The sequence below is a fragment of the Pseudonocardia sp. HH130630-07 genome (genome assembly GCF_001698125.1).
GTDB lineage: Bacteria > Actinomycetota > Actinomycetes > Mycobacteriales > Pseudonocardiaceae > Pseudonocardia.
This window is the reverse complement of the sequence record NZ_CP013854.1, coordinates 3,352,501-3,583,186: the sequence shown is the minus strand read 5'-3', so window position 1 is coordinate 3,583,186 and position 230,686 is coordinate 3,352,501. Positions and strand designations below refer to the sequence as shown.

Genomic DNA, 230,686 nt, shown 5'->3' with positions numbered 1-230,686 from the left:
CCGCAGGTAGGCGTCCACGATCCGCTCCAGCCCGGTCCGGTCGAGACCGCCCAGCAGGGTCTCTCCGCGGGCCGCGAGGTCCGCGAGCCCGGTGAGCCCGAGCGCGGGGTCGACCCCCGCCGAGCGGGCTAGGAACCCGACGGCCTCCCGGTGCAGCACCTCGTCGGGTTCGGGTTCGGCTCCCGGTGGCAGGGTCGCCAGCACCGAGTCGAGCAGGGTCACCGAAGCGACGGACCCGCGCAGCCGGGCCGCCATCGCGACGGCGAGCTGCCCGCCGAAGGACCAGCCGACCAGGTGGTACGGACCCTGCGGACGGCGCCGACGCAGCATCGCGAGGTGGTGCTCCACCAGCGCGGTGAAGTCGGCGACGGCGGGCCCGCCGTCGAGCCCGGGGTCCTGCAGGGCGTGGACCGGCCGGTCCGACTCGACGTGCGCGAGCAGGCCGGCGTAGGCCCAGCCGAGTCCGCCCGCGGGCGGGAGGCACCACACGGCGGGCCGGTCTCCCGCGCGCAGGTCGAGCACCGGGCCGAGCCCCGACGGGCCCGATCGGGGACCGGCGGCGAGGCGGGCCAGCGCGGCCGGCGTGGAGTCCTGGTAGACGTCCCGGACCCCGACGGGGAGATCCAGCTCCGTGCGCAGCCGTGAGACCAGCCGCACCGCCAGCAGCGAATGCCCGCCGAGGGCGAAGAAGTCGTCGGTCCCACCCACCGGTCCCGTGCCGAGCACCTCGCCGACGATCTCGGCGACCCGTCGCTCCTCCTCGGTCTCGGGCGGTGCGGACCCGCCGGCCCGGCCCTCGACGGCCGGGAGCCGGGCGGCGTCGAGTTTCCCGTTGACCGTCCGGGGCAGGGTGTCGAGAACGGACCAGCCCGAGGGGACCAGGGCGGCGGGCAGGTGCGCCGCCGCGTGCGTCCTCACGGCGTCCACGTCGAGTGCGGTCGCCCCGGCCGCGGGCACGAGATGGGCCACCAGCCGGGTCCCCGCGGGGCCGTCGTCCACCCCCACCACAGCGGCCTGGCCGACGGCGGCGTGCCGGACCAGGACGTCGACGATCTCAGCGGGCTCGACGCGCACCCCCCGCACCTTGAGCTGCTCGTCCGCCCGTCCGAGGTAGTCCAGCGCACCGTCCGGTCGCTGCCGCACGAGATCGCCCGTCCGGTACATCCGCTCACCCGGCTCGCCGAAGGGGCAGGCGACGAACCGTGTCGAGGTCGGGCCCGGCGCATGGTGGTACCCGCGGGCCAGTCCGGTGCCCGCGAGGTACAGCTCGCCGACCGCACCCGGCGGCACCGGCAGCAGGCCCGCACCGAGCACGGCCGCGCGGGTGTTGCGGATCGGGAGGCCGAGGCTCGGGGTCGCGCTGTCGGCGACGTCCGCCCCCAGCGCGTTGATCGTGTACTCCGTCGGCCCGTACAGGTTGTACCCGCCGACCCCGCGCCCCGCCCGCAGCTGTGTCCACAGCCGCTCGCCGACCGCCTCGCCGCCGAGGGACACGAACACGACACCGGTCGCGTCGGACCGCCCGGTGTCCGCACGTGGTCGGGGACGGTCCAGCAGCCCGGCCTCGACGAGATAGGTGCCGTAGGTCGGGGTGACGTCGAAGGCGTCGATCCGGACCCGGTCGAAGTGGGCGAGGAGGCGGTCGGGATCCCGGCGCATCTCGTCGTCGATCACGTGCACCTCGTGCCCGGCGAGCAGCCACAGCAGCTGCTCCCATGAGGCGTCGAAGGAGAACGAGGTGGTGTGCGCGATGCGCAGCCCGCGCCCGGGGTGTGCGGCCGTGACCGGGTCGAAGATCTCGGTGCGGTGGTTGTCGAACATGTTGGTGAGCCCGCGGTAGGACACCTCGACCCCCTTGGGCCGCCCGGTCGAGCCTGAGGTGAAGATCAGATACGCGAGGTGGTCGAGGCCTGCCGGGCGCGGCCTCTCCGCCTGCGACAGTGGGCCAGCCGGGAGCGCGTCGAGCTCCGCGACCGTCTCCGGCGCGTCCAGCACGACGACACGCGGATCGCCCCGCAGCGCGTCGGGCAGCAGCCCGACCGTCGCGGTGCTCACCAGGACGACGGTGGGGCCGCTCTCCTCGATCATCGCGGCGATCCGCCCCGCCAGGTACCCGGCGTCGATCGGAACGTAGGCGGTGTGCGCGGCGAACACCCCGAACAGGGCGACGACCATCACCTCGGACCGCGGCAGGAGCAGGGCCACGCGCTGCTCCTCCACCGCCCCGCGGGAGCGGAGCAGCCGGGCGAGCCGCCGGGCGGCCCCGGTGAGCTCCGCGAAGCTCACCGAGACCGTGTCCGCCACCACCGCGGTGGCCTCCGGGGTGCGCGCGGCCTGGGCCTCGAGCAGGTCGGCGACCGAGTCCTCCCCCACGGGTCCGCGGACACCCTCCAGGACCTCGTGGGCCCGCTCCTCCGCGTCGCGCAGGTCCATGCGGTGCAGGGCCAGGTCGGGGGCGGCCGTGATCGCCCGCAGTGCGGCGAGATAGCGGTCCATCAGTGAGCGTGCCTCGGCCCGGCCGACCGCGTCGGAGCGGAACATCAGCCGAAGCGCGGTGCCCTCGGGGGCGGGGGTCACCGCCATGCCGACCGGGTAGTGCGTGGCGTCGCGGACGTCGGCGTCGACGATCCGTACGTCCCCGGCCGGACCGAAACGCTCGTCGGGCGCGGCACCAGGCAGGTTCTGCACCACGAACAGCGTGTCGAACAGCGTCGGGTGGCCCGCGAGCCGCTGGAGCCGGGACAGACCGAGGTGGGAGTGCTGGAGCCGGACGCCGCGCTGCGCGTGCAGCTCGGTGAGCACCTCGCGCGCGGTCCGGCCCGGGCGGACCCGCACCCGCGCGGGGACCGTGGTGAACAGCAGCCCGATCATCTGCTCGACGTCGTCGAGCTCGGGTGGGCGGCCGGAGACCACCGTGCCGAACACGACGTCCGAGTTCCCGGTGGTGTGCATCAGGACCAGCGCCCAGGCCAGCTCCGCCACCCCGCCCGCGGTGGTCCCGGTCGCGCGGGCCAGGGCGGTGACCGCGGCGTCGAGATCGGTGGGGACGGTCGCGGTGAGCTCGTCGGTCTGCGTCCGGGTCGCCGCGACGCCGTCCGCGTCGCGGCACAGCAGGGTCGGGGTGATGCCGTCGAGCAGGGGCCGCCACGCACGCTCCGACTCGTCGTCGTCCCGGCCGTCGAGCCAGTCGAGGTAGACCCGGAACGGTGGCGGCGCGGCCACCGCGTCGGGATCGGTGTAGAGCCGCAGCACCATCAGCAGCAGCAGCCGGATCGACCATCCGTCGACCAGGACGTGGTGGGCGGTGAAGACGAGGTGGTGGCGCCCGTCGGGCAGCCCGACCAGGGCGAATCGAGCCATCGGCGGCGCCGCTGCGTCGAAGGGACCGTCGAGCTCCGCCGCGGCGGCAGCCTCGGCCTCCGCGTCCGTGGCCGCGGCGAGGTACCGGAACGGCACCCGGGGATCGGCGGGAACGACCTGCACCGCGCGTGTCCCCACCTCGGCGAAGCCCGCCGCGATCGTGGGGGCCCGGCGGACCGCCTCGGCGACGGCGGCGCCCAGGCGGTCGGGGTCGACCGGGCCGGTGAGGGTCAGCGCGGTCTGCGTGAGGTAGACGTCGTCGACCTGCGTGTCGTCCGCTGCCGCGAGCAGGTGGAACAGCAGTCCCTCCTGCAGCGGGGAGAGCCCGAGGACCGCCCGCAGCCGCCCGAACCGGTCCGCCAGCCTGCGACGCTGCGCAGGCGCGACGGTCAGGGCGTCGCCGTAGGTGCCGGGAGCGGGATCGCCCGCAGGATGCTCGGGAGCCAGGGCCACGACCTCGGCGAGCCGGGCGGCGAAGGCCGCGACCGCCCGGTCGGCGGCCGCCTCGACCTCGGCGCCCGGGCCACGGAGGGCGAGCACCGCCCCTCCGCGGGCGTCGACGGTCACCGCGATCTCCCGCTCACCGGTCGGCGCCGGTGGCCCGGGCGGGTCGTCACCGAGATCGGTCAGCGCCACCGTGACGGTGACGTCGGGGACGGGCGGGGCGTCGAGCACACCCGCGGTGTGGCCCGAGAGCTCCGCGGCGATGCCGTACCCGACGGCCGCGTCGGGCCCCGGCAGCTCCGGATCGTGCCCATCGCCGGGAGCGAGCACGGGGTAGGTCCTCCTGCACCGCCCGACGACGGCCGTGTCCCCCACCCGCCGGTCGCGGTCGGGTTCGTCGACGGAGAGCACGAGCGGGTCCGCGTCGCCGAACGCGGAGATCGCGGCCGCCACCGCGGCCGTGACCACCTGCCGGGCGGCCGGTCGCCCCACGGGCACCTCACGCACGGCGATCCGTGGGCACTCCGGTGCGGGCCGCGGCGCGGGCCGCACCGCGTCGATCCGCTCGAACAGGTCCACCCACGCCTCCGCCACGTCGACGATCCCGGGGTCCTGCGCACGCGCGGCCCGCTCGGCGAGCAGACCGGACCGGTCCGCCGGCCCGGCAGGCACGTCGGGGACGTTCGCGGGGTCGGCGCGCAGCGCGACGAAGGCACCCAGGATCGGCCGCCACGACTCCTCGTCCAGCCCCCGCGTGACGAGGTGCAGCAGGTCACCGTCCACGTGGGCCCGCAACAGCGGGCCACCCAGCGGTTCCTCGAAGGCCTCCGCCGGCCGGGTCGTGCGCAACGCCTGGTGCTCGGCGTGCAGCCGGTGCAGCACGGCGGCGACGGCGGTGCCCGACGTGCCGGGACGCAGACGCAGCGTGCGCCTCGACTCCGGTGGGTCCTCCCGGACCGGCTCCCCGGGCCCCCACCCGGCGAGCCCGGAGACGCACATGTCCGGGTGCCGGACCAGCTGCCCCAGCGCGGCGACCACCGAGTCCAGGAGCCCCGCCGCGGTGTCCGCGTCGAACAGGTCATGGGCGTAGAGCACCGACAGACCGGGTGGGCCGCCGTCGAGGTGGTCGTGCACGAGGAAGGTCAGGTCGAACCGGGCCTGGTCCTGGCTCGGCTCGAACGCACGCACCGGGACCCCGCCCAGCCACAGGTCCGGCCAGGCGCGGGTGGCGGAGACCATGACCTGGAAGAGCGGGTTGCGGCCGGGATGACGCTGCGGCCCCATCCGCTCGACCACGTCCTCGAACGCCACCTCCCGGTGGTCCAGCGCCGCGACGTCCGCGGCCTGCACGCGGTCGAGCAGCTCGGCACCGGTCGGATCCCCGCCCACGTCGGTCCGCAGGACCACGGTGTTGGTGAAGAACCCGACGATGCCCGACTGGTCGGGGCCGGGGCGCAGGTCCACCGGGCTGCCCAGCGGTACCACCCGCCCGGCACCGTGCCGGGCGAGCACAACCGCGACTGCGGTCTGCAGCAGGACGAACCGGCTGACCCCGCGAGCCGCCGTGAGCCGATCCAGGGCCGCGGCGAGTCCCGGCCCGAGGCGCACCCGGTGCTGGCCGCCGCGGTGGCTGGGCCGGGCTCCGCGACGCCGGTCGGCGGGCAGCACGGTCTCCACCGGGAGCCCGGCGAGGGTCCGCTCCCAGAACGCCAGCCGGGCGGTCGCCCCCGATCCGGGATCCGCCGGATCACCCAGCCGCGACGCCAGCCACACGGCGTGGTCGGCGTAGCGGACCTCGTTCGGCGGCACCTCGAGCAGCCCGCCGTCGTGAGCGCGCTGCAGGTCGGCGAGCACGACCGGGAAGGACTCGCCGTCGGCGGCGATGTGCGGCACGGTCAGGACCACCGCCACGATCCCGCCGTTCCGTGTCAGGAACCGCGCCCGCAGAGCGGCGTCCGTGGTGAGGTCGAAGGGCTCGTCCCGAGCGGCTGCTGCGGCGGCGTCGACCGTCGTGTCCGCGGAGTCGTCGAGCTCCACCTCGGACGGTTCCACGGCGAGGTCGCTGCGAACGACCTGGACCGGCTCGCCGTCGTCACCGACGTGGTAGGTGGTGCGCAGGACGGCGTGCCGCTGCACGACGGCACGCAGCGCCGCGGTGAGGCGGCCGGCGTCGAGGCGTCCGTGTGGGCGCAGGACGAGGCAGAACGTGTAGGCCCGGCCGTCACCGGTGAGCTGCTGCTGGAACCACATCCGCCGTTGGGCCGCGGACAGTACCGACGCGGTGCCTTCGGGCCCGGCGGCGCCGGGGGTGGGCCGGTCGTCCGCGACCGACTCCGGTGAGCGGTCGAGCCCGGTGGCGGCCAGCCTGCGGCGCAGCAGCTCCCGCCGGTCGATCGAGAGGGTCATCGGATACCTCGCACGGGTCGGGCCGGGTGCAGCCGGTCGCGGACGGGAGCGACGGTGACGACGGGACGGATGTCCGTCGGGGCCGTTCGTCGCCGGGTGTGGGAGTGGGTGGTGCACGGCGCCCGGAGCCGCCCGGCGCGGGTCGTCCCCGGGCCGACGCGGACCGGGTCGCACGTCACGAGGTCTGCTCCACCAGGGCCTCGACGGTGTCGCGCAGCGCGTCGTCGAGACGGTCGAGCAGCCTCCCGGCCTGCTCGCCGGTGACACGGTCACGGTCGCGGGTCAGCTGGACGTCGATCCCCGCGGCGCGGACGAAGATCTCCACCCCCACCGGGACCAGCGGGAACTGCACACCACCGTGGTCGACGCGCGCCCAGTCGACCGCGAGCCCCGGCAGCCGCGGTCCCTCCAGGTCACCCGCGAGGAACACGACGATGCTGTCGAAGAACGGGACCGAGCCGGTGCCGTCGTGCCCGGCGAGCTCCTCCGCCAGCGGCAGGAACGGCAGGTCGGCGTGGGCGAGGGCGGCGGCGCACTCGTCCGCGGCCCGCCGCAACCGGGTGGCGGCGTCCGCCCCGTCGGACAGGTCCAGCCGCAGCGTGACCGGGTTGGCGAAGTTCCCCATCAGGGCGGCCTCCTCCGGCCCACGTCGCACCGCGAGCGTGCCGACAGCGACGTCGTCGGTGCCGGTGTGGGCGCCCCACACCTGCGCCCAGCAGGAGATCGCCACCGCGAACGGCGTCACCCCGGCCGCCCGCGCCGCGGCCCGCAGCCGCTCCGGGGTGACCGCCCCCAGCCTGCGGTCGGTCCGCGCGCCGCGCTCCCCCACCGGCTCCCCGCCCAAGGCGGGCGCCGGGGTGAGCCGATCCGTCCAGTAGCGCCGGTCCTCGTCCGCGGTCGGCCGTCCACGCCACCCGGCACGTTCCTCGGCGGCGATCTCGACGAGCGACCGCCCCGGCGGCTCGCCGTCCGGCTCGGCCCCCGTCAGGGCCGCGCGGTAGGCCGTGCCCAGGTCGCTGCAGAACACGGCGAAGGTCGGCCCGTCCCACAGGAGGTGCTGCACGACCAGCAGGAGCTCCCACTCGTAGGGTCGGCTCCGGACGAGCACGATCCGCCACGGCGGACCGACGGCGAGGTCGAACGGCACCGCGGTGCGTCGGGCAAGCAGCCCCGGGACCTCGTCCGGGTCCGAGACGGCGAGCCGTTCGACGGGTACGGGCAGCGCGTCGTGCACCCTGACCCACGGCTCCGTGCCGGAGTGGAAGGTCGTACGGAGGACCTCGTGTCGCGCAGAGAGCGTGTCCAGGGCTGTGGCGAGGGCCCGCTCATCGAGGTCGCCGCGCAGGGTGAAGCGCACCCCGAGGTTGTTGGCGACGCTGCCCGGGACCTGCTGCTGATGTCGCCAGGCGTGCAGCTGGGCGAACGACGGCAGCGCGTGGTCCCGGTCCACCCCCGGGCCGGTCCGCTCCTCCTCGGAGCGGGCCAGCCCGACGCGGCGCAGCCGGTCGGCGAACAGCCGCCGACGCGCGTCGGCGACGGTCACGACCCGCCGACGGCGTCGGCGTGGACATCCGCGTCCGACATCCGGGAGACCTCCAGGAACACTGCGGCGACCTGTTCGAGCCGGCCCGGGGTGCGCTGCCGGGCGGACAGCCGCGCCGCCAGCCCTCGGACGTGTCTGCCCGTGTAGAGGTCACCCACCGCCACGTCGGAGGTGTCGAGCCATTCTCGGATCCGGGCCACGGCGAGCGTCCCGAGCACGGAATCCCCGCCGAGGGCGAAGAAGTCGGTCTCCGCCCCGACCTCCGGTACCCCGAGCACCTCGCCGACGATCTCGGCGAGCGCGGTCTCGAGGTCACCCTCGGGCGCGACGTGGTCGGGCGCGGTGTCGCTGCCGAGCAGTGCCCGGCGCACCGCGCGTCGGTCGATCTTGCCGTTACCGGTTAGCGGCAGCGCGTCGAGCACGACCACGGTGCGCGGGACCATGTAAGGCGGTAGGGACTCCCCCGCCGTCTCGCGCAGCCTGTCGACCGGCAGGTCGGTGCCGGGTTCGACGGTCACCGCGGCGGCCAGCGAACAGGTGCGTTCCCCCACGACCTCGACGACCGCGGCGCGGACGCCCGGTACCGCACGCAGCGCGGCCTCGACCTCGCCCGGCTCGATCCGGTAGCCGCGGATCTTCACCTGGTCGTCGCAGCGGCCGAGGAACTCGACCTGGCCCTCGGGCCGGAACCGGACCAGGTCGCCGGTGCGGTACCAGCGCCGCCCGGCGTGCTCAACGAACCGCTCCGCGGTCCGGTCCGGGTCGCCACGGTAGCCGCGGGCCAACCCGGCGCCGGCGATCCAGAGCTCGCCCGCCACCCAGTCCGGGCAGTCCCGGCCCGCCTCGTCGACGACCCGGGCCGCGACGTTCCCGAAGGGGACGCCGAACGGGACGGCCGCCCAGTCGTCGGGAACCTGCGGACCGACCTCGCAGACGGTGTGGTGGATCGCGGTCTCGGTCGCGCCGCCGAGCCCCGCGAAGCGGGCGCGGGGGACGAGCGCACGGAGCCTGCGCGGCAGGTCGACCCCCACCCAGTCACCACCGACGATCACAGTGCGCAGCCGGTCGCCGAGGCCGTGCTCCTCGCCGGCGGCGAGGAGCATGTCGAGCAGCGCGGGCACACAGTAGAGCTGGGTGACCCCGTGGGCGCGCAGGAGGGCCGCGGCCCGCTGGCCGTCACGACGGTCCCGCTCCTGCGGCACCACGACCGAGCCGCCGACCGACAGCGGCCCCCACACGTCCTGCACGGACAGGTCGAACTCCAGCGAGGACAGCCCGAGGGACCGGTCGTCCGGGCCGACGTCGAAGAGCTCGTTGCACCGCTCCACGGTGTTGACCGCTGCGGAGTGCGGGATCTCGACACCCTTCGGTTCGCCGGTCGATCCCGAGGTGAACAGCACATAGGCGAGGTCCGCGGCGGTGGTCGCCACCGGCTCGGGCGAAGGATCCGCGGTGAGCGCCGCGGCGAACCCGAGCGCCGGGACGCGCTGGTCGTCGAGCAGGTCGTCGGCGACCAGCGCGAGCCGCACGGCACCCGCGGCCTGGATGCGGTCGCGACGAGCGGCGGGCTGGTCCGCGCCGACCGGGACATAGGCGGCGCCCGCCAGGAACACCCCGAGCACGGCGGCGACCTGGTCGGGCCCCTTGGGCAGCTGCAGGGACACGGTGTCCCCGCGGCCCACTCCCCGGGCCGCCAGCGCGCCGGCGATCCGCAGACCCCGCTCGCGCAGCTCGCCGTAGGTCGTGACCGCGCCCTCGGCGTCGAGCAGGGCGGGGCGCTCGGGCTCGCGCTCAGCCGTCGCGAGAAGGCCGTCGTGCAGCCGTCGGCCGCTCTGCGGCACCGACGGGCCGTCGAGGACCGCCCGGCCATCGCGCTGGCCCGCGGGCAGACCGTCGTCCAGCGGCCGGGTCCAGGCATCGGGGTCGTCCGCCAGGAGGCCCTCGACGAGCTCCCGGTGGCGGGCGTACATCGCCGCCATCACGCCGTCAGGGAAGGCATGCTCGCGCACGTCCCAGTTGACCAGCAGCCCGCCGTCCAGCTCGACGCACTGCGCGTCGAGCACGACCTGGGGGCCCTGGGAGATGATGTGGACCGGGGTGCCGAAGGTGGAGGAGACCGTGTCGCGGAACAGCTCGCCGAGGTCCAGACCGCTCGTGTAGACGACCGGAGCCAGCAGCGGCTCACCGCGGAAGCGGCCGAGCTCGCGCAGCACATCGAGACCGGGCAGCGCCGCGTGTGCGGCGGCGGTGTGCAGCCGTGACTGCATCCGCCGGGCGCGGTCGACGAGCGACTCGCCGGGAGCACTGACGTCGACGTCGGCCATGATCGAGCTGGAGAAGTCACCGACGAGCAGGTCTACGTCGGGGTGCAGGGGCTCGCGGTCGAACAACGGCACGTTGAGCAGGAAGCGCGGGGTGCGCGACCACCGGCCGACCACCTCGGCGAAGACCGAGGCGAGGACCACGGCCGGGGTGACGCCGTGCTCGCGGGCCCGGGCGAGCAGGCGCTGCTTCGACGCCGCCCCCAGAGGGTGCGCGTAGCGGACCGTGAGCAGCGGATCGGCCCGCTCACCCTCCGGCACGAGCGGCAGTTCCGGCGGCGCAGGCAGGTCCGGCAACCGCTCCAGCCACCACGCCCGCTCCCGCTCGCGGGACACGGCGGCGGCCCGGTCGTGGTCGCCGAGGTAGGAGCGGTAGTCGTAGCCCAGCTCGGGCAGGGTGTCCCCCGCGTAGAAGGTCGCGAGGTCGGCGAGCAGGGTGCGGTAGCTCAGCGCGTCCGCCGCGAGCATGTCGACGTCCACGTGCAGCCGGGTCCGTCCGCCGGGGCACCGGGTCAGGGTCACGTCGAACACGTGCCCGCGGTCGGCCCGCATCCGCTGGTGGGACTTCGTGTGCCGGAGCTCGGCAAGCCGTGCGGCCACGGTGTCCGGGTCCTCCTCCCGCAGGTCCACGACCGCGAAGACCTCGACCCCGGGCCGGTCGAGGACCTCCTGACGGCCGTTGTCGAGGAACCGGCTGCGCAGCATCGGGTGGCGCTCGACCAGCCGGCCGACGGCGTGCCGCAGCCGATCCGGCTCGACACCGACGCCGTCGAACTCGGCGTAGAGGTGGGCGGCGACACCGCCGAGTTCCTGCTCGTCGGTGCGCCCCACCCAGTAGGCGTGCTGCATGGTCGCGAGCGGGAACGTCGGGTCGTCCGGGGTCGACCGCTCCACCGCCGGGGCCGGCTCCGCGACCGTCGCTCGTCCGCTCAGCAGCTCGTGCCAGCCCCGGACCGACGGCACCTGCGCGAGGTCGCCGAACGTCACCTCGTAGCCCCGCCTGCGCCACGCCGATGCCAGCTTCATCATCCGCAGCGAGTGCACACCGAACTCGACGAGATTGTCGTCGTCGGCGATCTCCTCCGGACCCACACCCAGCTGCTCCGCGACCAGGGCGCGGATCTCGGCGCGTGACAGCCGGTCGTCGTCGGACACTGTGAACCCCTTTCACGATAAGGTAAGGCAACGCTAAGGTCGGCCGATCGGGTTGTCAAACGATCGCGGAGCGTGACCTTGTGTGCGCGACTCCCACCCTTCCCCCGTCCACGACCCCGGCAGCCCGAGGACAGGAGCGCCCATGACCACCGATCTCACCGCGTGGCGAGCCGAGGACTACGCACAGGTCAACAGCAACCAGGTCACAAGCGCGCTCGCAGCGCTGGACCTCGTCGAGGACACGCTGCCCACGACCGGGGGGCGGCTGGCCGACGTCGGCTGCGGCACCGGCGAGGTGGCCCGCACGCTGGCGGGCCGCGGGATCCACGTCGACGCCTCCGACGCCTCCCGCTCGATGGTCGACGCCACCGCGCACGCCTGCCGGGGACTCGATGTGACCGTGAGTCACCAGGATGCCGACCACCACGTGCTCGAGCCGGGTGCCTACGACGTGGTGCACTGCTCATGGGTGCTGCACTGGCTGACCGACCTCGACCACGCCGTGACGACGATGGCCGCCGCGGTCCGCCCCGGCGGCGCGCTCGTGCTGCAGTGGAGCCACAGCCGGCCCGACGCGCCGGGCGGTGACGTGATCGACGCCTTCAGGGAGGTGGCGGCACGGGATCACTGGCGCGGACGGCTCACCGCCGCGCCCCTGCGCAACCGGCAGCACCCGATCTCCCGGGTACGCCGGATCGTCGAGGGGGCCGGGCTCGTCCCGACCGTCGTCGACACCGACCTGTGGCCGGCGCCCGCCGGGCCGCCCGATCTGGGCCTGGTGCACCGCAAGCTGCGGTGCACCGGGTTCGCCGAGCAGGCCGAGGTGCTCGGTGCGGACGTGGACGCCTTCATCGACGAGGGGCTGCGGCACGCCGTCGCGACCGGACGGACGGACCCCGGCGACGCCCGGCTGGTAGCGCGGCGACCCGGGGCCCGGGACACACTGACCCCGTGACGCAGGATGCCCGGGCCGTGGTCGGCCCGGGCATCGGCTCTCGCCCGACCCTGATCAGGTCCGGGCCTTCTCCAGCTTCGGTGCGACGAGTTCCAGGACCGCCCCGGTGGTGGCCGGGTTCGGCTGCAGCAGCAAGCTGGCCTCGTCCGCGGTCAGAAAGTTCAGGCGACCGGCCCGGGTGAGGTCCAGGTCGGCGACCAGCGGTTGCGCGGCGAAGGCCGCCCCACCGTCGGTTGCTCCGATGAACGCCACGTCGGCCTCGTCGAGCACACCGAGGTTCTCGGGCGCCACCTGCGCCATCCCCGCCTGCCAGATCGGCAACGAGGCGATCCCGGCGGGCTGCCGCACCCCGATCGCGTCGAACAGCTGCGCGGTCGGCCCGTCCTGCGCGATGACCAGGTAGGTGGTGCCCGCCGCGTACTGGCCGAACGTGTATGTCGTGCCCTCCACAGCGGGATGCTCGGCCTTGTACTGCGTCAGCTGCTCGACCGAGCGGGTGACGAGCGCGTCCGCCTCGGCGTCCTTGCCCAGCGCCTTCCCGATGATGCGGGTGACGTCCGCGCCGGAGTCCAGCAGCATCCCCTTCTGGTAGGAGATGGTCGGCGCTATCGCGGAGATCCGCGGGTAGGCGGCGTAGAACCCCGACTGGGCACTGGTCATGAGGATCAGGTCCGGGCGCAGCGACGCGAGCGCCTCGAGATTCGGCGTGATCGAGTCCAGGGTGCGGATCTCGGCCGGGATCTGCGGGGACACCCCGGGCCAGGCCCCGTCCGCACTCGACGGGTTCGTGGTCGCGCCCACGATCGTCGTGCCCAGGGCCGCGGCGATCTGGGTGTCGGCCATCCCCAGCACGACGACCCGCTGCGGCGCGGCCGGGATCACCGCCGTGCCCTGGCCGTGGGTTATCGTGCGCGGAAAGGCACCGCCCACCTCGGTGGGAGCACTTCCTCCTCCCCCTGCCGCTCCACCGCACCCGGCCAGCACTGCTGCGGCCACGGCGAACGCCGCGACCAGCCGTCCCCTACGCATGGTCCTCCTCCAGAGCTCCGACCGGCCGCAGACCCTGTGCAGCGGTCCGATTCCTCCACATGCGCGCGTACAGCCCGCCGCCGGCGAGCAGCTCCGCGTGCGCCCCCTGCTCGACGATCCGGCCACGGTCCAGCACGACGATGCGGTCGGCACCGGCGATCGTCGACAACCGGTGGGCGACGACGAGCAACGTCCGCCGCCCGCTCAGCGCCGCGATCGTCCGTCCGACCATCCGCTCGTTCACGGGATCGAGTGCCGAGGTGGCCTCGTCGAGCAGCACGACCGGCGGGTCCGCGAGCACCGTCCGGGCGAGCGCGATCCGCTGGCGCTCCCCGCCGGAGAGCCCCTGTCCCCCCTCGCCGACCGGCGCGTCCCACCCGAGCCGCCCGACGACCTCGTCGACCCCGGTGAGCGCGGCGACCTCGTCCAGCCGCGCCGGGTCACCGCCGCCGAGCAGCAGATTCTCCCGGATCGTGCCGTCGAGCAGCACGACCTCCTGCAGCACCACGCCGAGCGAGCCGTAGAGCTCGGCCGCACGCAGCTCGCGCAGGTCGATCCCGCCGAGCCGCACGCTGCCCGCCTCCGGGTCCGCGAACCGCGCGACCAGCGACAACGCCGTCGACTTGCCTGCCCCCGACGCTCCGATCAGGGCCACCGTCGAGCCGGCGGGCACCGTCAGCGACAGGTCGAGCACCTGGTGGCGGACCTGGTCGAACTCCACCGACAGCGGACCGCTCGGCAGGGTGCGTGGCTCCGCGGGCTCGGCGAGCGCCGGCTCGGCGAGGAGCTCCGTGATCCGCCGTAGCGCGGTGCGGCCCTGGCGCATGCCACGGGCGGCGTCCCCGAGACCCGCGATCGGCTCGGAGAAGCGGATGGTCAGCACCAGCAGCGCCACGAGCACCGCCGTGGCGGACGGATCGCGCAGCAGGACCCACCCGATCACCGCCACCACGGCCGCGACGACCAGATTCACGGCGACCCCGAAACCGGCCCGCGCGAGGATCTCGCGCCCGACGTCCGCCCGGGCCGCCGCATACTGCTCGTCCAGGGCGTCGCGCAGCAGCGCCGCACCGAGCCCCTCGCGGCCCGCCGCGCGCAGGGTGGCCTGGGTGTCGGCGAACTCGACGACCCGTGCCGTCGCCTCCGCGCCCGCAGCGTGCGTCCGTGCCTCCAGCCGGTCCAGCGCCGCACTCGTGCGGCCGTGGACGAGCCACAGCACCGGCACCGCGACGAGCATCACCAGCGCCGGCCGCCAGTCGACCAGGGCCGCCGAGATCAGCACGACCGCCGGTGTGACCACGCCCCCGACCATCGCGATCAGCGAGTACGGCACACCGCGCCCGGCGGTGATCGCGCCCCAGGACAGGGTCTGCGGCAGGCTCCCGGTGCGGGTCGGGGTGAACCAGCCGACGGGCAGGGACGCCACGTGCCGGGCGAGCCTGCTCTGCAGGGCCGGGATGGTGGCGAGCGCGGTGTCCACACCGCCGCGGATCTGCCACTGCCGGGCGAGCATCGTCGTGACGGTCGCCAGCACCACCCCGAGCAACCACCGGCCCGCCAGCTCGCCGCGGACCAGAGCCGCGATCAGCGGCAACGTCAGCCCGTAGGCGAGCCCTTCGCATCCGGCGAACACCGCGATCCGCACCAGTTGGACCCGGTTGAGCCGGGCGGTGCGCGGGTCGAGCGTCGCCAGCAGCGCGCGGATCACGCCGCCACCCCCTCGTGCGCCTCCCAGAGGTCCCGGTAGGTCCCGCTCTCCCGCAGCAGCTCGTCGTGGGTGCCGCGCTGCACGATTCGACCGCCGTCGAGCACACAGATCTGCTGTGCGCCGACGATCGTCGCCAGTCGGTGGGCGACCATCAGCACCGTGCGACCCGCGGCGAGCTCCGCCAGCGCGGCGAGGATCTGCGCCTCAGACTCCGGGTCTAGGTGCGCGGTCGCCTCGTCCAGGACGAGCACCTGCGGATCGGTGAGCAGCAGCCGGGCGATCGCGATCCGTTGCCGCTCGCCACCGGAGAGCCGCACCTCCTCGCCGACGACGGTGTCGTAGCCCCGCGGCGTCTCGAGGATGCGGTCGTGGATCCGCCCCGCGCGGGCGGCCGCCTCCACCTCGGCGTCCGTCGCTGAGGGGCGCCCCAGCCGGATGGCGTCCCGCAGTGAGGTGCGGGGCACGGCGGAGTCCTGGAGCACGAAGCCCACGGTGCAGTAGAGATCGGCCGCCTCACGGACGTCGACCCCACCGACGAGAACCGCACCGGAGGTGGCGTCCCAGAACCGACCCGCCAGCGCGGCGACCGTCGACTTCCCCGCGCCGGACGGCCCGACCAGCGCGGTCACCGTGCCGGGCTCGCAGACCAGGTCGATGCCGTGCAGCACCGGCCGGTCCGGGTCGTGGCCGAAAGTCACGTCCCGGAACTCGAGCCGGGCACCGTCGACCGCGGTGGGCGTCGTCGGCGCCGGCAGCGCTGGGACGGCGAGCAGTGCCTGCAGGCGGGTCGCGGCGGCGTACCCGGTGCGCAGCGCCAGCATGGTCTCCGGGATCCGCGTCACCCCGGCGACCGACACCGCGAGCAGCAGGAAGGGCAGGAGGTCCACCGGCCTCAACGAGCCAAGCGCGATCAGCCCGGCACCCGCGGCGAGTACGAGAGCGAGCGTAAGCACCGGTGTCACCAGCGCGTTCGCCCGCCCCCCGCGGACTTCCTGCAACCGCACCGCGGTGCTCAGCGCCGCGTGCAGGCGATCCACTGCCTCTAGGACGGGCTCGTCGGCGCGCCTGCCGACGACCCGCAGCGTCCCGACGTCGCGGACCATCCGCGCCACCGAAGTGGTCAGGGCACCGATCGCTGCGGGCACCGCACGCATGACCTCGGTCGCCCCGGACAGCGCCCGCGTCATCAGCAGGGTCGAGAGCGCGGGCATCACCAGCAGCAACACGGCCAGCCGCCAATCCAGGACCAGCAGCCACCCCACCGCGAGGACCGGCCCGACGACCGCTCCCACCACGTCCAACCTACCGTGGGCGATCGCCGCGTGGAGGTCCTCCACATCGCCCCGCATCGCGGAGAGCGCCGTGCGACTACTCGCCCCGGCGGTGAACCACCCGAGCGGAACCCGGCTGAGGTGGTCGGCGATGCGCAGTCGCACATCCGGTGCCACGGTGACCTCCGCGGTGTGGGACAACGCATACGCGCCCAACCGCAGCAGGAACCCCAGCACCGCGAACCCCGCGACGAGCCCCACCCACGGCCAGACCTCCTGCCCCCCTGAAAGCACCTCGCTCGCGATCAGCCAGATGCCAACGTAGGGCCCCAACAGTACCGCCGTCGCCACCCCCTGCAGCCAGGCTGCGGCCCGCAGATGACGACCCACCCCCGCGGTGAGCTGTTGGAACGCGGCCGGGTCGAAACCCTGGGTCCGCACCACTCGAGCAGCACGCCATTGCTGCACGATCCGTCCGAGCACGTCCACCTCCATGAAGTCAGGTGAACCTTACTGATTGGTGAATCTGATTCGCAATAAGATGAGCACGATCTCCGGTCCGCTCAGCGGCGCTCGCTGGCCGACGAGCGCAGAGCTGCCCCACAGAGCCGGACTAGGGTGTGTCTCCCAATGCGCGGAGCCAGGTGACGATCGCCTTCAGGACGGCGCCGCCGCGGAAGGTCAGGGCGAGCTTGTCGTAACGGGTGGCCAGCCCGCGCCACTGCTTGACGTGGCAGAACCCGCACTCGACGACGTTGCGGTTTCGGTAGTCGACCGGATCGAATGCGGGCGGTCGGCCACCGCGTGAGCCCCGTCGTTTGCGGTGTCCCTGCTGGTCAGAGGGCTCCGGAATGACAGCGATGATCCGGCGCTCGCGCAGGTGCCGGCGGATCGCGCGTGAGGAGTAGGCCTTGTCCGCGCGCACGCGTTCAGGCCGGGTCCGGGGTCGTCCCGGGCCCGGTCGGGCGATGCTCAGGTGCGCCATCAGGTGCGGAAACATTGGCGAGTCGCCGCCCTGGCCGGGGCCGAGGAGGACCACCAGCGGGCGGCCGTGCCCGTCAACGAGCTGGTGGATCTTCGTCGACAGCCCTCCGCGGGACCGTCCCAGCGCGTGATCTGCTGGTTCGGCGAGCAGATTCGTGTAGTTCGATCCGGCCCCCTGTGTCGCGCTTGAGGGTCGCGGCGTGCTGGTGGGCACGGATGATCGTGGAGTCCACGCTGACCGCCCACCCGAGCACCTCGGCGGCGTCGGCCTCGACCAGAAGAGCAGCCAGGATGTGGTCCCAGGTGCCGTCGCCGCTGTAGCGGCGGTGCCGCTTCCACAACGTCTGCCACGGCCCGAACTCGGCTGGGACGTCGCGCCAGGGAAGCCCGCACCGATACCGGTAGATGATCCCCTCGAGCACCCGGCGGTCATCGCGGAACGGGCGCCCGCGACGACCCTCGGAGGAGGGCAACAGCGGCGCCAGACGGGCCCACTGGGCATCAGTCAGGACAGCGGTACGCGGCACCGATCAAGCATCGCGCACCCCGCTCCGCCTATCTGGGAGACACGCCCTAGCCGCGACCCTCACCCCGGCCCACACCCCCACCAGGACACCCGCAACCAGCACCGACCACAGCACACAGCACGACACCGGCACCGGCACCGGCACCGGCACCGAGGCGACCGCACCGCCGGACCGCGAGCCCGAACGGGACGATCCGCACACGCCGCTCTACCTATCGGTACTCGGACCGGTCGAGCTGACCTACCGTCCCCCCGACGCCACCCAAGCCTCGTCCGGCCGCCAGACGGGGCCGCTGGTCATCTCCCGCATCCCGCGCCTGGCCCGCGAGCTGCTGGCCTGTCTGGCCGCACACCCCAAGGGCGCCACCCGCGACTACCTCGTGGCCACCTTGTGCCCCGACAGCCAGTCCCTGACTCCGGAGACGACGTTGCATTCGGCGTTGAGCCGTCTACGCAAGACGCTGATCGACACCACAGGCGACGAGCGCACCGCCGAGATCATCGGCACCGGTGACCGCTGGACGCTGGACCCGAGCACCGTCACCGCCGACCTCTGGGCCCTGCAGGCGACCGCGGACCCCTGCACCGACCACGCACCCGAGCGGCGTCGCATCCAGCTGCGAAAGGTCGTCGGCTCCTATCGTGATCTGTACGCCGCTGACCTACCCGGACTCTGGGCGCACAGCCTGCGCGAGACCACCCGGCGCAAGTTCTTGGAGATCATCAACGAACTGGTGGCGCTCGACGTCGAACGCGGAGACGACCGGGCCGCCGTTCAGCTCCTGGACCGGGCCCGCACGATGGAACCCCGCAACGAGGCCATCGCCCGCACACTGATCACCCTTCACCTTCGAGCCGGCCACCTCGACCACGCCGAAGCGGTCTACGACCTGCTCCGCGTCGAGCTGGAGGCGATCGACGCCGAACCCGACCCGCGGACCCGCGAACTGCTCACCGCCGCCCTCCAGCCCTGACCGAGCACGGCGGACGATCAAAGCTGCCAGTCGACTCCGTTCACATGATTGAGCACTGCATCAATCTCTGCCCAGCTACATTGCGACCACAGGCGCCCCTGATCCCCAGAATCGCTTGGGCGAAACCGGACCATCCGGAGAAGCCAGAGGCGACCGAGAGCGTCAGCCAGGCGCCCGTCGTCGTCGCTGACTCCGCGAGACCTCGCCGCAGTAAAAAGATCCGTACTCGTCTTGTCTTCGAGATCATCCGTCGTGATCGACCGGAGCGGAGAAGTTACGGCGTCGATGAGATCGCGGGTACCGCCTCCGGTTGCAGTGCCCTCGGGATCGACGACAGACGCACATCGGACCGAGTCGGCCACATCGGACCGACTGCATCGGAACCACACCTTCTCGCTGTAAACGATATAACCGGGCAGATACTGAGCCTTTCCCAGTAGTGGGGAGCGGCTGGCGGCGACACGCCGGGGGCGTGGAGGTGCTCAACGAGGGTGCGGGACCCCGGTAGAAGAGGTCGGTCCGCTCAAAGATCGACTCACCACCGAGGTCCCGCGTGCCCGATCCTGTCACCTACACCGCCGTGCTCCCGATCGGGGAGCCCACCGCGTCCATGTTGTCGCGACTGTTGGCCGAGGAACGCCTCCGGCGCGGGACCCGGCGCGGGCGCCGCGCGCTGGACTGTGACCGCCACGCGGTGCTGGTGCTGCGCTGGTTCCTCGACGCCACCCGGGTCGCCCAGCTCGCCGCCGACAACCAGCTGAGCCTGTCGAGTACCTACCGCTACCTGCACGAAGGCATCGACGTTCTGGCCGCCGCCGCGCCTGGACTGCCCGGCGCGCTGCTCGCGGCCCGCACCGCCGGGCACACCCACGTTCACCTCGACGGCACCGTGATCCACACTGACCGCTCCCGCACTCCCGGACCGACCCCGGGAGTGGATCTGTGGTGGTCGGGCAAGCACCACGTCCACGGCGGGAACGTTCAGGTCCTCACCGCGCCTGACGGGTGGCCGTTGTGGACATCCCCGGTGCGCCCGGGCCGCGAGCACGACACCACCTGCGCCCGCGGCCACCCCGGCCTGCTCGACGCGATCGAGGACTGGACCGACGACACCCACGTCGTGCTCGCCGACCTCGGCTACGACGGTGAGAACACCCGCCTGACCTGCCCGTTCAAGACCCCCACCGGCAGTGGGCTGTCGGAGGACAAGCGCACCGTCAACACGCTGCACTCCGCCGTCAGGGCTGTGGCCGAACGCGGGAACTCCCTGCTCAAGACCACCTTCAAGGCGCTGCGTCGGGTCAGCTTCTGCCCCTGGCGGATCGGCGCGATCACCGCCGCCGCGCTCGTTCTCCTCCACGTCGAGCACGACCGAACCACATGATCAACCAGCACCTACTGGGAAAGGCTCACTGTGCCGGAATACGGATCTCGACATCGGAATCGCCCACTTCTGCAGCATAGGCGAAGGATCCGGCCCCGAAGTCACACAAACAGGAGTGCAGGGGGAATCCCTCACCGACCGTCACCGTCGTCCCCGGCGCCGCCCGTTCCGCGGGCCCGGGCCCGGGGCGACGGCCGTGCCCGGAGCCGGAGGGGCGCCGGCCGGACCGGCGCGCGGCGCCCCGGAAGGCGGCCGGCACCGCGCCGCCGGCCGCGGCGGATCGGCACCCGTCGCCGCGATGCCCCGGCCGGTCGTGGCGGGCGACGCTCCGGCACGCCGGCGGAACGGGACGACACGCCACCCGAGGCTTTCCCGTCGAACGCCCGACGGACGTCACACCTGCGACGCGGCCGTATACGGGTACGGCCGGGTCCGGTGCCGAAACCGGGGCGCCGAAAGACTGTTCGGCGGTGCGGCTGAACGGGTTCACCCGATCGGCCTCGTGCGTTGTCCTGGTAAGCATTCGCTGACCCCGCGGACGATCCCTGCCGCCTGTCACCGCCGAGGGGTACCGGTCCCGGCATGCCCTGCCCGCGACGCCGGTGCGGCCGCCGACCTGCGTACCGACCAGGGCGACCGCCCGGCCGGCTCCGCCACACCCCCTCGCACCCGGCTCCCCGGGGAGCACCGCCGACGCCCCGGGAATCCCCGAATTCCGCACGCCGAATTCCCGCACACCCCGGCCCCGGGACGGCGGCCGAGCGGCAGGGGGAACGCCCCCACGAGAGTGCGCCCGGGCCTATACCACAGCGCACCCGTCCCGGTCTCGGCGTTTTCCGGCCGAATCCCGAAGATCACACGCGGATCTCCCACGCGGATCACGATTTTATCTCGCAACGGGACCGGCGCCGGCTGCTCCCGGTGAGGACGTGGCCGGGCGGGCGCCCCGCTGTATCGTCCCGGCATGACGCCCGGCGCCGAGGACTCCGCACGCCCGGATCTCGCCGCGATGCTCGTCCCGCTCGGCCGGGAGCTGATGGCGCTCGAACGCCCGATCCTCGACGAGCACGGGCTCTCGATGTGGGCCTACTCCGTGCTGTCCCGGCTGGACGACGAGCCCCTGCGCACCCAGGCGGCCCTGGCCGCGGCGATCCACGCGGACAAGACCCGGATCATCCCGGTCCTCGACGACCTGGAGCACCGCGGGCTGCTGACCCGCAGTCCCGATCCCGCGGACCGCAGGGCGCGGCTGCTGGCGCTCACCCCCGAGGGCCGGCGGCTGCGTGACACCGTCCGGACCGCCGTCCGGGGTGCCGAGATCCGGTTCCTCGAGCGGGTCCCGGCCGGCGACCGGACCGCGTTCGTGCGGGGCCTGCTCGCCCTGCACGAGGCGGGCCGGACGCCGGGCTGAGCCACCTCGGCGACACGGACACGCGCTCCCGGGCCGCGGCGGTCAGCCCCCGGAGCGGGGCCGCATCGCCAGCACCTCGATCGCGGCGGTCACCCCGACCGTCGCGGGCAGCGCCGCGACGGCCCGGTCCAGCTCCGCCGGATCGAGGTGCCGGGCGCTCGGCCCCATCGCCACCAGCGACCGGACGTCCTCGGGGTGCAGGGCCATCCGCCAGGTCACCGGCTGACGGGCGACCGGCTCGAAGGCCGCGAAGGCCGCCCGCCGCCGTGCCGGTGCGTGCGGGTCGACACCGAGGGTCCCGAGCAGGTCCCGCAGCTCGTGCAGGTGGTCCGGGGCCGCGCCCGCCACGACCAGCACACCGCGCCGGTCGAGGACACGCTCGATCTCCGCGGCGTTGCGCGGACCGAACACGGTGAGCACGACCTGCGCCGAGCCCGGCGCGACGGGCAGCTCCCGCCAGACGTCGGCCGCGACGGCGGCCACCCGCGGGTGCACCCGGGCCGCCCGGCGCAGGGCGGCACCGGAGAGGTCGACCGCGAGGCCGCGCGCACCCGGCACGGCGTCGACCACCGCGGCGAGATGGTGCCCGGTACCCGCGGCCAGGTCCAGGACCACGGGCTCCGCCGGCCCCGCGTGCTCGACGGCGAAGGCGGTCACCGTCGACACCAGTGGCCGGTAGTGACCGGCGGAGAGGAACCGGTCCCGGGCGGCGACCATCGCGGGGTCGTCACCGAGGTGCCGGTGCCGGCGGTCGCCGCGCAGCAACGAGACGTAGCCGTGCCGGGCGATGTCGAAGCTGTGGCCGATCGGGCAGCGCAGGCTGCGGCCGTCCCGGGCGAGCGGGGTCGCGGCGCAGTGCGGGCACGCCAGCAGGGCGGTCAGGCCGTCGAGTGCCGGCCGGTGCGGAGCGGGTGCGGAGTGCAGATCCATGGTCGTGCGGTCCCTGGTGATCCGGAGCGGAGCACGGCGGTGACACGTCTGCGGCGCGTGCCCCTGTCGGCACGCGGGAGAGGCCGATCGGCGGTTCCGGGCCGACCGGCGGGGTGCACCGCCTCAGGCGGTGCGGGGGCGCTTCACGAGCAGCTGCACGGTCGATGACCCTACCCGGGGGCCGGGCCACGGCACACCGGCGCGGCGGGCCCGGACCGGGTTCGCGACGGGCACCCCACCGGACCTGGTCCTCCGGGTACTTCGTAGTACTAGCAGGTCGGCGCAGGTGGGTGGACCTGTTGACCGCCGATGTACTTCGTAGTAAACAGTCGTCGGCTGGCACGTCGACAGTGGAGTTGATGGCTCGGTGCGCGCTCGAGGAAGATCGGTGGACCGCCGGACGGTGCTCGGAACGCTCGGCGCCCTGGTGGGGACGGCGGTGGTCGCCGGGTGCGGTGGGTCCGCCCCGGCTCCGGAGGACGGGCCCGCGCCGCCGCTTGGCTCGGGCGGCCTGCGCTGGTGGGACCAGTTCGAGCCGCTGGAGGACCTCCAGCGCTCGACGTTCGAGGCGTTCACCCGCGCCGACGGCACGTCCGTCGAGTACACGACGTACAACCCGAACGACCTGGCCCAGGCGCTGCAGCTGGCCTACGGCAGCAACCAGCTGCCGGACGTCTTCTCCCCCGGCTCGCTCGGCTCCCCGGTCGCCCTGCTGCGCGACCAGGGCTGGTTCTCCCCGCTCGGCGCGGACTCCGAGGCGGCCGTGCGGACCCGGTTCCCGGCCGGCGTCCTGGCCGAGGGGGTGCACGCCTTCGGCGGCGAGCTGTACACGTTCCCGCTGTTCAGCCCCCGTCAGTACGACGCCCTGCTCTGGTACGACCGGGACACCGTCGCCCGGGCCGGACTCGATCCGGACGACCCGCCGGCGTCCTGGGAACAGACCAGGGCGGCGGCCCGCGCGGTGAAGGACTCCGGCGGCGAGGGACTGACCCTGCCGCTGCAGTTCGCCGACCGGCTCAGCGAGTTCGTCCTGGAGCTGGCCCAGACGGCGGGCTTCCCGGGCTGCCGGGCCGGCGAGCTGGAGGGGATCGACCTGCGCACCGGCGAGTACCGCTACCACGACGACGCGTTCGTCGCCGCCATCGACTACCTGCACTCCTTCAAGCGGGACCGGTTGCTCTTCGCGGCCAGCACCGGTCTCGACGCCCGGTCCGCGCGGGTGCGCTGGGCGGCCGGCGGCAGCGCCTACCTGATCGACGGCTGCTACAACGTCGGCGTCCTGACCAGGAGCTTCCCCGAGGTGCTGGACCGGATCTCGGTGGCCCCGATCCCGACCCCGGACGGCCGGCCCGCGGTGCTGACCCGGCCCCCGCTCGGCGGCACGTTCTGGGTCTCCGGTCAGTCCGGGCGACCGGGGACGGCCGCCGCGCTGCTGGAACGGACCCTGTCGCCGGAGTACCAGCGCGGGCTCGCCACGGCGATGGACCAGCCGCCCGTCGACACCGCCGCGACGGCCGGCTCCGACGCGCACCCGCTCTACAAGCGCTGCGTCGAGATGTTCGAGCAGCAGGTGTTCGTCGGGCCGGTGGTCCAGGCCCGCAACCCGCGGATCTCTCAGGTCGAGGCCAGGATGCGGCCGGTCGAGCCGAACCTCGGCGCGATCGTGCAGGGCGTGCTCAGCGACCAGATCCCGGACGCGCGCCGGGCGCTCGCCGCGCTCTCCGACGGGCTCGCCGCCGAACGGGACGCGGCCATCGCCGAGATCGGCGGGGGCGTCGGCCCGGCGGACTGGGCGTTCCCGGACTGGCGCCGTGGAGAGGACTACCCGGCATGACGGTCACCTCCGCCCGGCGCGCGCCCGCGCCGGGCCGCCCCCGCGCCGTCCCGTACGGCTGGATCTACCTGTTCCTGCTGCCGACCCTGCTGCTCTACGGCGTCTACACGGTGTGGCCGGTGCTGGCCAGCTGGTGGTACTCGTTCCTGGAGTGGCCGGGCTTCGGGGCGGACAAGACGTTCGTCGGGCTGGCGAACTACGCCGCCGTCCTCGACGACCCGCTGTTCTGGAACTCGTTCGGCATCACGATGCTGTTCATGGTCGTGACGGTCCCGCTGCGGGTCGGGCTCGGGCTGCTGCTCGCGCTGGCGGTGAGCCATCCCCGGCTCCCCTGGCAGGGACTGTTCCGCTCGGCGTTCTTCGTCCCGGCCATCACCACCACCGCCATCATCGGCGTCGTCATGCAGTTCGTGCTCGATCCGTCGAGCGGTCCGGTGACGGTGGTGCTGGAGGCGTTCGGGATCACCGACGTCGACCTGCTCGGCTCGGCGGGCAACGCGATCTGGACCGTGGTCGGCGTCCACACCTGGAAGTGGGTCGGGATCACGATGATCTACTGGCTCGCCGCGCTGCAGACCGTCCCGCGGGAGACGATCGAGGCCGCCCAGGTCGACGGCGCGACCGGCTGGACGATGTGCTGGCGGATCCGGCTCCCGCTGCTGCTCCCGTTCCTGGTGATCATCACGCTGCTGACGGTCGAGCAGAACCTGCAGATCTTCGACCTCATGCTGACGATGACCGGCGGCGGCCCGTACTTCTCGACCGAGGTGATCGAGCTCTACGTCTACCGCTGGGCGTTCACCGCCACCGTCCCCGAGCTCGGCTTCGCCTCCGCGGCGGCCGTGCTGTTCGGGGTGTTCCTGATCGGGGTCGGCGTGGTGCAGCTGCTCGGCGCCCGGGCCGCCCGACGACTGACGGGAGCGACCTCATGACGACCCGGCCGCCGTTGCTGCGCCGGTACCCGCCGAAGATCTGGGTGCTGACCGGTGTCCTGACCGTCCTCGCGCTGCTGTGGCTCTACCCGTTCGTCTGGGTGGTCGCGGCGTCGTTCAAGGGGCAGCTGGAGGTGTTCCGCTCCGGGCTCGGGCTGATCCCGGAGGAGCTGCGCTTCGAGAACTACGCCCGTGCCTGGGTGGACGCGCAGTTCGGCACCTACCTGCTGAACACGTTCCTCATCACGCTGTTCACCGTGGTCATCGTGGTGCTGCGCTGTGCCATGACCGGGTACGTACTGGCCCGGTACTCGTTCCTGGGCCGCCGGGTCGTGCTCGGCGTCATGGTGGCGACCCTGTTCGTGCCCGCCGGGTACACGATCATCCCGGTGGTCGAGGTGTCCCAGCAGCTCGGCCTGCTCAACTCCATGACCGGCGTCGTCCTGGCGCTGTCCGGCGGCGGGCACGTCGCCGCCGTGCTGCTCTACACCGGCTACTTCCGCCAGATCCCGCGTGAGCTGGAGGAGGCCGCGGTGATCGACGGGGCCGGGTTCCCGACCGTGTTCTTCCGGGTCATGCTGCCGCTCGCCGGACCGGTGACGGCCACCGTCGTCGTGCTGACGTTCCTGTCCAGCTGGAACGCGTTCCTGCTCCCGCTGGTGTTCACCTTCAGCAACCCCGAGCTGCGGACCCTCGCGGTCGGGATGCAGGCCTTCGTCGGGGAGAACTCGGTGGACTGGCCGGGCATGGCCGCCGCGGCGACCATCTCGCTGATCCCGATCCTGCTGCTGTTCCTGTTCCTGCAACGCTACTTCGTCGAGGGGATCGCCGGAGCCGTGAAATCGTGAGCACGCCGCCCAACATCCTGTTCCTCTGCACCGACCAGCAACGGTTCGACATGCTCGGTGCCGCGGGGAACCCGCACGTCGCGACGCCGAACCTGGACCGGCTCGCCGCCGAGAGCGTGCTGTTCGAGAACTGCTACGTGCAGAACCCGGTCTGCTCGCCGTCCCGGGCCAGCCTGATGACCGGGCAGTACGTCGCCGCGCACGGCCTGCACGCCAACGGCGTGGACCTGCCGACCGGGGCCCCGCTGTTCTCCCGGCTGCTCGCCGACGGCGGCCTGATTGGCAAGTTCCGCCTCGGGGCCTGCGGGGGCGGGCGCTCCGAGCCCCGGACCGACGACGGCTTCCGGGTGTTCCGCTGGGCGCACGACCCGTACCCGGGCTCGTCGGAGAACGCCTACCACCGCTGGCTGCGCGCGGCGCATCCCGAGCTGCACGCGGCCGTGCTCGACGGCTCGGAGTCGGCGGACACGCTGCCGACGCAGGCGCACTACAGCCGCTGGGTGGCCGACGAGGCGATCGAGTTCCTGACGACCGGACGCCGCGGGGACCGGCCGTTCCTCCTCATCGCGAACTTCTTCGACCCGCACCACGGCTTCGGCGCACCGCCGGAGTACCGGGAGCGCTACGACGCCGCGGCGCTGCCGCCCCCGGTCACCACCGACGACGAGCCGGACACCCGGCCGACGCTGTTCGCCGAGGCCTCCCGGCGGTCCTACGCCGGGCACGCCCGCGGCTGGGCCGAGTACACCGACGACGAGCTCGCCGACGCCCGCGCCGAGTACTACGCCATGGTGACCCTCGTCGACGACGAGGTCGGCCGCATCCTCGACCGGCTCGACGCCGAGGGGCTGGCCGAGGACACCGTCGTCGTGTTCACCAGCGACCACGGCGAGATGCTCGGCGACCACCGGCTCATGCTCAAGGGCCCGTTCCACTACGACTGCGCCGTCCGCGTCCCGCTGATCGTGCGCCGCCCCGGCACGGCGCCGGACCGGCGGGCCGAGCTGGTGCAGTGGGTCGACCTGGCCCCGACGCTGCTCGACCTCGCCGGGCTGCCGCCCGCGCCGACGCACCAGGGCGACTCGCTCACCGGCCTGCTCCGCGGGGACGCGACGGGCTGGCGGGACTGGGCGCTGTGCCAGTACCGCGACTCGGGGCACGCCCACGACCCGCCGGTGCACGTCACGATGCTGCGCCACGACCGCTGGAAGCTGGCCGTGCACCACGGCGCACCGGCGACCGGTCGAGGGCGGACCGGCGAGCTCTACGACCTGGTCACCGACCCGGACGAGCTGGTCAACCTGTGGGACGACGCCGGGCACCGCGACGTCCGCACCGGGCTGCAGGAGAAGCTGCTCGACGTGCTGGTGGCCACCGAGGACCGCAGCGCGCCACGGCTGGACCACTGGTGACGGGGCCGCACGGCACGGCGGGATCCCACGGCCCGGACACCCGCTGCACCGGCCACCCCCGGCCGCAGCTCGTCCGGCCGGGCCGGACGGACCTCTGCGGCGAGTGGGAGTTCGCCACCGGCGAGGACCCGGGCGGGTTCGGGGCGAGGATCGTCGTGCCCTACCCGTACGAGGCGCCGCTCTCGGGTGTCGGGGACACCGGGACACACCCGGTCGTCTGGTACCGCCGCCGGTTCGACCAGCCGCCGCCGGGGCCCGGACGGCGGCTGCACCTGCACTTCGGCGCCGTCGACTACCACGCGCGGGTCTGGGTCAACGGGACCTACCTCGGCGAGCACCGGGGCGGGCACACCCCGTTCTCCTTCGACGCGACCGACGCGCTGGCCGACGACGGGCGGCAGACGGTCGTCGTCCGGGCGGAGGACCGGCTCGACGTCGGGCAGCCGCGGGGCAAGCAGGGCTGGCGGGCCGAGCCGCACGGTGTCTTCTACCTCCGGACGACCGGGATCTGGCAGCCGGTGTGGTGCGAGACGGTCCCCGAGACCCACGTCCGGCAGCTGCACTGGACGCCGGACGTCGCGGGCGCGAGCGTCCGCTGCGAGGTGACGCTCCCGGCCCCGCCGCCGCCCGGTGCGCAGCTGCGGGTCCGGCTGTCCCTGGCCGGGACCGAGCTCGCCCGGCAGACGGTGCGCCTCTATGACACCCACCAGGAGCTGGACGTCTCGATCCCGGCCCTGCGCCGGGAGCTGGACCGCTCGGAGCTGCTGTGGTCACCGGAGCGGCCGAACCTGGTGGACGCCGTCGTCGAGATCCTCGACGACGCTGGCGGCGTGCTGGACCGGGTCGGGTCCTACCTCGGCCTGCGCAGCGTCGCGGTCGAGGACGGCCGGTTCGTGCTCAACGGGCAGCCGGTGTTCCTGCGGATGGCGCTGGCGCAGGGCTACTGGCCGGAGTCCCATCTCGCCGCGCCGTCCCCGGACGCCCTGCGCCGCGAGGTCGAGCTGGCGAAGGAGCTGGGGTTCAACGGGATCCGGATCCACCAGAAGATCGAGGACCCGCGCCTGCTGGCCTGGTGCGACCGGATCGGGATGCTGGTCTGGGAGGAGATGCCCAGCGCGTTCGGCTTCGGGCCGCACGTCGTCGAGCGGGTCGTCGAGGAGTGGCTGGCCGCGGTCCGCCGCGACCGCAGCCACCCGTCGATCGTGACCTGGGTGCCGATGAACGAGAGCTGGGGGGCGTGGGACGCGGCGGTGCGCGCGGACCAGCGGCACTACCTCGACGCGCTGTACCACCTCACGAAGGCGGTCGACGGGTCCCGGCCGGTCATCTCCAACGACGGCTGGGAGCACACCCACAGCGACATCTGGGGCGTGCACGACTACGCCCAGCACGGATCGGAGCTGCGCGAGCGCTACGCCGGTGCGGAGTCGGTGCGCCGGATCCTGCGGGACCGGCGGCCCGGCCGGCGCCGGGTCGTGCTGGGCGACGGCGCGGCCCCGGACCCGTCGCTGCCGGTGGTGCTGACCGAGTTCGGGGGGCTGAGCCACGCACCGGCCGCCGGCCAGCGGTGGTTCGGGTACGGCACCGTCGCCACGGCCGGGGAGCTGGAGGAACGCCTGCGGGACCTGTTCACGGCGATCCTGGACAACCCGGAGCTGGCCGGGTTCTGCTACACCCAGCTCACCGACACCGCGCAGGAGCGCAACGGCCTGCTCACCGAGCGGCGCGAGCCGAAGCTGCCGACGGCGGTCGTGCACGAGATGGTCACCCGCGCCGCCCGCGCGGTCCCCACGGAACGGACGGACCTGAGCCGGGCGGCGATGCGCCGGCGCTCCGGGACGGACGCCCACTGACGCCCCGGGCGATCCCCGGCGGTTACTGAACCGGTGCCGTGAGTGACGTGCGCCACGGTTGCTCGATGCACGACGGCCCGGCGGGACACGATCACGGTCCGCCACGATCGGCGTACCCGGCCGTCGCCCGGACAGGGACTCCCCGAGACCGCCTGGTCGCTACGTGTCGTCGACCACGGTATCGGCGGCGAGTGAAACCCCCCTGATTGGCGGCCGTAGGGTTCACAGGCGATCTTCGGAGCCGTGCCGTCCTACCGTCCCGGGTATCGGCGACGGACTTGTCCGATTCGGTTCGGCTCCGGGTCCCGCAAAGGCCCGTCGCAGGGAACGAACGCGCCTGTACCCGTCCCGTAGGAGGTGGACCGTGGCACGCCAGCCACTGAGGACCCCGAACGGTACGCCCGGGGGGTGGTCCTGATGCCACGCAAGTCCCGGCCGGTGCCCACCGGCCCCCAGTGGCGTACCGCCCCCGGCCTCGGCTCCGGCTCGACCGCGCTGCGCGACCACTCGGACGAGCCGGAGCCCGAGACCCGCTCGGACGAGCGTGCGAGCCGGGTGCGGGCGGCGCCGACCTCCGTCATCGGGCGGCGCTCCGCCGCTCCGGCCCCGGCCGACGACCGTGATGACCGGGACTCCGGGCCCGGCACCGCCGACACGACGGACGAGCCGGAGCTGGCCCGCCCGCAGCGGCGCCTCGACGGTGAGCTGCCCCGGTTCCGCACGAACGGGTCGGGCGACGGATCGGGACAGCGCAACGGGGCGTCCCGGGACGGCGACGCCGACCCGCGCAACGGCTCGGCGCAGGATCCGGGACCGGACCGGCAGAGCGGGTTCGCCCCGCGGTCCGGGTCGGCCCGGGCCAACGGGACCGCCCCGCACGACGGCTCGGCCGAGCCCAGCGGGACCGACCGGTACAACGGGTCCGACCAGCACAACGGATCCGACCGGTACAACGGCTCGGAGCGGTACAACGGGTCCGACCGGTACCGCGGGTCGGACCGGTACGACGCGGCGCCGGGCGACGGACCGGCGGGCCGGTACCGCACCGGCGCGCAGTACGGCTCCGCCGCGCAGTACCCGTCGGCGTCGGACAACGGCGCGGGACGGCAGTACGAGGCCGCACCGCAGTACGGCGCCCGGCCGGACGGCGGCTCGGAGTACGGCTCGACGCCCGAGCCGGCGTCGGACGACCGCAGGGCGCTGGTGCGGCGGTCGTCGATGCGGGAGTCGTTCACCCGGTCGGTCCGCTCGCTCGAACCGATCTCCGACCTCGAGGCCGCGGCGTTCGCGGGCCGCTTCGCCGCGGACTTCCAGTCCTTCGACGAGGACAACCCCGCGCACCGGGCGACCGTGCTCCGCTCGCTGCTCGCGGACCCGCAGGCCAGCACCTGGGGCTGGTCCGGCCGCGGCCGCCAGCGCGCGGACTCGCCGCTGCCGGGACGGCTGTTCCGGTCGTCGGACACCGTGGTGTTCGTCGAGGTCCTGGTCCGCGCCACGACGTACGCCCGCAGCCGGGGCGCGTCGATGCCCGAGGTGCCGACCACCGACTACGACGAGCCCGTCGGGATCGTCGGACCGTCCAGCGTCCCCCCGGAGGCCGACCCGCGGTGGGTCGCCGTCGAGGCGAACTGGGTTCGCATGACCGTCCCGATCACCCGATCCCCCGACGACGGCCGCCTGGTCGTCGATCCCCTCCTGGTCCCCGAGCAGACCGCCTGACTCCGCGAGGTAGCAGCCACTCATGTCGCCGACGAATCACACCAAGCCCGGCGGGGCGCCGTCCTGGCTCTCCGACAACAGTGGCACCGCGTGGGCCAACGAGCGTCCGCCGTCGCCCGGTGAGCCGGCCGTCGGCAAGGACGAGTCGCAGGACACCCCGGACGCGGCGGCCGCCGAGGCCCCGGCCGACCAGGATGCACCGGCCCGCCCGGCCACCCAGGACGCGCCGGCCCGCGCGGCCGCGCCGGACGCACCGGCCCGCCCGGCCGCACCCGAGCAGGGCGCCCCGGCCCGGTCCGCGGGCACCGAGGAGCAGCCGGCACCGGCCAGGACGACCGGCGGACCGGCCGGCCGTGTCCCGGCGACTGCGCCCGGCGAGCCCGTGCTGGGGCGCCCGGCCACCCGCTCCACCCAGGAGGCGACACGCCCCGGCCCCCGTCCGGGACCCGGCCGGGCGAGCGAGCGGCCCGGGCCGTCCCGGGTGACCGCCGAGCGTCCCGCGGAGGGATCCTCCCGGGACCGCGCGGCCGGGCCGGCCCAGGAGCGCACAGCCGGGCCGGCCTCGGAGCGCACGGCCGGGTCGGCCCAGGAGCGCACAGCCGGGTCGGCCCAGGAGCGCACGGCCGGGTCGGCTCCGGACCGTACGGACGGCCCGGCCAGGGACCGCGCGTCCGCGCCGGGCCGGCCGACCGGACCGGCGGGCGGCCGGCCCCGCAGCGGCCCCGCCGTCACCGAGCCTGCCCCCACCCGCCCGGCCGAGGCCGAGCGCACGCCGTGGGACGAGGGCTCGAGCGTGCTGACCAACCTCGTCCCGGTGCGCAGCTCGCCGCCGAAGGAGGGCTGGCGGGCGGTCGTCTACCGGGCGACCCGCGGCCGCTGGAACCCGGGCCTGTCCGAGGCCGAGGCCCGGCTGCGCGGGCAGCTGCAGAAGATCCGCACCCCGCTGCCCGGCCCGCACAGCGTGGTCGTCGGCAGCATCAAGGGCGGGATCGGCAAGACCACCGTGTCCTCGCTGCTCGGGCTCGCGCTGGCCGAGCACCGCGGGGACCGGGTGATCGCCGTCGACGCGAACCCGGACGCCGGGACCCTCGGTGACCGGCTCGTCGGCGAGGAGCCGGCGTCGAAGACGACGGTGCGCGACCTGCTCGACAACATCGCCCAGGTCCGCTCCTCGACCCAGCTCGCCGGGTACACCCACCTCGCCGGCCGGCTGCAGGTCCTGACCTCCGAGCAGGAGCCCGAGCTGTCGGAGATGTTCTCCGCCGCCGACTACGAGTCGGTGCTCCGGCTGCTGGCCCGGTTCTACGAGGCGATCATCACCGACTCGGGGACCGGCGTCGTGCACTCGGCGATGCAGGGCAGCCTCGCCCACGCCGACTCCCTGGTCATCGTCGGCGCGCCGACCCAGGACGGCGCGTCGCGGGCGTCCCGGACGCTGCAGTGGCTGGCCACGCACGGCTACCGCGAGCTGGCCGAGGACGCCGTCGTCGTGCTGAGCTGCGACCGGCACTCGCCGTACGTGAACGAGTCGATCGTCCGTGACCACTTCCGGGCCCGCTGCCGGGCGGTCATCGAGCTGCCGGCCGACCAGCACCTGTCCACCGGCGGGCTCATCGACCTCGAGGCGCTGCACCCGGCGACCCGGGACGCGGCGCTGGAGCTGGCGGCGACCGTCGCCGACGGCTTCCACTCCTCGCGGGCCCGTGGCCTGTCCTCGCACGGCTTCCGGTCGGAGGCGTCGCGATGACCGGACCGACCGCGATGGTCGGTTCCGCGATCGCGCTCGCCGTGTCGCTGCTCGCGACCGGCCCGATGCCCGCCGCACCGCCGCCCGGGGTCGAGTGCGGGTGGCGGATCACCGCCTCGCACGTGCTCGCCGAGCTCCGGGGGGACACCTCCCCGCGGGCCGAGGAACTGCGCACCGCGCTGACCGAGGTCGGCGCCGGGGAGCCGGGGTTCGTCCCCGCCGAGTGCTACGAGGCCCCGGCCGCCGGGGCGACCGAGCCGGGTCAGGGCACCGCACCGGCCCCCACCGCCCCGGACTCCACAGCGCCCGACTCCACCGCTCCCGACCGGGACCGGCCCGACGACTCCGGCTCCGACGACTCCGGCTCCGGTTCCGACGACTCGGGCTCGGGCGACTCGGGGGACTCCGGGAACTCCGGCGACTCCGGGGGTTCCGGGAACGCCCCGGACTCCTCGAACTCCGGGCGGGCGACCGATCCGGCGGCTCCGGCCGCACCGGGCGGCGCCACCGGCGCGGACGGTCAGTGCACCACCACCGCGGCGAACCGCTACGGCTGGGGAGCCCCCTCGCAGGAGGACGGGTTCGACGGCAGCTCGGTCTCCGAGAACTGGAACATGTACGACGGCCCCGGCCACGGCGGCAACGGCGTCCGGACCCCGGACGCGATCAGTGTCGCGGACGGCCAGCTGACCATCACCGGCTCCGAGAACGGCGACGCCGGCGGCATGGCCTGGACCGGGTCGCAGCAGTTCGGCCGCTGGGAGGGCTGCGTCCGCTCCCCCGCCCCGGCCGCGGACAGCCTGCACACGCTGCTGCTGCTCTGGCCGTCGGAGGAGAACTGGCCGGTCGGCGGCGAGGTCGACTTCATGGAGATCTCCGACGGCGCCCGGCAGAAGGTCGACGGGTTCCTGCACTACGGCGAGGACAACTCGCAGACCCAGGGCTCGGTGGACGTCGACGCGTCGCAGTGGCACGCCTACGCCGTCGAGTGGTCCGCGGACCAGATCACCTACTTCGTCGACGGCGAGCCCTGGTTCACCGACTCCGAGCCGTCGCACAACCCGCCCGGCCCGATGCACCTCACCATCCAGCTCGACTACTTCGGCGGTGACGCCTCCGGCGGCGCCGAGATGAACGTGGACTGGGTGCGGCAGTGGCCGATGGAGGGCGCCGCGGTCGACGCGACCGTCGGCGCCGACGGGGCGGGGGTCTCGCTCGACGCGAACGCCGGGACCTCCGGGACCTCCTCCGATTCCGACTCCGGGGACTCGGCGGACTCCCGTGACTCGGGCGACTCGGGCGGGTCTCGGGACTCCGGCGACGGTTCCCGTGAGGGCTCCGGCGACCGCTCGGACGGCGGGTCGCGGGGCGGCTCGGACGGCGGTGGCGAGCGTGCCGACTCCTGACATGGTCCGGCCGAACCGGGAGGTGCGTCGTGCGACGCTCGCGTAAGCCCTACTGGGCCGAGCACGTCCCCCGTCGCTGGGACGGGACCGCGCTGCGCCGCTCGACGATCGCCGTGCTCACCACGAGCACGCTGATCGGGCTGACGGCGTTCGCGGTCGGCACGTCCACCGACGAGGTGACCGCGGACGCCTGCACCGGCGCCACCCGGGACCAGGCACGGACCCTGCTGGCCGACGCCGCCCTGAACGACGACCCCCGCGCCCAGGACCTCGCCCGCCAGCTCGCCGGGCTCGGCCTGACCCCGGCCACCCGGCCGGCCGGGTGGCAGCAGCTCGCCGTCGACGTGTCCGACCAGCTCAACGGGACGACCGATCCCCGGCTGCGGGCCGTCGCCGTGAAGCTCGCCGCCGCCGGGTACGGCCCGACCCCGAGCGACCTGATGACGCGACCGGCCGCGGGGTCCGCGGCGCCGGAGGACGGTGCCGCCCCGATCGTCGACCTGCCCGAGGGCTGCGTCGACCGGGTCGCGAGCACCGGCCAGGCCCCGGAGCCCCCGGGCGCCGACGGCAGCACCACCGGCCTGCTCGGCGAGCTCGTCGACCAGCTCTCGGCGAGCAACGACACCGAGGCGACCGCGCTGTCGGACGCCATCTCCTCCGCCGTCGTGCCCGCGGCGGAGGCCGTGGTCCCCGAGCAGGTCATCGACCTGCAGTTCGACCCGGCCGACCTGGAGGAGGCCCCCGAGGCGGCCGCTCCCGAGCCGGAGGCCACGACCGGGACCGGCTCCGGCAGCACCGACGGCGGCACCGCGGACAGCACCGAGACCAGCACCGGGACCAGTACCGACGGCACGACCGGCGGCTGGCAGGACGGCGCGCGGGCCCTCGTCGCCCAGGTCGACGCGGCCGCGGCCACCGACCCGCTGGCCGCCGAGCTGGCGACCACACTGGACCGGCTCGAACTCCTCCCCGACACCGGCAAGCGCGCGGCGACCGATGGCGCGACCGCGCCGGGTGCCGCCGCCTGGGAGGCCGGGGCCGAGCGGCTGGCCGCCCAGGTCACGGCCGCGGTCGACGTGGACCCGCTGGCGAAGGTGCTCGCCGACCGGCTCACCGCGGCCGGGTTCGCGGCACCGGCGCAGGACTCCACATCGGACAGTGATTCGTCCGGATCGGACTCCTCCGGTTCCGGCGACACGACGTCCCGCGACTCGGACTCCGGCACCGACTCGGACTCCGGGTCCGGTTCGGACTCCGCGTCGGACTCGGACTCCGGGTCGGACTCGGACTCCGACGCCGACTCGCGGGACTCCGGCTCCGACGGCGGATCGGGGTCCGAACGGGACTCCGGCAGCTCCGGGTCCGGGTCCGGCAACGACGCCGCCGAGCGCACCACGGGCGGCAGCGCGGCCCGGTCCACCCCGGCCGAGGGCGCCGGGGACACCGCGGGCGAGGACATCGTGCGACCGGGCAGCCGGGCCGCGACGGCGCCGAAGCCCGTCGAGCCCGCTCCGGCGGCGGACCCTGCCCCCATCCGGGCGCCCGCCGCCGACCCGAGCAAGGGCGTCCCCCTGGAACCCGTTCCCGGAGCCGCGACGGAGGGTGCCGCGCCCTGGGAGACCGGGGCCGCGCTGCTGGTCGACGAGGTCACCGAGGCCGCCGGGAAGGACCCGCTCGCCCGCGAGCTGGCCGACAAGCTCACCGCGGCCGGGTTCGGTTCCGGCCGGGGCGCGGTCCAGGGCGCCACCTGGGACAAGCTCGCCCAGTGCGAGAGCGGTGGCGACTGGACGATCGACACCGGCAACGGCTACTCCGGAGGACTCCAGTTCGCCCCGGCGACCTGGGAGGCGTTCGGCGGCAGCGGCCCGGCGCACCAGGCCAGCCGGACCGAGCAGATCTCGGTCGCCGAGAAAGTGCTCGCCGCCCAGGGCTGGGAGGCCTGGCCGGCCTGCTCCGCGGAACTGGGGCTGCGCGGCACACCGTCCTGACCGACCCCGTCCACGAACCGACCCGTTTCCCGCCCGTAAGGAGGGCCGAGCGATGACATCGGCCGAGCGATACCACCGGCCCGCAGCGCCGCGGACGCCCTACGAGCTGAACCACGTGCTCGGATCGGCCGCCCGCTCGCGGGCCGGCGAACTGGACGTCATCGATGTGGAGGCGATCGTGGACGTCACCGGTGCGGCGGCCGCCGCGGACGGCGGCCGGGACCCCCTGGTCCTCGCCGAGGACCTCGGGACGGCCGTCGGGGCGGTGCGCGAGCGCGGCCGGACCGTCTTCCCGGACTCCCGCTCGGTGTCCTGGGCCCCGTTCGGCGCGCTCATCCCGGTGCTCGCCGGGTCGGCGGGCGCCGGAGCGTCGTCGATCGCGGTCGCCATCTCCGACGCGCTGCAGCAGGACGAGCGCTGCACGCTGCTCGTCGACGCCGACGACCCGGCCCGCTCCGGGCTGGCCTGCGCGTCCACCCAGGACGGCCCGTGGGTGAAGGAGATCACCGGGCAGCTCGCCGTCCGCTACAGCTGGCGGGACGACGCGCTGCTCGCCCGGCTGTCCACCGAACTGCCCGCGATCACCCCGGGCATGGTCCCGGCCCCGCCGGACTGGCTGCCCGACCCCGCACCGGACCCGTTGCACGCCACCGTCGTCGACCTCGGTCACGGCGGCTGGCGGGCCGCCGCGACCCCGCTCTACGGGGCCGGCGGCTGGCTGCGCCGCGGGCTGCCCGCCCAGCGGCCGATCCTCGTCGTCCGCGCGACCCGGCCCTCGCTGCGCCAGGCCGAGCAGCTGCTCGCCCGGCTGGAACCGTGGGTGAACCGCGGGATGGCCACACCGGTGCACCAGCTCGTCGTCAACGGGGCCCGCAAGTGGCCCTCCGGTGTCGCGGGGGCCGCCGGGTCCCGGATCGAGGCGTTGCTCGACGACGCCCTGTTCGTCCCGCACCAGGCGGGCTGGGAACCGGCCGGGATCACCGACGAGCCCGCCCCGGCGCGGGCCGTCGAGGCGCTCCGGCCGCTGCTGGCGGCGTGGGGCCTCATCCCGTCGCCCCGGCGCCGCTGACCCGCCCTCATCCGGCGAGCCGATCCGCTCGCCCGTCCTGCCGCGGAGGCACTCCATGTCCCTGTCCCTGCTCCGGTTGCTGCCCGAGGCGCTCGCCGTCCTGCCCGCGCAGGACCCGTCGCCGTTCGACGAGGTCGCCCCGGCCGCCCCGCCCGGCTTCGAGGCGATCCAGCAGGTCGTGGGCTACCTCCAGTGGATCGCCGGTGCGTCGATCGTGGGCCTGTTCTTCGGCGGCATCGTCGCCGCCACCGCCGGACGGCTGTGGGACCACCACGGCTCCGGCCGGCTCGGCGCCCGGATGATCATCGGCAGCCTCGCCCTCGCCGTCCTGTTCGGGCTGGGGTACACCCTGATCAGCCAGTTCGCGGGCACCACGGCCTGATGACCGACGCGAGCGGAACCGCCGTCGTGGCGGAGGAGCAGAGCCCGGTGCCCGCGGCACCCGGGCGGCGCCGGGCCGGGCTCGTCCTCGTCGGCACCGGTCTGCTCGCGCTGCTGCTCGCCACCGCACTCGTCGCCGCACTCGCCGGGCTGTTCCTGGGGGGCCGCGGCGGCACCGCCGGCAGCACCACCGACACCCCGGACACGGCCACCGGCCCCGGGTCCGAGGCCGCGCTCGCCACCGCGCCGATGCTCGACCTCCCGCCCGCCGCGGCGTCACCGCACGCGCTCACGAGCCGGACCGCCGGGCCGCCGCTGACCCTCCCGGCCGCCGCCGGCGGAACCCCGGCCGACGGCGTCGCCACCGGGTTCCCGGCCACCCCCGAGGGTGCGCTCGCCCAGCTCGCCGCGCTGACCCGGGCCGGGCTGGCCGGCGGCGACCCCGCCGTCTGGGAGCGCACCTACCGCGCGGCCGCCGAACCGGGCGCGGCGCCCGCCGACGCCACCTGGACCGGCCGCGACCTGCTCGACCTGCGCCGCGGCGCCGGGATGGCGTGGTCCGGCCCGGCGCCGGAGGGCACCACCATCTCCTGGACGCCGACCGCCGCGATGACCAAGGGCACCGCCGCCGGCGGCACCTACACCGTCGCCTGCGTGCTCGGCGAGCTCGTCGTCGAGCACCGCGGCCGGGTGGTGACCGCGGGCTGGGGCAACTGCCTGCCGATGCGCCGGGTCGACGACCGCTGGCTCGTCGCGTCCGGCCCGACCGCGGCGGTCGCGCCGTCGGCGTGGCCGGGCAGCGCCGAGGCCGTCGACGCCGGCTGGAGGGAGATCAGGCGATGATCACCACCGTGCTCCCCGCCCAGCCGCCGCCACCGCCGGACGGCGGGTCGGGCCTGGGCAGCTACCTGTCCGAACCGGTCGGGGCGATGGGCGCCTCGTCGTTCGACGCCGCCATGCAGAAGGTGTGGGACGCCGGGGCGCTGCTGCTGCGCGGCGCGTTCACGCTCACCGACCAGGTCGGCCGGTTCGACCTCGCCGCGGTGGTCGGCGGCCCGGGCGGCGACGGCGACGGGGGCGGCTTCGCCTCGCTGTGGCCGTCGATGACCTGGCTGGCCGCGATGATCGCCCTCGGCCTGTTCTTCCACCAGCTCATCTCGGTCGCGCTGCGCGGCGGGCGCGGGATGTTCCGCGCGTTCACCGGCCCGGCCCAGTTCGGCATCGCGATCGCGCTGACCACCGGCGCCGTCGCCACCCTGCTCACCGCGGCCGACGGCCTGACCACGATGTTCCTCAGCCGGCTCGGTGAGGGGGGCACGTTCACCGCGCTGCTCGACGCCCCCGAGGTCGCCGGGCGGTTCGGCCCGGAGCCCGATCTCGGGTCGGTCGACGAGCAGGTCCGGTCCATGCTGCTCGGGCTGGCCGCGTTCTTCGGGACGATCCCGGCCGGGGTCGGGCTCTCGCTGCTCACCGTCTTCCGGCAGGCCGCGGTGCTCGTCCTGGTCGCGACGATCCCGATCACCGCCGCCGCGCTGGTCGCCGACACCACGACCGGGATCTTCTGGCGCTCGGCCCGGTGGATCCTCGCCGCGGTCCTGATGAAGCCGGCGCTCGCGCTCGTCCTGCTGGCCGGGGTCACGGTGACCACCGGCACCGACGGCGTGGCCGGCCTGCTGGCCGGGACGACGGTGCTACTGGTGTCGCTGTTCAGCCCGGTCGTGCTGTTCCGGCTGCTCGCCTTCGTCGATCCCGCGACCGGGGCCGGGGACGCGGTCCGGTCCCGCGGGCGGTCCGGCGGGTTCGCCGAGCCCGCCGGGGACGACGGCGCCAGCGAGTCGATCAACGTCGCCCGGTTCGGCAGCCGGACCGGTGCGCCCGGACCGGCCGGGCGGGACGGACTCACCGGCGCCACCACCGGCGAGCTGGGCGGATCCACCGCGTACCGGACCGTCACCGCAGGCGGCGACGGGCTCGTGGGCGGAGGACTCGTCGGCGGGGACCGCGGCACCGCCGAGACGATCGCCGCCGGTCCGCTGCGCCCGCGCGGCGGGGACGGCGCCAGCGGCGGGCACTCCGGTGACCACCCGGGCGGCGGGGCGGCCGGGGACGGCCCGGCCCGCGGCCGCACCCCCGGCGCCGGCACACCCACCGGCAAGTCCGGCGCCACCCGGCGCTCCCGCCGCCGGGACGCCGGATCCGGGGCGTGGGCGCCGGCGTCGAGCACCGGCACACCCGCGACCCCCACGACACCCGGCGGCGACGACCACCGACGAGGGAGGGGACCACGATGAGCGCACCGAGTACCGGCGGCCCACGGGTCTACCACGGACTCGCCCACCGCGAGGGCACCGGCTGGATCGCCGGGATGACGCCGGTCCAGGCGTTCCTCGTCATCGCCGCGTGTGTCCCCGCGCTGCTGGCCATGTCCCGCAACCGCTGGAGCGAGACGCTGGGCTGGGGGGCGTTCGCCGCGGTCGTCGCGGTGCTGATCGTCGTCCCGGTCCGCGGCCGCCCGGCGTTCCGGTGGCTGGCCGACCTGATCATGTTCCAGACAGGAGTGCTGATGCGCTGGTCACCCTGGCAGTCCCGCGCCGCCGCCGGGCTGGCCGGCGACCGGACCGAGCCCGACCTGCCCGGTGTGCTGTCGCGGCTGGAGTTCCCGGACGGGCCGGAGTTCCACGGCTCCCGGGTCTGCCTGATCCACGACACCGCCGAGGGCCGCTGGGGCGCCACCGCGAAGCTCACCCACTCCGGCGTCGGGATGCTGTCCGACGCCGAGTGCGAGCGCCTGGCCGGGCGGCTCGGCTCGCTGCTCGCCGCGCTCGGGCACCGCGAGGTCGTCGACCGGGTCTCGCTGCTGGTGCGCACCGTCCCCGACGACGGCACCGAGTACGAGGTGTGGCGGTCCCGCCACGAGCACCCCGACGCACCCGACCTCGCCCGCCGGGTGACCGACGAGATCGACCGCGACGTCGCGTCGGTGTCGGTGCGGACCGAGCTGTTCGTGACCGTGTCCGGCACCGAGGAGGCACTGCGCCGCCCGGCGAAGGCGGCCGGTGGCGGCGTCGCGGGGCGTGCGTACGCGCTGTACCGGCTGCTGGAGGGCGTCGCCGACGGCCTGCGCGGGCTCGGGGTGCAGTCGGTGACCTGGCTGACCTCGACCGGCGTCGCCGAGGCCATCAAGACCGGCTTCAACCCGGCCACCGCGGGCGCGCTGTCCTACCGGCACCTGGTGCGCCCGGACGCCGACGGCACCGTCGGCCTGCCGATCTCCCAGGCCGGTCCGGCGCTGGCCCCGGCCCCGGCCGCGCGGGCCTACCACCACGACGGGTACTCCTCGGTCTCCTACGCCGTGCAGCCGCCGGAGTCCGGGACGATCTTCGGCTCGCTCGGCCCGATGCTGGCCGTGCGCACCGCGGGCGAGCGGCGCACCCTGCAGATCCACTACGAGATCCTCTCCCAGGCCGCCGGCGCCCGGGTGGTGCGCAGCGACCGGTTCCGGCACAACGTCCTGATCGACGCGAAGGCCGCCCGCGGGTTCGCGACCACCGAGGTCGACGACCGCAACCGCCGCGGGTCCCGCGAGCAGGAGGCCGCGGTCGCGGCCGGGCACGCGGTCGTCCGGTTCACCGTGGCCAGCTCGGTGACCGTGCCCTCGGACTGGAACGTCGAGGACCACGCCGCCCGGCTGGAGAACGACTCGTCGGGCCGGTTCCGGCTGCTGCGTCTCGAGCTCGCCCAGGACTCCGCGTTCGTCGCCGCCGCCCTCCCGGTCGGGATCGGGCTGCCCCGCCAGAAGCGGGCGTTCGACTCGTGAGCCCGCTGCGGAGGAACCGCGAGGTCCGATCCCGGGACACCGCCGAGCTGCTGTCGCAGTTCAGCGGCGGTGACGCGGCCGGGCCCGGCGACGACGGCCCGGAGCCCGGCGAGCAGGGCGGGCGGCGGCGCGAACGCGTCAACCGGGTCGCCGCACCGCGCCAGGGCCACCGCGAGCCGGGCCGGGGCTGGACCGCGGTCGACGCGACCCGCCGCGTCCCGGTGCACACCGCCACGACGGCGGAGGTCGGCGGGCTGTTCCCGCTGCTGGCCGCGAACGGCGTCCCCGCGGTCGGGGCCCGGCTGGGCTACGACACCCAGTCCGGCGGCGCCTTCTACGTGCACCCCACCGAGTGGGTGCTGCGCGACATGGTCACCAACCCCAATCTCGCCGTGTTCGGCGAGCCGGGCCGCGGCAAGTCCTCCACCGTCGTCGCACTACTGCTGCGGATGATGCTGTTCGGCGTCCGCTCCCTGATCAGCGGCGACGTCAAGGGCGAGTACACCCCGCTGCTGCGCGCGCTCGGCATCACCCCGATCGCACTCGGCCGCGGCAGCCCGCACCGGCTCAACGCGCTCGACCTCGGCCCCGTCCGCGCCCGCTGGGCCGGCTGGGACACCGCCCGCCAGCGCGAGGAGCTGACCAGCGTCCTCGCCCGCTGGACCCGGATGCTCACCGCGCTGGCCGAGGCGCAGGGCTACTCCCCGACCGTCACCGACGAGCTGGTGCTCTCCACCGTGCTCACCCGCCTGGTCGGGGCCGCCGACGGCTACACCGAGCTGCGCCCGATCACCATCCCCCAGGTCGTCGCCCGGCTCGCCGACCCCGACGACGCCCTCTGGCGCGAGCTGCGCTTCGCCGACCGCCGCCAGTTCGTCGACCACACCCGCCAGATCACCGACGCCCTGTCCAACCTCGTCGTCGGACCGCTCGCGGGCCTGTTCGACGAGCCCACCAACTTCGACCTCGACTGGGACGCACCCGTCCAGTCCATGGACCTGTCGCTGCTGCGCGCCCGCGGCGACCAGGCCGTCGCCGTCGCGCTGACCTGCCTCGGCTCCTGGTCCTCGATGATCACCGACCTGCAGGACGACGGCGACGTCCGGATCATCGTCCGCGACGAGGTGTGGCGCCAGATGCGCCTGGGCCTGCGCGCGGTCCAGGCCGTCGACTCCGACCTGCGCCTGTCCCGCGCCGAACGCAAGATCCAGCTCCTGGTCATGCACAAGCCCTCGGACCTGCTCTCGGTCGGCGCCGCCGGCTCCCAGGAGGTCTCGATCGCCAAGGACCTGCTCGCGCTGTGCTCCACCCGGATCCTGCTCGGACAGTCCACCCGGGTCGGCGACGAGCTCGCCGACGACCTCGGACTGTCCGAACGCGAGCAGGCCGTCATCACCGGCTGGGCGATGGAGGGCGCCGGGCGGGCACTGTGGAAGCTGGAGAACACCCCCGGCATGAAGATCCAGACCGTGCTCTCGGCGACCGAACGCTCGGTGTTCGACACCAACGCCGGGCTGCGTGCCGAGCCGGTCCCCGCACCGGAACCGACCGGCGGCGGCACCCGCCGGCGCGGGCTCGTCTCGGTCCCGTCCGGTGGCGTGCGCGGCCCGCGCCCCGCCGGCGGCGAGCCGGGCAGCTCATCCGCGCGCGGGTGACCCGGTGGCACGCAGGAGCCCGGCCGTCGTCCTGGCGGTCGTCGCCGCGACGCTGACGTTCGTCTCCGCCACCCTCGGCATCGGGATCGCGATGCTCGGCGCGGCCGCCGACGGCGCGCTGCCGGGCGGCGGCTGCGGCGGCGACGGCGGGATCGGCGGTGGCTCGCAGTCCATCGGCGGGACCGACTGGAACGCCGAGCAGACCGAGAACGCCGCGACGATCGTCGACGGCGTCGTCGGGCGCGGGCTGCCGCGGCGGGCCGCCGTCATCGCGATCTCGACGGTCATCGTCGAGTCCCGGCTGGTCAACGTGGAGTACGGGGACCGGGACTCGCTCGGGCTCTACCAGCAGCGTCCGTCGCAGGGCTGGGGCACGCCGGAGCAGGTCCTCAACCCAGTGTACTCGACCGGGATCTTCCTCGACCGGCTCGTCGAGCTGTCCGGGTGGGCGACCATGCCGCCCGGCGAGGCCGCCCAGTCCGTGCAGCGCTCGGCGTTCCCGGACCGCTACGGCCCGCAGGAGGAGCCGGCGGCCGCGCTCGTCGACCGGTTCTGGGTCGGGCCGGACAACCCCGTCCCCACCCCCGGCGCGGCGACGGCCCGGCAGGCGTCCACGTTCGCCTGCCCGGACCAGGGCGGCGCCGGGCTGCCGACCGCGCCGACGCCGGTCGACCCGGGCGCGCTCCCGCCCGGGTTCGCCCTGCCCGCGGACCCGGCCCAGCGGGCCGCGGTGAGCTACGCGCTCGCCCAGATCGGCAAGCCCTACGTCTGGGGCGGCAAGGGCCCCGACGGGTTCGACTGCTCCGGGCTGATGCTGGCCTCCTGGGCCGCAGCCGGGGTGCCGATCCCGGCCGGGACGGTGAGCCAGAAGAACGCCGGGACGCCCGCGACGGTCGCGAGCATCGCCCCGGGCGACCTGGTGTTCACCCCCGGATCGCTCGGCTCCCCGACCAACCCGCGGCACGTGGGGATGTACGTCGGCGGCGGGCTCGTCGTGAACGCCTACGACTCGGCGACCGGGGTCGTCCTGCAGCCGCTGTCGGACTGGGAGGGCGAGGTCACCGGGGTGCGGCACGTCGCGGGGCCGTCCGGGGCCGACGCGCGGTAGACCCACGGTCCCCCGCCGAACGGCACACCATGCCCCGTGGTCGGCCCGGCCGGACCGCACCGCGTGCCGTTCGAGCGGGGTCGGTCACCGGACCGGTGCCCGCTCGACGAGCGCCACAGAGAGCGCGCCCTCGCCGGTGGAGCAACCCGGTGCTGGTCCCGGACGCTGGTGGCGGCGAACCCGCGGAGCGCACTGGCGAGGGATCTCCCGCGTCCGGCTGCCGGGAACGACGGGGCCGCACGATCCGTCCGGTCCGGCACCTAACGTCCGCCGTGCACCTGAACACGACGGCCGGCGACCAGCCGGCATCGAGGAGTGTCGATGACGACAACAGGACGTCCGCAGCTCGCCCGCGTACTGATCACCGGAGCGGCGACGGCAGCATTCGCGCTCGCCGGCGCGGGACCGGCACTGGCCGCGGGACAGCAGGGCCAGGACGTGGCCTGCCCGACGTGCACCAGCGGCCCGGTACAGCCGGGGCCAGGTACCGGCACCGGGGCCGGGAACGCCGACGAGTGGCCGCCGCCGTCGGAGAACCTGCCGAACCTGCCCACGAACCCGGGCATCCCGCCGAACACCCCCTGACCGCTCCTCCTCCTCGATCGTTCCGCCCCGCGGGGCGGACACCCGCCGGAGGAGCACGACCGGGACGCAGCCCCACGGCCGTCGTCCCGACCACTGTCTGCCGGCGTCGTGCCGCAACACGGCGCTGGCAGATGTGTGTCCGGGCCCGGACGGCACCGGACGACGTCGGCCACGGACCCGGCGCCGCAGCCACGGCCGCTCAGTTCCGCCATTCGCCGACGCCTTGGCTAAAACGCTTTAGTGTCACACGATCGGATTACAGTATCGCAACTGGCGAGGAATCAGTACGTGGATTCACGACGAGATCGATCACGAGAACAGTGGGATCCCGAATGGCGGTGGGTGCCGCCGGCGCACTCGCCCTGCTGCTCGCGGGCATCGGAACCGCCCCGGCCCGGGCGGACGACCTCGCACCGCCACCTCCACTGACCGGTGTGGTCTACGTCGAGGTCAACGACCAGAAGTTCGAGAACGTCGCCACCTACCTACCGGCTCGAGGACGGGACCCCGGTCTTCGACGTCGCCATCGTCTTCGCCGCCAACACCGACCACGCCCCGGCGACAGGCCCCTCCCTCTTCCTCAACGAGAAGGTACCGGAGACCGTCGACAACGCCGAGACCACGAGTCGGCCGGTGCAACGGCAGGGCACCAAGTTCACCCTCTCCATCCTCGGGAACCACCAGATCGCCGGCCTCGCGAACTTCGAGAGCCCGGAGACGGCGGGCGCCTTCGCCGCCGAGGTAGCGCAGACCGTCGAGAAGTACGGTCCCGACGGCGTCGAACTGGACGACGAGCACAGCGACTACGACGGTCCGGGCGCACCGCCGATCAACCCGGACTCCGCCGGATGGCTGATCTCCGCGCTCCGGGCGCACCTCCCGGACAAGATCATCTCGTTCTACGACATCGGTCCGGCCACCGAGGGACTGTCGCAGGCCACGAGTCAGTCGGCGCGAAGCTGGACTACACCTGGAACTTCTACTACGGGACGCACACGGCGCCGACCATCCCCAGGCTCTCCCGGCAACAGCTCTCCGCGGCGGCCGTAGATGACGCGGGCACCCCACGGAAGCTGACCGCCGACCTCGCCCGGCGGACCGTCGAGGACGGCTACGGCGTGCTCCTCACCTACAACCTGCCCGACGGGGATCTGGGCGAGTACCTCTCCGCCTACACGACGGTGCTCTACGGGCAGGAGACCCGCCACGGCTGACCGCGTACCGGGACGCTCGTCCACCGGCCGGCAGTGCGCGGCCGTCGGCTGCCGGCATCGTGTCGAAACACGGTGCCCGGCAGACGCGTGCGCCGACCGGGCGGCTCAGCAGGACACGGGGCGAGCGAGCGGGTCCTCGGCGTCGAGTACTCCGCGCACCTCGGTCTCGTCGCATCGAGCGGCGATCCGGGCGGTGGCGAGCCCGTGTCGCGTACGGCACCCGAACCGGACGAACAGCCTGGTCAGGTGGTTCTCCACGGTCTTCTCGCTGATCTGCAGGTCCCGGGCGATCTGCCGGTTCGTCATGCCCTGCTCGACCAGCTCGACGATGCGCAGCTGGACGTCGGTGAGCCCGGAGTCGCGGTGGCGGCTGACCGGGAGCCGGACGCCGTGCTCCTCGACCAACCGGCGCAGCCGCGCGCGCAGTACCGGCGAGTCGATCTCGGTGGCGACCGCGTGCGCCTCGGCCCACAGTGCGGTCGGGTCTGGGACGGCGGTCCCCGCGGCGAGTAGCATCCAGCACAGCTTCGCCCGGTGCCCCCGGTTGCGCGCCGGTTCCATCGCCCTGGCCAGGCGCGCCTCGCTCGCCGCGCCACCGCCGAACAGTCCGTCCGCGAGGTCCCACGCCTCCGCGGCGCCGATGACCTCGGCGCCCCGGGCGTTGCGCCGCCACTCGACGGCGGCGGCGTGCAGCCGGGCGTGCCACTGCCGGTGGCCGTCAATCGCGGCGATCCCGCACAGCCGGGCCAGCAGGAACCGCCGGCCGACGTGCCCGGCTCGGCCCTGCGCGTCGGTCCAGATCCGGTAGCCGTCCTCCAGCGCCGTCGCTCCGTCCCCGGCCGCCCAGAGCCGGGTGGCCTGTACGGCCGCGTACAGCATCGGGTGCCGGGCCCGGACGGCGTCGTCCGGCAGGTAGTCCTGCCACGCCTCGGCCATGCGCTCGTCGCCGGACCAGATTGCGGCGTCGGCCGCGAGCAGCGCGGCGAGCTCGCGGGAGCCCGCGGTGCTCTCGTCCGCGTCGTGGTCGGCGAACAGGGCGCGGGCCTCGTCGGTCGCGTCCTCCCAGCGGCCGCTGCTCAGGGCGACGGCGACCTGCTGGGGCCCGAGGTGCCCGCCGTGGGCCGGGCGACGGTAGGCCGGGCCGAGCAGCCCCTCGAGCGCACCGACGACGTCGCGGCTCAGCAGGGCCGTCTCGGCCGCGTGCCGGCCGAGCGAGCGACGGTCCGGACCGGCCTTCGGCGCGAGCAGCGGGCGCATCGCGTCCCGCAGTTCTTGCACGTCCAGCGCCTGGCCGGCGGTCCAGTCCCGGACCAGCCGCAACGGGCACGCGGGATCGAGGTCCCGACCCAGCGCCCGGTGCACCGCGTCCGGCACCGGCTCGTCCAGCGACAGCGCCGCGGCGGCCGCGGCGGCGGCGAGCAGCTCCGGATCGGCGTCCCGGGCGCCGCCGGCGACGATGCGGGCCACCAGGTGCGCGACGCCACGGTGGTCACCGGCGCGCAACAGCAGCCGGAGCACCCAGCCGGTGGCCGGTCCGGACTCCGGCTCGGACTCCGGCTCGGCGCGGTCGTGCCGCTCGGCGGCGTGCACCAGGCGGGCGGCGCGGTCGGGAGCCCGGCGTTCGCGTTCCCTGGCCTGCGCGTGCAGCAGCTCCGACCACGTCCGGCCGGGCTCCAGCGCGTCGCCGGCGGCCTCCACGTGGTCGCTGAGAACCTCCGGCGTCGGCGGGGCCGGGACAGTCGCGGAGGCTCGGACCACCGCGGCGTGCAGGGCACGGACGCGGCCGGTACCGGCCCGGGCCCGCAGCGTCGCCCCGACCGCCGGGCAGCGCAGGACGAGCGCGCCGTGGTGCTCCTCCAGCACCCCGTCCGCGACGAGCCGGTCGACGGTGCGACCGGCGTCTCGGGCGGTCCGGCCGCACGCGGCGGCCAGCAGCGGCGTGTCCTCGACCCGGACCCTGGCCGGGCCGTCGACCAGCAGGACGATCTCCTCGGCGGAGTCCCCGGGATCACCGACCGCGGTGACCGCGAGCGCGTCGGACGGCAGCGTCGGCGGGCGGTGCGGCGCGCGCAGGCACACCCGGCGTGCGACGGTGACCAACCGGTCCGACCGGCGCAGGTGGTCGAGGGTGGCGAGCACCGCCGACGGGTTGCCCACGAGCGGGCCCAGCGCCCGGCGCAGGGCGGCGACCAGCCGCGCGTCGGGGCGCGCACGCAGCGCCCGGCGAACAAGCCGGGCGAGATCCTCGGTACCGATCGGCCCGGCGTGCACTAGGGCGTCGGCGACCTCACCGAGCGCCGACGCCCGTCCGGCCGTGACGATCACCCGGTGGCCGGCCAGCCGGCCGGCCACCGCGATGTGCTCGGGTTCGGGGATATGGTCGACGTCGTCGAGCAGGACCAGCGCCGCCGAGCCGAGGCTGCCCAGCAACCGGCCGATCTCGGCGTGCAGGGCACCGCGACGGACCGTGCTGCGGTAGGAGCCGGGGGTGCACCGGCGGCGCAAGGCGGCGGTCCGGCCGACGAGATTGGCTGCCGCGCCGAGGCTCTCGAACCGGCCGGTCACCGCGTCGAGCAGCGGGACGACGCCGTAGAGGTCCCATTCGGGACGCGGGCCGGCGAGGTCGACGGTCAGCACCGGGCGCCCGACCGACCGTCCGATGTCGGCCAGCGCCGCGAGCATCGTGCTGCGCCCGCTCCCGCGCTCCCCGTGCAGGACCGTGACGACACCACCCGGCCCGTCGGCCGCGAGTACCGCGAGTTCGTCCTCCCTGCCGACCGGTGCGGACGGAGCGTTCCTCATGAGTCCGTTTCCTCCCCCACGTCGGCCACGATCGGCGGCTCTCGTGCCGGTCAGCATGGAACATTGATCATCCTCCGACACCGCCGTTGCCCCTTCCGGGCACCGATGACGCCCGTCCGGGCTGTTTCGATGTCACAGCCGTTACCCGGCCCGGCACGCGCCGTCACCCGGCGTACGCCATCATGATCGAGTGCCGGTGGTTCGGAATACGACGAACGAGGTCCTCGACCTCGTGCGCGCCGACGACGGCCCGCCCGTCGTGCTGGTGACCGGGTGGGCCGGATCGGGGCGCAGCACGGTGCTGGCCGAGGTCCGGGCCGTCCTGCGCGCCGAGGAGCGGGTCGTGACCGGGGTGCGGCTCACCCGCGACGGCGTCCCGGTCGGTGTCCACGACGACGGCTCCCCGCCACCCCGGGGCAACGGCCACGTCCCGGTCCCCTTCGGTCCCGCAGCCGGCGCACACGACGACCCGGCCGTCGCCCGCAGGGCCGCCGCGGCCACGGCCGCCTGGGTCACCGGCCGCGACGCCGTCGTCGTGGTCGACGACGCACAGTGGATGGACGCCGACACCGTCGCCGTCCTCGAGGCACTCGCCCACCGGCTCACCGGGACCTCCGTCCACTACGTGTGCGCGATCGCCATGCCGGGGCCGGAACCGCTGCGCGCCGTCGGACTCCCGGCGCTGGAGCGCCTGCGGGCACGCGGACTGGTCGCGACGGTGCGCGTTCCCGGCCTGGACGCCGACCAGACCGCCCAGGTCGTGCGAGACACGCTCGGCGCAGTGCCCACCCCAGAGCTGCTGACCTGGGTACGCGGGCATAGCCGCGGCCTCACCGCCGTGGTGGCGGGCGCCGCGGAGACCCTGCGGCACACCGACCGGGTACGCCTTGTATCCGGGCACGCCTACCTCGTCCCCGACGCCCACGCCGAACCCGGTCCGGACACCGCTGCTGCACTGCAGGAGAACGTGCGACGCCTCGGCCCTCGGATCTGGCGCACCGCCACCGTCGCCGCAGCGCTGCAACCCGCGGGCAGCGCGCTGCCCGGCCTGCTCGCCACCGCGCTCGAGACCACCGCGGAGGACGCCTGCGACCGGCTGGCCGAGCTGCGCGCGACCGGGATCCTGCACCGCCGCAGCACCGGACGGTGGCAGTTCATCGTCCCGCTGCTCGGCGCCGGGCTACGCGCCGCACTCGGACCCTACGAGCGGCGGGTGCTCGCCACCCTCGTCGTGCGCGCGGTCTGGGACGGCCGGGCCACACTCGACCGGCCCGCGCTCGCCGACCTGGTCGTGCTGGCCGGGCGGTTGCTGCCGGCCGACCGGGCGTACGACGAGCTAATCGCCGCGGGCTCCGAGGCCGTCCCAGGGGTCGTCCCCCGCCGGGAGGAGCGGTGGTGGGCGGCGGCGATCGAGCTGGCCGGCACGGCTGCGGAGCGACTCAGGGCCCGGTACGAGTTCATCCGGGCGGCGGAACGCGCGGGCGACGCGGACGCGTCGCTCGCCGCGATCCGCGAAATGCTCGACGACGAGACCATCCCGCACCCCACCCGGCACGCGCTCTACCCGGTTCTCGTGCTCGGTCTGCACTCGGCAGGCGACACCGCAGAGCTCGACGCCATCGCGACTGGGCCCGCGCCGACCCTGTGGGAGGTCGACGACGCCACCCGGGCCATCTGCCAGGTCATCGCCAGGGCGCTGCGCGGCCGCTGGGGCGCTGCGTACGCTTTGCTGAACCTCACCCGTCCACACTGGAGCGCCGAGCCGACGACCCGGGAGATGGGCGAGCTGATTGAATGGGTCGGCGACCTGTTCGCCGGCCGGGTCCCGGCCACCGACGCCCCGTCGGTCCTCGACGGCGAGCCGACGGTCCTCGACCCGGCCCGGATCCGCTACCGGGCCCAGTGGGCCATCGCGTCGCTCGTCGCCATGGGGGACGTCCGGGGCGCGCGGGAGGTGGTCCGCCGGTCCGGGCTCGCCGAGGCGGAGCTCGTGCCCCAGCACCGTGCCGTGTTCGCCCTGCTGGAGGGCCGGCCGGAGGCCTCTGAGCTGGCCCAGCGGGCGATCGCCGACCCGGGCAGCCACATGTTCGAGATCGGGCGGGCCTCGTTCTACCAGCAGTTCACCGGGCTGATGGTCGTGCGCGGGCAGCTCACCGCGGCCCGGCAGACGATCGCGTCCGCCCGCGGCGAGGTCCCGGTCCTGTCGCACCTGCTCGACATGGTCGAGGGGGTGATCGACCTGGGCCTGGGCGACCTCGCCACCGCGACCGCCCGGGTCGAGGGCGCACTCGATCAGGCCCGCGGCGAGAGCCTGCTCGTCGGCGCCGATCTCCTGCTCTGCCTCCTGGTCCAGATCGACGTGATCTGCGAGGACTTCGAGCGGGCCCGCCTGCGAGCCGGGGAGCTCGACGAGGTCGCTGCCGTGCTGGGCACCCCTCGCGCGCTGCTGCACGCCTCCTTCGGCCGGGCGATGGCCCACGCCGACGCCGACGAGACCGCCGAGTGCCTGCGGATCGCCCGCGACACCGGCCAGGAGTTCGACGGCGCCCAGCTCGGAATGCGACTGGCCCGGATGGGCCTGGTCGAAGCCGACGAGCTGCTGCGCATCTACGCCTTCTACGAACGGATCGACGCCCCGCTCGCCCGCTACTGGACCCGCACCGCCATGGAGATCTCCGGGGTGCCGGTCCCCGGCCGGTCGGTCACCAAGGCCGAGAACGAACGGCTCCTCGGCCAGCTGCTCACCGAGGGACTGACCAACCGCCAGATCGCCCACGTGCTCGGCAGCAGCGAGAAGAGCGTCGAGGGCCGACTGGGACGGCTGTTCTCCCGTACCGGCTACCGCTCGCGGATCGAGCTGGCCGCGGCGCTGCTCGAGGGCACCTACGACCACTGAGCCGATCACCAGGCACGACGAGCCAGCCCCGGCGTCCTCGTGGGCGTCGTTGCGTCCCCCCGGGGCAGTAACTCGGCCGTGCGGCGGCTCGAACGCCGGGCCCGGCATACCGTTCTAATCCGGCGCTGTGTGTCCGGCGCACGATCGTCAGGCAACGGAGGATCTCAGGTGTACGAGTCCGGTAACGGGCGGCGACCGTCCGGGTCGGGGCGGCGTCCGGGTGATCCGGCCGGCGGCCACCGCCGGCGCACCGGGATCGCCGTCGCCGCGATCACCACGCTCGCCGCGCTCGGGGTCTCCGCCGTGGCGGTGGCGGCTCCGCTGTCGCTGAACGCTCCCGATCCGGCCGCGCTCTCGGCGCCAGCCTGGACCGCGGCCGACGGGTCGGAACCGCCGCCGGCCGTCGAGAGTCCCGTGTCCAGCGGCAGTGGCGACCCCGCGGCGCTCGACGCGGTGCCCCCGGACGGTGCGGTCTCCGAGCTGCCCGCCATCGACCCGTTCGCCGGCGGCGCGCACCCGGCACCCGGTGAGCCACCCGTCCCGCCGCCGCCCGGCGCGGCCCCGGTCCCGCCGGCGCCGGACGTCGCGCTCGCGGTGCCGGACATCACCGACGGGGGTGCCCCGGTCGCGGCGGCACCGAAGCCCGCGGACCCGCCGCCCGCCGATCCCCCGCCGCCCGCGGCACCGCCTGCACCTCCCCCCGCGGCCGCCGCACCGGCGCCCGCCGCCCCGCCGCCGCCCGCGGCCCAGCCGCCGGTCGCCCTCGCCGCGCCCGCGCCCGAACCCACCCGGGAGCCGACCCGGGAACGGACCGCCGAACCGACGCGGGAACGCACGACCGGGCCGACCAGCGAACCGGTCCGCGAGGCACCCCGGCAGGCGGAGCGCGAGCCCGCCGCCGAACCCGACTGGGGAGTGCCCCCGCAGGCCGCCCCGACCCGGGAGGCCCGCACGGAGTCCGACCGGTCGGAGCAGCCGCAGACCCGGAGCACGCCCGAGACGACGGACTCCGACTCCGACCGGACCGAGACCCGCACCCAGCAGCGCAACGCGTCCCCGCAGACGACGGGGCGGACGACGACCCCGACCTGTGTCACCGACGGCGAGGGCCTGCGCACACAGCTCCGCAAGGGTTCTGCCGGAAACGTCAACGGCGCCACGGTGAGCGGCTTCCCCGACTCCTGCGGCGACCGGAAGGTCCGGCTGATCGTGCACCGGAAGTCCGGTGACACCGTCGAGGCGCTGTCGACGGTCAAGGACGGGAAGGCGAGATTCACCCTCGCCGACCCCGTCCCGCAGAGCGAGATCGCAGGTGTCCAGCTGGGTTTCCCCCGCTCCTGACCCGTCAGACGGAACGACAGGGCCCTCCCCATCCGGGAGGGCCCTGTCGTCGTATCGATGTACTCCCGCGGGGGAAGTCCCCTCATCTCGTCGAGAATTGCCGCGACGACACTCGCAATCGTCTCGGATCCACTATGTTCGCAGGACCCGATAAACGACGAAACGGGAGAGAACTCATGCGATCGAATCGTCAGTGGGTGCTGCGGGCCGGACTGGCCGGCGCCGCAGCAGTCGCACTCGCACTCGTGGGCGCCGGAGCCGCCGTGGCCGACGAGGACACCCCACCGCCCCCCAGCACCAGGGCACCAGCCCGTTGACCCCGGCGCACCCCGGTACCCCGGCCACCCCCGCGCAGCCGGTCACGCCCGCCCTCCCGGGCATCCCGGCGAACTGACCGGCCCGCGACGGTTCCGGGCGCAGCACTTCCCTGGCGTCCGGTCCCGCCGCCGGACCCGGGCGGGGGTCACCCCCACACCCCCTCGGCCCCCGCCCGGGGCATCCGGCCGCACCCGTGACACACGACGGCCCCGGGCCGGTTCTGCAGGAGAACCGGCCCGGGGGCCGTCGTCGTGCGGTCAGGACGTCAGCTCGAGGTCCTCGACGGTCAGCAGGGTCAGGTCGTCCGCCGAGCCGGGGGGTGCCATGCTGAGCCGCGACGCCTGCCGGTCAGCCATGCGCTCGAACACCCGCCGCGCGGTACGCCCGTTACCGAACGTGCCGTCCTTCGGGATCTCGTCGAAATAGGCGAGAAGCGCCTCGGCGGCGTCCTCGGCGAGCCGGTAGTCGTGCTTGCGGCACTGGAGCCGCACGATCGTCACCAGTTCCTCGGGCTCGTAGTTGGCAAATTCCAGGGTGCGGGAGAATCGCGATTCCATACCGGGGTTCGCGGCGAGGAACTGAACCATCTCCTTCGAGTAGCCGGCGGCGATCACCACGACGTCGTCGCGGTGGTCCTCCATCAGCTTGACGAGGGTGTCGATCGCCTCCCGCCCGAAGTCGGGACCGGTGCCGCCGCGCCCGGTGGACAGCGCGTACGCCTCGTCGATGAACAGCACCCCGCCGAGCGCGCTCTCGAAGGCCTCGGTCGTCTTGATCGCCGTGCCGCCGATGATCTGGGCGACCAGGTCGGCCCGCGCGACCTCGACGAGGTGTCCCTTCCGCAGCACCCCGAGCTGGGCGAGGATCTCGCCGTAGAGCCGGGCGACGGTCGTCTTGCCGGTACCGGGGGCACCGGCGAAGACGAGATGGCGGGCCATCGGCGGCGCGGACAGACCCGCGTCGATCCGGCGCTTGGCCATCTTGTTCAGGTTCACCATCGAGGTGACGTCGCCCTTGACGCTCTCCAGGCCGACCAGGTCCTGCAGCGCGCTGAGCGGGTCGCTGCCGCGCCGGACCGGCGGCGGCGGTGCCTGCGGCGCCGGGGACCTGCCACCGGACGCGGACGTCGCCACCGCGGGGCCACCGGCGGCGGGGGGCCGGCCGGGGCCGGCGTTGTTGCCCGACTCGGCGAGGTCCTGCACCACGACATCGGTGTGGGGTACCTGCTCGAGGAGCACCGGGCCGGCGCTATCGTGGACCGCGCAGTCCCGGATGCGGACGGGTTCGGTCGTCGCGACGACGATCCCGGGGCCGCCGGCTCCGCTGAACTCCGAACCAGTGACGGAGCCCGCCGACCGCTCCCCAAACGTCAGACACGCCCCGGCCGGGCCACGGACGCGGCACTGGTGGGCCGTCAGCTCGGCCTCGGCGTCGGCGCGCAGACCGTCCGCGCCGGGCGACGCCACGTCGGCGTCGGTGACCACGAGGGTCCCACCGTCGGCGTGCAGCCCGTGTCCGGCCGGCCCGCGGACGCTGGCGCCCACGAGGTCGGCCCGAGCGCCGTTCCGGACGTGCACGCCGGAGCCGCCGGTCCGCTCGATCTCCACGGTCTCCCAGCGACCCCTGGCGCCGTCGACGAGGATGCCGGGGCCGGTCGAGGACAACACCCGCAACCGGCGGACGAACGGTTCGGAGTCGGCGTCGACAGCCATCCCGGCCGCCCCGGCACCGGTCACGACCACCCGGTCGAACTCGGGGCGGCTGCGCGTGGTCACTCCGACACCGGCGCCGCCGGTGTCGGTGACCTCGCACTCGAAGACGGTCCCGGTCGCGCCGTCGGAGAAGTGGAACCCGCGGCCGCCGGCTCCGGACACCCGGCACCCGCGCAGCACCGGGGCGCAAGTCGCGGCGACGTAGATCCCCTCGGTGCCGCTGCCGGAGACCGTGCAGTCGTCGAGGGCGACCGAACCGGTGGCGGCCAGGAAGACGCCGACGCCGCCGGCGTCGCGGACCTGCACCGACGTCGCTGTCAGCCCGCCGGCGCCCTCCACGGCGATCGCGGGCTGGGCCGCGGACTCCACGGTGCAGCCGGAGAGCACGGCGGTGGCGGACCCGGCGACGAACACACCGTTGCCGCCGCTCGGCCCGATCTCGCAGTTGCGGGCGGTGAGCGTGCCGTTCTCGGTGGCGACGAGCGCCGAGGTCCCGATGTCGCGCAGCCGGGTGGAGTCGATCACCGCGCCGTCCGGCGAGGTCACGACGATCCCGGCCCCGGTCTCGTTGACGATCTCGCAGTCGCGCAGGAGCAGCTCGCCGGCGCCGGAGTGCACGGCCGACCACGCGGTCGCCTCCACGCGGCACTCGATCAGTTCCAGGTGCCCGGCGGTCACCGCGGCGGCCGGGTCGGAACCGGTGGCGCGCAGGATCAACCCGGCCGCCCGGGCGGTGCCGCCGAGCACGACCAGCGCCGGGCCCTCGGGCACGTGCACCCGGACCGACCCGGCGCCGTCCTCGGCCGCGACGGTGATGTGGCGGTCCAGGATCAGCGGGCCGGTGTAGGTCCCGGCGGCCAGCACCACCGTCGATCCGGCGGGGGCGGAGGCCACGGACTCGGCGAGGCTCCCCCCAGCGGTCGCGCTCACGGTCAGCACGGCACCGCTCACGGCGTCACCTCCGGGTAATGGCACGCGGGTCGTGGCACGTCGGCAGGGTGGGTCACCGACGGCCCCGGCGGTCCGCCCGTCGTCGTGCCATGACAGGGCCGGGCCACACCCGGGGCCCTGCTCTTATTATGACGTCCCGGGGGGCCCGGCGGAACCGGTCTGCGGGGCAGCAACGTCGCCCTCCCCGGCACCTGCCGCGGCGCCCTGGGTGACCTTCCGGAGATCTGCGGCCGTGATCCTCATCGGGGCCGGTCCGAGCGGGTTGAGCAGAACGTCGATGCCCTGCGTTGGGAGGACCTCGACCAACTCGCCGACCGAGCAGAACCGCCACTCGTCGACCGTCGGGTCGGCCGCCGCCGCAGCCGGACCGCAGTGCCGCAATGCGGTCGCGGCCAGCACGCAGTGCACGCCGTCCGGCCCCGGTGCCACCACGACGGATCCGGTCTCGTCGTGCCCGATCGCGAGATCGAGGTCACCGAGCGCGGCGAGCAGCTCCTCGCCGTCGGTCTCGCTGCGTGCCATGCCACGCAGCACCGCGTCGACCGGGTCGGACGGCACGTCGGGGCCGGAGGGCACGTGCTCGGGATTAGGCAGGAAACGGCCGGTCGCGCCGTCCGCGTCGACCTCCCAGCCGCCGATGATGTGCTCGTCGGCGACCGAACCGTCGTCGTCGGGTTCGGCGGCCGGGTCCAGGAGCACCAGCAGGTCGGGTGCGGTCGTCAGCTCCGGAGGCTCGCTCATCGAGATCATCCTTTCGGGTCGGGGCCTGCGGTCGGGGTGCACGGTAGTCAGCTCGTGTCCTCACCTGCGACGTCGTCCGGTGCGGGCACCGATGTTCGTCGACGCTTCGCTGAGGGCTCGCCGGCCCCGGTTCCCGCCGGGTCCGCCCCGTCGATCAGGCCCTCGCGCTGCAACCGATCCACGAGGTCGCGGGCCAGGGTGCGGGCGGCGTCGTCCCCGCCCGTCGGCGACAGGAGTTCCACGGCGACGCGGTCGACCACCACCTCGAACATGACCCGGTTCGCGGTCGCACCCCCCTCGCCGACACTCTCGGCCCACATCGATCCGGCGACGATCTGTGCCGCGTGAACCTGCACGCGCATGGCGACGAGTTCGGAGAGGTCCCCCGCCGTGACCACCCGTCCCCACGCGCCCGCATCGGTACCGAGAAGCCGGTACACACGATCACGAAGGGCGTCGTGGTCGACCGGCCGCGCCGCCGGATCGTCGACACCCGACCGTTCACCGAGGGTCCCGGACGGATCACGGCCCGGCCCGAGCAACAGGGCCTGGACATCCGGCGGGTCCTCCTGCGCCGATGACAACCCCCGCAGCGCGCCCGAACCGGCCACGATGTCCGTCACCGCGGACAGCAGCGTGTTGAAGTAGGGGAGCCTGCGGCCCGCGGCCGAAGCCCGGGCGACCAGCAGTGGCCGCAGCTCACCATCGGGGCGCAACAGATGCCTCGAACGGAAGGTCGAGTTCAGCAGGCGGTACTTGTCGGGGCTTCGCTGCTCCTCCTCGAGGTCGGCGGCCCGCACCAGCGCACGCACCTCCACGTCGTCACCGATCTCTTCTCGCGACCACGGCTGAACGTCGGACTGCCTCTTCAGGACGCGGGTCAACGCAGACTGCAGGTCACCGGATTCGGGAAGGCGGCGACCCGTGGCCGCGGCGAGGTCCTCCAGCGATCGCCGCAGGCGGCCATCGTCGAGGCGCAGCAGTTCCACCGCGCGGCCGGTCGAATTCAGCCGACCGTAGACCTCGGGGCTCCGCTGCTCCTCGGCGAGGTTGGCGACCCGGACCCGATGATACACACCCTCGTGGGCCTCGAACTCCTCTGTGGACCACCGCCCAGAGACCGGCTCCTCAGCGATCGACCGCCCAGCCAGGACACCGGACACCGCCCCCCCCCCCCCCCCCCGGAGATCGTTCCTGCCGGGAAGCTTGTAGCCCGCCGACTCGGCCACCGCGACCAGACAGCGCTTTTCGGCTCCGGCAGCGGGCTCGCACCGGATCCGGAACCGCGGCTCGACCTCTCGACCCTGATCGGGATCGGGTTCTCGGCGGCCCGCTCTGCCCGCAGCGCCGCGAGCCGGCGTTCCAGCTCGTCGACGACAACCGCGGCTCGTTCGTCACCGCGCACGGACGCACCCGTGCGGCTCCGCATCCCGCCGTTGCCGCCGCCCTCGACGCGCAGGACCAGCTCCGGCACCTCGCTATCGGCCAGCTCGACGGACCGGTCGAGCGCATCCCGGGCGAACGCGTCGACGGTCTCGGCCCACCGGTCGTCGGTCGGGACGGCGCCGCCACCCGTGAAACCGATCCTCGCCGGATCGGGGAAGGGCTCGTCGGACAGCAGGACGCCCTCGGGTCGGGACACCTGCGGCGGGAGGAACACCACGAACTCCGGCCCTCGTTCGGCGACCCCGGACTCGGCCATGGCGATCCACGCGTCGTTGTCGATCCGGCGGGAGATGTCCTGCCAGCCCAGCTGCCGGGCGTAGGCGCGGGCCAGCCCGTCGCGGCCGGCGACGGGGCGGAGGTAACGGTGCTCCAGCGGTACCAGGGGCAGCCCCGGCCGGCCACCGTCGGCGGTGTCGAGACTGTCGAGCTCGGAGTTCATCCACAGGACCAGCGCGTTCGGCGGGACCGCCGGTTCGCCACGGCGACGCGGGCTCCACGTCTGCCGGACGAAGTCCTGCCCGGAGAACCTGCTGCGTCCCCGCCCCAGCTTCGAGCGCAGGAAGCCGTCCGCGGTGGCGAGTCCCATGTCCGGGCCGTTCGTAGCGATCGTCTTCTCGAACAGCGCACCCAGCCCGGAGGCGTCGTCCGCCATGAACCGGCGCACCCGTTGCGGCAGAGCGTCCCGGACGGCCGAGATCGGTACCCGGGACAGGACCAACGTGTGGTTCTTCTCGATGGTGTCGAAGCCGACCGAGGTCGGCAGGCCCGTCAGCAGCTGGGTGTAGGCGAGCGCCGCGTAGCCCTGCACCGCGTCGAGGTCAGCCCGCAGAGCGGCATCGGTGCCGAGCCGGGACCGGGCGTCGCGACCGGCGGAGGCGAGGAACCGGTCGCCGACCTCCTGTCCGAACGACCGGGCGTCCCGGTGGGAGCGCATGGCGAAATCAGTTGTGGGTACCCCTTCGCGGAGGGCGTCCTGGTAGGCCTCCCGTAGGTGCTCGCGCAGCCCGAACACCGACGACCCAACGGTGATCTGCTCGCCGAACGAGCGCACCGACAGTTCGTCGCGGCGGATCTGCACAGCGTGCCCGTGGCGGATCGAGAAACCGGACCAACGGGAGAAGATCGACCGGATGGACGCACCGGGCCGGGCGTCGCGCAGGCTCCGGAGCATGCGGTCGATCTCGGCCCATATCTGGTGGGCCGGGGGGCGACTCTGCTCGCCGCGCAGCGCGGCTCCCGGCACCGCGACGATCTCCGCGATCCGCTGGCCGTCCTGCAACAGGTCGGTGACGAGCTTGACGTACCGGCCGGACACGACGGTCTGTCCGCTGAACCGGGTGTCGGCCACCTCCAACTCGGGCCCGACACCTCCGCTGGCCAGCGTCGAAGCCGGGCTCTTCCCGCGGCGTGCCAGCAACGCCTGCGTCAGGTCGTCGGCCAGCTGTGCCGCCTCGATGCCGCCGATCACGTCCCCGGACACCGGCGCGATCCTCCGGCGGGGCCACGACGCGGGTTCCGGCGCGACGCGGTTTCCCTCGTACGCGGTGTGGGTCTCGTCGCGCAGCTCCTGGACGAGCCGGTCGAAGGCAGGTCCCTCTGGCAGGTCCTCGTCCGGGATCCTCCTGGTGATTCCGGTACGCAACAGGGCTCGCACGGTGACGGACAGGGGCGGGATCCGGTTGCCGGCCGGGGTCCGCTGGACCGGCTGGAGCTCCCCCGTGCCGGGGTCGAACTCGACGTCGAGGCCGGGGTCGACGGGCTCCCGGCTCGACTCGATGGAGTCCGGGGCCGGCGGGGCGGGCGGCGGGGTCGGCGGCGCGGGGGGCGGGGTCGGCGGGCCGTAGAGGTCGCTCTCGCTGCTGGCCCGCCCGGCCGGGGTCGCGGGGGCCTCGGTGACCTCGGGGGTCTCCTCGATCGGGGCCAGCCGGTCCCGGACCGGCCCCCGCCTGCCGCCGATCAGGTCGGCCAGCGCGGTGTCGTCGACCTCCAGCGCGATCCGCTCGTCGAACCGGCCGGTGCCCTCGACACCCCGGTCACCCAGGTACTCCAGCGTGTGCCGCGCCTCCACACGGACCAGCGTCATGTCCGAGACGGTCTCGACGGTGCGGGTCGAGGAGTGCGAGACCCCCGTCGCACGCGTCCGCCGTGAGTGGAGCGCCTGGGAGTCCACGACCGATACGAACGGTGTGTACTGCGAGGTCTCGGCCCGGCCGTCGCCGTTGGTGTCGTACTCGGCGGCCCGGGCCCGCGCCTCGACCGCGCTGAAGGTGTTCGTCTCCGCGGTGCGGCTGTGCGTCCGGCTGCCGGAGCGGATCTCGGTCACCGAGCCGGTCCGGCGGCCCTCGATCTCGCCGTGCACGTCGACGGCGACGAAATCGGTGCGCACCCGCACCCCGGAGTACCGCCCGCGGGGCAGCTCGATCAGGCGGCCGTCGGGCCCGAGCTGGGTGCGCAGGTTCTCGGCGGTGTTCGACCGCGACAGCTCCAGGAGCAGCATGCGGCGGTCGGCCGCCGTCATCCCGTCCGGGTCGGCCCCGCCGGGTCCGTGGGTGATCGGGTCGAGCTCCCGCGGAACGGGGACGCCCGGCGTCCGTCGGACCCGGACCTGGGCATCCTCGGAGAACCCCGGGTCCATCCCGGCGGCCCGCCGGGCGTCCCGCCAGGAGCCCTCGATCCGTCCGATCGGTTCGGCGTCGGACTCCGGGACCGTGCGCAGCGCCCGAGCGATGTGCCCGGTGGCGGTGAAGTCCGCGCGGGACGGCTTCCCGCGGCCGAAGAACTCCAGCAGCGGGTGGACCCGGCGCAGGATCGATCCTCGGCGGGCGACGGCCTGGACTCCGAAGGTCAGGTCGAGGTCGCGCAGCGTCCGGGTCCGGTCGGCGATGCGGTCCGTGCCGGACGAGGACCGCGTCGTCGACCGCTCGGTCGCCGACCGGTCGTCCAGCAGGTATTCGAAGATCGGCCCGACGAACACCCGGGGTCGGGTCGACCCCGGGTCGCCGAGGAAGGCGGTGAACCCGACGTCGTGCCGCACCCACCAGGCCCGCAGCTCGCTGTCCTCGACGCCGTCGGTGCGGCTCGGCTCGGTCGTCACGGTGACGGCGGACCGCGCGTCGCCGTGCCGGCGGGCGGCACCGAGAGCGCCCTTGACGTCGACCATCAGGTCCAGCGACCGTCCACCGGCGGACGCCGTCACCAGCAGCGGCCATCCCTGCCGGAGCAGGTCGGGGATCAGCGCCTCCATCCGGGCAGGATCGTTGGTCAGGCCCATCTCCACGTTCCGCGGGCCCGTCTGCGGGTCCGCCCCGGACCCGGTGAGACGGCGCCACCACCCGCGCACGGTCGTCCGCATCCCGGTGTCGCCGTCGGTCGCGACGTTCACCCGCAGGACCTTCAGCGGACCGGACACACCCTGTTCGGTCGCCCACCGGTTCAGCGCATCGTCCAGTTGTGCGTGGAGGTCGGCGACGACGTCGCTGCGGTGCAGCTGGACGTGCTCCGGCGGACGGACATCCTCGTCCGGGATCAGGTCGTCGGGGCGGGCCTCGCCGCCGGCCTGCGGAACCGCCGCGTGGTAGGCCTTCCGCTCCGCATCGTTCAGACGCTCCAGCGACGCGGCGTCCAGGACGCCGACGTCGTGGATCTCCTCCGCCGAGACCCATGCGGCCAGCCCACCGGGCACCTCGGTCCACCGGGTCGAGATGTGCTCGCGCAGGGCGTGGCCGACGCCGAACAGGTCGACGACCCGCTCCCGCAGGCTCATCCGGAACTCGTCCTGGTAGTTGTAGCGGATGTAGAAGCCGCGCCCGGTGTGGGTGCGCGTCTGCGGCGCGCGGTTCGTACCGCTCGGCGCCGAGCGCGACGTCCGGAGCCGGTGCAGCTGCAGGTCCGCACCGAACCCGGCGGCCGCGTTGCCGGTCGTGATCGGGAGGGCGACCCCACCGACACGGCCCCGCCAGCCGTGGTGCGGCCCGCTCTCGCCGCCGATGTCGGTGCCGGGATCGACGGTGTAGGTGAAGGTGTGCTCGTCGTCGACGGCCAGGATCACCGGGTCGCCGACCGTACGGTTCTGCCTCAGGTGCACGTCGTCGACCCGGCGGCCGACCAGGCCCTCGTAGCCGCCGGTCGTCAGGTCGATGTCGCGGTGCCGGGCGACGGCCTCGCCGAGTCCAGCCTGCTGGGCGTACGGCGAGGTCGAGGACTCCAGCACCTCCAGGGCCGCGTTCGTGGAGTTCGAGCCGTCGCGACGCGGATCGTGCCGGAAGTACCGGCGAGCCCGGTGCGGCTCGTCGACCCGGTCCGGCCTGCTGCCGACGAACGGCCGGAACAGTGGCCGGAGGATCCCGCGCACGAGCCCGCCGGACCCGCTCGCCGACGGGCGGTGCACCATCCGGGCGATCTCGGTGGTCAGGCCCGGCGGCGGCTGCACCATGTCGATCTCCGAGTGCATCGGCAGCTTGCCGGGGCGGGCGAACCGGGCGGGCGCGGTGTCGCTCCACCGTGCCGTCGCCTGCTCCGTCTCGGGTCCCGTCGCAGGGGTCCCGCCGCTCGGGTCGTCGATGCGGTCCGGCAGGTCCGCGGCCGGTTCGGGAACGATCACGCCCACCCGTCCCGGCAGCGGGTCGCCGTCCGGGCCGGGGCTCGACCAGCTCCCGCCGACCCCGACGTGGAAGCTCGCCGGGTAGGTCCAGCCCTCCAGCGGGCGGTCGGCGGTCCGGGTGGAGGCGTCGGCGAGCTGCGCGGCCCTGCTGTTCTCGGCCGCGCCCCACTTGTAGGTGACGCCGGCGCTGGCGTAGTAGAGGCCTTGGGCGTACCCCTGGAAGGTCGGGCCGACGTTGGCGTCCCTCCGGCGGTCGACGCGGGTCTCCTCGCGCTGGCCGGTCCCGGTCTCCCGGTACCCCTCGTTCTGCGGGATCGCGTGCTTGCGGCCGGACCTCTCGCCGACGGTCGCGCCGATGAACACGTCCGGCGCGCCCCGGACGATCTCGTTCATCGGGAATCGGGCCCGCCCGGTCGTGATCGTCTCGGCGTTCTCGTCGAGGAACCGGCGCAACGGCTGCACGACGTCGTCGGGGCTGATCCCGTGCTCGGCTGCCAGACGGTCGGCGGTGTGCTGCACGACCAGGTCGCGGCTCTCCTGGTCGATCAGGTGGAGGGCACCGGCCCGCCTGCGGGCCCGGGCACCCTTGGCGATCTCGGTGCGGTCGACGCTGTGCGGGGCGGTGTCCTGGCCGGTCGCCGTCGTGTCCGGGGCCGCAGGGCGGGTCCACATCCGCACCGTCGCCACACCACCCTCGACCCGGGTCGAGGGGCCAGACTCGGGGGTGATCGTCGCGAGCAGCCGCCGCCGTACGTCGTGCCGCTCGATCTCACCGGTGTAGCTGCGGGAGTCGAGCACCTGCTGCTCGCGCCCCGATCGGCCGGTGGTGGTCGTGGCGCGGTAGCGGTTGACCGCGGGCCCGCCGCCGATGCCGAACACCGCCGGGAAGAACACCCCGCCCATCACGGTGAGGCCCAGGCCCCGCCAGCGGCCGCGGCTCCGGTCGTTCACGGTCTGCACACCGCGGGACTCGCGCTGCTCGGCGGTGCCCGTGCCCGGCGTGTGCGACCACCAGGCGACACCGTCGGTCGGGCCGACCGTCAGCGTCACCGGCCGGGTGACCCGCAGCGGCCCGGCCGAGACCACGGAGAACGTGCGCGACTGCGGACCGACGAGCAGCGAGGAGTCCATCTCGCGCAGCCAGTCCCGGATCTCGGCCGCTGCGGGGTCGCCGACCCGGATGTCCATCCGGGTCCGGAGCTGCTCGGCGAGCGCGTCGAGTCCCTCGACCTCGCTGTGCAGGACGTCGTCCGGCCGGGCCCACGCCGGGCGCTCGGTGTCCGGGTCCCGCAGGGTCGCGTCGTCGGCGGTGCGCCGTCCGATCTCGGCGGAGACCGTCGCCTCCCGGCGGTCCGTCGCCGGGGCGCCGGGCAGGTCGAGCTCGAGCTCGTAGCGGACCAGGTGCGGGGTGATGTCGACCCGGACCCCGCCCTCGGTGACCGAACTGGTGCGGTCGTGCAGCCGGTTCGAGGAGAGCCCGACACCGCGGGTGGGGAGCAGGCCCGCGATCCGGACGAGCAGGTGCACGAACAGCAGCGGGATCGAGATCCCCGGCGGATCGCTGAACACCAGGCCACGGGTGTGGGACACCCCGCGGTCCGACAGCGAGCGTTCCGCGCGGTGCACCAGGTCGCGAAGACTCCGCAGCGACGCTCCGGAGTTCGGCTCCACCGCGACCGTCCGCACCCGGATCCGGGCGCCCCGCCCGGCCTTCGCCCCGAGCTCGACGACGTGCACCGCGCCGGGATCGCGCTTCAGCTCCGAGGTCAGGGTCTCGTCCGACAGCGCGACGTCCACCATCGCCCGGGCCCCGGCCATGGCCCGCTTCGGGATCTTCGCCCCGTCGAGCAGCGCCTGTGCCTGCTCGCGGACGCCGGTGCCGTCCACCTGCTCGACGTGCACCCGTTCGGTCTCGGCCGGCGGCGACTCGCGGAGCTCGGCGGCGCGTGCGGCGCGGTCCTCCCTGGCGCGCGGGTCGCGCAGAGCACGGAGCCGGTCCTCGCCGAGCTGGCCGATGCGGGGGTCGGCGGGGCGGGTGTCCGCGGGGCGGGGGTCGGTGAGACGGCCGTCGAAGGTCAGCTCGGACAGCTCGATCGCGCCCGCGAGCTCCGCGTCGACGACCGGGGGCGTCCCGGTCCGGGCCGATGCGACCGCGGGCTCGGGCCGGGCGAGCTCCGACGTCCGTGCCTCCGGGTCCGGCTGCTCGGCCAGGAGGTCCCGTGCGCGGTAGCGGCCCGAGTCGAACTCCTGGCGCAGCGGTGTCGTCGACTCCGGATCGAGCCGGCGGGCGATGGCCCGCTCGACGACGGCGTCGTCGAGCAGCCGGGCCGGGTCGTCCCGGTGCGCGTCCAGCAGGTCCTGCAGCAGCGTCGACCGCTTCGCACCGATCACCAGACCGGTGGTCGACTCCCGCTCTCCGGCCGCGAGCCGCGGAAGCGACGGGACGTCGGAGGCCGCCTGTACCGGCAGCGGCGCGGCGGCGGAGACGTCGTATCCCTCACGGGCGGGCCCGTCGGCCACGATCCCGCCCTCGGTGTCCAGCGGCACCCACTTGAGCAGGGCGTCCCGGGCCGGGGTGTCGAGATCGTCGAGGACGAACCCGAGCTCGTGCTGCACCTCCCGCGCGCCGTCGCGCACGTGCACACCCAGGTCCTCCAGATCCCGGTGCGCCGCCGGGGTGAGCAGCCCGGGGATCGCCCAGACCCACACCCTGGACGGGTCGCCGGCGGCCGCCACCCAGGATCGGACCACGTCCAGGTCGATCGTCGCACCGGGCGCGCGCAGGTGCACCGGCGGCGGATCGGTGCCGAGCACCCGGCCGGTCCGCTCCCCCATCACCGTCACCGGCTCCGGCGCCAGCACCGACACGAGCGCCGACGCCGACCGGGCAGGCCGCTGGGAGGGGTCCAGGTCGACCGCGCGCCGGGTGACGACGACCACGCTCCGCGCGGCGTCGCCGAGGCGGGCGGTGAGGATCTCGCGCAGCTTCTCCGCGACGACCTCGGCCCGCGCGGCACCGCTGTCGGCCCGGCTGCCCGGCTTCCACCACGTGCCGTTTCCGTCGCCGACGATCTCCAGCCGGCGGCGCGGGCGCTCCGGCTGCCGCGCGTCGTCGGCGAGCATCGTGTCGACCATGCGACCCAGCGCCGCCTCGGTGACGGGGTCGATGGTGCGTCCGCGCGGGTCGAACCCGATCCGCAGCGGCTCGGAGACGCCGGGAGCCCCGTCCGGGCCGGTCTCGTCCCGGACGGCCGGGCTCTCCTGTCCCTCGGTCTCCGCCGGGGTGTCCTCCGGCAGGCTACTGGGCCCCGTCTCGGGCTCCGGGGTCGGTCGTTCCGACCGCGGCGGCAGCTCGGATAGCTCGATCGACTCGATCGGCCCGGTGTCGGGTGCGTCCGATGCCCTCTCGACCCGGTTCGCCAGATCGGCCAGGTCGCCCGGATCCGACACCTCGCCCGGCTCGGCCGGGTCGTCCAGGTCGCTCCGGACGGCCGGGGGGGCCGCATCGGTCCGGCCGGTCGCGAACGGGTGCCGGGCCCGGGTCGGCGACGGGACCTCCGCCGGCACGTCCGAGTCCGAACCGGTCGACGAGACCGAGTCCGGGTCCTCGCCGGTCCGGCCGTCGGTCCGCGGCCACGGACCGTCGACGAGTGCGCCGCCCCGCCGGTCCAACCGGTGTACGGGGTGCTCGCGGACCGGCTCGTCCGGCGGGAGCAGCCGTGCGGGGACGACCTCCTCGCCCAGGTACAGCACGGACGGCCCGTCCGCCCGGGCCAGTAGCCCCTCGGCTCCGGGTGGCAACCCGTCGCGCCCGTCCCCGGCGGGCGGTCCGTCGGTCACCGACCGCACGGCCGCACGGACCGCCTCGGACCCCGCCAGGAAGCGCAACGCCACGTTCCGGACGAGCTCCGGATCGGTGTGCCGGTCGAGCAGCTCGGCGAGGTCGGAGAATCGCAGGTCACCGGGGCGGTTGCCCAGGTCCCGCAGCAGCACCGTGGCGACCTGGGCGGCCAGCCGGGCCGTCCCCGCCCGGTCGGTGGACTCGATCCGCGGGCGGCGGAGTTCGGCCTCGGCCGGGGTGAGCCAGGACAGGGCGCCGTCGAGCCGCACCCCCGGGATGGCCGGCAGTCCCAGCGACCGTCCCTCCGGGCTCATCGCGTCGAGCAGCACACCGGGCCCGGTCCGGAACATCACCGAGCGACGGCGCATCAGGTGCCATGCGTCCCGCTCCGCCGGGTCGTGGCTGACGTAGTCGGGGACGAGCTCGGTCTGCGGGATGTCGTAGTTGCGCGACTGGAGCAGTGTCGACCACAGGACGAAGGGGTGCATCCGGGCCGCCGCGATGGCGCTGTTGCCGATCGTCCGGTTCTCCTGGGACGTCGCGAACCCGGGCCCGGTCACGTCCGGGTCGCCCAGCGGGTCGCCGACCAGCGCGTTGTCGCCGTCGATGTACAGGCCGCCGAAGCGCAGGAGCAGCGCCATCCGCAGGATGTCCGACGCCGCGGCCCGGCCGGGGCCGTTCCCCCTGGCCACCTCACTGCGGTAGGCCGAGCCCACGAACCGCATCGGGTCGCCGCGGTGGAACAGCTCGTCGGCTGAGACGAGCTTGATGTCGTTGTCCCGGGCCCATCGCACCATGTCGGTGATGCCGGGATCGGCGAGCTTCGCCGCATCCGGGTCGGCGATCGCGGCGGCGATCCGGTCCCGCGAGACGTCGGTGACCAGTACGGACGGTCCGTCGAAGTTCGCCCGGGATCCCGCGAAACCCTCGGCGAACCGCTGTCCGCGCCCGCCTGCCGGCGAGACCGGGTCCCCGATCCACACCCCGAACATCACCCGCGGGATCGCGAACGTGTCCGGGAACGGGATCCGGTCACCCATCCGCTGCTGCCAGTACTGCACCGTCTCCGGAGTGACCTCCTGGTGCACGACGGCGGTGTCCCGCGGCAGCGTGGCGGGATCGAGATCCACGGAGGACGGGGCCTCGCGCAGCATGTCGAGACGGTCGAACAACGCCCCCAGCGACTCCGTCGGCACCGCGGACTGGTTCAGCCCCTGGAGGAAGACCGGGGTCGGCGGCTCCGTGCTGAACACACCGAACGGGTCCGGGCCGAGCCCATGCGGGAGACCGGACCGGTCCACGTCGATCGTCTGCCCGGCGAGGTCGTACAGGTCCGCCAGCACGGTGTCGGCGTCGACCGGGGCGTCGGCGGTGGTATCCGGGGCCCGGGGCCCGGCCGGGGCCTGCGGCTCGGCGCCGGCGGGTTCCTCGACCGGTCCGGTCCGGGGCACCGTCGTGGAGAGGACCCGGTCCGAGCTCGTGTCCTGCGCGGACGGTCCGCGGCCCGGCTCGTCCGACGACGGCTGCCGCCAGTCGCCGTCGACCAGCGCGTCCGCAGTCCCCACTTCCCCGTCACCACCGGAGTCGGGGGCCTCGTTCGACCGCGGCGCCGACGACGGACCCGCATCCGACGGCGCAGTGCCGCTGTCCCGCTCTGGGGCTCCACCACGCAACCTGAACGGGCCCAACACGACACCAGACTTGTCGCGCCCGTTCACCGCGGTTTCAGCAACAGCATTAACCACATCATTACTGTTCCGCGGCCAGCTGTTACCACGCCCGATCCACTCGCCATACATATAGAACGCCGCAACCGCGTCCGAACGACTGACCGACGAACCAGACAGCACAGACAAACGCCGCTGCACGAACGACACCACATCGAGCCCATCGAACAGGGATCTGACCTTGTCTCCCACCCAACCAGCGAGGCCCTGACCGATGAAGAAGTTCTCATTCAGCAGAACAGGAACTAGACTATTAAAGATCGTCTCGGCAAACCTTCCCCGATCACCGTCAGACAGGCCGGGAAGCTTCGCAGTCTCCCCTGCGATGTGATCGACGAGCACATCGAACGCGACCCGATCCCGAGTTATCGTCTCGTCCACGATGCCCTCAGCTTCTACAAACTTGCTGACCTCCATTGCCGCGGCAATCTTCCATCGCATCGTACCGAGATTCGATACATCGAAAACAGACATTCCATCGGGAATATCAGTCAGTCCTAAAAGTTCTGACACTCTACGACGAAGCTCAAGATGCTCATCTGACCCCACCTCGACGCGATCCGCAGACCCCAAGGACGCGAAATCGAACCTATCGGTAGGCGAATCCTCGAACATAGGATCCCAGCCCGCCCCAAGAACATCAGACCCAGAACCCCCGACACCCTCACCGGCAGACGAATCCACCACATCCTTATCGGCAGACGAGTCCACGACCTCGGATCGGGCCTCGCTCTTCAGGATAGCGGTCACCACCGACCGGAAGTCGTCGTACTTCGAGGCGGGGCGGCCGTTGTCGGCGGCGATCCTCCTCAGCGTCTTGGTAAGCCCGCCATCCTTCGACAACAGATGCTCCGCACGCCAGTATGCGGTCCAGTCGCCAAAGCCCTCGATGGAGTCGGCGGCGGCTCGGTCCGCGACCTGAACCGCCGCGACCACATCCTCACGAGCAGCGAGTTCCTCCGGCGACCACGGCGGCAGTGCCTCAGTATTCAGGATACTAGTCACCACCTGCCGCACGCGGTGGTAATCTGGGGCCCGACGGCTGTTGGCGGAGGCAATCCGCTTCAGCGTCCCGGTAAGCCCGCCATCCTTCGACAACAGATACTCCGCACGCCCGAACGCGGACTTGTCTGCATGGCCCTTGATGGATTCGGCGGCGGCTCGGTCCGCATCCTGAACCGCGGCGACCACATCCTCACGAGCAGCGAACTCCTCCTGCAGCCACCGCTGCGGCCGCAGCCGTACCGTGCCGCCAAGAATTTCAGTCACCGCCGAATACAGGTCGCTCCCCACCGGGATGAGAGCGCTGTCGGCGGCGGCGATCTCCCTCAACGCCTTGGCAAGTCCGCCAGTACTCGACAACAGACGCTTCGCACGCTCGGTCCCGGACAACTTCTTATAGCCATCGCTGGATTCGGCGGCGACGGCGCTGTCCGCGGCCAGAACCGTGTTGACCACGTCCTCATGAGCAACGAACTCCTCCCGCAACCACCGCCGCTTCACCTCGCCGTTCAGGACAATTCTCACCGCCGTCCGCAAGTCGTCCGTCTTTGGGTGGCGTTTAGGATCGATACTCCGCAACCGCTCGGAAAGCCCGCTAGCCGTCAACAACAGACGCCGCGCACCCATGGATGCGGACTCGCCTCGATAGCCCTCGATGGATTCGGCGGCGGCGGCTCGGTGCGCGTCCTGAACCATCTCGATCACGTCCGCACGAGCAGCGAACTCCGCCGCCGTCCACCGGTCCGACGACGGACCCGCGCCCGACGGCGCAGTGCCCCTGTCCCGCTCTGGGGCTCCACCACGCAACCTGACCGGGCCCAACACAACACCAAACTCGTCGCGCCCGTTCACCGCGGTTTCAGCAACAGCATTAACCACATCATTACTGTTCCGCGGCCAGCTGTTACCACGCCCGATCCACTCGCCATACATGTAGAACGCCGCAACCGCGTCCGAACGACTGACCGACGAACCAGACAGCACAGACAAACGCCGCTGCACGAACGACACCACATCGAGCCCATCGAACAGGGATCGAACCTTCTCTCCCACCCAACCGGACACATGATCAGAGCCGGTCCCGGGAAGCCCCGGCCAGTCCGGCTGCTGGCCTCGGTTCTGCACCAGCTGCCGGACCAGCGGCTCCGCCAGCGCCCGCGCCACCTGGGTGTCGATGTCGTCGGCCGGAAGGTCCGGTACCCGCGAGAACGGCGCCCAGTCGGCCTTCGCCGCGTCGTGCAACCGAGTGACCAGCCGGTCGAACTCGCGGCCGTCGACCGGGAGTTCGGCGCCAGGGAGGACGCGCTCGATCGCCAACCGCAGCTCGCTCCGCACCTGCGGTGCCAGCACCGGGCCGCCCACCGGGACGAGCTCGATCGCATCGGACTCGCCCGGACCCGACCGGACGCGCATCGCGTCGTCGAACGAGACACTGCCCACGCGGCCCGGCGCGCTGGACACCACGATCGGCGAAGCAGCCAGCTCGCTGCCGGACGGATCGCTGCCGGACGGATCCTCGATGCGCTGCTGCAGCTCGGCGTCCAGCGCCCGCTCGACGGCGCGCTGCGCCTCGGCCCAGCCTGCCCAGGCCTCGTCCAGCTGCGGGAGGAGGCGTTCGCGCTTCTCCAGGACCGGGATGAGTCCGTCCATCAGGGTGACCATGCGCTCGTGGCTGATGGCGCGGACCTTCTCCCGAAACTCGCGGGCCTGCGCGGGTGTCGCGACCGCGGAGAATCGGACGAGCCGTTGCTTGTGCCGTTCGGCGGCCTCCCGCATCCGGTCCTGGTCGCCGAGGAGGTCCCTGTCCCGCCGGAGGTCGCGGTCGGCGACCGCGTCGCGATCCTGGTCGATGTGGACGAGCCGGGTCATGCGGTCGGCCAGCCTCTCGGTGGCCGTCTGCCGCTGCTCGACCGCGGTCCGCACACCGGCGGAGACCGGTCCCAGACTTTCGGTGGCGAGGTCGTCGCTGATGCGGATCTGCATGCCTCGGCCCACGAACGTGTCGGTCAGCGCGAACGACCGGGTCTGCCGCGAGGAGTCCCGGCTCGGCCGGAGCGCGTCACCGGCCGCCGCCACGGCGGTCGTCAACGGCCCGCGGTGCACCCGCACGGTCACCGTGTACTCGACGTCGGCGCCGATCCGCCGCAGCGGCACATCCAGGATCCGGTTGACGTCACCGCGGTCGTCGCCCAGCGCCGGGGGCAGTGCCCGACCGCGGTCCTGCTGACGTTCCGGGTCGACGTGCCCGACGCCGCGCAGGGTGTCGTCCCGGCGGCCCTCGGGGACCACCGCTGCCCCGAACCTGAGCTCGATGTTGTCTTCCACGACCTGCGCATCGGACTCCAGGTACTTGTCCCCAAACTCCAGGGTCTGCCTCGGGTCGAGGCCCTCGGTCCGGGGGCGGCGCGGAGTCGCGGCGAGCTCCAGCTCGATGTACTCCGAGCGGTTGCCGAGGTTGGTCAGCCTCGCCAGCCCGGACGTGCCGGCGAGCACGTTGGGCATCGCCGGGTTGAGCACCGTCTGGTCGAATAGCTTCTCCAGCAGCGTGCGCACGGTCTGGCTGCTGTGGAAGAAGCTGGGCACCCGCGGGTCGTTCTGCAGCAGGTTCAAGGTCCGCTTGCGCAGCTCCAGCGCATCGGCGGTCAGGTAGATCGAGGCCTCCGACCACGGCAGCCGGAACCCGGGGCCGGTCGTGTCCGGCTCCCACGGAATCGACAGTGCGCTGGTACGCAGATCCACCGCGGGAACACGGAAGGTCAACGACTCCGGCTCACTGCGCGGCCCAACGATGGTCCCCGAGCTGGTGTCGATCACCAGCTCCAGCCGCACCGTCCCCGAGATCCGCGCCATCACCCCGCCTGAGGACAGGAACCGCATCGTCCGCAGCCCAGCACGGCGGTCGGCGCTGAACGCGGTGGCCGAACTCAACTGCCCGGTCGGCCCACCGACGCCGTAGGTCGAGCTCTCCGGTTCCGGGCCGGCGGCCCGGCCCCCGACCATCCCCTCGGCCCCACTCTCCGAGCTGCTCTGGAAAGCGTCCCCGGACTGCTTGGTGTTGAACCCGAGCTGCTCGTTGCCGATCGACCAGCCGTCGAGAACCAGCTCCGCCACCGAGAACCCGGCATCGTCGGGCACCGCGCGCAGCCGCACCGACATGTCGGCGAACGAGATGGCCCGCCGGTCGCTGACCGCGATCGAGATCCCGCTGCCGAGCAGATCCGACAGCGAGCTCTGCAGTGTGAAGAACGTCGCCCCGTCCCGCACCCGGGTCACCAGCTCGCCCGCCTGGCCGGAGGTGAGCCCACGGACACCGTGCTTGGTCACCTCGCCCAGCATCTGCTCGACGAGATCCTGGACCCGGGCAGTGGTCTCCGGATAGTGCACCCCCGGGCTCGGCCGCTTCGGGTCCATGCCGGCCGGCAACGTCCACTCCGCGCCACGGTAGCTCGCACCCCTGCCGAGCGCCGACGGGAGCAGCCCCCAGTCGCGCAGCTGATTCTCGTCCACTCGGGTGGGCAGCGAGACCCTGACCCACTGGGTGTGCGAGACGAGATCCCGGCTGGGCTGTGGCGCAGTCGGCTGGGAGTCGATCAGGCGCAGCATCGTCGCCAGCATGGCGACGTACTCGGGTGCGTACCGGATACCGGTCCATATCCCGTCGAGGATGAAGTTGACCCGCCGGGTGCCGGCGTCGATCCGGACCATCGCGGTCACCCGCGCCTCGGTGGTGGGGACGAACGCGCTGATGCTGGTCTCGAACCCACCGGCCAGTGACTCGGAATCGGAGTGCTCGATCCCCCGGGAGCGCTGGTGGGACCCGCCGACGCGACCGGCGGGACGGGTCGCGTCGCCGTGCTTCATCGGCGGCGTGTGGCTGGCGTCGACGACCCGGAACCCGCCCATCAGCGAGATCTGATGGTGGCGCCGGTCCCGAGTGGAGACGGTGACGTCGCTGCGGACCATCGACGTGAGCAGCCGCCGCGACATCGTGCGCCCCGAGAGCCCGAACGAGGGCAGCTGCGGGTCCATGAGCTGCATGCTGATCTGCGCGGTCGCGACCAGGTTGAACATCCACTCCGCGAAGACGATCTGCGGCGCCCGGACGGGACTCCGGCTCAGGCTGAGCAGTTGCGCGTGGCTGCGCATCGACCCCTCGCTGAGCTGCTCGTGTAGGAACTCGAGCTCCGGGAGACCGGGCAGCGTGAGCAGTGAGACCTTGCTGGGGTCGAGGTGAGACGCGGAGCCCTCGATCGCCATGTCGGCGGCCTCGTGCAGTTCCGCCGACCCCAGGAACACCTCGATGGTCGTCGTCGGGCGGATCGTCAGCGGTGGGGGCTCCGGGATGTCGGTGCCGACGTCGAGGATCTCCGCCTCCGGGAACGGGTCCGGGGCGTGATCGGACAGCTGGTCCGCGGGCAGCGCCACTGCCCAGTTGTCCTCCCAGGCCCACACCGCCGGGTCCCGCGGGCCACCGGGTGCGGCGTCGCTGGGTGCCGAGGTGGATCCGGTCGAGCCGTCGGAGGCGTCGTCGAGGTCGTCGACCTGGCGGTACCCGCCGAGGACCGGATCCTCGAGTCGCCGGGGGAACGCCATCTTGGGCAGGGCCCTGCCCAGCGGGGACGCACGTTCCCAGGTCCAGGTCGTGAGGATGTACCGCGACTGTCCGGTCACCAGGTGCGATCCGCCGATCGCCCTGCTGGTGCTGCGGGCGCTGCCGGCGTGGCTGCCGCTGACGCCGGTGTCGCGGCCGTAGGTGTAGCCGAAGCGCGCCACCGGGGAGATGGTCAGCGTCTCCAGCCAGCGCGGCAACGCGGTGGCCCGGAACCCGGCGAACCACCGGCTGTGCGAGCTGCTCCCGTGCTGGATCGCCGAGCGCGAGCCGACGCTCTCGTTGATGTGGGCACCGTCGATCCTGCCTCGGTCGGAGGCCTCGAGGATCTCCTTCCGCAGCTCGACGGTGAGGTAGCGCCACGTCAGCAGGCCGTACTTGACGAAGGTCTGCGAGATGTTGTCATCGAGCCGGTTCACGAGGTGGCCCTCGCTGGCGAACGCGCTGAGCTCGTCGCCGTGCGCCGCGGCCCGTATCGCGTCCTTGCCCGATGACACCTGCTGGGCTCCCAGCTCCGGCCGGTGGATGAGCCGCTCGAACCCGGTGGTGTCCCCGACCGCACGCTGGATCCGCCGCTGCACCTCGTGCGCGACGTTGCCCAGAGAGATCGGCACCGTCCGCCCGAAAGCCTGCTTGTGGTGCAGCGGGCCGGGCAGGAACTTGGCCGGCCGGGTGCCGCGCCGGAGGAACTGGGTGGGCAGCACCGTGATCAGCGTCGCCGTGGTGCGCACGGTGTGCGGCTCGCCGTAGCGTGGCCGGCCGAACTCGGACCGGATCAGCCCGGCCCAGCGCGGGACGTCGTCGATCCGGGAGCCGTGCGCGGTCCGGATGTCGAGCTCCAGGTCGACCGCTACCAATCGCATACCGGGTCCGGCCATCATCATGATCTGCCGGATCAGCGTGCTGCGGTCCAGCCCGTCGGACCGGTGCCTGCCCCTGGTGTAGGTGAGCTCCGGGCCCACGTGCTGCCCGGCGTTGCCGCCCGAACCCCGCCACCCGCCGTAGGCCGTGGCGCTGTTCTCGATGCTGCGCTGCTCCTGGGTCGCGATCGTGGGCTCGTTGCGCCGGCTGAACCAGGCCGTGACCTCGGCCGGGCCGATCTCGGAGTAGCGCACCGGTGTGGCCTTCATCTCCACCGACGACGACACCCGGCCCGGCCCGAGGTCGGTGACCGACGGGGACGCCTTGGTGCTGACGAGCAACGGCGACGCCGTCCACCGGCTGTACAGGTCCGAGAGCTTCCTCTCGACCGAGCGGCTGGACAGGAAGGTCGTCAGATCCTGCCGGCCGGCCGACCCCGGGGCGACCGTCGCGGGGTCGAGTCCGGCGGCGACGGCGTCGACCACCCGGTCGTCGTGCATGGTCAGGCTCACCGAGTTGGCGGCACGCAATGCGCGGGACACGTCCTCGTCCGGGTAGAAGCTCGGCGGGGGCTCGTCCGGCGGGCGGATCGTCATCTCGGTGCTGGTGACCTCGCCGTGCACGACCCGGCTCGTCGGGCGAGCGTTCCGCGACGCCTCGAACTCCAGGTCGACCCGCGCCGATCCGATCCGCGCCGGGCCGTGGACGTAGACGATGCTCGTCTCGGTCAGCGAGTTGATCATCCGGCTTGCCGACGTGCTGTGCTCGATCCCGTGCCGGGCCCCCACCCCGGCGAAGATCCCGAACTTGCCGAGGTCGAACCGCACCGGCGCAGCCACACCGGACTTCTCCTGCGTGCCCCGCGCCGACGCGGCGGTGGTCCGGGCGAACTTCTGTGTCGAGGTCCGCTGCTCGGGCGCCACGTCCGGATCCGGGCGGGGCCCGCCGTCGGGGGTGATCCGCACCCGCACCGCGCGCTGCTCCACCGCGTCCGGCAGGCCCCGGCGCGGCGTGTGGACCATCACCGTGAACGGGCGTCCGGGCCCGCGCAGGGTCTCCGGTGCCTCCCGCACCGCGTTCTCGATCAGGTCCAGACCCTCGATCCGGGTGTCGCCGAACTCGGTCAGCACGGCGCCGCGAACCCGGCGGAGCAGCGCCTCCGACGAGGTCTCCAGCACCGGCAGGGTCGTCGACCCGACCGAGGTCTGGTTGCGGCCCCGCCACGGCGCCATGGTCAGCGGGTCGGCGGTCCAGCGCCGGGTCCGCAGCTCCCGCTCGACCGAGGTGCTCGCCGGGTCGACGAACCGGCCCCACCGGTCGAGGAACGACCGTGCCGGGGCCGGTGTCCCTGGCCCGTGGTCGGCGAGGATCTCGGTGAGGAACTGCGCGTCCGGCGGGCTGACCATCAGGTCGGTGACCGGCCGCGCAGGACCGTCGCCCGAGCCGTCGGGGCGCCCCGCGTGGTAGGGGCCGGCGCCGACGCCCTGACGGTCGTGCAGCAGCGGCAGGAACGGCACGCCGTGCCGGTAGCCCGTCGGCAACGGCGGCAGCGCGGTCAGGTCGGCACCGCCCGGGTGCACCCGGTGGTGTGCCCACACGCCGCCGTGCGCCGCCAGCACCGCCGCGCCGACCAGTACCTGCCGCTCGGCCGCCGACGCCTCCCGATAGGCGTCCAGCACCGGGCCGTCCAGGAGCTCCCATCGCGGGTCCCGCACGTCCACGCCGAGGTCGTCGAGCCGCGCGCGGACCACGTCGGACAGCCGGCCCGGCTCCGCCCACACCGTCACCCGGCCGTCGCCGTCCGCACCCAGCGCCCGCCTCCACGCGGCGACCGTCTCCGGCGACGGGTCCCCGTCGAAGGCCCCGATGTGGACGTGCCGCGGCACCTTCTGCCGGTGCGGGGCGTCCGAGGCACCGATCGTGTGCCGCTCCGGCTCGTGCACCCGCACCCGCACCGTGTCGCTCGACGACGGCCGCATGTCCCCCGGCGGGCCAGCCAGCACCGACCGGCTCGCCCGGATCAGCTCCGGCCGGTCCACCATCCGGCCGAGGTCCCCGGTCACCGACCGGGCCCGGTCAGCGCCACGCTGCTCCCGGCCAGGGTGTCCCGGGACCGGCATCCGGCGGGCGTCGCCCTCGACGTCCATCAGCGGCAACGGCAGGCCGGCCTTCTCCGCGCTGCGCACCTGGGCGTTGAACCGGTCCGCGATCCGCCGCAGCGCATCCGCCCGCGCACGCTCGGACGGCGTCGAGTCCGCCGGACGCCCAGCGGTGTCCCGCAGGCCCGGACGCACGCCCTGCTCGGTCCGGGCGAAACTCACCGACTCCGACCACTGCGGCTCGGGGGTGCGCTCGGTGAACGGGTCCCCCAGCGCGGGCAGGACCCGGAACGTGCGGCCCGGGTGCTGCGGGCCATGCCCGCCCGCGATCGGCGCGTCCACCCGAACCAGCCGTGAGCCGGGGGGCAGCACGAAGTGGGTCCGGCCGTCGTCGGCGCCCAGCGGGACCACCGGTACCCCGGGCCCGGCCTCCAGCAACACCTGCGATCCCGTCGGGTCGGTGCCGACGTCAACCAGCAGCCCGTTGCGCACCGTCCCGGTGTCGTCCACGATCCCGGGCCGCACCGACGCCAGGAACCACGCCCGGCGCTGCAGCGGCGTCCGCCCGGCCGCCTCGAGGAGCCCGCGCTCCTGCTCCGGGGTCGGGCCGGGGCGCTCGGGCTCCGCCGCCCGGTCGAGGACCGCGAACAACGCCTCGCTCTGGTCCAGCGGCTCGCGGTGCGGGCCGACCAGCCACTCGGTGATCGAGCCGTCGTCGACCGTCGAGCCGTCCGCTCCGGTCTCCGATCGGCCGTCCTCGGACCGGAGCAGGTCCTCGAACGTCCGGCGCTCGAAGTCCGGCCGCGGATCCCGGCCGCCGCCGGTCCGGCGGACGGAGACCGGGCCGGACCCGGTGTCGGCGGAGCCGCCGGGGGCGATCACCCGGGCCCGCAGCGAGTCCCGTCTACCGGAGGTCCGGACCTGCGCGCCGGGCGGCAGCAGATACCGCTGGTCGCGCGGGTCGACCTCGAGTGGCCGGACCGGGATCAGCGGGGTGCCTGCGGGGAGCTCGATCGCGACCCTCCGCATGCCGTCGTCGAGCGAGCGGACGCTGCTCCCCTGCGGGACCAGGAGCAACCCGTCGTGCACCTGTTCGGTCCCGCGATCGGGCAGGTGCCGCGGTGAGAGCACATCCATCCGGACCGGCCGGTCGAGCCGGTGCACCTCGGCGAGCTCGTCGAGCACCGCCCGGTCGGCGGGCAGCGGGATCGGGTCGGACGACCCGGCCTCCGGCTCGGCACGGTTCGCGGAGCCCCCGGTGGGCCGGTCGGGGAAGTACCGGTACAGGATCCGCTCCAGCGCGGCGTCGGTCGCCCTGCGGTCGGCGGGGGTGAACGCGTACTCGGCGGCCCGGTCGTGCAGGGACTGCAGGTCGTGCGCAGCACGGCGACCGACGGACCTCTCGCGCACCGACGACGAGGACGAAATCTCCTCGGGGATGGGCTCTTGGACCGCCCTGCCCTTGCCCTTCCGGTCGGCGCGCCCGGTCCGGCCGGTGCGCCCGGTGTCCGCATCCTCGGGCAGGCGGGACGGAGGCCGGTCGCCGAGCGCGACCCGCGCCACGTCGGCGGCGAACGGCAGCACCTGACGCGGCACCGGGTGGTCGTCGGGGAGCAGACGCAAGTAGTCCGCGAAGACGATCCGCGCGCGTTCCGGTGCCGCGTCCAGGCCGCGGGCCCGCAGCTCGGCGGAGATCGCGATCGTCTCGTGCTCGTCGATCCCGTCCGGCTGGGATCGGGTCGTGTCCCGAGGGCGGCCCCGGCCGACGTCCTCGACGTGCACGGCGCGCGCGACCGCCGTGACCCGCTCCGCACGGCCGTCGGGCAGGCGGCCCTGCGCGCGCAGCCGCTCGACGACCTCCAGCACGTCGCGGGCGTCCGGGACGGGGCTCTCGACCGGCCGGTCGTCGCGCCGACGCAACCGGACCAGCTCGGCGGTCACCCAGGGAGTCAGTACTGCGGCGTCCAGCGCGGACGGGTCCGGCGCGAGCGGGTAGCGGCCCGGCCCGGACAGTGGCGAGGCGACCGCCCACATCCGGACCTCCGACCGGGGTGCACCACGGCCGAGCGAGCGGTCCGGTCCCCTGGCCTCCGCCGGGGCCGCGCCGTCGCCGTCCGCCCGGGAGGACCGGACCACCTCGACCGCACCCGCCGATCCGGGGGCCCCGCCGCCGTCGTTCCTGGCGAGATCGACCAGCTGCTGCTCGACGATGTCGCCGACCGAGTCCGCACGGCGCAACCCGACCTCGTAGGCGCCGTCGCTGCGTGGACCGCCGTTACCGCCGCCCTCGGCGTACACGGTGACCGGGCCGTACCTGGCCAGCTCCCGCACCTGGTCGGCGAACGAGCGGATCGTGGCCCGGTCCCCGGTGTCGACCCGGGTCGTGCTGCCCGGGCGGAAGTCGATGTGCCGCGGCGTCACCCGCGGGTCCGGTGCCGGGGCAGCCGGCATGTCGAGCGGCTGCGAACCGGACTCCGCGGACCGGGACGCGTTCGCGGACACCCACGCACCGTCGTCGATCCGCCGGGCGGTGGACTGCCACTGCTCGTACCGACGGGCTGCGCCCTCGGCCCCTGCCCGGCCGGTCTGGACGTCGAAGTGCAGCCCGAGCCCGATCAGCGGCAGGTCACGGCGGACCCGGGAGGGGTGGGTGTCGGAGATGTCGAAGGCGTTGCGCCCGAAGATCTGCGACGGGCGGATGACGTCGGACGGCGAGCGGGCCCCCTGCCACGCCTGCTTCAGGAACGCCAGGGGCTTGCGGTGGTCCGGGTAGTCGTTCTCGACATCACCCCACAGCGAGTCGAGCGGACCGGCGCGGAACTGGTCCCCGCTGCCGGCCAGGCTATTTTCGACCAGCGTTGTGAGGTCGTCGGCGTCGCCGGCGAGGAAGTCGCGTACTCGGGCCGGCAGGGTCTGCCGGATCTGGTCCACCGGAGTCTGGGCCTGCACCGTGACGTGCGGGCGCCGGTCGGCATCCACGTTCACTCGCGGCACAGCCGAGGCGACCTGGGTGTGGACGAGCGCCGCGTAGCCGCGGACGGCATCGGCGTCGGCGTCGAGCGCCGCCCGGACGGCGGGCCCGGCGTCCGGGCCGAGGGCGGGCCCGGCCGCGCGGAAGCGGTCGGCGACCCGGCCCCCGAAGTCCAGCGCCTCCTGGATCCGCCGGGGCCTGTCCGGGTCGGACTCCGCCACCGACCGGCCGAGGTCGCCCAGCATCCCGGTCAGTCCGAAGACCGACACGAGGGTGTCGATCCGCTGCCGCACCGGGCCGTCGGCCGGCCGGTCGGCCCGGCCGTCCCCGACGCGCTCGTAGCGGTCGGCACCGCCGAAGACGCCGACGAACGAGGTACCGGCCGGCGCGTCGCTCAGCCGCTGGATCGTGTCCTGCACCTCGGCCGCCACCTCGAGCGGATCGGCCGACGGCAGCGCACCACGGAACACGGCTGCCGGAGGGCTGATGATCTCCGGAGTGGTCTGGCCGGGCCCCTCGACCAACGCGCCGTCGGCGACCCGCACGTGCCGGGCCCGGTACAGCGTGTCCGACCCGAACTGCGCCTCCCCAGGGATCGAGTGGAGAAGGTCCTGCAGGTAGGTCCGGTCCTGCGGGTCCTCGGTGTCGGCCGCGTCGGCCTCGGCGGTGCGGCGGTCCTGCTCCCTCCGCTCGTACAGCCTGCTGGCGAGTTCCGCGAGGAGTTCCCCGGGGTCCCCGGGCAGGTCGTCCCCGGCGAGTTCGCGCTGCACGTCGCTACGGCTGGGCCAGGAGCGGTGCGACCCGTCGATGCCCGGGTACCGATCCTCGAGATGGCGGGCCACTGCGGGGCGCAGCACCCTGGCCCGCAGGTCGTCGAGGGTGCCGGTCGCCGGGCCGTCCGGGAAGGACCGTTCGGCCCAGATCCGCACCTCCCGGCGCTCTGCGGAGTTCGTGGGTGCCGCGCCGGGGGCGTTCCCGGCGCCCCGGCCACGGGAGGACGGCAGGGTATCGATCCGCGGCCTCCCCCGGCCGCTGGACAACGCCTGCACCTGCTTCTTGATCTCCCCGGTGACCGTCCTGGCCCGGATCTCCCCGATCTCGTCCGCACCCCGGCTGAGCGGGCCGCCGTTGCCACCGCCCTCGACGTGGATGGTGACGCGGTCCCGTTCGTCGACCGAGTGGGGCAGCATCTCGTGCAGCCGCTGGACGAACCGCGCGATCCGGTTGCGGTCGGCGATGTCGAGACCGTCCTGCCGGCGTTCCGCGAAGCCGATCTCCGTGCGGTCGGGCCACAGCTCGTCCAGCACCAGCGCAGATCCCGGGCGGCGCAGCGGGTCGGGCAGCGTCGGCGACTCACCGGGGTGCGACACCGTCCAGCTCTCGGCCGCACGTTCCCAGGCGCTCTCGTCGATCTGCCGGGAGCGGTCCATCCACGACCGCAGGTCCGCCATCATCGCCGGCTCGTCGACCCGGCCGAGGTGGGTGTGGCGCAGGGTGACCAGCGGCAGGTCCCGGCGCTCTCCACCGACGGTGTCGAGCTCGGCGGCCTCGGTGACCCCGCTGCCGAGCGCGTCCTGCTGGGAGATCGCGGTCTCGCCGGCACCGAGCGGTCGCCACGCCTGGTCCACGTAGTCCTGCACCGAGCGTCCGCCTGCCGCGCCGAGCAGGGGCCGGTCGAGAGCCTGCGGGTCCGGACCGGCATCGGCGAGGGTGCTCCCGAGCGTCGCGGTCAGGTCCTCGCGGTGCGCCTCCAGATAGCTCCTCACCCGGTCCGGCAGCGCCGCCAGGACGACGTTCAGGGGCATCTGCGAGAGCACCGGGTAGCCCGCCCGGCCTGCGAGATCCGGGTGCGCGGCGCGCGCGGCCAGCGCGCTCTGGGTGTGTACCATGGTCAGGTAGCCGACGAGCGCGTCGACGTCGGCCCGCAGGGCGCCGTCGGCCGTCGTGCGGCCGGACTCCTCGATCGCCCAGCCGCGGAAGGACGGCGCGATCTGCTCGGCGAACGCACGGGCCTCCCGGATCGCGCGTCGCCGGGCCCGTCCCGGCTCCGAATTGCCCGCCCGGTCGCCGAGGGCGTTCAGGTAGGCCGTCAGCCCGAACACCGAGACGCCCATCGAGAGTTCCTGCTCGGCGGCCTGCGGCCCCTCGTCGCCCGGCCGGACCGCGACGTTGCCCCGTTCGACCGCGAACCCGGGCTTCCCGTCGAAGGCCTGCCCGATCGTCGTCCCCGGGGCGGCGTCGCGCAGGATCCGCACCGCGCGCACGAGCTCGGCCATCGCCTCGGTCGCCGCAGGCCTGCCGCGCTCACCGCGCAGCACCGCCATCTGCGGGACGACGATCCGAGGGACCACCCGTCCGGTGGGGGTCCGGACCGCGCGGATCGACAGGTGCTCGCCCCGGATCAGCAGCCCGTGCCGGTGGGAGCCCAGCTCGACATCGGGGAACGACATCCGGTCACCGGCGGCTCCACCCATCAGGCCGGGGACCCGGCCGCCGTTCAGCTCGGTAGCAGCGACCTCCCGGCCGAGTACCTCCACCGGACGGTGGTCGGTCCCGGACCGGTACGACGCCGCCCAGTCGCGGAACGCGTTCTCCGCCTCCTCCCACGACACCGGAGTCCTGCGCTCGCGGGCGAGCGTCGCCTGCGCGGTGCGGATGATCTGGTCGGTCTGCCAGGCGAGGAAGGCAGGGTCGTCGCGCGCGGGCATCGCCGGGTCGCGGGGATCGGTGACCGGGCGCCCGGCCCCGACCTCCCGGCCCGCCTCGGCGGACTCGTCGGGGGTGGGCCGTCCGGCATCCTCGGACCGCCGGTTCCCGGTGTCGCGCCCGCTCTCGCCCGGTCCGGACGCCGTGCCGCTGCCCCGCACCTCCTCCGGCCGGACGGCGGCGGTCTCCGCGCCGCGGACGGGTTGGCCGGTCGACACCGCCGACGGCCGCCCCGACGGCGTGGACTGCGCCGGCGTGCGCCCCGCGTCGCCCTCACGTCCGCCCGGGGTGCGCCCCGCGTCGCCCTCACGTCCGCCCGGGGTGGAACCGCGGGAGCCGTCGCCCGGGGCCGTCGGCGCCGGGGTCCCCTGCGAGCTCGGCGCAGACGGCACCGCCGCGACCCCGGCATCCGGCGCGTCGGTGGGCGCTCCGGCGTCGCGGGCCTCCTCCGGCTGCCGTCCGGGGGCCGGAGCGTCGTCGGCGTGCGGGTCGGTGCCGGACCGGGGGCTGCCTGCACGAGCATCCGCGGCCCGCTCGTCCTCGGTCCGGCCGCCGTCGGCGGGAACGTCGTCGACGGGAACGTCGTCGGCGGTGCGGCGCCCGGCGGGTGCCTCGCCGTCGTCCCGGGATGCGGCACCGTCGACCCCGCCGCGGTTCGCGGGGTCGGCACCGGTCACCGGCTCCGGCGATCCCGGCAGGTCCGTCGCCGTCGTCCGCTGCGAGGTCTGCGACACCGGTTCGGGTCCGGCGGAGCGTTCGACGGGTGCGGGGTTCTCGCGCACGTCGTCCGGGCGCGGTTCCGGGGCGACCCGGTCCGGGGCGGCTGCACCGTCGCCGGGCGGGGAACCCGGGGTGTGCCCACCGACCGTCTCGACGGGGCGATCCGGTGCGCCGCTCTGCAGCGACGTCCCGGACCCCGGGGTGCCGGATCCCGGCGTTCCGGATCCCGGACCGGCAGTAGCCGGGGTGGGGCCGCGCGAGCCGGACGCGGTGTCGTTGCCCGCTCCGGGGCCCGGCCGGTCGCCCGCGGAACTCCCTGGCGAGGACTGGTGTCCGGCCTGCGTCGCGGGCGGGCTGCCGGCACCGGGGGTGGATCCGGCAGCGGGCACCGATCCGACCGGTGTCCCGGTGGCCGCCGGGTTGCCCGATGCGACCGGCGCCGGGGTGCCGCTCGGGCCGGCGTCCGCACCGGAGCCGGGGTTCCCGGTCGACACGGTGTCGTCCGTGCCGCCCGACGGGGTCCGGTCGGTCACCACCGTGCGGTCGCCACCCGCCTCCGTCGGCGAGGTGGCGGGCGGGGCCGCGGGGCCGTCGCCGGTGGTCGTGCGGTGGTCGGTGGTGCCCGGCTCCGGTGTGGCGTCGGCCTGCGGGGCCTGCCCGAACGAACCGTCGATGTCGCGGTCGTCGGCCGTGACCGGGTTGCCGGAACGGTCCACGGCGCCCGGATCGGTGACGGTGCGCTCCGGACCCTCCGGACCCCGGCCGGACCCGTGCTGCTCGTCGACCGGGACCCGGCCCTGCTCATCGACCGGCACCCGGCCCTGCTCATCGACCGGCACCCGGCCCTGCTCATCGACCGGCACCCGGCCCTGCTCATCGACCGGCACCCGGCCCTGCTCATCGACCGGCACCCGGCCCTGCTCATCGACCGGCACCCGGCCCTGCTCGGTCGGCGGGCCGTCACCGCGGGCGGCCTCCGGCGCACCGGTCGAGCCCTGCGCGGGGCCGGCCACGAACGCGTCGGACGGTTCGTCGGGACGCTGCGAGAAACCGCTGCGGTCGTCCAGCCCCCCGGATCCCTGGCCGTCACCGGTCCCGGCGGGTCCGTCGTCGGCGCGCCGGGAGCCGTCCTGGGTGCCGTCGAGGTTGCCGCCGCCGGACCGCTGCCCCTCCGTCGCGCGGGCAGCACCCTCGTCCCGCGACGTACCCTCGTCGCGGGACACACCCTCATCGCGGGACGCACCGCCGGTGCGCGACTCGTCCCCGGTGTGGGAACGGCCCTCACCCCGCGACTCGCCCTCACCCCGCGACTCGCCGTCGTCGTGGGCCCGACCCTCGCCGCGGGAGTCGGCCTCGCCGCGCACGCTGCGGTCGTCCGGGCTGTCGGTCTCGCCCACCGAATCCGAGTGGTACCGGTCCTCGACCCGGTTCTCTCTTCCGTCCACGTCGACAGCCGAGCTGTCCTCGGAGTAGATGCTGCGGTCGTCCGGGGTGTGCTCACCCTTGGCCTGCTCCGCGACCTCCTCCGCAACGGCCTCGCCAGCGGCCCCGAATCCGAGCGACCCCAGGAACCCGACCTTGCTGAAGTCGATCTTCCCGATCGGGGCCATGGTGTCGATCTTCTGCAGCGATTCCGCTGTGTTCCCTCGGCTGCGGTACCTCTCGATCATGAACAGGCCGTCGTGGGCGTTGCCGTCGCCACCGGTGGCAGCGCTCGAGGCCAGTACGGCGCCCGGCATGACCGCCATCTGCACCCCGCCGAACAGCGCGAACGCACCGAGCCGGGTCCGCACGCTGGTGGCCCGGGGCGCCTGGTACCCCTTGAGCTTGTGCTTCGCCGCCGAGGCGTCGAGAGACCGGTACAGCGGGGTCGGATCGACCCCCATCCGGGTCAGTGCGGGGTCGGCACCCTTGCGGACAAACATGTCCGCGACCTTGTGCGGCCAGGACATACCACCGCCGGTCAGCTTCTGGAAGATCGAGGCGCCGACGTTGTGCGGCACCCGGTCGTCGTCCCACAGCAGCGCGCGTGTCCTCGGCCCGACTGGAGCGACCGGGATACCGCTGAGGTAGGTCGGCGACCCGCTCTCGCCACGGGGCATGTCGTCGGTCTCGCCGGAGCCCTCCTTCTCCCCGGAGCCGCTGTCCTGCTGCGAGTCGGCAACCCGGTCGGTCTCGGGCGAGTCCGGCTCCCCGGTCTTCTCGGCGTCCGACGTCGCCCGGTCGCCGGCGATGTCGTCGCTGTCCGGCTTCTCCGACCCGACCTCGTCCGGGCCGCTGCGGCCGGGGGTCTCGAGCGTCAGCGAGCCGTCGGGACCCTTGGTCTCGATGTTGTCGAGGTTGTTCTTGAGCAGGCCCGCGATCTCGACGTTGGTGAGATCGCCGACCCCGCGCATGATGTTGATGGCGCCACCCAGGACGGCCCCGTTGACCGCACCACCGATGAGTGCCTTCTCGATCGAATCGGTGTCGATCTCGGTACGGCCGTGGACGTCGTCCTCGTCCCGGGCACCGTCCCGGTCGGGGTCCGACTGCTCGTCCCCGTCACCGTCCTGGTTCTGCTTGTAGTCCTCGTACTGGCCACCCTGGATCGCGGCGTCCAGACCGCCCTCCAGCGCGGCCTCCCCCGCGACGTAGCCGCCGGTCCGGAACAGGAACTTCTGCCCTGGCGCACCGAAGACGATGCCCGGCGCGTGGTTGAGGATCTGGTTGATCAACTGGCTGAGAGCCTGCCTCAACGCGGCCTTGACAGATTCGATCACGATCGGCGCGAACAGCGCACCGATCCCCGTGGCCAGCAGGTAGATCACGCTGGCCAGCGCGATGGCGGCCATCATGATGAACAGGATCTTCTGCTTCTGGACGTCGGCGGCGGTGTTCTGCGCCGTCTTCCCGAGCTCGCGCGCGGCGTCCGACGAGGACCCCATCGGGGACTGGAGGGACTCCTTGGTGAAGGATTCGAGCGCGGTGGCGGTCTCGCCGTCCATCGCGTCGTCCACGTCGGCGGCGAAGGTGCGCGCCTCGTTGCGGGCCTCCTCCAGGGCGTCGGCGAAGTCGTACCAGGCGGCGGCGATCGCCTTCAGCCCGCCCTCGGATGCCTCCGGCCACCTCAGACCGATGGTGACCTCGAAGAAGGTCTGCAGCTCGGGAGGCAGCTTGACGACCTCGTCCTCACCCGCCACGACTCACCTCCCTCCGACTGCCCACGGTCAGCTACGGCCGACCACCCCAGTGGCCGACCACCCCAGCGTGTGAGTGAAGAGGAATCGGGCCACCGTGAACCACCGGGTATCCGCGGAAGGGCCACACCGGCGGAACATCACTCACCAGCCCCACCACGAGCAGGGCGCCGGCCGGCTACTCCTCCTCGCTCCAGCTCTCGATGTCGTCGGCGTACAGGCCGTCGAACCGCTTCGCGTTGTCCTCGTCGACGTCGGCCAGCTCGCGCGCCATGTCGGTGGTCGCCGTTCCGACACCGGAGAAGTTCTCCCCCAGGGACTTGGAGTTCTCCCGCAGCGGGTCGGCGTACTCCACGTAGGCCTTCTCGAACGCCTTGCCGATCTGGTCGGTGCCCCAGCAGCCGTTCCGTGCGTCAAGCACCGACGCCAGGTTGCCGTGCGCGCGCTGCAGACGCTCGCCTGCGGACTCGGCACGCTCCCCGGCCCGTACGGCATCGCTCTCGGCGAGCTCGAAGCGGTCAGCCACGGCCGGCCCCGCGCTGCTCACGGTTGTGCACGCCCGGCGCGTGCACGTCCTCCAGGAACGGGGCCATCAACGCGTCGATCGCCTTGCGCGGGTCGACCTTGCCGGTCGCGATGCCGACGACGTCGAGCCCGGGGATCGACCCGGTCTTCTCCGCCATCTTCTCGATGCTCTGCAGCCGCCCCTGCTTGACCGCATCAATGATGCGGGTGGCGAGCTCGGCCGGGGCGAGGGTCCGGTACCGGTTGCCGTGGAAGGTCAGCTCGCTGATCTCCCCGCGCCCGTCGAACGTCATCGTGAACGTGTTGTCCTTGGCGCGGACGGTGCTCGACTCCTCGTCCCACACCCTGCCGACCTCGTCGAGCTTGCGACGCTCCGCCTCGACGATCGCCATCGGGTCGTCGGTCCCGGTGAAGAAGTCGTCGTTGTCCCGTGCAGGCATGTAGCTCTCCTCTTCTCGGTGGTTTCTCAGCGGCGGCCGAGCACGGCCGGCGCGGCCCCGCTGCCGTCGTCCCAGGCACCCGGTTCCTCCTGGAGGACGACCTCGCGGGTGCGGTTCTCGTCGGGCGGGGCCCCGCCCATACCCATGCCGCCCATACCCATGCCCATCGGCATCATCGGCGGTGGCATGCCGAGACCGGACGCCTGCGACGACGGCGTCGACGTCGGCGGCGGTCCCGGCTCCGGACGCTGCGGCGGGCTGAGCGACTGCAGCGCCGACGGCGGCGCGAGCTCGGCCGGGCGCACCGCCGACGGGTCGGGCAGGGCAGGAGACACGGGACGCCCTGGCACGGCGGGTTCGACCGCGGCCGCCCCCGCTGTCGCCGGGACTGCCGGGGCGTTGCCGACCGGCGGCAGGGACGACGGCGCCGCGGCGACCGGATCCGGGACGGACGACGCGGTCGCGATCCGCCCCCGGAGCCCGTCCGACGGCCGGTCGTCGTTCAGCAGCGCGCTCGGTACGGCAGGGGCCTCCGGCACGACGACACCGCCGTCGGGCCGCTGCTCCGTCGCGCCCTTCACCTCCCGGCCGAGCGCACGAGGTGGTGCGCCGGCCCCGGCGAGGGCGGTCCCCGCCATCGGCAGCGGCACCGGAGACTCGAACCCGGGCGGGATCATCGGCGAGGACGTCCTCTCCGTCGCTGACGCCTCAGCCGGAACCGGGGACTCGCGCCCGAGCGCCCGCGGAGCAGGCGCGCCGGACTCGGTAGGACGGTGAGCCGCGGTGTGTACCGGCAGCGCGGAGGCCGTCGGTGCCGAACCGCGCACCGGGCCGCCACCACCGACGGCCACGGCTCCCAGCACCGCAGGGACCTGACCCTCCGGGAATCCGGCCGGGGTGACCGCACGATCGACGGTGCGGCCGAGCACCGGGGTCATGCCGGCCGGCATCGCCGGGGTGACCCCGCCGGGTCGCCCGGTGACCGCGGGATCGACCGCCACGGCGTGCACCCCTGACACCGGCGCGAGCGACAGCGCCGCGACCGGCAGAGCCGGGACGGTGCCGGGGCTCTCGTGCCGCGCGAGGTCCCGGACCCCGTCCGCACCGCCGGAGGCCACCTCGCTGTCGGCGCCGCGCAGCACAGCCTCGTCGGCGCCCGGCGACCCGGGTGCGTCCTCGGCACCCGGGAGCGGAGCGAATCCGGTACCCACCTGGACGTAGGTGCGGACGAGTCCTTCCAGCACGCTGCTGGCCCGCTCGTCGTACTGCGCCGCCACGCCCGGGTCCGTCGCGCCCGCCACGGCGCGCGCCCGCTCGGCGACCAGTTCCCGCATCGACTGCTGGGCGCCGGCGACCCCGTCACCGGCCCGGCGCAACAGCGCCGCGTCCCCGGCGATGGCAGCGGCGACCGCCTCGATCCCGGCGGTCAGCCCGGTGCCGTGGGTCGCGGCCGAGTCGCCGGCAGCACCCTTCAGGTTCTCTCGCAGCCCGATGCTCTGCGCCCTGACCCGACCGGAGACGTCCTCGAGCGCATCCGCCGCGGCGGCGAACGCGACGGCCTGACGGTCGAAGCCGTCCGGCGGGACGGACAGGACGAGCCGGGACAGGGCCTCGAAGCGCGCGGTGTAGATCCTGTCCGCCTCCGACGGGGGCGGCGGTACCGGCAGTTCCGCCATCAGGAGCGTCCCAGCACGTTCGGGGCGATCGAGTCATCGTCGTCGTCCCAGGCGCCGCCGTCGGCCTGCAGCCAGATGGTGGGCTCGCGCTCCTCGTTCTGGCCGCCGCCCATACCGGGGCCGCCCATACCGCCCATCGGCGGCATCATCGGCGGCATCCCGCCGCCCGGCATGCCGCCCGCGTTCGAGAGGGCAGGCGTCCCGCCGCCCTGCACGGGCGGTGGGTTCGAGCCGGGCGCGCCGATCGACTCGCTGTCGAAGCCGTTGCCACCGCCGTCCGGTATCCGGGACGCGAGGTGCGAACCGTCGCCGGGGCCGCCGCCCTCCGGACCGATCTCTGGCATCGGCGTGGGTTGCTCGTCCTGGACCTCCTCGGGCCCGCCGCCCGGACCGCCGAGCCCACCGACGGCGTCGTCGACGGCGTTGCGAGCGTCCTGCAGCGCCTGCTCGCGGGCCGGGTCGTCGCCAGGAGCGGAGAGCCCGTCGATCGCCTCCTTCGCGGCGTTCTGCGCATCCTCCGCGGTCGCGTCGTCGCCGAGCCCACCGAGCGCGTCCTGCACGGCGTCGCCGGCCTGGTTCAGTGCCTCGCGACGGGCCGGCTCGTCGTCCGGGTCTCCGAGAGCGTCGAGCGAGTCCCCGATCGAGCGGTTCGCCGCCTCCGGCCCGGTGGGGTCGGTCAGGGACGTCATCGCGTCCTGGGCGGCGTCCCGGGCGTCGTCGAGCGCCTGCTGGCGCACCGGGTCGTCCTCATCGGCACCCAGGTCGTCGAGGGCCTGGTCGATCGCCTCCTGGGCCTGCTCGGGTGTGGCGTCATCGGGCAGGTCGGCGAGCGCGTCCCCGACGGCGTCCTGGGCATCCATCAGCGCCTCGGTGCGGGTCGGGTCGTCCGACGGACGTCCGAGATCGGCGATCGCGTCGTCGGCGGCCCGCGGGACCGCCGCCGCGCCGTACGGATCGGCCAGCGAGTTGATCGCGTCGTCAGCGGCCTCGCGGGCGTCGTCGAGCGCCTTCTCCTTCTCCGGGTCACCGCCGGTGTCGACCCCGCCGAGAGCGTCGTCGACGGCCTGCTGGGCCTGCTCGGGTGTGGCGTCCTGCGGCAGGTCACCGAGTGCCTCGTCGATCGCATCCTGGGCCTGGCCGAGCGCCTCGGTCCGCTCCCCGGAGTCACCGGGGCGGGCCAGGTCGTCGATCGCGTCGTCGACGGCGTCGCCCGCCTCGCCCGGCTCGAAGGCCGCATCGGGGTTCTCCCCCATGAGCCCGTCGATGGCCTCGCCCGCGGCGTCCTTCGCGTCCTGCAGCGCCTGCTCCCGAACGGGGTCGGAACCGGGGCCGCCCTCGCCGCCGCCCTCGCCACCGCCCGGGTCCCCGGGGCCGCCACCCTCGCCACCGCCGGGGTCGCTGCCCTCGCCGTCGTCCATGAGGCCGTCGATGGCGTTGTTCGCCGCGTTCTTCGCGTCCTCGAGGGCGTTGTCCTTGGCCGCCTTGGCCTGTGCTGCCTTGTCCTGCTCGGCCTTGTCCTGCGCCGCCTCGTCCTGTGCGGCCTTGTCCTGTGCGGCCTTGTCCTGTGCGGCCTTGTCCTGCGCCGCCTTGTCCTTGCCGGCGCCGTCCTTCCCCGCACCGTCCTTCCCCGCACCGTCCTTGCCACCGCCCCCGCCGAGCGGTGCGCCGCCACCGCCGGCCAGCGGATCGCCCTCACCACCCAGGTCGCCGATCGCGTCCTGCGCAGCGTTCTTGGCGTCCTCGAGCGCCTTGTCCCGGGCCGGGTCGGAGCCGTCGCCCTTCAGGTCGTCGATCGCGCCGCCCGCGGCGTTCTCGGCGTCCTCGAGCGCCTTATCCCGGGCGGGATCCGAGCCGCCACCACCGCCGAGCCCCTCGCCGCCACCCTCGCCGCCACCCTCGCCGCCACCCTCGCCGCCACCCTCGCCGCCACCCTCGCCGCCACCCTCGCCGCCACCGAGGCCCTCACCGGCGGCGTCACCGAGGCCGTTGAGGGCGCCGTTCGCCGCATTCTTCGCGTCCTCGAGGGCGTTGTCCTTGGCAGCCTCGTCCTGCGCCGCCTTGTCCTTGGCCGCCTTGTCCTGCTCGGCCTTGTCCTGCTCGGCCTTGTCCTGCTCGGCCTTGTCCTGCTCGGCCTTGTCCTGCTCGGCCTTGTCCTGCTCGGCCTTGTCCTGCTCGGCCTTGTCCTGCTCGGCCTTGTCCTGCTCGGCCTTGTCCTGCTCGGCCTTGTCCTTGGCCGACCGATCGTCGCCACCGCCGCCGGGAAGTCCACCCCCGCCACCGAGGCCACCACCTGAACCGTCGCCGGTGCCCTGGTCCTCCCCGGTGTCCTCGCCCAGGCCGTCGCCGCTCCCGCCGCCGGCACCGTCGCCGGTGTCCTCGCCGGTTCCGTCACCGGAGCCGTCCTCCATCAGCTCGTCGAGCTGGTCGTCGACGCCGTCGTCGACGCCGTCGAGGTCCTTCTCACCGTCGCCCTCGTCGTCACCGGTGCCGTCGCCCTCGTCGTCGCCGGTGCCGTCGCCCTCGTCGTCGCCGGTGCCGTCGCCCTCGTCGTCCCCGGTGCCGTCACCGTCCAGATCCTTGTCGTCCGGGAGGTCGGGCTTCTCGAGCGCCGGATTCGACGTGTCCGTGGTGTAGGTGGCGAAGAGCGGGGGCATCGCCGAGCCTCGCTCGACGTAACCGTCAATGAGATTGTCCCCGAGAATCTGCAGGGAAGCGAGCAGCATCTCGTCCCGCTTGTCCTTGAGTAGCGCATTCCATTTATCGGAGCTTTTGACGACATCCCAGAGATCATCTTCGTCGCCGCCGTAGGCGGCAACGAGGTCAAGCCAATGCTTGTGGTATCGACTATTTTCACTCTGGGCGTTCTCCAGCCATTCCCGATTCTTCTGCTTGGCGAGCTCGACACCTTTAGCGAAATGCGATATCGATTCGCCGGTATGCCAGAGCTTCCCCACGAGATCAGCGTCGGTCGCCGTCTGCCACAGTTCCCGACTTTCCTTGAGGATCCCCTTGGCGCGCTCCTGAAATGCCTCCGAAGCCTCGCCCACGAGCGCTTCCTGCATACTCTTGATCTTGCCACTGAAGTCGTTGTTCGTGTCGTCGATCTGGGCGAGCGCGGACTTCATGGCGTCGCTCATGGCGCGCCAGTCCCGCGTGGCGATGTTTCCGTCGCCGAACCCGGCGTACTTGCCACCATCGACCTCACCGCCGTTGTAGATCACCGCGCTGAAGTACTGAAGGAACTCGTCGACAGTCTTGAACCGGCGGTTACCGAAGGTAGGAGGACTGGACTCGGCGGTCCCCGAGACCGGAACGATGGATCCACGCTCAGCCATTTCTGCTACCTCTCACACGACGCATCGACAGGTCGTCCCATCGCCCGGAACGTGCTCCGGACCGACGGAAACCCGGAGCGGGTCGTACACCTCACGCCCGGGCCGTCCGACCTCGAACGAGTGCCGGTAGCGTGCCCCGACCCCGGCCCCGGCCCCGTCGCCCGGCACCGGACTCACCCCTCGTCCCCGGCCGTCCCCGGTCACGCCACCGACGCTGCCCGTCCGCGCTCATGCCCTCTCCACCGCCAGGATCACAGGCCTCTCCTCCGTCACAGAGGCTAGATCCACGTGTGGCGGAGTCAGCCGTTACGCAGGGCTCCTGGCGTGATCTGCGGGGTTTCCCCCGCCAGCGGGACAGCTCCGACCCGGCCGACACCGCTAGGGCATGTCTCCCAATGGGTCTGTAACAGGAACGGTGGTTCCGGCGTTGTTGGTCAGTAGTGCTCGGCGGACGGCCAGCGGTCACCGAAAGTGATCGCGAAGGCGTTGATCACCGGCTTCCATCGGATCGTCCACCGTGCGCGGCCTCGCCCGGTCGGGTCGAGGCTGCGGGTCACAAGATACAGGCATTTCAACGCGGCCGCCTCGCTGGGGAAATGCCCTCGCGCCCGTACCGCTCGGCGGTAGCGGGCGTTGAGTGATTCGAAGCTCTCTTGTCAAGCAGCAGCTGCGGAGCTGGTCGGTGTGGTCGCCGTGGAGCGTCTTGCGTCGGTCCACATGTGTCTGATGATGATGTTCGCGAGCTGCCGCTTGTGGCTTCGCCGAGCCTCACGTTTTGTCTTGTTGTCGGTGACCCGTTTCGCCATGTACTCTTTCGCCGGCGGGTGGCATCGGACTTGCGTGACGTGCACGATGTGCAGAACAGAGTTGACAGCTCGATTGCCGCCGAGGTCGAGTCGGTGCCGACGGGCCGGCCCGTGACCTTCACCCGACGAGAGGGCGACGGGCGCGATTCCGCACCAGCGTGCAAACTGGGCCTCGGTCGTGAACCGGCACGGATCGCCGATCTCGACCAGAAGATCCATGGCTGTGACCACGCCGACACCGCGGACCTCTGTGAGGGTGCAGCCAAGGTCGCTGAGGAGGGCGGGAATCTGTCGGTCGAGTTCCTTGATCCGCGCCGTCAGGGTGATGATGTCGTTCAGGCTGGCCGCGAGCCGGTCGAGCTTGAGCCGCTCGGCTGGGCTGAGCAGATCGGGGTTCGCGACGCCGTCGACCAGGGACTGGAGCTGCGGGAGAACGCGGCTGGTCGAGGGCAACGTGGCGCGGATGGCGACGGGGAGCGTGACGAGTACTGCTTCGGACTCGGTGAGCAGCCGAACACGCTGCAGGACAAGAGATTCACGCCAGTCGCGGATCACCGTGAGCGTCTGCCATGTCGGGCTGGGCGCGGTGTGCTTCCCGGCCGGAGGCAGCTCGGGGTCGCTGAGGGCCTCTCGGGCGATGGCCTCCGCGTCCTCGGCGTCGGTCTTGGCCCGACGACGACGCTTACGCCGCTCCGCGGTGCGGTTGGCTTGGACTTCGCGCACGTCGTAACCCGCGGCCGCGAGCGCGAGGACCAGCGGCTGGCCGAGAAATCCCGATCCTTCGATGCCGATCCGGTCGATCGTCAGCTCGACACCGAGCAGGAACGTCAGCAGCTCATCGATACCGCCCTTGGTGATGGAGAAGGACTTGTTGTCGACCACGCCGCCTCGATGATCGAGGACTGCGATGGTAGCCGTATTCTTGTGAGGATCGATCCCCGCGACACCGTGTTCGTGCGTCAACACTTGTTCCCGTCTGCGTGGCCTATCGTGGACAGCGCAGGCCCGCGGTGTCGGCAGATCTGGGTTGAGTCAGGCAGGCTCTCTTCAAGCCAGGCACCGCGGGCCTGCGCTCACGCGGCCAGCCCGACACTTCGAATCGAAGACAGCCTCACGGCGTCAATAGCGTTCAGAGTCAGGGCTGGCCGCCTCGAGCATCGGCCGGGGAAGCAACGCCCTGACCGACTCCTTGATCTAAACACCCAGATCGCGTTCGTCGAACACAACACGGCACGGATCTCGGCATCGTAGTCGAGGAACGGAACGAACTCGGTCCAGGCGTTGCGCCACAACCGGATCATCGCCGGATAAGTGCGACCCCATTTCTCGTCGAGGTCATCGAGAGCAGCGAGAGCGGCGTCGGCGGTGGGGGCCGTGTAGATCGCCCGAATCCCTCGCTTGATCGCATCGGTGTCACGCCGCGACGTCAACCGGAACGAGTTCCTGATCAAGTGCACGATGCATGTCTGCACGATGGTCTGTGGCCACACGTTCTCCACCACCTCGGGCAGGCCTTTCAACCCGTCGCAGACCAGGAAGAACACGTCCCGCATGCCGCGGTTACGCAGGTCGGTCAGCACCCCCAGCCAGAACTTCGCGCCCTCACCACCGGAGCCGGCCCACAGGCCCAGCACGTCCTTGCGGCCGTCGACGGTGACCCCGATCGCCGCGTAGACGGGCCGGTTGGCGACCTGCCCGTCGCGGACCTTCACCATGATCGCGTCCACGAAGACCGCGACGTACACCGCATCGAGTGGCCGCGACACCCATTCCTGCATCTCGGCGATCACCGAGTCGGTGATCCGTGAGACGGTCTCCTTCGACACCGACGCCCCGTAGATCTCCGAGAAATGCGCCGAGATCTCCCCGGTCGTCAAACCCTTCGCGTACAGCGACAACACGATCTCATCGACATCCCCCAACCGCCGTTGCCGTTTCCGAACGATCTGGGGTTCGAACGTCGAGTCGCGGTCTCTCGGCACCTCGATCTCGACCTCCCCGACAGCATCGGAGATCACCGTCTTCGACCGGTGACCGTTCCGGTTGTTCGTCGATTCCCGGTCCGGGTCGGCCCGGTTCTTTGCATGCCCGAGGTGCTCGGTCATCTCCTCCCCGAGCGCAGTCTCCAGAACGTTCTTGGTGAACAGCTTCAACAGCCCATCCGGGCCGGTCAGCTCCAGGCCGCGTGCTCGCGCGTCGGCCACCATCGCCGCCGCGGCGGCCTGCTCGGGCGAGAGCTGACGCCCTGAACCCGTCTCATCCTTGGCTGAACCCACAAGGTCCGATGTCATCACTCACAGTGCCCATCCCACCGGACCCGAGCCCGGCGTGTCGGGCCGGAACCACCGTTCCTTGCACAGGCCCCTCCCAATAGGCGTGACCAGGTGATGCAGGCGCTGAGGACGGTGGCGGCGCGATAGGTGATGGCGAGTTTGTCGTAGCGGGTGGCCAGCCCGCGCCACTGCTTGGTCAGGGCGAAGTGGCGTTCCACGACGTTGCGGCCCTTGTAGGTCTCAACGTCGAGTCCGGGTGGTCTGCCGCCGAGGGAGCCGCGGCGTTTGCGGGCGGCGATCTCGTCGCGTTTCTGCGGGATGACGGTGGTGATCGAGCGGCGGGCCAGTGCGCGCCGGTTGACCCCGGATGAGTAGGCCCGGTCGGCCACCACGGCGTCGGGTCGGGTGCGGGACCGTCCCGCGCCGAGGCGGGGGACGCGGATGTCGGCCAGGACCTGCTCGAGCATGGCGCCGTCGTTGCGCTGCCCGCCGGTCACCACCACCGCCAGCGGCCGGCCCCGCCGGTCGACCGCGGCATGGATCTTCGTCGTCAGCCCGCCACGGGAACGGCCGATGCCGTGACCTGCGGGTTCTCGCGGTCCGCCGAGCGGGCTGGGCATGAACCCGTCAGGGGATTTCGTGTAGTTCGACCGTGCCCCCTGTGTCCTGCTCGGGGCGGGTGGTGTTCGTGGCGTGCTGGTGCGCCCGGTTGATCGTGGCGTCCACCGACACCTGTCAACACCGTCCAGTCGATCTCGCCCTTGGCGTCGGCCTGGGCCAACAGTGCGGCCAGCACGGTGTCCCAGGTGCCGTCAGCGGCGTAGCGGCGGTGTCGCTTCCACACCGTTTGCCAGGGCCCGAACTGCTCCCGCGGCAGATCTCGCCAGGGGATCCCGGTTCGGTATCGGAAGATGATCCCCTCCACCACGCGGCGATCCTCGCCGAACGGGTGCCCACGCCGCCCGGCGTTGGAGGGCAGCAGCGGCCCGATCAACTGCCACTGAGCATCCGAGAGCAGCGCGAACCTCGACGAACTCACCGGCTCATCCTGCCGGCAGTCCGGACACCCATATGGGAGACACGCCCTAGTGCCGCGTCCGGGAACGTTGGGGACGTAATCGTGTCGGCTTGATCCGTCCCGGTCTGGCGCAGGAGGCTGTGCGCCGGAGGTGATGGCCGTGGCGCGACAGCCGGAGGTGTTCGTCCGGGGACTGACCCCGGACGAGGCCCAGCGATTGGTCAGGATCACGCGCACGGCGCGGGACCGGGTCCGGTTGCGGCGGGCGGGGATCGTGCTGGCCTCGGTGCAGGGCCGGACCGCGACCGAGGCCGCGATGATGTTCGCGGCGAAGCCGCAGTACGCGCGGGAGGTGATCCACGCGTTCAACCAGCAGGGCTTCGCCGCTTTGGACCCAAAATGGAGCGGGGGCCGACCCCGTAGGTTCGGTCCCCACGTCCGTGAGCTGATCTGCCGGGTCGCTCGCACCCCGCCCCAGCAGGTCGGGTTGCCGTTCACCACCTGGAGCCTGGCCAAGCTGGTCGAACACCTCGCCGCCGCACACCGGGTCGTGATCAGCGTCGAGACCGTCCGCCAGGTCCTGCGTGACGCCGGGGTCCGCTGGCAGGCCACGAAGACCTGGAAGGCCAGCCGGGACCCGCGGTTCGTGGAGAAGATGAACCGGATCCTCGACCTCTACGACCGCGCCGCCGACGGTCGCCTCGAACCGGGTGCGCGGGTGATCTGTGTCGATGAGTTCGGGCCGCTGAACCTGCTGCCCCGCCCCGGTCGGGGCTGGTTCCCGATCCGGCGCCCGGCCCGGCTACGGGCCACCTATAGCCGTCACAGCGGGGTCCGGCACATGTTCGCCGGTCTGGACCTGGCCTCCGGGCAGCTGTTCTACCGGCTCCGTGACCGCAAACGCGGCCGCGAGTTCCTCGACTTCCTCCGCCAGCTGCGCCGCCGTTTCCCCACCGGCGGTCTGCACGTGGTCTGCGACAACTTCTCCCCGCACCTGCGCACCGATGTCGCGCACTGGTGCCACGACCACGACGTCGAGCTGGTGCTCACCCCCACGAACGCGTCCTGGCTGAACTGGATCGAGTCGGAGTTCACCGCGCTGCGCTACTTCACCCTCGACGGCAGCGACTACCCCTCCCACACCGCCCAGGAAGCCGCGATCGCCGGCTACATCCGCTGGGCCAACCGCCACGCCCGACCCAAGAAACACTTCGCGCCCGAGTCCAAGATCCGCAGGCCGGATTACCTACCCAACATTGCCTGACGAGGCACTAGTACTTCGGCCCCACCCAGTTGTAGGCGGGCTCGAGATTGACCTTGTCCTCGTCCGAATCGCCGTCACCGCCCGAATCCGAGCTGGAATCGTCGTCCGAGTCGGAGTCGTCGTCCGAGTCCTCGTCAGAGTCCTCATCGTCGGAGTCCTCGTCAGAGTCCTCGTCGGAGTCCTCATCGTCGGAGTCCTCGTCGCCCGCGTCGTCGGGCTCGTACGACTCCGCGAACGTCGGCAGATCGTTCTTCGCCTCATAACCGTTCGTCTCCGACGGACCCTCCTCGGAATCGGTGAAGTTGTACTCCTCGCCCTCGACCTTCTCGGCATGCGCGTCCAGCCGATCGCCGATCGACTCCGTCACGCTCACCAACTCCTTGTCGACCACCTTCTTGATCGCACTCTCGTTGTCCCGGTCGACATCCTCCAAATCGTTGGCAATGTCCTTCACACCTTTACCGAGCTCCTGCAACGCGATGTTCATCCGCTCACCCTGCTGCACCACCGCGTTACGACGATCATCGACACGGGTCTCCAACCAGTAACCCGTCTCAAAGTTCCCCGCCTCCGGCCAGAACCCTTTCAGATCAGCGAATGCCGACATGTTGCCCTCCATCAACGTCGTCAGATCCTGACCGATCTTGTGCAGCTCGTCGGTCCAGCTCGTCTCCTCGGCCACAACTCTCTCTCCTCAGGCAGTGATCACATCAATGCGCGCGAGCGTGCGACAAAACCAAATCCGTCTACTTGTCGTCATCGTCGGAGTCGTCATCGTCGGGCTCGTACGACTCCGCGAACGTCGGCAGATCGTTCTTCGCCTCATAACCGTTCGTCTCCGACGGACCCTCCTCGGAATCGGTGAAGTTGTACTCCTCGCCCTCGACCTTCTCGGCATGCGCGTCCAGCCGATCGCCGATCGACTCCGTCACGCTCACCAACTCCTTGTCGACCACCTTCTTGATCGCACTCTCGCTGTCCCGGTCGACATCCTCCAAATCGTTGGCAATGTCCTTCACACCTTTACCGAGCTCCTGCAACGCGATGTTCATCCGCTCACCCTGCTGCACCACCGCGTTACGACGATCATCGACACGGGTCTCCAACCAGTAACCCGTCTCAAAGTTCCCCGCCTCCGGCCAGAACCCTTTCAGATCAGCGAATGCCGACATGTTGCCCTCCATCAACGTCGTCAGATCCTGACCGATCTTGTGCAGCTCGTCGGTCCAGCTCGTCTCCTCGGCCACGGCTCTCTCTCCTCAGGCAGTGAGCCTTTTTCAACCTGCCGTTCCGGCAGCTCAGGGGCCTGGTTGTGTGGGTGCAGACGCCGAGCTGGCGAGCCGGTGACCTGTGCAGCTGTGGTCAGAGCAGTTGCGCTGCAACCTTCGCGATCTCCTGACGCAGAAGCTCGCTGGTCAGGTTGAAAAAGGCTCAGTGATCAGGCGATCGGTGTCGGACGGTCGGTCTCAGGCACCCGCTTCCGCGCGTGCCGCGGTCGTGCTCAGCACCGGCCCCATGGGGAGCAGGTCCAGCATTGATCCGGGCAGCGCCGTGACCGGCGCCCCCTGATAGCCCAGCCCGGTCAACGCCGCATCGTCGGCGATCGGGAATCTCGTTCCGGTCTCGGTGACCAGGAAGGTCCCCGCCGCCTCCGCCCCCTGATCGCGTACCAGCACCCCGCCGCCGGTCGGGAACGACACCCGGTCGGCCGCGACGCCGGGCGCGCGCGCCGCGACGACCGCCGATCCCGCGTCGACCTCGCTCCGGTCGCGCAGCTCGATCGTGGTGGTCACACCGGCGGGGCCGGGGGTGTTCCGGGCGCACGGCACCGAGTCCGATGATGGCGCCGCCGCAGCCGGCGGACTTTCCGGGAGGCCGGCGGCCAGGTCGGTTCCGCGGGACACCGGGAGGTCGGCGAGCGCGGCCTGTCCGATCGGGACGGGCTCCGGAGGGCCGCCCGGGTAAGCGGGAGCCGAGGCCGGGTCGGCGAGCAGCAACGCCGCCACACTGGTCGAGATCGGGCTCACCCCGTCGGCGCGCAACAGGTAGAGCTGCTCGGACTCCAGCGCCGGACTTCCGACGGTGAGCACCTGCCCGACGAGCGTCGGGCGGCCTCCCACGATCGGGCCCGGGGTACCCGCGCCCTCGGTCGGCGGCACCCCGAGATCCCGGCCGGCCGGCACGGTGTCGAGCCACCCGGCAGGAACGGACACCGGGGTGACGGCGTCGTAGCCCAGTACCTGGACGGTCTCGGCCGACGGGATCCGGTACCGCCTGCCCTGCCAGAGCAGGTGCCGCGTCCCGTCCGGGCTCGCGACCAGGACACCGCGGGCGTCGTCCAGCGGACGGCCACCCGATCGACCGACCAGTACGGTCAGCTGGGGGGCGCTGGAACCCGCCCGGCCTGCCGGCAACGTACAGACCGACCACGGGCCGACGTCGAGATCCTTGACGGCGGGGATGGAGTCGGGGGCGCCCGGGATGCCGATCGGGCTCCCGGTCGGGGCGCCGACGAGCGAGGCGACCGAGACCGAGGTGACCGGCCCGGGTGCGGCGCCGGCCAGCCGTGCCGAGGCGTAGTTGAGCACCGGACGGAGCTGCCCGTCCAGTAACAGGTAGCGGGCACCGGTCTCCTCGGCCGCGATCACCGTGCCGGGGGTGCGCCACGCGGTGTTCCCGCCCGGCACGAACAGCCCGTAGATGAAGAAGATGCCGCAGATCAGTGCTGCGATCAGCATCCCGATGACGACGCCGGTGCTGCTGCGCCGGTTCGGCTGCACCAGCGCGTCTGGCCGCCCGTGAGTGACGGCCGCGATCATCCTGCCGACGACGAAGAAGTAGGCCTGGACCTGGTCCCTGCGTGACTGCATGTCCTCAGCCGCTCAGCCCGCGCATGTAGGCGTACACCCCGAGCACGGCCAGCAGGATCGGCACCATAGCGACCGAGGTCAGCGTCTCGAGGATGTCCACGGCGCGGCCCCAGTAGGGCTGCAGCCGCCGCCCGGGCATGACGTCGACCAGCCACAGCATCCCGGCGCCCACGGCGAGCGTCGGGAGCAGTGTGGCCAGCAGCAGACCGGTGAGACCCGACCTCGCACCGTACCCGAGCACGGCGGCGCACACCGCGGACCCCGCGGGGACCAGCATCGCCCAGCGCGGGAGCGACGCGCCGGGATGGCGCGAGCGCAGCATCAACAGCAGCGCCGTCACGACGGCGAACACTGTCGACCATCCGCCGGCCAGCGCCACGATGACCAGCAGCGGGGTCTGCGCCGTACCGAGCCCGATGTGCAGCGCCGCGGTGTAACCGACGGTCACCGTGCCCCGCTCGACGACGACCTCCTGCGGGACCGGATCGATGTTCTCGCCGAGCTGCTCGGGGGTGGTCGGTAGGAGCGGCAAGGAGAGCCCGGAGAGCCGGAAGGCCAGCGAGGAGACGAACAGCTGCAGCACGCAGGTCACGACGATCGTCAACGCGGCGGTCTTCGCCGGTGCCAGCCCGGCCAGGGTGCCGATCAGACCGGCCACCGTGACGATGACGGTCATGGTGAGCGCCCCGGCGAACAGCAGCGCCGAGTCCGCCACGACGACGAGCCCGACGGCGAGGATCGCGACCGTGACGGCCCCGCCCACGGTGAGTGCCGTGCTCGGCGTCGGGTCCGGGGCCAACGCCAGGCACACCAGCACCGCCGCCGTTGCGCCGTAGAGCACGGACAGGCCGACCAGCACCGTTCCGACGACGGTGTCGCCCGCGCCCCGTGCGACGAGTGCGGCCACCCCGAGCAGGGCGGCCGCGATCAGCGCGCCGGCCGGCCCGGTCAGCACACCGGCCCCGGGACCGGCCAGCCAGAGCAATGGCACCCCGAGCCCGAGCAGCACGGTCGCGCCGGTCAGGAGCATCCCCCTGGTCCGGGTCGCGGTCCAGACACCGGGGTGCGCGGCGACCTGCTCCCCCGCTCCGGCGACGATGTCGTCGTAGTCGATTCCGGCGAGCTGCTCGGCCCGCGGACGCAGGTGCAGCGTCTCGCCGTCGTGCAGGTCGAGTTGAGCCGCCGTCAGCTCCTCGTCCAGCGGCGGCTCGCCGAGACGCTGCACGACCCAGCCCTCGTGCTCGGCACCCGCCTCCACCGTCTCCGCCCCGAACTGGGGCAGTACGGCGGGCAGCAGATCGACCAGCGGCACCTCGGCGGGTACCGCCACGTCCATCGCGCGATCGCCCAGTACAAGGTGTAGCCGCGCCGACGTCCATGTGCGAGTCTGGGTCTGTTCCTCCGCCACGCGTTCAGGTCCTTCCTGCCAGGGTCGAAGACCGTGAACCGATCGCAACCGTAGGTCCGCCACCCACACCGGGCACCGCACCGGTGGGGCGGCGGCCGCGATCGTGGGAAGTTCACCCACCAAGGAGGACACGTGAGCGCACCCGTCTGTCCGGCACCGCGAACGCGGCCCACGTGCACCGGCAGGACGAGCTCGTGAGCTCGATGTTGTTCGCCCGACGGTCACGCCGGCAGAAGCCGCCGGCCCCGGAGGAGGACATCGAGCTCCAGGAGCCACCCGCCATTCCGGAGGACACCGGCGGCGGGCTCAGTTCGATCCTGATGTACGCGCCGATGGGCCTCGGCGCGCTCGCCATGATGATGATGTTCCTGCGCCCGGGCTCCGGTACCCTGTCCTATATCGGCGGCGGCCTGATGGTGCTGTCGGTGGCGGGCATGATGTTCGCTCAGCTCCTGCGCCGTGCCGTCGAGCACAAGCAGAAGCTGCACGGCCACCGGCGGGACTACATCCGCTACCTCGGCCAGCTCCGGCGCCGGGTGCGCAAGGGCCTGCTCGCCCAGCAGCACGCTGCCCGTTGGACCCATCCGGACCCGCGTTCGCTGTGGTCGATCGCACTCGGTTACCGGCTGTGGGAACGCCGGCCGTCGCACGACGACTTCAGCGAGGCCCGGATCGGGGTCGGTGCGCAGCGTTCGGCGCTGCGCTTGGTCACTCCGGACACCAAGCCGATCGAGGACCTCGAGCCGCTGGCCGCGCACGCGCTTCGCCGGTTCCTGCGGGCCTACTCGACGCTGCCGAACGCGCCGATCGCGATCTACCTTCGGGGCTTCGCCCGCATCCAGCTGCGCGCTGCGCCGGACGACGCCCCGACGGGGTTCAACCCCACCGCCGACGACCCGGGCACCGCCGATCCCGGCCTCCTGGACGGTCGGGAAAGGTCGTTGACTTCCGATGAGGACAGTGCAGAACAGCCGCCGGCGGCCACGCTCGGCCGCCTGGCGCAGGCCCCGGTCCGCGAAGGCGTGACCGCCACGGCGCCTGACCAGGAGGACGGCACGGACGAGCCGGGGGCCGTCCCCGGCCCGGACCCGGTGCTCGGTGCCGTCCGCGCGCTCCTGGCCCAGGTTGCGACCGCACACGCCCCCGGTGACGTCCGCCTCGTCATCGCCGCCTCCGCCGACCGGCGTGCCCGGTGGGACTGGTGCAAGTGGCTGCCTCACCATCTCGATCCCGACGTCCGTGACGGTGCGGGTGAGCTCCGCCTGGTCACGGACTCCCTCCCCGGCGCTGAGGACCTGCTCGGCGGTACCGCCTTCGCCGGGCGCCCCGGGTTCGAGGTCGGGAGCCCGGTGACGGCGACCGAGCCGCTGGTTATCCTAGTGCTCGACGGCGTAGCCGTGTCCGATGACCACCGCGTCGCGGGCGAGAGCTACCGGAACACGATCGTGATCGATGTCGCCGGGTCGATGTCCTGGGCAGCCCGCGCCGACACGCTCTACCTGGAGATCGGCCCGGAGCAGGCGAGCACGGTGACCTTCGACCGGCTCGGCAAGCCGCACAACCGGGCGTTGTGCCGTCCCGACCAGCTCGGGGAGGCGTCCGCGGCGGCGCTGGCCAGGACGATGTCGCGCTACCGGATCGGCACCGCCACGGCGAACAGCGACGAGCCGCTGGTGTCCGACTACGACCTCGCCGCGCTGCTGGGCGTCGGCGACGTGCGGACCTTCGACCCGGTCCGCTACCGCACGGAGCGTCGCTCGGCGCGGCGCCGGCTGCGGGTGCCGATCGGGATCGCCGGGGCGGGCGGCCCGCTGGAGCTGGATCTGAAGGAGTCCGCCGAGGACGGCATGGGCCCGCACGGCATGTGTGTCGGTGCGACCGGTTCGGGCAAGAGCGAGCTGCTGCGGACGCTGGTGCTCGCGCTGGCCACAACGCACTCGTCGGAGGACCTGAACTTCGTCCTCGTCGACTTCAAGGGTGGTGCGGCGTTCCTCGGCTTCGACCGGTTGCCGCACACCTCGGCGGTCATCACGAACCTGGTCGACGAGCTGGAGCTCGTCGACCGGATGAAGGACGCGCTGACCGGTGAGCTGACCCGGCGCCAGGAGCACCTGCGGGCGGCCGGCAACTACGCCTCGCGCCGCGACTACGAGGCGGCCCGGGCCGCGGGAACCCCCCTGGAACCGATGCCGGCGTTGTTCGTCGTTGTCGACGAGTTCTCCGAGATGTTGACGTCCAAGCCCGAGTTCATCGATGTCTTCGCGATGATTGGGCGGCTCGGCCGCAGCCTCGGGGTGCACATGTTGCTCGCCAGCCAGCGGCTTGACGAGGGCCGCATCTCGAAGGTCGAGACCCATCTGTCGTACCGGATCGGCCTGCGGACCTTCTCTCCCGGCGAGTCACGCAGCGTGATCGGCGTCCCGGACGCCTACGAGCTGCCGTCGAGCCCCGGCAACGGCTACCTGCGCCCGGACACCCAGACCCTGGTCCGGTTCAAGGGCGCCTACTCCTCGGCCCCGTACCGTCCCGCTCGGCGCCGTACCGCACGGACCGAGGTCGAGCAGCAGGTCATCGCTTTCCACAGCGACTACGTCGAGCCGCCGCAGACGCCGGAGCCCGAGCCGGACCCGGAGCCGGAGCCGGAGATCGCCGAGCGGACCCAGGCGATGATTGACGTGCTGATCGAGCGCCTGGAGGGCATCGGCCCGCGAGCGCACCAGGTGTGGCTGCCGCCGCTGAAGCTCGCCCCGACTCTGGACCAGCTGCTCCCCCCGCTGGTCGACCACCCGCAGCTGGGCCTGCGCCCGGTCGGCGGGCTGGGTACCGGCGCGCTGTCGGTGCCGGTCGGCCTGGTCGACCTGCCGGACCAGCAGCGCCGCGACCTGCTGCTGGCCGACCTGGCCGGGCCACGCGGCAACGTCGCGGTCGTCGGCGGGCCGCAGAGCGGCAAGAGCACCCTGCTCCGCACACTGATCGCCGGGCTCGCACTGACCCACTCGGCCCGCGAGGTCCAGTTCTACTGTCTGGACTTCGGCGGCACGCTGTCCTCGCTGTCGTCGTTGCCGCACGTCGGCAGCGTCGGCGGACGGCTGGACCGGGACCGGGTGACCCGCACCGTGCTCGAGACGACGAACCTGCTCGCCCGGCGCGAGGCGTTGTTCGCCTCGAACGGCATCGACTCGATGGCCACCTACCGGCGGGCCAGGGCGGCCGGCCGGTTCCACGACGAGGACCCCTACGGCGACGTGTTCCTGGTCGTGGACGGCTGGTACACGATCCGCCAGGACTTCGAGACCCTGGAGGACCGGTTCTCCGAGATCGCGGCCCGCGGGCTCAGCTTCGGCGTCCACCTGCTGGTCGCGTCCAGCCGCTGGGCGGAGATGCGCCCCTGGCTGCGCGACGTACTGGGGACCCGCTACGAGCTCCGGCTCGGCGATCCGTCGGACTCCGAGGTCAACGGCCGGTTCGCCGCTACGGTGCCGCAACGCCCCGGCCGCGGCATCACCCCGGACCGGCTGCACTTCCTCACCGCACTACCCCGGATCGACGGTGACCAGCGCACATCGGATCTCGCGGACGCGACGACCGACCTGGCCGACGCCCTCGCCGTCCCCGACGCGCCGACGGCCCCGGCGGTGCGGCTGCTGCCGATGAAGCTGTCGCCTGCGAACCTGCCTGCACCCACCGCCCCGACCTCGACTGCGGAGATGCGGATGCCGCTGGGCATCGAGGACGTCGAGCTCGGGGTACAGTGGCTGGACTTCGACGCGAGCCCGCACCTGATGGTGTTCGGAGACGCCGAGACGGGCAAGACCAGTCTGATGCGGCACATCGCCCGCTCGGTCGTCGCCCATCACGCGCCGGACGAAGCCAAGGTATTGTTTGGCGACGTCCGCCGTGAACTCTACGACGCGGTGCCGGAGGACAACCGGCTCGACTACGCGGTAGGCAACGAAGCGCTTACCGCGGCTGTCGCCAGCGCAGCCGGTTCGCTGGCGAAACGCGTCCCGGGTTCGGAGATCCCGCCGAGCCGGCTGCCGCTGCGCGACTGGTGGACCGGCGTGCGCCTCTACATCATCATCGACGACCTGGAGCTCGTCGAGGGCGGCGGTATGGGCGGTGGCCCGCTCGATCCGCTGCTGCCGCTGATCGCCCAGGGCGCGGACATCGGGCTGCACCTGATCGTCGCGCGCAGTACCTCGGGGGCCAACCGGTCGATGATGAACTCGGTCATGCGCCGGATGTGGGAACTCGGGACGCCAGGGGTCTTGTTCTCGTGCCCACGCGACGAGGGCGCCTTCCTCGGCAACGTCAAGCCGCGAACCCTGCCGACCGGACGAGCCCAGTTCATCAACCGGCGCCGCGGGGTGCGGCTCGTCCAGACCCCGCTACAGGCGGGCGGCTGACCGGCGGCGGCCGCCCGAGACATCGATCTGTCGAAACCACGAATCGTTCACCACAGTTCTGTCGCAGCATGCAGTGCGCTGCGGCAGCGTCCCCACCTACAGTCACCTGACGTCGACCTCATTCCGCGAAAACAATTTCGGGGAGGGTCGTATTTAACCTCAGGAGGCATGTGTGGGAATCGTGGCCGTACTCGGCGCCGGCAATGTCGGGCATGCGATCGCGGGTCATCTGACCCTTCGCGGTCACGAGGTCCGCCTCTACTCGCCGTGGTCGTCGGAGTTCGACGCGATCCAGGCCCGCGGCGGGATCGGGTTGTCCGGTGCCACTGAGGGCACCGCGATGCCCGCCCTGCTGACCACCGGGCTACCGGCAGCGGTGGCGGGGGCGGACGTGGTCGTGGTCGCGGTCCCGGCCTTCGCCCACCGCGAGCTCGACGGTGGGCTCGCCGGGATCGCCGAACCCGAGCAACTGGTGCTGTACCAGCCCAGCGCGCTGGACAGCGGCCTCGAACTCGCCAGGAGCTTCACGGCAGCCGGACGCAAGCCCTGCCTGATCGCCGTGACGGCGACCAGCCTCTACACCTGCCGGCTGCAGGGGCCCGCCGAGGTCTACATCGGTTCGATCAAGCCGAGCGTCCGGATCGGCGCCACGCCGTCGGACGCGGTGGCCGAGATCCGCGACCGGCTCGCGCACTACTTCGACGACCGCTACGTCCCCGACATCGACGCGCTCACCGTCGGCCACTCCCGGATCGGCGCGGTCTATCACGTCCCCCGGCGCTGCTGAACTTCAAGTCCGTCGAGGACGGTGCCCGACTGCCGCACAACACACTGGCGACCCCGCGGATCTCCGAACTGATCGGCGCCATCGACGCCGAACGACTGGCGCTGGCCGATGCACAGGGAGTACCGGCGGTGAGTTTCCCGGATTTCCTCACCCGGTCCTACGGGGTCACCGAGGGAACGTTGTCCGAGCGCATCCAGAGCAGTTACGGACCGTTGGACTTCCCGGAGCCGGATTCGCCCTCGCACCGGTACTTCACCGAGGACATCCCGTTCAGCATGGTGATCTGGAGCTCGCTCGCCGCCCGGATCGGCTGCCCCATGCCGCTCACCGACGCCGTCATCGACATCAGCGCGGTGCTCTGCGGCCGGGACTGGCAGGCCTGCGCCCGCACCGCCGGCTCGCTGGGCCTGGGCGGCGCGGACGCCGCCGGGATCGTCGCCGCGTTCACGACGAAGCGCCACCACCAGCCGAGCATGCGACAGCGTCCGAGCAGCCCCGGGCCTGCGGCAACGTCACGCGGCGTGCGCCCCGTGCCTATGGGTGGGGGCACCCCCACCCCGGGGGTGGCGGCAGACCAGTGGAGAGGGGTTCGCCTGGTCCGCCGGGTTCAAAGATTTCGTGAGCCACGCTAACGAATGCAGAGAGTGACATGTCCCAGGGCTAGAGCGTGTCTCCCAAATGGGCGGAGCGGGGTGCGCGATGCTTGATCGGTGCCGCGTACCGCTGTCCTGACTGATGCCCAGTGGGCCCGTCTGGCGCCGCTGTTGCCCTCCTCCGAGGGTCGTCGCGGGCGCCCGTTCCGCGATGACCGCCGGGTGATCGAGGGGATCATCTACCGGTATCGGTGCGGGCTTCCCTGGCGCGACGCCCCAGCCGAGTTCGGGCCGTGGCAGACGTTGTGGAAGCGGCACCGCCGCTACAGCGGCGACGGCACCTGGGACCACATCCTGGCTGCTCTTCTGATCGAGGCCGACGCCGCCGAGGTGCTCGGGTGGGCGGTCAGCGTGGACTCCACGATCATCCGTGCCCACCAGCACGCCGCGACCCTCAAGCGCGACACAGGGGGCCGGATCGAACTACACGAATCTGCTCGCCGAACCAGCAGATCACGCGCTGGGACGGTCCCGCGGAGGGCTGTCGACGAAGATCCACCAGCTCGTTGACGGGCACGGCCGCCCGCTGGTGGTCCTCCTCGGCCCCGGCCAGGGCGGCGACTCGCCAATGTTTCCGCACCTGATGGCGCACCTGAGCATCGCCCGACCGGGCCCGGGACGACCCCGGACCCGGCCCGAACGCGTGCGCGCGGACAAGGCCTACTCCTCACGCGCGATCCGCCGGCACCTGCGCGAGCGCCGGATCATCGCTGTCATTCCGGAGCCCTCTGACCAGCAGGGACACCGCAAACGACGCGGCTCACGCGGCGGCCGACCGCCCGCATTCGATCCGGTCGACTACCGAAACCGCAACGTCGTCGAGCGCGGGTTCTGCCACGTCAAGCAGTGGCGCGGGCTGGCCACCCGTTACGACAAGCTCGCCCTGACCTTCCGCGGCGGCGCCGTCCTGAAGGCAATCGTCACCTGGCTCCGCGCATTGGGAGACACACCCTAGACCCGGGGCAGCCGCAGGTACGGTGCGCGACCCGTAGCACCCATCCCACCAGAACCACCGACATACCGGGGCAAATCCCGCAGGGCGCGCTCACTCATCCGTACCGAGCCTCAGACATCTGACCGCACGCCGGAGCCAGCCGCTAGAAGGGGAACCTGCAGCTGCAGCCACGGACTGAATAGGAAAGGTGCGGCGGCAACGGTTTCAATGAGCCTTTCCCAGTAGTGGGGAGCGGCTGGCGGCGACACGCCGGGGGCGTGGAGGTGCTCAACGAGGGTGCGGGACCCCGGTAGAAGAGGTCGGTCCGCTCAAAGATCGACTCACCACCGAGGTCCCGCGTGCCCGAACCTGTCACCTACACCGCCGTGCTCCCGATCGGGGAGCCCACCGCGTCCATGTTGTCGCGACTGTTGGCCGAGGAACGCCTCCGGCGCGGGACCCGGCGCGGGCGCCGCGCGCTGGACTGTGACCGCCACGCGGTGCTGGTGCTGCGCTGGTTCCTCGACGCCACCCGGGTCGCCCAGCTCGCCACCGACAACCAACTGAGCCTGTCGAGTACCTACCGCTACCTGCACGAAGGCATCGACGTTCTGGCCGCCGCCGCGCCTGGACTGCCCGGCGCGCTGCTCGCGGCCCGCACCGCCGGGCACACCCACGTTCACCTCGACGGCACCGTGATCCACACTGACCGCTCCCGCACTCCCGGACCGACCCCGGGAGTGGATCTGTGGTGGTCGGGCAAGCACCACGTCCACGGCGGGAACGTTCAGGTCCTCACCGCGCCTGACGGGTGGCCGTTGTGGACATCCCCGGTGCGCCCGGGCCGCGAGCACGACACCACCTGCGCCCGCGGCCACCCCGGCCTGCTCGACGCGATCGAGGACTGGACCGACGACACCCACGTCGTGCTCGCCGACCTCGGCTACGACGGTGAGAACACCCGCCTGACCTGCCCGTTCAAGACCCCCACCGGCAGTGGGCTGTCGGAGGACAAGCGCACCGTCAACACGCTGCACTCCGCCGTCAGGGCTGTGGCCGAACGCGGGAACTCCCTGCTCAAGACCACCTTCAAGGCGCTGCGTCGGGTCAGCTTCTGCCCCTGGCGGATCGGCGCGATCACCGCCGCCGCGCTCGTTCTCCTCCACGTCGAGCACGACCGAACCACATGATCAACCAGCACCTACTGGGAAAGGCTCAATGAGTACCCGCCAGTCGATCCACCGCCATTCGCAGACCTCGTCCACCACCGGGCGGGGGTCGGAGCTTACCGTGGCAGTCCACACCGGACAGAACTCGTTCTCGACAATTCCACTGACATCCTGGGCTTCGTACCGAAAGTCAGCCAGGGCGACACTGGGCTCACTGACCGTCATACCGAGCTCCTGCGCCCCTCTCCGACGGAGTGCACCCTCCGGGTCTTCTCCCGGGCCGGGATGGCCGCAGAAAGAATTGGACCAGACGCCGGGCCACGCCTTCTTGCCGAGCGCCCGCCGGGTAATCAAGATACGGCCGTCCATATCGAATACATAGCAGGAGAAGGCGAGGTGGAGCGGAGTTTCCGTGGTGTGCACGACCGCCTTCGGAGCGGTGCCGATCGGCGCGAAATGCTCGTCGAGAAGCACCACGTACTCAATCATGGACGAGTCGTTCTCGCGCTTCACGTTCATACTCGACAACCCGCTCCCGGTCGCGTCCATGTCCACCCCTCCTCCGACGACGATTCAGGCCCCCTCCTGCCGAGGGTGCGCCCGCCCCAGCCACCGGACCATCATCCCCTCGGATACTGATTCGACGCCTCACGGCCATACCCAGGGCGACTCCACCGAGACCGGTAGCGCCGCGGAGGCGTCCGGGCGCCCCGAGTGCAGATTTTCCGGACGAGACCACCCACTGTCTACCGCTCCCATCGCGGCGAGCGATTCGCGACGACGCTCGGCCCACTACCTTCTGCCTCACACCGAGCGACCTTCCGTGCGATCGCACCGAAGGTCGCTCGATGCCTTTAGCCAAGACCATGCAGCTGGAGTCAGGATACCGACGCTATAGCCGACCTCTCGACCGATACCGCGACCCGTCAACCGGAAGATCGTACCCGACTCCTCGGTTTCCAGTCGGTTGTCAACGACGCCATGCCCACTGCGCCGCCTCAAGCCGGACGAGAGCGAAGAGAGAAGAAGGAGTGCAGAAACCGATCAACACATCACCGTATCCACCTACGGCTCTCATGACGGAACGGCTCCGAAGTACAGCGGCACGACCTTGTCCGAATCAGGCTATACGCCGCCAACCTTACCGCCTCCACGCTTGTCGGTTTCCTGCATGTCCTCATTGCCCTTCACGAACTTGTTGTCGACCAGCTCCAGCTGGCTGCCGTAATCATTCAGCTTCGACCCGAGTTCAGTGACCTTCGCGTCATAGGAGTTTGCCGTGTCGCCTTCCCAGCCGCCGTTGCCCACCAGATTATTCATCTGGTCGCGAAGCGCCTTGACGGCGTCATTCGTCTCGTTCACGAGATTCCTGCACACTACGTCGACGTTGCTGAGCTCATCGTACTTGTAGACGATCTTTGACATCACAGCCTCTTTCCGGGGGTCGCACGATCTTCCTGAAGAGTACCTGACGGGTCAGTTGAGAGCAGGGTAGTCACCCTTCGAAGCCTGGTCCTGCATGTACTGGTCGTCAGACGCGCCGAGCATGGTGTTCTGGAGGTCGTCGATACGATTATTGACATGCTTCTCAAGCATATTGAGAAGCTCCTCGTACGTGGACTGCAGTCCCATCAGGTTTCCGTTCGGGGAGGTGGCGAGCGCATGCGGGAGAGTACTGGTCTTGAAGTTGAAGAACTGCGTCCGCAAGACTTCTTTCGTATCCACGTGAGCCTTGGCCGCCTTCTGGACGTCGTTCGGATCAAGCTGAAAAGCCATTGAATGATCTCCTGTCGAGCAAACCGAGACACCCCCGCGGGTCTCCCGGTCGGCAGATTTTGCCTGTCGGCAGTCTAGCGAGTACTCGACGAATACCGGCTCTGCGGCGCGACGATCAGCTAACCTGAGGGGATTCCCTCACGAGCCACTCTCCGGTTCGGGCACTTCACCATGCGCTTCATTGCGGACCGAACAAGGCCGGACCCGGAAACGATGACCTTCCTGCCCCGTCGACTGGGTCGTCAATTCACGATCGCATGCCAGCGTACCGACCATCGACTCGGCGGCCAGGGCGCCAACCGCCATTTCATTATCCTTCCGACCGCCACACACCACGCCCTTCCGGGGACGATAACGCTCGCTCGGGCGTCATATTCACCGGTGCCACGAACTCAGCGACCGCGTGCAACAGTTTCTGACGTGTCGCGAACCGCATGCGTGTCACCTGGCCTCTCTGTCACGTTCGCCGCGGTCCCGCTCCGGTCTTCCGCTGCCGGTATCGAGCGGTCCGGGCGCAGCACCCGGGCCGGTCTCCAGGAGCGCCGACGACCCTGATGTCCCAGACGGACCGACAGCCCCGCTCCGACGACGACCAGCATCGCCGTCGTGACGGCCAGTACCGATGCGATGATCGCCGGTAGGTGATCCGGCGGCGCGGGCGCGAACGGGGCCAGCACCGCTTCGGCCCGATCGCCCGAGTTCTCGGCGGGGAGGAGGGCGGACACCGCGGCCACCGGATCGACCACACCCCAGCCCAGGGCCGGGTCCGGCAGCGCCGCTGCCGGCGCGGTCGCGGTAGCTTTGAGCCGCTCTGCGACTTGGACCGCCGACAGCTCCGGATGGTAGGCCCGGATCAGCGCGGCGGTGCCGCTGACGAACGGGGCGGCGAAGCTGGTGCCGCTGCCCTCCCAGTGCCCCGGCCCGCCAGGGCCGAGCCCGATCACGTCGACGCCCGGTGCGGCCAGCGCCAGGTGCGGCCCGGTCTGGGAGAACTGGGCGTGCTTGCCCTCGGCGTCGACGGCGCCGACCGCCAGCACCGACGGCAGCGTCGCCGGGAAGGTGGCCAGGTCACCGGCCTCCGCGCCGTTCGCGGCGGAGGCGACCAGCACGACGTCCCGGGCGGCGGCGTGTTCCACCGCGGAGCGCAGCCCCGGCGGCGCGGACGTCGTGCTCGCCGACACGTTGATCACCCGGGCGCCCCGATCGACCGCCGTCCGGATCCCCTCGGCGAGGGCGAGCGCATCGACCTCGCCGGAGTCCGCGGTGCGGGTGATCCGGACCGGCAGGATCGTGGCCTCCGGGGCGACCCCGGCGAACCCGGTGTCCGGCCGGACCGCCGCAGCCACGATGCCCGCGACGAACGTGCCGTGCCCGACACAGTCCGAGTTCGCCGCCCCGCCCCCGGTGATGTCCACACCGGGCAGGACGCGGTCTCGCAGCTGCGGGATCGAACCATCCACACCGGAGTCCACGATGGCGACGACGACGCCGGCTCCCTGGGTCAGCTCCCAGGCCCGTTCCGGCCGGAGCTGCTGCTGGGACCACGGGACGTCGGGGCTGTTCGCCGGTGGTGGCGGGAGACAGCCCTCCTGGGGCTGTGCAGGGACGGGCCCGTGCGCCTGCGCGGGCGGCGCTCCCCCGGCAGCCAGCCCGAGACCGAGCGCGACCGCGAGCACCATCCCGAGCACCCGGCGGGTCACGAGCTCGTCCCCGTGCGTGCGCCGGAGACGACCGGAACCGGTGCCTCTGCCGGAGACAGGGCCGGGACCGGGGCCTCACCGGGGCTGACGACGGACAGCCGCCGTGTCAGCCGCGCGACGGCGACCGGATCCTCCACGATCCGGGCGGTCGCCCGGCGGCGGCCGGCGACTGCGCGTTCCAGCCGGCTCAGCGCGGCCCGGTCGCGGGCGTCGAGCTCACCCGCGGTGCTCGCGGTCTCGTCCGGGGCCAGCTCGCGCAGCAGCAGCGCGACCCGCGGGAACCCGCTCTCTTCGGCGGCCGGGTCCGCCTCGTGCAGGCCGAGGGTGCGGTAGCGCGACCCGGCCGGGAACACCACCTCGGCGACCGGCCCACCGCCGACCAGCTCCCCGGTCCGACGGGCCGACGCTGGCATGATGAGCACGTCGTAGCGCGCCCCGGGGACCGTGACGTCGAGCTCGGTACTGGCGCTGATGAACGCCGGCTCGCCGAGCAGCCGCCCGGTGACGCCCTGTTCGGCCGCGACGTCGTCGATGCCCTGGCGCAGCACCGGCCGCCGGTGCACCGGCAGCCGGCGCAGTCCGGCGACCAGGCACGGGAGCTGACCGCCGACGCCTCCCTCGTGCCCGCGGCGGATCGCCGCGTCGATGTCGGCGGCGCCGCTCACCTCGCGTCCGTCGAGGTAGAGGTAGACGGCTGCGAAATCGGCCTTGGCGTCGCTGTCGGACTCGTGTCCCGCTCCGCCGCGCAGCGCCGGCCAGGTGGCCATCGCGGTGTTCACCGCGGCCAGCGCCTCGGTGAACTCGTCACCCGCGGCGGCCACGAAGCGGCTGCGCTCGGCGGCGGTGCTGGCCCGGTCCGCGACCTGCAGCGCGTTCTCCGGGACCCGCTCCTCACCGGGCGGCGCCGACGGTTCGGGCGCGGCGGCGGGCTCCTCGTGGACCGGCTTGTCGGCGGGATCGTCCAGGACGATCGGAGCGCCCTCGACGACCGGGGCAGGCACCGACGATCCCGTGGAGACCGGGTTCGGCAGCACGGGCAGCGCCGGGGGCCAGCGCGGGACCGGCTGCACGGCCTCGGGTGCTGGGCCGCCGGACGCGCGCTCCGCCGGCGGCTCACGATCCGGCGCAGCGTCGCTCACCGGGGGCCGGGAGGTGCCGTCCGCAACGGGCGGTCCGGGACTCGGAGTGGGGGAACGTCGCTCGGGGGCTGCGGGGCGTACACGGGGGGTGGGGGCCGGGGCCCCGGTGTCCGCGCGGCGTCGCGGGGCGTGGGTGTCCGGGGTCGCGATATCCGGGGGCGGTGCCAGGACCCGCTCGTCCGGGGCCGCGGTGTCCGCCCGATCTTCCGCGGCGCGCGCGTCCGCGGTGTCCGCACGCGGTGCCGGAGCCCGGCGCACCGGGTCCGCGGTGCCGGCACGCGGCGCGGCGGCGCGCTCCACCGGCGGCCCGGCGCTGGCCGTCCGGGAGACCGGAGCCCGTCGAGCCGGAGCAGCGTTCACACCGGCCATCGGGGCCTGGCCATCCACACGGGGCACCGGCCTCGGATCGTCCACACGAGACTTCGGGATCGGATCCTCCCCGCGAGACTCCGAGGCCGGGGCGGATCGTTCGCCCAGTGCGGCGGGCTGGCCGCGGGGACGTCCGTCCGGTCCGGCCGGGCGGGGAGCCGGCCGGTCGTCCCGCACGGAGGGCCGTTCCGCCGGCGCGGGGCGACTCGGACCGGGTCGCTCCTCTGGACCGGGTGCGGGCGCGTGGCGTACCGGCGGGCGATCGTCGCGGTCGGTGGACCGGGGCCGCGGGCTGGGGGCCTGCCCGTGCGGGGCCGCGTGGGTGCGGCGGGTGCCCCGGGGGCGTTGCCCGGCGACGAGGCGGGGCGGGGTGGGCCGCTCCTCTCCCCCGGACGCGGTGGAGGGCGGTTCGGGGATCCGCTCGCGCGGATCATCGGCCGCGCCGCGGGTACGCCGGGTCTCAGCAGGCGGGCCCCCCGGCGAACCGGGTCGCGCGTCGGGACGTCCGCCGCGCAGCCCCAGCCGGGTCGCCCGGGCGGCCCGGCCCTCCGGGGCTCCCCGGCTGCGGGCGCCGGACACGGCACCGGCGTCCTCCGGATCGGCCGGAGCCGGGTCTGCCGGAGCCGGAGCCGGAGCGACCGGGGTGTGGTCGACGACCCGCATCATCGCCCGGCGCCCGGGATCGAGCCCGGTGACCAGGTGCTGGGCTACGATGCGCACCGCGTCGTCCGGCGGGTCCTCCGGGCTGCCGAGCTCGATCGTCCAGCCGGTCGGGTCGAACCGCCGTCCGGTCTCCGGGGCCGGTGCCGGGCCGCGGCCGACGACCAGGCCGCTCGGCACCACGTGTACCCGGATCCCGTCGTGCTCGCCGCCGTCGCCGGGGGCGTACTCGGCCGGCCCGGCGCTGCGCCAGCCGGCCGGTGGCGGCGCCGCCACGGCGACATCCTGGGTGCCGTCCGGCTCTAGGCGCAGCACCGTGGGGAACGGGTCGAACAGCTCGCGGCCACCGTCGAGCACGACGTCGCGGACCTGCCCGTCGGCGGCGATCAGCGAGGCGCACGGCGCGATCAGCACCGGCCCCCCGACGGCGGCGCAGAGCCGCCCGAGCCAGGACGGCGCGGCGGCCTCGCTGGAGAGGGTCACCACGGTCGGCGCGGTGCCCAGGAAGCGCGACAACGCGGTCGCCACCGACTCCGGCGACGGTGGCGGATCGTCGACGACGATCCTGGCCGCGCGCCGGCCACCCACGACGTGGAAGGCGAGATCGCCGGACCCGACCGGGGTGGCGCCGGTGGCGCGGACCGCGACCCCCGCCATGACCGGCGTGCTGACGAGCGGGGACGTCGACAGGTCCGGGACCGTGGACTCCCACGGCCGGGGCGGGAACCGCCATCCGTGGGCCCGCGGGGGCGCGCCCGCGGAGCTGCGCCGCCAGCCGGGGCGACCGTCTGCATCGGACACCACGATGGCGCTGCCCGCGGCGAAGGTCAGCCGCCCGACCGGGCCGAGCACGGTCAGCCCGCTGTCACCGGCGAGCTCAGCGAGCAGGTCGGGGTGCTGCGCCAGTCCCTCGACCCCGAGCCAGACCTCGCCCGGCGTCGGGGTCGCGCGCGCGGCGTCGAGCACCGCGTCGTGCAGCGCGGCACGCAGCGCGTCCGGGTCGGCGTTCCGGGCCGCGTCGCGCGCGAGGAGCACGAAGCGACGGCCGAGGGGGGCCGGCAACCGGTGCAGGAACGCACGCTCGCGCTCCGGTTCCCGGGCACCGCGGAGCACGACGTGCCCGCCGACGACTTCGGCCGTGATCCCGGCCGGTGCCGCTCCCGTCATCACCATCTCCTCGCGCTTCACCCCGTGCGGGCCCCCGTGCGGGCCACCCCATCGGATCAGATGGCGCCGATCCGCAGGGCGTGGGCGACGGCGTGGGCCCGGTTGCGCAGGCCGAGGCGCTCCTTGACTGCGTGCACGGTCGATTTGATCGTGCGTTCGGAGTAGTTCAGCTGGCGGGCGACGTCGGCGGTCTCCAGTCCGGCGGCGAACAGCCGCAGGATCTCGGTCTCCCGTGTGGTCAGTCCCGCCCGGTTGACGCCGACCGCGGCCAGCCGGGTGTCCAGCGACCGGATCTCGTCGAGCAGCCAGCCGACGGTGGCCGACGGGAGGTCGGCGCCGCCGGCGCGCGAGGTCACCAGGGCCGACACGACGTCGTCCCAGCTCGCGGCGCTGCGGGCGAGCACGGCGGAGAGCTCGTGCGCGACCGCCCACCACAGGTGGCGCTCCTCCATCTCACCGACGACGAGCACCAATCGGGTGACGGCGTCGCCGTCGCGCCCGGCACCGATCTCGCCGACCACGCTCTCGACCTCGGCCCGCACACCGTCATCGACCGTCTCGGCGAAGACCAGCAGGACGTCCGCGGCCTCCCCGGCGACCTCCACCTCGGGGCGTCCGCGCAGGTAGGCGTTCGCCGCCTCACGCAGCACCGGGTCGGCGCACAGCACGCGGGTGGCCACCGGTCGCGGTTCGTGGCGCGGCCGTGGCGTGTCCGCGGCGAGCCGCCCATCCACGATCACCGTCATCCGAAATCTCCTCCCGACAACCGGACGTGTGGAACCGTGCCCACCCGACGTGACATCTCGATCACCTGATCGGTTGTGCGCGCTAGGCCGAGGGAGATCCCCCACCAGCGCGCCCCCGATCCGCGGGGTGACCGACACCCGGGCGTCATAGGACGTTTCGTGGGGGTTTCTCCCGGAACGCGAAGCCCGTCCCGAGGACGTCCGACCATCTCCCGGTGGCGCTCGATCATGCTCGAGGGCAGGGCCGGACGCGGCGGATCCGGGAAGGACGCACGAGAGTGGACACAGGACGACACGTGGCTCCACAGGGCGCTTCGCGCAGCACCGTATGGCTCGAGACCCTCGTCCCGGCGGGCATCGTCCGGGCGGACCGGCTGGTCCGGGTCTACCTGCGCCGGGGATGCAATCTCGGCCTGCTCGAACCGGCCTGCGACGAGGTGTCCGACGTGTCGTTCTGCGCCGAGACCGAGTCCTCCGACGGACCGCTGCTGCTCGGCTGCACCGACGACCTCGACTCCGCCGACGACCAGCTCGGCGAGCTGATCGACGCGCTCGCCCGCGCGTCCGACCGGGACGGTCACGGTCCGACCTACGTCACGCGGAGCGACGGCGGCACCGACGACCCGCGATGGACGGTCAGCTCCCGGTTCCCGGGACGGACCTGAGCCGTCCCGGCTTCTGGTTCGTGCTCGCTCGGTCATACACCCTCCGACGTCGTGCGGTTCGGCGTGCCCGAGGACCAGAACGTATGCCGTAACGGCATGGTCCAGTCCGCCGGGCCGATCTGAGATCCACGTCACACTCTTTGGGTCTTGCCTGGCTTCGCGCTCACCCCCTCCTCCCTGCACTCATGGAGCTTCGGCCTCGTCTCGCCGGACCGAAGCTCCATGAGTGCGAGACCCCGGGGGCCGGCACCGAATAATCGGCACTGCGACGAGAGAAATGCGTGGGCAGGAACGGGGCCGATCACCGGCACATTTCCCGCAGTTGCGCCACTCCCCGGTCGTACTCATGGAGCTTCGGCCCCGTCTCACGAGGCTGAAGCTCCATGAGTACGAAAAAAAGGGGCCGGCTCAGCCGTCGAGTTTGGCCGGGTCCAGGGTCGTCTGCTTCACCCCGAGACGACGGTTCAGCAGCACCGTCACCCCGTACAACACCAGCCCCAGAACCAGCAACAACCCCGCCAGCTCGTACTGGATCGAGTCCCGCCCCGAGAACGGCAACACCAGGTAGAAACTCGCCAACGCCCCCACCACCGGCAACCCCCGCGGCGCCCGGAAATGATCCGCATCCACCCGGTCGCGGCGCAGCACCAGCACCGCGATGTTCACGATCGTGAACACCGCCAGCAACAACAACGACGTCGTCCCACCCAGCGCCGACACCACATCGGAGTCATCACCCAGCGACACGTAACCGATCAACCCGAACGAGATCAACGTCGTGAACACGATCGACACCCACGGCGTCCGCCGGAACGGATGCACCCGCGCCAACGGCCGCGGCAACACCGCCTGGTTCGCCATCCCGTACAACAACCGCGACGCCATCAACATGTTGATCAACGCCGAGTTCGCCACCGCGAACATCGAGATGAACGGCAACACCGCATCCGCCGGGATCCCCGGCGCACCCGCCCGCACCACCTCCACCAGCGGCGTCTCACTCGCCGCCAGCGGACCCACCGGCACCAGCGCCACCGAACAGATCGCCACCAGCACATAGATCACACCGGTGATCGACAACCCGGTCAACATGATCTTCGGGAAGATCCGCCGCGGCTCGTGACACTCCTCGGCCATGTTCACCGAGTCCTCGAACCCCACCATCGCGAAGAACGCCAACGACGTCGCCGACGTCACCGCCAGGAACACACCCTTGTCCTCCGGCGTGTCGAACGCGACCACCCGCGCCCAGTCCGCACCACCACCCGCGATCGCGAACACCCCGACCAGGATGACCAGCAACAACCCCGACAACTCCACCAACGTCAACACCACGTTGACCTTCACGGACTCGCCCACACCCCGGAAGTTCACCGCCGCCACCAACGCCATGAACCCCAACGCGATCAGCAGGATCCCGCCGTTACCCAGCTCCAGCCCGAACCCCGCATCCAGGTTCGCCGCGAACGCCCGCGACGCCGTCGACGCCGACGTGATCCCCGAACACATCACCACGAACGTCACCATGAACGTCAGGAAGTGGATCCCGAACGCCTTGTGCGTGTACAACGCCGCACCCGCCGCAGCCGGATACTTCGTCACCAGCTCCAGATACGAGAACGCCGTCACCATCGCCACCGCGAAGGCCACCAGGAACGGCAACCACGCCGCACCACCGACCTCCTCGGCGACCTGCCCCACCAACGCATAGATCCCGGTCCCCAGGATGTCGCCGATGATGAACAGCAGCAGCAGCTTCGGACCCATCACCCGCTTGAGCGCCGGCTGGCCCTCCGTGGTGGTCGTGGCGGCCTCGGACATGGGCCCGCTCCCTCCTACGGCGGACCCGTGTGTCCACCGTGACGAACCCAGGGTGTGGAGGCGAAATGACGCTGTCCAGCACTGAGCCTTTTTCAACCTGCCGTTCCGGCAGCTCAGGGGCCTGATTGTGTGGGTGCAGACGCCGAGCTGGCGAGCCGGTGACCTGTGCAGCTGTGGTCAGAGCAGTTGCGCTGCAACCTTCGCGATCTCCTGACGCAGAAGCTCGCTGGTCAGGTTGAAAAAGGCTCACTCCCGGTGATCCTTGAGCAACTTTTGACCTTGGCCGTGTAACGGTCACCCGATGTGCTGACGACCGTTGCGAAATTGCGACCGTCGCCGATTCGTCGGATGTTCGGATAGCGCTGCCCCGGGCTGCGTAACGTTCGGCTTCTAGATCGAGAATTAATGTCAAGCGTTGCTCAAGATTCTTGTAACCGCAGGTCGACCGTGGTCAGGGTCACCACACAGCCCGGGGCGTGCCGCCCCGCGACGTCTGCGATCGACCCGGAGGACACGCACCGATGCGTTCGGACACCGCCAGTTCCGACACGATCACCGATCTGGATGACGGCCTGCGCGACCTGGCCGCCGTGCGCGCGCCGGACGGCGTCCGTGTCCGGGTGCTGCCCGCCGATCCGGAGCTCGGGGCCGGGCCGCGCGCACTCGTCGTCGTGGAGGACATGCCGCACCTCATCGACGCGCTGATCGCCGAGCTCGGGCGGCACCGGCTGGTGCCCGACCGCGTCATCCACCCCCGGGTCCGGGTCCGGCGGGACGCAGCGGGCGAGCTCCTCGATCCCGGCAGCGATCCCGGCAGCGCCCCGGGCGCGGCCGAGGTGACCGAGTCCTGGACCTCCCTGGAACTGGACGGGCCACCGCACGGCCCGGTCGACGAGCTGGAGACCGCCGTCGAGCAGCGGGTGCTGCGGCTGCGCGAGCACCTGCGCCGCCGCACCGGCCTGGTCTCGCGGGTGCACGACCTCGCCGTCGCGCTCGCCGCCGCGGGCCCGGTGTCCACCGGGCTGACCGACTTCCTCATGTGGTGCTGCGCGGGCAACATGCACCTGCTCGATCTCGTCCCGTGCAGCGATCCCGTGGCCGAGCCCGACGTGCTCCGGTTTGGCTGGCGCTACGAGCCGTCCGACGTGGTCCGCGACGAGCGGCCGCTGCGCGTCGTGATCCCGCCGGTCCGCCCCGGCGAGCCGGCGCACGAGCTGACCGGCCTGCTGACCGACGAGGTCGCGCGCACCGACCCGCGCAGCATCCCGCTGCTCGGCGAGCAGGTCCGGGCCCGCACGCAGGACCTGGGGATCTCCGCGGACCACTGGTCCGGGCGGCGCGGGCTGGAGGTGCTGCGCGAGTGCCCGCGGGGCGCGCTGCTGCACTCCGGTGCGCGGGCGCTGGACCGGGTGCTCGTCGCCGTCGGGGCGATCACCGACCAGCGGCGGCTGCGCGTGGTCGCCGAGCACGACCGCGGTTCCGGCGTCACGTCGGTGCTGGTCTTCCTGGCCCGCGACCGCTGCAACCCGGACGCGCGGGAGCTCATCACCACCGAGATCGACGCCGTCGTCGGCGGCCCGGTGATCGAGCACTCGGTCTCGGCGACGCCGTCGGCGATCTCGATCGTGCACCTCACCACGGTGTCCGGTGCTGACGTCGCGGACGGCCTTGAGGACGAGCTGGAGCGCCGCCTCACCCGGCTGCTCGGCAGCTGGGAGGACCGGCTCGCGGCGATGAGCGGCACCGGGCGGCCCGCGGTGCGCTTCCCGCCGGAGTACCGGGCGGCCGTCACGCCGTCGGAGGCGCGGCACGACCTGGCCCGGCTCACCGCGATCGGACCCGAGTCCGATGTGGACGTCGCTTTCCTGCCCGGCCCGGCCGGTGCCGACGGGATCACCCGGTGGCGGTTCCGGCTGTACTCCCGCGACGACCGGATTGCGCTGTCGGCCGTGCTGCCCGTCCTGCACTCGCTCGGGCTCTACGTGCTCGACGAGCGTTCCTGGCCGGTCTCCCGCGGGCACACCCGGTTCTGGGTGCACCACTTCGACGTCCGGGCCCGGTTCGTCGCCGACGACACCGGTGCGGGCGACGACACCTCCGACCCCGCGGACCGGCTCGGCGCGGCGTTCGTCGCGTGCTGGACCGGCGGTTGCGACGTCGACGGGTTCAACCGTCTGGTCGGCACGGCCGGGCTGGACTGGCGTCAGGCGTTGCTGCTGCGCACGCTGGCCCGCTACCTGCAGCAGATCGGGCACCCGCACGGGCCGGACCGGGTCGCGGACACGCTGTGCGCGCACCCGGTGATCGCGGCCCGGCTGGTCGGGCTGTTCGAGGCCCGGTTCGACGCCGACGACGAGCGCCGCGCCGCCGGGGTCGAGCGGATCCGCCGCGAGCTGGGGATCCGGCTGGACCGGGTCACCGCGCGCGACGCCGACCGGGTGCTGCGCAGCCTGCAGGAGCTGGTGCTGGGGGTGGTCCGCACCAACCACCACACGGCGCCGCGGGACCTGGCGCTCAAGCTCGACCCGGCACGGCTGTCCGAGGTCCCGGTGCCCCGCCCGGCGTCGGAGATCTTCGTGTTCTCCGCCGACATCGAGGGCGTCCACCTGCGGTTCGACCGGGTGGCCCGGGGCGGGCTGCGCTGGTCGGACCGGGGCGAGGACTACCGCACCGAGGTGCTGGGGCTGGCGAAGGCCCAGTCGCTGAAGAACGCCGTCGTCGTCCCGGCCGGGGCGAAGGGCGGCTTCGCGAGCCGGACGGCGTCCGGTGACGGTGCGGAGCACTACCGGCGGTTCGTCACCGCGCTGCTCGACGTCGTGGACAACCGCACCGCCGGGTCCGGCGGCACCGACGGCACTGACAGCACCGGCGGCTCCGACGCGGCCGGCGGCACCGTCCCGCTGCTCCCCGGCGTCCGCCACGACGGCGACGACGACTACCTCGTGGTCGCGGCCGACAAGGGCACCGCCCGGTTCTCCGACCTCGCCAACGAGATCGCCGTCGCCCGCGGGTACTGGCTCGGCGACGCGTTCGCCTCCGGCGGGCGCACCGGCTACGACCACAAGGCGATGGGCATCACCGCCCGCGGTGCCTGGGAGAGCCTGCGCCGGCACCTGCACGAGCGCGGTGTCGACGCCGACCGGGACGCGCTGACCGTGGTCGGGATCGGCGACATGTCCGGCGACGTCTTCGGCAACGGCATGCTCCGCTCCCCGGCGCTGCGGCTGGTCGCGGCGTTCGACCACCGGCACGTCTTCCTCGACCCGGAGCCCGACCCCGACACCGCCTACACCGAGCGGCTGCGGCTCTACGGCCGGCCGGGCAGTTCCTGGGACGACTACGACCGGACCGTGATCTCGGCCGAGGGTGGCGTGTGGCCGCGCTCGGCGAAGTCGGTCCCGGTCGGGCCGCGGGTCCGGCACGTGCTCGGCCTCGCGCCGACGGTCACCCGGCTCGACCCGCCGTCACTGATCCGGGCGATCCTGCGGGCGCCGGTGGACCTGCTGTGGAACGGCGGCGTCGGGACCTACGTCAAGGCCTCCCACGAGACGCACGGCGACGTCGGCAACCGGGCCTGCGACGACCTGCGGGTGGACGCCTCCGAGCTGCGGACCACGGTCGTCGTCGAGGGCGGGAACCTCGGTCTGACGGCGGCCGCCCGGGTCGAGTTCGCCGCCGCCGGCGGCGGGATCAACACCGACGCGCTCGACAACTCGGCCGGGGTGAGCTGCTCCGACCACGAGGTGAACATCAAGATCGCGGTCGACGAGCTGGTCCGGGCCGGGACGCTCGACGCCGGCGACCGCAACGACCTGCTCGCCGCGATGGCCGGCGAGGTCACGACGCTGGTGCTCGGCGAGAACGCCCGGCACAACACCGTCGTCGGGCTGGCCCGGACCCACGCCACCCGGCGGCTCGGCCGGCACGCCGCGCTGCTCGCCCACCTCGAGCAGCACCACGGGCTGCACCGCTCGCTCGACGTGCTGCCCTCGGCCGAGGAGATCGAGATCCGCCGCCGGACCGGCCAGGGCCTCACCTCGCCCGAGGTGTGCACCCTGCTCGGCCGGACCAAGCTCGCGCTCTCGGCCGAGCTCGCCGCGTCCGGCCTGCCGGACGACGACGCCGTCGTCGACCTGCTCCCCGGCTACTTCCCGGTCGCGCTGACCGAGCGCAGCCCGACCGCACTCGCCGACCACCCGCTGCGTCGTCAGATCGTGGTCTCGGCGCTGACCAACCACGTGGTCGACAGCGCCGGCATGTCCTTCTGCCACCGGCTCGCCGACGACACCGGGGCGAGCTGGCCGGAGGTCGTGCGGGCACACCTGGTCGCGTCCTCGGTGCTGCGCATCGGCGAGCTGCAGCACCGGATCACCGGGATCGCGCCCGGGCTGCCGTGCGCCGTCGCCGACGAGCTGATGGCCCTCTCGCGGCGGCTGCTCGAACGCGGGGCGCGCTGGGTGCTGCAGCACCGGCCGCGCCCGGTCGACCCCACCACCGAGATCGCCCGCCTCGGTGGCGCGGTCGCGGTGCTGCTCGCCCGTACCGGTGCGCACCTGCACGGGCCGGAGGCCGGGCGGCTGTCCACGACGCTGGCCCGGTTCGCCGACGCCGGCGTGCCCGACGACGTCGCCCGGCACTGCGTCGACTCCGCCTACGCGGTGTCGGTTCTCGACATCGGCGAGATCGCCCGCGACCTCGCTGGGAGCGCGGACACCGAGATCGCCGCGGACGACCTCGACCGGCTGGCCGGTCTCTACTTCGGACTCGCCGACCGGCTGGACGCGCACCGGCTGATGGACACGGTCCGGGCGCTGCGGCGCTCCAGCCGGGCCGAGCTGCTGGCCCGCGCCCACCTGCGCGACCTGCTCTACGACGTGCTCCGCACCCTCACCCGGCGGCTTGCGGACACACCGGACGGCACCGGCGGCACCGGCGGCACCGAGGACCCGGTCGAGGACTGGGCGGGCCGCAACACCGGGGCGCTCGACCAGCTGCGGTCGCTGCGCCGCGAGCTCGACGTCGACGGCGAGGGGACCGACCTGGCCTCGACCGTCGCGGTGGTCCAGCAGGTGGCCCGGCTGGTCCGATGACCTGCGCGTCCGCCGGCGGTGCGGGGACCCGCCGGCGGACGCGCGCTCACCCCTCCGACGTGCCCGCGACGAGCGCGCGGACCGCCTCGACCGGGCCGGCGGCCCGGTCCATCGCCGTCGCGACCGCCGCGGCGCACCCGCGGGTGCGGTCCTCCGGGGACAGCACCCGGCCGACCGCCGGGCCGATCCCGGCCACCGAGTCGACGACGACCCCGGCCCCCGCGGCAGCCACCCCGGCGGCGATGGTCGGATGGTCGGCCCCCTGGGGCAGCAGGACGAGCGGGATCCCCCGGGACAGCGCGGCCAGCACCGTCCCGGCGCCACCGACGCCCACCACGAGATCGACGCCGCCGAGCAGCTCCTCCAGCGGCACGAACGGGACGAAGGTGACGGTGCCGCCGCCGGCACCGCGGCCGTCGTGTCCCCGCACCGCCTCGCCCGGCAGCCCGAGCCCGAGGGTGGCGACGACGTCGACCGGGTGCGCGGCGACCGCGTCCACCACCGCACCGAGGACGTCGGTGCTGCTGAAGATCGTGCCCATCGAGACCAGCACCCGGGGGCGCGGCCCGGCGGGCGGCGGCGTCCAGGCCCCGGACGGTGCCGGGCGCCGGTGCGCGCCCGCCCGGACCGGGACCACCGGGACGGCCCCGGGACCGTCCGGCGCCGGGTCCCGCAGCTCGGCGGGCCACAGGTCGAGCACGCTCGCGACCGGGCACGGCGCGAGACCGCGCTGCGCGTAGCGCACCGCAGCCGCCCGGTCGATCGCCGCCGTCAGGACCGCCGGGAGCGGGGCCGTCATCCGCAGCCGGTGCAGTGGCCGTGCCAGCGCCGCCGCGACGAGCGGGCCCACCGTGCAGTAGACCTCGGACACGACGACGTCCGGGCGCCAGCCCCGGGCCGCGGCGAGTGCGTCGTCGGCGGCGAGATCGAGCAGCACCCCGCCGAAGGTCTCCCCGATCCCGTCGGTCGACGGGGCCATCAGGTCCTCGCCGGTGCGCCGGGCCGCCTCGGTCGCCAGCTCGAACGGCATCGGCCCGGCCGGGAGGTGTTCCACCCCGGCGGGCAGCTCGGTCGCGACGACGTCGGCCAGCCCGGCCGCCGTGACCAGCCCGACCGCGTGCCCGTCGTCGAGGGCGGCGGACATCAGCGGGGCCAGCGGCAGGACGTGTCCGTGCGCGGCGACGGCGGTGAACAGCAGACGCATGACCGGAGCCTGCCCCATCCGCCGCGTGCTCAGCGCGACCGGTAGCGCTCGGCGCTCGCGGTCTCGGCCGCCACCTTGCGCCGGTGCAGGTCGCGCAGTGCGGCGTGGTCCGGCGACCGCCGGACGACGAGGTAACCCAGCCCGAGCGCGGCGAACCACACCGGCGTGACCAGCAGCGCGGTCAGCGTGTCCGTCTCCTGGGTCAGCGCCCAGAGGATGAAGGCGAAGAACGCGAAGACCGCCCCGACCATCACCAGGCCGCCCGGCATCCGGAACGTCGACGCCGCGTGCAGGTGCGGGCGGCGGCGCCGGTAGGCGACGTAGCTCAGCAGGATGATCGACCAGACGAACACGAAGCAGACCGACGAGATCGTGCTGACCACGGTGAACACCTCGATGACCGAGTCACCGGAGTACAGCATCACCACGCCGATCAGCAGGAACGCGCACGAGAACAGCAGCGCGTTGACCGGCACCTTGCGGCCCGACAGCCGTCCGAAGGGGGTGGGGGCGTCGCCGTCGAGCGCGAGCCCGTAGACCATCCGCGACGTCGAGTAGATGCCGGAGTTCGCGCTGGACGTGGCGCTGGTGAGCACCACGAAGTTGACGACGCCGGCCGCGATCGCCAGCCCCGCGAGGGTGAACATCGCGACGAACGGGCTCTCGTCCGGCGAGACCTGCCGCCACGGCGTGACCGAGCAGATGATGACCAGCGCACCGATGTAGAAGATCAGCATCCGGATCGGGATCGAGTTCACCGCACGCGGCAGCGTCTTGTGCGGGTCCTGGGTCTCGGCCGCCGTCGCGCCGACCAGCTCGACCCCGACGAACGCGAACACCGCGATCTGGAACCCGGCCACGAAGCCCATCGGGCCGGTCGGGAAGAAGCCGCCGTCGTTGTAGAGGTTCGCGAACGACGCGCTGCCCGCGCCCGGCACCAGGTCGATGATCATGGCGATACCGACGACGATCAGCGAGACGATCGCGATGATCTTGATCAGCGCGAACCAGAACTCGGTCTCGCCGAACGCCTTGACCGTCGGCAGGTTCAGCCCGACGAGCACGGTGATGAACACGATCGCCGGGATCCACAGTGGCACGTCGGGCCACCAGAACGTGATGTAGCCGGCGATCGCCACGACGTCGGCGATACCGGTGACCACCCAGCAGAACCAGTAGGTCCAGCCGGTGAAGAACCCGGCCCACGGCCCGAGCAGGTCACCGGCGGCGTCCCGGAAGGACTTGTACCGCAGGTCGGACAGGAGCAGCTCGCCCATCGCGCGCATGACGAAGAACAGGAAGAAGCCGATGACCGCGTAGACCAGGATGACCGACGGCCCGGCGAGCGAGATCGTCTTGCCCGACCCCATGAACAGCCCGGTGCCGATCGTCCCGCCGATGGCGATGAGCTGGACGTGGCGGCCCTTGAGTTGCCGCTCCAGCCCACCGACCGGCCCGTTCCCGACGATCGTGAACTCGTGCGTGTTGTCGTGCATGGTCATGACGAACTCCTCGTGGGGCGCGGTTCCGGTCGAACCGCGGTCGAGCCGGGCCGCGGGCAGGTGCCACGACGGATCCCGCCGGACCGTGACGCCCGCCGCACCGGCCGGGCGCACCACGACGTGCCGCCGGCCGGACCGGTGATGGAACGTCGGAGGTCCGGGTACAGCCGCACAACCGATGCCCCTGCGGCGCAACGTCACCTCGGTACGCCGGGGAGCCGGTGCGACTGCCGAACGGGCCGCTCGGACGGCGGCGACCGGACGACTCTCGCGTCCGGTGACCGAAGCATCCGCCCATCCCGCGTCCGGCCCACACGCGTGCGCCCGGAAAGATCAGCCCCGTGGGGGTTTCCCTTACGAGAACCTGACGATCCTCCCCCGTCCCGGCGTGTCACCAGGACACCGGGAGCCGCGCCGGACCGCGGATCATCGACGTCGCGCGCCACTCGACGGGCCCGGCCAGGTCGAGGGCGGGCAACCGGGTGGTGAGCACGCGCAGGACCGTCTGCAGCTCCATCCGGGCCAGCGCCGCCCCCAGGCAGTGGTGCGGGCCGAAGCCGAACGCCACGTGCGCACCGGGTGCGCGGCCCGGACGCAGCTCCTCGGGCGCGTCGAAGACCTCGGGGTCCCGGTTCGCCGCGGCGAGCGACACGACGACGGCCTCGCCCGCCCGCACCGTGCCGCCGGTGAGCGCGACGTCCTCGGTGGCGATCCGCGGCAGTCCCTCCCGCCGGGTGAGCGGGACGAACCGCAGCATCTCCTCGACCGCGGCCGGGATCGCCTCCGGCGCGGCGACCAGCGCCTCCCACCGGGAACGCTCGGCCAGCAGGGTCCGGACCATGGTGCCGATCATGTTCATCGTGGTCTCGTGCCCGGCGATCAGGATGTCGGTGACCAGCGAGACCAGCTCGTCCTCCGACAGCCGGTCCCCGTCGTCGTCGCGTGCCGCGACGAGCCCGCCCAGCACGTCGTCGCCGGGCCCCTCCGGACGGTCACGGCGCTCCGGGAGCAGCGCCGCGACCGTGCGGCGCAGGTCGAGCAGCGCCCGCTGCCGCTGCTCCACCGGGATCGCGGAGGTCGACATCACCGCGTCCGCCGCGGCCCGGAAGGTGTCCCGGTCCGCCGCCGGCACGCCGAGCAGCTCACAGATGACGACGACCGGCAGCGGCATCGCCACCGCCGACACCAGCTCGCCCGGGGCGCCCCGGGCCACGAGATCGTCGACCAGGCCCCCGGCGGTCGCGGCGACGCGCCGCGCCAGCGCGGCCACCCGCCGCGCGGTGAAGGCGGCGGTGACCAGCCGGCGCAGCCTGCCGTGCTCCGGCGGGTCGATGCTGATGATCGACTCGGGCTGGCCCGGCCGCTCCGGCACCGTCCGCGGCACGTCCGCACCGACCACCGCCGCCCGGCTGAACCGGGGGTCCGACAGCACGGTGCGGACGTCGTCGTACCGGGTCACCAGCCAGCCGTCGGCCCCGTGGCGCATCCGGATCCGGGTCAGCGGCTCGTCGCGGCGCAGCGCGGCGTAGCCGGGATCGAGCTCCGGCTCGTCCTGCTCGCTCAGCGGGTAGCCGAGCGGACGCGGACGGGCCCCGGTCACCGCGCCGCCCCCGGCCGGCAGCGGAGGATGTGCAGCCCGCCCGGCCGCTCCAGGCCCGTCTCGACGACGAGCCCCGCCGCGCCGATCAGGACGCCCAGTTCGGCGGGGGTGCGGTTGCGCCCGCCGACCAGGGTGAGCGTCTGCAGGTCCGACGAGGAGTTGTTCTTCTCGTGCTCCGGGCCGGGGGCGACCTCGACGACGACCAGCGCGCCGTCGGCGGCCAGGGCGTCGGCGCAGTGCCCGAGGATGGTCGCGGCGTCGGCGTCGGGCCAGTCGCTCAGCGTGCGCGAGGCGATGATGACGTCGTACCCGGTGGGCAGCGGCTCCAGGAAGCTGCCGCCGACGAACGCGGCCCGGTCGGCGAGCCCGGCGGCGCGCAGCGCCTGCTCCGCCTCGGGCCGGACGGCGGGCAGGTCGAGGACGGCCCCGTGCAGGTGCGGGTGGCGGGTGAGCACCGCGGAGAGCAGCGCGCCGGTCCCGCCGCCGATGTCGAGCACCGACCCGGCGCCGGACCAGTCGAGCTGCGAGGCGACGTCCGGCCCGGTCTGCCAGGCGTGCCCGGCCATGATCTGGCCGAAGAACCGCCGCAGCTCGTCGTCGCGCTCGTAGTCGGTCCAGAAGTCGGCGCCGTGGACCTCCCCGTACGCGGGACGGCCGGTGCGGACGGTGTGCGTCATCCCGGCGTAGGCCAGGTCCATCTTCGCGCCCGGGCCGCCGGGGATCAGCCAGGCACGCTGCCAGCGCAGCCCGTCGGACACGAGTTCCCGCGAGACCGGCGTGAGGCGGTAGCGCCCCGGCCCGTCGTCGGCGAACAGGCCGACCGACACCAGGTGCGCCATCAGCCGGGCCAGCGCGGAGGCGTCGGTACCGGTCGCGGCGGCGAGCTCGCCGACCTCGGTGGTCCCGGCCTCGATCAGCTCGCCGATCCCGAGCCCGACGGCGGTCCGCACGGCGAACGGGGTGACGAGGTCGACGAGCCGGGCGAGGTCGCGGGCGGCGTCGGAGGTCATCGGTACTCCTCGTGGGTCACAGCGGGGGTGGTGGCACGGGCGTCCTCGCGAGCGGCGGCCAGCGCACGCAGCGCCAGGCCGGTCGCGATGACCGGATCGGCGAACCGGTAGCAGGCCCGGACGTGGTCGTTGACCGGGCCGCCCGGCCAGGACCCGTCCGGGCGCTGGGTGTCGAGCAGGTAGGCGGTGGCGGCGCCGCGCGCCGTGGACCGCCCGGCGTCGGGCACCGGGTGCCGGGCCGCCGCCGTGGACAGCGCCCGCAGCGCCCACGCGGTCTCCTCGACCGTGCCGGGTGCGGCGCCGTCACCCCAGGAGCCGTCCGGGTTCTGGGTGCCGTAGAGGTGGGCGGCGGCCGCGCGGGCGGGCTCGCCGGTACCGCGGCCCAGGCGTCCGAGCATCTCCAGCAGCGCCGACGTGCCCGGCACCCGCCCGCGGTACCACAGCGCCTCGACCGATCCGTCCGGCTCCCGGCGGGCGGTCACCCAGTCCGCGGCACGCCGGATCCGGGCGTCCGTCGGCGCGACACCGGTGTCCAGGAGCGCGAGGACGACCTGCGCCGTCACGTACGGGCAGGGGCCGAAACCGCCGGGACGGCTGTTGCGCACCGTCAGGCTCCAGGAACCGGCCCGGTCCTGCTGCGCCCACAGCCAGCGCACGGCCGCGGTCACCGCCGGATCCCCCGCGCCGTTCGTCCGGACGAGCACGGCCGCGATCTCCGCCGTCTCCAGGGAGAAGGGCCAGCTCGCCGCGACGTGACCCCAGCCGCCCGGCGGGTAGCGCAGCAGCTCCGATCCGTGGCGCCCCTGGCTGCGGGTGAACATCGCCGTCGTCGGGGCCAGCCGGTCCGGCCACGGTGGTCCCGCGTCGAGCAGCGCCCGCGCCGCGAACTGCGACCAGGTCAGGTCCAGCGGCATGAGGTCCCAGTGCCCCTCGGGCCGGACCGCCCCGGTGAGCCACCGCGACGAGGACGCGACGACGTCCGCGGCACGCGAGCTCCCCGCCAGGCCGAGCAGGACCAGACCGGTGAGCCAGGGATCGGCGCAGAACCCGCCGTCGCCCCCGTTGTCCGCGTGCGCGGAGGGCGGCGACGGCCCGCCGGGCGGCGAGCTCGTCCAGCCGGGCGGCGGGGGCGCAACGGGGCGCCCGCTCGGCTCCGCTGAGCGCGGCACCGGCGGCGATCGGCGTCCGCAGGCTCAGCAGCCGGGTCGCGGGCCCCCTGGCGAGGAACAGCTCCAGCGGCACGCGCCGGCGCGGGGCGGGCGCGCCGTCGTCGGCGAGCGACCGGAACTCCGCCACCAGGCGCGCCATGAGCGGCTCGGCGAGCGCCTCGACCCCGCCGAGGTCGCGCACGCACGCGTGCCCGGCCTCGATCGCCTCGGTCCGGTCCGGCGCCAGCCGCTCCAGGACCGACGTCACGACCGCGGTGCCGAGGATCTCGGTCGGCACGCCGGGCATCGCCCAGCCGCCGTCGGCCCGCTGGGTCCGGATCAGGTGGTGCAGCGCCCGCGCGCGCCGCTCGGGATCCAGCCCCGGCAGGACGGCGAGCGCGGCCGCGGTGTTCTGCGGCGACGCGCGGTCGCCGTCGGCCGCGACGACGCCGTCGGCACGCCGTCGGTCGAGCAGGGCGCGGGCACCGCGCCCGATCGCCGGACCGGGATCCACCGATGTCACTTGCCCGCCTCCGCAGGGGTCGAGGTACGCCCGGCACGGGACGCGTGCCGTTCTCGTGACCGAGCGGCGTCGACGGTGCCCGGCAGGACGGACCGGTCCCGGCCACGGGCGCGCCCCTCGGGCGTCGCCGGCCTCCCCGGTCCGTCCGGACGATCACAGCGGAGCCCGGGCACCCGGTACGTGATCCGCCGGGCGGCGACGGGGCTACGAGGGGTATCCCCCGGGAGCCGGACTCCTCGGCCCCGGTTCTCCGCCCGGTCCGGCGGGACGGGGCCGCACTCATGCTTGAATCGCCTCGTTGCCGGTCACGGCAAGCTCCATGAGTGGCCTCAGGCGGGGTGGCCGGTGCCGAGCAGGCCGAAGTACCTCGCGGCGGTGTCGACGTCCTTGTCGCCGCGGCCGGACAGGTTCACCAGCACGACCCTGCCCTCGCCGAGGCGCTCCGCCTCGCGCAGGGCACCGACCAGCGCGTGCGCGCTCTCGATCGCCGGGATGATGCCCTCGGTCCGGCACAGCAGCCGGAACGCCTCCATCGCCTCGCGGTCGGTGACCGACTCGTAGCGGGCCCGGCCCAGGTCGTGCAGCCAGGAGTGCTCCGGCCCGACGCCCGGATAGTCCAGCCCGGCGGCGATCGAGTGCGAGCTCCGGATCTGACCGTCGGGGTCCTGCAGGACGTAGCTGCGCGAGCCGTGCAGGAGACCGACCTCCCCGCCGCCGATCGACGCGGCGTGCCACCCCGTCCGCACCCCCGCACCACCCGCCTCGAACCCGACCAGCTCGACGGCGTCGTCGTCGAGGAAGGCGTGGAAGATGCCCATCGCGTTCGACCCGACCCCGACGCAGGCGCACACCAGGTCCGGGAGCGCACCGGCAGCTCCTGGACCTGCCGGCGCGCCTCGACACCGATGATCCGCTGGAAGTCGCGCACCATCGCCGGGAACGGGTGCGGCCCGGCCACCGAGCCGACCAGGAGGTGCGAGTCGGCCACGGAGCCGACCCAGTCGCGCATGGCCTCGCTGACCGCGTCCTTGAGGGTGCGCGTGCCCGAGGTGACCGGGCGGACCTCGGCGCCGAGCATCCGCATCCGGGCGACGTTGAGCGCCTGGCGCTCGGTGTCGACCTCGCCCATGTAGACCACGCACTCCAGGCCCATCAGCGCGGCCGCGGTGGCCGAGGCGACGCCGTGCTGCCCGGCCCCGGTCTCGGCGATCACCCGCTTCTTGCCCATCCGCCTGGTGAGCAGCGCCTGACCCAACACGTTGTTGATCTTGTGGGAGCCGGTGTGGTTGAGGTCCTCGCGCTTGAGCAGGATCCGCGCGCCCCCGGCGTGCGCGGCGAACCGCGGCGCCTCGGTGAGCAGGCTCGGGCGGCCGGAGCAGGTGCGGTGCAGCTCGGCGAGCTCGGCCTGGAACGCGTCGTCGGTCATCGCCGCGTGGTAGGCCTGCTCCAGCTCCTCCAGCGCGGCGACCAGCGCCTCCGGGACGAAGCGGCCACCGAAGCGGCCGAAGTACGGGCCGGGCAGGCCGGTCGGGCCCGGGACCTTCCCGATCGGGCGGACGACGGTCTCGGTCATGCGCACTCCCTCACGAACGTCGCGGGCGTACCGGGCTCGTCGTCGGTGTTGCGACCGGCTGGAACTCGGCGGGACCGCAGCATTCGCCGCGCTGCGTCGCACACAACTGAGTTGCGCCGAGAGACGATTACCGCAAGGGGTTTCACCTACGAGCTCTGGTACCGCCGCACCCCGCCGGTGTCGCACTCATGGAGCTTCGGCCTGCTCACACGAGGCTTTCGCGCCATGAGTGGACCGGCCCCGGGAGCGGTGGGGGTTCCCCGGCACGGCGAGGCCGGTCGTCCGGGATCGGGCTGGCATCCGGTTCGTCCGGCTGCTCTGCCCGCCGGGCGGTGATCCGGCGGTTTACCCGGCGCCGGTGCTGGTACCCGGCGGAGATGACACACGACGACAGCACCGGAGTCCGCCGCCTCGTCGACCGGCTGCGCGGCGACGGCCCGGCCGAGGACGTCGAGCCGGACCCGAACCTCGCCAACGCCCGCACCACCGGCGGCGCCGACACCGAGCACGGCGACTCGGCCACCACGACCGGCACCGGCCACACCGGCGAGTACGTGGGCCGGGTGGCCGGCCAGGACGAGGGCTACGCCGGCACCACCGGCGCCGAGGCCAGGGCCGAGGAGACCCCGGACGACCCGGGCCGATGACGCCGCGACGCCCGGGCGGTCAGGCCGCCCCGGGCGTCAGCACGACCTTCACCGCGCCGTCCTGCTTGGCCTGGAACATCGAGTAGGCCTCCGGAGCCTGCTCCAGCGGCAGCCGGTGGGTGGTGAAGTCCTCGACGCCGAGCGGGTCGGCGTCGGTCAGCAGCGGCAGGATCTCCGGCACCCAGCGCCAGACGTTGGCCTGGCCCATCCGCAGCTGGACCTGCTTGTCGAACAGGGTGAGCATCGGCACCGGGGTGGCGGTGCCGCCGTAGACCCCGGACAGCGAGATCGTGCCGCCCCGCCGGACCAGCGCGATCGCCAGCTCCAGCGCGGACGTCCGGTCCGTGCCCGCGGTCTCCATCAGCTTGCGGCCCAGCGCCGTCGGCAGCGAGGCGACCAGCTTCTGCCCGGCCGTCGCCACCGGTGAACCGTGGGCCTCCATACCGACCGCGTCGATGACGGCGTCGGCGCCGCGACCGTGGGTCAGGGAGCCGACGGCGTCGCGCACGTCGGACTCACCACGGCCGAGGTCGAGTGCGGTGACCCCGCGGTCGGCGACCCTGGCCAGCCGCTCGGGCACCACGTCGACCCCGACGACCTGCCGGACGCCGAGGTGCCGGGCGATCCGGGTGCACATGTCGCCGATCGGCCCGAGCCCCACGACGACGAGCGTGCCGTCGGCCGGGGTGTCGGCGTAGCGGACCGCCTGGTACGCCGTGGGGAGCACGTCGGACAGGAACAGGAACCGGTCGTCCGGCGGGCCGTCCGGGACCCTGATCGGCAGCGAGTTGCCGAACGGCACCCGCAGGTACTCGGCCTGCCCGCCGGGCACCTGGCCGTAGAGCTCGGTGTAGCCGAACAGCGAGGCACCGGTGCCCATCTCGCGGTTCTGGGTCGTCTCGCACTGCGACTGCAGGCCCCGCTCACAGGTCCAGCAGTGCCCGCAACTGACGTTGAACGGGATGACCACCCGGTCCCCCACCGACAGCTCGGTGACCTCGGGCCCGGTCTCCGCGACGACGCCCATCGGCTCGTGCCCGAGGATGTCGCCCGCGCTCAGGTACGGCGTGAGCACCTCGTAGAGGTGCAGGTCCGAGCCGCAGAGGCCGGTGCTGGTGATCTGCACGACGACGTCGTCGGGCTTCTCGATCACGGGGTCGGGCACGGTGTCGACACGGACGTCACGACGTCCGTGCCAGGTCAGGGCACGCATCGGCGCCTCCTTCTCCGATCGGGTACCGGACGGCCCGCGCCGGGACCCCGGTCGCGTCCGGGCAGGTCCCGGCCGGGCCGACCGGTACGGAGCAGCGGCTACCCGGGCCCCGCGGCGGGAAACCGATGACCGCACCGCGGCTCCCCGCCCGTACCCGGCCGACGACGGGGCGCAGGGCTCCACCGGACGGACCGGTCGGACCGATCGGTGCCGCCCCGGCCATGCGGCCGGGCCGCCCGACCGACGGTCGAGTACGAGCTGGGAGCCGGGGTGCGCGACGCCGGCTCAGCCCTCGTCGTCGTCGTTCCGGGTCTGGTTGGCGATGTCGCCCGACTGGACCCTGAACGGCGTCAGCGAGGGCTTGCACCCGATGAAGGCCGCCGCCGGAGCGGCACCGGAGCCGCCCACCAGATCTGCCTTGTCCGGATCCACGATGTCACCCGTGTTGAAAGCCCGGTCCTCCGCGGTGATGAACATCGACAGGCCGGCGAGGACCGCGGGCTTGGTGTCGCTGCCCAGGGTGAACAGGAACCCCACACGGTTGCCGTCGAACTCCGCGCAGGTCACCCGCCCCGTCGTCTTCACGAAGGCGGTCTCGATCGACGCCCCGCCGACGACCGTCCCGTCGGGCCGCTTGGTCACGTCCCAGCTGAACGGCCCCAGGTCGCTCACTCCGTCGGCGTTCGACGTGTAGGTGGTCCCGCCCTGGGTCTGGGCGGCCGCGGTCCCGGTGAAGGCGATCCCGGCGGCGAGCACGAGTGCGGACAGCACAGCAATGATCTTCATGATGCCGTCAACCACTCCGGACGGGCTCGGATACGGCGCCCCGGCCCGGTTCCACCGGACGGGTGCCCGCGTCGCTCACGACGGGGTGATTACGTTGTCCTGCAACGGTTCTATCCGAGGATCGACGGCATGGCGCCGACCGGCCGGCGGGCCCGGCGCGGTACGCCGGGCCCGCCCGCGGTCACTGGCCGGGACCGGCGGCGGGCTTCGTCGTCCCGGGGTCGTCGGGCGTGCACACGGTGCCGTCGGCCGGGAGGTTCCCGTCGATCAGCGTCGCGTCCACGGCCGCGTCGACGCATCCGCCGCTGGTGCGGTACGAACCGTGGCCGACGCCCTCGCGGGTCAGCAGCACCGCGGACTCCAGGCGCCCGGCCATCGCCTCCGCCCAGTGGTGCGGCGACACCGGGTCCACCCGCCCACCGACGACCAGGATCGGCGGGGCACCGGCGCCGGTCAGCGGCTCGGCGATCCGGTCCTCGTTGCGCACCGGCCACTGTGCGCAGTTCAGCGCGCTGTAGGCGGCACGGTAACCCATCCGACCACCGCGCTCGGTGATCCGGGTGGCGGCGGTGGTGTGGGCCGCGATGTCGGTCGGCGTCTGCCAGTCCATGCAGCGCACCGCGTTGTGGCTCTCCTGGTGGGTGGCCAGCGGAGCACCGAACGGGGACACCGAGACGAGGGTGACCAGGAAGTGCAGCAGCGTGCCGTCGCCCTGCTCGGCACTCGTCAGCCCGGCGGTGAGCGTCGGCCAGAGGAACCGCGCCCCGGCGCCGGACCGGACGGCCTCGATCGCCACGGCACCGTCCAGGGTGCCGCCGGGGGTCAGCCCCTCGACCGGCGGGACCTGCAGCGGGTTCGCCTCCAGCCGGGCGACCAGCGCGTCGAACGCCGCCTCGGGATCGCCGGCGCCGAAGGGACACGCCGCCACGCCCTCGGCCCGGCAGGTGTCGAACCACGCCGCCAGGGTCGCCTCGTTGGCCCGGTCGACGTCGTCGAGCAGGGCCAGCGGGTCGGTGCGCCACAGCTCGGTGTCCACCGGCGCGTCGATGACCATCTGCCGGACGCGGTCCGGGAACAGCGTGGCGTACGTCGGCCCGACGACCGTGCCGTAGGAGACCCCGTAGAAGGTGATCTGCTCCTCGCCGATCGCGGCCCGGACCTGGTCCATGTCCCGGGCGACGTTGTCGGTGGACAGGCTCGCGAGGAACTGCGGGCTCTGGTGGGCCGCACAGCCCGCGGCGAACTCCGCGGCGTCGGCCTGCAGCTCGGGGAGCGGCTTGCCGCCCGGGACGGCCGGGTCGAGGTCGTCGGCCGCCCGCGCCGCGCGCTGCTCGTCGGTCAGGCAGCGGACCTCACCGGACGCACCGACACCGCGCGGGTCCATGCCGACGACGTCGAACCGCGCCAGCACGGCCGGGGAGAACATGCCGGTGCCCTGCGCGGCGTCGATCCCCTGCACCTGCTCGGTCGCGGGCACGCCCGGCCCGCCGGGGTTGAAGAACAGCGTGCCGATGCGCTGGGCGGGATCGGTCGCCCGGTGCCGCACGACCGCGATCGGGATCGTCTCCCCCGCCGGCTCGGTGTACTCGACCGGCACCTCGACGGTGGCGCAGTCGCGGTTCGGCCCGCACTCGCTCCACTCGATCGGGGCAGGTACCGGGGCCGGCGGCCCGGACGGCGCGGAGGAGGCCGCACCGGTGCACCCGGTCAGCAGCAGGACGGAGGCGGCGAGGACCGCGGCCCCCCTCGACACGACCGTCCACCGGCCGCGCCCCGGCGGCCGCTGCGTCCCGGTCGGTACCTGGTCGGCCGACGTCGGCCCGGAGATCACGATGCTCACACCCTCCCGCTCGACGGCCGGTCGGCCGCCCACCAGCGATGACTTCTCGATCGCGATCCATCGCACCGCACGGTGCGGGGCCGTCCCAGTGGCGACGGGTCACGCGCACCGGTGACGTGGTGTCACTACCGCCCCGGGGGGAGGCCGTGCACCGAAACGCGTTCCCCCCGGCACCGGAGCCGTGCAGGATGGGCGGGAGTGGACGAGCACACGGGATGGGCCGTTCACCGGCCGTCGACCCTCGCGTGGGTGCACCGGCACCTCGACGCCGGGGAACGGGTCGTCGGGTCCGCGCCCCTGCCCGGCGGGATCAGCGCCGAGATGCGGACGCTGACCGTCGCCGCGCGGACCGGCGGCACCCGGGCGCTGGTGCTGCGGTCCCTGCCCGGCACCGGCCGGGCCGCCGAGCCGCTCACCCGGGAGGCCGACGCCCTCACCCTGCTCGCGGACCACCCCCGCATCCGGGCACCCCGGCTGGTCGCGGTCGATGCCACCGCCCGCCGGTGCGAGCACCCGTCACTGCTGATGACCCACCTGCCGGGCCGGGCGGTCCTCGACGACGAGGGTGTGGCGGACCGGGTGCCCCTGCTGGCCCGCCGGCTGGTCGAGATCCACGCCGTCCGCCCCGCCGCACGTCCCCCGGTGTTCACGACCCTGACCACCGCCGACACCGTCGTCCCCCCGGAGGGCGCCGACGCCGAGGCGTGGGCGGCCGCGACCGACCTGCTCCGCGACGCCGTGCCGCACTGGACGGGGCGGCACCTGCACCGCGACGTCCACCCCGGCAACGTGCTGTTCGGCGACGGGCCGCGGATCACCGGCGTCGTCGACTGGGCGGCGCCGTCCTGGGGGCCGGCGGACCTCGACGTGGCGCACTGCGCCACCACCCTCGAGCTGTTGCACGGTCCCGGGTGGGGTGACCGGTTCACCGCCGCCTACACCGACGCCGGCGGGCGGCTCGCGGTCGCAGCACGGGCCCGCCGGTACTGGCGGGTGCGGGACGCACTGGCGTTCTCCGAGGACGTGCACGTCGTCACGCGCGCGTGGCAGGGCTCGGGCCGCCCGGACCTGACACCGGGCACGGTCGGGGCCCGGCTGGACGGCTACGTCACCGCCCTGATGACGCCACCGGACGGCTGAACGCCGATCAGCGGGGGACCCCGGCCGCGGGGAGGATCGCCTGGTCGACGATCTCGGCCAGCCGCTCCCGGTCCGGTTCCTGCCCCGTGTCGATCCCGTGCTTGAGCACCAGCGCCTCGCCGATGTCCTCGACCACCGGCGTCACCCGGGCCGGGTCGAGGTGACCGAGCCGGGCGTAGTGGTGCAGCACCGTCGCGGTGAACCGGCGCCCGGAGGCGTCGAAGACCTGCTGCAGCGCCGCGACCGTCTCCGGGTGCTGCCGCCGTTCGGCGAGGACGGCCTGGACCGCGCGGGCACTCGGGTGCCGCGACCACTCCAGCAGCAGCTCCAGCGCCCGGATCAGGTCGCCGCGCAGGTCGTCCGCGGCCGGTGACGGCCGCTCGGTCGGGTACGCGGCGCCGATCGCCTCGACCAGCAACGCCCCGGGATCGGGCCAGCGCCGGTAGAGCGTGGTCTTGGCCGTCCCGGCCCGGCGGGCGACGCCCTCCATCGTCAGCCTGCCGAGGCCGACCTCGTCGACCTCGGCGAGGACCGCCTCGTACAGGGCCGCCATCAGCTCGTCCCCGCGACGCCGCGAAGGCACCTGGGATCACCCCTTGTTAGATACGGATCCGTATCTTAATCTCGCATCAATAGCTACGTATCCGTATCTTAAAGGAGACCGTCGTGTCCGTCGCACCGGCACTGCGCGAGCGGGCGCTCGCGCCCGACCTGGCGCGCGGCCTGATGCTCGCCCTGATCGCGCTGGCCCACGCGCAGCTGCTCACCGGTCGCGTGCTCGCCCCGCTGCCGGGCACGACCACGCCGGCGGACACGGTCGTCCAGGTCGTGCTGACCCTGCTCGTCGACAGCCGGGCCTACCCGATGTTCGCGGCCCTGTTCGGCTACGGACTGGTCCAGATCCTGCGCAGCCGGGAGCGCACCGCCGGCCCGGACGGGGCGCGACGGGTACTGCGCCGGCGCGGCGGGTGGCTGGTGGCCTTCGGGATCGGGCACACCGTCCTGCTGTTCACCGGCGACATCCTCGCCGCCTACGGCCTGCTCGCCCTGCTCTGGGCCGGGATGCTGCGCGCCCCGGCCCGCCGCCTGGTCACGATCGCCGTCGTCGCGGCGGGGACCGGGGCGCTGGCGTACGGAGCGGTGCTCGCCGTCCCCGACCCGACCGGCGGCGCCGAGGCTCCCGCCGACCCGCTGACGTCCGCACTCCTGCGGATGACGGTGTTCCCGGTGCTGACCCCGCTGAACGCGGTCATGGCCGCCGCCCCGTTCCTGCTCGGGGTCCTGGCCGCCCGCCGCCGGCTCCTGGAGGACCCGGCGGCCCACCGCCCGCTGCTCCGCCGGGCCGCGGCGGCCGGGATCGGCGTCGCCGTGCTCGGCGCGCTGCCCCAGGCGGCCCGGACGACGGGACTCTGGTCCCCGGACACCGGCGCCGCCGTCGCCGCGGGGGCGCTGCACACCCTCACCGGGTACGCCGGCGGGCTCGGCTACGCCGCGGCGATCGGCCTGCTCGCCGTGCACCTCGGCACCCGCCGGGACTCGGGCCCGACCGGTGCGCTGGTCGCCTGCGGGCGGCGCTCCCTGAGCTGCTACCTCGCCCAGTCCGTGGCCTGGCTGCTGCTGTTCGAGCCCTACCTGCTCGACCTCGGTGGCTCCGTCGGACCGGCCGGGGCGTCGCTCGTCGGGCTGGGGGTGTGGGGCAGCACCGTCGTCGTCGCCGCGCTGGCCGCACGCGCGGGACGGGCCGGGCCCGCCGAGGCACTGCTCCGCCGGCTGGTGGAGCCCGGTCACCGGTGACACCGTCACCGCGGCACGCCGCCCCTTGCGACAGCCCCTTCCCGACGAGCCTCACCACTCCGGCTTGACCGTGCCGCAACGGCACGGTGTCTTCTTGTCCCATGAGCGAGTCGGCGAGGAGCGGAGCAGGCGACATGACGGGCGCGACCAGCGGCAGGCACCAGGGCGGGATCCCCGGGCCGGGCCATCACGGCAACCCGGAGGACCCGACGCTCGCCATGCCCGCCGTGGGCACGGTGGGCGCACCCGGCCTGTCCGAGGCTGCCACCCCGCCGCACGGCGTCCCGGCCGTCCCGGCGGCCGCGACCCCGGCGGCGCCGGTGAAGAAGCGCCGGTTCCGCTGGAAGAAGGAGCACTACACGCCCGAGGAGCTCGCGGAGTCCCGCGAGGCCCTGCGCAAGGTCGCCCCGTGGGACGGCCCGATGCGGGGCGGCGACTGGTTCATCATCATCGCGACCGTCGCGATCGTCGTGCTGAACCTGGCGTCGATGCCGTTCCGGCCGCTGCTCATCGCGTCGTACCCGGTCGCGCTGGCCGCGGTCACCGGCAGCCTGTCGGCGATCGGTGCCGGGGCCGCGTTCGCCCGGATCGGTGAGGCCGACCTGTGGCTGGTGGTCGCGGCCGGGATCTTCGGGATGATCAAGTTCGACTGGCTGTTCTGGCTGGCCGGCCGCCGCTGGGGCGCGAAGATCATCGAGCTCTGGGCGCCGGGCGCGGCGGCCAAGCGGTTCGTGGCACGGGTGCGGTCCGCCCCGCGCTGGGTCCTGCCGATCGCCGTCGTCGCGGCGGCGCTGCCGGGCGTCCCCGCCCCCGCGGTCTTCGCGCTGGCCGGCATGGGCCGGATGCGGCTGCTGCCGTTCATGGTGCTCAACGCCCTCGGTGCCGGGCTCATCGCCGGACTGGTGGCCTGGCTCGGCTACAGCATCGGGCAGCACGCCGTCGACGTCGTCCTCGCGGTCGACAAGTACGCGCTGTGGATCACCCTCGGCCTCGTCGTGGTGGTCTCGGTGCAGGCCAGCATGAAGGCCCAGAAGGAGCAGAAGGCCAAGAAGGCACAGCAGGCCGCCGAGCAGAACCAGGCCTGATCTCGGCCCGGCCCGCGCTCTTCGTACTCATGGAGCTTCAGCCCCGTACGACCGGGCCGAAGCTCCATGAGTATCCCGGGCCCCTATCCACTCATGGAGCTTCGGCCCGGTGTCACCGGGCTGAAGCTCCATGAGTGTGTCCGGGGGCCGGGGGCGGGGGCGGGGGCCGGGCTCAGGGAGTGGCGCGTAGCGGGCGGTAGGCCGCGCGGTACGAGCGGGGGCCGGCCAGCGGGGTGGTGAGGCGCAGCAGCCGGTCGGGCAGCGCGGCGATCCGCGACATCCGGTCGGTGGCGGCCTGCACGTGCTCGACCCGCGGACGCCGGCGTCGTTCCCAGCGGTCCAGCTTCTCGGCCGTGGTCCCGGGCAGTGCCATCGTCTCGCCGAGGACGACGGCGTCCTCCAGCGCCATCGCCGCCCCCTGCGCCCACACCGGGCCGGTGGCGTGCGCGGCGTCCCCGACCACCACGACCCCGCCCCGGTGCCAGCGGTCGGTACGCAGCTCCTCGACCGGCGCGTGGTGCAGCCGGCCGTCACCGGCGAGGACCGCACCGACCGTCTCGCGGACCGGCCGGGGGAACCCGCCGAAGGTCCGCCGGAGCCACTCCGGGTCGGTGTCCACCGGTTCGCCCCGGCTGGTGGACGCGTAGCCGTACGCCCGCCCGCCGCCCATCGGGATCAGCAGGAACGTGCCCCGGCGCCCGGTCCACGCCGTCCAGTGCTCGACGCCCGGGTCGGCGGTGACCAGCCGCCAGCTGCCCGGGGTCATGACCGACGGAGCCGGGACGGCCGGCGAGACGATCCCGCGGACGACGGACCGGATGCCGTCCGCCCCGACCACCAGGTCGTAGCTGCGCCGGGTCCCGTCCTCGAACGTCACGGTGCTCGGCCCGTCCCCCGCGCCGTCGTCGATCCCGAGGACCCGGGTGCCGAACCGGACGTCCAGGCCCCGGGCCAGCTCCGCGCCGAGCTCGGCGTGCGACACGCACCAGGACTCGGCGACGCCGGACCAGAATCCGGCCTCGTCCACGGAGAAGAGCAGCCGGTCGGTCGCGCTGCGGTACTCCCGGCGCCGGATCGGGAACGCGGACAGGTGCGGCCCCGCGTCGATCCCGAGCGACCGCAACGCCCGGACCGCGTTGCCCGGGAGGTTCAGCGCCGTCCCGGAGCGCGGAGGTTCGAGGCGCCGCTCGACGATCGTGACATCGAGCCCGCGGCGCCGGAGCACGCGTGCGACGGCGCAGCCGGCGATCCCGGCGCCCACGACCAGCGTGGCGGTCATCGGTTCCTTCCCTGCCCGGCGGTCGTCGGGGCACCGGCCACGGTAGTGCGGGCGAGGGGTCCGCGCGGGCGGCGATCGTGCCTCGGGCGGCACCGGGGCGTGCTCAGCGGGGGACGCCGGCCCGGCCCACGGCGTCGAACGCCTCGGCCAGCGCCGCCCGCACCGCCCGGATCGCCGGGCGGGACACCGCCGCCGCCCGGACCGAGGTGAAGACCTCCCGGTGCGACGGCCCGGGCAGCTCGATCAGCCGGACGCCCACGGCGTTGCCGGTCCACACCAGGTCCGGCAGCAGCCCGACGGCGTGCCCGGCCCGCACCAGGTGCACGTGGATCTCCAGGTCGGCCGAGTCGAACCGGATGTCCGGCTCGAACCCGGCGGCCCGGCACTGCTGCACCGCCCAGTTCCGGGCCGCGGTGCCCTCGGGCTCCATCACCCAGGGCATCGAGGCGGCGCCGGGCAGGTCGGTGATCCCGGACACCGCCGGGACGACCAGGCGCACCGGGTCGGTCCCCAGCACCTGCCGGTCAAGCCGTTCCCGGTGCGCCCGGGTGTGCCCGGGGTACTGCTCGGCGATCGCGAGATCGAACCCGCGGGCCTCCAGCTCGGTCAGTCCGACCTCCGGCGGCAGCACCGACGCCTCCACCCGCAGGTAGGGCGCCGCGGTCCGCAGCCGGGTCAGCGCCGCCGGGAGCAGCACCCGGCCGGTCGTCTCCAGCGTCGCCAGGCGCACCGTCTCGGTGACCGCCTCGTCCGGGCGCAGCTCGCTGCGGACGCTCTCCTCCAGGTCGAGCACCTGCGCGGCGTACCGGGCGACCCGCTCGCCCTGCGGGGTCAGCCGCACCCGGCGGCCGTCGGGCTCCAGCAGCCGGACCCCGACCTCGTCCTCCAGCTTCGCGAGCTGAGCCGACACGCTCGACGGGCTGTAGTTCAGCCGCTGCGCGACCGCGGTCACGGTGCCCCGGCGGTGCAGCTCGTGCAGCAGGTGGAGGCGACGGAGATCCCACATGGACACACCTTTCGGTTCTACCGAACAGTATCCTTCTCATTTCGTCGCTATTCGCGAAGGGTATGTCCTGAGACGCTCCTCCGAACCGGGCAACCCCGACACGAAGGAGACGAGGGGAATGAGTACCGACCGACCGACCGCAGTGGTCATCGATGAGGCACTGGCCGACGACGCGGTCGCGTTGGTCCGCCGCTGGCTGGAGAACAGCCGCAGCGAGCCGGTGGACGCCTCCGCGCAGCGCCTCGCCGGCGTCCTGAACGACCCCAACGGGCTCGCCTTCACCGTCGGCTTCGTCGACGGCGTGATCCGCCCGGAGGACCCGCGCGCCGCGGCCCGCAACCTGGCCGCGCTGGTGCCGATCATCCCGAAGTTCCTGCCGCTGCCGCTGCGCGCCGCGGTCCGCGCCGGCGCGCTGGCCGGGAAGGTGCTGCCCGGCGTCGTCGTCCCGGTGGCCCAGGCGTCGCTGCGCCAGATGGTCCGCCACCTGCTGATCGACGCCTCGGACCGCCGGCTCGGCCCGGCGATCAAGCGGATCCGCAACTCGCAGGACGGCGCCCGGCTCAACATCAACCTGCTCGGCGAGGCCATCCTCGGTGAGGGCGAGGCCGCCCGCCGGGTCGAGGGCACCCGCGCGCTGCTCGCCCGCGACGACGTCGACTACGTCTCGATCAAGGTCTCCTCCACCGTGGCCCCGCACGACCCGTGGTCGTTCGACAAGGCCGTCGCCGACGCCGTCGAGGCGCTCGCCCCGCTGTACCGGCTCGCCCGCACGGCCCCGGGCGGGCAGAAGTTCCTCAACCTCGACATGGAGGAGTACAAGGACCTCGACCTCACCCTCGCGGTCTTCACCACGCTGCTGGACCGCCCGGAGTTCGCCGACCTGGAGGCCGGGATCGTCCTGCAGGCCTACCTGCCGGACGCGCTGTCGGTGATGATCCGGCTGCAGGAGTGGGCGGCCGCCCGCGTCGCCCGGGGCGGGGCCCGGATCAAGGTCCGCGTCGTGAAGGGCGCCAACCTGCCGATGGAGCAGGTCGACGCCGAGGTCCACGACTGGCCGCTCGCGACGTGTGACAGCAAGCTGGCCTCGGACGCCTCGTACAAGGCCGTCCTGGACTACGCGTTGCGCCCGGAGCACACCGCTGCGGTGCGGATCGGCATCGCCGGGCACAACCTGTTCGACATCGCGCTGGCCTGGCTGCTGGCCGGGCGCCGCCGATGTCGAGACGGCGTCGAGATCGAGATGCTGCTCGGCATGGCCACCGCGCAGGCCGCGGCGGTCCGGGCCGACGTCGGCTCGCTGCTGCTCTACACCCCGGTCGTGCACCCGGCCGAGTTCGACGTCGCGATCGCCTACCTGATCCGGCGGCTCGAGGAGGGTGCCTCCCCGGAGAACTACATGTCCGCCGCGTTCGACCTCGACGCGAACCCGGACCTCTTCGAGCGCGAGAAGCGCCGCTTCCTCGACTCCGTGGCCATCATGCCGACCGAGCCGCCCGCGCCGAACCGGTCGCAGGACCGCAGCCGGCCCGAGGCCCCCGCCCCGCTGCACGGGTTCACCAACACCCCCGACACCGACACCTCGGTGGCCGCCAACCGCACCTGGGGCGACCGCATCCGGACGAAGATGCGCGACTCGGTGCTCGGGGAGCAGACCGTCACCGACGGCACCGTCACCTCCCGCACCGAGCTGGAGGAGATCGTCACCGGCGCCCGCGCGGCCGGCGAGTCCTGGCGCGCGCTCGGCGCCGACAAGCGGGCCGAGATCCTGCACCGGGCCGGTGACGAGCTGGCCGCCCGGCGCGCCGAGCTGCTGGAGGTCATGGGCTCGGAGTGCGGGAAGCTGCTGGAGCAGGGCGACCCCGAGGTAAGCGAGGCGATCGACTTCGCACACTTCTACGCCGAGTCCGGCCGCAACCTCGAGACCGTCGACGGCGCCCGGTACGAGTCCGCGGCGCTGACCGTCGTGACCCCGCCGTGGAACTTCCCGGTGGCCATCCCGGCCGGCTCGACGCTGGCCGCGCTCGCCGCGGGCTCCCCCGTGGTGTTCAAGCCGGCCGACCCGGCCCGGCGCTGCGGCGCCGTCGTCGCCGAGGCGCTGTGGGCCGCGGGCGTCCCGCGGGACGTGCTGCGCTTCGTCCGGCTCGACGAGTCCAGCCTCGGTTCCGAGCTGATCTCGCACCCGGCCGTCGAGCGGGTCATCCTCACCGGCGCCTACGAGACCGCCGAGCTGTTCCGCTCGATGCGGCCCAACCTGCCGCTGCTCGCCGAGACCAGCGGCAAGAACGCGATCATCGTGACCCCGGCGGCCGACCTGGACCTCGCCGCCCGCGACGTCGCCCGCTCGGCCTTCGGGCACGCCGGCCAGAAGTGCTCGGCGGCCTCGCTGGTCGTGCTCGTCGGCTCGGTCGCGACCTCGAAGCGCTTCCGCCGCCAGCTCATCGACGCGGTGTCCTCGCTGCGGGTCGGCTGGGCCTGGGAGGAGGGCGCCCAGGTCGGCCCGCTGATCGGGCCGGCCGAGGGCAAGCTGCTCTCCGCGCTGACCACGCTGGGCGACGGCGAGCGCTGGGTGATCGCCCCCGAGCGCCTCGACGAGACCGGCACCCTGTGGCGCCCCGGCGTCCGGGAGAACGTGCAGCCCGGCTCGGAGTACCACCTCACCGAGTACTTCGGCCCGGTGCTCGGCATCATGACCGCGCCGACCCTGGAGAAGGCCGTCGAGCTGGTCAACCAGGTCGACTACGGGCTCACCTCCGGCCTGCACTCGCTGGACCCCGAAGAGATCGACACCTGGCTCGCGACCGTCGAGGCCGGCAACGCCTACGTCAACCGGGGCATCACCGGCGCGATCGTGCAGCGCCAGGCCTTCGGCGGCTGGAAGAAGTCCGCGGTCGGCGCCGGCACCAAGGCCGGTGGCCCGAACTACCTCGTCGGGCTGGGCAGCTGGACCGACTCGCCGGTGCGCGCGGACGCACCGGACGACGCCCTGTCCGCCCGGGTGCTGCGCGGTGCCCGCGCGGCCGACCTGGACGAGGCGGACCTGGCCTGGCTCTCCGGTGCGCTGAGCACCGACGTCACGGCGCTGCGGGAGGAGTTCGGCATCGCGCGGGACGCGACCGGGCTGGTCAGCGAGCACAACGTGCTGCGCTACCACCCGATGCCGGTCACCGTCCGGCACGGCGGCGGGCACGCCGCCGAGCTGCTGCGGATCGTCGCCGCCGGGGCCAGGGTCTCCGCCCCGGTCACCGTCAGCACGGCGACCGAGCTGCCCGCGGCGCTGCACGACGCGCTGGTCGCGCTCGGCGCGTCGGTCCGCCACGACGACACCGGTGCCTGGCACACCCGGGCCCGGGAGCTGGGCGTCACCGGCGGGCGGCTGCGGCTGATCGGCACCCCGGCGAGCGAGATCGCGGCCGCCACCGGTGGCTCGCCCGCGCTGGCCGTCTACGACGGGCCGGTCGTCACCGCCGGCCGGGTCGAGCTGCTGCCGTTCCTGCGCGAGCAGGCGGTCTCGGTCACCGCGCACCGCTTCGGTACCCCGCACCCGCACGAGGTCCCGGCCGTCGTGCCGGCGCCACGCTGAACCACGATCCGACACGAGCAAGGGAGCTCATCAGATGCCGGACCAGACCTTCCAGGTCACCGCACTCGTCGTCTACTTCGCCGTCATGATCGGCATCGGCTGGTACGCCTATCGGCAGACCGCCGACCACGAGGGCTACATGCTGGCCGGGCGGCAACTCCCGCCCTGGACGGCGGCGCTGAGTGCCGGCGCCTCGGACATGTCGGGCTGGCTGATGATGGGGCTGCCCGGGGCGATCTACGCCTCCGGGCTGATCGAGGCCTGGATCGCGATCGGGCTGACCGCGGGCGCGTACCTGAACTGGAAGTTCGTGGCGCCGCGCCTGCGGTCCTACACCGAGGTCGCCCGGAACTCGATCACCATCCCGAGCTTCTTCGAGAACCGGTTGCACGACACCTCCCGTGCGCTGCGGGTGGCGTCGGGCGCCATCGTGCTGGTGTTCTTCACCTTCTACGTGTCGTCGATGATGGTCGCCGGGGGCGAGTTCTTCGTGCTCGCCTTCGGCGGCACGTACCTGACCGGCATGATCATCGTGGCCGTCGTGACCCTGGCCTACACGATGATCGGCGGGTTCCTCGGGGCGTCGCTGACCGACGTCGTGCAGGGCCTGATGATGATGCTCGCGCTGCTGGTCGTGCCGGTCATCGCGATCGCCGCGATCGGCGGTCCCGGCGAGACGATGGCGGGCGTGAACGAGATCGACCCGACCCGGCTGTCGTTCATCGGCGGTGCGGCGCTGTCCGCGACGACCGTGCTCGGCATCATCTCGGCCGCCGCCTGGGGCCTGGGCTACTTCGGCCAGCCGCACGTCATCGTGCGGTTCATGGCCATGCGGGACGCCGCCTCCGCGGGCCCGGCCCGCCGGATCGGGATGAGCTGGATGATCGCGACCCTGGTCGGGGCGGTCACCTGCGGCGTCGTCGGGATCGCGTTCTTCCACCGGACCGGGGCCACGCTGGACAACCCCGAGCTGGTCGTGCTGGAGATGTCGCGGATCCTGCTGCACCCGCTGGTCGTCGGGTTCGTGTTCGCCGCCGTGCTGGCCGCCATCATGAGCACGGTGTCCAGCCAGCTGATCGTCAGCTCGTCGGCGTTCGTCGAGGACCTCTACAAGGTCGTCGGGCGGGACGCCTCCCCGGAGCGGCTGATGGCGCTCGGCCGGGGCTGCGTGCTGGCCGTCGCCGTGATCGCCGGGCTGCTGGCGCTCAACCCGAGCGGCACGATCCTGGACCTGGTGGCGTTCGCCTGGGCCGGCTTCGGCGCCTCGTTCGGCCCGGCCGTGCTGCTGTGCCTGTTCTGGCGCCGGCTCACCAACTGGGGTGCGCTGGCCGGGATGATCGTCGGTGCGGTCACGGTGTTCGTGTGGGACGCCTACGCCCCGCAGATCGCCGGCGTCGACCTCTACGAGATCATCCCGGGCTTCCTGGCGAACGTGCTGGTCGCGGTCGTCGTGAGCCGGGCGACCTGGGTCCCGAACGCCGAGCTGGAGCGCGAGTTCGACGCGGCGGCGGAGCTGGCCTCCGGCCGGGTCACCACCGCGTCCTAGCCGGTCAGCCGGTACTCCCAGCCCTCCCGTCAGCCGAAGTCGGCCGCGACCAGGTCGTCGACCGGGGCACCGTCGACGAGGTGGTCGAGGGTCCACCTCGTGGCGACGTGCCCGACCAGCAGGACCCGGCGACCGTCCCACCGGGCCAGCAGATCGGTGAGGACGGGTGCGGTCCGCGCGATCGCACCCGTCCAGCTCTCCCCGCCCGGGTACGCCAGCCGTACCCGGGCGGTCCGCTGTGCGAGCACCTCGGCGCTCGGGCGGCCGTTGAGCTCGCCGTAGTCGCACTCCCGCAATCGCCGGTCGAGCAGGAGCGGGATCCCGGACCCGGCGAAGGCGATCCGGGCCGTCTGCACCGCGCGGTGCAGGTCGGAGCAGAACACGGCGGCGAGGCCGTCGCGCCGCCGACGCGGGCTGATCGGATCCTCGGTTGCGTCCGGTGCCGCCGACGGCACCGGACGCAGCCAGGATGTCGATCACCGACCGGTCACTGCTCCGGGGTGACGCTCTCCTGCCGCCCGCCCAGGTGTGCGGCGAAGTGCCGCTCCATCGCCCGGTGCAGGCGCCGCTGGTTCTCCTTGTTCGCGAACCCGTGCCCCTCGTCCTCGGCGAGGATGTACTCCACCGGCACCCCGCGCTCCCGCAGCGACGCGACGATGTTGTCCGACTCGGCCTGCACCACCCGGGCGTCGTTCGCACCCTGGGCGACCAGCAGCGGCGTCGTGATCCGGTCGACCATGGTGATCGGCGACCGGGCCAGCATGTCCGCCTCCTGCTCCGGGACGTCCGGGTCGCCCGCGTACCGGAACCAGGCGTTGACCTGGTACGGCCGGACGAACGGCGGCAGCGTGCGCATGAAGTTCGCCAGGTCGGAGATGCCGACGTAGTCCACCGCGGCGGCGAAGAAGTCGGGCGTGACGGTGACCCCGACCAGCGCGGCGTACCCGCCGTAGGAGCCGCCGTAGATGCCGATCCGGGCGGGATCGGCGTAGCCCTGGGTCACCGCCCACTCGGCGGCGTCGATGAGGTCGTCGTGCATCGCCCCGGCGAGCTCGCCGATCGCCGCCGTGAGGTGCCGGCGCCCGTAGCCGGACGAGCCGCGGAAGTTGATCTGCAGCACCGCGTAGCCCCGGTTGGCCAGGAACTGGACCTCCGGGTCGTAGCCCCAGGTGTCGTTCATCCAGGGGCCGCCGTGCACGAGCAGGACCAGCGGCAGCTTCTCCGGCGCGATCCCCACCGGCAGCGTCAGGAACCCGTGCAGGTCCAGCCCGTCGCGGGCGGTCAGGCGGACCGGTTCCATCGGGGCGAGCGCGTCCGGGTCCAGGTGCGGGAACGGCCGGAACAGCTCCCGGCTCTCCCCGGTCGAGTGGTCGTAGTACCAGGTCACGCCCGGGTTCCGGTCGTGGACGAAGGTCGCGATCCAGCGCTGCTCGGACTCGTCGGAGGACACCGTGCCCAGCACACCGTCGGACAGCTCCGAGAGCCGCGCGTAGACCTCGGCGAAGTGCGGGTCGAGCACCTCGACGTGCGGCCGGTCGCCGGTGAACCGGGCCGCGATCGCCTCGCCGGTGCGCCGGCTGGTGTACACCGTCGGCGGAAGGACGCCGGGCGCCGCGGCGCTGATCACGCACAGGTCGCGGTCCGGGAGTGCGGCGACGACGGTCTGCTCGCCGGTGGCCCGGTCGACCCGGACCAGGCGCAGGTGGTCGGAGTCCTGGTAGATGCCGAGCAGCAGGCCCTGCCCGTCCGGCGTCACCTGCTGCGGGTGCACACCCACCGGGTGCTCGGCGCCGCCGACCCGGCACAGCAGGCGGTACTCGCCCGGACCGTCGACCGCGGAGAACTCCAGCGTGCCGTCGTCGGTGAGGTTCGTGTGGAACGCCGGGTTCCCGTACCGGTCGGGCAGGATGCTCTGCCGCGGGTCGGTCTGCTCCAGGTGCGGGGTGATCTCACCGGTGGCGATGTCGATCCGGAACACGTCGATGAACAGCGGCCGGCGGTTCATCCAGGCCAGGACGACGTCCGGCTCACCGGGGACCGGTTCGGCGCCGAACACCCGCGAGCCCGCGGGCATCGGGGTCAGGTCGACCGCGGGCTCGCCCGGGTCCTCCAGGTCCACCCGGTACAGGTGCCAGTCCTCGTTGCCGTCGGTGTCCTGCATGTACAGCAGGCGGCGGGAGTCCTCGGCCCAGTAGTAGGTCGAGATGCCGCGCCGGGCGTCGTGGGTGACGCAGACGGCGTCCTCGTGCTGCTCGTCGATGCCGCGGACCCAGATGTTGCGACGCCCGTACGCCGGCGCCAGGTAGGCCAGCCGGGTGCCGTCCGGCGAGATCGACGCGCCGCCGGACTTCGCGTCGGTGAAGAAGTCGTCGAGGTCGATCAGCTCGGGCAGGGCCGGCCGGGTCGGTGCCGCGGTCATGCTGGGCTCCCATCTCTCCGGGGGTCGGCGCGAGGCTGTCGCGCCCTGTCCCCCGGAACGGAACACCGTGCCGTCGCGGCAGGGTCAAGCGCGCGTCCGTCGTGTCACACCGTGGTGCACGACGGAACGCCACCCGCGACGTCGATCGACGTCCCGGGTGGCGCACCGCGGCGGCAGCAGATCAGCGACGGTCGTCGCGCCCCAGGGCCCGCGACGGGTCGTCGACGTCGATCTGCTCCTTGCGGACGGTGTCGGACACGCGCTCGTCCTCGGTCACGGTCCGGGTGTCGAGCCGGACCTTCTCCACCGCCTCGGTCTCCTTGCCCACCACCGCACGCTCACGGTGCAGGGTGACCTCGTAGTCCTCGTCCTTCATCGCGCCGCGCCCGGCCTTCGTGCCCTCGGCCACCGGCTCGCGCTCGAGGCGGACCTCCTCGTGGCTGACCGGGACGGTCACCGTCTGGTCCTCGGTGACGACGTACTTGCGCAGCGCGACCCGGCCGGCCTCCTCGGACTCGGTGCCGACCCGCAGCCGCTCCTCGTGGCGCACCATCGCGTCGTCGCCGGAGCCACGGCGGTCGCGGTCGGTGTCCCGGGCGTCGGCGCGACGGTCCCCCTCGCGGCCGCGCTGCGACGGCACCCCGTAGTGGCGGTGCAGTTCGCTCTCGTCGGAGCCGGAGAGCCGCTCGTCGGAGCGCCCCACGTGCGGGCAGTCCTTCACCTTCTGCTTCTCCACGGCGAGCTGCACCGCACCGTCGCGTCCACCGTCACCCATGCCGGCCCCGTCGAGCGGGACGAAGCTCTCCTTCGTCCCGAACAGCCCGGTGTTCACCGTCGCCCAGGTCGGCGCCCCGGTCCGCTCGTCGAGGTAGACCTGCCCGATCTTCCCGACCTTCTCCCCGTGGTTGTCCACCGCCTGCTTGCCGATGAGGTCGCGGGTCATGTCGTTGCTGATCATCCTGCTCGCTCCGTGGGTCTCGGTGTGTGTATCGCGTTGTCGGACAACGGAGGAGTGGACCGGCACGGCCGGGGCCATGCGCAGCACCGGCCGGTCTCCGTCGGACGTGTGGCGGCGGACACACGTCCGGCCCAGCCGTGACCGGACCGCGACGACCCCGGGTGCACGGCGGTCCCGGCTCGGGCGACCCCGGACGGAATGTTTGTGCCGCGCCCGACCGGGACGCCGTCCGGCCCGATCGGGCGGTCGGTCCCGCCGCGGCGGCGCGGCACCCGCGCCGGGCCCGGCCGCGGACTACATTCGGCGCCATCCCGACGCCCCGGGCGGGGCGTCCGAGCCGAACGGGGGCGCGCGTGGCCGGGGGACCGACCGAGGACACGGGCCGGCGCACCCGCGCACCGGCCCCGGACCCGGATGCCCGGCGACGACGGCTGTCCGACGCCGCCGTCGTCCGGGCGGTGGTCTGGGCCGCCCGGATCGTGGGCCTCCTGACCGTCCTCAGCGCGGTGCTGCCCGCCCCGCGCCGGGTGCTGGGCGGCGAGCTGCGCAGCACGCTCGGGCTGCCCCAGGGCGTCGGTCTCGCCGCCCTGGTGGTGACGGCGGTCGCCGGGGCCGGGCTGCTATTCCTGGCCACCGGGCTGCGCCGGCGCAAGCAGCGGGCCTGGTGGGTCGCGACCGGAACCGCGACGTTCCTGCTGGTCGTCAACGTGCTGCACGTCGTCGACCAGCGGCGCGGGATCGTCGCGTGCGTGCTCGTGGCGGCGCTGCTCGGCGCGCTGCTGGCCACCCGGCGGCAGTTCGTCGCCCGGGCCGATCCCGGCGGGCTCGGCCGGGCGGTGCGCACGCTCGTCCAGTTCGGGCTGTCCGGGTTCCTGGTCGTCTGGGTGCTGCTGGCCCTCAACCCGCGCCGCCTGCTCGACGACCCGTCGGTCGCCGCGCAGGCCGCGCAGGCCGCGCTGTCGCTGATCGGGATCACCGGGCCGGTGACGTTCGCCCCGGCGGCCGGGTGGCTCGACGACCTCACCGCGGCGGCCGGGCTGACCTTCGGCGTCGTCGCCGTCGTGACGGCCGGGTACCACCTGCTGCGCTCCCCCGAGCCGCGGCCGTCGCTGGAACCGGCGGACGAGCAGCGGCTGCGCGAGCTGCTCGACCACCCCGGCGGCGACTCGCTCGGCTACTTCGCGCTGCGCCGGGACAAGGCCGCGGTGTTCGCACCCGGCGGGCGCTCGGCCGTGTCCTACCGGGTGCTGGCCGGCGTCGCGCTCGCGTCCGGCGATCCCGTCGGCGACGTCGGGGCCTGGCCGGGCGCGATCGAGTCGTTCCTCGCGAGCTGCACCCGCTACGGCTGGTCCCCCGCCGTCCTGGGCTGCTCCGAGCGGGGCGCGACGGCCTGGGCCAAGGCCGGGCTGGACGCGCTGGAGCTGGGCGACGAGGCCGTGCTCGACACGACGGCGTTCACCCTCGACGGACGCCCGATGCGCGGGGTCCGCCAGACCGTCAACCGGATGCAGCGGATCGGGCACACGGTCGCGGTCACCCGGCTCGCGGACTGCACCGGCGAGGAGCGGACGGACCTGGCCGCCCGGGCGCTGCGGTGGCGGGGCGAGGAGCCCGAGCGGGGCTTCTCGATGGCCTCCTCGCGGGTCGCCGACCCGGCCGACCCGGACGCCGTCGTCGTCACCGCGGCCCGCGACGGCGCACCGAGCGGGATGCTGCAGCTGGTCCCGTGGGGGCCGGACGGGCTGTCGCTGGACCTGATGGTGCGCGACCCGGGCGCCGACAACGGCATCAACGAGCTGATGATCGCCGGGCTGATGGCGGCGGCGCCCGGTCTCGGGGTGCGCCGGGTGTCGCTGAACTTCGCCGTGTTCCGCTCCGCGCTGGAACGGGGCGAGCGGATCGGGGCCGGACCGGTCGCCCGGACCTGGGCCCGGCTGCTGCGCGTCGCGTCCCGGTGGTGGCAGATCGACTCGCTGTACCGCTTCAACGCGAAGTTCCGGCCCGCCTGGCACCCGCGCTACGTGCTGTTCCCCGCGGTGCGCGACCTGCCCCGGATCCTGCTGGTGGCGCTGGAGGCCGAGGGCTTCGGGGGCCGCCCGCCCGCCGTGCTGCGGCTGCTCCGGCGGTGATCGGCGGGTCACACCGGCCCCACCGGGCACAATGACCGGTGTGGACTTCCGTTCCGTCTATCGCCAGAACTTCGTCCGGGTCGCCGCCGCGACCCTGCACACGACGATGGCCGAGCCGGCGGCGAACGCGGCCGCCGTGCTGGAGGTCGCGCGCGGGTGCGACGCCGACGGCGTCGGGCTGGTCGTGTTCCCGGAGCTGACGCTGTCCGGGTACTCGATCGAGGACGTCCTGCTGCAGGACACGCTGCTCGAGGCCGTCGAGCGGGAGCTGCTCGCGCTCGCCGCCGCGACCGGGGACCTGCTGCCGGTGCTCGTCGTCGGGGCCCCGCTGCGGTACCGGCACCGGCTCTACAACACCGCGGTGGTGATCCACCGCGGCCGGATCCTCGGCGTCGCCCCGAAGTCCTACCTCCCGACCTACCGCGAGTTCTACGAGCGCCGCCAGGTCGCCGCGGGCGACGACGTCCGGGACGCCACGATCCGCATCGGCGGGCACGAGCTCCCGTTCGGCACCGACCTGCTGTTCGCCGCCGAGGACCTGCCCGGCCTCGTGCTGCACGCCGAGATCTGCGAGGACCTGTGGGTCCCGGTCCCGCCGTCCGCCGAGGCCGCGCTGGCCGGCGCGACGGTGCTGGCCAACCTGTCCGGCTCCCCGATCACCGTCGGCCGGGCCGAGCACCGGGCGCTGCTGTGCCGCTCGGCCTCCGCCCGCTGCATCGCCGGGTACGTCTACGCCGCCGCGGGCGAGGGCGAGTCCACCACCGACGTCTCGTGGGACGGCCAGACCATGATCTACGAGGCGGGCGAGCAGCTCGCCGGGTCGGAGCGGTTCCCGCAGGGCCCGCGCACCGCGGTGGCCGACCTCGATCTCGACCTCATCGCCGCGGAGCGGCGCCGTCAGGGCACCTTCGACGACAACCGCCGCACCCACGCCGCCCGCACCGGGTCGTTCCGGACGGTCCCGTTCCGGCTGGACCCGCCGGGGCACGACATCGGCCTGCGGCGCACCGTGGAGCGCTTCCCGTTCGTCCCCGCCGACCCGGCACGCCTGGAGCAGGACTGCTACGAGGCGTACTCGATCCAGGTGTCCGGCCTGGAGCAGCGGTTGCGGGCGATCGGGCAGCCGAAGGTCGTGATCGGGGTGTCCGGCGGCCTGGACTCGACGCACGCGCTGATCGTCGCCGCCCGCGCGATGGACCGCCTCGGCCGGCCGCGCAGCGACATCCTGGCGTTCACGATGCCCGGGTTCGCGACGTCGGACCACACCCGCGGCAACGCCGTCGCGCTCTCCGGGGCGCTCGGTGTCACGTTCGAGACGCTCGACATCACCGGCACCGCCCGCACCATGCTCAGCGGGATCGGGCACCCGTTCGGCCGGGGTGAGCCGGTCTACGACGTGACCTTCGAGAACGTCCAGGCCGGGCTGCGGACCGACTACCTGTTCCGGCTCGCCAACCAGCGCGGCGGGATCGTGCTCGGCACCGGGGACCTGTCCGAGCTGGCGCTGGGCTGGTCGACCTACGGCGTCGGCGACCAGATGTCGCACTACAACGTCAACGGCGGGGTCCCGAAGACCCTGATGCAGCACCTGCTGCGCTGGGTGATCTCCTCGCGCCGGTTCGACGACGACGTCAGCGCCGTCCTGCAGTCGGTGCTGGACACCGAGATCACCCCGGAGCTGGTGCCGGCCGGCTCCGGGGCCGAGGTCCAGTCCAGCCAGGCCACCGTCGGCCCGTACGCGCTCCAGGACTTCACGCTCTGGTACACCCTGCGCCACGGGTTCCGGCCGTCCCGGATCGCGTTCCTCGCCGGACACGCGTGGTCCGATCCCGACGCCGGGCAGTGGCCGCCCGGGTTCCCCGCCGACGACCGCCCGTCCTACGACGCCGCCGAGATCCGGCACTGGCTGCAGGTGTTCGCGAAGCGCTTCTTCGCGTTCGCACAGTTCAAGCGCTCGGCGATGCCGAACGGGCCGAAGGTGTCCGCCGGTGGTGCGCTGTCGCCGCGCGGGGACTGGCGGGCACCGTCGGACCTCTCGGCCGCGCTGTGGCTGGCCGAGATCGAGAACGAGGTGCCGGAACACTGACGGCACCCACCGTCACCCTCCCGGCACGGTGAGTCGCACACTCCACCTGACGCAACAGTGGTGCATGTCACCGCGATTTCGGCACCGCTCACCGATCATCACGACGTTTCACCGAGCGGCGTGGAATCGGACGTGCTGCGTGGATCGGCCGGCGACCGCCGCGGGCCGGCCCCGGCGACGTTCCGGACGCGCGACCGGGGACGGCCCGACACGATCTTCCGACCTGCGGCGGAGACGTCTCCACAATGGACGGGCAAAGCCCTTCCGGCGCAGACCGGAAGGGCCGTCCGGCGGTCTCCGCCCCTGGTCCGAGCGGGTGATCGGGACTACTACTGTCCCCGGCAATCGACCTGGAGGTGAGTCTTGGCACTCGCGAACATCCTGTCCGAGATGCCCGATCTGCTCGAACGGACCCTGTCGGAACACACCCCGGACGACCAGGGGTACTGCCGGGAGTGCCGGGACGCGAGCGGGATCAGTGCGACGTGGCCGTGCGTCACCCGGGAGCTGGCCGAACAGGCCCGTTCCATGAACGGGTCCGCCGCACCGGCCGAGGCCACGGGGACCGTGGCCGGGCGCCGGCGGGCGCGCGACCTGGGGTCCGGCCCGCGGGCGGACCGGGACGGCCGGCACCGCTCCCCCTGAGCCCCGCCCGGGGCCACCGCACCGGCCCGCCACCGATCAGGACAGGCGCGCAGGTACTCCCGGCCGGTGTGTCTCGCGGATGAGCACGACCGCCACCAGCGAGATCACCGCGACCGCGACCATGTAGAGCGCGACCGCCAGCGACGACCCGTACGCCTGCTGCAGGGCCTCCGCGATCAACGGCGCGAACCCGCCGCCGACGACCGCCCCGACCGCGTAGCAGAACGACGCGCCGCTGTAGCGGTACCGCGCCTCGAACATCTCCGCGAACAGCGCCGCCTGCGGACCGTAGGACAGGCCCAGCCCCACCGTCAGCACGACGACGGCGAGGGACATCGCGGCGAACCCGGCCGTGTCCAGGATCGCGAAGAACGGCACCGGCCAGAGGACGAGCAGCACCGAGCCGACGAGGTAGACCGGCTTGCGCCCGATCCGGTCCGACCAGATCGCGGCCAGCACGATGCTCACCAGCCAGCTCAGCGAGCCGATGACCACGACCGCGATCATCGTGTTGCGCTCCACCCCGAGCACCCGGGTCCCGTAGGACAGCAGGTAGGCCAGGAACACGTAGCCGATCGCCGTGTTCGCGACGAAGCTCAGCGACGCCAGCACCAGCTCGCGGCGCCGGTGGGCGAACACCTCCACGATCGGTGCCCGGCTGCGCGAGCGGTTCGCCCGCAGCGTCGCGAACACCGGGCTCTCCTCGACCCTGAGCCGGATCACCATGCCGACGACGACCAGCACGAGCGACAGCAGGAACGGGATCCGCCAGCCCCACGCGGCGAACTGCTCGGGCGTGGTCGCGTTGGAGACGGCGAGGAACACCAGCTGGGCCAGGATCAGCCCGGCCGGGACGCCGATCTGCGGGAACGAGCCGAACCGGCCGCGCCGCTGCGGCGGGGCGTGCTCGACCGACATCAGCGCCGCGCCGCCCCACTCGCCGCCCGCGGACAGCCCCTGCAGCAGCCGCAGCAGCACCAGCAGGATCGGCGCCGCGACCCCGATCTGTGCGAACGTCGGGAGCAGGCCCACCCCGACGGTCGCGACCCCCATCAGCAGCAGCGACGCGACCAGCATCCGCTTGCGCCCGAGCCGGTCACCGAAGTGCCCCCAGACGACGCCGCCCAGCGGCCGGGCGATCAGCCCCACGCCGAGGGTGGCGAACGCGGCGAGGGTGCCGGACGCGGGGGACAGCGTGGAGAAGAACTGGCTGTTGAACACCAGCGCCGCCGCCGTGGAGTAGATGAAGAAGTCGTACCACTCGATCGTCGTCCCGATCGCGCTCGTGACCGCGACCCGGCGCATCTGCACCGGCGCGGACCCGGTGGTGTCGGCGATGGTGGCCCCGGACGCGGGTGCGGCACCGGCCTCGCCGCGGCCGGTGGTGTGCTGGTCGCCCATGCCCGTTCCCCCCTCGGCCGGGGCTCCGTCGCGCCGGCTCGCGGACACTGTGCACCGAACGTCCGGTCGGGTAAAGGCGCTCCGGCAACCGGACGTGTGATTCGACCATTCGCCGCACACCGGCGAACGGTCGTCCGGCCGAACGGCCTACCGAAGCGGACATTCCGGCACGGTTCGCTAGCGTCGCCGCCGACAGCACGGACCGGTACCCCGACGGGCCGGGATTCCCCCGATCCCACGCTCCCCGCAGCCCGCCCGGCCCCGTGCCGGAGGAGAACCGTGGTGTCCCGACACCGCCACCGACGGGCGCAGGCCGCCGACATCCGTCCCGGGCTGCGTCACGTGGCCACCGCCGCCGCCGTCGCGAGCGGCACGCTCGCCGTCGTCACGCCGGTCGCCGGCATCGTCCCGGGCCCGGCGGAGGCCGACCTGCGGCTGGCCGCGGAGAGCGTGACCGACCCCCCGGCCGGCTCGGGCGACGACTCCGGCGACAGCGACACCGGCACCGGCGGGCCCGGGCCGCGCTCGGCCCCGGTCGTCGGTGCGGAGATCGTGCGCGACGCCGGGCTGCTCGACGCGGCGGCCGACGCCGGCCGGGCGGCGGCCGAGGAGGGCGAGCGGATCGCCGGGGAGGCCGCCGACCGCGCCCGGCTCGGCGGTACCGGGGACTGCGGGATCGACGTCGACGACCTCGGCGCGGTGCAGGACTGGGTCGCCGAGGCGGCGGAGTTCCTCGGCTGCGCCTACGGCGAGCCCGAGCTGATCGGCGTCTCGCAGCGCGCGAACGCCTCCGACCACCCCACCGGGCACGCGCTGGACCTCATGGTCCGCGGCGAGCGCGGCGACCGGATCGCCGAGTGCGCGCTCGCCAACGCCGAGGAGCTGGGCGTGAAGTACGTGATCTGGGAGCAGGCGATGAGCCACGGCTCCGGCTGGACCGAGATGTCCGACCGGGGCGGCGACACCGCCAACCACAACGACCACGTGCACATCTCGTTCGAGAAGAGCGCCGGGACCGGCGACCCGGACCTGGGGCGCTGTTCCTGACCCGGGTGGGCGGGGCCGCCGGCCCCGCCCACCCGGCGCCGGTCAGAGACCGATCGCGGCCGGGCGCCCGTCGCGCAGGTGCCGGATCGCCACGACCGCGGGCCGCGGCTGGGCCGCGCCACCGTCCGGCCAGTGCGACGCCGGGGCCTCCGGCGACGCGTCGTCGACGTCACCCGGGTGCTGCACGGAGATCAGCACGAACGTCTCGGTGACGACCGGGCCGCAGCACTCGGACCCGACCGGCACGCTCGCGAACAGCCGGGTCGAGCCACGCTGGGGACCCTCCAGGACGACGCCGTAGAGCCCGTCGTTGATCTCCAGTGCCTGCGTGGAGTCGGTGGACACCCACAGGTTGCCGTGCCCGTCGAAGGCGACGTTGTCCGGCGAGGTGATCGGGCTGACCTGGGACTTGTCGAACCCGCCGAAGTACGTCGACGGGTCGTCCGGCGTGCCGCAGACCAGCAGGATGTTCCAGCCGAACCGGGTCGCCGCCGCGTCGTCGGACGCCTCGGTCAGCTCGATGACGTGGCCGTGCTGGTTGTCCACCCGCGGGTTCGGCTCGTCGGCACCGGCCTCGCCCGCCTTGCCGCGGTCGGAGTTGTTCGTGCAGGCGATGTAGACGCGCCCGGTCCGCGGGTTCGGCTCGACGTCCTCGGGCCGGTCCATCTTGGTGGCGCCGACCTTGTCCGCGGCGAGCCGGGTGAACACGAAGACGTCCGCGACGCTCATCCCCGGCACGAACGACGTCGTGGTGGACGCGAGCGGCTTCCACTCCCCGCCGCCGTCGAACCGGCCGTCGGCGGGCAGGGTGCCGTTGCCGGTGATCTCCGCGGCCGGGCTGTTGCCGGTGAACACGGCGACGTAGAGGGTGCCCGACGCCAGCAGGGTCGCGTTGTGCTCGCGCGCCTCCCGGCTGTTGCCCGTGCGCATCGGCGTGTCGGACACGAACTTGTAGACGTAGTCGAAGCGCTCGTCGTCGCCCATGTAGACGACCGGGCGGTCGTCGGCGGTCAGCGCGACCGTCGCGCCCTCGTGCTTGAACCGGCCCAGCGCGGTGTGCTTGACCGGCTTCGACGCCGGGTCGTGCGGGTCGATCTCGACGATGTAGCCGAACCGGTTCGCCTCGTTCGGCTCCTGGGCGAGGTCCCAGCGCGGGTCGAGACGCTCCCACCGCCGCTCCGACGGGCCCTCCTCGAAGCCGTAGCGCTCCAGCCGCGGGTCGGTCACCGGCCCGGAGGCGAAGTAGCCGTTGAAGTTCTCCTCGCCGGACAGGAACGTGCCCCACGGTGTGGTGCCACCGGCGCAGTTGCCGATCATGCCGCGCACGGCGCGCCCGGTCGGGTCGGCCTTCGTGCGCAGCGCCTCGACGCCGGCGGCGGGGCCGTCGAGCACCATCTCGGTGTCGGCGGTGATCCGCCGGTTCAGCTTCCCGGCCCGGTCGTGGTGCAGCTCCCCGCTGCGCGCCTCCCGGGTGACCTCGACGATCCCCCCGCCGTGCGCGGCGATGCCGATCCGGATCTGCTCGTCGGTGGGGTTGTCGGCGTCGTAGCCGCGGAACATCAGCGGCTCGAGCGTGTACTCGTGGTTGGAGTACATGACGTAGCGGTGGCCGTCGCCGTCGATCGGCAGGATGCCGCAGAAGTCGTTGTTGTAGCCGAACTGGCGAGCCTGGGCCGCGGCCGTCTGGTTCTCGAAGTCGAACTCCGGGGCGTCCGGGAAGATCGGGTCCCCCCAGCGGACGACGACGTTGCTCGCGTAGTCCTTCGGCACCCGGACGGTGTCGTCGAGGTTCGGCGCGACGGTCTCGAAGCGCAGGCCGCGCGGCGGCTCACCCTGGCCGGCCGCGGCGCCCAGCGGGTGCACGGGGGCGGCCGGACCGGGGGCACCGGCCGCGGCGGTGCCCGAGAGCGCCACCCCCGCACCGGCGGTCAGACCGACGACCGCACCGGCGCGGAGCATCCCGCGGCGGTCCAGCACGGTCTGCAGGACGTCACCGAAATACCCGTTCGACGACGTGTTCGGCTCCGGCTTCGAGCACGCGTCGCCGCACTTGTACCGGCAGGTCAGCCCCTGCCGGCCGGGACGGAGGCGGTCGAGGAGGGGGAGCGTGCGGAGGGCGCCGGCCGCGGGGGCGTCGCCGGGGCAGCAGTCGGCCACGGTCGTTCTCCTGGTGTTCGTGGTGGGATGGCTCCACCGCATCCCAGCACCCACGTCCTCCGTACGGGTGAGAGCCAGATGGCCACCGGATGAACGACCGCGCCGCCCGGCGTGGTCTCGGCCACGCACTGCTCCGTCCGGGGGCACCTGGTCCCGATCGTGTCCGTGCGCGGCTGCGGCGGGTCATGTGCCGCGTGCCCTCGCCGGACCGGGCCAGTCGGGCCGGGTCGTTCGCGCCGGTTCTGCGACGCGCCACCCCTGCCGAAGCCGACCGGGGACCGTCCTCGCCCTGGTCCGAACTCGGCCGTCCGTGCCGAGATGCACGTCATGGGGCCATCGAGGCCCGGGAACCCCGCTGATGTGCATCTCGGCGCGGGTATCGGACCGATCGGGTATCGGCGTACGGAGGGTGCGCGACGGATCAGGGGCGGGCACCGGATCGACAGGCTGGAACGGGGGCACCGGGCCAGGGCACGCCGGGAGGGACCGCCGGGCCCGGCACCCGCGTCAGACGATGCCCTGGCGCGCCGCGGTGTAGACGATCTCGGTGCGCCGCCGCACCTCCAGCTTGTCGCGCAGGTTCCGGACGTGGAACTTCACCGTGGCCTCGGAGATCCGCAGCCGGGCCCCGATCTCGCGGTTGCTCATCCCCACGGCCAGCAGCCGCAGCACCTGGTTCTCGCGGTCGGTGAGCAGCGAGGTCCGGCAGAGGTCGGCACCGGCCGCGGGAGCGGGGTCCGGCTCGCGCAGCACCTGCAGCGGGCCCGCCGCCGCGCTGCCCGGGTCGAAGACACCCTCGCCCCGCAGCACCGCACGCAGCGCGCGCACGATCTCCGCGGTCTCGGCACCCTTGCGGAGGTAGCCGTGCACACCCGTCCGGACGGTGCGCATCATCGTCTCGCGGTCGACGCACCCGGTCAGCACCAGGATCTTCGCGCCCCGGCAGCGTTCGAGCAGGGCGCGGACGAGATCCAGCCCGGGACGCTGGTCCCGGCCGAACTCGATGTCGACGACGATCGCGTCGGGGCGGGCGCGCTCGGCCGCGATCAGCGCGTCGCGCGGGGAGGCCGCCTCACCGGAGGCGACCAGGTCCGGCTCCGCCGTGAGCAGCGCCCGCAGCCCGTGCCGGACGACCGGCTCGGAGTCCACGACCAGTACCCGCGCCGCCCGGCGGACCACGTCCGGGCCGTCGCCGCGGCCCGGCAGATCGGTGGCCTGACGAACGGCTTCGAGCGTCATCGCTGTCCTCCGGATACGTCGTCGCGGGCCGCCTGCGATGGCGACCGCGGCAACCGTAGGCAGCGCGACGTTGCCCGCACGTTGCGCGCGACCCGTCCGCGGCCGACGGTGTCCGGGGTGCGGGCACGCCCCCGGCGGCCCGGCCGACAGGGGTGCGGGTCCCCGATCGGCGGGTATGCTCGCGATCCCGGACTGGGAACGGTGGGTGGCGGACCCGCGACGGAGCGGAGTACCGCGAGTGGCGAGGGCGCCGGCGCGCCCCGGCGGCAACGGGAGGCGAGATGCTCGATGCGGACGGCCACGCACCGGTCGACGATCTCGTCGAGGACGCGCACCGGCTGCGCCGCATCTACGACGACGACCTCGGGACCGGCGGCGCGACCGGCTCGCCGCGGTCGGTGGTCTCCGACTCCTGGCAGCGCAGCCTCGCCGCCAGGGTGGACCCGGAGAGCCGGCTGCCCCCGCTCGTCTACCGGGCCGACGAGCTGCGCGAGGTCCGCGAGAACCATCCGCTGCACTCGGTCCTGCCGTTGCTGCGCACGACGCTGGTGAGCATCGCCGACGAGGCGATGCACGTCATGCTCGTCACCGACGCCGACGGGCACGTGCTCTGGCGCGACGGCGCGCACGGCCTGCTGCACTCCGCCGACGACGTCGGCCTCGTCGAGGGCACCCGCTGGACCGAGGACGCGATCGGTACCAACGCCATGGGCACCGCGCTCGCGCTCGACCAGCCGGTCCGGATCCACTCGGCGGAGCACCTCGTCCGCACCTACCACGACTGGACCTGCGTGGCCGCGCCCGTGCACGACCCGGACACCGGCGACACCATCGGCGCCATCGACATCTCGGGCCCGCTGCACACCGTGCACCCGGCGCTGGTCCAGCTGGTGACCGCGACCGCGCACCTGGCGGAGAACCAGCTGCGGGTCCGGGTCGCGATCGCCGACGAGCGGCTGCGGGTCAAGAACATGCCGCACCTGGCCGCGCTGCGCGGGACCGAGGGGGCGCTGCTGTCCCCGAGCGGACGGGTGATCGCCAGCGAGCCCTACGGCCGGTTCCCGGAGCGGGTCCGGCTCGAACAGGGCACCGACCGCGTCCGGCTCGGCGACGGGCGGGAGATGTCGGTCGAGCCGCTGTCGGAGGGCTACCTGCTGGTCCCGCCGTCGCGGCGCCGTGGGCGCACGGTCACCCGCAGCACCCCGGCGTCGCTGGCGCTGCGGTTCACCGGTGGCTCCGGGCCGCGGATCACCGTGGACGGCGAGGAGATGCCCGCGACCCTGCGCCCGGCCGAGATCCTCACCGCGCTGGCCCTGCACCCGGACGGCCTGTCCGGGGAGCAGCTGACGTTGATGCTCTACGGCGACGACGGCAACCCGACGACCGTCCGCGGCGAGATCCACCGGCTCCGTGCCTCGCTCGGCGCCGACCTGCTGCCGACCCGCCCGTACCGGCTGGCCACCGAGCCGGACGCCGACTTCCTCCGGATCCGTACGGCGCTGCGCGAGGGGCGCACCGTCGACGCGCTCGACGCCTGCCACGGCGAGCTGCTGCCCCGCTCGGACGCCCCCGCGGTCCGCGAGCTGCGCGACGAGCTGATCGCCGGGCTGCGGCACGCGATCCTGGCCGCCGACGACATCGAGCTGCTGCACCGCTTCACCGGGCACCCGCTCGGTGAGGAGGACATCGAGACCCACGAGCGGCTGCTGGCGCGGCTCGGCCGCGAGGACCCGCGCCGGGCCGCCGTCGCGGCCCGGCTGGAGCGCCTGCTCGCCTGAGCGCGGGCCGGCCCGGACGAGAGGGCCCGCCGCCGGGGCCGGCCACGCCCGTGGCCCCGGTCGCGGCCCGCCGGCCCCGGCTCAGGTCCGCGCGGCCAGCGGGCTGTCCGGCTCCGGCTCCAGCTCACCCGCCCGCCACAGCGCGGCGTAGCGGCCGCCGGCCCGGACCAGCTCGTCGTGCGGGCCCTCCTCCACGATCCGGCCCCCGGCCAGCACGACGATCCGGTCCGACCGGCGGGCCGTCTGCAACCGGTGGGCGACGACGAACGAGGTGCGCCGCGACGACACCCGCTCGCCCGCGGCGAGCACCGTGGCCTCCGTCGCCGGGTCCAGCGCCGCGGTCGCCTCGTCGAAGATCAGCACGTCCGGGTCGACGAGCTCGGCCCTGGCCAGCGCGACGAGCTGGCGCTGCCCCGCGGACAGTCCCTGCCCCCGCTCGCCGACCGGCGTCCGGAAGCCGTACCGCAGCGAGCGCACCAGGTCGAGCGCACCGACCGCCCGGGCCGCCGACTCGATCCGCTCGCGCGACGCGTCCGGACGGCCGTAGGCGATGTTCGACGCCACGCCCCGGGTGAACAGGTGCGCCTCCTGCGGCACCACACCGAGCCGGGACCGGTACGCGGCCAGCGGATAGCGCCGGACGTCGACGCCGTCCACCCGGACCTCGCCCTCCCCGGCGTCGTAGAACCGGGCCAGGAGCTTGATCAGCGTGGACTTGCCGGCCCCCGTCGCGCCGACCAGCGCGACCGTCTCGCCCGGCGGGACCCGCAGCGACACGTCCTCCAGCGCCGGGTTCTCGACCCCGGCGTAGCGGAAGGTCACGTGGTCCAGCTCAACCTCGCCGCGCAGCCGTTGCGGCACCGTGACCGAGCCGGCCGTCGCGAGCGGCCGGTCCGGGACCGAGGTCGGCGTGCGCAGCAGGTCGGAGATCCGGCGCAGGCCGACCCGGGCCTGCTGGTAGCCGTCGAACACCTGGGACAGCTGCTGCACCGGGCCGAAGAACAGCGTCAGGTACAGCAGGAACGCGGTGAGCACACCCGGGGTGATCCCACCGGTGACGATCATCGAACCGCCGACGCCGAGGACGACCGCCGCGGCGACGTCGGACGGCAGGGCGACGAACGGGAAGTACACGGCGATGTAGCGCTGCGCCCGCAGCCGCGAACGCCGGTAGGCGTCCGACCGCTCCCCGAACCGGTCGTAGCTGAGCTCCTCGCGGACGTAGGCCTGCGCGATCCGGACCCCGGTGACGTTCTCCTGCAGGTCCGCGTTCACCACGCTCACCCGCTCGCGCGCCTCCTCGTAGGCCCGCGAGGAGAAGCGGCGGAACACCACCGTGCCGAGCGCCAGCAGCGGCAGCAGCCACCCGAGCGCGACCAGCGCGAGCTGCGCGTCGGTCGCGATCAGGGCCACCGCGACGCCGCCGATGGTCAGGACGCTGACCACGGCCTGGGCCAGCCCGGTCTGCAGGAACGTGGACAGCGCGTCCACGTCGGTGGTCATCCGGGTCATGATCCGGCCGGACAGCTCGCGTTCGTAGTAGTCGAGCCCGAGCCGCTGCAGGTGGGCGTAGCTGCGCAGCCGCAGCAGGTAGAGCAGGCTCTCCCCGGCCCGGGCGGTCACCACGGTCTGGAACCCCACGACCACCGCACCGAGCGCCACGATCACCAGCCCGCCGAGTGCGGCGTAGAGCAGCACGTCGGTCGACGCCCCGACGATGCCGGAGTCGACCGCGACCCGGGCCAGGCTCGGCAGCGCCAGGGTGGCCAGCGCGTCGGCGGCCATCAGCACGATGCCCAGCATCAGCAGCCCGCGCACCGGGCGCAGCAGCGACGCCAGCCGGAACTGCGGGTCCGGCGCGGTCGGGTCGTTCTCGCCGCGCAGCCGCGGCGACTCGGTCGCCGGTGGCAGCTTCGCCACCGACTCGAGCAGCTCCGGGGTCGCGCTGATCCCGCCGACCCAGCCGGCGCCCCCACCTCCGCCGTCCCGGGAGAGTGCGCGGTCCGGGTCCTCCGCGTGCTCGACGTCGGGCCACAGCTCGGGGGTGTGTCCCGGACCGTCGCTCACGGCACCGTCGACGGCGGAACCGTTCGTCGCGCCGTCGGCCGCGGCACCGTGTGCAGCGCCGTCGGCCGCGGCACCGTCGGCCGCAACGGCGCCGGTCACGGCGGTCGCGGCGGTCCCGTCGGCCGCGACGGTCCGGCCGGCCGGGGTGCCGAGCTCGTCCGCCGGGCCGGTCGCCAGCAGGTCGCGGAACAGTGCGCACCGCCCGCGCAGCTCGTCCTCGGTGCCGATGTCGACCACCCGGCCCCGGTCGAGCACCGCGATCCGGTCGGCCAGCGCCAGCGTGGACCGGCGGTGCGCGACGAGCAGCGTGGTCCGATCGGCGGTCAGCTCGTGCAGGGTCGCGTGGATCGCGGCCTCGGTGGCCGTGTCGACGGCGGACGTCGCGTCGTCGAGCACCAGGATCCGCGGCCGGGTGAGCACGGCGCGGGCCAGCGCGATCCGCTGCCGCTGGCCACCGGACAGGGTCAGCCCGCGTTCGCCGATCTCGGTGTCGTAGCCGTCGGCCAGCTCCTCGACGAACCCGGCGACCTGGGCGGCCTCCGCGGCGGCGTGGATCTCCTCGTCGCTCGCGTCCGGACGGCCGTAGGCCATGTTGTTGCGCACCGAGTCCGAGAACAGGAACGCCTCCTCGAACACGACGCCCAGCTCGGCCCGCAGGTCGTGCAGTCGCAGGTCGCGCAGGTCGACGCCGCCGAGGCGGAGGCTCCCCTCCTGGGGGTCGTAGAACCGTGGCAGCAGCAACGCCACCGTCGACTTGCCCGAACCCGGCGGGCCGACCAGCGCCAGCGTCTCCCCCGGCTCGACCCGCACCGACAGCCCGTCGAGCACCGGATCGGGCGCGGCGTGCCCGTCCGGGCCGGACCCGGCCGGCTCGTAGCCGAACCGGACCCGGTCGAGCTCCACCGCCAGCGGCCCGTCGGGCAGCTCCCGCGGCCGCTCCGGGTCGGTGATGCCCGGCTCCGCGTCGACGATCTCGTACACCCGCTCGGCGGCCGCCCTGGTCAGCTGCCCGGTCACGACCAGCGCGCCGATCAGCCGGGCCGGCCCCACGAGCATCCCGACGTAGGTGGTGAACGCGAGGAAGGTGCCCAGGTCGATGGTGCCCTGCGCGGCCATGTACCCGCCGACGCCGATCACGGCGACCTGCCCGAGGCCGGGCAGCGCCAGCAGCGCCGGGTTCAGCCGCGCCGTCAGCCAGGCCGCACGCAGCCGCTCGCCGTAGAGCCGGTGCGCGCGCCGCTCCAGCCCGGCGGTCTCCCGGGCCTCCTGCCCGAAGCCCTTGACCACCCGCACCCCGGTGACGGTCTCCTCGACCTGCTGGGCGATCTCCGCGGCCCGCTGCTGCGCGGACCAGGTCGCGGGGAAGAGCCGGTGCCGGATCCGGTTGGTGGCGAGGAAGGCCAGCGGGAGCATGACGAGCGCGACCACGGTGAGCGCCGGGGAGAGCCACAGCATCGCCGACACCGCGACGACGACGAGCACCACCGTGCCCGCCGAGAGCGGCACCATCGACAGGAAGCCCTGGACGAGCTGCAGGTCCGAGATCGACCGGGAGGCGACCTGCCCGGTCCGCAGCCGGTCCTGGCGCACCCCGTCCATCCGCTGGACCGCGGCGAACAGCGCCCGCCGCAGGTCGTGCTGCACGTTGAGCGCCATCTTGCCGCCCAGGTAGCGGCGGACGAACGCACCGGCGAACTTGACCACGCCGAGCACCAGCAGGCCGAGCACCATCGGCAGCAGGATGCCGGGATCACCGCCGACCACGCCGTTCACCCCGGAGCGGATCAGCAGGGGGCCGACCGCCTCCAGCCCGACCCCGGCCATCGAGGCGACCATGGCGCCGATCGTGACGCGGCGGTGCCGCAGGCAGGCACGGGTGAGACGGCGGATCCAGCCGGGATCGGCGGTTCGGGAGCGGGGCACCTCGCCAGGCTATGCCCGACCCCCGACAGGGACGCGCGTCAGGTGATGTCGCGGCGGCCGCCGACGACCGCGGCGACCGCCACCGCGGCCGCCGTCCACGCGGCGAGGACCAGGACCGCGACCCAGCCGGGCGGCGGGGCGCTCACCCCGGCGAGGAACTCCAGCACCGAGCTGCCGCCCGCACCGACCGCGCCCACCGGCACCTCGTAGAGCGCGACATCACCCGCGTTGCCCGGCAGGAACGCGGTGAGCCGGGCGAACACCGACGGCTCACCGGCCGCGGAGTCACCGGCCTGCAACGCGGCGGCCAGCAGGTTCTCGCCGACCATCAGCCAGCCCACGGCGAGCGCGACCGCCCCGGGCTGGTTGGGCACCAGCGTGCCGAGCGCGACCCCGAGCACCCCCCACAGCGCGCAGACCAGCACCCCGACCGCGCCCAGCACCAGCACCTCGCCCCAGGACGGGAGGTCCTGCCCGCCCAGTACCGCCCCGCCCAGCAGCGGTCCCAGCACCGCGACGACCAGCCCGTACCCCCCGGCGACGACGGCGGCGACCACCGCCTTCGCCGCCAGCACCTGGAGCCGGGAGCCGGTGAGGAAGGCGAGCGTGATCGTCCGGTGCCGGTACTCCCCGGCGGCGAGCAGGGCCCCGAACGCCGCGCCCACCACCGCGGTCATGCTCAGCACCGACGCGAGGCCGGTCAGCACGAGGATCGCCGAGGTGTCGCTCGCGGCCGGCGCGAACAGCGTCATCAGGCCGCCGAACAGGCTCATCGCCAGTGCCAGCAGCAGCACCGGGAGCAGCAGCAGCCACCAGAGCCGGGTCGACGTCGTCCGCCGGGCCTCGCCGTGCAGCACCGCCAGCCAGCGGTGCGGGCTGCCGAGCCTCATCCGGGGTCCCCCTCCGCGAGCAGCTGCCGGAACATCTGCTCCAGGCCGATCCGCTCCTCGGTCATCCCGTGCACCGCGACGCCCGCGGCGAGCGCCACGTCCCCGACCCGGACCGCGTCCGCGCCGGCGACGGCCAGCCAGCCGTCCCCGGCGCCGGCCGGCCCGTCGACCTTGTCGACCTCGGGCAGCCCGTGCGCGACCAGTGCCTGCGCCAGCCGTTCCGGGGCCGCGGACCGCACCAGCACCCGCGCGCCGTGGCCCGCCCGCAGCTCGGACACCGCGCCGTCGAACCGGCACCGGCCGTGGTCGATGACCACCAGCCGCTGCGCCGTCAGCTCCATCTCGGCGAGCTGGTGGGAGGAGACCAGGACGCTGCGCCCGGACGCGGCGAAGGCCTGCAGGAAGGCCCGCAGCCAGGCGATCCCGTCGGGGTCCAGCCCGTTGCCCGGCTCGTCGAGCACCAGGATCCGCGGGTCCCCCAGCAGGGCGGCGGCCAGCGCGAGCCGCTGGTTCATCCCGAGCGAGAAGCCACCGGCCGCGCGGTCCGCGGCCGCGGCCAGGCCGACCAGGGCCAGCACCTCCTCGACCCGGGCGTCCGGCACCCCGACGGCCGCGGCGGCGGCCCGCAGGTGGGCGCGCGCGGTCCGCTTCGGGTGCACCCCCTGCACCTCGAGGACGGCACCGACCACCCGGCCCGGCGACTCCAGCGCGGCGAACGGGACACCGTCGACCAGCGCCCGGCCGGCACTCGGGACGACGAGCCCGAGGATCATCCGCAGCGTCGTCGTCTTGCCCGAGCCGTTCGGGCCCAGGAACCCGGTCACCGAGCCCGGCTCGACGGTGAACGACAGGTCCCGCACCGCCTCGACCCGCCCGAAGTCCTTGCCGAGCCCGTCGACCACGATCCGCCCGGGTCCCGCGTCGTGCACGTGGATCTCCCGCCCGTCTCGTGTGCCGGTACCCGGGTGCTCCCGCGGGTACCGAGTGCGCCACCATCCTGGCCGACCGGGCGGCCGGTGCCCCGACCGGGACACCGCAGGACCGGGTGTCCGGAAATGAGACACGCCGAAACTTGACTCGTTCCAGAAACGACGGCAGGCTCGTCGTCGTGTCGACCGCTTCGGACTACGAGGGCATGTTGCGCGGGGCAGCGCTGCGCGTGACCCGCCCTCGCCTGGCCGTGCTGCACGCCGTGCACTCCCACCAGCACGCGGACACGGACTCGATCATCCGGGTCGTGCGGGAGGACATCGGCGAGGTGTCCCACCAGGCCGTCTACGACGTCCTGAAGGCACTGACCGGGGCCCGGCTCGTACGGCGCATCCAGCCGACGGGTTCGGTCGCCCGGTACGAGGCGCGGGTGGGCGACAACCACCATCACGTCGTCTGCCGGTCCTGCGGGGCCATCGCCGACGTCGACTGCGCCGTCGGCGCCGCGCCCTGCCTCACCGCGTCCGACGACAGCGGCTTCGTCATCGACGAGGCCGAGGTCGTCTACTGGGGACGGTGCCCCGACTGTTCGACCACCACCACAGAACCAGAAGGAGTTCGGAGTGTCTGACGAGCACCCCACCGTCGAGAGCCAGATGAACCGGGAGGAGGACGGCGGCTGCCCGGTCGCGCACGGCGGGATGCCGCACCCGACCGAGGGCGGCGGCAACATCGACTGGTGGCCGAACCAGCTCAACCTGAAGATCCTCCGCAAGCACCAGGTCGCCGCCGACCCGTTCCACGGCGAGTTCGACTACGCCGCCGCGTTCGCCGCCGTCGACCTCGGTGAGCTGGCCCGCGACGTCGACGCGGTCATCACCACCTCGCAGGACTGGTGGCCGGCCGACCACGGCAGCTACGCCGGCCTGTTCATCCGGATGGCCTGGCACTCCGCGGGCACCTACCGGACCTTCGACGGCCGCGGCGGCGCCGGTGCCGGCATGCAGCGCTTCGCCCCGCTGAACAGCTGGCCGGACAACGGCAACCTGGACAAGGCCCGCCGCCTGCTCTGGCCGGTCAAGCAGAAGTACGGCCGCTCGGTCTCCTGGGCCGACCTGCTGATCTTCGCGGGCAACCGGGCCCTGGAGGTCTCCGGTTTCACCACCTTCGGCTTCGCCGGCGGCCGCGCCGACGTGTGGGAGCCCGACGAGGACGTCTACTGGGGTGCCGAGACCACCTGGCTGGGCAACGAGGCGCGCTACGGCGGCAGCACCGATCTCGCGCACCGCGAGCTGGAGAAGCCGCTGGGCGCCGCGCACATGGGTCTGATCTACGTCAACCCGGAGGGCCCGGACGCCAGCGCCGACCCGGTCGCCGCCGCGCGCGACATCCGCGAGACGTTCGGCCGGATGGCGATGAACGACGAGGAGACCGTCGCGCTGATCGCCGGCGGGCACACCCTCGGCAAGACCCACGGTGCCGCGAACCCCGACGAGAACGGCAACGTCGGCCCGGAGCCCGAGGGCGCCGACATCACCGAGCAGGGCCTGGGCTGGAAGCAGAACTTCGGCTCCGGCAAGGGCCGCGACGCGATCACCTCCGGGCTCGAGGTCGTCTGGACCCGCACCCCGAACCGGTGGAGCCACGACTTCTTCGACTTCCTGTTCCGCTACGAGTGGGAGCTGGAGACCTCGCCGGCCGGCGCGAAGCAGTACGTCGCGAAGGACGCCGAGGCGATCATCCCGGACCCGGAGGAGGGCTTCCCGGCGCGCAAGCCGACGATGCTCACCACCGACCTGGCCCTGCGGTTCGACCCGATCTACGAGCAGATCTCGCTGCGGTTCCGGGACGACCCGCAGGAGTTCGAGGACGTCTTCGCCCGCGCCTGGTACAAGCTGACCCACCGTGACATGGGCCCGCGGGAGCGCTACGTCGGCGCGCTGGTCCCGTCCGAGGAGCTGCTCTGGCAGGACCCGGTCCCGGCCGTGGACCACGAGCTCGTCTCGGCCGACGACGTCGCCTCGATCAAGGCGACCGTGCTCGACTCCGGGCTGTCGGTGTCCGAGCTGGTGTCGACGGCGTGGGCCGCGGCCTCGTCGTTCCGCAACTCCGACAAGCGGGGCGGCGCCAACGGCGGCCGCATCCGCCTGGAGCCGCAGCGCAGCTGGGAGGTCAACGACCCGGCGCAGCTGACCACGGTCGTCTCGAAGCTGGAGTCGCTGCAGGCGCAGGTCAACGGCTCGCTGACCGGGGGGAAGAAGATCTCCTTCGCCGACCTGGTCGTCCTCGCCGGCGCCGCGGGCGTCGAGAAGGCCGCGAAGGACGCCGGGCACGACGTCACCGTGCCGTTCGTCCCGGGCCGCACCGACGCCACCCAGGAGCAGACCGACGTCGAGTCGTTCTCCTACCTGGAGCCGGCGACCGACGGGTTCCGCAACGTCCTGGGCAAGGAGAACCGCCTCCCGGCGGAGTACCAGCTCGTGGACCGCGCGAACCTGCTCGGCCTGACCGCGCCGGAGCTGACCGTGCTGGTCGGCGGCCTGCGGGTGCTGGGTGCGAACACCGGTGGTGCCACCGCCGGCGTCCTCACCGAGCGGCCGGGCACGCTGAGCAACGACTTCTTCACCACCCTGCTCTCGGCCGGCGTCGAGTGGCACGCGGTGTCCGGCGACGACAACGCCTTCACCGCGGTCGACGCCTCCGGGGCGCAGAAGTGGACCGGGACCCGCGCCGACCTCGTGTTCGGCTCGAACTCCGAGCTGCGCGCGGTGGCCGAGGTCTACGCCAGCGACGACGCGGGCGAGAAGTTCGTGCAGGACTTCGTCGCCGCCTGGGACAAGGTCATGATGGCCGACCGGTACGACGTCTGATCATCCGCTGACGCGCGCACGACGCCCGGGACCGGTCCGCCGGCCCGGGCGTCGTCGTGTCGGCGGTCAGTTACCGAGCAGTGCCGGGGCCCACACGGCGGCACGGGGACGGGCCGCCCACCACAGCCGGGCGTACCACCGGTGCACCGCCGATCCCGCGGGCCGCGACCGGCGGCACCGGCGGTGCCGGTCGGCCTCGGCGTGCAGCTCGTGCATCCGGGCCCGGGCGAGCATCGCGGCGATCTCCCCGTTCACGACGGGTCCTCCGGCACGATCTCCCCGATCGGGCGGGGCAGCCACGCGGCGAGGAACATCTCGACCGGCCGGGCGCCCGGCGGTGCGGTCGACGGGTCCCGGCGACGGTCCGCGTAGCGCGCGACGAGCGCCTGGAACTCCGCGGTCATGTCGCGCAGCTCCGCCGCCGTGAGCCAGGTGACGGTGTTCCACGAGCTCGCGGCGCGGCGCCACTGCTCCGGCTCCTGGCCGAGCCGCCGGTTCCAGCGCTTGATCCGGGCCGCCGTGTCGTCGATGAAGACCTCCGACAGCGCCTCGACGGCCATCGCCGCCTCCGGCTCCATGCCGTCCTCCACCGACCAGGAGTGCCCGTCGTGCACCAGGCGCCACGGCTTCTCCCGGCCGCGCCCGCCGTCGGCCGGCTCGACGAAGCCGTACTTCGCCAGGATCGACAGGTGGTAGGAGCAGCTGGCCACGCTCTCGCCGGTGATCTCGGCACAGCGGGTCGCCGTCGCGGAGCGCTCCAGCGTCAGGAGGTTGACGATCGCGATCCGCAGCGGGTGCGACAGCGCCCGCAGCTGGGCCGGATCCGTCAGCGATGCGCGGTTCTCGGACATGATGGCAAGGTATCTTGCGCAAGACATCTTTAACAAGACTTCTTGCGATACGCGCTACGCCAGCGCGTGCAGGATCTCTGCGAGCCGCCGCGGCTCGGAGAACATCGGCCAGTGCCCGGTCGGCAGCGCCGTGAACGCCCACTCCGGCCCGTCCATCCCGGCGAAGCCCGGCACCCCGGCCTCGATCGCACCGCGCACGTCGTCCGGGGCGAAGCTGCAGGCCACGACGGTCTTCGGCAGCGTCGGATCGGGCGTGCCGCGCCGCACCCCGGTCAGCACGACCCCGGCGGGCTCGACCTCCGAGCGCGCCCGGACCTGCTCGAACAGCGCGTCCGGGATGCCCTCGGTGCTCGTCCCGAGTGCCGCGAACCCGTCGCGGTCCGGCATCGGCTGCCCCGTGCCGTGCGCCGTGATGGCGGCCCGGATCCGCTCCTGCGCCGCGGGCCCGGTGAAGTCGACCTGGGCGACGCCGTCGGGCAGCGGGCCGGTGTCGACGAACACCAGGTGCGCGACCCGGTCCCTGGCCCGCTCGGCGGCCGCGGCGCAGACCGGGCCGCCGCCGCTGTGCCCGACGAGTACGACGGGGCCACCGGCACCGGGGAGGGCGTCGAGCACGTCCTCCACATGGGACTCCGCGGTGTCACCCGGTGCGTGGCCCAGCCCGACCGCCGTCACCTCGTGGCCGCGGGAGCGCAGGTCGCCCGCCACCTCGTCCCACGCCCAGGGGCCGAGCCAGAATCCGGGAACCAGCACGAACGTCGTCATGGGCACGACGATGGCACCGGACGAGGACCGTTCCGGTCCTCGTTACTACTGCTACTTCTTCGGAGCCTGCGCGCCCTTCAGCCGGTCGGTCTCGCGCTGCGTCTCGGCCCGGGTGTTGCGCTCCTGGCGCAGCCACTCCGGCTGCTCCTCCTTCAGGGCCGCGATCTGCTCGGTGGTCAGCGGCTCGGTGATCCCGGCCCTGGCCAGTCCGGAGATCGACACCCCGAGGCGGTCGGCGACGACCGGGCGCGGGTGCGGCCCGGTGCGGCGCAGCTCGCGCAGCCACTCCGGCGGATCGGCCTGCAGGGCGTTGAGCTCGTCGCGCGAGATCACCCCGTCCCGGAACTCGGCGGGCGTGGCCTCGAGGTAGACACCGAGCTTCTTCGCCGCCGTCGCGGGCTTCATCGTCTGGGTGGACTTCTGCGACGTCATCGCGCCAGGGTACGAGGGGCGGCCGGGGACCCGGGCACCGGCGGAATAACCTGGCCCGGTGACCGACCCGGGCGACGCCGCATCCTTCAGGCTCGGCTACGTCCCGGGCGTCACGCCCGCCAAGTGGGCCCGGACCTGGGCCGAGCGGCTGCCGGACGTGCCGCTGGACCTCGTCGCGCTGGACGTCGCGGGCGCCGAGCCCGCCGTGCGCGCCGGCACCGTGGACGCCGGGCTGGTCCGGCTGCCGATCGACCGGGACGGGCTGCACGCGATACCGCTCTACACCGAGACCACCGTCGTCGTCGCCGGGAAGGACCACGTCGTCACCGCGGTCGACGAGGTCGCCGTCGCCGACCTGACCGGCGAGGTCGTCCTGGACCCGCCGGACACCGGGCTCACCTGGCCGGACGGCCCCCCGGGCGTCGCCCCCGCGGCCGCGGTCGCGACGACGGCGGAGGCGGTCGAGCTCGTCGCCGCGGGCATCGGGCTGCTCGTCGTCCCCCAGTCACTGGCGCGGCTGCACCACCGCCGCGACCTCACCTACCGCCCGCTGACCGGCGCGCCGGAGTCGGGCGTCGTCCTCACCTGGCCGGAGGACCGGACGACCGACCTGATGGAGCAGTTCATCGGGATCGTCCGCGGGCGCACGGTGAACAGCTCCCGCACCCCCGCGCGGGCGGCCGCGGCGACGCCACCGGCCCCCGCGAGGCGGGCCGGGTCGCGCCCGCAGGGCCGCCGGGGCCGTCGCCGCTGACCCCGGACACGACGAGGCCCCCGCACCGGTGCGGTGCGGGGGCCGTCGTGGACGCGAGGGGGGTCAGGCAGCAGCGGCCTGCTTCTTGGCGGCGAGCTTCTCCAGCCGCCGGGTGGTGGGCCAGCGGACGTTGGTCGCCCAGCCCGCCTTCTCGAAGCCCCGGATGACGATGGCCGAGATGTCGATCTGGCCCTTCTTCACGCCGTGCCGGGCGCAGGTCGGGTCGGCGTGGTGCAGGTTGTGCCAGGACTCGCCGAAGGAGAGCACCGCCAGCCACCAGACGTTCGCGGACTTGTCCCGCGAGGCGAACGGCCGCTCGCCCCAGATGTGGCAGATCGAGTTGATCGACCAGGTGACGTGGTGCAGCAGCGCGACCCGGACCAGGCCGGCCCAGAAGAACGCGGTGAACGCGCCCCACCAGGACATCGTCACCAGACCGCCGATGAGTGCCGGGCCGAGCAGGCTGCCCACGACGATCAGCGGGAAGGCCTTGTCGACCCGCTTGATGTCGGCGTCCTCCAGCAGGTCCGGCGCGAACCGCTTCATGTTGGTGAGGTCGCGGTCGAACAGCCAGCCGAAGTGCGCGTGCACGAAGCCCTTGACCAGCGCCCGCGGGCCGGTGCCGTAGAGCCACGGCGAGTGCGGGTCGCCCTCCTTGTCGGAGAAGGCGTGGTGGCGGCGGTGGTCACCGACCCAGTCGAGGACGCTGCCCTGCAGCGAGATGCTGCCGGCGACCGCCAGTGCGATCCGCAGCGCGCGGTTCGCCTTGAACGAGCCGTGCGTGAAGTACCGGTGGAAGCCGACGGTCACGCCGAGCCCGCTGATCACGTAGAACACCGCGAACAGCGCGACGTCGACCCAGCCGAGCCCCCAGCCCCAGGCGAGCGGGATCGCGGCGAGCAGCGCCAGCGTCGGCAGCGTGACGAACACGCCGATCAGGAAGACGGCACCGGGCGGGCGGGTGCCCTCGGTGATCGGTGCTGGCGCCCGCTTCTCGGGAGCGGGAGTGGGCGGAGCGGCCTCGAGCGTCATGGCTCCATGAGACCTCCGGACGTACCCGTCGGGCAGTGCGGCTAACCCCCCTATCGGGCTTCGGGTTCGACCGCCCGCGCACTTGACCCGTCGGTAACTTACGACTACTGAACGGGGAGTGAAACTCTCCACGATCCTCCCCTACGGCGACGACCCGATCCGCAACGCGGACGCGGTCACCGAGATGGAGCGCGCCGGCCTCGACATGGTCTGGGCCGCCGAGGCGTACAGCTTCGACGCCGTGTCGCTGCTCGGCTACCTCGCCGCCCGCACCGAGCGGCTCGAGATCGGCTCGGCGATCCTGCCGATCTACTCGCGCACACCGGCCCTCACCGCGATGACGGCGGCCGGCCTGGACGCGCTCTCCGGCGGCCGCTTCACCCTCGGTCTCGGCGCGTCCGGGCCGCAGGTGATCGAGGGGTTCCACGGCGTCCCCTACGACAAGCCGGTCGGGCGCACCCGGGAGATCATCGAGATCTGCCGCCGGGTCTGGCGGCGCGAGGAGAAGCTCACCAACGAGGGCCTGTACCCGATCCCGCTCCCCGAGGGCAGCGGCACCGGTCTCGGCAAGCCGTTGAAGATCATCAACCACCCGCGGCGGCCGGACATCCCGGTCTGGGTGGCCGCACTCGGCGAGAAGAACCTGGAGATGACGGCCGAGCTGGCGAACGGCTGGCTGCCGCACGTCGTGCTGCCGGAGAAGATCCAGGACGTCTTCGGCCCGTCACTGCGGGCCGGCTACGCCCGCCGGGCCCCGGAGCTGGGACCGCTGCAGATCACCGGCGGCGGGATCTGCGCCCTGGAGGAGGAGATGTTCGCCCCGGCCCGCCAGGCCGCGCGCGGGCTCTACGCGCTCTACATCGGCGGGATGGGCGCCCGCGGCAGGAACTTCTACAACACGGTGTTCGCCAAGCAGGGCTACCCGGACGCGGCGAAGGCCGTCCAGGACCTCTACCTGGACGGGAAGAAGGAGGAGGCGATGGCCGCCCTCCCCGAGGACTTCATCGACAAGGTCACCCTGATCGGACCGGAGGGGCACGTCCGCGAGCGGATCGCCGCGCTGCGCGAGAACGGGATCACCCACCTGCACGTGAACCCGATGACGGCCTCCGGCGAGACCTCGGAGATGTTCTCGAAGCTCAAGTCCTGGATCTCCTGAGCGGCCCCGGCCGCCGCGCGGATCCGGGCTCCGCGCGGCGCCGTAGCCCTGACCTCCGGGTGCCCGTACCCGAGCTGCGCCGTTCGGCGCAGTGACGGGGGTCGCGTCACCACGCGTATCGCCGGGCGTACAGAATGTGTGAGGTCGTCCACGGTCACCGCGCCGGAGGCAACCTCCGCACGGGCGCGGTGACACAACGAGGAGGAGCACCGACTTGCTGGAGCAGGCCATCCGGACCTCCGACGAGCCGATCTCCCCGGGGCAGTACCGCCACACGGCGACGCACGCCTGGTGGATGGGCACGGTCTTCGTCTCCGACGAGCTGTGCGTGCACTACTCCGAGCACCTGCTCCAGCAGTGGACGCCGGTCGACCCCGCCGAGGACTGGCTGCTCGACCGGGAGCTGACCGGCCAGGTCCGCTGGCTGTGCGGGGACGGCGCGCGCGCCGTCGAGGAGGGCTTCCGGATCGCCGACCAGTGGCCGACCGGGCGCTTCCGGGCCCCGCACGGCGACTTCTACGCCGACCTGAACGGGCACCTGCCCGCCGCCCGGCCCGGCTCGTGGTCCAACCCGACGCTGCCGTTCCTGCTCGCACTGCCGCGCGACCCGGCCGAACTGCTGGGCCGGCTGATCGACGAGAGCCCGCCCGGCCGCGGCTACACCGGCCCGTTCCAGAGCGCCGTCGACGCGCTGCGCACCTGCCGGGTGCCCGCCGACCTGCGCGCCGTGATCTACGCCACACTGCGCGACCTCCCCACCGTGAGCGTCGGCGAGGCCACCGACCTCGACGGCGAGCGGTACCCGACCCTGGTGCACGACGACGGCCCGGTCCGCTCCGAACTGCTCGTCTCCCCGGTCGACGGCCAGTACGCCGGGGAGCGGGACACCGTCCGCCGCCCGGCGCGGGTCGGCCCGCCGGTGGGCACCGTGATCGCCGAGACGACGGTCTCGACGTCGGTCGTCGACGTGCTCGGATCGCCGCCCGGTTTCTGAATCGTGCGGGTGAACCGATTCTGCCCCTCCGATCACGACGAGGTCACGAATTGGGACCCGGCACACTGCCGCCCGTCGTACGGAGGGGACTAACCTGGTACGCGGTCGCGACAAATCGAGCAGCTACCAAGGCGGTTGACGCAGAGTGTCATCGAGCAGTACCTCCCATCCGGCGAGCGACTTCGGTCCCAACGAGTGGCTCGTCGAGGAGATGTACCAGCGCTTCCAGGAGGACCCGTCGGCCGTGGACCCGGCCTGGCACGAGTTCTTCGCCGACTACGGCGGCGGCGGTGAGAAGCCCGCCGCGCACGAGCCCGCCGAGAACGGCGAGAGCACCGCGGACGGCGGCACCTCCGCCACCGGCAACGGGTCCGCGCCGAAGGCGGAGCCCGGCGGGGTGACCCGCGGGTCGGCCACCGAGGACGACAAGGACAGCCCAGCCGCCACGGGCGGCGCGACGGCGCGGTCGTCGTCGGCGCCGTCGCAGAAGGCGGTCGAGAACGGCTCCCGCGCCGGTGGCCGCGCGACCGGTTCGGCGCGCGACGTCCCGCCGCCGGTGACGCCGAAGGCCGAGACCCCGCCCGCCGACGAGCGCACCCGCCCCGCCGCGAAGCCCGCGGCCGGCAGCGCCTCGAAGGCCGCCAAGCCCGCGCAGGACGGTGGCGGCGCGACCTCCGCCCCGTTGCGCGGTGCGGCGAACGCCATCGCCAAGAACATGACCGCGTCCCTCGGGCTGCCGACCGCGACCAGCGTCCGCGCGGTCCCGGCCAAGCTGCTGGCCGACAACCGCATCGTCATCAACAACCACCTGAAGCGGACCCGCGGCGGGAAGCTGTCGTTCACCCACCTGATCGGCTTCGCGCTGGTCAAGGCGCTGGCCGACTTCCCGAACATGAACCGGCACTTCGCCGAGGTCGACGGCAAGCCCTCGGTCGCCACGCCGGAGCACGTCAACCTCGGCCTGGCGATGGACATGCCGGGCAAGGACGGCAGCCGCACCCTGATCGTCGTCTCGATCAAGGGCTGCGAGGTCATGTCCTTCGCCCAGTTCTGGGCGGCCTACGAGGGCATGGTCCGCAAGGCCCGGGACGGCAAGCTCACCGCCGACGACTTCGCCGGCACCACGATCAGCCTCACCAACCCGGGCACGCTGGGCACCAACCACTCGGTGCCGCGGCTGTCCGTCGGCCAGGGCACGATCGTCGGCGTCGGCGCGATGGAGTACCCGGCCGCGTTCCAGGGTGCGTCCGAGGAGCGGCTGACCGAGCTCGGCATCTCCAAGATCATCACGCTGACCTCGACCTACGACCACCGGATCATCCAGGGCGCCGAGTCCGGCGACTTCCTGCGCCGGGTGCACAACCTGCTGCTCGGCGAGGAGGGCTTCTACGACGAGATCTTCGCGTCGCTGCGGGTCCCCTACGAGCCGATCCGCTGGGTCAAGGACTTCCCCGAGGGCGAGGTCGACAAGACCGCGCGGGTGCTCGAGCTGATCGAGTCCTACCGGACCCGCGGCCACCTGATGGCCGACACCGACCCGCTGAACTACCGCCAGCGCCGCCACCCCGACCTGGACGTGCTCAGCCACGGGCTGACCCTGTGGGACCTGGACCGCGACTTCGCGGTCGGCGGGTTCGGCGGCCAGAGCCACATGAAGCTGCGCGACGTGCTCGGCCTGCTGCGCAACTCTTACTGCCGCACCATCGGCATCGAGTACATGCACATCGCCGATCCCGAGCAGCGCAAGTGGCTCGAGGAGCGGATCGAGATCCCGCACCAGAAGCCGGACCAGAGCGAGCAGAAGTACATCCTTTCGCGGCTGAACGCGGCCGAGGCGTTCGAGACCTTCCTGCAGACGAAGTACGTCGGGCAGAAGCGGTTCTCGCTGGAGGGCGGCGAGACCGTCATCCCGCTGCTGGACGCCGTGCTGGACAAGGCCGCCGAGAGCGAGCTCGACGAGGTCGTCATCGGCATGCCGCACCGCGGCCGGCTCAACGTGCTGGCCAACATCGTCGGCAAGCCGATCAGCCAGATCTTCCGCGAGTTCGAGGGCAACCTCGACCCGGGCCAGGCGCACGGCTCCGGCGACGTGAAGTACCACCTGGGCGCCGAGGGCAAGTACTTCCGGATGTTCGGCGACGGCGAGACCACCGTGTCGCTGACCGCGAACCCCTCGCACCTGGAGGCCGTGGACCCGGTGCTCGAGGGCATCGTCCGGGCCAAGCAGGACATCCTGGACAAGGGCGACGGCGGCTTCACCGTGATGCCGGTGCTCATGCACGGCGACGCGGCGTTCGCCGGGCAGGGCGTGGTCGCGGAGACGCTGAACCTGGCGCTGCTGCGCGGCTACCGCACCGGCGGCACCGTGCACGTCGTGGTCAACAACCAGGTCGGGTTCACCACCGCGCCGGAGCACTCGCGCTCGTCGCAGTACTGCACCGACGTGGCGAAGATGATCGACGCCCCGGTCTTCCACGCGAACGGCGACGACCCGGAGGCCTGCGTCTGGGTCGCCAAGCTGGCCGTCGAGTACCGGCAGCGCTGGAACAACGACGTCGTCATCGACATGATCTGCTACCGCCGCCGCGGGCACAACGAGGGCGACGACCCCTCGATGACCCAGCCCTCGATGTACGACATCATCGACGGCAAGCGCAGCGTCCGGAAGATCTACACCGAGTCGCTGATCGGCCGCGGGGACATCACCGTCGAGGAGGCCGAGCAGGCCCTCAAGGACTTCTCCAACCAGCTGGAGCACGTCTTCAACGAGGTGCGCGAGCTGGAGCGGACCCCGCCGGTGATCTCGCCGTCGATCGAGGACGTGCAGCAGGTCCCGTCGGACCTGGACACCTCCATCCCGCTGGAGGTCCTGCACCGGATCGGCGACGTGCACGAGACGCTGCCCGACGGCTTCGAGGTGCACAAGCGCGTCGAGCCGGTGCTGCGCAAGCGCTACACGATGTCCCGCGAGGGCAACGTGGACTGGGCCTTCGCCGAGCTGCTCGCCATGGGCTCGCTGGCGATGGACGGCCGGCTGGTGCGGCTGTCCGGCCAGGACTCCCGGCGCGGCACGTTCGTGCAGCGGCACTCGGTGCTGATCGACCGGCGCACCGGTGCGGAGTACGTCCCGCTGCGGAACCTGGCCGAGGGGCAGTCGAAGTTCCTGGCCTACGACTCGGCGCTGTCGGAGTTCGCCGCGGTCGGCTTCGAGTACGGCTACTCGGTCGCCAACCCCGAGGCGCTGGTGCTCTGGGAGGGCCAGTTCGGCGACTTCGTCAACGGCGCCCAGTCGATCATCGACGAGTTCATCTCCTCCGGTGAGGCGAAGTGGGGCCAGCTGTCCGACGTCGCGCTGCTGCTGCCGCACGGCCTGGAGGGCCAGGGCCCGGACCACAGCTCCGGGCGCATCGAGCGGTTCCTGCAGCTGTGCGCCGAGGGCTCGATGACGGTCGCGCTGCCGTCGGACCCGGCGAACTACTTCCACCTGCTGCGCCAGCACACCCTCGACGGGGTCCGGCGGCCGCTGGTCGTCTTCACCCCGAAGTGGATGCTGCGGGCCAAGCAGGTCGTCAGCCCGCTGTCGGACTTCACCGAGGGCCGGTTCCGCCCGGTCATCGACGACCCGGAGCACGCCGGCACGTCCGGGCCGGTCTCCGGGGTCGACCGGGTGCTGTTCTGCAGCGGCAAGATCTACTGGGAGCTCGCCGCGGCGAAGGAGAAGCGCCGCAAGAACGGCGACTCCGCGGTCGAGAACACGGCGCTGGTCCGCGTCGAGCAGCTGTACCCGATGCCGCTCGAGCAGATCGCCGAGATCCTCGAGCGCTACCCCGACGCCCAGGACGTCCGCTGGGTCCAGGAGGAGCCGGCCAACCAGGGCTCGTGGCCGTACTACGGGCTGGAGCTGCCGCAGAAGCTCCCGCAGCTGCAGGGCCGGTTCACCCGGGTCTCGCGGCGGCGGATGGCCGCGCCGGCCGCCGGGTCGTCGAAGGTGCACGAGGTCGAGCAGGCCGAGCTGATCGACAAGGCGTTCGCGAAGTCCTGACCGCCTGATCTCCCCGGAACGGCCGGGTGCGGGTTCGTCCCGCACCCGGCCGTTCCGTCGTCGGGGACGTCCTGCTGCGGCGCGCGGGGCGGCCGTCCCCCGGGCTCCCGCCACCGGGCGCCGGTGCCGTGGTGCGCCGACCGCCCCGGGCCCTCCGTGCCGAGATGCGGACCGGCGGGGTCTCCCGGTCCCCCGGGCCCGCTCCCGTCCCCCTCGGCGCGGGCCGCCGCGCGCTACCGGGCCGGGACCGGGCGCCGGATCCGGCCCCTCGCGACCAGCTCGACCACGACCAGCGCCGCGACCGTCTCGGCGGCGAGCAGGCCGGCCAGCACCAGGAGCTGGGCCGCGGCGGCCTGGACCGGGTCGCCGCTGCCGAGCAGCACCCCGACGAACGCGCCGGGCAGCGTGACCAGCCCGACCGTGCGGGTCTGGTCCAGCGCGGGCACCAGCGCCTGGCCCGCGGTCGGGCGCACGACGAGCAGCACGGCGTCCCGCGGGAGCAGGCCGAGTGCGAGAGCCGCCTCGTACTCGCCGTGCCGTGCACCCAGCTCGTCGAGTGCCCGGCGGCCGGCCAGCGACGTCGCCGTCATCGCCCCGCCGATCACGATCCCGGCGACCGGGACGACCGCGATCCCGGCGAACGGCACCGCCCCGCTGCCCAGGACGACGACGAGCACCGGCACCACCCCGGCGAGGATCGCCGCCCCCGCCACGAGCCCGGCCCGCCCGGCGGCACCGCCCCACCGTCGACGGGTCCCGGCGGCGCCCGGCCGCCCGGGGCCGCCGCGCGCACCGGTGATCCGCCGCCCGGAGGTGACCGCCGCGACGAGCACCATCAGCACGACGAACGCGACCGTCCCCCACCAGCTGCGGACCAGCGCGAGCAGCACCAGCGCGACGAGCCCGAGCTGCAGCACCGCCCGGGCCACCGCCGTCGCCGAGGACCACGCCGTCCCGGTGCCCCCGAGCGCCGCGGCGGCCGCGGCCAGCGCGACCAGCACCACGAGCGCCACCGCCAGCGGCGGCCCGACGACCACACCCGACCCCATCGGTGCCCCCTCCAGCCGGCCACTCGTGTCCCTGACGCCCCACCGACCCCGAACCAGGCACGACTCATGGAGCATAAGCACGGCCACGCCGGTCCGAAGCTCCATGAGTGCGGGGTGGGCGGGGTGGTTAGGCTCCCCCCGTGTACTTCACCGACCGCGGGATCGAGGAGCTCGTCGACCGGCGCGGCGACGAGCAGGTCAGTGTCGAGTGGCTCGCCGACCGGCTGCGGGCCTTCGTCGACCTGAACCCCCAGTTCGAGACGGCCGTCGAACGGCTGTCCAGCTTCCTGGCCCGCGACGAGGCCGACGACGAGTGAGCCCGCCCGGCGGGTGAACACTATGACCGCAGCGCACGCTGTGACCACTGCGAGGGCTGTGTCCGCAACCGTGGCTCGACGCAATCCGGCGCCTAGCGTTCCTCCCTGCCACCACAGCAGGAGGAGCGCCGATGCTCATCGTTCTCGGAGCCGCGATGATCGCGGTCTTCATGTACCTGATCCTGTCGAAGCGGCTCGCGCCGGTCCTGGCCCTGGTCCTCGTACCGCTGACGTTCGCGCTGGTCACCGTCGGTACGGGGCTCGCCGAGCCGGGCGAGGAGGGCGTGGTCGACTCGATCATGACCGCGGTGTCGGACTTCGCGCCGACCGCGGTCCTGCTGTTCTTCGCGATCATCTTCTTCGGCACGATGATCGACGTCGGGCTGTTCGACCCGCTGATCCGGTTCGTGCTGCGCACCGTGGACAACGACCCGGTCCGGCTGGTCGTGCTGACCGCGGTGCTGGCGGGCGTCGTCTCCCTCGACGGTGACGGGTCGACCACCTTCATCATCACCGTGTCGGCGTTGCTGCCGATCTACCTGCGGCTGGGCCTGAGCCCGGTGGTGCTGACGGTCGTCGCGAACCTGGCGAACGGCGTGCTCAACATCCTGCCGTGGGGCGGCCCCACCGTCCGGGCCGCGACCGTGCTGAACGTGTCGCCCTCGGAGCTGTTCAACCCGATGGTCCCGGGCATCGTGGCGGGCATCCTCACCGTGCTGGTGCTGGCGTGGTTCCTCGGCCGCTCCGAGCGCAGGCGGCTGCTCGCCTCCGGGCGCACCCTGCAGGTCGTCGCGCACGAGCTGGAGCCGGCGATGGCCGGGGCCGGTGGCGGCGACGACGGCGGCGCGGACCACGGCACCGGTGGCGGCGCCGGCGGCGCGAACCACGGCACCGGTGGCGGCGCCGGCGGCGCGGACGGCGGGCCGGGCGACATCCTCGACCCGGACCGGCCGACCCTGCGCCCGAAGCTGATCTGGTTCAACCTGGCGCTGACCGCGGCCCTGCTGGTGCTGCTGGGCATGGACGTCCTGCCGCTGGCGCTGGTGTTCGTGGTCGCCACCGCGATCGCGCTGGTCGTGAACTTCCCGCGGCCGGAGGACCAGCTGCGGGCGGTGACGTCGCACTCGTCGTCGATCGTCGCGGTCGTCGCGATGGTGTTCGCCGCCGCCGTGCTGGTCGGGGTGCTGTCCGGGACCGGCATGGTGACGGCGATGGCGAACGGGATCGTCGCGGCGGTGCCGCCGTCGATCGGCAGCTGGTTCGCCGTGATCACCGGCGTGCTGAGCATGCCGCTGACGTTCTTCCTCACCAACGACGCGTTCTACTTCGGCATCCTGCCGATCCTCACCGAGGCGGCCGGGCACTACGGCATCGAGCCGGTCGAGATGGCCCGCGCGTCGATCGTGGGGCAGCCGGTGCACATGACCAGCCCGCTGGTCCCGGCGCTGCTGCTGCTGGTCTCGCTGGCGAAGGTGAACCTCGCCGACCACCACCGGAAGGTGATCTGGCGGGCGGCGGTCTGCTCGCTGGTGATGCTGGCGACGGCGATCGTGCTCGGCGTGATCCCGCTGGGCTGATCCGGCGCGGGCGGTCGTGCCGGCCGGGGTCCGGGAGCGCGAGCGTGGCCGGTCAGGCGTCGCGGTTGCGGAGCCGGAAGAACCGGCGGTCCCCGGACGCGCGGAGCGCGTCGAGGGCCTCGTCCGCCTCCCGCTCCAGCTCGGCGTGCCGGGCCGGGTCGGCCCGGTGGTCCGGCCGGGGCCGGGGCTTGCCCGGCTCCTCGGCCGACCACATCACCTGCAGGGCCGCCTCCCAGCGCAGCTCGTACATGCCGCGGGCCAGCATCAGCGTGTCGGCCGAGCCGCGCAGCTCCTGCTCGGTCCGGCGGAGCACCCGGCGCAGCTCGGCGGCCCGCTCGGCGTCACGCTCCCGCAGCTCGACCACGGCCCCGGCCAGCCGGGCCACCACCTCGCGGTAACGCTCCGGGGCGTTCACCGGCCACCTCCACGGTCGGTCAGGATCACCAGCTGCGGACGCGAGTGCCGGGACCGGTCGAGGAACAGGCCGCGGCCCGGCGTCGGCATCCAGTCCAGCGGCTGGCCGCCGAGCAGCCCGGTCAGGTCCGCACCCTGCACCCCGGTCGCGATCCAGGCGCCGAGGTCGTCGATCGCGGCCCCCGGCGGCGCGAGCAGGGTCTTGAGCCGCTGCGCGCCCTGCCACCAGCCGAACACGTGCACCCCGACGCCCGGTCCGTGCCGCAGCACCGCCCGCAGGTCCTCGGTGCCGGTCCGGTCGAGCATCGCCTCGGCGGCGTCCGCACCGAACAGCACGACCGCCACCGACCGGCCACCGTCGCCCGACGCGGCCCGGTCCCGGACGGTGGCCGCCAGCTCGCGGACCCGGCCGGCGAACCCGTCGGCACCGACGGCGTCCACCTCGTGGCCGCCCGCGGACAGCCGGTCCGCCAGCGCACCGGACTCCACCGCCGCGTCGGCGGCCAGCGGGACCAGCACGACCCGGCCGGCGCCCGGCCCGGCCCCGGCGAGGTAGGACTCCACCGCCGCGCTCAGCAGCGGGACGGCGACCCGCGCGTCCGGCCCGACCACGCCCAGGTTGCGGCCCGGCCCGGCGCCGAGCCCGGCCGCGGCGGGGCTGCCGTGCACGTCGACGAACTGGCCGACGAGCGCCCGCGGGACGCCGTCGGCGGGCAGCCGGGCCAGCAGCGCGTCGTGCGCGGGGGCACGGGCACCGTCGAGGACGACCGGCTCCGGCTCGCCGGGGAACATCCCGAAGGCGGTCCGCTGCACCTCGCGCACCAGGGCCGCACCGGCCTCGGGGACCCGGACCACCCGGTTGCCGTGCTCGACGCCGGAGTCGTGGTTCACCACGGCGTGCCAGCGCGGGATCTGCAGCGCCGCCTCGTTGTCCTGGGCCAGGATCCGCCGGGCCCTGGGCAACGCGATCCGCAGCACGAACTGCTCGAAGATCGCCGACCGGCCCCACAGCGCGTCGATCCCGGAGATGTCCTGGCTGGCCAGCACCAGGTGCACGCCCTGCGAGCGGCCGCGCCGGGCGACGTCCTCCAGCAGCGCGGTCGCCTCGGCGCTGACGGCGTCCCGCCCGGTGAACAGGAACTGGAACTCGTCGATCACCGCGACGATCCGTGGCAGCCGGGTCTCCCGCCCGGTGACGCCGCGGTCGGCGAGCTCCGCCCGCAGCTCGGCGATCTTCGTGGCGCCGTAGCGGCGGGCCAGCTCCGCGCGCGAGCGCATGACGTCGGCCAGGTGCCGCAGCAGGGCCAGCCCGAACTCCCGGTCGGTGTTGATGTTGACGCCGATCAGCCTGGCCTGCGGGAGCCGGTCGCGGCGGTGCCCGTCCGGGTCCGGGGCGAACTGGGTGAACGACACCCCCTCCTTGAAGTCGAGCAGGTACAGCTCGACCTCGTCCGGCCCGTACCGCGCGGCGAGCCCGGAGATCCAGGCCAGCAGCAGGTTCGTCTTGCCCGATCCGCTGGGCCCGCCGACCAGTGCGTGCGGGGAGTGGTCGTCGAGGACCAGCTCCGAGGGCATCCCGTCGGAGAAGCCGATCTCGGTGACCAGGCCCTGGTGCGAGCGGTCCCGGCCGCGGTCCGGCCCGGCCGGCAGCAGGTCGGCGAACGCCCCGAGCCGGCCACGCCACTCCTCGTGCGCCGCGGCGATCGCGGTGGCGATCCTGGTGACGTCGTCGGTGCCGACCGGTGGGTCCGGCTCGACCAGCACGTGCGGCCCGGTCAGCGACGTCCGCACCGGCACCGGCGCCGACGGGTCCTCCGGATCGACCCCGGGCGGGTCGCCGAAGTCGACCGACTCGACCGGGTGCCGCAACGCCACCGGCACGTCGAGCAGCACCAGCACGACACCGGCCGCGATCCCGCCGCGGGCCACCCGCTGCAGCTGGCGCAGCTCCGCCTCGGGCAGCTCGTGCCCGTTGCCGACCAGCACCGCGACCATCCAGGACTCGGGCCGCTTGCCGGTCTCACCGGCCAGCTCGGCCAGCGACGCGCAGCCCGCGGCCAGCACCCTGGTCTGCACCCGGCGGATCCGGTCCGCGAGCAGGGACAGCAACGCCTCCAGCCGGGTCGGGTCGTGCACGGTGAGCAGGCCGGTACGGGTCAGCGGGTAGAGCCCGGGCAGCGCACCGGCGAGCTGGCCGACGTCCCAGACGTGCACGTTCACCACCCCGGGCCGGTAGTGCCGCAGCAGCCGCAGCACCAGCTGCTCCACCATCGCCTCGGCCCGTTCCCGGCTCCGCGGCGACGACACGACCTGCAGGTGGGCCCCGTCCAGCAGCGGGACGGCCACCCGGAACGGCGCGCCGCCCTCGACCGACCCGGTGCCGAGCGCCCACATCTCGGGGACGTCACCGACGGCCTCCGCGCACCCGGCCACCGCCTTCCACTCGGCCGGGTCGTCCCCGGCGGCACCGGGCGCCGCGGTCGTGACGATGTCCGACAGCGCCTGCGGCGAGTCGCCCTGCCAGCCGTCGAAGGCGTGGGCGCGGTCCTCGGCGACCCGGGCGAGCACCCCGGCCAGCCGCGGGTTCGCCAGCACCGCGGCCAGTCCCGGGTCCTGCTGGGCCGCGTCGTACCCGGTCTCGCGCAGCCAGAGTTCCGCCATCGCCTCCGCGTGCGCCACCGCCGCCCGGTCCCGCCGGACCTCGGCGGCACCGATCGCGGCGGAGGCCGCGGCGTGGAAGTGGGTGAAGGCGGTGCGGATCCGGTCGCGACGGCGGGGCATCAGGTGCGGGGCGTCAGAGCCGGGAGGCGACGTCGTCGGCGGCCTGCATCGCGATGTGCAGGGCCTGCTCGACCTCGTCGATCTTCTCCGACGCGGCGCCGAACCGGGCGCGGGCGTCGTCCGCGTCGTTCTGGGCGGTGCCGTAGATGTTCTGCGAGAAGGCCGCCCCGGCCTCCTCGATCGCCTGCCGGGCGTGCCGCAGCGCGCCCAGGCTCTCGGTGGCCTGCTGGTTGGCCCGTCCGATCCCGGCGCGGATCTCGTCGATGTTCGCCATGCCACTCCCCGTGCGTACGTGGCGTCCGGACTCGTCGGACGCCGTGCCGGAATCTATCGGCCGGTGTGGTCGTCACCATGGTGAGCCGCGCGGTGACCCGGCGCAACGCTCGGCGAGCGTGACCGTTGCCGCCGCGAACGGACGACCCGGGCGGCGCAGTCGTGACCCGGCCGCGCTGGAACGGCACCCCCGCCTGGCCTAACGTGCGGCAGACGGTCGGCCGCAGGCAGCCGCCGTCCCGAGCCCGGCGTCGTGATTCGGAGTGTGACCATGGCCTCCCCCGGTCCGCAGACCGACTTCCTCGAACCACCGACCGGGGCGGCGAAGATCCGCTCCATCGGGCCGGGGCTGCTCGCCGCGGCGACCGGCGTCGGCGCCGGTGACCTCGTCGCGACGATGGTGGCCGGTGCCAGCTACGGCACCGCCCTGCTGTGGGCCGCCCTCGTCGGCACACTGGTGAAGCTGGCGCTCGGCGAGGCCGTCGGCCGCTGGCACCTGGCGTCCGGCGCCACCATGCTCGACGGCTGGCGGCGGCTCGGGTACTGGGCGACCGGCTTCTTCGGCGTGTACATCGTGGTGTGGGGGTTCGTCTACGGCGCGACGGCGATGTCGGCCGTCGGGCTGCCGCTGAACGCGCTGTTCGGTGGGCTGCAGGTGCGGTACTGGGCGATGCTCGCCGGCCTGGCCGGCGTGGTGCTGGTGTGGCTGCAGCGCTACCACGTCTTCGAGAAGTTCATGACCGTCCTGGTGGTCGTGAAGTTCTTCTCCGTGGTGTTCGTGGCGTTCCTGGTGGGCCCGGACCTCGGGGCGCTCGTCGCCGGCCTGCGGCCGACGCTGCCCCCGGGCTCGACGGTGTACGTGCTGGGCCTGATCGGCGGGGTCGGCGGCACGATCACCATGGCCGCCTACGGCTACTGGCTGTTCGCGAAGGGCTGGAAGGGCCCGAAGTGGCTGTCGATGATGCGGCTCGACAACGCGACCGGCTACATCATGACCGGCATCTTCGTGGTGTCGATGCTGGTCGTCGGCTCGACGGTGCTGCTGGGCCAGAACCTCACCGAGTCCGACTCCGGCCTGCTGACCCTGGCCGACCGGCTCGGTGAGCTGTACGGCCCCGCGGTGCGGATCGTGTTCCTGATCGGCTTCCTGTCGGTCACCTTCACCTCGCTGCTCGGCGTGTGGAACGGCGTCTCGCTGCTGTTCACCGACTGGGTGCGCGCGATCCGGCTCCCGCACGGCCGGCGGACGGCGATCGGCCCCGGCGAGGGCGACGCGGTCGTCACGGGCGAGGAGCACACCGCGGCCACGGCCGAGCGCGCCGACGGCCCCGGGCGTGCCGGGGTCTACGAGGCGGCGCGGGCGGAGAAGTCGCTGCCGTTCCGCTTCTACCTGCTGTGGCTGACCTTCCCGCCGATGGTCCTGCTGCTGTTCGACCGGCCGTTCGCCCTCACCCTGGTCTACGGCGTGCTCGGGTCGTTCTTCATGCCGTTCCTGGCGATCACGCTGATGCTCCTGCTGAACACGAACCTGGTGGCCAGGGAGGGGCGCAACGGCTGGCTGTCCAACGGGATCCTGGGGATCTCGTCGGTGCTGTTCGCCGTCCTGCTGGTCACCGACGTGTACTCGCGGCTGCCCTGAGCCCGGGCCTCACGCGCCGCTGCCGGCGGTGATGCCCCTGCGCTCCAGCCAGTCGGCGGCCACGGTGCGCAGGGCCGGCTTGTCCGGCCCCGCCGCCTCGGCGTTCATCGCGAGCAGCTCCTCGGTGGAGAGCTCGCCGGAGATCCGGTCGAGCACCGCACGCACCTGTGGCGTCGCCTTGCGCTGTGCCATCACCGGCACGACGTTCTGCGCGGCGAAGTTCTCCTTCGGGTCCGCCAGCGGCACGAAGTCGTTCTGCGGGAGGGCCGGGTCGGTGGTGAACAGGTTCGCCGCCTGCACGTCGTCGCCCTCCAGGGCGGCGACGGTCAGCGGGCCGCCCGAGTCCAGCGACCGGTAGTCCTTGAACGCACAGCCGTAGTTCTTCGCCAGGCCGGGGATGCCGTCGGTCCTGGTCCGGAACTCCGGGCCCCCGCCGAAGGTCAGCTCCGGGCAGTGCGGCGCCAGGTCGGCGATCGAGCGCAGGTTCAGCCGGGTGGCGGTCTCCCGGGTGACGACGACCGCGTCCTTGTTCTCGGCCTCCGACATCCGGCCGAGCAGCAGTTCCGGCGGCAGGGCCTGCTGCAGCGCGGTGTACACGTCGTCCGGCTCGACGGCCGTGGACTCCTCGTCGAGGTAGGTCAGCAGCGCGCCGGAGTAGTCCGGGATCAGGTCGACCGAGCCGTCCTGCAGCGCCGGGAAGTACGCCTCCCGGGAGCCGATCGCCACCGGGTCCTCGACCTGCACCCCGGCGTCGCGCAGGGCGATCGCGTAGACCTCGGCCAGCAGCTGGGACTCGGTGAAGTTCCCGGAGCCGATCGCGACGACGTCGGGATCGGTGTCCGAGCCCGCGAGCGGGTCGCCGCCGCAGCCGGCCAGCGCGAACGCCGCCACGACCAGCAGTGTCACCAGCTTCTTCACGCCGCGCTCGCCTCCGTGTCGCGTCCGCCGCGGAGCACCCGCAGCCGTCGGCCACCGGTTCCGGCCGGTGGCGCCGCCGCCGCACCGGCACGCAGGCCGGGCGAGACGATCAGTCGCTGCAGCCCGCCCAGCACCAGGTCCGCGACGACGGCGAGCAGGGCGACCAGGATCGAGCCGCCGATCATCGCACCGAAGTCGCGCTGGCCCAGGCCGTCGATGATGAACCGGCCGAGCCCGCCGATGCCGACGTAGGCCGCGACCGTCGCCGTCGAGATGACCTGCAGGGTCGCGCTCCGGATGCCGCCGATGATCAGCGGCAGCGCGTTCGGCAGCTCGACCTTGGCCAGTACCTCGGGGCCGCGCATGCCGACGCCGCGGGCGGCGTCCACCACCGCCGGGTCGACGTTGCGCACCCCGGAGTAGGCGCCGGCGAGCAGCGGCGGGATCGCCATGATCACCAGCGCGATGAGCGGGCCGAGCAGGCCCAGCCCGACGAGCAGGAACAGCAGGACCAGCAGGCCCAGCGTCGGCAGCGCGCGCAGCGCGTTCGCCAGCCCGACGACGACGAACCCGCCGCGACCGGTGTGCCCGATCCAGGCACCCAGCGGCAGCGCGATCACCATCGCGATCAGCATGGTCAGTGCGGTGTAGCCGAGGTGCTCGGCGAGCCGGACCAGGATCCCCTCCGGGCCCGCCCAGTTCGCACCGTCGAACAGCCAGCCGAGGTAGGTCATGTCGTCGCTCCCGCCCTGGCCCGCTGGCCCGCCCGCTCCCACGGGGTGGGCAGCCGCCCCAGGAGCACCAGCAGCGCGTCGATCACCACCGCGAGCAGCAGCACCAGCACGATGCCCGCGATCGTCTGCTGCGGGATCTCCCGCTGGAAGCCCTCGGTGAACATCTTGCCGAGGCCGCCGAAGCCGATCACCGAGCCGACCGTCACCAGGCTGATCGTGCTCACCGACGCGACCCGCAGCCCGGCGACGATCACCGGCACGGCCATCGGCAGCTCGACCGAGACGAACCGGCGGACCGGGCGGTAGCCCATCGCCGTCGCCGAGTCGACGATCTTCGGCGGGACCGCGGAGAGCGCGTCGGCGACCGTGCGCACCAGCAGGGCCAGCACGTAGACCGTGAGCGCGACGATCACGTTGGTCGTGTCCAGGATCCGGGTGCCGAGGATCGGCGGCAGGAAGACGAACAACGCCAGCGACGGCAGCGTGTAGAGGAACCCGGCCGCGTTGAGCGTCAGCGTCCGGCCCCAGGACCGGCGGTTGGCCAGCCAGCCGAGCGGGATCGCCAGCACCAGCCCCAGCAGCACCGGGACCAGCGAGAACACCGCGTGCTGGCCGGTCAGCTCCAGCACGAGATCGAGGTTGCGGAAGACCCAGTCCATGGCCCGGCCCTACGCGGCGGAGTCGTCGCGCGCGGCGGGCAGCGCCGCCAGCACGTCGTCGGCCGTGACCGACCCGGCGACCCGGCCCTCGGCGTCGACGGCGACGCCCTGGCCGGACGGCGAGGACAGCGCCGCGTCGAGCGCACCGCGCAGCGAGCCCGAGCCGACCGCGTACAGCGTGCCGCCGGGGACGATCGCGCCGTCGGTGACGACGCCGTCGCCGGCCTCGACCCAGCCCAGCGGGCGGGCGGTCGCGTCGACGACCAGCGACCAGCCCGCCGACGGCAGCGGGTCCCCGACCGACCGCATGTCCAGCGAGCCGAGCGGGATGGCGTCGGAGGTCAGGAAGCCCAGACCGCGGTAGCCCCGGTCCCGGCCGACGAAGTTGTCGACGAAGTCGTCCACCGGGCGGGACAGCAGCACGCCCGGCTCGTCGTACTGGGCCAGCTTGCCGCCGACCCGGAACACCGCGACCCGGTCGCCGAGCTTGATCGCCTCGTCGATGTCGTGGGTGACGAACACGATGGTCTTGCCCAGCTCGGACTGCAGCCGGAGCAGCTCGTCCTGCAGGCTCTCCCGGACCACCGGGTCCACCGCGGAGAACGGCTCGTCCATCAGCAGCACCGGCGGGTCCGCGGCGAGCGCCCTGGCCACGCCGACCCGCTGCTGCTGGCCACCGGAGAGCTGGGTCGGGTAGCGGCGGGCCATCGACGTGTCGAGGCCGACGGTCTCCATCAGCTCCATCGCCCGGTCCCGGGCCGCCTTCTTGCCGCTCCCGACGAGCATCGGCACCGTCGCGATGTTGTCGACGATCGTGCGGTGCGGGAACAGCCCGGCCTGCTGGATCACGTAGCCGATCCCGCGGCGCAGCTCGGCGGGGTCCGCGGCGAGCACGTCCTGCCCGTCCACCCGCAGCGCGCCCTCGGTCGGCTCGACCATCCTGTTGATCATGCGGAGGGAGGTCGTCTTGCCGCAGCCGGACGGACCCACGAAGACCGTGATCCGCCCCTGCTCCGCGACGAGGTCCAACTCGTCGACCGCGACCGTCCCGTCCGGGAAGCGCTTCGTGACGCCCCGGAACTCGATCATCGCCGGCTCCCCCTGCCTTCGGCGCGCGGCCCTGAGGAAGGGCCGCGATGTCGGAGCACAGTAACCCGAACGGGGGCGCCCGGCGACCCGGTCCCCGATCGCCGGACACGTGTCCGGACCGGGGGCCGGCCACCGCCTCACCAGGCGCCGGGGGGCCCGCCGTCCGGGGTCGAGGTCGCCGGGGTGGGCAGGCCGCCGCCGCGCAGCACCCGGTGCAGGTCGTCCGGGCGCAGCGAGCGGGCGAACAGCCAGCCCTGGAAGGCGTTGACCCCGATCCCGCGCAGCACGTGGAACTGCTCCGCGGTCTCGACGCCCTCGGCGACCGTGGCCCGCCCCATCGCCCGTGCGACCTCGACGACCGCCCTGGCCAGCGCGAAGTCCGCCGGGTCGGTACCGACCCCGGTGACGAACGCACGGTCGACCTTGACCGTCTGCGCCGGGAGCTCCTTGAGCCGGGCGAGCGAGGAGTAGCCGGTGCCGAAGTCGTCGACGGCGAACCGGACGCCGCGGCGCACCAGCTCGCTCATCGCGTCCAGCGCCGGGGCGGGGAGCGAGACGAGGCTGGTCTCCACCAGTTCGAGCACCAGCTGGTCCCAGCCCAGCCCGGCCCGCTCGACGGCGGCGCTCACCTCGTCGAGGAACGCCGGGTCGGCCGGCAGCAGGCCGGCCAGGTTCACCGCGACGGCGATCCGCTGCCAGTGCTGCGGCCAGGTCGCCGCCTCGGTGGTCGCGGTGCGCAGGACCCACACGTCCAGGTCCCGCTGCAGCCCGCTGCGCTGGGCGACCGGCAGGAACTCGCCCGGGGACACCTCGCCGTGCACCGGGTGCGACCAGCGCAGCAGCGCCTCGGCCGAGAGCACCGTGCCGTCCGGGCCGACGACCGGCTGGTACTCCAGCCGCAGCGCGTCGGACTCGATCGCCGCCCGCAGCTCCGCCTCCAGCTCGAGCTGGCGCAGCTCCGGTGCGACGGTCCCGCGGTCGGCGACCGCGACGGTCCCCCGGCCGCGCTGCTTGGCGTGGTGAACGGCGACCTCGGCCGAGCGCAGCAGGTCGTCGCCGCGCGGCGGGCGCGGGCCGACCGGCACCGCGTCCCGGGTGGCGACGCCGACCGAGGTCGTCAGGGCCACCGGCCGGCCGCCGACCGTGACCGAACCGCGCAGCAGCTCCGCCACCGTCCCGGCGAGCGCGGAGACACCGCCGGTGTCCTCGATGTCGGCGCAGACGACGGCGAACTCGTCCGCCGAGAGCCGCCCGGCCGTGCACAGCGGCGGCAGCTCGCGCTGCAGCCGCCCGGCCAGCTCGACCAGCAGGGCGTCCCCGGCCTCGTGCCCGAGCCCGGTGTTGACCCTGGCGAAGTCGTCGACGTCGCCGCAGACGACCGCGACCCGGTGCGCCTCCGGCCCGGCGAGCAGCCGGTCGGCGACCTCCAGCAGGCCGGCCCGGTTCGGCAGCCGGGTCAGCGGGTCGATGGTGTCGGCCTCGTGCAGGACGTCGGCGGCCCGCCGGCGTTCCCCGACGTCGGTGACGACGAGCAGCCAGAACGGGCGGCCGTCGTCGGACGGGGAGGCGTTGACCACGACCTCGCACTCGACCCGGGTGCCGTCGGCCCGCAGCAGCGGGAGCGACTCGATCCGGTAGGTCGGCTCGGGGTGCGACGGGGCGCGCAGCCAGTCCGGCAGCCCGCCCCGCTCCCCGGACTGCGGGTCGGCGGACAGCGACCGCGCCGGCACGCCGCGCAGCGTCTCCAGGTCCGCGTCGAGCAGCTGGCACAGCGCCGGGTTGGCGTCCACGATCCGGCCACGGCCGTCGAGCATCGCGACGCCGGTGGTGATCGTCGCGACCAGGTCGGCGAACCGCTGCCCGGACCGCTGCGCCCTGGACTCGGCGCGCCGCCGGTCGGTGACGTCCTGCACGGTCCCGATCAGGCGCAACGGGGCACCGCCGGGGGTGCGGTCGATCCGGGTGCGGCAGGACAGCACGACGCCGCCCTCGGGCCGGATCTCCGAAGAGTGCGCAGCGTGCGCGGCGGGCCCGGCGGGCCCGGCGTGCGGGGCCGGCGCGGGCCGGGGCCGGCCGTCCGGGCCGCGCTGCAGGGCGCGGCACACCCGCTCCACCTGCTCGCCCTCGATCGGGCCGTCCGGGCCGTCCGGCCGGACGCCGAGCACGCGGTAGAGCTCCACCAGGCCCTCGCTGCGGGTGAGGGTCCCGGCCTGCAGGTCGAAGGTCCAGGTCCCCGACCGGGTGGCGCGCTCCAGGTCCAGCGCGGGCGTGTCGTCGAACGCGGCGGGGGCGGCGTCCGGGAACGCGGTCAGGAGTACGACCAGGCGCCCGTCCGGCTGCGGCCACCGGACGACCTTCACCCGGGCGAGCCTGCGGTCGGCGCGCACCAGCCGGGCGTCGGCGTCCGGGCCGACGAGCAGCTGCGGCAGCTTCATCCCGGTCGGGTCGGCCGAACCGGCCAGCCGGCGCAGCGCCGCGTTCGTGTGCAGGACGATGCCGGCGGCGTCGCAGAGCAGCGCCGGCGACGGCGGCAGCTGGACGGCGGAGTGGTCGGCCGGATCGGTGACCTCGGGCTCGTGCCCGGCCGCGCCTCCGGCCGGCCGCGGCGTCGGCGACGGCCGGCCGGGCCGGTCCGGACGCGGCTCGTCCGCGCCGGCCGGGCCGGCGCGCACCACGCCCGGGGCGGGCAGCGTGGTCGTGGCCCCGCTCACCGGGCCGGGCGCGGGCGGCACCGGGCCGGGGAGCACGGCCGCCGGCCCGGCGGGCGCCGGGTGCGGCCCGGGCCGCGGCCGCGGCCGGGTGGCGGCCGTGCCCCCCGGGCCCGCGAAGGCCCGGGCGAGGTCACCGGCGAGATCCGCCGGGACACCTGCGACGTCCGCAGCATCTGCGACATCCGTGACACGGGCGTCGGTCTCCCGGGGATCGTCCGTCCACGGCTCGTCGGCCATGTCACGGGGCGTACCCCCCGGACGGTGTCCCGTCCGTGGATCCAGGTCGGCCACGCCCGCCTCCGTTCTGCTCGGCAGTTCCAGGGGGCTCAACGAGCCACCGGGCCGGGCGATCCGCACGGATAGCCCGATCGAGCTATCCCGCACAGCGGGTGACGGGACCATTCGGCGCAACGCCGATACTCCGAGGAACGTTCACCGTTGGTGACACGCCGACGCCTGAGGGTGAAGGGCGCTCATCCTTCGCCGAACGGTGAAGTGAAGATCAACGCTGCGTGTCCGACCGCTCACAGCGCGATGTACCGTTCGCCGCACGGTCGTCACGGGCACGGTTCGTGACCGTCCGTGCCGACTTGTGCACACCCGTCACATCGGGCGTCGCGCCGGCCGGGCCTCAGCCCTCCCCGGCCGCCTGCGCCACCGCCGCCGCCACGGCCGGTGCCACCCGCGGGTCGAACGGGCCGGGCACGATCCGGGTCGGCGACAGCTCGTCGGCGCCGACCCCGGCGATGGCCTGTGCCGCGGCCACCTTCATCCGGTCGGTGATCCGGCGGGCCCCCGCGTCCAGCGCGCCCCGGAAGATCCCCGGGAAGGCCAGCACGTTGTTGATCTGGTTCGGGAAGTCGCTGCGCCCGGTCGCGACGATCGCCGCGTGCCGCGCCGCGACGTCCGGGTGGACCTCGGGGTCGGGGTTGGACAGTGCGAAGACCATCCCGCCGGGCGCCATCGTGGCCAGCAGCTCCTCCGGCAGCCGGGCGCTGGAGAGCCCGACGAACACGTCCGCCCCGGCCAGCGCCTCGGCGATCCCGCCGGTCACGCCGCGCGGGTTCGTCACCGCGGCCAGCTCGGCCTTCACCCCGCCCCGCCCGGCGTCGACGATCCCCCGCGAGTCCACCAGCACGACGTCGGACGCCCCGGCCGCGAGCAGGATCCGCGCGCAGGCGATCCCGGCGGCCCCGGCACCGGACACGACGACCCGCAGATCGGTCACCGCACGGTCCTGGACCCGGCAGGCACCCTGCAGCGCCGCGAGCAGGACGACCGCCGTCCCGTGCTGGTCGTCGTGCATGACCGGGCAGTCCAGCGCCTCGATCAGCCGGCGCTCCAGCTCGAAGCAGCGCGGTGCCGAGACGTCCTCGAGGTTCACCGCACCGAAGGTCGGGCGCAGCCGGACCAGGGTCTCGACGATCTCGTCGACGTCGGTGGTGTCGAGCACCAGCGGGATCGAGTCGAGCCCGGCGAACGTCTTGAACAGCGCCGACTTGCCCTCCATCACCGGCAACGAGGCCCGCGGGCCGATGTCGCCGAGCCCGAGCACCGCGGTGCCGTCGCTGACCACGGCGACCAGCCGGTGCGCCCAGGTGTAGCGGGAGGCGAGCGCGGCGTCGTCGGCGATCGCCCGGCAGACGTCCGCCACGCCGGGGGTGTAGGCGATCGACAGGTCGTGCGCGTCGGCCAGCGGCGCGGTCAGCCCGGTCGCGAGCTTGCCGCCCTCGTGCGCGCCGAACACCTCGTCACGGGCGGGGACGGCCGGGCGGTCCTGGGCGAGCGTCATGAATGGCTCCAGTGGAACGGGTAGGGGTGAGCGGCGCCCGGCGGAGCGGGCGCGTGCCGTTGCACCGGGGGCCGCGGGTGTCGTCGGCCGGTTCACCGGTGCCGGACGGCCATCCCGCTCGCCAGGGACCGGATACGGCTCCGGCGCGGGACACGGCTGTCTGGGTTGCGGGCGACCCTACCGCCGGTACGCCCGGGGCCCGGCGGTCCGACCGGCCGGAGTGGGCGTCGGCACAGAACGTACGTACGGATTCACTGCAGGTCACCGGCCCGGGGCCTCAGCGCAGCGGCGAGGGCGTCAGCTCCGGCAGCGGGCTGTCCGGCAGCTGCGGGCCGGAGGGGAGCTCGGTCATCGGCTGCGCCGTCCGGCCCGGGGTGAACGGACGGGTGCCCGGCACCAGCCGCACGTCGTCGATCCCGCCGTAGGTCATGGCGTAGTCGAGGGCCTGGGCGATGTCGGTGACGCCGTTCGCCGTCGTCGGCGCCAGCAGGCTGGACAGCACGCCGAACGCCCTGCCCTCGGAGTCGAGGTACCCCGATCCGGAGTCGCCGGGTACCCCGGGCGGTGCCGTCACGACCACGTGCATCCGCGGGCTCTCCGGGCGGCCGAGGCTGACGCCCTGCTTGTTCGGCGTCGCGGCGAGCTGGTTGGGCTGGTGGCTGTAGACGGTCTCGCCGCTGCGGGTGCCGCCGACCTCCAGCCCGACCGGGCCGCCGAACCCCGGGACGGTCGGGTCGGCCGCCGCCGCGGCCTCCGGGCTCAGCTCGATCAGCGCGAAGTCGTTGAACGAGCAGGCCGCCGGGTCGTCCTCGCCGATGTCCTGCATCGTGACCCACGAGTTGTAGGCCAGGGTGCCGGTGTAGGTGCGCCCGTCCCGCCCCTCGATCCGGACCTCGGTGCCCTCGGGCTGCACCGGCTCCACACACCCGTTCACCGAGCCCGTCGAGTCCTCGGTCCCGGTGCAGTGCGCCGCCGCGCCGAGGTAGAGCGTGCCGCCCCCGTCGAACAGGAAGTTCGCCGTGCACAGCTCGGCGACCTCGCCGAGCGGGGTCACCAGCCGGACGCCCGGGCCGACCGCGCCGGGCGCCGGCTGCGCGGCGGCCGTTCCCGCGACGGCGGGGACGACCAGGACGGCGACGGCCAGGTCGGCCGCGGCCCCCAGCCCGGCGATCCGCCGCGCGGTGCGGCGGGGCTGCTGCGTCATGGGACTCCTCGGGCGGGGACGGGGTTCGGTGCCGAGCCAACGGCACCGGCGCGGCCCTGTCACGTCTCGTACGGGTGGACCCGTGGTCCGACCGGGCGATCCGGAACGGACGGTGCCCGCCGCCGTCCGCGGCTACGGTCTACGTCGTGAGCCCCGAAACCGACCCCTACGGCCGGGTCCTGCTCCTGCGCCACGGCGAGACCGAGTGGTCGCGGACCGGCAAGCACACCGGCCGCACCGACATCCCGCTGACCGGGGCGGGCCGGGCCGCCGCGCACAGCGTGCGGGACGCGCTGGCGCTGGTCCGGCACGCCGAACCACCGGCCCGCGTCCTCTGCTCCCCGCGCACGCGCGCGCGGGACACCGCCGAGCTGGCCGGGCTGCGGGTCGACTCCGTCGACGAGCGGCTCTCCGAGTGGGACTACGGCGACGGCGAGGGCCGCACCACCCCGGAGATCCGCGAGGACCTGCCCGGCTGGACGGTCTGGGACGGCCCGTGGCCGGGCGGGGAGACCGCCGACGACGTCTGCGCCCGGGCCGACGCGGTCCTGGCCGGGATCCGCCCGCTGCTCGACGACGGCGACGTCGTGCTGGTGGGCCACGGCCACTTCTCCCGGGTGCTGACCGCGCGCTGGATCGGCCTCCCGGCGAGCGGCGGGGTGCACTTCCGGATGGACCCGGCCGGGGTCACCGTGCTCGGTCACGAGCGCGGCGTCCCGCGGCTCGACCACGTCAACCAGCGACCGACGGGCAGCGCGTGAGCACCGGCACCGTGCGACCGGCGGGTCCGGCCGACGTCCCCGCGATGGTGCGGCTGGTGCACGAGCTGGCCGAGTACGAGAAGGCCGCCGGGGAGTGCGGGCTGACCGCGGGGCAGCTGGACACCGCGCTGTTCGGTGACGACCCGGTCGCCGCGGCGCACGTCGCCGTGGCCGCGGGCGGTGACGTGGCCGGTGACGTGGTCGGTGACGTGGTCGGTGACGTGGTCGGGGTCGCGATCTGGTTCCGCACGTTCTCCACCTGGGAGGGCGTCGCGGGCATCCACCTGGAGGACCTCTACGTCTCCCCCGCCCACCGCGGCGACGGTCACGGCGCCCGGCTGCTGGCCGCGCTCGCCGCCGAGTGCACCCGCAACGGCTGGGCCCGCCTGGAGTGGAACGTGCTCGACTGGAACGCACCGGCGATCGGCTTCTACCGCGCGATCGGCGCCACCCCGAACGAGGGCTGGACGACCTACCGGCTGACCGGTGCCCCGCTCACCGGGCTCGCCGCCCGCTGACCGCCACGACCGGGGCCCCGGCGTCCGCCCCGTCGGCGCCCGGCCCCCGGAGCCCGCCGGTCCGGCCGGCCGCTCAGTCCGGGTACTCGTCGCCCATCGACCACCGCCGGGTCTGCTCGCTGATCAGCATGAGGAACGTGAACAGCACGAACAGCCCGCAGACGATGCCCCACAGCAGCTGCCGGCTCGGGCCGAGCACGTAGTAGATCACCGGGAACAGCAGGAGCTGGACGACGATCGCCGGCGTCCGGCAGCCGTGCACCCCGCGGTAGAGCCCGTAGCCGACCGCGGCGAGGCCGCCGGCCATCAGCAGGAAGATGCCGGCCTCGGCGATGCCGTAGTAGCCGCGGGCGTCCCCGGCGCCGATCGCGCGGACCGCCAGCACGACCGACACCACGATCCCGGCCAGGCCCTGCACCATCACCAGGACGCCGGAGACCCGCACGTTCTCCGGTACCCGGACGCCCTTGCGCTGTTCGGATGCCACGGTGTCGAGGATAGGCGCGACCCGGGTCGTTAGAGTTCGGCCCGTGCGCGCGATGCTCGTGGTCAACCCCCAGGCCACGTCCACCACCGCCGCCGGCCGGGACGTCCTGACCAAGGCACTCGCCAGCGAGCTGAAGCTGGACGTGCTCCAGACCCGCTACCGCGGCCACGCCGCGGAGGCGACGGCGGCCGCGGTCGCCGACGGCGTGGAGCTGGTCGTGGCCCTCGGCGGCGACGGCACGGTCAACGAGGTGGTGAACGGGCTCCTGGCCGCCCAGACCGGCAGCGGCACCGGCCCGCCCCGCCCCGATCCGGACGCCACCGCGATGCTCGCCGTGGTCCCCGGCGGCTCGGCGAACGTCTTCGCCAGGGCGCTGGACCTGCCCCGCGACCCGGTCGACGCGACCGGCCAGGTGCTGGACGCGCTGGCCCGGCGCCGGCGCAGGCTGGTCGGTCTCGGGCACGCCGACGACCGCTGGTTCACCTTCAACGCCGGCATGGGTTGGGACGCCGAGGTCGTCGCCGCGGTCGAGCGGGCCAGGGCGCAGGGGCACGAGGCCAGCCCCGGCCGGTACGCGGTGACGGCGATCGCCCAGTACCTCGCCCAGCTGCGCCGGCCGCCGTCGATGACGGTCGACATCCCCGGTGCCGCGCCGCTGGAGGGGGTCAAGCTGGCGTTCGTGTCGAACACCGACCCGTGGACCTACCTGTCCGGGCGCGCGGTGCGGACGAACCCGCGCTCGTCGTTCGGCAGCGGCCTGGGCCTGTTCGCGCTCACCGGGCTGAGTCCGGCGACGATCGCCTCCACCCTGCGGCAGATCCTGTCCGCCGACGGTGACCCGCACGGGCGCTCGATCGTCCGGCACGACGCCGTCCCGCAGGTCAGGATCACCTCCGAGCGGCCGCTGGCGCTGCAGCTGGACGGCGACCACCTCGGGATGCGGACCGACGTGGAATTCCTCAGCGTGGCGGGAGCGTTACGCGTCGTCGTGTGAGACGGGCGGTTCGTCGCGCCCCGTGCGGGCCCTCTCACACGGCGGAGTGAGCAACCCCGCCATTCACCGATGTGAGCGGACCGTCGGTCCCGTTGGGGCTTACACCACCGCGAACGGTTGATCCAAGGTGGTCCCTACGCAAGCGAGGGATCACGAGCAGCGCAGCTCGTACGGGTAGGGGTGAACGAGGCCCAGACCTGCAGGATCCGGTTCGGCACGGTGTCGGCCCGCAGGGGCCGGACCGGGGCGAGAGTGTCCGGCTTTACACGGATTCGGGTGGCCGAGTCCGTGCACGGCGAGGACACTGGAGCCAGGAACCGGCCCGGAGTCCTGATGTCCCGGGCACTGGTCTGCCGTGCGTGGGTGGCTATGAGGCCCCTCACGTTTACGGCGATCGGTATCCCATTGAGGACGAACCGAGCTCGTGAAAGTATTCACAAGCTGCGAAACATGCACGTAAAGAAGACGACGATCGGCGCGACCCCGATCGCGCACCAGAGGAGAAGGCGAACATGGACTGGCGTCACGACGCGATCTGCCGCGACGAGGACCCGGAGCTCTTCTTCCCGGTCGGCACCAGCGGCCCCGCCCTGATGCAGATCGCGGAGGCGAAGAGCGTGTGCCGGCGCTGCCCGGTCACCGAGTCGTGCCTGCAGTGGGCCCTCGAGTCCGGCCAGGATGCCGGCGTATGGGGCGGCATGAGCGAGGACGAGCGTCGCGCCCTGAAGCGGCGCAGCACCCGCCCGCGCGCTCGCACCGCATAAGGCACATCGAGAAGTAGCTCCCCGCCCTCGGGCCCGTAGCCGGATGCCACCGGCCACGGGCCCGAGGTGCGTTCGGGGCGATCTGCCGCCCCGGGTGACTCGTCCACCACGGTGCCGGCGCGACCTCGGCACCGGGATCAACGGTCACGGTCCGAGGGTATCCCCTCTGTCCGGGCCGTTCGTCGACGCCCCGGGTCACCCGCTGTAGCGACGACGGTCACCCGGCGCACCGGGGCGACCGCCCGGGGACCACGAACGGCGACGTCCTTGCCTCGCCGCCGCCCCGTCCCCGGCCACCGGTACCGGCGTCACGACCCGCCCAGCGGGACCCGGATCGCCGCGACCGTCCCGCCGCCGTCGCGGTCGGAGACGGAGATGGTCGCCTCCAGCTCCGAGCTCAGCAGGGTGCGGACGATCTGCAGGCCCAGCCCCTTCGACTTCTCCACGTCGAACTCCGGCGGCATGCCGTGGCCGTCGTCGGCCACCGAGACCTCCAGCCGGCTCGCGGACCGCCGCGGGCTGACCACGACCTCTCCCGCGGCCCCGGGGTCGTAGGCGTGCGCCAGCGCGTTGTGCACGAGCTCGGCGAGCACGAGGACGAGCGGGGTCGCCTTGGCCGCGGGGAGCGCACCGAAGCCCGTCTCCACCCGGACCCTGGCCCTGGCCTCGGTGGTGGCCCCGTCCCGGATCGCCGGGAGCACCTTCGGCAGCAGCTCGTCGAGCTCCACGACCTCGGCCACCGAGTAGGCCAGAGCCTCGTGCACCAGTGCGATCGAGGTGACCCGGCGGACGGACTCCTCCAGCGCCTGCCCCGCCTCGGGGTACTCGCTGCGGCGCGCCTGCATGCGCAGCAGCGCCGCGACCGTCTGCAGGTTGTTCTTCACCCGGTGGTGGATCTCCCGGATGGTGGCGTCCTTCGACATCAGCGCGGCGTCCCGGCGGCGCAGGTCGGTGACGTCCCGGACCAGCACCAGCGCACCGGCGGGATCGCCGCGCGGGCGCAGCGGCAGGGCCCGCACCAGCATCGTCGCCCGCCGGCCCTTCACCTCCAGCCGGGTCGACGGCGTCCCGTCCAGGGCCGCGGTGATCCGCTCGGCGACCTCCTTGGCGTCGAACGGGTCCAGCACCAGGACCTTGGTGACGGTCGCGAGATCGGCGCCCGCGACGTCGCTCGCGTGGCCCATGCGGTGGTAGGCCGACAGCGCGTTCGGGCTGGCGTAGGCGACGTTGCCGTGCACGTCGAGCCGGACCAGCCCGTCGCCGGCCCGAGGGCTCCCCTCGGCGCTGCCGGGCGGCCCGGACTGCGGCGGGAACGTGCCGTCGACGATCATCTGGCACAGGTCCGACGCGCTGCCGAGATAGGCGATCTCCAGCGGCGACGGCACCCGCGGCGTCGAGAGGTTGGTGTCGCGGGACAGCACGGCCACGGTGCGCCCCTGGTGCCGGACCGGGATCGTCTCCCGGCGGACCGGGACCTCCAGGTGCCAGCGCGGGTCGTCGTCGCGGCAGATGCGGCCCTCCTGGACCGCCCGCCGCACCTGGCCGACCTCGACCGCCGCCGCCCGGCGGCCGACGACGTCGTCCGGGTGCGCGGTGGGCGCGGTGGTCGGGCGGGCCTGGGCGACGCACAGGAACTGCGCCGTGGCCGACCGCGGGGCGCCGTCACCGGACCTCGGGTCGAGGGCCGCACCCAGGTCGTCGAGCGGCACCCACAGCAGGAAGTCCGCGAACGACATGTCGGCCAGCAGTTGCCACTCGCCGACCACCCGTTGCAGGTGGTCGACGGTCTCGCCGTCCATCGTCGTGTGTTCGGCGAGCAGCTCGCTCAGCGTGGTCACGATCGCCCATCCCACCACATGCGAGAATCAGCGGACGAACTCCCGCACACGAAAGGAGGCCGGTCATGTCCAAGCGTGCCCGCAAGCGTCGCGACCGCGCCAAGAACAAGGCGAACCACGGCAAGAAGCCGAACACCTGAGTCGCCGCGCGAACGACGAAGGGCGGGCACCCCACGGGGTGCCCGCCCTTCGTCGTCTTCGCGTCAGCCCTCGGCGCGGAACTCCGTGCGCCGGTGCGCGACCGAGACGCTGGTGCCCTCCGGCCCGCTCTCGACCGTGACCTCGGCCTGCTCCAGCACCGCCGAGCGGATCTGGGTGCGCAGCCGGTCCTTCAGCGACTCGGGTGCCGCCTCGCCGCCGCACTTGCGGGCCAGCAGCGCCTTCAGCTTCTCGTCGATGCCGTACTCGGCCAGGCAGGGAGCGCACTCGTGCAGGTGCTGCTCCAGGAGCATCCGCCGCTGCTGGTCGCACTCGCGGTCGAGGAACATCCAGACCTCGGCGAGCACCTCGCTGCAGTCGGTCCCGCCGTCGGGCAGCATCGGGTTGCGGTCGTCCGGGACGTCCTGCGCGCTCACGACGCCGTCACCTCCTGGTTGTCCTCGCCGCGCCCGGCACCGGCCCGCACCACACCGCGGTCGCGGGCGACGTCGGTCAGCATGTCGCGCAGCTGGCGGCGGCCGCGGTGCAGCCGCGACATCACGGTGCCGATCGGAGTGCCCATGATCTCGGCGATCTCCTTGTAGGCGAACCCCTCGACGTCGGCCAGGTACACCGCCATCCGGAAGTCCTCCGGCAGCGCCTGCAGGGCCTCCTTGACGTCGGAGTCCGGCAGCGCGTCGAGCGCCTCCATCTCGGCCGAACGCAGCCCGGTCGAGCTGTGCCCGCCCGCCTGCGCGAGCTGGTAGTCGGTGATCTCGTCGGTCGGCGACTGCAGCGGCTGGCGCTGCCGCTTGCGGTAGCCGTTGATGTAGGTGTTGGTCAGGATCCGGTAGAGCCAGGCCTTCAGGTTCGTACCGCGCCGGAAGGAGCCGAACGCCGAGTACGCCTTGAGGAACGTCTCCTGCACCAGGTCCTCGGCGTCGGCCGGGTTGCGGGTCATCCGCAGGGCCGCGCCGTAGAGCTGGTCGAGCAGGGGCATCGCGTCCCGCTCGAAGCGCGCCGTGCGGTCGGCGACGGACTCGCCGTCGGGCGCCCGGTTGCCGTCCGCGTCGGCGGCGCCGACCTCGGTGGCGCTGTCGGCGGCGCCGACCTCGGTGGCACTGTCGGCGCCGACCTCGGTGGCGCTCTCAGTGGCACCCTCGGCGGGCACGCCGAGCTGCTGGTCCCCGGACTGGTCCGGCTGATCTGACAACGGTCCCCTCTCCAGTGACACGAGCCGCGAGCCGGTGCGGGCCACCGGCACTGCGGACCCGTCGGAGGGTACGCGTCCGCGCCGGACCGGGCCCGGCCGCGGCGCCTCCATCACTGCTGTACTCACGCCCCGCACAACGCCCCGACCGGCCACGACATTCCCCGCGCTCACCCCTCCCCCGGGCTCCACTCATGGAGCTTCGGCCCGGTGACACGAGGCCAAAGTGCGGTTCACCCATGATCGGGGAGGCATCAGCTATAAGGGGTAGCGATGCCAGAGGTACGGAAGCGCTACGACCGGGAGTTCCGTGACGGAGCGGTCCGGGTCGTGGAGGAGACGGGCAAGCCGATCGCCCAGGTCGCCCGTGACCTGGGGGTCAACGAGGGCACGCTGGGCAACTGGGTGGCCCGTGCACGAGAGGCCCGCGAGGACACCGAGGGCCTGTCTCGCGGCGGCGTCGAGGAGCTCAAGCGGCTGCGCGCGGAGAACGCCGAGCTGCGGATGGAGCGTGATGTCCTCAAGCGATCCGTGGTCCTGTGGGTCAAGGAGGCGACGAAGTGAGCGTGGCCCGTTTCATCGCCGACCAGAGGACCTTCCACCGGGTGCCGCACACGCTGGCCTGCGCCCTGTTGGGGGTGTCGATCTCCTGGCTGTACAAGTGGCTCGACCGCGCCGCGCGTTCCGACGGTGGTGCCACCGCGACCGAGAAGCGCCGCTGCGCGTTGGACGCCGCCGTGGCCGTGGCGTTCGACGACGCCCAGCGGCTACACGGCTCACCCCGTCTGCACGCCGACCTGTGTGAGGCCGGATGGCGGGTGTCGGAGAAGACCGTGGCGGACTCGATGCGCCGCCAGGGCCTGGTCGCCCGCCGGATCAAGCGGCACAACGGGCTGACCCGCCAGGACCGCACGGCGCCGAAGTTCCCGGACCTGCTTCGTCGGGGTTTCACTGCGGCCGAGCCGAACCGCAGATGGGTCGGGGACATGACCGAGATCCCCACCGCGGCCGGGAAGTTGTATCTGGCCACGGTGATCGACCTGTACTCGCGGCGGCTGCTCGGCGCGGCCACGGGGCTGCACCCGAACGCCGAGCTGGCGTGTGCGGCGATCCGGATGGCGGTGGCGGCCCGCGGCGGGGCGGACCGAATCGCCGGGGTGATCTTCCACACCGACCGCGGGTCGACCTACACCGCGGGCGCGTTCACCGCTCTGTGTCGGCGGCTCGACATCCGTCAGTCGATGGGCCGGGTCGGGTCGTGTTTCGACAATGCCGCGGCGGAGGCGTTCTTCTCCAGCCTGGAGTGGGAAGTGCTGTCCCGCAACGACTTCGACACCATCAGTAGGGCGCGGGCGGCGGTCATCGACTGGTGTTACGGCTTCTACAACCACCGGCGGCGACACAGTGCCGCCGCCGGGCTCTCACCGATCAACTACGAGAACGCCGCCCTCACCCGAGACGCGGCATAAGAACCCTCCACGATCTCGGGGGAACCGCATGCGACGTCCGCGATACGGCGACCGGGTGTGTCTCTCGGCCCTCGGGGCCGAGACGATTCGGGGGTCCGACCGTGGTGCGCCTACTGGGCGAAACCGCTGTCGCTTTTGCAGGGTCTGTCAGAGCACGTGCCGGGCGTGCAACCGGTGATCCGACGGCGCGCCGCGGGCACGACACCAAGGTCCCGGCGTTGCGTGTGGTGAGCCATAGAGCTGAACGTGTGGCGCCGATCTGAGCGATGATCATGGACGACGGGCGGAGCAGAGCCACGTCCGCCCGCATTCGGAGGAATCTATGTGGCGGTGACTTGACCTTGTATGCCTTGATGGTCGCGTGGAGGACGTCGTGGTGGTCGGAGGTGGCCAGGCTGGACTAGTGTCCTGAGTCAGTGATTCGTTTGCAGTAGTGAGCGACGCTGTCGAGGATCTCGTCGGCGGTTTTGGTCCAGACGTAGGGCTTGGGATCGTCGTTCCAGGTCTTGATCCAGGCTCGGACGTCGGCGTTGAGCGCGCGGACCGAGCGGTGGGTGGAACGCCGCAGCTTCTTCGTGGTCAGCTCGGCGAACCAGCGCTCGACGAGATTGAGCCATGACGAACTGGTCGGGGTGAAGTGCAGGACGAACCGCGGGTGAGCGGCCAGCCAGCGGCGGATCGCCGGGGTCTTGTGGGTGGAGGCGTTGTCCAGCACCAGGTGCACGTCGAGCTCGGCGGGGACTTCGCGGTCGAGGGTGCGCAGGAACTTGCCGAACTCGACCGCCCGATGGCGGGCGTGCAGGGAGCCGATGACCTTGCCGGTGGTGATGTCGAGGGCGGCGTAGAGGCTCGAGGTGCCGTTGCGGACGTAGTCGTGGCTGGCCCGCGCCGGGCTGCCGGGCAGCATCGGAAAGACGGGCTGGGTGCGATCGAGAGCCTGGATCTGGGTCTTCTCGTCCACACACAGCACCAGCGCGCGTTCGGGCGGGTCGAGGTAGAGACCGACGACGTCGCGGACCTTGTCCACGAACAACGGATCTTTCGACAGCTTCCAGGAGTCGGTCTTGTGCGGCGCCAGTCCGAACGCCCGCCACACCCGCGACACCGTCGTCTGCGACATGCCTAGGGCGTGTCTCCCAGATAGGCGGACCGGGGTGCGCGATGCTTGATCGGTGCCGCGTACCGCTGTCCTGACTGATGTCCAGTGGGCCCGTCTGGCGCCGCTGTTGCCCTCCTCCGAGGGTCGTCGCGGGTGCCCGTTCCGCGATGACCGCCGGGTGCTCGAGGGGATCATCTACCGGTATCGGTGCGGGCTTCCCTGGCGCGACGTCCCAGCCGAGTTCGGGCCGTGGCAGACGTTGTGGAAGCGGCACCGCCGCTACAGCGGCGACGGCACCTGGGACCACATCCTGGCTGCTCTTCTGGTCGAGGCCGACGCCGCCGAGGTGCTCGGGTGGGCGGTCAGCGTGGACTCCACGATCATCCGTGCCCACCAGCACGCCGCGACCCTCAAGCGCGACACAGGGGGCCGGATCGAACTACACGAATCTGCTCGCCGAACCAGCAGATCACGCGCTGGGACGGTCCCGCGGAGGGCTGTCGACGAAGATCCACCAGCTCGTTGACGGGCACGGCCGCCCGCTGGTGAGTGGAACGGGCGCCCGCGACGACCCTCGGAGGAGGGCAACAGCGGCGCCAGACGGGCCCACTGGGCATCAGTCAGGACAGCGGTACGCGGCACCGATCAAGCATCGCGCACCCCGGTCCGCCTATTTGGGAGACACGCCCTAGGGGCGGCCGGCTCGCCACCCGAATACCGCAGGTCTCGAATATTGCACGTGCGCCAGTCAAGCTGCGGAGTTGCATCGGATGCAACATCTCCGCACGAGAAGAAGGCCCTGGAAGAAAATCGGCTCTGGCACAGGTGCGGTGGTGCCGCGGCGCGTCACGTTCGGGTGGCGCGCTGGCTCTGTGATCATCCCGCTATCCCGCTGGTGCAATCCTGCTCTTGGAGAGGCACTGAGCCTTTTTCAACCTGCCGTTCCGGCAGCTCAGGGGCCTGGTTGTGTGGGTGCAGACGCCGAGCTGGCGAGCCGGTGACCTGTGCAGCTGTGGTCAGAGCAGTTGCGCTGCAACCTTCGCGATCTCCTGACGCAGAAGCTCGCTGGTCAGGTTGAAAAAGGCTCACTGTTCCCCGGGCTGTCGTCCCTGGTCATCGAAGAGGCCCTCGCCAGCGGCTCCGTCCCGCAGCTCACAGCGCGCAGCGCCATGGCCTCGACAGCTGCCGCAGCCGCCCACTCCCACACCACCCGGTGTTGAGCGTCGACGACGTCGCCCTGCGTCGCGGACGCCGCTACATGACCATGGTGATCGACCCGGTCACGCACCGCCGGATCGACGTGCTGCCCGACCGCCGGGCCGCGACCCTGGCCGCGTGGCCGCGTGGTTACGTGATCGGCCGGTTCTGGCGGCGGGCATTGGGCCGGTGGTGACGGAGCCACCGCGTCCCCGCAGTAGGGCTCTCGTGGGAAGGTGATCATCCCGGCGATGAGTCCGGCCCCGCACCGAGATCGGCGGGGCCGCACAGTACAAAGCCCCGGTCGCGTGACCTACGAGGGTCAGAGGCTTCCGGGGCTATTCGCCAACCATGCTACACCGGGACACGGGAGGCTGCGAGTGGTGGACGTCGGCGACTGGATCGAGCAGTGGCTTTCCCGACCCCGGTTCGCCGTCTATCTCACCGAGGCCGACGGCGACCGCGCCCGAGCCCTCGCACTGTACGACTGGAACGCCCGCGCGGCCGCGGCGTTCCTCCACGACATCGGACACCTCGAGGTTGGGCTCCGGAACGCCTACGACCGCGCGCTTTCCGCCCGCGACCGGCCCGGGGACCCGCACTGGGTGTACGAGCCGACCCGGCACTTCCCGGCGCGTATCCGGGGCAGCAAGGACGCGAACTGGTGGCCGCGGAACGAGATCGCGATCGCGATCGACAAGGCCCGCAGGAACGGCGGCGGCGCACGCCCGGCGTCGGGCAAGGTGGTCGCCGAGCTGAATTTCGGGTTCTGGTCCGGGCTGACCACGGCTGGCCACGAGGGCCCCGTCTGGCGACGTCGCCTGCACCGTGCGTTCCCCCGCGGCACCGACCGGACCGCCGTGCACGAACCGGTCGACCGCCTCCGCAGGCTCCGGAACCGTGCGGCGCACAACGAGTCGATCCTCCGCATACCGCTCGCCGACCGGCACGCCGACCTGCTCGCCGTCGCCGACCTGCTGTCGCCGAAGCTGCGCGGCCACATTGCCGACCGGTCCCCAGTCCCGGCGGTGCTCGCCGATCGGCCCTGACCGGGCCGCTACTGCCCGGCGATCACGGCGGCGATCCTCGGTCAGTCGACGGCGTGTGTGGAGTGCCGGCGAGTTCAGGAGAGACCGCGGGGACGCCAACGCCCGAACCCGGCCAAGCGGGAAATGATGCCGCCCGCTCTGCCGTGAGGGCTGACATGATCGAAAGATGGCTTCCGCTCCGATCGCCCCGGCCGCCGAACTCCTGGCTCGCGCTCGTGACGGTGTGCTGCTCTACGGACTGACCCCGCCACGACAGTCCAGTACCCGCGAACAGGCCGACAGCATCGCCGCCGCGGCCCTGACGCGGCTCGAGTCGGTGCATGTCGATGGACTCATCCTCTACGACGTGGACGCCGAGGCCGACCGCACCGAGGCGCCACGACCGTTCCCGTTCATGCCGATGATGGACCCGGCCGACTTCCTCGATCACCACCTCGCCGGCTGGGCCGGCTCGGTGATCGTCTACCGCGCCGTGGGCAAGTACGGCGCCGACCAGCTGGACCAGTGGCTGGGGGAAGCCGACCAAGGCAGGGTGCTCACCGTGCTGGTCGGCGCGGCCTCCCGGCATCAGATGGTCCGGACGAGCCTGCCGGAGGCATACCGGCGACACGCCGCTCTGCCCCGTCCGCCGCGGATGGGCGGCGTCGTCATCGCCGAACGTCATGCCGAAGCCGGCACAGAGCACCTGCGCATGCTGCGCAAGCAGGAGGCCGGCTGCGAGTTCTTCGTCTCGCAGATCTGCTACGACCTGAACCGCACCTGCAACCTGCTGTCCGACTACGCCCACAACTGCCGCGACCAAGGCCTGGACCCACGCCCGGTGGTGCTGACCCTGGCCCCCTGTGGGTCGGCGAAGACCTTGGAGTTCATGACCTGGCTCGGCATCGAGGTCCCGCGATGGCTCCGTGCCGAGATCAACCGCGGTGACCCACTCGCCGCCTCGTACGAACACTGCCTCCTCAACGCCCGCGCTTTGATCGCGTTCTGCCGCCGACTCGGCCTGCCGTTCGGCATCAACGTCGAGACCGTCACCAACCGCAAGGTCGAGATCGACGCCTCCATCGACCTCGTCCGCGAGGTCCGCGACCTACTGGGCTGAACAGCGTCCACCCAGCCAGCGATGCGCGACCGGAGGTCCTAACCCGCGGCCGCCCTCGGCGTCGCTCCCGGGCCTGTGCAAGGAACGCCGGAACCACCGTTCCTGTTACAGACCCACCCTGATGTCCAGGCAGGGGGTCTGTAACAGGAACGGTGGTTCCGGCGTTGTTGGTCAGTAGTGCTCGGCGGACGGCCAGCGGTCACCGAACGTGATCGCGAAGGCGTTGATCACCGGCTTCCATCGGATCGTCCACCGTGCGCGGCCTCGCCCGGTCGGGTCGAGGCTGCGGGTCACAAGGTACAGGCATTTCAACGCGGCCGCCTCGCTGGGGAAATGCCCTCGCGCCCGTACCGCTCGGCGGTAGCGGGCGTTGAGTGATCGCGTTCGTCGAACACAACACGGCACGGATCTCGGCATCGTAGTCGAGGAACGGAACGAACTCGGTCCAGGCGTTGCGCCACAACCGGATCATCGCCGGATAAGTGCGACCCCATTTCTCGTCGAGGTCATCGAGAGCAGCGAGAGCGGCGTCGGCGGTGGGGGCCGTGTAGATCGCCCGAATCCCTCGCTTGATCGCATCGGTGTCACGCCGCGACGTCAACCGGAACGAGATCCTGATCAAGTGCACGATGCATGTCTGCACGATGGTCTGTGGCCACACGTTCTCCACCACCTCGGGCAGGCCTTTCAACCCGTCGCAGACCAGGAAGAACACGTCCCGCATGCCGCGGTTACGCAGGTCGGTCAGCACCCCCAGCCAGAACTTCGCGCCCTCACCACCGGAGCCGGCCCACAGGCCCAGCACGTCCTTGCGGCCGTCGACGGTGACCCCGATCGCCGCGTAGACGGGCCGGTTGGCGACCTGCCCGTCGCGGACCTTCACCATGATCGCGTCCACGAAGACCGCGACGTACACCGCATCGAGTGGCCGCGACACCCATTCCTGCATCTCGGCGATCACCGAGTCGGTGATCCGTGAGACGGTCTCCTTCGACACCGACGCCCCGTAGATCTCCGAGAAATGCGCCGAGATCTCCCCGGTCGTCAAACCCTTCGCGTACAGCGACAACACGATCTCATCGACATCCCCCAACCGCCGTTGCCGTTTCCGAACGATCTGGGGTTCGAACGTCGAGTCGCGGTCTCTCGGTACCTCGATCTCGACCTCCCCGACAGCATCGGAGATCACCGTCTTCGACCGGTGACCGTTCCGGTTGTTCGTCGATTCCCGGTCCGGGTCGGCCCGGTTCTTTGCATGCCCGAGGTGCTCGGTCATCTCCTCCCCGAGCGCAGTCTCCAGAACGTTCTTGGTGAACAGCTTCAACAGCCCATCCGGGCCGGTCAGCTCCAGGCCGCGTGCTCGCGCGTCGGCCACCATCGCCGCCGCGGCGGCCTGCTCGGGCGAGAGCTGACGCCCTGAACCCGTCTCATCCTTGGCTGAACCCACAAGGTCCGATGTCATCACTCACAGTGCCCATCCCACCGGACCCGAGCCCGGCGTGTCGGGCCGGAACCACCGTTCCTTGCACAGGCCCGCAGGTTGGTCAGGCGACTGATCGGCGGTAGGCCGTTGGTTGCGCTGTGGGGCCGGTGGTGATTGTAGAAGTGCAGCCAGCCGGGGAGCGCGTCTCGCCGAGCCGTTTCGCAGGGGTGGAAGCGGGCGTATGCCCACCCGTCGGCGAGGGTGCGGTGGAAACGTTCGATCTTGCCGTTGGTCTGAGGCCGGTAGGGCCGGGTTCGCTTGTGGGTGATGCCCAGTTCGCTGCAGGTGTCACGCCAGGCGTGTGAGCGGTAGCAGCTGCCGTTGTCGGACAGGACCCGTTCGACGGTCACGCCGCGGGCGTTCAACCAGTCCACGGCCCGGCGTAGCACACCGGTGGCGGTGTCGGCTTTCTCGTCGCTGTGGATCTCGGCGTAGGCGACGCGGGAGTGGTCGTCGATGACGGTGTGGACGAACGCTCTGCCGGTGCGCGGCTTGTAGTCGGTTCCCCTGGGCAGTCCGGGAGTGGACCGCTTGTTCAGGGCGCCTTGTCGGCGTCCGACGAAGCGGTGTCCGCCTCCGTCGGGGATGTTGCCGAATGCGGTTCCCCCATGATCGGGGAGGCATCAGCTATAAGGGGTAGCGATGCCAGAGGTACGGAAGCGCTACGACCGGGAGTTCCGTGACGGAGCGGTCCGGGTCGTGGAGGAGACGGGCAAGCCGATCGCCCAGGTCGCCCGTGACCTGGGGGTCAACGAGGGCACGCTGGGCAACTGGGTGGCCCGTGCACGAGAGGCCCGCGAGGACACCGAGGGCCTGTCTCGCGGCGGCGTCGAGGAGCTCAAGCGGCTGCGCGCGGAGAACGCCGAGCTGCGGATGGAGCGTGATGTCCTCAAGCGATCCGTGGTCCTGTGGGTCAAGGAGGCGACGAAGTGAGCGTGGCCCGTTTCATCGCCGACCAGAGGACCTTCCACCGGGTGCCGCACACGCTGGCCTGCGCCCTGTTGGGGGTGTCGATCTCCTGGCTGTACAAGTGGCTCGACCGCGCCGCGCGTTCCGACGGTGGTGCCACCGCGACCGAGAAGCGCCGCTGCGCGTTGGACGCCGCCGTGGCCGTGGCGTTCGACGACGCCCAGCGGCTACACGGCTCACCCCGTCTGCACGCCGACCTGTGTGAGGCCGGATGGCGGGTGTCGGAGAAGACCGTGGCGGACTCGATGCGCCGCCAGGGCCTGGTCGCCCGCCGGATCAAGCGGCACAACGGGCTGACCCGCCAGGACCGCACGGCGCCGAAGTTCCCGGACCTGCTTCGTCGGGGTTTCACTGCGGCCGAGCCGAACCGCAGATGGGTCGGGGACATGACCGAGATCCCCACCGCGGCCGGGAAGTTGTATCTGGCCACGGTGATCGACCTGTACTCGCGGCGGCTGCTCGGCGCGGCCACGGGGCTGCACCCGAACGCCGAGCTGGCGTGTGCGGCGATCCGGATGGCGGTGGCGGCCCGCGGCGGGGCGGACCGAATCGCCGGGGTGATCTTCCACACCGACCGCGGGTCGACCTACACCGCGGGCGCGTTCACCGCTCTGTGTCGGCGGCTCGACATCCGTCAGTCGATGGGCCGGGTCGGGTCGTGTTTCGACAATGCCGCGGCGGAGGCGTTCTTCTCCAGCCTGGAGTGGGAAGTGCTGTCCCGCAACGACTTCGACACCATCAGTAGGGCGCGGGCGGCGGTCATCGACTGGTGTTACGGCTTCTACAACCACCGGCGGCGACACAGTGCCGCCGCCGGGCTCTCACCGATCAACTACGAGAACGCCGCCCTCACCCGAGACGCGGCATAAGAACCCTCCACGATCTCGGGGGAACCGCAAAGCTCCATGAGTGGACCGTCGGCGGGGTGTCGTAGGTTGCGGGAGGGAGGGGTTGCGATGGCTGGGAAGGGCACGCCGGCGACGGCGCTGCTGGCGAAGCGCCGGATCCCGCACGAGGTGCACAGCTACCCGCACCAGGACGGGGCAACCGGTCCCGGCGCCGGCTACGGCGAGGAGGCGGTGCGGGCGATGGGCCAGGACCCGCGCCGGGTGTTCAAGACGCTCGTCGCGCTGGTCGACGGGACGATGACCGTGGGGATCGTGCCGGTCGCCGCGCAGCTCGACCTGAAGGCGCTCGCCGCGGCGGCCGGCGGGAAGAAGGCGGTCCTGGCCCCGGTCGCCGACGCCGAGCGCGCAACCGGCTACGTGGCGGGCGGCATCTCCCCGCTCGGCCAGCGCAGGCGGCTGCCGACCGTCCTCGACGCCTCGGCGCACGATCACCCGACCGTGTTCTGCTCGGGCGGCCGCCGGGGGCTGGAGATCGAGCTGGCCCCGGCGGACCTGGTGACCCTCACCGCGGCCGTCGTGGCGCCGATCGCCGCAGGCTGAGCGGGCCGTGCCCCTTCCGCGCCCGGCGTCGGCAAGTAGTGTCGCAAGCGCCGAGGTCGTCGAGACGGTTGCGGGGTTGGAACGAATGGACAGACCGGCGTGGGCACCTGACGAGGTCGACATCACCCGCCCGAGCGTCGCCCGGGTCTACGACTACTACCTGGGCGGGTCGCACAACTTCGAGGCCGACCGCCGCTTCGCGGAGCAGGTGCTGGCCGCGCTCCCGGAGATGGCGACGGTGGCCCAGGCCAACCGGTCGTTCCTGCGCCGGGTGGTGCGCCACCTGTGCGCGCAGGGCATCACCCAGTTCCTCGATCTGGGTTCCGGCATCCCGACCGCGGGCAACGTGCACGAGATCGCCGCGGCGACGTGCCCGGACCCGCGGGTGCTCTACGTCGACAACGACCCGATCGCGGTCGTGCACAGCAGGGCCCTGCTGGCCGACGACGACAGCACCGAGGTGCTGGCCGCCGACCTCACCGACCCGGCCCGGATACTGGAGGCGCCGCTGACGCGGACGCACCTGGACCTGTCCCAGCCGGTCGCGGTGCTGCTCGTGTCGGTGCTGCACTTCGTGCCGGACGCCGCCGACCCGGCGGGGATAATCCGGACGTTCGCGGACGCGACGGTCCCCGGGAGCCACGTCGTCGTCACCCATGCGAGCGACGAAGGCGGCCATGCGGGTGCACATCTGGCCGAGAAGGTCTACAACCGCGATCAGTCGCCGAATCCGATGCGGATGCGGAGCAGCTCCGAGCTGCGCTCGCTGTTCGGCGAGCTCGAACTACTGGAACCAGGAGTGGTGCGGATACCGCTGTGGCGGCCGGAGTCCCCGGTCGGGCCGGAGGCGCAGGGCTATCCGGGCCTGGCCGCTGTGGCCCGCTGCTGAGCGGAGACGCCCCACGCGTGATCTTGAGGAGACCGAGTGGGCGGTCCCGTACCGGCTGACGCCGGCGGGCGGCACGATCCGGGCGTCGAGCAACTGGCCGACGCCTGGGTGGCGGCGATCCACGCCCGCGGGTTCGTCTCGGCGGGTCGCGCCGAGCTGTACGGCCTGCTGTCGGGGGCGGCGTGGTGGACGACCGCCGTCGTCGACGGCCGGGCCGAGGTCGAGATGGCCGCGGACGTCGGGGCGGAGCTGGTCGCCGCGCACCTGACCGACTCGGCCGCGCTGCGCTGCTCGCTGGACGTGCTGTCGGCGCACTTCACCGACCGGATCACCGACCCGGCCCGGCTGCAACGGTTCACCGCCGCGGTCGGCGCGCTCTCGGCCGGCTACGCGCGCACCCTGCAGGAGCGGACCCGCACCGAGCAGGACCGGATCAGCACCGCCGCGTTCGCCGCCCGCAGCGCCGCGGAGAACGCCCGCTGGCGCTCCGAGGCCCGCTACGGCGCGGTCTTCGAGAACACCGCACTGGGGATCAGCGTCGCCGACGTGGGCGGTCGGATCCTGGAGGCCAACCGGGCACTGACCGACATGCTCGGGTACCGGCCGGGTGAACTCGTCGGGCGTTCGGTGTTCGAGTTCATCCACCCGCAGGACACCCCCGAGATGTGGCCGCAGATCCAGGCGATGCTCGCCGGACGGGTCGGCCACGTCCGGACCGAGAAGACCTACTTCCGCAAGGACGGCGAGCAGGTCTGGACGCAGCTCGTCGTCTCCCTGATCCGCGATCCGGACGGCTCGCCCCGGCACCTGGTCGCGATGATCGAGGACGTCACCGAGCGGCACCGGCTGCAGTCGCGGCTGCGCCACCAGGCCGAGCACGACCCGCTGACCGGGCTGCCCAACCGGGCGTTGTTCTTCCGCAGGCTCACCGCCGCCCTGGACGCGGGGCCGGACGCCAAGATCGGCGTCTGCTACCTGGACCTCGACGGCTTCAAGGCGGTCAACGACACCCTCGGCCACGACGCCGGGGACCAGCTGCTGCGCACCGTCGCGCAGCGCCTGCACGAGGCGCTCGGCGACGACGGGCACACCGTGGCCCGGATGGGCGGCGACGAGTTCGTGGTGCTCGTCGAGGACTGCCCCGGGGCCGACCAGCTGCGGTCGGTGGCCGAGCGGGCGCTGGAGGTCGTGCGCCGCCAGGTCCGGTTGCGCGGCCGCGAGGTCGTGGTGTCGGCGAGCATCGGGATCGTCGCGTGGCCGGTCCCGGAGGACGCCTCCGGCCCGCGGTACCGGGGTGGCGCGGCCGAGCTGATGCAGGCCGCCGACACCACGATGTACTGGGCCAAGCGGGACGGCCGGGACCGGATCGCGGTGTTCGACCTGGCCCGGCACCGCAACGACGTGCACCTGTTCGAGCTGGCCGGGCGGATGCCCGGCGCGCTGGACCGCGGCGAGTTCGACCTGGAGTACCAGCCGCTGGTCTCGTTCGCCGACGGCAGCGTCACCGGTGTCGAGGCGCTGGCCCGCTGGCGGACCGCGGACGGCGACCGGCTGGGACCGGACGTGTTCATCCCGCTGGCCGAGCAGAGCGGGCTGATCGTGCCGCTCGGCCTGCACCTGCTGCACCGCGCCTGCTCGGACGCGCAGGACTGGGTCGCCGCCGACCCCGGCCGGTCGTTCGTGCTGAGCGTCAACATCGCGGGGCGGCAGCTGCGCCAGGACGACGCCGTCGAGCGGATCGTCGAGGTGCTCGGCGAGACCGGCTGGCCCGCGGAGTCGCTGCAGCTGGAGCTCACCGAGAGCGACCTCATGTCCGCGAGCGGACGACCGGTCGAGGCCCTGCAGGAACTGTCCCGGCTGGGCGTCCGGATCGCGATCGACGACTTCGGTACCGGCTACTCGAACCTGGCCTACCTGCACCGGCTGCCGGTCGACGTGCTGAAGCTGGCCGGGTCGTTCGTCTCCGCGCGGGACGCACCGGGGCGGGACACCGCGCACGAGGTCGACAGCCCGGTGATCCTCTCGGCGATGATCGACTTGGCGCACAGCCTGGGCCTGCGCGTCATCGCCGAGTCGGTGGAGACCGTCGAGCAGGCGGAGCACCTGCGGTCGGTGGGCTGCGACGACGGCCAGGGGTTCCTGATGTCGGAGCCGCTGCCACCGGGGCGGATCGGTGCGCTGCTGGACAGCGGCTTCGGGGCCGAGTTCGGGTTCGGGCCGAAGCCGGACGCGGTCTGACCGCAGGTGGGCGGGGCCGCCCGGGCGGTCACTCCCGGGGCGGCCCGGACTGGGTGTCGCGGCGGTCGATGACGAGTTCGCACCCCTCGTCCGCGGCCTCGGCCCGCAGCCGGGCCAGCTCCTCGGCCGCCCGCGCGGCCAGTGCCACCCGCCCGCGGGCACGTTCCGCCGCGGAGTGCAGCGAGCACGGCCAGCGGGTCGCCCGGATCTGACCCGCGCACCCACGGCAGTACGCGACGCCCGGAGCCCCCTCGGACCGGTCCGGACGGTGCTCCGCCAGCAGCACCGTGAGCAGGTCGGGATGCGCCTCGATGAAGCACACCAGCGCGTCCTCCTCCGCCGGGTCGATCATCGTCGTGCGGGCACGGGTCGTCTCACGGCAGCCACGGCGATGCCCTCCATCGTCGACAGGAACCTGTGTCCTATGACACTAGCGCACTGTCCTAGTACTGGCGACCAGCACACTCACTAGTACAGTTCGGCGACGGGGAAGGAGAGCGCATGACACGATCCGACCGCCCGGAGCCTCCCTACCTCCGGGTCGTCCGCCGCATCCGGGACGACGTCCTCTCCGGGCGTCTCGCCGAGGGCGACCTCGTCCCGTCCGCCCGGCAGATCGCGGCCGACTGGGAGATCGCGCTCGCCACCGCGACGAAGGCCCTCGCCACGCTGCGCGCCGAGGGCCTGGTGCGCGGGGTACCCGGGATCGGCACCGTCGTCACCGGCTCCACGACCACCCACTCGCCCCAGGAACGCGGCTCCTCGTTCCGCCGGACCGGGCGGATCTACCCGCCGGGTCAGCGGGCCCGGATCGTGGCGGCCGACTTCACCACCGCGTCCGACCAGGTCGCCTCGGCACTCGGGGTCGACGCCGGCTCCGGCGTGATCCGCCGCCGGCGCACCACCCTCGACGGGTCCGGCACCCCGCTGTCCACCTCGACCAGCTGGTTCGACGGCTCCCTGGCCGGCCGGTGCCCGGCCCTGCTCGTCGCCGAGCGCATCCCGCAGGGGACCGCCCGCTACGTCGAGGAGCGGACCGGTCGCGTCGTCATCTCGGGGCGGGACCAACTCGCGGCCGGGACCGCCACCGCGGAGGACGCGGCCGAGCTGGGCGTGGCGCCGGGCTCGGTCGTCCTGCTCCGGCGCAACCGCTGGCTGGACGCCGACGGCGACGTCGTGGAGTACGGCGAGTCGGCGTCCCCACCCGGGCGATGGACCACCTACGAGTACGTACTCGGCGAGTGATGGAGCGAGCCATGGAACTGATCCACAGCGGCAAGGTGCGCGACCTCTACCGGCTCGACGACGGGGACCTGCTCCTGGTCGCGACCGACCGCGTCTCCGTCTACGACGTCGGCCTCCCCACTCCCGTCCCGGACAAGGGCAAGCTGCTCACCGCGCTGTCCGCGTTCTGGTTCGACGAGCTCGCCGACGTCGTGGCGAACCACGTGGTCTCCGTCGACGACGTCCCGGCCGAGTTCGCCGGCCGGGCGGTCCGGGCGAAGCCGCTGCGGATGATCCAGGTGGAGTGCATCGCGCGCGGCTACCTGGCCGGTCTCGGACTGCGCGAGTACCAGCGCGACGGTGCGATCTCCGGTGTCGCGCTGCCGCCGGGCCTGGTCGAGGGCAGCAGGCTCCCCGAGCCCGTCTTCACCCCGACCACCAAGGTCTCCGACACCGGGCACGACGAGTTCATGGGCTTCTCCGAGGTCGTCGACCAGGAGGGGCGCGAGGTCGCCGAACGGCTGCGCGAGCTGACCCTGGAGATCTACACCCGCGGTGCCGCGCTGGCCGCCGAGCGCGGCGTCGTCATCGCCGACACCAAGCTCGAGTTCGGCTGGTCCGCCGACGGGACCCTGACCCTGGGCGACGAGGTCCTCACCTCGGACTCCTCGCGGTTCTGGCGCCAGGAGGAGTGGGAGCCCGGCCGCGCCGGCGGCCAGCGTGCCTACGACAAGCAGTTCGTCCGCGACTGGAGCCTGACCACCGGCTGGGACAAGACCGAGCCCGGCCCGGAGATGCCCGACGACGTCGTCGAGGCGACCCGGGCGCGCTACGTCGACGTCTACGAGAAGATCACCGGCCGGGACTGGGTCTAGCCGTGGAGTGGTCCGGATACCCCCGCGACCAGCTCATCGAGGACGTCGTGATGCTGCTGACCGCCCGCGGCGTCGACGTCGTGCTGCCGCCGGAGCGGCGCGCCGAGCGGCAGGACGCGGCGAGCCGCCTGCTGGCCGCCATGAGCGTCATCCCGACCCTCGCCCCGGAGGACGCGCTCGACCTCGACGGGCACGCCCGGTACCAGCGCGCCGTTCACGGCGACTGACGCAGCACCCGGCCCAGCCAGTCCCCCACCGCATCCCGCAGCTCCCCGTGCTGCTTCTTCAGCCCGTGGTCGCCGTCGAGCAGCACGACCGCGCGGTCCGGCCCCGGGCCGGGCACCCCGAACCGGTCGCTGCGCCCCTGCACCACCAGCACCGGGACCCCGGCCCCGTCCAGCTCGGGCTGCCGGGTCTTCTCCGGGCGCCCCGGCGGGACCAGCGGGAACGCCAGGCACAGCACGCCGGCGGCGCCCACGACCGGTGCGGTGCGGCAGGCCACCCGCGCCCCGGAGCTGCGCCCGCCGACGACGAGCGGCCGCCCGTCGGACACCGCGGCGGCGACCGCGGTCCACGCCTCGTCCAGGTGCCCGGCCGGGGCCGGTGCGCGCCGCCCGGCCACCCGGTAGGGCTGCTCGACCAGCCCGACGTCGAACCCGGCGGCGGTCGCCGCGGTGGTCGCGGCGACCAGGTCAGGGGCCTCGATCCCGCCGCCCGCTCCGTGTCCGAGCAGCAGCAGGCCACCTGCGGAACCGCTGCGGTGCAGGGTCACCCGGGCCGGGCCGCGCGGGGTGCCGACGACGTCGGCGGAACGGTTCACGAGAGCAGGTCGAGCTGGATCGGCTCGCGCACCTCGTCGTCGGGGATGCGGTCGAGCAGCTCGGGCCGGTTGTTGCGGACGCTGTTGACCTCCGGGGAGACCGGGCGGATCTCCAGCGTCGAGACGAGCTCCGGGGTGGGCGGGGCGAGCAGCCGCGACACCCGATCGGCGCCGGAACCGGTGTCCGGGTCGAGCCAGTCGGCCCAGTCGTCGGGGCGCAGCACCAGCGGCATCCGGTCGTGCACCTGGGCCAGCGGGCCGACCGCCCCGGTGGTGAGCACGCAGGCGGTGACCAGGCCGTCGGGGTAACGCTCGTGCAGGTCCTGCCCCGCGTCGTTCCCCGGGCGCCAGAACTCCCAGATCCCGGCCATCGCCATCGTCGCGCCGTCGGCGTAGTGCGTGAAGTACGGCTGCTTGGTCGGCTTCCCGGTGCCGCCCTCGCTCTTCGGGACGGCCGCCGAGCGCTGCCACTCGTACCAGCCGGCCATCGGGAACAGGCAGCGCCGCGACGCCGCGGCCCGGCGGAACGCGGGTTTCGTGGTGATCGTCTCCGACCGGGCGTTGACCATCCGGGCGCCGGCCGAGGGGTCCTTCGACCAGAACGGCACGAGCCCCCACCGGACCGTGCGCAGCGACCGCTCGGTGCTGTCCGGGTCGGGCTCGCCCTGCTCGTCGCGCGGGTGCCGCTCGACGACGACCGTGATGTCCTTCGTGGGCGCCACGTTGTAGTCGGCGCGCGCGGACTCCGCGGTGGCGTCGGTGGCGTCGACGGCGCGGAACTCGCCGGCCAGGTCGGCGGGGGCCTTCGTGGAGGCGTAACGGCCGCACATGCACCCCATCCTGGCACGTGGGAGAAGATGGGTGCGTGAGCAACTGGAGCGCCCCCACCCCCGACGGCCCGGTGACCGGAACCGTCTCGGTGCCGGGGTCGAAGTCGGTGACCAACCGCGCGCTGCTGCTCGCCGCGCTGTCCGGCGGGGACGCACGCGTCACCGGTGCCCCCGCCACCCGGGACACCGCGCTGATGACCGGCGCGCTGTCCGCGCTCGGCGCCGTCGCGGACACCGACGGCGAGACGGTGCGGTTCGCCGCGCACGACGGGCTGCGCGGCGGCTCCGGCGACCGGCCGGCCGAGGTCGACTGCGGGCTCGCCGGGACCGTCATGCGGTTCGTCCCCCCGGCGGCCGCGACCGCGACCGGCACCACCCGCTTCGACGGCGACCCGTGGGCCCGCAAGCGCCCGATGGGCACCGTGCTGGGTGCGCTGCGCGAGCTCGGCGCCCGGATCGACGGCACGACCGACGCTGACGCCCTGCCGTTCGTGCAGTCCGGCGGGCCGGTCCGGGGCGGCGAGGTGACGATCGACGCCTCGGCGTCCTCGCAGTTCGTGTCCGGGCTGCTGCTGTCCGGCGCGCTGTTCGAGCGCGGCGTCACCGTGCACCACGACGGCAAGCCGCTGCCCTCGCTGCCGCACATCGCGATGACCGTCGCCATGCTGCGGACCGCAGGCGTCACCGTGCACGACGACGAGCCGAACACCTGGCGGGTCGAGCCCGGCCCGGTCGCCGCCCGGGACTGGGCGGTCGAGCCGGACCTGTCGAACGCGTCGGTGTTCCTGGCCGCCGCGGCCGTCACCGGCGGGCGGGTCACCGTGCGCGACTGGCCCGCCGAGACCACCCAGCCCGGGGTGGACGTGCTCCCGGTGCTGGAACGGTTCGGCGCGACCGTCACCCGTTCCGCCGACGGGCTGACCGTCACCGGGCCGGACCGGCTGTCCGGGGTGGACGTCGACCTGCACGACGCCGGGGAGCTCGCCCCGACCGTCGCCGCGATCGCCGCGCTGGCCGGGGACACCTCGCGGCTGCGCGGCATCGGGCACATCCGCGGCCACGAGACCGACCGGCTGGCCGCGATCGCGAACGAGATCACCGCGCTCGGCGGCTCGGTCACCGAGACCGAGGACGGGCTGGTGATCGAGCCGAAGCCGCTCACCGGCCGCGCCGACCGGCCGTGGGGCGCCTACGCCGACCACCGGATGGCCACCGCCGGGGCGATCATCGGGCTGGTGGTGCCCGGGGTGCTCGTCGACGACGTCGGCTGCACGGCCAAGACCATCCCGGACTTCCCCGGCCGGTGGGCGGCGCTGCTCGGGACGCCGGGGAACGGCTGAGACGTGCCCCGCCGCCACGACGTCCACGCCCTCGACGAGTCCGACGTCCGGGTCCGGCCGGGCCGGCGCGGCTCCCGGCCGCGCAGCAAGCGCCGCCCCGCGCACGCCGACGCCACCCGGGCCATGGTCACCTCGGTCGACCGGGGCCGCTGGACGTGCGCCGTCGACGCCGACCTGGGCCGGCCGCCGGTGGTCGCGATGCGGGCCCGTGAGCTGGGCCGGACGCCGGTCGTCGTCGGGGACCGGGTGGACCTCGTCGGCGACCTCTCCGGCGAGCCGGACACGCTGGCCAGGATCGTGCGGGTCACCGACCGGGACACCGTGCTGCGGCGGACCGCGGACGACACCGACCCCTACGAGCGGGTGGTCGTCGCGAACGCGGAACGGCTGATCGTCGTCACCGCGGTCGCCGATCCGGTGCCGCGCACCGGGTTCGTGGACCGCTGCCTGGTCGCCGCGTTCGCCGGCGGGTTGCAGCCCGTCCTGTGCCTGACCAAGTCCGACCTGGCCGATCCCGAGCCGTTCGCCGTGCGGTACCGCGAACTCGGGGTGCCGGTGGTCGTCACCGGGCGGCCGGACACCGGGCCGCCGGAGGGCCTCGACGCCCTGCGGGCGGAGCTCGCCGGGCGGCTGTGCGCGCTGGTCGGGCACTCCGGGGTGGGCAAGTCGACGCTGGTCAACGCGATCGTCCCGGCCGCGGACCAAGCCACCGGGCGGGTCTCGGGCGTCGGGAAGGGGCGGCACACCACCACCGCGGCGCTGGCCTTCCCGCACGCCGACGGCTGGGTGGTCGACACCCCGGGCGTGCGCTCGTTCGGGCTGGCCCACGTCGGGCCGGACGACGTCGTCGCGGCGTTCGGCGACCTGGCCGCCGCGATCGACGACTGCCCGCGCGGCTGCGGGCACCTGGGGCCGCCCGCCGATCCGGAGTGCGCACTGGACGACCTGGTCACCGCCGGTGGCCTCGGCGGAGGCAGACTCGAGGCGTTGCGCCGCATCCTCGTGGCGCTGCACCAGGGCTGAGCGAGCATGGCCACACAGGGCCACACGGACCACACACGGGGGATGCGGGTGCCGGTAAGGCGGCGAGCGGCACTGGCCGCCGGCACGGCCGTGCTCGCCGGGCTGCTGTCCGGCTGCGCCTGGCCCGGTTCCCTGGGGTCGGTCCCCGGGCAGGAGGATCCGGCGCCCGCCGCGCTGCCCAAGTACTACGACCCCGCGCCGATGCTCGCCGACGTCACCGCGCGCACCCGCACCGACCGCACGGCGACGCTGGACGTGGCCGGGACCCTCACCGGTACCGGTGGCCCGGTACCGGTCAGCGGGGACGGCGCGCTGCGCGTCGACCCGGCGGGCGCGGCGCCCGCGGTGCGGCTGGTGCTGCTCACCGGCCCGGAGGGCACGGCCCGCCCGGTCGATCTCGTCCGGATCGGCACCCGGACCTGGCTACGGCCCCCGGGTGGCGGCTGGGGCGAGCCGGGGCGGACGCCGATGCCGCCCGCGTCCGCGGTCGACGCCACGGTCGCGGCGAACGTCGCGGGCGGGGCCGACCCGCTCGGCGCGGTGAACCGCTACCCGGACGCGGTGCTGGTCGCCGACGCCCGCGACGACGACGTCGACGGCACCCCGGCGGTGCACTACACGCTCGTCGTCGACCTGGTCCGGGCGATCGCCGGGGAGCACGACCCGCAGCGGCGCGAGGCGCTCGCCGCGCAGCAGCGGGCCGGGGTGACCCGGCTCAGCACCGAGATCTGGCTCGACGCCGACCGCAGGCCGCTGCGCACCCGGATCCGCCAGCAGCTGCCCGGCGCCGGGACCCTCGACCTGCTGGTCCGCTACCGGGACTGGGGCGCTCCGGTCACGATCGACCCGCCGGTCCAGGGCTGAGCGGCACCGGCCCGGCTCGCACTCAGCCCAGCTCGACGAGGAACGCCAGCTCCGACGCCGCGTACCAGGCCAGCTCGAAGTCCTCGGCCTCGCCGACCAGGAACTCGGCGTCCATGTCGCCCAGGTCCGCCTTGTCGACCGCACCGGCGGCCTCCCGGACGGCGTGCTCGGCCTCCGGCAGGTCGACGTGCACGGCGGCGATCTTCGCGACCGGGACCGGGCCGCTCACCCGGACCGCGCCGTCGTCGAGGTCGGGTCGGACGGTGACGTCGTCGGTGTCGGCGGCCACGACCACCCGGCGGGCCGGGGTGCCGTCCTCGCCGAGCCCGAACTCCACCGAGAGCAGGCGCAGCGAGGCCCGTGCGGCCTCGTTCATCGCCGCGTACTCCAGCTCCTCCTCGTCACCGGCGACGTAGGACTCGCGCAGCTTCGGGGTCAGCGCGAACGCGGTGCCGCCGAGCGGCTCGAAGCTGCCGGTCTTCACCGTCCTGGCCAGCATCGGCCAGGTCGCGGGCAGGTAGATCCGCACGTCGGGGTCCTCTCTCCTCGTGCTCGGGACGGTGCTCGGGCGGCGGGCTCAGCGCAGGGTCTCGAGCAGCTCGTCGAGCGACTCGTGCACCATCCCCGCCAGCACCTCGATGTCGCCCATGGCGTCCCGGTCACCGTTCAGGCCGTAGTAGACACCACCGTCGTAGCTGGTCAGGCCGATCGAGACGGCCTGGCCCTTCGCCAGCGGCACCACCGGGAACATCTCCAGCATCTGGGCCCCGGCCGCGTAGAGCGGGAACTGCGGTCCGGGGACGTTGGTCACCACCAGGTTGAAGAAGTGCCGGGACATGCCACTGGCCGCGCGGGCCCCGACCGCGTGCAGGGTCGGCGGGGCGAACCCGCCGATCCGCACCAGCGTGGCCGCGCCGACGGCGTCGCCGGTGTCGGTGTGCTCGCGCATCTGGTGGGTGACCTGGTGCAGCCGGACCAGCGGGCTCGGCTCGCCCACCGGCAGGTCGACCAGGAACGACGCCACCCGGTTGCCGAGCGAGCCGCCGGTCGCCGAGCTGGGCACGTCGCCCTCGCCGCGCACCGACAACGGGACCAGCGCCCGCACCGTCGACGACCCCCCGACCGGCTCGCCGCGCGTCATCAGCCAGGTCCGCAGCGCACCGGCGATCACGGCGAGGACGACGTCGTTGACGTCGCAGCCGTAGGCCGCACGCACCGTGCGGTAGGCCTCCAGGTCGGTGCGGGCCAGCGCGAACCGGCGCTGGGTGGAGATCTGGGCGTTCAGCGGCAGCCCGGGCGCCCGGCGGCCCGCGGTCCGGGCCATCGTGAGGACGTGCCCGGCCGCGCCGGCGAGCTTGCCGACGGTCGCGATCGCGTCCCCCGCGGCGACCCGGACGTTGTCCACCACCTCGGTCGGCCGGGTCACGGCCTCGCCGACGGCGTCGAGCAGGAGCTGGCCGTCGGTCGGCTCCGGGCGGGGCATCCACAGCTCGTCGGGCGTCTCCCGGGGCTCGGCCGAGACGTCGAGGATCACCTGCCCGATGTCGATCGCCGAGATCCCGTCGACCATCGCCTGGTGGGTCTTGGTGAGCACGGCCGCCCGGCCCCGCCCGGCGCCCCGGCCGTCCGCGGCCGGTTCCAGACCCTCGATCAGGTACATCTCCCACAGCGGGCGGGCGTGGTCCAGCGGCCGCGACATCAGCCGCCCGACCAGGTCGACGAGCTGCTCCTCGCTGCCCGGACGGGGCAGCGCGGAGCGCCGCACGTGGTAGGCGACGTCGAACTCGGGATCGTCGACCCACACCGGGCGGGCCAGGTTCCCCGGCACGTGCCGGACCTTCTGCCGGTAGCGCGGCACGAGCGCGAGCCGCTGCTCGATCAGCTCGACGAGCCGGTCGTAGTCGAAGCCGTCGTCCGGCCGGTCGAACACGGCGAGCCCGCCGACGTGCATGGGTGTGGTCGCCTCCTCCAGGTACAGGAAGGAGGCGTCGAGCGGGGAGAGCCGGGACGGCATGGCCGCGATCCTACGTGCGAGGCTGGTGGGTGTGAGCGACCCAGCGCCCGACCCGGTGTCCCCGAAGGACAGGTTCATCACGGTCTACGGCCGCAAACCCGTCCTGGAGGCCCTCGCGGACGCGGACCTGCAGGTCGACAAGGTGGTGCTCGCCGACTCGGTGCGCGGCGCCGGGGAGCGCGAGATCACCGCGGCGGCCCGGCGGCGCGGGGTGCCGGTCACCAGGGCGTCGGCGCAGCGGGTGAAGGTGCTCGCCGGGAACGGGCGGCACGACCAGGGCGTGCTGGCCGACGTCGTCGCACCGCGGATGGCACCGCTGCCGGTGTTCCTGTCCGACCTGGGCAGCCGCCGGCCGGCGTCGGTCATCGTGCTGGACGCGGTGACCAACCCGTCGAACGTCGGGATGATCCTGCGCAGCGCGACGGCCGCCGGTCTCGACGGCGTGCTGCTGCCCCGGCGCGGGGTGCCCGCGATCGACCCGCTGGTCATCAAGGCGTCGGCCGGCGTGGCCTTCGGCGCCCCGGTGCTGCGCTGCAGCACCGCGGCCGACGGCCTGGACCTGCTCCGCGACGCGGGCTTCGCGGTGTTCGGGCTCGACGCGGGCGGCGACTCGCTGCTCGACGCCGACCTCCCGCCCCGGATCGCGCTGGTGCTGGG

Annotated in this window: 150 protein-coding genes and 8 pseudogenes (2 of these 158 running past the window's edge); 77 read left to right on the top strand and 81 right to left on the bottom strand. The window is 73.4% G+C overall.

Features of this window, described 5'->3' with window-relative positions:
- The 3 genes from AFB00_RS32010 to AFB00_RS17055 all read right to left on the bottom strand — a co-directional run.
- Positions 1-6,210, bottom strand: partial view of a non-ribosomal peptide synthetase gene (locus AFB00_RS32010; RefSeq protein WP_083275590.1) — the 5' portion only. 246 nt of this gene lie to the left of the window's left edge; only the first 6,210 of its 6,456 coding nucleotides appear in the window; its start codon is at positions 6,208-6,210; its stop codon lies beyond the left edge, outside the window.
- A 175-nt stretch (positions 6,211-6,385) separates the two neighbouring features.
- Positions 6,386-7,753: a condensation domain-containing protein gene (locus AFB00_RS17060; protein ID WP_068798062.1), complete on the bottom strand. Its 1,368-nt coding sequence runs from the start codon at positions 7,751-7,753 to the stop codon at positions 6,386-6,388.
- Complete coding sequence (locus AFB00_RS17055; RefSeq protein WP_068798061.1) at positions 7,750-11,229, bottom strand: non-ribosomal peptide synthetase; 3,480 nt, start codon at positions 11,227-11,229, stop codon at positions 7,750-7,752. Before AFB00_RS17055 ends, AFB00_RS17060 begins: the two co-directional genes overlap by 4 nt.
- A gap of 142 nt (positions 11,230-11,371) precedes the next feature.
- Here AFB00_RS17055 and AFB00_RS17050 point away from each other — a divergent pair, with 142 nt between their 5' ends.
- Entirely contained in the window at positions 11,372-12,184 is an 813-nt protein-coding gene (locus AFB00_RS17050; protein WP_068798060.1) for a class I SAM-dependent methyltransferase, read from the top strand.
- Between the two features lie 54 nt (positions 12,185-12,238).
- On the opposite strand, the gene AFB00_RS17045 is transcribed toward AFB00_RS17050, so the two are convergent.
- The 4 genes and pseudogenes from AFB00_RS17045 to AFB00_RS32005 form a co-directional block, all read right to left on the bottom strand.
- Positions 12,239-13,213 carry an ABC transporter substrate-binding protein gene (locus AFB00_RS17045; protein ID WP_083275589.1) on the bottom strand — a complete coding sequence of 325 codons (975 nt, stop codon included), beginning with the start codon at positions 13,211-13,213 and terminating at the stop codon, positions 12,239-12,241.
- Positions 13,206-14,921 (bottom strand): ABC transporter ATP-binding protein, encoded by a 1,716-nt coding sequence (locus tag AFB00_RS17040; RefSeq protein ID WP_068798058.1) that lies wholly within the window; start codon positions 14,919-14,921, stop codon positions 13,206-13,208. The genes AFB00_RS17045 and AFB00_RS17040 overlap by 8 nt, the downstream gene beginning before the upstream one ends.
- The gene (locus AFB00_RS17035; RefSeq protein ID WP_197519563.1) at positions 14,918-16,675 is read right to left on the bottom strand and encodes an ABC transporter ATP-binding protein; all 1,758 of its coding nucleotides are present in this window, start codon (positions 16,673-16,675) and stop codon (positions 14,918-14,920) included. The genes AFB00_RS17040 and AFB00_RS17035 overlap by 4 nt, the downstream gene beginning before the upstream one ends.
- A gap of 130 nt (positions 16,676-16,805) precedes the next feature.
- Positions 16,806-17,703: pseudogene (locus tag AFB00_RS32005) on the bottom strand (IS5 family transposase).
- On the opposite strand from AFB00_RS32005, the gene AFB00_RS34935 reads away from it, so the two are divergent.
- From AFB00_RS34935 to AFB00_RS17010, 3 genes are all read left to right on the top strand, one after another.
- Complete coding sequence (locus AFB00_RS34935; protein ID WP_250637533.1) at positions 17,585-18,676, top strand: AfsR/SARP family transcriptional regulator; 1,092 nt, start codon at positions 17,585-17,587, stop codon at positions 18,674-18,676. The pseudogene AFB00_RS32005 and the gene AFB00_RS34935 sit on opposite strands and share 119 nt — an antisense overlap.
- A 610-nt stretch (positions 18,677-19,286) precedes the next feature.
- Positions 19,287-20,060 carry an HARBI1 family protein gene (locus AFB00_RS17015; protein WP_068800130.1) on the top strand — a complete coding sequence of 258 codons (774 nt, stop codon included), beginning with the start codon at positions 19,287-19,289 and terminating at the stop codon, positions 20,058-20,060.
- A gap of 964 nt (positions 20,061-21,024) precedes the next feature.
- Positions 21,025-21,471: a MarR family winged helix-turn-helix transcriptional regulator gene (locus AFB00_RS17010; RefSeq protein WP_068798055.1), complete on the top strand. Its 447-nt coding sequence runs from the start codon at positions 21,025-21,027 to the stop codon at positions 21,469-21,471.
- Between the two features lie 42 nt (positions 21,472-21,513).
- Here the strand turns inward: AFB00_RS17010 and AFB00_RS17005 are convergent, their stop codons facing one another.
- A complete protein-coding gene (locus AFB00_RS17005; RefSeq protein ID WP_068798054.1) occupies positions 21,514-22,401 on the bottom strand; it encodes a putative RNA methyltransferase in 888 nt (295 codons plus the stop codon).
- A gap of 388 nt (positions 22,402-22,789) precedes the next feature.
- Here AFB00_RS17005 and AFB00_RS17000 point away from each other — a divergent pair, with 388 nt between their 5' ends.
- The 18 genes from AFB00_RS17000 to AFB00_RS16920 all read left to right on the top strand — a co-directional run bounded on the left by AFB00_RS17000 (position 22,790) and on the right by AFB00_RS16920 (position 45,805).
- A complete protein-coding gene (locus AFB00_RS17000) occupies positions 22,790-24,235 on the top strand; it encodes an ABC transporter substrate-binding protein (protein ID WP_068798053.1) in 1,446 nt (481 codons plus the stop codon).
- Positions 24,232-25,167 (top strand): carbohydrate ABC transporter permease, encoded by a 936-nt coding sequence (locus AFB00_RS16995; RefSeq protein ID WP_068798052.1) that lies wholly within the window; start codon positions 24,232-24,234, stop codon positions 25,165-25,167. Before AFB00_RS17000 ends, AFB00_RS16995 begins: the two co-directional genes overlap by 4 nt.
- Complete coding sequence (locus AFB00_RS16990) at positions 25,164-26,015, top strand: carbohydrate ABC transporter permease (RefSeq protein ID WP_068798051.1); 852 nt, start codon at positions 25,164-25,166, stop codon at positions 26,013-26,015. Before AFB00_RS16995 ends, AFB00_RS16990 begins: the two co-directional genes overlap by 4 nt.
- A complete protein-coding gene (locus tag AFB00_RS16985) occupies positions 26,012-27,427 on the top strand; it encodes a sulfatase-like hydrolase/transferase (protein ID WP_197519561.1) in 1,416 nt (471 codons plus the stop codon). The genes AFB00_RS16990 and AFB00_RS16985 overlap by 4 nt, the downstream gene beginning before the upstream one ends.
- Positions 27,424-29,280 carry a glycoside hydrolase family 2 protein gene (locus AFB00_RS16980; protein ID WP_068798050.1) on the top strand — a complete coding sequence of 619 codons (1,857 nt, stop codon included), beginning with the start codon at positions 27,424-27,426 and terminating at the stop codon, positions 29,278-29,280. Before AFB00_RS16985 ends, AFB00_RS16980 begins: the two co-directional genes overlap by 4 nt.
- Positions 29,281-29,697: 417 nt before the next feature.
- Positions 29,698-30,999, top strand: coding sequence for a hypothetical protein (locus tag AFB00_RS16975; RefSeq protein WP_156819578.1), 1,302 nt, complete (start codon positions 29,698-29,700; stop codon positions 30,997-30,999).
- Between the two features lie 22 nt (positions 31,000-31,021).
- Positions 31,022-32,746 (top strand): MinD/ParA family ATP-binding protein, encoded by a 1,725-nt coding sequence (locus tag AFB00_RS34930; protein WP_068798048.1) that lies wholly within the window; start codon positions 31,022-31,024, stop codon positions 32,744-32,746.
- The gene (locus AFB00_RS16965) at positions 32,743-34,152 is read left to right on the top strand and encodes a glycoside hydrolase family 16 protein (protein ID WP_068798047.1); all 1,410 of its coding nucleotides are present in this window, start codon (positions 32,743-32,745) and stop codon (positions 34,150-34,152) included. The genes AFB00_RS34930 and AFB00_RS16965 overlap by 4 nt, the downstream gene beginning before the upstream one ends.
- A 29-nt stretch (positions 34,153-34,181) precedes the next feature.
- Entirely contained in the window at positions 34,182-36,140 is a 1,959-nt protein-coding gene (locus AFB00_RS35660) for a transglycosylase family protein (RefSeq protein ID WP_269466013.1), read from the top strand.
- A gap of 52 nt (positions 36,141-36,192) precedes the next feature.
- Entirely contained in the window at positions 36,193-37,209 is a 1,017-nt protein-coding gene (locus tag AFB00_RS16955) for a hypothetical protein (protein ID WP_068798046.1), read from the top strand.
- A gap of 55 nt (positions 37,210-37,264) precedes the next feature.
- Positions 37,265-37,591, top strand: a complete 327-nt coding sequence (locus tag AFB00_RS16950; protein ID WP_068798045.1) for a hypothetical protein — start codon at positions 37,265-37,267, stop codon at positions 37,589-37,591.
- Positions 37,591-38,433, top strand: a complete 843-nt coding sequence (locus AFB00_RS16945) for a hypothetical protein (RefSeq protein WP_083275585.1) — start codon at positions 37,591-37,593, stop codon at positions 38,431-38,433. The genes AFB00_RS16950 and AFB00_RS16945 overlap by 1 nt, the downstream gene beginning before the upstream one ends.
- Positions 38,430-39,881: a hypothetical protein gene (locus AFB00_RS16940; protein WP_068798044.1), complete on the top strand. Its 1,452-nt coding sequence runs from the start codon at positions 38,430-38,432 to the stop codon at positions 39,879-39,881. The genes AFB00_RS16945 and AFB00_RS16940 overlap by 4 nt, the downstream gene beginning before the upstream one ends.
- On the top strand, positions 39,878-41,407 hold the full coding sequence (locus tag AFB00_RS16935; protein ID WP_068800391.1) for an SCO6880 family protein: 1,530 nt from the start codon (positions 39,878-39,880) through the stop codon (positions 41,405-41,407). Before AFB00_RS16940 ends, AFB00_RS16935 begins: the two co-directional genes overlap by 4 nt.
- On the top strand, positions 41,404-43,062 hold the full coding sequence (locus AFB00_RS16930) for an ATP-binding protein (protein ID WP_231973961.1): 1,659 nt from the start codon (positions 41,404-41,406) through the stop codon (positions 43,060-43,062). Before AFB00_RS16935 ends, AFB00_RS16930 begins: the two co-directional genes overlap by 4 nt.
- Positions 43,063-43,066: 4 nt before the next feature.
- Positions 43,067-44,170 (top strand): C40 family peptidase, encoded by a 1,104-nt coding sequence (locus AFB00_RS16925; protein ID WP_068800390.1) that lies wholly within the window; start codon positions 43,067-43,069, stop codon positions 44,168-44,170.
- Between the two features lie 321 nt (positions 44,171-44,491).
- The gene (locus AFB00_RS33315; protein ID WP_156819577.1) at positions 44,492-44,755 is read left to right on the top strand and encodes a hypothetical protein; all 264 of its coding nucleotides are present in this window, start codon (positions 44,492-44,494) and stop codon (positions 44,753-44,755) included.
- Positions 44,756-45,388: 633 nt separating this feature from the next.
- Positions 45,389-45,805 carry a hypothetical protein gene (locus AFB00_RS16920; protein ID WP_197519560.1) on the top strand — a complete coding sequence of 139 codons (417 nt, stop codon included), beginning with the start codon at positions 45,389-45,391 and terminating at the stop codon, positions 45,803-45,805.
- Between the two features lie 269 nt (positions 45,806-46,074).
- Here AFB00_RS16920 and AFB00_RS16915 read toward each other — a convergent pair whose 3' ends face one another.
- A complete protein-coding gene (locus AFB00_RS16915; RefSeq protein ID WP_068798042.1) occupies positions 46,075-48,771 on the bottom strand; it encodes a helix-turn-helix transcriptional regulator in 2,697 nt (898 codons plus the stop codon).
- 190 nt (positions 48,772-48,961) lie between these two features.
- Here AFB00_RS16915 and AFB00_RS16910 point away from each other — a divergent pair, with 190 nt between their 5' ends.
- The 3 genes from AFB00_RS16910 to AFB00_RS33310 all read left to right on the top strand — a co-directional run bounded on the left by AFB00_RS16910 (position 48,962) and on the right by AFB00_RS33310 (position 53,325).
- A complete protein-coding gene (locus AFB00_RS16910; protein ID WP_068798041.1) occupies positions 48,962-51,667 on the top strand; it encodes an ATP-binding protein in 2,706 nt (901 codons plus the stop codon).
- A gap of 168 nt (positions 51,668-51,835) precedes the next feature.
- Positions 51,836-53,008 carry a hypothetical protein gene (locus AFB00_RS35610; protein ID WP_068798040.1) on the top strand — a complete coding sequence of 391 codons (1,173 nt, stop codon included), beginning with the start codon at positions 51,836-51,838 and terminating at the stop codon, positions 53,006-53,008.
- Between the two features lie 176 nt (positions 53,009-53,184).
- Entirely contained in the window at positions 53,185-53,325 is a 141-nt protein-coding gene (locus tag AFB00_RS33310; RefSeq protein ID WP_156819576.1) for a hypothetical protein, read from the top strand.
- A 258-nt stretch (positions 53,326-53,583) separates the two neighbouring features.
- Here the strand turns inward: AFB00_RS33310 and AFB00_RS16900 are convergent, their stop codons facing one another.
- From AFB00_RS16900 to AFB00_RS36255, 12 genes and pseudogenes are all read right to left on the bottom strand, one after another.
- Positions 53,584-55,989: a right-handed parallel beta-helix repeat-containing protein gene (locus tag AFB00_RS16900; RefSeq protein WP_068798039.1), complete on the bottom strand. Its 2,406-nt coding sequence runs from the start codon at positions 55,987-55,989 to the stop codon at positions 53,584-53,586.
- 126 nt (positions 55,990-56,115) lie between these two features.
- Positions 56,116-56,730: a type VII secretion system-associated protein gene (locus AFB00_RS16895; protein ID WP_197519559.1), complete on the bottom strand. Its 615-nt coding sequence runs from the start codon at positions 56,728-56,730 to the stop codon at positions 56,116-56,118.
- Positions 56,731-56,777: 47 nt separating this feature from the next.
- A complete protein-coding gene (locus AFB00_RS16890) occupies positions 56,778-57,806 on the bottom strand; it encodes a hypothetical protein (protein ID WP_068798037.1) in 1,029 nt (342 codons plus the stop codon).
- Entirely contained in the window at positions 57,737-86,494 is a 28,758-nt protein-coding gene (locus AFB00_RS16885) for a WXG100-like domain-containing protein (protein WP_068798036.1), read from the bottom strand. Before AFB00_RS16885 ends, AFB00_RS16890 begins: the two co-directional genes overlap by 70 nt.
- Positions 86,495-86,669: 175 nt before the next feature.
- Positions 86,670-87,017 carry a hypothetical protein gene (locus tag AFB00_RS16880; RefSeq protein ID WP_156819575.1) on the bottom strand — a complete coding sequence of 116 codons (348 nt, stop codon included), beginning with the start codon at positions 87,015-87,017 and terminating at the stop codon, positions 86,670-86,672.
- On the bottom strand, positions 87,010-87,456 hold the full coding sequence (locus AFB00_RS16875; protein WP_068798034.1) for a YbaB/EbfC family nucleoid-associated protein: 447 nt from the start codon (positions 87,454-87,456) through the stop codon (positions 87,010-87,012). Before AFB00_RS16875 ends, AFB00_RS16880 begins: the two co-directional genes overlap by 8 nt.
- A 26-nt stretch (positions 87,457-87,482) precedes the next feature.
- Entirely contained in the window at positions 87,483-89,132 is a 1,650-nt protein-coding gene (locus AFB00_RS16870; RefSeq protein WP_068798033.1) for a hypothetical protein, read from the bottom strand.
- Positions 89,132-92,467 (bottom strand): hypothetical protein, encoded by a 3,336-nt coding sequence (locus AFB00_RS16865; RefSeq protein ID WP_156819574.1) that lies wholly within the window; start codon positions 92,465-92,467, stop codon positions 89,132-89,134. The genes AFB00_RS16870 and AFB00_RS16865 overlap by 1 nt, the downstream gene beginning before the upstream one ends.
- Positions 92,468-92,901: 434 nt before the next feature.
- A pseudogene (locus AFB00_RS33305) lies at positions 92,902-93,117 on the bottom strand (transposase); the annotation flags it as partial.
- Positions 93,118-93,123: 6 nt separating this feature from the next.
- Positions 93,124-94,239: an IS110 family transposase gene (locus AFB00_RS16860; RefSeq protein WP_083275376.1), complete on the bottom strand. Its 1,116-nt coding sequence runs from the start codon at positions 94,237-94,239 to the stop codon at positions 93,124-93,126.
- Between the two features lie 215 nt (positions 94,240-94,454).
- Positions 94,455-95,564: pseudogene (locus AFB00_RS16855) on the bottom strand (IS256 family transposase); the annotation flags it as partial.
- An 83-nt stretch (positions 95,565-95,647) separates the two neighbouring features.
- Positions 95,648-96,564: pseudogene (locus AFB00_RS36255) on the bottom strand (IS5 family transposase); the annotation flags it as partial.
- Between the two features lie 160 nt (positions 96,565-96,724).
- On the opposite strand from AFB00_RS36255, the gene AFB00_RS16845 reads away from it, so the two are divergent.
- Positions 96,725-97,828, top strand: a complete 1,104-nt coding sequence (locus tag AFB00_RS16845; RefSeq protein WP_083275968.1) for an IS630 family transposase — start codon at positions 96,725-96,727, stop codon at positions 97,826-97,828.
- Between the two features lie 7 nt (positions 97,829-97,835).
- Here the strand turns inward: AFB00_RS16845 and AFB00_RS16840 are convergent, their stop codons facing one another.
- The 4 genes from AFB00_RS16840 to eccD form a co-directional block, all read right to left on the bottom strand.
- Positions 97,836-98,510, bottom strand: a complete 675-nt coding sequence (locus tag AFB00_RS16840; protein WP_068798031.1) for a hypothetical protein — start codon at positions 98,508-98,510, stop codon at positions 97,836-97,838.
- Positions 98,511-98,574: 64 nt separating this feature from the next.
- The gene (locus AFB00_RS16835) at positions 98,575-99,075 is read right to left on the bottom strand and encodes a hypothetical protein (RefSeq protein ID WP_068798030.1); all 501 of its coding nucleotides are present in this window, start codon (positions 99,073-99,075) and stop codon (positions 98,575-98,577) included.
- A 219-nt stretch (positions 99,076-99,294) separates the two neighbouring features.
- Positions 99,295-100,698 (bottom strand): type VII secretion protein EccB, encoded by a 1,404-nt coding sequence (eccB, locus tag AFB00_RS16830; protein WP_068798029.1) that lies wholly within the window; start codon positions 100,696-100,698, stop codon positions 99,295-99,297.
- A gap of 4 nt (positions 100,699-100,702) precedes the next feature.
- Entirely contained in the window at positions 100,703-102,034 is a 1,332-nt protein-coding gene (gene eccD / locus AFB00_RS16825) for a type VII secretion integral membrane protein EccD (protein WP_083275583.1), read from the bottom strand.
- Positions 102,035-102,309: 275 nt separating this feature from the next.
- Between eccD and eccCa the strand changes: the two genes are divergently transcribed.
- The 6 genes from eccCa (at position 102,310) to AFB00_RS16800 (ending at position 110,076) form a co-directional block, all read left to right on the top strand.
- The gene (gene eccCa, locus AFB00_RS16820) at positions 102,310-106,512 is read left to right on the top strand and encodes a type VII secretion protein EccCa (RefSeq protein WP_068800389.1); all 4,203 of its coding nucleotides are present in this window, start codon (positions 102,310-102,312) and stop codon (positions 106,510-106,512) included.
- 172 nt (positions 106,513-106,684) lie between these two features.
- Positions 106,685-107,299, top strand: a complete 615-nt coding sequence (locus AFB00_RS16815; protein WP_083275582.1) for a 2-dehydropantoate 2-reductase N-terminal domain-containing protein — start codon at positions 106,685-106,687, stop codon at positions 107,297-107,299.
- The gene (locus tag AFB00_RS34090) at positions 107,293-107,931 is read left to right on the top strand and encodes an NAD/NADP octopine/nopaline dehydrogenase family protein (RefSeq protein WP_335726579.1); all 639 of its coding nucleotides are present in this window, start codon (positions 107,293-107,295) and stop codon (positions 107,929-107,931) included. Before AFB00_RS16815 ends, AFB00_RS34090 begins: the two co-directional genes overlap by 7 nt.
- 78 nt (positions 107,932-108,009) lie before the next feature.
- Positions 108,010-108,462 carry an IS5 family transposase gene (locus tag AFB00_RS36250; RefSeq protein ID WP_442965809.1) on the top strand — a complete coding sequence of 151 codons (453 nt, stop codon included), beginning with the start codon at positions 108,010-108,012 and terminating at the stop codon, positions 108,460-108,462.
- Positions 108,386-108,907 (top strand): IS5 family transposase, encoded by a 522-nt coding sequence (locus tag AFB00_RS36245; RefSeq protein WP_414706231.1) that lies wholly within the window; start codon positions 108,386-108,388, stop codon positions 108,905-108,907. Before AFB00_RS36250 ends, AFB00_RS36245 begins: the two co-directional genes overlap by 77 nt.
- A gap of 395 nt (positions 108,908-109,302) precedes the next feature.
- Complete coding sequence (locus tag AFB00_RS16800) at positions 109,303-110,076, top strand: HARBI1 family protein (RefSeq protein WP_068800388.1); 774 nt, start codon at positions 109,303-109,305, stop codon at positions 110,074-110,076.
- On the opposite strand, the gene idi is transcribed toward AFB00_RS16800, so the two are convergent.
- From idi to AFB00_RS16770, 6 genes are all read right to left on the bottom strand, one after another.
- Positions 110,077-110,604, bottom strand: coding sequence for an isopentenyl-diphosphate Delta-isomerase (gene idi / locus AFB00_RS16795; RefSeq protein ID WP_231973960.1), 528 nt, complete (start codon positions 110,602-110,604; stop codon positions 110,077-110,079).
- A gap of 576 nt (positions 110,605-111,180) precedes the next feature.
- Positions 111,181-111,480 carry a WXG100 family type VII secretion target gene (locus AFB00_RS16790; RefSeq protein WP_156819573.1) on the bottom strand — a complete coding sequence of 100 codons (300 nt, stop codon included), beginning with the start codon at positions 111,478-111,480 and terminating at the stop codon, positions 111,181-111,183.
- 51 nt (positions 111,481-111,531) lie between these two features.
- On the bottom strand, positions 111,532-111,831 hold the full coding sequence (locus AFB00_RS16785; RefSeq protein ID WP_068798023.1) for a hypothetical protein: 300 nt from the start codon (positions 111,829-111,831) through the stop codon (positions 111,532-111,534).
- 392 nt (positions 111,832-112,223) lie between these two features.
- On the bottom strand, positions 112,224-113,531 hold the full coding sequence (gene mycP / locus AFB00_RS16780; RefSeq protein ID WP_068798022.1) for a type VII secretion-associated serine protease mycosin: 1,308 nt from the start codon (positions 113,529-113,531) through the stop codon (positions 112,224-112,226).
- Positions 113,528-116,866 carry a hypothetical protein gene (locus tag AFB00_RS16775; protein WP_156819572.1) on the bottom strand — a complete coding sequence of 1,113 codons (3,339 nt, stop codon included), beginning with the start codon at positions 116,864-116,866 and terminating at the stop codon, positions 113,528-113,530. The genes mycP and AFB00_RS16775 overlap by 4 nt, the downstream gene beginning before the upstream one ends.
- Before the next feature lie 56 nt (positions 116,867-116,922).
- Positions 116,923-117,612, bottom strand: a complete 690-nt coding sequence (locus AFB00_RS16770) for a helix-turn-helix transcriptional regulator (RefSeq protein ID WP_083275579.1) — start codon at positions 117,610-117,612, stop codon at positions 116,923-116,925.
- A 296-nt stretch (positions 117,613-117,908) separates the two neighbouring features.
- Here AFB00_RS16770 and AFB00_RS16765 point away from each other — a divergent pair, with 296 nt between their 5' ends.
- The gene (locus AFB00_RS16765; protein ID WP_068798020.1) at positions 117,909-118,277 is read left to right on the top strand and encodes a hypothetical protein; all 369 of its coding nucleotides are present in this window, start codon (positions 117,909-117,911) and stop codon (positions 118,275-118,277) included.
- 408 nt (positions 118,278-118,685) lie between these two features.
- Here the strand turns inward: AFB00_RS16765 and AFB00_RS16760 are convergent, their stop codons facing one another.
- Positions 118,686-120,098, bottom strand: a complete 1,413-nt coding sequence (locus tag AFB00_RS16760; protein ID WP_068798019.1) for an APC family permease — start codon at positions 120,096-120,098, stop codon at positions 118,686-118,688.
- 521 nt (positions 120,099-120,619) lie between these two features.
- Here AFB00_RS16760 and AFB00_RS16755 point away from each other — a divergent pair.
- The gene (locus tag AFB00_RS16755; protein ID WP_068798018.1) at positions 120,620-125,188 is read left to right on the top strand and encodes an NAD-glutamate dehydrogenase domain-containing protein; all 4,569 of its coding nucleotides are present in this window, start codon (positions 120,620-120,622) and stop codon (positions 125,186-125,188) included.
- Positions 125,189-125,234: 46 nt separating this feature from the next.
- Here the strand turns inward: AFB00_RS16755 and AFB00_RS16750 are convergent, their stop codons facing one another.
- The 6 genes and pseudogenes from AFB00_RS16750 to trpB all read right to left on the bottom strand — a co-directional run bounded on the left by AFB00_RS16750 (position 125,235) and on the right by trpB (position 133,748).
- Positions 125,235-126,392: a nucleotide disphospho-sugar-binding domain-containing protein gene (locus AFB00_RS16750; RefSeq protein ID WP_156819571.1), complete on the bottom strand. Its 1,158-nt coding sequence runs from the start codon at positions 126,390-126,392 to the stop codon at positions 125,235-125,237.
- A gap of 29 nt (positions 126,393-126,421) precedes the next feature.
- Positions 126,422-127,894 (bottom strand): amino acid permease, encoded by a 1,473-nt coding sequence (locus AFB00_RS16745; protein ID WP_068800386.1) that lies wholly within the window; start codon positions 127,892-127,894, stop codon positions 126,422-126,424.
- Between the two features lie 391 nt (positions 127,895-128,285).
- The gene (locus AFB00_RS16740; RefSeq protein ID WP_068798016.1) at positions 128,286-129,494 is read right to left on the bottom strand and encodes a cytochrome P450; all 1,209 of its coding nucleotides are present in this window, start codon (positions 129,492-129,494) and stop codon (positions 128,286-128,288) included.
- Entirely contained in the window at positions 129,491-130,504 is a 1,014-nt protein-coding gene (locus tag AFB00_RS16735) for a methyltransferase (protein WP_068798015.1), read from the bottom strand. Before AFB00_RS16735 ends, AFB00_RS16740 begins: the two co-directional genes overlap by 4 nt.
- Complete coding sequence (locus AFB00_RS16730; protein WP_068798014.1) at positions 130,501-131,673, bottom strand: prenyltransferase/squalene oxidase repeat-containing protein; 1,173 nt, start codon at positions 131,671-131,673, stop codon at positions 130,501-130,503. The genes AFB00_RS16735 and AFB00_RS16730 overlap by 4 nt, the downstream gene beginning before the upstream one ends.
- A gap of 831 nt (positions 131,674-132,504) precedes the next feature.
- A pseudogene (gene trpB / locus AFB00_RS16725) lies at positions 132,505-133,748 on the bottom strand (tryptophan synthase subunit beta).
- Between the two features lie 377 nt (positions 133,749-134,125).
- On the opposite strand from trpB, the gene AFB00_RS16720 reads away from it, so the two are divergent.
- The gene (locus AFB00_RS16720) at positions 134,126-134,395 is read left to right on the top strand and encodes a hypothetical protein (protein ID WP_068798013.1); all 270 of its coding nucleotides are present in this window, start codon (positions 134,126-134,128) and stop codon (positions 134,393-134,395) included.
- Between the two features lie 19 nt (positions 134,396-134,414).
- Here AFB00_RS16720 and AFB00_RS16715 read toward each other — a convergent pair whose 3' ends face one another.
- The 3 genes from AFB00_RS16715 to AFB00_RS16700 form a co-directional block, all read right to left on the bottom strand.
- Positions 134,415-135,608: an alcohol dehydrogenase catalytic domain-containing protein gene (locus AFB00_RS16715; protein WP_068798012.1), complete on the bottom strand. Its 1,194-nt coding sequence runs from the start codon at positions 135,606-135,608 to the stop codon at positions 134,415-134,417.
- A 285-nt stretch (positions 135,609-135,893) separates the two neighbouring features.
- On the bottom strand, positions 135,894-136,394 hold the full coding sequence (locus AFB00_RS16705) for a hypothetical protein (protein ID WP_156819570.1): 501 nt from the start codon (positions 136,392-136,394) through the stop codon (positions 135,894-135,896).
- Positions 136,395-136,575: 181 nt separating this feature from the next.
- Positions 136,576-138,234, bottom strand: a complete 1,659-nt coding sequence (locus AFB00_RS16700) for an alpha/beta hydrolase (RefSeq protein ID WP_231973959.1) — start codon at positions 138,232-138,234, stop codon at positions 136,576-136,578.
- 198 nt (positions 138,235-138,432) lie between these two features.
- Between AFB00_RS16700 and AFB00_RS16695 the strand changes: the two genes are divergently transcribed.
- The gene (locus AFB00_RS16695) at positions 138,433-139,374 is read left to right on the top strand and encodes a phosphotransferase family protein (protein WP_068798009.1); all 942 of its coding nucleotides are present in this window, start codon (positions 138,433-138,435) and stop codon (positions 139,372-139,374) included.
- Positions 139,375-139,381: 7 nt separating this feature from the next.
- Here the strand turns inward: AFB00_RS16695 and AFB00_RS16690 are convergent, their stop codons facing one another.
- Positions 139,382-139,927, bottom strand: coding sequence for a TetR/AcrR family transcriptional regulator (locus AFB00_RS16690; protein WP_068798008.1), 546 nt, complete (start codon positions 139,925-139,927; stop codon positions 139,382-139,384).
- A gap of 113 nt (positions 139,928-140,040) precedes the next feature.
- Here AFB00_RS16690 and AFB00_RS16685 point away from each other — a divergent pair, with 113 nt between their 5' ends.
- A complete protein-coding gene (locus tag AFB00_RS16685) occupies positions 140,041-141,168 on the top strand; it encodes a DUF418 domain-containing protein (RefSeq protein ID WP_231973958.1) in 1,128 nt (375 codons plus the stop codon).
- A 134-nt stretch (positions 141,169-141,302) separates the two neighbouring features.
- On the top strand, positions 141,303-142,253 hold the full coding sequence (locus AFB00_RS16680; protein WP_197519558.1) for a DedA family protein: 951 nt from the start codon (positions 141,303-141,305) through the stop codon (positions 142,251-142,253).
- 172 nt (positions 142,254-142,425) lie between these two features.
- Here AFB00_RS16680 and AFB00_RS16675 read toward each other — a convergent pair whose 3' ends face one another.
- Together AFB00_RS16675 and AFB00_RS16670 are read right to left on the bottom strand one after the other, a co-directional pair.
- A complete protein-coding gene (locus tag AFB00_RS16675; protein WP_068798006.1) occupies positions 142,426-143,532 on the bottom strand; it encodes an FAD-dependent oxidoreductase in 1,107 nt (368 codons plus the stop codon).
- A 103-nt stretch (positions 143,533-143,635) separates the two neighbouring features.
- Entirely contained in the window at positions 143,636-144,538 is a 903-nt protein-coding gene (locus AFB00_RS16670) for a LysR family transcriptional regulator (RefSeq protein ID WP_068798005.1), read from the bottom strand.
- A gap of 118 nt (positions 144,539-144,656) precedes the next feature.
- Between AFB00_RS16670 and AFB00_RS16665 the strand changes: the two genes are divergently transcribed.
- Positions 144,657-148,118: a bifunctional proline dehydrogenase/L-glutamate gamma-semialdehyde dehydrogenase gene (locus AFB00_RS16665; protein WP_068798004.1), complete on the top strand. Its 3,462-nt coding sequence runs from the start codon at positions 144,657-144,659 to the stop codon at positions 148,116-148,118.
- A 34-nt stretch (positions 148,119-148,152) separates the two neighbouring features.
- Positions 148,153-149,664 carry a sodium/proline symporter PutP gene (gene putP / locus AFB00_RS16660; protein ID WP_068798003.1) on the top strand — a complete coding sequence of 504 codons (1,512 nt, stop codon included), beginning with the start codon at positions 148,153-148,155 and terminating at the stop codon, positions 149,662-149,664.
- 29 nt (positions 149,665-149,693) lie between these two features.
- On the opposite strand, the gene AFB00_RS16655 is transcribed toward putP, so the two are convergent.
- From AFB00_RS16655 to AFB00_RS16645, 3 genes are all read right to left on the bottom strand, one after another.
- Entirely contained in the window at positions 149,694-150,119 is a 426-nt protein-coding gene (locus tag AFB00_RS16655) for a histidine phosphatase family protein (protein ID WP_197519557.1), read from the bottom strand.
- A gap of 32 nt (positions 150,120-150,151) precedes the next feature.
- Positions 150,152-152,083, bottom strand: a complete 1,932-nt coding sequence (locus AFB00_RS16650; RefSeq protein ID WP_068798002.1) for a S9 family peptidase — start codon at positions 152,081-152,083, stop codon at positions 150,152-150,154.
- Between the two features lie 181 nt (positions 152,084-152,264).
- A complete protein-coding gene (locus tag AFB00_RS16645; RefSeq protein ID WP_068798001.1) occupies positions 152,265-153,041 on the bottom strand; it encodes a DUF2382 domain-containing protein in 777 nt (258 codons plus the stop codon).
- Positions 153,042-153,394: 353 nt separating this feature from the next.
- Between AFB00_RS16645 and AFB00_RS16640 the strand changes: the two genes are divergently transcribed.
- From AFB00_RS16640 to AFB00_RS16630, 3 genes are all read left to right on the top strand, one after another.
- A complete protein-coding gene (locus tag AFB00_RS16640; protein WP_083275576.1) occupies positions 153,395-155,170 on the top strand; it encodes a phosphatidylglycerol lysyltransferase domain-containing protein in 1,776 nt (591 codons plus the stop codon).
- A 31-nt stretch (positions 155,171-155,201) separates the two neighbouring features.
- Positions 155,202-157,256, top strand: coding sequence for an NAD(+) synthase (locus AFB00_RS16635; RefSeq protein WP_231973957.1), 2,055 nt, complete (start codon positions 155,202-155,204; stop codon positions 157,254-157,256).
- A 363-nt stretch (positions 157,257-157,619) separates the two neighbouring features.
- Positions 157,620-157,901, top strand: coding sequence for a hypothetical protein (locus AFB00_RS16630; protein WP_068798000.1), 282 nt, complete (start codon positions 157,620-157,622; stop codon positions 157,899-157,901).
- A gap of 36 nt (positions 157,902-157,937) precedes the next feature.
- Here the strand turns inward: AFB00_RS16630 and AFB00_RS16625 are convergent, their stop codons facing one another.
- Complete coding sequence (locus AFB00_RS16625) at positions 157,938-159,206, bottom strand: MFS transporter (RefSeq protein WP_068800381.1); 1,269 nt, start codon at positions 159,204-159,206, stop codon at positions 157,938-157,940.
- A 378-nt stretch (positions 159,207-159,584) separates the two neighbouring features.
- On the opposite strand from AFB00_RS16625, the gene AFB00_RS16620 reads away from it, so the two are divergent.
- Positions 159,585-160,349 carry a hypothetical protein gene (locus AFB00_RS16620; RefSeq protein WP_156819569.1) on the top strand — a complete coding sequence of 255 codons (765 nt, stop codon included), beginning with the start codon at positions 159,585-159,587 and terminating at the stop codon, positions 160,347-160,349.
- Between the two features lie 42 nt (positions 160,350-160,391).
- On the opposite strand, the gene AFB00_RS16615 is transcribed toward AFB00_RS16620, so the two are convergent.
- Positions 160,392-162,506: a PhoX family protein gene (locus tag AFB00_RS16615; RefSeq protein ID WP_068797998.1), complete on the bottom strand. Its 2,115-nt coding sequence runs from the start codon at positions 162,504-162,506 to the stop codon at positions 160,392-160,394.
- A gap of 507 nt (positions 162,507-163,013) precedes the next feature.
- Positions 163,014-163,745: a LuxR C-terminal-related transcriptional regulator gene (locus AFB00_RS16610; protein ID WP_083275573.1), complete on the bottom strand. Its 732-nt coding sequence runs from the start codon at positions 163,743-163,745 to the stop codon at positions 163,014-163,016.
- 281 nt (positions 163,746-164,026) lie between these two features.
- On the opposite strand from AFB00_RS16610, the gene AFB00_RS16605 reads away from it, so the two are divergent.
- Entirely contained in the window at positions 164,027-165,523 is a 1,497-nt protein-coding gene (locus tag AFB00_RS16605) for a GAF domain-containing protein (RefSeq protein WP_068797997.1), read from the top strand.
- A gap of 81 nt (positions 165,524-165,604) precedes the next feature.
- On the opposite strand, the gene AFB00_RS16600 is transcribed toward AFB00_RS16605, so the two are convergent.
- From AFB00_RS16600 to AFB00_RS16590, 3 genes are all read right to left on the bottom strand, one after another.
- The gene (locus AFB00_RS16600; RefSeq protein WP_156819842.1) at positions 165,605-169,426 is read right to left on the bottom strand and encodes an ABC transporter ATP-binding protein; all 3,822 of its coding nucleotides are present in this window, start codon (positions 169,424-169,426) and stop codon (positions 165,605-165,607) included.
- A 125-nt stretch (positions 169,427-169,551) separates the two neighbouring features.
- Positions 169,552-170,403 (bottom strand): hypothetical protein, encoded by an 852-nt coding sequence (locus AFB00_RS16595; RefSeq protein WP_068797995.1) that lies wholly within the window; start codon positions 170,401-170,403, stop codon positions 169,552-169,554.
- Positions 170,400-171,332 carry an ATP-binding cassette domain-containing protein gene (locus AFB00_RS16590; RefSeq protein ID WP_083275572.1) on the bottom strand — a complete coding sequence of 311 codons (933 nt, stop codon included), beginning with the start codon at positions 171,330-171,332 and terminating at the stop codon, positions 170,400-170,402. The genes AFB00_RS16595 and AFB00_RS16590 overlap by 4 nt, the downstream gene beginning before the upstream one ends.
- A gap of 179 nt (positions 171,333-171,511) precedes the next feature.
- Here AFB00_RS16590 and AFB00_RS16585 point away from each other — a divergent pair, with 179 nt between their 5' ends.
- Both AFB00_RS16585 and katG read left to right on the top strand, forming a co-directional pair.
- A complete protein-coding gene (locus tag AFB00_RS16585) occupies positions 171,512-171,964 on the top strand; it encodes a Fur family transcriptional regulator (protein WP_068797994.1) in 453 nt (150 codons plus the stop codon).
- Positions 171,957-174,203: a catalase/peroxidase HPI gene (katG, locus tag AFB00_RS16580; RefSeq protein ID WP_068797993.1), complete on the top strand. Its 2,247-nt coding sequence runs from the start codon at positions 171,957-171,959 to the stop codon at positions 174,201-174,203. Before AFB00_RS16585 ends, katG begins: the two co-directional genes overlap by 8 nt.
- 66 nt (positions 174,204-174,269) lie before the next feature.
- Here katG and AFB00_RS16575 read toward each other — a convergent pair whose 3' ends face one another.
- The 4 genes from AFB00_RS16575 to AFB00_RS16560 are packed head-to-tail and all read right to left on the bottom strand — an operon-like array spanning position 174,270 to position 176,251.
- On the bottom strand, positions 174,270-174,458 hold the full coding sequence (locus AFB00_RS16575; RefSeq protein WP_068797992.1) for a hypothetical protein: 189 nt from the start codon (positions 174,456-174,458) through the stop codon (positions 174,270-174,272).
- Entirely contained in the window at positions 174,455-175,054 is a 600-nt protein-coding gene (locus AFB00_RS16570) for an ArsR/SmtB family transcription factor (RefSeq protein WP_068797991.1), read from the bottom strand. The genes AFB00_RS16575 and AFB00_RS16570 overlap by 4 nt, the downstream gene beginning before the upstream one ends.
- 54 nt (positions 175,055-175,108) lie before the next feature.
- Positions 175,109-175,819, bottom strand: a complete 711-nt coding sequence (locus AFB00_RS16565; protein ID WP_068797990.1) for an alpha/beta fold hydrolase — start codon at positions 175,817-175,819, stop codon at positions 175,109-175,111.
- Positions 175,820-175,870: 51 nt separating this feature from the next.
- Complete coding sequence (locus tag AFB00_RS16560; RefSeq protein ID WP_068797989.1) at positions 175,871-176,251, bottom strand: DUF5997 family protein; 381 nt, start codon at positions 176,249-176,251, stop codon at positions 175,871-175,873.
- Between the two features lie 58 nt (positions 176,252-176,309).
- Between AFB00_RS16560 and AFB00_RS16555 the strand changes: the two genes are divergently transcribed.
- The gene (locus tag AFB00_RS16555) at positions 176,310-177,005 is read left to right on the top strand and encodes a LysR substrate-binding domain-containing protein (protein ID WP_068797988.1); all 696 of its coding nucleotides are present in this window, start codon (positions 176,310-176,312) and stop codon (positions 177,003-177,005) included.
- 63 nt (positions 177,006-177,068) lie between these two features.
- On the opposite strand, the gene AFB00_RS16550 is transcribed toward AFB00_RS16555, so the two are convergent.
- Complete coding sequence (locus AFB00_RS16550; RefSeq protein ID WP_068797987.1) at positions 177,069-178,037, bottom strand: acyl-CoA desaturase; 969 nt, start codon at positions 178,035-178,037, stop codon at positions 177,069-177,071.
- 118 nt (positions 178,038-178,155) lie between these two features.
- Here AFB00_RS16550 and AFB00_RS16545 point away from each other — a divergent pair, with 118 nt between their 5' ends.
- From AFB00_RS16545 to AFB00_RS16535, 3 genes are all read left to right on the top strand, one after another.
- Positions 178,156-179,196 carry an LLM class F420-dependent oxidoreductase gene (locus AFB00_RS16545; RefSeq protein ID WP_068797986.1) on the top strand — a complete coding sequence of 347 codons (1,041 nt, stop codon included), beginning with the start codon at positions 178,156-178,158 and terminating at the stop codon, positions 179,194-179,196.
- Positions 179,197-179,410: 214 nt separating this feature from the next.
- A complete protein-coding gene (locus tag AFB00_RS16540) occupies positions 179,411-180,190 on the top strand; it encodes a hypothetical protein (RefSeq protein ID WP_083275570.1) in 780 nt (259 codons plus the stop codon).
- Between the two features lie 211 nt (positions 180,191-180,401).
- A complete protein-coding gene (locus AFB00_RS16535; protein ID WP_068800377.1) occupies positions 180,402-184,232 on the top strand; it encodes a multifunctional oxoglutarate decarboxylase/oxoglutarate dehydrogenase thiamine pyrophosphate-binding subunit/dihydrolipoyllysine-residue succinyltransferase subunit in 3,831 nt (1,276 codons plus the stop codon).
- Positions 184,233-184,465: 233 nt separating this feature from the next.
- Here AFB00_RS16535 and AFB00_RS16530 read toward each other — a convergent pair whose 3' ends face one another.
- The gene (locus AFB00_RS16530; RefSeq protein ID WP_068797985.1) at positions 184,466-185,281 is read right to left on the bottom strand and encodes an ABC transporter permease; all 816 of its coding nucleotides are present in this window, start codon (positions 185,279-185,281) and stop codon (positions 184,466-184,468) included.
- Between the two features lie 140 nt (positions 185,282-185,421).
- Between AFB00_RS16530 and AFB00_RS34085 the strand changes: the two genes are divergently transcribed.
- Positions 185,422-185,598, top strand: a complete 177-nt coding sequence (locus tag AFB00_RS34085) for a DUF6104 family protein (protein ID WP_197519556.1) — start codon at positions 185,422-185,424, stop codon at positions 185,596-185,598.
- A 131-nt stretch (positions 185,599-185,729) separates the two neighbouring features.
- Positions 185,730-187,175 carry a CitMHS family transporter gene (locus AFB00_RS16525; protein WP_068797984.1) on the top strand — a complete coding sequence of 482 codons (1,446 nt, stop codon included), beginning with the start codon at positions 185,730-185,732 and terminating at the stop codon, positions 187,173-187,175.
- 52 nt (positions 187,176-187,227) lie between these two features.
- On the opposite strand, the gene AFB00_RS16520 is transcribed toward AFB00_RS16525, so the two are convergent.
- From AFB00_RS16520 to AFB00_RS16510, 3 genes are read right to left on the bottom strand one after another with little or no spacing between them, the layout of a single operon-like run.
- Positions 187,228-187,590 carry a hypothetical protein gene (locus AFB00_RS16520; RefSeq protein WP_068797983.1) on the bottom strand — a complete coding sequence of 121 codons (363 nt, stop codon included), beginning with the start codon at positions 187,588-187,590 and terminating at the stop codon, positions 187,228-187,230.
- A complete protein-coding gene (locus tag AFB00_RS16515; RefSeq protein ID WP_068797982.1) occupies positions 187,587-190,370 on the bottom strand; it encodes an FtsK/SpoIIIE domain-containing protein in 2,784 nt (927 codons plus the stop codon). The genes AFB00_RS16520 and AFB00_RS16515 overlap by 4 nt, the downstream gene beginning before the upstream one ends.
- A gap of 13 nt (positions 190,371-190,383) precedes the next feature.
- Complete coding sequence (locus tag AFB00_RS16510) at positions 190,384-190,644, bottom strand: hypothetical protein (RefSeq protein ID WP_068797981.1); 261 nt, start codon at positions 190,642-190,644, stop codon at positions 190,384-190,386.
- A gap of 270 nt (positions 190,645-190,914) precedes the next feature.
- On the opposite strand from AFB00_RS16510, the gene AFB00_RS16505 reads away from it, so the two are divergent.
- Positions 190,915-192,282: an Nramp family divalent metal transporter gene (locus AFB00_RS16505; protein ID WP_068797980.1), complete on the top strand. Its 1,368-nt coding sequence runs from the start codon at positions 190,915-190,917 to the stop codon at positions 192,280-192,282.
- A gap of 9 nt (positions 192,283-192,291) precedes the next feature.
- On the opposite strand, the gene AFB00_RS16500 is transcribed toward AFB00_RS16505, so the two are convergent.
- The 7 genes from AFB00_RS16500 to AFB00_RS16470 form a co-directional block, all read right to left on the bottom strand.
- The gene (locus AFB00_RS16500) at positions 192,292-193,200 is read right to left on the bottom strand and encodes an ABC transporter substrate-binding protein (RefSeq protein ID WP_068797979.1); all 909 of its coding nucleotides are present in this window, start codon (positions 193,198-193,200) and stop codon (positions 192,292-192,294) included.
- On the bottom strand, positions 193,197-193,934 hold the full coding sequence (locus tag AFB00_RS16495; protein WP_068797978.1) for an ABC transporter permease: 738 nt from the start codon (positions 193,932-193,934) through the stop codon (positions 193,197-193,199). Before AFB00_RS16495 ends, AFB00_RS16500 begins: the two co-directional genes overlap by 4 nt.
- The gene (locus AFB00_RS16490; protein ID WP_068797977.1) at positions 193,931-194,593 is read right to left on the bottom strand and encodes an ABC transporter permease; all 663 of its coding nucleotides are present in this window, start codon (positions 194,591-194,593) and stop codon (positions 193,931-193,933) included. Before AFB00_RS16490 ends, AFB00_RS16495 begins: the two co-directional genes overlap by 4 nt.
- Positions 194,594-194,602: 9 nt before the next feature.
- Positions 194,603-195,682, bottom strand: a complete 1,080-nt coding sequence (locus AFB00_RS16485; RefSeq protein ID WP_068797976.1) for an ABC transporter ATP-binding protein — start codon at positions 195,680-195,682, stop codon at positions 194,603-194,605.
- Between the two features lie 137 nt (positions 195,683-195,819).
- The gene (locus AFB00_RS16480) at positions 195,820-198,630 is read right to left on the bottom strand and encodes a putative bifunctional diguanylate cyclase/phosphodiesterase (protein ID WP_083275567.1); all 2,811 of its coding nucleotides are present in this window, start codon (positions 198,628-198,630) and stop codon (positions 195,820-195,822) included.
- Positions 198,631-199,024: 394 nt separating this feature from the next.
- A complete protein-coding gene (locus AFB00_RS16475) occupies positions 199,025-200,185 on the bottom strand; it encodes an NAD(P)-dependent malic enzyme (protein WP_068797975.1) in 1,161 nt (386 codons plus the stop codon).
- Positions 200,186-200,462: 277 nt separating this feature from the next.
- Complete coding sequence (locus AFB00_RS16470; RefSeq protein WP_068797974.1) at positions 200,463-201,389, bottom strand: hypothetical protein; 927 nt, start codon at positions 201,387-201,389, stop codon at positions 200,463-200,465.
- A 146-nt stretch (positions 201,390-201,535) separates the two neighbouring features.
- Here AFB00_RS16470 and AFB00_RS16465 point away from each other — a divergent pair, with 146 nt between their 5' ends.
- Both AFB00_RS16465 and AFB00_RS16460 read left to right on the top strand, forming a co-directional pair.
- Complete coding sequence (locus tag AFB00_RS16465) at positions 201,536-202,150, top strand: histidine phosphatase family protein (RefSeq protein ID WP_068800375.1); 615 nt, start codon at positions 201,536-201,538, stop codon at positions 202,148-202,150.
- Positions 202,151-202,194: 44 nt separating this feature from the next.
- Positions 202,195-202,668: a GNAT family N-acetyltransferase gene (locus tag AFB00_RS16460; RefSeq protein WP_068800374.1), complete on the top strand. Its 474-nt coding sequence runs from the start codon at positions 202,195-202,197 to the stop codon at positions 202,666-202,668.
- 73 nt (positions 202,669-202,741) lie between these two features.
- Here AFB00_RS16460 and AFB00_RS16455 read toward each other — a convergent pair whose 3' ends face one another.
- On the bottom strand, positions 202,742-203,155 hold the full coding sequence (locus AFB00_RS16455) for a hypothetical protein (RefSeq protein WP_068797973.1): 414 nt from the start codon (positions 203,153-203,155) through the stop codon (positions 202,742-202,744).
- Between the two features lie 43 nt (positions 203,156-203,198).
- Here AFB00_RS16455 and AFB00_RS16450 point away from each other — a divergent pair, with 43 nt between their 5' ends.
- Together AFB00_RS16450 and AFB00_RS16445 are read left to right on the top strand one after the other, a co-directional pair.
- Entirely contained in the window at positions 203,199-204,149 is a 951-nt protein-coding gene (locus tag AFB00_RS16450) for a diacylglycerol/lipid kinase family protein (RefSeq protein WP_068797972.1), read from the top strand.
- A gap of 512 nt (positions 204,150-204,661) precedes the next feature.
- Positions 204,662-204,913, top strand: coding sequence for a WhiB family transcriptional regulator (locus tag AFB00_RS16445; protein WP_043277332.1), 252 nt, complete (start codon positions 204,662-204,664; stop codon positions 204,911-204,913).
- A 308-nt stretch (positions 204,914-205,221) separates the two neighbouring features.
- Here AFB00_RS16445 and AFB00_RS16440 read toward each other — a convergent pair whose 3' ends face one another.
- Positions 205,222-206,751: a sensor histidine kinase gene (locus AFB00_RS16440; RefSeq protein WP_068800373.1), complete on the bottom strand. Its 1,530-nt coding sequence runs from the start codon at positions 206,749-206,751 to the stop codon at positions 205,222-205,224.
- A 65-nt stretch (positions 206,752-206,816) separates the two neighbouring features.
- Between AFB00_RS16440 and AFB00_RS36240 the strand changes: the two genes are divergently transcribed.
- Positions 206,817-206,891, top strand: coding sequence for a 50S ribosomal protein bL37 (locus AFB00_RS36240; protein ID WP_370589081.1), 75 nt, complete (start codon positions 206,817-206,819; stop codon positions 206,889-206,891).
- Between the two features lie 63 nt (positions 206,892-206,954).
- On the opposite strand, the gene rsrA is transcribed toward AFB00_RS36240, so the two are convergent.
- Both rsrA and AFB00_RS16430 read right to left on the bottom strand, forming a co-directional pair.
- Positions 206,955-207,290 (bottom strand): mycothiol system anti-sigma-R factor, encoded by a 336-nt coding sequence (gene rsrA, locus AFB00_RS16435; RefSeq protein WP_068800372.1) that lies wholly within the window; start codon positions 207,288-207,290, stop codon positions 206,955-206,957.
- Positions 207,291-207,322: 32 nt separating this feature from the next.
- A complete protein-coding gene (locus AFB00_RS16430) occupies positions 207,323-208,102 on the bottom strand; it encodes a sigma-70 family RNA polymerase sigma factor (RefSeq protein WP_231973956.1) in 780 nt (259 codons plus the stop codon).
- Between the two features lie 270 nt (positions 208,103-208,372).
- Here AFB00_RS16430 and AFB00_RS16425 point away from each other — a divergent pair, with 270 nt between their 5' ends.
- Both AFB00_RS16425 and AFB00_RS16420 read left to right on the top strand, forming a co-directional pair.
- On the top strand, positions 208,373-208,663 hold the full coding sequence (locus AFB00_RS16425; protein WP_060710840.1) for a transposase: 291 nt from the start codon (positions 208,373-208,375) through the stop codon (positions 208,661-208,663).
- Positions 208,660-209,568 (top strand): IS3 family transposase, encoded by a 909-nt coding sequence (locus AFB00_RS16420; RefSeq protein WP_060710839.1) that lies wholly within the window; start codon positions 208,660-208,662, stop codon positions 209,566-209,568. Before AFB00_RS16425 ends, AFB00_RS16420 begins: the two co-directional genes overlap by 4 nt.
- 400 nt (positions 209,569-209,968) lie before the next feature.
- Here AFB00_RS16420 and AFB00_RS16415 read toward each other — a convergent pair.
- A pseudogene (locus AFB00_RS16415) lies at positions 209,969-210,694 on the bottom strand (IS630 family transposase); the annotation flags it as partial.
- Between the two features lie 46 nt (positions 210,695-210,740).
- Between AFB00_RS16415 and AFB00_RS16410 the strand changes: the two are divergent.
- From AFB00_RS16410 to AFB00_RS16390, 4 genes are all read left to right on the top strand, one after another.
- Complete coding sequence (locus AFB00_RS16410; RefSeq protein WP_083276061.1) at positions 210,741-211,193, top strand: IS5 family transposase; 453 nt, start codon at positions 210,741-210,743, stop codon at positions 211,191-211,193.
- A 690-nt stretch (positions 211,194-211,883) separates the two neighbouring features.
- Positions 211,884-212,060 (top strand): transposase, encoded by a 177-nt coding sequence (locus AFB00_RS34080; RefSeq protein ID WP_197519555.1) that lies wholly within the window; start codon positions 211,884-211,886, stop codon positions 212,058-212,060.
- 187 nt (positions 212,061-212,247) lie between these two features.
- Entirely contained in the window at positions 212,248-212,913 is a 666-nt protein-coding gene (locus tag AFB00_RS16395) for a hypothetical protein (RefSeq protein WP_231973955.1), read from the top strand.
- A 166-nt stretch (positions 212,914-213,079) separates the two neighbouring features.
- Complete coding sequence (locus tag AFB00_RS16390; RefSeq protein ID WP_068797968.1) at positions 213,080-214,012, top strand: methylenetetrahydrofolate reductase; 933 nt, start codon at positions 213,080-213,082, stop codon at positions 214,010-214,012.
- A gap of 171 nt (positions 214,013-214,183) precedes the next feature.
- Here AFB00_RS16390 and AFB00_RS16385 read toward each other — a convergent pair.
- Both AFB00_RS16385 and AFB00_RS31975 read right to left on the bottom strand, forming a co-directional pair.
- Positions 214,184-215,390 (bottom strand): annotated as a pseudogene (locus AFB00_RS16385) (IS256 family transposase).
- A gap of 83 nt (positions 215,391-215,473) precedes the next feature.
- Positions 215,474-216,091, bottom strand: a pseudogene (locus tag AFB00_RS31975) (DDE-type integrase/transposase/recombinase); the annotation flags it as partial.
- 46 nt (positions 216,092-216,137) lie between these two features.
- On the opposite strand from AFB00_RS31975, the gene AFB00_RS16380 reads away from it, so the two are divergent.
- The 5 genes from AFB00_RS16380 (at position 216,138) to AFB00_RS16360 (ending at position 221,039) form a co-directional block, all read left to right on the top strand.
- Positions 216,138-216,428: a transposase gene (locus AFB00_RS16380; RefSeq protein WP_060710840.1), complete on the top strand. Its 291-nt coding sequence runs from the start codon at positions 216,138-216,140 to the stop codon at positions 216,426-216,428.
- Positions 216,425-217,333, top strand: coding sequence for an IS3 family transposase (locus tag AFB00_RS16375; RefSeq protein WP_060710839.1), 909 nt, complete (start codon positions 216,425-216,427; stop codon positions 217,331-217,333). The genes AFB00_RS16380 and AFB00_RS16375 overlap by 4 nt, the downstream gene beginning before the upstream one ends.
- 87 nt (positions 217,334-217,420) lie before the next feature.
- Positions 217,421-217,912, top strand: coding sequence for a Cys-tRNA(Pro) deacylase (gene ybaK / locus AFB00_RS16370; protein ID WP_068797967.1), 492 nt, complete (start codon positions 217,421-217,423; stop codon positions 217,910-217,912).
- An 85-nt stretch (positions 217,913-217,997) separates the two neighbouring features.
- On the top strand, positions 217,998-218,801 hold the full coding sequence (locus tag AFB00_RS16365; protein WP_068797966.1) for an SAM-dependent methyltransferase: 804 nt from the start codon (positions 217,998-218,000) through the stop codon (positions 218,799-218,801).
- Between the two features lie 36 nt (positions 218,802-218,837).
- Complete coding sequence (locus AFB00_RS16360) at positions 218,838-221,039, top strand: putative bifunctional diguanylate cyclase/phosphodiesterase (protein ID WP_068797965.1); 2,202 nt, start codon at positions 218,838-218,840, stop codon at positions 221,037-221,039.
- Positions 221,040-221,067: 28 nt separating this feature from the next.
- Here AFB00_RS16360 and AFB00_RS33300 read toward each other — a convergent pair whose 3' ends face one another.
- Positions 221,068-221,391, bottom strand: a complete 324-nt coding sequence (locus AFB00_RS33300; protein WP_068797964.1) for a hypothetical protein — start codon at positions 221,389-221,391, stop codon at positions 221,068-221,070.
- Positions 221,392-221,540: 149 nt separating this feature from the next.
- On the opposite strand from AFB00_RS33300, the gene AFB00_RS16350 reads away from it, so the two are divergent.
- Genes AFB00_RS16350 through AFB00_RS16340 form a run of 3 tightly spaced genes read left to right on the top strand, consistent with a single transcriptional unit; the run spans position 221,541 to position 223,365 of the window.
- The gene (locus AFB00_RS16350; RefSeq protein WP_068797963.1) at positions 221,541-222,284 is read left to right on the top strand and encodes a GntR family transcriptional regulator; all 744 of its coding nucleotides are present in this window, start codon (positions 221,541-221,543) and stop codon (positions 222,282-222,284) included.
- Positions 222,285-222,295: 11 nt separating this feature from the next.
- Positions 222,296-223,138, top strand: a complete 843-nt coding sequence (locus AFB00_RS16345) for a phosphoribosylaminoimidazolesuccinocarboxamide synthase (protein WP_068797962.1) — start codon at positions 222,296-222,298, stop codon at positions 223,136-223,138.
- 2 nt (positions 223,139-223,140) lie between these two features.
- Complete coding sequence (locus AFB00_RS16340; RefSeq protein ID WP_068797961.1) at positions 223,141-223,365, top strand: hypothetical protein; 225 nt, start codon at positions 223,141-223,143, stop codon at positions 223,363-223,365.
- On the opposite strand, the gene AFB00_RS16335 is transcribed toward AFB00_RS16340, so the two are convergent.
- Positions 223,353-223,958, bottom strand: coding sequence for an alpha/beta hydrolase family protein (locus tag AFB00_RS16335; protein ID WP_068797960.1), 606 nt, complete (start codon positions 223,956-223,958; stop codon positions 223,353-223,355). The two genes, AFB00_RS16340 and AFB00_RS16335, sit on opposite strands and share 13 nt — an antisense overlap.
- Complete coding sequence (locus AFB00_RS16330) at positions 223,955-224,788, bottom strand: SOS response-associated peptidase (protein ID WP_068797959.1); 834 nt, start codon at positions 224,786-224,788, stop codon at positions 223,955-223,957. Before AFB00_RS16330 ends, AFB00_RS16335 begins: the two co-directional genes overlap by 4 nt.
- A 35-nt stretch (positions 224,789-224,823) precedes the next feature.
- Between AFB00_RS16330 and aroA the strand changes: the two genes are divergently transcribed.
- Genes aroA through AFB00_RS16315 form a run of 3 tightly spaced genes read left to right on the top strand, consistent with a single transcriptional unit; the run spans position 224,824 to position 228,015 of the window.
- The gene (gene aroA / locus AFB00_RS16325; RefSeq protein ID WP_068797958.1) at positions 224,824-226,128 is read left to right on the top strand and encodes a 3-phosphoshikimate 1-carboxyvinyltransferase; all 1,305 of its coding nucleotides are present in this window, start codon (positions 224,824-224,826) and stop codon (positions 226,126-226,128) included.
- Positions 226,129-226,131: 3 nt separating this feature from the next.
- Positions 226,132-227,151 carry a ribosome small subunit-dependent GTPase A gene (gene rsgA / locus AFB00_RS16320; RefSeq protein WP_068797957.1) on the top strand — a complete coding sequence of 340 codons (1,020 nt, stop codon included), beginning with the start codon at positions 226,132-226,134 and terminating at the stop codon, positions 227,149-227,151.
- Positions 227,152-227,193: 42 nt separating this feature from the next.
- The gene (locus AFB00_RS16315; RefSeq protein WP_068797956.1) at positions 227,194-228,015 is read left to right on the top strand and encodes a hypothetical protein; all 822 of its coding nucleotides are present in this window, start codon (positions 227,194-227,196) and stop codon (positions 228,013-228,015) included.
- A gap of 22 nt (positions 228,016-228,037) precedes the next feature.
- On the opposite strand, the gene AFB00_RS16310 is transcribed toward AFB00_RS16315, so the two are convergent.
- Positions 228,038-228,544, bottom strand: coding sequence for a DUF6912 family protein (locus AFB00_RS16310; protein ID WP_068797955.1), 507 nt, complete (start codon positions 228,542-228,544; stop codon positions 228,038-228,040).
- A 48-nt stretch (positions 228,545-228,592) separates the two neighbouring features.
- A complete protein-coding gene (locus AFB00_RS16305; protein ID WP_068797954.1) occupies positions 228,593-230,029 on the bottom strand; it encodes a WS/DGAT/MGAT family O-acyltransferase in 1,437 nt (478 codons plus the stop codon).
- Between AFB00_RS16305 and AFB00_RS16300 the strand changes: the two genes are divergently transcribed.
- Positions 230,028-230,686, top strand: partial view of a TrmH family RNA methyltransferase gene (locus tag AFB00_RS16300; protein ID WP_068797953.1) — the 5' portion only. It continues 145 nt past the right edge of the window; only the first 659 of its 804 coding nucleotides appear in the window; it begins with the start codon at positions 230,028-230,030; its stop codon lies beyond the right edge, outside the window. The genes AFB00_RS16305 and AFB00_RS16300 overlap by 2 nt on opposite strands.

Coding starts and splice junctions, on each gene's coding strand:
- AFB00_RS17050 (WP_068798060.1), top strand. CDS start 11,372: ATGACCACCGATCTCACCGCGTGGCGAGCCGAGGACTACGCACAGGTC.
- AFB00_RS17045 (WP_083275589.1), bottom strand. CDS start 13,213: ATGCGTAGGGGACGGCTGGTCGCGGCGTTCGCCGTGGCCGCAGCAGTG.
- AFB00_RS17015 (WP_068800130.1), top strand. CDS start 19,287: ATGTTGTCGCGACTGTTGGCCGAGGAACGCCTCCGGCGCGGGACCCGG.
- AFB00_RS17010 (WP_068798055.1), top strand. CDS start 21,025: ATGACGCCCGGCGCCGAGGACTCCGCACGCCCGGATCTCGCCGCGATG.
- AFB00_RS17005 (WP_068798054.1), bottom strand. CDS start 22,401: ATGGATCTGCACTCCGCACCCGCTCCGCACCGGCCGGCACTCGACGGC.
- AFB00_RS16995 (WP_068798052.1), top strand. CDS start 24,232: ATGACGGTCACCTCCGCCCGGCGCGCGCCCGCGCCGGGCCGCCCCCGC.
- AFB00_RS16990 (WP_068798051.1), top strand. CDS start 25,164: ATGACGACCCGGCCGCCGTTGCTGCGCCGGTACCCGCCGAAGATCTGG.
- AFB00_RS16975 (WP_156819578.1), top strand. CDS start 29,698: ATGCCACGCAAGTCCCGGCCGGTGCCCACCGGCCCCCAGTGGCGTACC.
- AFB00_RS34930 (WP_068798048.1), top strand. CDS start 31,022: ATGTCGCCGACGAATCACACCAAGCCCGGCGGGGCGCCGTCCTGGCTC.
- AFB00_RS16965 (WP_068798047.1), top strand. CDS start 32,743: ATGACCGGACCGACCGCGATGGTCGGTTCCGCGATCGCGCTCGCCGTG.
- AFB00_RS16955 (WP_068798046.1), top strand. CDS start 36,193: ATGACATCGGCCGAGCGATACCACCGGCCCGCAGCGCCGCGGACGCCC.
- AFB00_RS16950 (WP_068798045.1), top strand. CDS start 37,265: ATGTCCCTGTCCCTGCTCCGGTTGCTGCCCGAGGCGCTCGCCGTCCTG.
- AFB00_RS16945 (WP_083275585.1), top strand. CDS start 37,591: ATGACCGACGCGAGCGGAACCGCCGTCGTGGCGGAGGAGCAGAGCCCG.
- AFB00_RS16940 (WP_068798044.1), top strand. CDS start 38,430: ATGATCACCACCGTGCTCCCCGCCCAGCCGCCGCCACCGCCGGACGGC.
- AFB00_RS16935 (WP_068800391.1), top strand. CDS start 39,878: ATGAGCGCACCGAGTACCGGCGGCCCACGGGTCTACCACGGACTCGCC.
- AFB00_RS33315 (WP_156819577.1), top strand. CDS start 44,492: ATGACGACAACAGGACGTCCGCAGCTCGCCCGCGTACTGATCACCGGA.
- AFB00_RS16915 (WP_068798042.1), bottom strand. CDS start 48,771: ATGAGGAACGCTCCGTCCGCACCGGTCGGCAGGGAGGACGAACTCGCG.
- AFB00_RS33310 (WP_156819576.1), top strand. CDS start 53,185: ATGCGATCGAATCGTCAGTGGGTGCTGCGGGCCGGACTGGCCGGCGCC.
- AFB00_RS16895 (WP_197519559.1), bottom strand. CDS start 56,730: ATGAGCGAGCCTCCGGAGCTGACGACCGCACCCGACCTGCTGGTGCTC.
- AFB00_RS16875 (WP_068798034.1), bottom strand. CDS start 87,456: ATGCCTGCACGGGACAACGACGACTTCTTCACCGGGACCGACGACCCG.
- AFB00_RS16870 (WP_068798033.1), bottom strand. CDS start 89,132: ATGGCGGAACTGCCGGTACCGCCGCCCCCGTCGGAGGCGGACAGGATC.
- AFB00_RS16865 (WP_156819574.1), bottom strand. CDS start 92,467: ATGGCTGAGCGTGGATCCATCGTTCCGGTCTCGGGGACCGCCGAGTCC.
- eccB (WP_068798029.1), bottom strand. CDS start 100,698: ATGCAGTCACGCAGGGACCAGGTCCAGGCCTACTTCTTCGTCGTCGGC.
- eccD (WP_083275583.1), bottom strand. CDS start 102,034: ATGGACGTGGCGGTACCCGCCGAGGTGCCGCTGGTCGATCTGCTGCCC.
- eccCa (WP_068800389.1), top strand. CDS start 102,310: ATGTTGTTCGCCCGACGGTCACGCCGGCAGAAGCCGCCGGCCCCGGAG.
- AFB00_RS16800 (WP_068800388.1), top strand. CDS start 109,303: ATGTTGTCGCGACTGTTGGCCGAGGAACGCCTCCGGCGCGGGACCCGG.
- idi (WP_231973960.1), bottom strand. CDS start 110,604: ATGGACGCGACCGGGAGCGGGTTGTCGAGTATGAACGTGAAGCGCGAG.
- AFB00_RS16790 (WP_156819573.1), bottom strand. CDS start 111,480: ATGTCAAAGATCGTCTACAAGTACGATGAGCTCAGCAACGTCGACGTA.
- AFB00_RS16785 (WP_068798023.1), bottom strand. CDS start 111,831: ATGGCTTTTCAGCTTGATCCGAACGACGTCCAGAAGGCGGCCAAGGCT.
- AFB00_RS16775 (WP_156819572.1), bottom strand. CDS start 116,866: ATGACGGGAGCGGCACCGGCCGGGATCACGGCCGAAGTCGTCGGCGGG.
- AFB00_RS16770 (WP_083275579.1), bottom strand. CDS start 117,612: ATGACGGTGATCGTGGATGGGCGGCTCGCCGCGGACACGCCACGGCCG.
- AFB00_RS16760 (WP_068798019.1), bottom strand. CDS start 120,098: ATGTCCGAGGCCGCCACGACCACCACGGAGGGCCAGCCGGCGCTCAAG.
- AFB00_RS16755 (WP_068798018.1), top strand. CDS start 120,620: ATGCGTTCGGACACCGCCAGTTCCGACACGATCACCGATCTGGATGAC.
- AFB00_RS16750 (WP_156819571.1), bottom strand. CDS start 126,392: ATGCGTCTGCTGTTCACCGCCGTCGCCGCGCACGGACACGTCCTGCCG.
- AFB00_RS16745 (WP_068800386.1), bottom strand. CDS start 127,894: ATGACCATGCACGACAACACGCACGAGTTCACGATCGTCGGGAACGGG.
- AFB00_RS16735 (WP_068798015.1), bottom strand. CDS start 130,504: ATGACCTCCGACGCCGCCCGCGACCTCGCCCGGCTCGTCGACCTCGTC.
- AFB00_RS16720 (WP_068798013.1), top strand. CDS start 134,126: ATGACACACGACGACAGCACCGGAGTCCGCCGCCTCGTCGACCGGCTG.
- AFB00_RS16715 (WP_068798012.1), bottom strand. CDS start 135,608: ATGCGTGCCCTGACCTGGCACGGACGTCGTGACGTCCGTGTCGACACC.
- AFB00_RS16705 (WP_156819570.1), bottom strand. CDS start 136,394: ATGAAGATCATTGCTGTGCTGTCCGCACTCGTGCTCGCCGCCGGGATC.
- AFB00_RS16690 (WP_068798008.1), bottom strand. CDS start 139,927: ATGGCGGCCCTGTACGAGGCGGTCCTCGCCGAGGTCGACGAGGTCGGC.
- AFB00_RS16680 (WP_197519558.1), top strand. CDS start 141,303: ATGACGGGCGCGACCAGCGGCAGGCACCAGGGCGGGATCCCCGGGCCG.
- AFB00_RS16675 (WP_068798006.1), bottom strand. CDS start 143,532: ATGACCGCCACGCTGGTCGTGGGCGCCGGGATCGCCGGCTGCGCCGTC.
- AFB00_RS16670 (WP_068798005.1), bottom strand. CDS start 144,538: ATGTGGGATCTCCGTCGCCTCCACCTGCTGCACGAGCTGCACCGCCGG.
- AFB00_RS16665 (WP_068798004.1), top strand. CDS start 144,657: ATGAGTACCGACCGACCGACCGCAGTGGTCATCGATGAGGCACTGGCC.
- putP (WP_068798003.1), top strand. CDS start 148,153: ATGCCGGACCAGACCTTCCAGGTCACCGCACTCGTCGTCTACTTCGCC.
- AFB00_RS16650 (WP_068798002.1), bottom strand. CDS start 152,083: ATGACCGCGGCACCGACCCGGCCGGCCCTGCCCGAGCTGATCGACCTC.
- AFB00_RS16645 (WP_068798001.1), bottom strand. CDS start 153,041: ATGATCAGCAACGACATGACCCGCGACCTCATCGGCAAGCAGGCGGTG.
- AFB00_RS16635 (WP_231973957.1), top strand. CDS start 155,202: ATGACCGGTGTGGACTTCCGTTCCGTCTATCGCCAGAACTTCGTCCGG.
- AFB00_RS16625 (WP_068800381.1), bottom strand. CDS start 159,206: ATGCGCCGGGTCGCGGTCACGAGCGCGATCGGGACGACGATCGAGTGG.
- AFB00_RS16610 (WP_083275573.1), bottom strand. CDS start 163,745: ATGACGCTCGAAGCCGTTCGTCAGGCCACCGATCTGCCGGGCCGCGGC.
- AFB00_RS16605 (WP_068797997.1), top strand. CDS start 164,027: ATGCTCGATGCGGACGGCCACGCACCGGTCGACGATCTCGTCGAGGAC.
- AFB00_RS16600 (WP_156819842.1), bottom strand. CDS start 169,426: ATGGTCGCCTCGATGGCCGGGGTCGGGCTGGAGGCGGTCGGCCCCCTG.
- AFB00_RS16595 (WP_068797995.1), bottom strand. CDS start 170,403: ATGAGGCTCGGCAGCCCGCACCGCTGGCTGGCGGTGCTGCACGGCGAG.
- AFB00_RS16570 (WP_068797991.1), bottom strand. CDS start 175,054: ATGTCCGAGAACCGCGCATCGCTGACGGATCCGGCCCAGCTGCGGGCG.
- AFB00_RS16565 (WP_068797990.1), bottom strand. CDS start 175,819: ATGACGACGTTCGTGCTGGTTCCCGGATTCTGGCTCGGCCCCTGGGCG.
- AFB00_RS16560 (WP_068797989.1), bottom strand. CDS start 176,251: ATGACGTCGCAGAAGTCCACCCAGACGATGAAGCCCGCGACGGCGGCG.
- AFB00_RS16550 (WP_068797987.1), bottom strand. CDS start 178,037: ATGACGCTCGAGGCCGCTCCGCCCACTCCCGCTCCCGAGAAGCGGGCG.
- AFB00_RS16535 (WP_068800377.1), top strand. CDS start 180,402: ATGTACCAGCGCTTCCAGGAGGACCCGTCGGCCGTGGACCCGGCCTGG.
- AFB00_RS16530 (WP_068797985.1), bottom strand. CDS start 185,281: ATGGGGTCGGGTGTGGTCGTCGGGCCGCCGCTGGCGGTGGCGCTCGTG.
- AFB00_RS16525 (WP_068797984.1), top strand. CDS start 185,730: ATGCTCATCGTTCTCGGAGCCGCGATGATCGCGGTCTTCATGTACCTG.
- AFB00_RS16515 (WP_068797982.1), bottom strand. CDS start 190,370: ATGCCCCGCCGTCGCGACCGGATCCGCACCGCCTTCACCCACTTCCAC.
- AFB00_RS16510 (WP_068797981.1), bottom strand. CDS start 190,644: ATGGCGAACATCGACGAGATCCGCGCCGGGATCGGACGGGCCAACCAG.
- AFB00_RS16505 (WP_068797980.1), top strand. CDS start 190,915: ATGGCCTCCCCCGGTCCGCAGACCGACTTCCTCGAACCACCGACCGGG.
- AFB00_RS16495 (WP_068797978.1), bottom strand. CDS start 193,934: ATGACCTACCTCGGCTGGCTGTTCGACGGTGCGAACTGGGCGGGCCCG.
- AFB00_RS16490 (WP_068797977.1), bottom strand. CDS start 194,593: ATGGACTGGGTCTTCCGCAACCTCGATCTCGTGCTGGAGCTGACCGGC.
- AFB00_RS16485 (WP_068797976.1), bottom strand. CDS start 195,682: ATGATCGAGTTCCGGGGCGTCACGAAGCGCTTCCCGGACGGGACGGTC.
- AFB00_RS16480 (WP_083275567.1), bottom strand. CDS start 198,630: ATGGCCGACGAGCCGTGGACGGACGATCCCCGGGAGACCGACGCCCGT.
- AFB00_RS16475 (WP_068797975.1), bottom strand. CDS start 200,185: ATGACGCTCGCCCAGGACCGCCCGGCCGTCCCCGCCCGTGACGAGGTG.
- AFB00_RS16470 (WP_068797974.1), bottom strand. CDS start 201,389: ATGACGCAGCAGCCCCGCCGCACCGCGCGGCGGATCGCCGGGCTGGGG.
- AFB00_RS16460 (WP_068800374.1), top strand. CDS start 202,195: ATGGTGCGGCTGGTGCACGAGCTGGCCGAGTACGAGAAGGCCGCCGGG.
- AFB00_RS16445 (WP_043277332.1), top strand. CDS start 204,662: ATGGACTGGCGTCACGACGCGATCTGCCGCGACGAGGACCCGGAGCTC.
- rsrA (WP_068800372.1), bottom strand. CDS start 207,290: ATGCTGCCCGACGGCGGGACCGACTGCAGCGAGGTGCTCGCCGAGGTC.
- AFB00_RS16425 (WP_060710840.1), top strand. CDS start 208,373: ATGCCAGAGGTACGGAAGCGCTACGACCGGGAGTTCCGTGACGGAGCG.
- AFB00_RS16390 (WP_068797968.1), top strand. CDS start 213,080: ATGGCTTCCGCTCCGATCGCCCCGGCCGCCGAACTCCTGGCTCGCGCT.
- AFB00_RS16380 (WP_060710840.1), top strand. CDS start 216,138: ATGCCAGAGGTACGGAAGCGCTACGACCGGGAGTTCCGTGACGGAGCG.
- ybaK (WP_068797967.1), top strand. CDS start 217,421: ATGGCTGGGAAGGGCACGCCGGCGACGGCGCTGCTGGCGAAGCGCCGG.
- AFB00_RS16365 (WP_068797966.1), top strand. CDS start 217,998: ATGGACAGACCGGCGTGGGCACCTGACGAGGTCGACATCACCCGCCCG.
- AFB00_RS33300 (WP_068797964.1), bottom strand. CDS start 221,391: ATGATCGACCCGGCGGAGGAGGACGCGCTGGTGTGCTTCATCGAGGCG.
- AFB00_RS16350 (WP_068797963.1), top strand. CDS start 221,541: ATGACACGATCCGACCGCCCGGAGCCTCCCTACCTCCGGGTCGTCCGC.
- AFB00_RS16345 (WP_068797962.1), top strand. CDS start 222,296: ATGGAACTGATCCACAGCGGCAAGGTGCGCGACCTCTACCGGCTCGAC.
- AFB00_RS16330 (WP_068797959.1), bottom strand. CDS start 224,788: ATGTGCGGCCGTTACGCCTCCACGAAGGCCCCCGCCGACCTGGCCGGC.
- AFB00_RS16315 (WP_068797956.1), top strand. CDS start 227,194: ATGCGGGTGCCGGTAAGGCGGCGAGCGGCACTGGCCGCCGGCACGGCC.
- AFB00_RS16305 (WP_068797954.1), bottom strand. CDS start 230,029: ATGCCGTCCCGGCTCTCCCCGCTCGACGCCTCCTTCCTGTACCTGGAG.